Here is a 230686-nt window from a genome sequence, read left to right on the forward strand (position 1 = left end):
CGGCGGTTAGCGCGGCGTCCTCGATCGCTTCGAGAATCACGTGCGCGTTGGAGCCGCCCGCGCCGAAGGAGCTGATGCCGGCGCGCAGCGGCTGCGGTACGCCGTCGATCTCTTTCGCTTGCCAAGGCGCCAGCGCTTGCTGGACCACGAACGGCGACTGCGCGAAGTCGATGAACTCGTTGAGTTGCGCGGAATGCAGCGACGGCACCAGGGTGCGGTGACGCATCTGCAGAAGGGTCTTGCACACGCCCGCGATGCCCGCGGCCGCTTCCAGATGGCCGATATTGGTCTTGATCGAGCCGATCGCGCAGCTCTGCAGAGCGACTCGGTCTTGCTCGAACGCCTGATTGAGGCCGGCGATCTCGATCGGATCGCCCAGTTCGGTGCCGGTGCCGTGGGCTTCGATGTAGCCGATGCTGCGCGCGTCCACGTTGGCCTTCTTCAGCGCCATGGTGACGACGTCGCACTGCGCCTTCGAGTTCGGCACGGCATAACCGCTGTTGCGTCCGCCGTGACTGACCGCGGAGCCCTTGATCACCGCATAGATGTTGTCGCGGTCGCGCCGCGCCTGCGACAGCGGCTTGAGCAGCAGCGCGCCGACGCCCTCGCCCGGCACGTAGCCGCTGGCGCCGCGACCGAAGGCGCGGCACAGGCCTTCTTCCGACAGCAAGCCGCCGGCGACGGTGATTTCCTGCTTGCACTGGTGCACGTCGAGATTGACGCCGCCGACCAGCGCGGCAGCGCATTCGCCGCGCCGGATGGCATCGCAGGCGAGATGGATCGCGGTCAGGCTGGCCGAACACGCGGTGTCCACCGCGATGCTGGGGCCGGTGAAGTTCATGAAATAGGAAACGCGGTTGGCGACGCTCCACAGGAACGAGTTGGCGATCACCGGGTTTCCGGCCAAACGCTCCTCCGCGCCGACCATCTGGTACATGGCCCACACCGCGCCGACGTATACGCCGATCCGGCGCGCGCCCAGTTCGTCGCTCTGGAAGGCTTCGGGGTAGTAGCCGGCGTCTTCCAACGTTTCCCAGGCGACTTCCAGAAACAAGCGCTCCTGCGGGTCCAGCGTCTCGGCTTCGCGCGGCGAGATGTTGAAGAACAGCGAATCGAAACGGTCGAGGTCGTCGATAAAACCGCCGCGGTACCGACCAAGCGCATCGCGATTGCGGCGGCGGTCGAAGCGCGACTGCGGAATCTCGCCGATGCAGCAGCGGCCCTGGGTCAGATTCTCCCAAAGCTCGTCGGCGTTCCTGGCCTTCGGGAGACGCGCGGCCATGCCGACGATCGCGATGTCCATATCGGCCGGCATCGGTGCGTCGGACGCACGCGAGGGAACGGCTTCGGCGCCATGCTCGCTGTCCGCCGCGCTCGGCTGCGAAGCGTGCGTCGCCGAGGCGTGCGTGGCTGCGCCTTGCGGATACAGGACGGTGGGACTGCGCGCATCGTCCGAGGGGGCCAACGCGCCGCTCTGAGGCGACAGCAGCCGATAAAGCGCGAGCCGGGCGTTGATATCCCCGACGCCTTCTGCGGCGCTGAGGTCGGGAATATTGACGATGCGCGCGAACGCATCCACCAAGCGGTCGCCCAGCCGCTTCACCTCGTCGGCCGCCAGCCCCGCGGGAATGGCCAGCCTGACCAGATGATTGAGCGAGGTGTTCTGCTGCATGCCGACGCTGTGCGCGCCAGCGCGGATGCCCGTGGCCAGATAGAGCCATGCCAAGAACGACGCTACCGGCGCGGCGAGATCGCGAAATTCTGGAATCCGCTTGACATCGATCAACACGCAGTGGGCCGTCGCCGGATGCGCGACAGGCAACTTGTGTTCCGCCAGACGCGCCGCCAGCGAACGCACGGCATCGACGCGGCGCCGGACCTGGGTCTCGATGTAGCCGCGGTTCTGCAGCGATGCCGCGACGCACTTCTTCTCGGTGACATCCAAGGCTTTGCCAGCACGCTGTTGCAACGCCTGCAGCCGGTCGTGCAGCGCCTGATCGTTGGTGGCGATCAGGCCGCCCTTGTTGACGCAAAAATCCTTGGCCAGACTGACGACGACCGCGTCGGCCTGCGACAACAGGGCCTCGGAGACCTGCCACGGCGAGGCGTTGCGCCATTCGGGGTCGTTGTCGATGATGGCCAGCGCATTCTCGAGGACGCGCGTGGCATCCAGGACCAGCGGTATCTGGCGCTCCCGCAGCAACGCTTTTACTTGTTTGAGGTGAGCCAGCGACACAGCTCCGCCGCCCGTGGCGTTGTCGGTCAGTTCGATGCAGACGAAAGCGATGTCCGCGCCCCGATCCGCGATCTGGGCCTGCAGCGCGGTCAGATCGAGATTGCCTTTGAAGGGCGCGTCGGACTGCAGGTCGAACGCATCGACGACCGGGATTTCCAACGGGAAGAACCCGTTGTCGATCTGGTGGTAGATTGTGCTCGGGAACAGGATGTTCTGCGGCACCTGCCCCTTGTTCTCCCACGCCTGACAGAACAGCGCTTCGGCGGCGCGGCCCGATTCGGCGAGCGTGAAGTGCTTGAACGGAAACACGCGGCGCAAGCCGGCGTTCACGTCGATAGGCCGCTGGATCTGGGCGAACAGGGCCGCCATCTGTTTGTCGATGGCGGCCAGGCTCAGCTGCGCCCAGGAGTCGGTCTTTAGATCGAAGTCGACTTGCGCGGCGGGAATGTTCTGCGGGTTGAACCCGGCCGTTTCCAGCGCCGTCCAGCGCGGGCTGGATGCGATGTCGACCGCTACTGTCGCGGCGGCCGTCGAGGTCGGCGGCGCAAGCGACGCATTCGCTTCCGCAGCAAACGCTGGTACAGGCGCGGCATCGTCGGCCGGCGGTTCGTCGCTGTCCGTGAGCGACGGATCGGCGATCATCAGAATGATGTCGAGAACGTTGTCCGCCCTGCCCGCGTCCACGGCCCGGCACAGGAAGATGTCCTTGCTCTCGGGGCGGAACTTGTTCTTGAACTGGAGGTTGCCCGCGTCGTTGAAGATATTCTGCTGGCGCAGGTCCTCGAGGACGCTTTCGATTGCCGGATCCGCGTCGGGAGAATCGGCGAGCTTGCAGCCGTAGGTGCCGCCGAGGCTGAAGACGGCGCAACCTTCGTCGCGCAAGGTGCGGATGATGTTGACGATCCCGTATTCCAGCCCGCCGAGCGGCATGTCCGGCCCGTAGAACTCCAGATCCATCAGGTAGCCGGCACCGGCCGCCATCGGCGATACCAGGATCGCGTTCTGCAGGACATCGTCGACGTAGGTCAGGAACAGCCGGTGCTCGCGGTCGAGCGTGCCGGCGAGGATCTCGGCCTTCACGATGTGGATCAGCGGATTGACCATCGTGCGCGTCGCGCACCACCGGTCGATGATGGCGGCGATCGCCTCGGCGGTCTTCGCATCGCTGCCGCAGGCATATTCTTCGGTACGGCAAGCGCCGGCGCTCGCGAACTTGGACACCAGATAGCGCAGACGCTTCATCTTCTGGCCTTCCAGCGTGAAGGACGCCAGATCGGTCACGCGCTGCATCACGCCGAACGGCGTCGCGGAAAAGCGCTTGCCGCACAGTTCGGGCAGCCGGTCTTCCACGAACAGATTGAACTGCAGGCCGTGCGCGTCGCAGTACCGGTACAACTGTTCGGCGAGTTGCGGGAAATGCTCTTCCGGGCCGGTATAGCCGTAGGCCAGCAGGATGCCCCTGCCCTTGCCGCAGTTGAAGTAGCCTCGCTGCGCGTCGCCGAAGAACAGCAGCGGCGCGATCATCGCGGTACCGCGCGACACCGAGGATTCGTTCTTGTATCGGCCGAAGATCTCGAGCCGGCGCTGTTCGAGCTGCGGATAGCGATGCAGATGCCTGAGCGCGACCATCGCCGGCAGCCGCGCTTCGCCCGCGGGGCTTGTTCCGGCCCGCGCCGGAGCCGCATGCGCCTCGGCGGTGTTCGATGGAGTCGGTTTCGCTTGCGGCACGGACTCCGACGGCGCGAGTTCCGGGAATTTGCGCATCAGCACGCTCGCATGCGCCTTGACGAAATATCGGGCGAGATCGCGAACGTTGAAGTTCTCGAACAAAAGCGTCTTCGGCAACGTGCCGAAGTCCTGTTCCAGCCGCTTGAGTATCTTCAGGACCAGGAACGAATTGACGCCGAGCTCGCCGAACGGCGTTTCCGCGTCGAACACCAGCGCCGTATCCGCCGCCTCGCAGATCAGCGACTTCAGATAGTTCTCGGTGCGCTCCTGCAGGGTATCGTGGTCCATCATTGGTCAGCACCCATTGCGTTGCGTTCCCGGCGCCAGGTCTTTTGGGCGCCACGTCGAATCAAAGCCAACTGAAGATCGGATAACGGCTCTGTCAGCCAAGAAACCCGTGTTGTTTCGTTGCTTATCCGCGATCCAAAACCTTCGGCGCGCCGCATCCGGACCGCGTCGCCGCTGGCGCTCACGACGGCTTCCAGGCAAAGGTCAGATCTCGATGACGATCTTTCCGCACGCATGACCTTTCTCCAGATGACGGATGGCATCGGCGGCGTTCTCAAGCGAGTAACGCCGATCGATGATCGGGCGGAACATCTTTTGTTCAAGCAATCCGGCGAGCGTCGCCAGATCCTCGGCGGTGCCGGCTTTCGACACCAGAAGCCAACGATGTCCGCGGTCGACCAGCGGCATCGCCAATACGTTCAGCGCGAGCCGCAGCGGACCGATCCAATGGTTCGTGCCGGTTCCTCCCACCCAGACGAACCGCCCCTGCGGCACGAGCACGCGCCGGCAGCGACGCAGGGTTTGGCTGCTGACCGTGTCGATGATCGTGTCGTAGCGGGTGGATCCCGCGGTGAAATCGTGCTTCCGGTAGTCGATGACGTGATCGGCGCCGAGGTCGTGCATCAGTGCCCGCTTGGCTTCGCTGCACACGGCGGTGACGGTGGCGCCGAAGTGCTTCGCGAGCTGCACGGCGTGCACGCCTACCCCGCCCCCCGCGCCGTTGATCAGCACATGCTGGCCGGACGTCACTTGGCCGTAGTCGCGCACTGCATAGAGCGCGGTGCATCCGGCCAGCGGGATCGCGGCGGCTTCGGCGAAACCGATGCTCTGCGGCTTCTTCGCCGCGACCGCTGCGTCGACGCACAGGTATTCGGCGAGCGCGCGGGTGCGCCCGGCGGAGAAGTCGGCGATCTGCCCGAAGACTTCGTCGCCGACGCGAAAAGCGGCGACATCGTCTCCGACCGCGTCGACGACCCCGGCGAAATCCAGGCCGATGCCCTGATTCTTCGGTCGTTTCAGACCGATCTGAAACCGCAGCATGAAGGGGCTTCCGCGCACAAGATAGAGATCGGCAGGATTGACCGAAGCGGCGCGCATGCGGATGCGCAGCTCGTTCGGGCGCGGCGCCGGCATCTCCGCGTCGCGGAACTGCAAGACATCGGGCGAGCCGTACTCGTGGTAGACGACGGCCTTCATGCGCTCGCCCTGATGTCGGTCTCGATCTTGACGATCGTGCCCTGAGCCACCGCGACCAGCATGGACTCGCGATTGCGGATGACGTAGACCTTGCACTCGCACACCGCCTGCCTCAACGCGAAAGACAGCACGGTGGATTTGGCGACCAGCAGCTCGCCGATGGTCGGCATCACGTAATTGATCTTGAACTCCGAGGTCACGCAGTTGCCGAGCACGGTCGCGCCGGCGAAGGTCAGGCAGTTGTCGGCCAGATAGCTGACGACGCCGCCGTGCACGAACCCGTAGCTTTGCTTGAAGTCCTCGCGGATCTGCAGCGACAGTTCGGCGTAGCCCTCGGACAACTCGCACAGTTCCGTGCCCAGCAGCCGGCTGAAAGGCTGCGACACCAGCACCTGCTGGCCCATTTGGAAGAATCCGCTCAACGCGAGGCCCTCCCCGCGGAATATGAGGCGCCGCCCGAGGCGTATGCGGCGCCGGCCGCGTCGTTCACGCCGATCTGCTGCAGCGCGCTGCGGTAGGTCCGCTCGTCCCTGCCGAAGGAATTGATCGCATCGCCGAATGTCGAAGCGCTGTCGGCCGGCAACAGGTACTTGACGAACGTCGCGAGCGTTCCGCTGGGGCCGACATCCAGAAAATGGAAGTCTCCCTCGTCGAGCAGGCTGCGCACCGTGGCGCCGAATTCGACCGGCTGGCGGAACGTGGTCCACATCCGCCGCATCCAGTCCCTCGGATCGCGGTCGCCGCGGTACACCCGGCCGTCCACGCACGACACCATCGGCGTGCGCAGCGGCGCGAAATCCAGCTTATCCGCCAGCGCCATGAACGGTGCTTCGAGGGTCGAGTGCATTCCGGTGTGGAACCCGTACTTGACGGCCAGCGTCTGATGCACCACGCCGTCGCGGGCCAGCGCTTCGCGCAGCGGCGCGACCGCTTCCACCGGGCCGGTAACGACGAGATGCCGGTCGAAATTGCGCGCGGTCACCCAGCAGCCCGCGAGCAGGTCGGCATAGTGCGTTTCGATGTCGGGCACGCCGACCACCGCCAGCATCGTCGCCGACGGGCTCTCGGCTTCGACCAGCCGGGCGTACTCGACCGCGAAGCCGATGCCCTGCTCGATGGTCAGCGCTTCGCCGACGATCGCGGCGGCGAGTTCGCCCAAGCTGTAGCCGAGCAGATAGTCTGGCTTGGCGCCCGCTTCGATCAGCACCCGCGCCAGGCTGAACTCGAACGCGACCAGCGCCGGACTGGTGTGCAGCAAGCGGTCGAACGGCTGGCCTTTGTCGCCTTCGCGGTACAGCACATCGCACAGCGAACCGCCGATCAGCGGCGCCGCGATTTCGTCGCAGTGCTCCATCCACAGACGGAATCTGGGGTGCCGGTCGTAGAGCTCGCGTCCCATCTGATGGTACTGCGAGCCTTGCCCGGAAAACATGAAGACGAGAGGAAGGCGCATGGACGGTCAGGCCGCCGAAGCTTCGTCGATCGACAGTTCGTCTAGATCGAAGTAGCCGTTGAAGCCCTCCATGTAGACCGCCGCGCGATGGCCGAACAGCACCACGGCCGGAGTGCGCGTGATCAGCGCGCCGTGCTCGGCCATCAGCGACTTCACGCCGGTGCCGACGGGATGGCGGCTGTTCCAGGCGGCGACCTTCTGCTGTGCGAGCGCCAAACGGTCGTGGTGCGCGCCGCCATGGGATTGCGCAAGCGCGCCGCCCGCATGCTCGGCGGCGTTCGCGGCTTCGATGCTCGCGACCACGGGTTTTTCCTTGGCGGGCGCCCGCTCGGCGGCGGCCTTCGCCGCGATCTGCCTGATCTTGAGGATCATTTTCGCGAGCACGTCGCCATGGCCGATCTCGACGAACTCCATCGCATCCGACAGCGACATGAGGTGGTGGATCGTGTCGCTCCACAGCACCGTGCTGGAGATCTGCTTCGACAGGTACTCGGCGACGGCGGCGTCCGGGTACGGCTTCGCGGTCAGGTTCGCGATCACCGGAATCTTCGGCTTCGAGAATTTGCGCTTCTTGAGGAACGCCTCGAATTTCCGCCTCGCCGGCATCATCAGCCGCGAATGGAACGCGCCGCTGGTGTTGAGCGCAACGTACATCACCCGGTCGAACTGGAAGATCTCCTGGCAGGCGGCGATGTCGGCGCTGGGCCCGGAGATAACGATCTGCAACGGCGTGTTGTAGTTGGCGATGTCGACATCGCCCAAGCCCTTCTCCTTGAGCAAAGCCTCGATCTGCTCGCGAGGAGCATTGACGATGGCGGCCATCGCGCCGTCGGCCATTTCGCTCATCAACTCGCCGCGCTTCTTGACCAGCTTCAGGCCGGTTTCGAAGTCGAAGCACTCGGCCGCCAGCAGCGCGTTGAACTCGCCGAGGCTGTGGCCGGCGAGGTAATCGGGGGTTTCGCCGGTGTCCTGGACCCGCTTGTAGTACGACAGCGCATTGACGACGTACAGCGCCGGCTGGGTGAACTGGGTCTTGCCCAGCTCGCGCCGCGGATCCTCGAGACACAGCTCCTTGATGGAGTATCCGAGCACCGCGTCGGCCTTGGCGGTCAGCTCCGGAAACGCATCGAACAGGTCGCCGCCCATGCCGCGCGCCTGCGAGCCCTGCCCCGGGAACATGTAGGTTTTCATCGAATCCTCCTGGAAGAAGCGCATGTGCAAAAGTGTTGGCGATCAGCCGCGTTGCAGGCAGATCGCGGTATTGATGCCGCCGAAGCCCATGCTCATGTTGAGCGCGCGCTCGACGGCGTGATCGATGGCGGTCGCGCCCACCCAGCGCAGCTCCGCGTCTATGGGGTTGTCCAGATTGCGCGACGGGTGCAGGCGTCCCGCCTGCATCTGCAGCATCACCGCGATGAGTTCGACCATGCCGGCGGCGCTGAGCGCATGCCCCACCAGCGATTTGGTCGTGTTGAGGTAGGCGCGATCCAACCCGCAGGCGCGCAACGCGGCCAGCTCGGTCTCGTCGCCGACCATCGATGCGGTGCCGTGCGGATTGACGTAGTCGATCGCCTCCGCGGGCAGTCCAGCCATCGCCAAGGCGGCGCGGATCGCGGCGGTTTCGCCTTCCAGCGACGGATTGGGATTGCGGTTGGCGTCCCAGGCCATCGCCCAGCCCTTGAGTTCGGCGTACGGCGTGCGCGTCGCGTCGGACGCGCGGCGCACGACGATCGCTCCGCAGGCCTCGCCGAAGATGAAACCGTCGCGGTCGCGGTCGAACGGCCTGCAGGCCCGCTCGGGCTCGCGCGCGTAGCGGTCCGAGCCCATCGCGCCGAGGGAACGGAACGCCTGACATTCGAAGAACGAAAGATCCATCAGCGCGCCGAGCGCGATGCAGACATCGACTTGCCCGGAGCGGACCGCTTCGATCGCTTGTATCGCCGCCAACTGCCCGCTCGCGGATGCGCCGCCGACGGTCATGGCGAGGCCGCGGATATCGAAGGCTTCGCTGCATACGCCGCACAGATCGGTGTCCATGAACGTCATCGCATGCGTCGGACGCAGGAACTCCACCTGGTTCTGATACTTGGCCTGGATCAGCGCCAGCTCGCGCTGCTGGATGTTGGACCCGCCGACGATCAGGCCGATCCGGCGCGGATCGACGGCATCGAGCCCGGCGTCTTCCCAGGCCTCGTGCAGCGTCGTAAGCGCGACCTGCGCGGACCAGGACAGGTTGCGCAGCCTCGCCGCGGCGATGGCCTCGGGAACCCGCAGATCGGCGATCTCCGCACCGATGAACGCAGCGTCGTCGTCGGCGGCCGGCTTCTGCCGGCCGGGGCGCCGCATCGCCGCGAACCGGTGCTCGCCGGCCAGCAGCGCATCGGTGAAATCACGACGCCCTTGGCCGATCGACGCGGTAACGCCGATTCCGGAGACGACGATGGGGGTGGGCTCAGCAGTGCGCATAGTCGGAGCGTTCGGTCCTGGGAGCGTTTCGCATTCGTGGAGCGCAGGTTCAGAGCCGGGCGTGCAGCAGCGTCGCCAGCTCGCCCATGTTCTCGGCCTTCGCGAACTCGATCATCGGCGCCTTCAGCGACAGCGATTCGAGCGCCAGCATCACCACTTCGGAGCGGTCGATCGAGTTGGCGCCAAGTGCGCGCAGGGAGTCGGTGAACTGGAATGCGTAGTCGTCCAGCCCGGGCACGACCTCTCGGGTGTGGCCGACGACGACGGTGAAGACATCTTCAAGAGTCATGGCGATCTCGGTGGTTGAGAAGACGTTGGCGGAAAGAATCTGAGGGCTGGGATACGGCGAAATTCGGCTTGAGTATTCGATGCAGCGGTTGGTCGTCGGCGAATTGGTCCTGTGCGTTCACGCGCCGAACAGCGTGGCGATCTTCTCCTTCACCTCGGGCTGGGCGAAGGTCACCGCGTGCATTTCGACTTCTTGGGCGATCGTGGCGGGCAGCGCCTGCCGCAACGGCGCGCTCAGATGGTCTTTGAATGCGACCAGCGAGACGCGCGGCTTCTCGGCCAGCGTCTGCGCGAGTTCCAACGCATGCGCTACCACCCGGTCGCGCGGGACCACCGGAAACGCGATCCCGCGTTGCTGCAGTTCTTCGCCGCGGTAGTTGTTCGCCGAGAGCATCATTTCCGTGGCCAGACCCAAGCCCAGTTTCTGCGGGAGGATGAAGGTCGCGCCCATGCCCGGAGTGAAGCCGTAGCGCATGAAATTAGCGGTGTAGATGTTCTCCCGCCCCAGCACCACCAGGTCGGCGAACATGCCCAGCACGAATCCGCCGCCGATGCCGTGCCCCTGCATCGCGGAGATCACCGGCACCGGACAGTGCAACGGCAAGCCGTAGAGCGCGCGGTCGGTGAATGCGCCGCGGCCCTGCGACAGATTCATCAGTTGCTCTTGGGTCCCGCCGCTCGCGAAATAATTGTCGTAGCCGGTCAGCACCACGACTTTGCACTCCGGCAGCCGCTCGACCTGCGCGAACGCATCCATCAGGCCCTCGGTGAGCGCCTCGGAGAACGTATTCTTGCTCGCGCGGTCCTGCATCTTGATCTGCACGATCTGCGGAGCTACGAACTGCAGGTCGACGGCCTTCTCTGCGCTCACGCCGCGCCCTCCCACGGGAACTGGCCGGTCTTCACGTAGCGCGAGATCCTCTCCAAGTTCTCGACATCGGAGAAAACTTCGCGATTCGCCGCCAGCGCCATCGGCTCGGCCGCGGCGATGGACGCCTCGATTCCGCTCATGTAGCGCTTGTAGCGCGCAACGCTGGCCTTGTTGAGCCGGCGCAGCCGCAGCAGATGCTTGCGCAACAGGTTGTCGCTGTTGTCCTCGAAGGCATCGACCAGCCCCCACTCGCGCGAGACCTGCACCCCGACCGGCTGGGTCGACAGGGTCATGGCATTGGCCTTCGCGAAACCGATCCGACGCACCAGGAACGGCAGCACGCAGGCCGGCATCAATCCGAACAGCAGTTCCGAGAGGCTGAACACCGCCGCGGAATCGGCGAGCACGATGTCGCAGGCGGCGACGAAACCGATGCCGCCGGCGTTGGCTTTGCCGCGGACATGCGCGATGGATACGTACGGCCCGGTCGCCAGACGCCGCCAGACGTCGTACAGCGGCTTGGGATCCTGTTCCGGCACGCCGCCGGAGTCGAAGCTCTTTTGCAGCTCGGCGAAATCCGCGCCGAAGCAGAAGACCTCGGGCAGGCCTTCGATCACGACGATCTTCGCGCGCGTCTCGCACACATCCAGGGCCGAAGCGAACTCGGCGATAAGACGATCGTTGATCGCGTTGTTCGCTTCCGGCCGGTGGATTTGCACATACGCGATGTCGTCGTCGAAACGCACGCGCAACGCAGTGAATCCGGCGCTGTCGATCGAGCGGCCGTCCATCAGCCGACCCACTCGTATTCGCGATGGAATTCCTTGATTTCCTTCAGGAACAGCACCGGCTTGCCCATCGCGCTGCGGGCCCGGGCGATGAAGCCGCCATCGAGCGCGACGTTGCGCGTTCCGAACCGTACCGCATTGCTGCCGACCAGAAGGCGGTCGTATTCCTCCATCGTCAGTTCGATGCGGCGGTCGAGATGCGCCTGGATGCCCATCGCCCGCAGACGGTCCTGGCCCTCCTTGCGCACTACGCCGCTGAAGAACTCCGAGCAACAGCCGGAGCCGTAGGAGAAGGCGCCGATGCGCTTGGGCGTTTCGAAGTCGCCGTGGTCGATGGTGCTGGCGATCGCCAGCGCGGTGGTCGCGCCCATGATGTTGGCGACGCGCTGGCAATGGATCATGCCGGGCGTGACGCGGCGCTGGAAATCGTCTTCGATCTCCTGGGGCTTGGCCCGCGCCATCTTGCGCATCATATTGCGGTGCGCGCCCTTGATCATGCCGCCGAACGGGCAGTGATAGGCCAGATAGGTGAAGGTGCCGGCGAAATCCGCGTCCGGGACGCGCTTTTTGTATTCGAGGAAGGCGTTCTCGCAGCAGTCCAGATAGGAAAGCAGCGACAGGTCCGAATCGCCGGCGTCGCCGTCGACAGTGGGACGGCAGGTGTCCATGACTTCGTAGCCGTAGTAACCGTTCGCGCCGACGTCGACCTGGAAGATGTGCGGCTGGTCGCTGATCAGCATGGCGACCGCGCCGGAGCCGTTGCTGGGCTCGGCGAACGACCAGTCGGCGGTCAGCGCGTCGCCGCCCTCCTCGACCATGAAGCGCGAGATGTCGGTGGCGAGCACCAGCGCCTTCGCGCCCGGCGAGGCCTGCGACAGCACGAAGTTCACCGCCATCTGGATGCCGGCCGCACCGGAATAGCAGGCGTTCTTGATCTCGAACAAACGGCAGTTGCGGTTCAGCCCCAACAGCGAATGGCAGTAGGTGCTCATCGACTTGCCGAAGTCGAAGGCCGACTCGGTGCAGGTGATCACCATCTCGATGCGGTCGCGCTCCTCGGGGCTCAGCGCATCGACGATGGGCTTCGCGGCGTTGACCGCGAAGGTGATCGGATCTTCGTACGGCAGCGCGACCGTCTTCTCCTTCATCAGCAGGTTCTCGAACCGGGTGGTGTCGAGCCCGCGATGCTCGGCCAGCTTCCTGACGTCCAGGAAGGCCGTGCCGGCGAACACGTTCATTGCTTCAATACCCACTGCTTTCATGCTGTTCCTCTCCAAGAACCGAATGTTGTCTCGTGTCGCCGCGCCCGCTGCCGGCCGCCGCTAAGAGCGCAGGATTCGCCAGTCCAGCTTCGCGCCGGTGACCCAGAGCTCGGCGATCTTTCCGAGCTCGCCGGTCTCGACCAGCCGGCGCATGAACTCCTGACCCGCCTGGGTATCGCCGATATCGAGCTTGTCGCCCGTGCCCGCTTTGCTGGATCCGCGGTAGACCTTGCGATGGTAGAAATCGTCCTTCTCCTCCAAGAATCCCCGCAGCAGCTCGTCGAACTCGTCGATCGAACGGGCGACGAAGGCCACCCGCTCCTGCATGCCGGTCCGGCCGGTTTGCAGGGTGTGGGCGATGCGCCGCAGCGTCTGCGCGCTGCGGTCGGTCCTGGCGAGGAATTCGGGATAGGCCTGCAGGGTCGCGTGCAGGGTCTCCGCGTTGCGCGCCGAGAACACCAGCAACTGCGCGGCGTCGGCGTTTTCCGAGTCGTGACCGGACGCGGCGTCGACGTACTCCTCGATGATCACGTGCGCGTTCACACCGCCGAATCCGAAGCTGCTGACCCCGCCGATGCGCGTCTGCCCGGCCGCAACCTCCCATTCGACCGCTTGCTGCGCGACCTTGTACGGCGTGCGCCTGAGGTCGATCAGCGGACTGACCGTGTCGCAATGCAGGCTCTTCGCGATCTTGCGGTGGCGGATCTGCAGGATGAGCTTGATCATGCCGACGACGCCCGCGCCGTACTCGAGGTGGCCGATGTTGGATTTGATGCTGCCCAGGTAACACGGCGCGGCGATCTGTTTTTCGCTGGCGGCCTCGGCGCCGAGGAGTTCCTTGGCGACGGTCTTCAACCCGCTGATCTCGACCGGATCGCCGAGTTCGGTGCCGGTGCCGTGGCATTCGATGTAGCCGACGCGATGGAAGTCGACCCCGGCGTCCTCGATGGCGCGCAGGATCACGGCCGCCTGCGCGTTGGGATTCGGCGCGGTCAGCGAGGTCGTGCGTCCGCCGTGATTCTCGGCCGCGCCCTTGATCACGGCGTAAATGTCGTCGCCATCGCGCTGAGCGGCCCGGAGCGACTTCAGCATCAGCATGCCGACGCCTTCGCCGCGTACATAGCCGTTGGCCTTGTCGGAGAAGGTCTTGCAGCGACCGTCCGCGCACAACATGCCGGACTTGGTGAAACTGATGTACACGTCCGGCGAGAGCAACGCGTTCACGCCGCCGACGATCGCCACCGCACAGTGCCCTGCGCGGATGGCCTCGATCGCGCGATGCACCGCCACGAGCGAGCTGCTGCAAGCGGTATCGATGGGATTGCTGGGGCCGTGCCAGTCCATGTGGTAGCTGATCCGGTTCGGACCGACCGAGGACAAGGTGCCGGTCACCGAGTAGGCTTCGACGGGAAGGTGGCTCATCATCGTGGTGTAGCTGCTCGGGCCGCAGCCGACGTAGATGCCGGTGTCGGTGCCCTTGAGGCTGTCGCCGCCGTAGCCCGCGTCCTCGATGCATTCCCAGACCGATTGCATCATCAGCCGCTGTTCCGGGCTCATATACATCGCTTCCGCCGGCGAGATGCCGAAGAACAGCGGGTCGAACTCCTTGATGCCGTCGATGAAAGACCCCCAGCGGCTGACGCCCGCGTAGTCGCGCCAATCCCAGCGGTCCGCGGGGATCTCGCTGATCATGTCGCGCCCCTGGTCGAGCATCCGCCAGAATTCGTCGGGGTTGTTCGCGCCTGCGATGCGGCAGCTCATGCCGACCACGGCGACGTCTTCATCGCGATAGCTGGACCGGTTCCGGTAGGCTTCGCGGAACCGTCGCGCGAACTGCGACACGTTGGCGCCGCCCGAAACCGCCGGTTCGCGCGGCGCCGGCTGTACCGGGGTGTTCGCCGGAATATTCGCCGCGGGGGCGGTGGCCCGCTCTCCATTCGCCGCGAACTTCTTGATCATCTGCGCCGCGTGATTCTCGGCGAGGAATTGGCTGAAGCGCAGCAGGTTCGAGGCCTCGAACATCGCCGTCGGCATCAGATTCAGGTCGTAGACGTTGTTCAGATGCGAGACGAAGCTCGAGATCAGGATCGAATCGAAGCCGAAGTTGGTCCAATCTTCGGTCTCGTTGATCTGATGGGGCTTCATTTTCAGATGCTGCGCCGCTTGCAGCCGCATTTCTTGCAGGATCTCGCGCTGCAGCTTGTCGAGTTCGACCGAGGACGGCTGCGGCCGCGCGTCCGCCGCTGCGACCTTCGCAGGAGCGAACAGGGCCGCATGAGCGTTCTTCTGGCCGTAAAGCGGCAGCAGATTGGCGTGCGGCGAGGCGATCGCCAGGCGCAGCGCCCTCAGGCCTTCCGCGCTCGGCAGCGGCTTGATCGAATAAGTCCTGGCGAGCGTCTCGCGGCTGGCGTCGTCGATGCGCATCGCCCCCTCTTCCCAGAGCGGCCAGTTGACGGCGAGCGAACGCCCTTGCGCCTGCCGCGCACGCACGCGCGCCGAGCGCGCTTCGATATACGCGTCCATGTATCCGTTCGCGGCTGCGTAATCGAACTGCCCGGCATTGCCGAGCGCGCCGGCGACGGACGAAAAGGCGACGAACAGCTCGAGCGGGCAGCCGGCCGTGGCGCGGTCGAGGTTTTCGATGCCCTGCACCTTCGGCGCGAGCACTGCGTCGACGGCATCGGCGGTCTTGTGGATGAGCAAGGCATCGTCGATGAGCCCCGCCGCGTGCACCACGACATTGATTTCGGGCTGATCGGCGACAATCTGTTCGACCTCATCGAGCCGCGCGATGTCGCAGCCGCGGTGAATCACGTTCGCGCCCAACGCCCGCAGCGCCTCGATGCGGGCCGTCTGCGCCTCATTCGGCGCGCGTCGGCTCAGCAGGATCAGGGTGCTGTCCGTCGTGCGTTCGGCGATGTCCTGAGCCACCAGCAAGCCCAAGGCGCCAAGCCCGCCGCTTATCAGCGCGACGGTGCCATTGCGCCACGCGAACTCGCCGGCGATATCGGCGTCCGCATCCTCATAGGCCAGCGCCTCGTACCCGTCTGCGGTCTTGAGTCGGACGTCGATCTGCGAATGCTCGGTCGAAACCGTCTTCAGCGCCGCCCACAGCCCGCGCGCGAGATGGTCGCGCCCGGTCACGTGAAGTTCGAGCGCCGAGCGAGCGTGTTTGTCCGTGGCCAGCGATTGCGCCGCGGCCAGCACGGCTTTGGTCGTCGCGACATAGTCGTCGCCGGCCTCCACCACATGCACCGTCGCGTCGTCGCCGTCGGACGGCGTCACGCTCTTCCAGACCGGCCGACGGAAGCTCAAGCGATCCTGCTTGGCGTTCAGATCGATTTCGCGGGTCTGGAACCCTTCGATGATCACCCGGACATTGCCGCGCTCATCGGCGGCGACGTAATGCATGCCGTCGGGGCGCTGACGGATATGGACGATCATGGTGTCGGTCAGCGGGCCGACGACCAGGGTGTTGAGTACCGCGAACGGCACGACGTCCGCCTCAGGATTGTCGACCAGCGCCAGACCGCTCTGGATGATGCTGTCGAGCGCGCCCGCGTCCATCGCCATGCCGCGCGTGGACGAACCCGGCAGGCGGATCGTGGCCAGACCCTCGCCCTTGCCGTCGAGGAAGATCTCCTCGACGCCGCGATGGGACGGGCCCAGCTCGACGCCGCGATTCCTGAAGGTCTGGTAGAACGCGGATTTCGTCGGGCCGGGACGCGCGATCCGCGCGCGCAGTCCGGCGATATCCAGCACCGGGGTATAGCCCTTGACGGCCAGGCACTCCGACGTCTTCTGCACCGAGACGCGGCTCTGGAAATGCACGCCTTGCTCGGTGCTCACTTCGACGCCGAACTGGCCGGCGGCGCCCGGATACACGCGTACGACGACCGTTCGCTTGCCTTTCACCGTCAATGCATTGACGAACACGCTGTCGCTCAGCACGAGCATGGCGTCGTCGCCCGGAGGCGCCGATGCCGCGACCGCCGCTCGGGCGATCTCGAGATAGGCCATGCCCGGAAGGATCTTCTGTCCCTGGATGATGTGATCGGCAAGGAACGGTTCGGCGCCGTCGAACACCGAGCGGAACTCGCCGATGGGATAGTCGTTGTTCGCGCTCATCGATGCCGAGGCCTTCATGAGCTCATCTCCATCGAAAGACGCGCGCGTTCGTCCGTCGCGAGGCCCGACGGCGGCGTCAGGGCGCGCACGTAGAAATTGGTGATCTTCACCAGCGTCTCGCCGCTTTCGCTGAGGATGTGCACGTTGAACATCAGGACGCCCGCGCTCGCGCCGGCGCTGTCGCCGGACCGCTCCGCCAGCACGATGCAGCGCGGCGTCAGGTTGCCGACGATCTCGATCTCGTCGATCGCGAACGGCAGGTGCGGCACGCCGCCCTCATCGGCGGCCAGAAGCGCGACCACCGTCTGCAACGCGCCGTCGATCAGGCTCGGATGCAGTACGTACTGCTCGAAATCCTTAGTTAGCGACGAATCCAGAACCAGTTTGGCTAAGGCGCAGCCGTTGCCGATCGCGACCTCGTCGATCGCCCGGAACGTCGGGCCGTAGTCGAAACCGAGACGCCGGAAGAGTTCGTAGTAACGTTCGCCGCCGTGGCTTTCGCCACAGCGCTGGCGCCAGTGCGGCAGCGACTCGCGCGGCGTCGACTCTGGCGCTGCGCGATCGTCGAAGAGCGCGCGGCCCTCGCAATGCAGGACGTTCTCGTGGTCGTCGTCGACCGTGGTCACGGCGAATTCGACGCCGTCGCCGGTCGCATTGTGCAGCCCGATTTTGAGATCCCGTTGCGGATCGGTCAGCGCCAGCGGTTGGACCCAATAGATGTCCTTGAGCCGGCGTACGCGTCTTGTTCCGGCGACGGTCGCCGCGACGCAGGCCATTTCGATGAAACCCGCGCCCGGAAACACGGCTTGGCCCTGGATACTGTGGTCCCGTGCGTAGTACTGGTCCGCAACGAGAGCGGCATCGAAGGACACCCGCTCCAGCGTCGAGGCATTGTGCGAGATGAGCGGATGCAGGCGCGACGGCGCACTCTGCGGCGCGGCCTCCATCGCGGCTAAGTCGACCGCCCAATGACGGTTGCGCGCGAACGGATAGACCGGCGCGCCGGCGACCGGTCGCAGCGGCGCGCCTTGCGGGCCCGATGCGTCGCGCAACAGCGGCCAATCGACCTTGCCGCCCTGCGTCCAGAACTCCGCCAACCCAGCGAGATCGGCTTCGGCGCACAGCGCCTGCATGCGTTCGCGCTGCTCGCGCGCGGTGCGGCCGGCTCCGGCCTGGGCCTCGGGACCGCCCTGCCACAGACGCGCCGTGACGACGAGGTTCGGATCGGCGTCGAGCCAGCGCTGCAGGGTTTGCCGGAGTTGCAGCGGGCTGTCGACGATCAGTGCCAGCCGCTGCGGCATCGCCTCGCGTCCTATCTGCATCGTGCGACACAGCGCCGCGAGATCGCCGTCAGGATTGAGCGCGAGGAAATCGACGTGCCGGTAAGCGTATTCGTGCAGACGTTCTACGTTCATGGCCGAAAGCACGAACAGATATCCTGCGGCCTCGGCGACGGGGGCGCCGGCTTGCGCGGACGCCGCGGATTCCTCAGCCGGATACTCCTCCAACACCGCGCAGGCGTTGACGCCGCCGGCGCCGAACGCGTTGATCAGCGCCCGGCGCGGGACGCCCGCCGGAGCCTCCCACGCGCTCAGGCGCTTTTGCAGAACGCACGGCGAGCGTGCGAAGTCGATATCCGGATTCACGACCTCCGCATGGATGCTGGGCGCGATCTGCCGGTGCTTGAACTGCATCAGGATCTTGGCGATGCCGGCAATGCTGGTCGCAGACTCGGCATGGCCGATGTTGGCCTTCAACGACGCCAGCGCGCAGAACCCGGTGTCGGCGGTCTGCTGTGCGAAGGCTTGAGCGATGGCGGCGACTTCCAGGCTGTCGCCCATTCGCGTGCCGGTGCCGTGGCCTTCGATGAAACCGATGCTGCGCGCCGGCACGCCGGCCTGGGCCAGCGCCTGCGCGATGACGTTGGCCTGCGCGTTCGGGTTGGGCGTGGCGTAGCCGCTGGAGCGGCCGCTGTGGTCGTAAGCGCTGCCGCGGATCACGCCGTAGATCCTGTCGCCGTCGCGCTCGGCCAGACGCAGCGGCTTGAGCACCAACGTACCCACGCCCTCGCCCGGGATGAAGCCATCGTCGCCTGCGCCGTAGCTTCGGCACGCGTCGCCGACCGCGAGCATCCGGCGATGGCAGAACGATTGGTACTTGGCCGGATGCAGGTACAGATTGACGCCGCCGGCGAGCGCGAGCTGGCACTCGCTGCGCCGCAGGCTCTCGCAGGCCAGATGCACCGCGACCAGCGACGACGAACACGCGGTGTCGACCGGAACGCTCGGGCCCTGCAGATCCAGCGTGTAGGACACGCGGTTGGCGATCGACCAAGGCATCGCGCTGGGCGTGACCATGCGACCGCGCTGCCAAGCCTCGGCGGCCAGCAATTGATAGGAGTTGGTCGTCACGCCCACGAAGACGCCGACATCGGCGCTTTTGCCCTTCGGGTAACGCTGCTTCAGGCGTTCGCGCGTGTAGCCGGCATCTTCGACCGCGGACCAGGCGGACTGCAGGAAGCGGCGCTCCTGTGGGTCGATGATGTCCGCTTCGGCATCGGCGATGTTGAAGAAGCCGGCGTCGAACTTGTCGAAGTCCGCCAGGAAGCCGCCGCGCTTGCAATAGATCTTGCCGTGTTCGGACTGCGCCGGGTCGGGGTCGTAGAAGGACGACGCATCCCAGCGGCTTGCGGGTACGCCTTCGATGAGATCCGTGCCGGCGCGCAGATGCGCCCACAGCGCCTCCATATCGTCGGCCTGCGGGAACGAGGCGTGCACGCCGATGATGGCGATAGGTTCGGCGTGCGCGTCCGGCGCGGGGGCGGCAACCGTCGGCGATTGCGGTTGCATACCGGAGGATCCGATGATCGCCGGCGAAACGACGGCCGTGGATTCCGCGGCGTCGACGACGCCTTGCGCGGCGCTCTTCCCCGCGAACCTAGCGGTCAGCACGGCCGTCGCGTGTTCGACGAGATACGCGGCCAGTTCGGCGACGGTCTCGTATTCGTACATCAGGGTCTTCGGCAGATCGCCCAGATCGTTTTCCAGGGCCGCATTGAAGCGTCCGATCATGATCGAGTCGAAGCCGAACGCCTCGAAGCGCTCTTCGATATCGATCCGGTCGGCCGGTATCCTGGTTTCGGTATGGACCAGTCCGCACAGATAGTCGCGGGTCTGCGCCAGCAGCGCATCGCGGTCGATCGGCGCTGCGCCGGCCTGTACGGCGGCGACAACGGCGCTGGACGGGTCGCAGTAGGCCGCGATCTTCGAGGGCCGGCCGTACAACGCCAGCGCCCGCGGCAGATCCGAACGCAGCAGCGTGTTCCAGTACTGGAAGCCGATCTCGCCCGGCAGCGCGCACAGCCCGGTCCGTTCCTCGGTGCGCCGCAGATCGGCCGCGGACAATGGCATGCCGCCGGCCTGCCAGTACGGCCAGCCGATCGACAGGGTCTTGCCGTAACGCGCACCGCGCGCACGCGCGGCTTCGCGGTGATCGGCGAACGCGTCCATGAACGCGTTGGCGTAGGCGTAGTCGGTCTGACCGACGTTGCCGAAGCTGCCCGCGCCCGACGAAAACAGCACGAACAGATCCAGCGGCTCGTCGGCGGTGAACCGGTCCAGATGCACCGTGCCCTGCACCTTCGGCGCCAGCACCCGGCGGAACTGCGCGCGTTCCTTGCGGATCAGCAGCGCATCGTCGTTGACCCCGGCGCTGTGCAGGATGCCGTTGAGCGCGCCGAAGCGCGTCTTGACCTGCGCGATCAGCGCGCGCGTCCGCTCCGCATCGGCGATGTCCGCCTGCAGATAAGTCGCGTCCGCGCCGAGCGCGCGCAGCTGCGCCAGCGCCTCCTCGCCTCGCGCGTCCAGCGCCGAGCGCCCGCAGATCGCCAGTCTGGCGCGGTAGTGTTCGGCCAGATGGCGCGCGAACAGCAAGCCCAGCCCGCCCAGGCCGCCGGTGATGAGATAGGTCCCGCCGTGCTTGAGCGGCATCGGCCCCGCCGGCGCGCGTTCGGCCGGCTGCAGCTCAAGCGCGCGCACCGAGCGCTGCCCCGCGGCGGCGCCCTGCAAACGGTAGCGGACTTCGGTGTCGCGCTGCGGCGCGGTTTGTAGCTCGCCGATGAGCGCTGTGACGGTGTCGATGACGGTGGTCGCGGGATCGATGTCGTCGTGCTCGATCGACAGCACCCGGCCGTTGTAGCGATTGTTCTCCAGCGCGAGCGAACGGTAGAAAGCCGCCAGCGCTTCGCAGGGCGCGGTGTTCGTCCCGACACTGGCGTGGAAGAACGACACGAACGCGCACGGCGCCTGCAGCGCGCCGGCGCCGGCCAGCGCCCTGCAGAATCCGAACAACGCGTCGATACCTGCGTTTAGGGCGGATTCGACGGCCTCGCCCGCGATTCGGTCGGTCTGTTCGCCGGTATGCGCCGACAAGCGCGCAGGGTTCGCGTTGTGGATCACCCGGGTCGGCGCGCGGCCGTGGCGCCTCAGCGTTTCCAGCAGCGACTCGAAATGCTGCGGCTGCGCGGCGTCCACGCAGAAGCGATCGTCGGCCTCCTGCCGGAAGGCGTCGCCCAACCGGACGAGCACGATCGACTTCAGCGGCGACGCGGTGTGCAGCCGCGCCTGGATCTGCTCGAACAGTTGATCGTCGGTGTCGATGATCAGCAGCGTGTCCTCGGGCCGGAAGGCGGCCTGTGGCGCGGGCAATGCGACTTCGCGCCAGACCGGCGCGTAGCAGGTCGGCTGCTTCTCTTCGCCGCTGTCGGCAAGCGTCGGCGCCGGCCCGGAGGGCGTCGCGACGGGCGATGGGTCGAGGGTCGGAGCCGGTTGCGGCCAGTAGCGTTCCTTGGCGAAGGGATAGCCCGGCAGACCGTGAAGCGGCCGCGGCCGGGAGTCCGCGTAGAGCGCAGGCCATTCGACCTTCGCGCCCTGCGCCCACAACGCGGCCAGCTCCGCGGACTGGCGCAGGCCGTTGCGGAGCAGCAGATCGGCGGCCTCTTCGCTCGGAATCACCGCGTCCTGCGCGCGCGACACCGTGCCGCGATGGCAGGCGGCGCCGCCCGAGGCCGACACGAATTCGCGCAGGTGCGCGCGCAGTTCCGCAACGGATTCGACGGCCCACGCGCAGCGCTCGCGCATCGGGTCTCGGCCGATCTGCAACGTATATGCCAGATCGCGCAACGCGATCTCCGCGTCGTCGGGATCGCGACTATCGGCCGCATTCTTGTCGAGGAACGCGAGCAAATCCTCCGCCATGGACTTCAGCTGGGCCGCATTGCGCGCGGCCAGCGGGACGATGTAGGACGGCAACGCATCCGGCGGCGTAGCCATCCCCCGCGAACGCAGCGAGGGCACGTACTCTTCGATGACCAGATGCGCGTTGGTGCCGCTGAAACCGAATGCGCTGACCGCCGCCCGCCGCTTGCGGCCTGCGACCGAGGGCCAATCGTGATGCGTCCTGTTGACGTAGAACGGCGAGGCGGCGAAATCGAACAGCGCGTTCTCCTGCCGCAGGTTCAGGCTCGGCGCCAAGGCCTTGTTGCGCAGGCTCAGCAGCACCTTGTGCACGCCCGCGACACCGGCCGCGCCGGAGGTATGGCCGAGATTGGTCTTGATCGCACCCAGCGCGCAGGCGTTCTTTCTGCCGCCGTGCTCCTTGAACACCGTCGACAGCGCTTCCAGCTCGATCGGATCGCCGAGCTTGGTTCCGGTGCCGTGGGTTTCCACGTAGTCGATCGACGACGCGTCGATGGCATAGCGGCGGTAGACGTCGCGAAGCAGTTCGATCTGGCTATTGACGCTGGGCGCGGTGATGCCGTTGGTCTTGCCGTCCTGGTTGATGCCGGAGCCGATAATCACGCCGAGGATGTTGTCGCCATCGCGTTCGGCATCGCTGAGGCGCTTGAGCACGACCGTGCCCACGCCCTCGCCCGGCACGAAGCCGTCCGCGCCGTTGTCGAAGGTCTTGCATTGGCCGTCGTGCGCCAGCATCCCCGCCCGGCACATGCCCAGATAGGACTCGGCGATCAGGTACAGGCTCACGCCGCCGGCCAGGCCCAGGTCGATCTCATGGTTCAACAGCGCCTGGCAGGCCAGATGGATCGCCACCAGCGAGGAGGAGCACGCGGTGTCGATGGGGATCGCCGGCCCCTTCAGATTCAAGTGATAGGCGATGCGCGCCGCGCCGATGGCGAAACTGTTGCTGGTGGTTTCGATGTTCTGCGGATTGCCCTTCGCCAGCAGGAACGAATAGTCGCTGCTCATGATGCCCATGTAGACGCCGCACTTTCGCTCGCTCAGCGCGGCGCTGGTGTAACCGGCATCCTGGAAAGCGCGATAGCTCTCCTGCATGAACAGACGATGCTGAGGATCCATGACCTCGGCTTCGGACGGCGAGATCTGGAAGAACATCGGGTCGAAATGCTCGGCGCCGTCGAGCATGCCGAGCCATTTGCTGTACACCTTGCCCGGCTTGCCGGGCGTCGGGTCGTAGTACGCCTCCACGTCCCAACGTTCCGGCGGGATTTCGCGGATCGAATTGCGGCCCTGCGCGAGGTTGCGCCAGAGCTGGTCGAGATCGTCGGCGCCGGGATAGCGTCCGGACATGCCGACGATGGCGATCTTTTCGTCGTTGCGCTGCGCGCCGGCCGCGGGTTGCGCTTGAGGCGGCGTCCGCGCTGCGAGCGAACGACGCTGCAGGACGATGCCGTCGCCGGCGGGCATCCGCATCGCCGGGCGTTGCGCGAACGATGAAGCCGCGGCCTGCTTCGGCGGGTTCCACTGCGCGGTAGGCATAGGCGCGGATGCGGGTTCAGCTCGTACGGGCGCCTCATTCGCCGGCGCGACCGGCTGCGGACGCGATGCGAGTTCGCCCTGAAGGAAACGGGCCAGCGCCTGGATGTTCGAGTAGTCGTAGACCCGGGTCGCGGAGATCTCCAGGCCATGGGCCTTGTTGATCATCTTCACCCATTCCACGCCGACGATGGAGTCCAGCCCCAGATCGACGAACGAGCGCTCGTCGTCGATGGCGGCTTCGTCGAGGTACAGCGCTTGCGCGAGGCTCATGCGCAGCGACCGTTTCAGCGCATCGTGGCCGATGCCGACGACGCTCTGAGCGACAGGCGCAGGCGGCGCGGAGGCCGGCGTGCGCGCAGCGAGGGCAGACTCCACGAAGACACCCGCACCCACCGCCGCAGGTGCCTGCGCCACGCTCGCCGGGCGTGCGACGGCCTGCACGGGTGCGGCGGGCGTAATGGACACTGCAGACAACTGGCTTTGGACGAACGCGCCCAGCGCCGTGAGGTTGCTGTAGTCGTAGACGCGAGCCGCGCCGATGTCCAGGCCCAGACCCTTGTTGATGTTCTTGACCCACTCCACACCGACGATCGAATCCAGACCCAGATCGACGAAGGGACGGTCCTCGTCGATGCTCGCTTCGTCGAGATACAGCGCCTGTGCCAGCGAATGCTTGAGGAAGCCTCGGACGTCATGCGCGGACGACGCGGCGTTCTGCGATGCGGTGGTCGGCGAAATTTCGGTCGACGAGGCGGCGCTCGCCTGAACGGCCGTCCGGTTCGCCGCGGGCACAGCTGCGATCGACGCCGTCGCATCCAGCATGGGCAGGCGCGAAGCGTTCGGCTTCGGCAGCACGCCGCCGACGATCGCGGGCACCGCGGCCGGTTCGGCCAGCGCGATGGCGCCGGGCTTTTCCAGCACGGGCGCGGCGACGAACGCATCCAGCACGCTGTCGACGATCTGCGCAGGCGACATTGCGTCGGCGGCGCTCCGCGCTTCGGCCTGCGTCGGAAACAGCCGGCCGCGGCCCTGCGCGTGCACGTACTCGGCGTCGCCTTCGCCGCTGAAAATATCGAAGTCGATGCCGTCGTGTTCGTTCGAAGGATACAGCGCGATGTGCAGCGCGGCCGCACCGTCGACCACGAAGGGCGACGCGAAGCGCACGTCGCTCAGTTCGACCGTCGCGCTGGCTGGCGACGCGCGCCTGGCGCAGGCGACGGCCGCGCGTGCCATGTCCAGCAGCACCGATTGCGGCAATTGCGCGCCGGCGCCGTCGGAATCGCCGGCAACGAACGGCTCGTCCACCTGGAACAGCGACGAATAGCGCAGCTGATCGAGATCGGAGGTGTTTTCGTGCAGCAGCGGATGCAAGGCCTTGCCGGCGGCCGCGCCCACGATGCCGGCCCCTGCCGCGGCGCCCGAACCGACGACGTTGGAGAACATCCCCTTGATCGGGTCGATCCAGTATTTGTCCTTCGCGAACGGGTACGTCGGCAGATGCATCCGCGGCGGCGCGCTCTTGCCGTGGAACTTGCGCCAGTCCAGATCGAACCCTTTCACCCACAGCTCGGCGAGCTTCGCGAGCTTGCGCTGCGCGATCCATTTGTCGAGAGCTTCCTCGTAATCGGGATCGGCGACGAACAGGCCAAGCACATCGCGGTGCGCCTTCAAGTTGCCGCGATAAGCGCCGTCGGCGACGGCATCGACCGCTCCAGCCTCGACGAATGCGCGAAGCGACTGCTGCAGCCGGGCCGCGGAATCGACGACGAACGCGAGCCGTTCTTCCATCGGCTCGCGCCCGACCTGCAACGTGTACGCCAGCGCGGCGTGATCGACCCGACGGCCCTCCTCCGCGGCCTCCTGCAGGAACGCCAGAAGATTCTGGGCGGCGCGCAGCAATTGTTCGGGCGTGCGCGCCGACAGCGGAACGATGGTCTGCACGCCCGGCAGCGCAGCGTCCGTGCTATGGACCTGCGCGGCGCGGGCGGGTTCTTCGATGATGAAGTGCGCGTTCGCGCCGCCGGCTCCGAACGACGACAGGCCGGCAATGCGCGGCATGCGCCTGCCATCGACCACGGGCGCGTCCCAGTCGCGCAGAGACTGGTTGACCTCGAACGGGGTGGCCGCGAAATCGATGTTGGGATTCAGCCGCTGCGAGTGCAGCGACGGCGCGATCTGCCGATGGCGCATCTGCAGGACGACCTTGGTCAGTCCGGCGATGCCCGCCGCCGATTCGCAATGGCCGATGTTCGACTTCGCCGAACCGATCAGGCAGAAACCCGTGTCCTCGGTATGTTCGCGGAACGCCTTGCCGAGCGCCGCGATCTCGATCGGATCGCCCAGCTTGGTTCCGGTTCCGTGCGCTTCGATGTAGCTGATCTGGCGCGCATCGACGCCCGCATCCTTCAGCGCATCGGCGATCACCGCAGCCTGCGCCTGCGGATTCGGTACCGTGTAGCCGTTGGTCTTGCCGCCATGGTTCAGCGCGCTACCGCGGATCACCGCGTGGATCGCATCGCCGTCGCGCTCGGCGTCGGACAGACGCTTCAGCACCACCACGCCCACGCCCTCGCCCGGAATGTAGCCGTCGCCGCCTTCGCCGAAACTCTGACAGTGGCCTGCGCTGGAGATGAACTGTCCCGCGCTCAGCATGCTGTATTTATCGGGATGGATGCTGAGATTGACGCCACCGGCCAGCGCCATGTCGGTTCGGCCCAGCTTCAGATCCTGGCAAGCGAGATGGATCGCGGTCAGCGAGGACGAGCACATGGTGTCGAGCGTCATGCTCGGCCCGTGCAGATTGAGCGCGTACGACACCCGGTTGGCGATGCTGGCGAGACTGCCCGAACGGTTGTACTCGCCGTACATCACGCCGGCGTAAACGCCGACCTGACCGGGCAGTGCGCCTGCGTGCGGCATCCGCAGGCCCTTGCGCGAATAGCCCGCGTCCTCCATCGCCATCCACGCGTGCTGCAGGAACAGCCGCTCCTGCGGGTCGATGTACGGCGCTTCGCGCGGCGAGACGTTGAAGAACTGCGCGTCGAACTCGTCGGCGCCTTGGATGAAGCCGCCCCACTTGCTGTAGTGCCCGGGCCGTTCGCGGTCGCTGGTGTAGTAGTCCTGCCAGCGCCAGCGCGACTCGGGAATCTCGACTACGCAGTCCTTTCCGTCGCGCAGATTGCGCCAGTAATCCTGCAGCGTTTCGGCCTCCGGATAGCGTCCGCTGAGCCCGACGATGGCGATCGGCTCGAACGCCGCACGCGCGGAAGGCGCGCGGCGCACCAATGCCTGAGCCTTGCCGCGCAGTGGCGCCTGCGCGGCCGGACGCACCGCGACGCCCGCAGGCCGCGGAACCGGGGCGGTCTGCAGGGCGTTGGTTGCCGCCGTGGGCTCGGCCGCCGGCGCCAACAGCGCGAGCAACGAAACCCGGTACGCCTGAGCGAGATGCTCGCCCAGCGCGGCGACCGTCTGGTATTCGAAGAACAGCGTCTTCGGCAACGGGCCGAGATGTTTCTCGAGCTGGGCGGTGAGGCTCATCGCCAGGATCGAATTGATGCCGTAGTTTTCCAGCGCCTCGTCGATATCGATCTGCGCCGGCGCGATCTTGAGCAGCGGCGCGAATTCCCTGCGCAGGAAATCGCGAACCAGGGACCGCAGATCGCCGGCAACGGCGTCGACGGAAGCGCCGGCGGCGGACGCATCGGTGTCGTGCACCACGGGTGTCTGCGCAGGCAGGGCCGCGGGCGCGCGACGCGGCACGATGGCCGGCGGCGCATCGAACAGACGACGCAGCCGGCGCCCCTCTCCTTCGACCGTGAGTACCTGCGTATGGGCGGATACCAGCGCCCGGCGGAACACCGCGATGCCGGAAGCGGTGCGCATCGGCAGCATGCCCGTCTGCGCCTGCAGCCAGCGCACGCCGTCGGCATCCGGACGCATGCCGCCCGCGTCCCACAGCGGCCAGTCGACCGCCAGCGTCCTGCCCGACCGCTGCCCTTGCGCGGCCCGCGCCTGACGGAAGCCCGCGAACGCGTCGAGGAAACCGTTGGCGGCCGCGTAGTCGGCTTGGCCGACGTTGCCGAACACCGAAACGCCGGATGAGAACAGCGCGAAGAAATCGAGGTCCGCGTCTGCGGTGGCGTTGTCGAGATGCCAGGTGCCGCGCACCTTGGGCGCGAGTACCGCGGCCAAGTCGCCGGCGGTCTTCTTCAGAATCAGTTCGTCGCTGCGCGCGCCGGCGCAGTGCAGCACACCGCGCAGCGCGCCGAGTTCGCCGATCGATTCGACGACGCTACGGCATTGCGCGGCGTCGTCCAGGTCGAGCTGGCGATAATGCAGCCGATCGCCGTACCCATAGCCGTGCAGCCGCGCGGCGACGCCGTCGTCCGGCGTCGCGCGGCCGGTCAGCACGACCTGCGCGCGCTGCGCATGGTCGAGGATGTCGCGGGCGAACAGGCCGCCAAGACCGCCGAGTCCGCCGGTGATCAGATAGACGCCGTCTTCCCGATAGGGCGAGTCGCCGAGGCCGGCCTGCGCATCGTGCGCGTCTGTCGCCTGCGGCAACAACGTCCAGTCGAGCGTGCGCCATCCCTGCGCCGACGAAAGCAGCGGTGAGCGTTGCGGCTGCGCTGCGGCGTCGGCCAGATCGGCGGCGAGCGCGTCCGGCGTCGCGTCCGCCGGCACGATGACGAGTTGCGCGGTGAGCGCGGGATGCTCCTGCACCGCTGTTCTGAGCATGCCGCCCAGGCCGGCCAGCAACCGCCCTTCCGCGGTATCGGCGATCACGCATTGCAACAGCGTCGTTTCGCCGCCGATTTGTTTTATCGCATTCTGAAGACGCTCGAACACCTGCAGCGCGATGGCCTCGTAGCGCAGCGCCGGATGCGCATCAGCGGCTGCGGACAGCGACTCGACCGCACTCCCCGGACGCAACGCAGACAGCGCGACGGGATCGATGCCGGCGTAATCGCAGAGCAGTACCCGCACATGCCCGAAGTCCCGCGCGCCGAGGGGCACAGTCTCGTCAGGGGCAGGCTCCGCGACGGCATCGATAGATCCTTTACCGCGTGGACTCGGTTCGCTCCAGCGCGGCACCGCCATCAGCGTTTCGATGGCGGTAGCACCGTTCGTCGCGGCAGCGCCGGCATCGAAGCGGCGCGCGCAGAACCCGCGCATCTGCACGCAGACGGCGCCGTTCGCGTCGCACAGATCCAGATCGAGGGTGATCTGCGACGCATCGTCGGACAAAAGATCGGTGCGGCGGACGAACGCATGCAGCCGCTGCGCGCAGTCGCCGAGGATGCACAGCGATTCCATCGCGAACGGCAGCATCGCATCGGCCGGCGTCGCGTCGCGTCCGCCCAGGCCGATCGCCGCTTGCAGCGCGCTGTCGATCAGCGACGGGTGCAGGAGGTAGGCGGCGTTGTCCTCGCTAGCTAGCGCGTCGGGTAGCTCGAGATCGGCCAAGACCTGACCGTCGCCACTGTCCAGGCCGACGACGCCGCGATGCGCCGGGCCGTACTCGATGCCGAGTTGCGCGTACTGACGGTAGACCGCGTCGGCGTCCCAGTGATCGCGGCGCATCGCGGAGCGCAATGCGGCCAGATCCAGCAGCGCGGCGCCATCATCGAAACCCTGGTGTGCGGGGTCGTGGAAACGCACGCGGCCGGAGGCGTGGTCGGTGCGACTCCCCGTTTCGGTTTCGCTGAAGACGCGGAACTCGAGCACCTCCTCATCCGCATCGAGTTCGATCAGGATCGCGCGCTCGCCTTCGACCGCGAACGGCGCCAGCCACAGCACGTTCTCGAACGCGATCAGCGAAGTGGTCGCAAGCTCGGGCACCGCATCGGCGACCGCCGCGCGGGCCATCTCCAGATAGGCGACGCCCGGCAGCACGCCGACGGCGGCGCCCGACGGCATCCTGACCCGGTGATCGCGCAGGAAGAATTCGTTCCCGGTCAGCTGCGTGCGGTAGCGCTGCCGGGTCAGGGTCGAGACATTGAGATGCAGTAGCGGATGCAGGCGCGCAGGCGTCGCCCGGCGGCCGGAGAACTGCCGTATCAGCTCAAGCGCGTTGGCCTTGCCCAGGCGTCTGCTCTTCAGCTCGGAAACGATGTACTCGACGAAATCCACCATGCCATCCGTTCTCGAAGTTCCCTGTCCGCTGCTCATTGCAGCAAGTCCAACGGCGTTCCCAACGTGTCGCCTCAGGCCAGTTGCTTCACCCGCGCCGCTACGTCCGCGGCGCTCATCGTGTCTTCTTCCAGTTCCGTGAAAAGCCCGGCGATGATGTCCAGGTTGTGCAAGTACTGGCCGGGCGTCGGCGGTGCGACCGTCGCCGGACCGGCGACCGCGCGCGCCTTGTCTTCCGACGGAAGCCAGCAGTGCATGCGCGCGAACGCGTAGGTCGGCAGATGGATCCGCTCGGTCCGCCGCGCGCTGTCCGCGTCGGCGTCGAGCGCGTGAGCCGCCTGCCGGTAGCCCTGCTCGCCCAGATCGGCGACCTGCTCCTGCAGCAGCGGATGCAAATGTCGGGTTGCTTCGCCGCTGCGGCCAGGCACCGGCGCAGCAAGGCTGGCGCCCGGCGCGATCCAGTACGCGTCCTCGGCGAACGGATACGGCGGCAACGCGACCATCGCCGGCGCATCCGCGCCGTGCAGCCTGCGCCAGTCCAGTTCCAGCCCCTTCACCCACAGTTCGCAGAGCTTCTGGGTGTTGCCGTCGGCGATGCACTTGTCGACGACCAGCGCCGCCATCGCGGCGTCTTCGTTGAGCAGACGCACGCTTTCGCGTCCCTGCCGCACGTGCGCGGCGAGAACGCCGCGCGGAAGCGGCCGGTTCGCGGCCGCGGCGTCGATGTAGGCGCTCAACGCGGCGATCACGTCCTCGACGCTGTGCGCGACGAAGCTCAGCCGCTCCTCCATCGCGTCGCGATGCCGTTGCAGGCTGTGTACCATCGCGGCCAGATCGTACGCGGGATCGCTCGCCGAACCCGCCCGCAGAACGTCGCGCAGGTCTACCGCCTTGCGCAGCAGTTGCTCTGGCGTGCGCGCCGACAGCGGCACGACCAAGCCGGCCTCACGCGGCATCGGTGGCTCGCTCGCGACAGTCGCGGCGCGCGCGACAGGCGGCACGTGTTCGGCGATCACCAAGTGGGCATTGGTGCCGCTGAAGCCGAAGCTGCTGATCGCCGCGTGGCGCGCGGCGCCATCGGGCGAAGACCAGTCGCGCGCGACGGTGTTGACGAAGAACGGGCTCGCGTCGAGATCGAGGTGTTCGTTGGGCGTTTCGAAGTTGGCGCTGGGCGGCAGCGTGCGGTGCTTCAGCGCCAGCAGCAGCTTGATGAAGCCGGACACGCCGGCCGCGGTCAGGCAGTGGCCGATGTTGGTCTTCACCGAGCCGATCGCGCAGTACTGGCGGCGGTCGGTCGCCGCTCGGAACGCCGACTTCAGCCCGTCGACTTCGATCGGATCGCCGAGCTTGGTGCCGGTGCCGTGCGCCTCGATCAGTTCGATGCGGCCGGGATCGATGCCGAAGCGGTCGTAGACGTCGCGAATCAGGCGCTGCTGCGATTCCGCGTTCGGCGCGGTGATGCCGTTGGTGCGTCCGTCCTGATTCACGCCCCAGCCGCGCACGACGCCGAGAATGTTGTCGCCGTCGCGTTCGGCGTCGGCCAGGCGCTTGAGCATGACCACGCCGACGCTTTCGCCCGGCACGAAGCCGTTCGCGCGTTGATCGAAGGTGTAGCAGCGGCCGTCGGGCGAGAGCATGCCCGCGTGCGCGGTCTTCAGGAACATGTCGGCGTTGGCCATCACGTACACGCCGCCGGCGAGCGCGATGTCCGAGGCACCGGTGATCAGGCTGTCGCAGGCCGAGGCGATCGCGACCAGCGACGACGAGCACGCGGTGTCGATCGACACGCACGGGCCTTGCAGATTCATGAAATACGACACGCGCGCCGCCAGGATCGAGGTGGCGCCGCCGGTGAATCCGAGCGCGTTGATCTGCTGCTCGCGCGACAGCTGGTTGTAGTCGCCGTGGGCGCAGCCGACGAACACGCCGCAGCGGCTGCCGGACAAGCGTTCCGCGGTGTAGCCCGCGTTCTCCATGCCGTGCCAGCAGCACTGCAGGAAGAGGCGCTGCTGCGGGTCCATGGCTTCGGCTTCGAGCGGCGACAGGCCGAAGAACAGCGGGTCGAAGCGGTCGTGGCCTTCCAGCACGCCCATCCACTTCGAGTTGCTCTGGCCGAGTCCGGGCTGCCCTTCGACGTAGTAGTCGCGGGTATCCCAGCGCGATGCGGGAATTTCGCTGATGCAGTTGCGGCCGTTGGCGATGTTGTCCCAGAAGCGGTCGACGTCCTTCGCCATCGGGAAGCGGCCGGCCATGCCGATGACGGCGATTTCGGTGGCATGCATACCGAACGCGGCGGCCGTCGGCGGCGCCGCTGCGACCGCGTCCTTGCCGCACCACGACGCGAGCGCGGGCCAGACGGACGGCGCGATGGAATCGCCGAACGCGGTGTTCGCAACGGCCTGCGGCGGCGCGGAGGGCGCCGGGGCGCGTGCGACGACAGCGGCGGGCGCTTCGGCCGCGGCGCGCTGGACGAGCGTGTCGCGCACCAGACGGGCGAACTGTTCGACGGTCGGATGGGCGTAGACACGGGTCGCCTCGATGGCGATGTCGTAACGCCGATTGACCGCGCGCACCCAGGTGACGCCTGAAATCGAGTCCAGTCCCAATTCGACGAAGCTGCGATCGGCGTCGATGCTGTCGGACGCCTGCCGCAGCTCCTGCGCCAGCAGGTCGATGAGCGTGCGGCGCACGGCGCCGAGGTCAATGCCCGGAGCGGATGCGGATACAGGCATCGTTGAGGCAATGGAGACCGTCGCCAAGCCCGCACGCTGCGGCTGGGCATCCTGCGCGGCCGTCGTCGGCGCCACCGCGGAATCGGCGAGGACCGCACCCACGGTCTTGGCGGCCTGCGCATCGGTCGATTCCAGCTCGCCGATGTGCTTGGCGAGCGCGCGCAGGTTCGGATAGCGATAGACCTGGGTCGCTTCGATTTCCAGCCCGAAGTGCGCGTTGATTTTGCGGATCCAGGTGACGCTGGAGATCGAATCCAGGCCCAGATCGACGAACGGCGCGACCGCATCGATCTCGGCCTCGTCCGCGCGTAATTCTTCTGCCAATAGGCGGCGGATCACCGGCAGGATGTCCCCGCCCGCCATGGCGGACGCGCGACGCGGCGCGGCGTCTATCGGCGCGGCTGCTCCCGCTGCGGCCGCTTCCGCCTGCGACGAAGCGAACCGCTGCTCGATGCGGCGCAGCGCGTCGGCCTGCCCCACCAGGGTGGTTTCGTGCATCGCGACTTCGCGCGCGAACAGCGCCTGCCAGGCGTCGAACTGCGGCGCGATGCGCGCGGCCTTCCACGCCATCAGATCGGCGCGCGAGTGCCGGGCGACGCTGCGCGCGAGCGCCAGCGCTTCGTCCAGCACGCGGTCGCGCGGCAGCACGGTCAGCAGCGGATTGCGGCGCGCCAGTTCCGCGCCGGCGATTTCGCGCCCGGTGAACAAGCTGTCGCGGGCCAGATCGAAACCCAGCCGCGCCGGCAGGATGCCGGTGGCGCCCGCGCCCGGCGTGAACCCAAAATTCATGTACGGGCTGACGTAACGGCTTTCCTCACTGAACAGTACGTCATCGCAAAACAGGCCCAAGGTCCAGCCGGCGCCGATGCCGTGGCCCTGCATCGCGGCGATGACCGGCAACGGGCAGCGCATCGGCAGTTGGAACACGTCCTGATCGGTGAAGCGGACCTTGCCTTCCTGGATCGCTTTCAGTCCGTCGCGGGTGCCGCCGGAAGAAAAATAGGTGTCGTAGCCGGTGAGCACGACGGCCTTGTACCCGGGCGCCGCCGCGATGCGGTCGAACACTTCCTGCAGGCCGGCGATCACCGCATCGGAGAACATGTTGCGCGCGTCGCGGTCTTCCAGACGCACCAGCACCACGCCTTCGGCGTCGACGCTGGCGTGGACTACGGACGAGGCCAGAGTCAGCGCGCCCGCTTCCACCGCGATGTCGCTCGGTCGATCGGCTACGGCCGCAACGGTCGCCGCGGCGGGGCCGCTGCTCGCTAACTCCAGCAGCGACTGCAGCGGCGCGTCGCCCGCCGCGGGCGATGCGATGGCCGCGGCGAAACCGGTATCGAACTCGCGGGCCAGATGTTCTTTCAGCAGCCGCAGCGCGTCCGCGGATTTGTCGGACAGGTGGGTGCAGAACGCATCCACCGCGGCCGCTACCTCTTCGCGCGGCACCACGGTCGCGCCCCACCCGGCCGCTTGCAGTTCGCGGCCGCTGAGCGGACGCTCGCGGTTCGCCAACTGCGATGCCAGCGGTTCGCCGAAGCGCGCGGCGAGCCATTCGCGCTGCGTGGCGTCGGCGGGGATCGGGCCTTCATCCGACGCGGAGAAACCGTAGTGCTGCTCGTCGACCGCGATGACGAGGTCGCAGGCGCAGGCGAGCCGGAAACCAACGCCCGAGGCCTGCCCGCGGAGCACGGCCAGCGTCGGCGCGGGAAACGCGGCCAAGGCGCGCAGGAGCGAGTTCGTTGCCCCGCGGTCGAGGGCCGCTCCGCCGTCGCGCAGGAAGATGCGCTCGTCGCTTTCGATCAGCAGCGCCTTCAGCGACGGCAGCGCGGCCGCATGCGCCAGCGCCTGTCCCAGCGCATCGACGAGCGCGGGATCCAGCACGTCCGCGGAGGCATGCAGATGCAGCGCGAAGATGCCGTCGCCGCGATCGCGCAGTACCACCGAGGCAGAAGACGTCTCGTCGCCAAGGGTCTGACCATCGCGCTGATCGCCCTTCTCGGCGCCTTGGATCGAAAGCGACAACAAAGGTTTTTCGGGCGTCGTCGTCGCGATCTCGGCGACCAGCGCGGGCGATGCCAGCGCGATCGCGCCGGGTTTATGCAACGTGGCCTCGGACGATGTGGCCGCTGCATCGACGACAGGGCGCGAGGCGTGGTCGTGGTGCGATGCGTGGGTTTCGAACCGGCGATCCGGCGTGCGCGTGGCCGGCGTGGCCTGTACGGGCTCCGGTTCCGGAGCCAGTTCCACAGGAATCGCGACGGCCGCCAGGGCGGGCAGCAACGTCAGCGCGGTGAATTCGATACAAACCGCGCCATCGTCGCTACATAGGGAAATATCGACACACGGGACGCCATCGCGTCGCGGCGCAGCGTGCGCGCGGATCCACGCGTGCCGCGGGCGGCCGCGACCGGGATGCGCGCGCATCCGCGCAAAGCCCGCGGGCAGGTACGGCAGGTCGGGCGCGGGATCCAGCCACTGCGCGGCGAGCATCGCCGCGTCGATGGCGGGCGGATCGATCACGCAATCCGCGAACGCGGTCTGAGACGGGGCTGATGCCTCGAACGTGAGCCACAGTCCATTCGCAGCGCGCTGTACCGTCGCGACGGTCGCGCAAGGCGCATCAGCTTCGAGCCCTATCGCACGCTGCGCACAGATCATCGCGGCTCGGTCGGGGAACAGCGTCGAGGCGCCGCGCAACAGCGCGTCGATGTCGAGCGTCGGCGCGGGTGCATCGGCATGAGCTTCGACGAACCCTTGACAGAACACCTCGTCATCGGCGGTCGCAGACAACTCGAACGCCGCGGTCTCCGGTTCGGGACGACGCCCTTGGCCCGACGCCAGCACCGCGATCTCGAGCTCAAGCGTCGCCGGCATCGCCCGCGGCGCGCCGAAACGCACGTCGCGCAAGTCCCATGCCCTGCCCTGTTCGAGCAGGCCGTCGTCAAGCATGCCCAGCCCGTCGGCGAGCGCGGCCCGGGCCGCTTCGAGCTGCAGACCGCGCGAAAGTATCGCGCGCCCCTGAAGCCTGAGGCCCGCGATCCGCGGATCGCCCGCGCGGAACAGGCTGAGATAGCGCTGCCGCCCCGGTTTGGATGCGTTGCGGTGGACCAGCGAATGGATCGCCTGCGCCGTCGTCGCGCCGGCGGGCGCGTCCGTCGACTCCTCGCGCCGATAGCGCTCGCGCGCGAACGGATAGACCGGCAGATGCATCCGCGCCGGCAGCGGCGCGCCGTGCAGTTTCGACCAGTCGAGGTCGAGGCCCTTGGTCCAGACATCGAGCAGACGCGAAATCTTGCCGGCGACGAACCAGCCGTCGACGCTGGCCTGCAGATCCCGGTCGACGGTGAACAGCGCGATGCTCTCGCGATGGCGGCGCGACTGCGCATAGTAGAGATCGTCCGCGAGCGCGCCGTCCTCGGGGTTCTCCTCGGCGAGGAACACCGCGAGCCTATCGATCAGTTCGTCGCGCGAACCCACACGCATGGCCAAGCGCTCTTCCATCGCTTCGCGCCCGAGCTGCAGGGTGTAGGCCAGACTATGCGGATCGACGCCGGCATCGGCCTCGACGAACGCCTTCAGATCGGCGGCCTTTTGTCGCAGCTGCGGCAAGGTGCGCGCCGACAGCAGCACAGCGCAGGGTGCGCCCGAAACGGATGGTTCGTCGCGGCCTGTGCGGGACGCGCCGGCATAGGCTTCCACGATCAGATGGGCGTTGCCGCCGCCGGCGCCGAACGAGGAAAGACCCGCGATCAACGGCGCTGGCCGGCCATCGATCACCGGCGCGTTCCACGGCCGCAGACGCTGATTGACCTCGAACGGGGTCGCCGCGAAATCGATGTTGGGATTCAGCCGCTGCGAGTGCAGCGACGGCGCGATCTGACGATGGCGCATCTGCAGGACGACTTTGCTCAGCCCGGCGATGCCCGCCGCCGATTCGCAGTGGCCGATGTTCGACTTCGCCGAACCGATCAGGCAGAACCTCGTGTCCTCGGTATGTTCGCGGAAAGCCTTAGCAAGCGCCGCGATCTCTATGGGATCGCCCAACTTGGTGCCGGTTCCGTGCGCTTCGATGTAGCTGATCTCGCGTGCATCGACGCCCGCGTCCTTGAGCGCATCGGCGATCACCGCGGCCTGCGCCTGCGGATTCGGCACCGTGTAGCCGTTGGTCTTGCCGCCGTGGTTCAACGCGCTGCCGCGGATCACCGCGTGGATCGCATCGCCGTCGCGCTCGGCGTCGGACAGACGCTTCAGCACCACCACGCCCACGCCTTCGCCGGGAATGTAGCCGTCGCCGCCTTCGCCGAAACTCTGACAATGGCCGTCGCTGGAAATGAATTGATTGGCGCTGAGCATCCCGTACTTGCCGGGATGCAGACTCAGGTTGACGCCACCGGCCAGCGCCATGTCGGTTCGGCCCAGCTTCAGATCCTGGCAAGCGAGATGGATCGCGGTCAGCGAGGACGAGCACATGGTGTCGAGCGTCATGCTCGGCCCGTGCAGGTTGAGCGCGTACGACACCCGATTGGCGATGCTGGCGAGACTGCCGGAGCGGTTGTATTCGCCGTACATCACGCCGGCGTAAACGCCGACCTGGCCGCCGCGGCAGGCCTGCAGCGCGGCGCGGGTATAGCCCGCATCCTCGACCGCCATCCACGCGTGTTGCAGGAACAGCCGCTCCTGCGGGTCGATCTGTTCGGCGTCGCGCGGCGTGATGCTGAAGAAGCGAGGGTCGAATTCGTCGGCGCCCTGGATGAATCCACCCCAGCGGCTGCTGTGTTGTCCGGCGGCCAGAGTTTCGCCGCCGGCGGGGTCGCGGTAGTAGTCCTGCCAGCGCCAGCGGTCGGCGGGAATTTCGCGGATGCAGTCCACGCCCTGCGATAGGTTGCGCCAGTACTCGTCGAGATCCCAGGCGTCCGGATAGCGGCCGCTGATGCCGACGATGGCGATGCTTTCCGTGCGGGCGTATGGGCTGAGGATCGGCTCGCCGTCGATGGACGGCGTGTCGGTGCGCACCGTCGGGATAGCGGCGTCGCTTCGCGGTAGGGACGCGACGGGCTGCGCCTCGGCGGACGGTTTGGACGGGATCGCCTCGGACGTCCGGCGCATCGTGCCGATGCGCTTTCCGGGTACGCGCGATCCCTCAGCCGTCGCGGCTGCGGTGATCGCGGGCAACTCCGTCGCGGCGCTCGCGGGCGCCGCGGACGGCGACAACAGCGAAATCAAGCGCTCCGCATGCGTCGTGCAGAAATAGTCGTTGAGTTGCGCGATGGTCTGGTACTCGAACGCCAGCGTCTTCGGCAATCGGCCGAAGAGGGTTTCCAGGTGCGTCACCAGCTTCATCGCCAGAATCGAATCGATGCCGTACTGCTCCAGCGGCGCCTGCGGCCGCAACCGGCCGGCGGGAATCTTCAGCACCTGCGAGAACTGACGGCAGAGGTAGTCCAGCGCTTTCTCGCGCAGGGCCTCGTCCATGCCCACCGGCGTTGCGTCGGCGACGCGGCCGGCCGCGCTGTCGCGCGCGCTCGGCGCCGCGGAACCGGGTGCGGAATCCGTAGTTTCGAGCAGCGCCCGCATCGCCGGCAGTTCGCCTTCCATCACCAGTACACGCTCGCAGGCGAGCGCGAGGCCGCGGTATGTCGCGCGCATCGCAGCGGCGGTGGACAGCGGACGCATGCCGGTGTGGTCGAGCAGTCGCTCGCGGGTCGCGGCGTCCATGCTCATCCCGCCGTCCTGCCACAACGGCCAATTCACCGACAACGTGCGGCCATGGCGTTCGCCCCGCGCCGCCAGACGGTTGCGGCGCGCCGCGAATGCGTCCATGAACGCGTTCGCCGCGGCGTAGTCGACCTGACCGACGATGCCCCAGCAAGCCGCGAAGGACGAACACAGCAGGATGAAATCCAGCGGCAAGTCGCGGGTCGCGAGATCGAGATTCGCTAATCCCGCGACCTTCGGCGCGAGCACCGAGGCGAACGTCGACGGTGATTTGCGCAGAATGAAACCGTCGCGGAGGATGCCCGCGCAGTGAAGGATGCCGCGCAGCGGCTGGTCCTGTTCCCGCAAACGGGCCACGAGCGTGTCGACCGCGCTGCGATCGCTTACGTCGAGTGCGGCGTATTCGATCCGATGCAGCGGCGTCGCCAGCGCATCCAGCGCGCGGTGCGCTTCGGGCGCGAGCGTGGAGCGTCCGGCCAGCACGATATGCGCGGAGCGGCACTGCGCGACGATCTCGCGCGCGAACTGCAGGCCGATGCCGCCACCGCCGCCGGTGATCAGATAGCAGCCGCCTTCCTTGAACGCCACCGGCGCCGGAGCCTGCGTTTGGCGTTCGAGAGGCTGCTCCAGCACGCGCCATCGCAAGACTTCGCGGCGCAGGCCGCCGGCGTCGCGCACATGGCGGACGGCCGCGCCGCGCGGTACTTCGGCGCGCGACTCGGCCTGCACGAGTTGCTGCAATTCGACGGCCCCGATGTCGGCCGGGACTCTGATCACGCGCGCGGTCAGGGCCGGAGTTTCCTCCATCGCCGTTCTGAACATGGCGTCGAAGCCGCAGGCGACCGCTTCACCGACGGCCTCTTCATCGACCGCCGTCATATCGGCGACGATCACCAGCGCGCGAACGCTCTGCGACTGCGTCAGCATCGATTGGATCGCCGCGAGCGCCTGCAGCGCCGCATCGGAAAAGATCCGATCCTCGGCAGCGACGTCCGCGGGAGGCGCGAACGCTTCGATACGCGCGCTCCCATGCATCGCCGCCAGCGACTCGGTCGCCGCCGGATCGATGCCCCAGACGAATATCCTGTCCACGGGTTGCGCCGGGACTGCCGTCGCCGACGCCGCGACCCATTCGGGCGTCGCGAGCAGCACGCCCTGCCCGGCGTCGGGCGCTTGCCGTTTCAAGGCCTTGATCCGGATCAGCGCTTCGGCCTGCGAGAGCCGGCCTTCGGCGACCGCGCGGTAGATGGACAGCAGCGAATCCTTCATGACGGCAACCCGAGTTCGACGGCGTCTTCGGCGGACACGTCTTTTCTGGAAATGCTGTCCAGCAGCTCCCGATAGAAGGTTTCGTCGAACATCTCCGCCTCATTCAACCTGCGTGCGTCGTCGGGAAGTTCCTTGGCATCAAGGCTCCCCGCGCCATCAAAATCTTCGGCCCGATCCGAACCGCTCGCGCCCCTGGAACCATCCACCGGCCGCCAGCCGAAGCCGCGGATGTCGATGCAAAGCGCACCGTCCGTGCCGAAGATGGAAACATCGCAGCTGTCCACGGCTGCGGCTTCACCGCTGCCGTCGATGTTGCCCATCGCAGGTGTCAATACGACGGCGACTTGCGCCGGACACGGTGCGTGCAGCGTCAACGAGCGCAGCGTGAACGGCACCGACGGTGTTTGCGGAAGCGTCTGCAGCGACGGCAAAAAGCCGATGCACGCCTGCAACGCGGAGTCCATGATCCCGGGAGGCATGCGGTAGGCGTCGCCGGCGACGACGGGCAGCGCGAGCTCCGCCACCCGCTTGTCGCCCACCCGCGAAATCGCGCGGATGCCGCGATGCGCAGGACCGTAATGCAGTCCCATCCCGGCGAAGGCGGCGTAGATCTCATCGCCGTTCCATCGCTCGCCGCGCTGCGCGGATGCGAGCAGCCCGGCGTCCGCCATGCGCTCGCCGGCCGCGTCGACGAAGCACGCTTCGCCCTGACAGTGGAGGACGCGACCGTCGCCCGAACCGCTCGCGACCTGGAAAGCGATCGCGCCGCCGTCCTCGACGCCGAGTTCGATCTCGACGGCCATCGGCCCGTCCACCACGATCGGCTGCCACCAGACCACATCGCGCAGCGTCAATCGCGCGGGCGACGCGGCGTGAGCCGGCGCCGCATCCGCGAAGGCGTCCGGCAACGCATCGGCGATCGCCGCCGCCGCCATTTCCAGGTACGCGACGCCGGGAAGCACCGGCGCGACCCGCCCCTCGCCCAACCGCACGCGGTGATCGCTCAGGAAGTTCTCGCTGCCGTCGAACGTGGACCGATAGCGTTGCTGGCGCAGGGTCGACGCGTTGACGTGCAGCAGCGGATGGAGCTTCGGCGCCGCGCCTTCGCTGCGCTGCGCCGCTGAGGCGTCGTCTTCCAGCCAATAGCGTTCCCGTGCGAACGGATACAGCGGCAGTTCGACGCGTCGCGGCGCGCCGCCGGCATCGGCCGAGTGGAGTTTCGCCCACGGAAGATCGAGACCGTCGACCCACAGCTCCGCGAGCTTGTCGAGCTTGTTGTCGCGCAGACAGGTATCGATCAGCGCGGCCTTCAGATCGGGGTCCTGGCCGATGAAGGCCAGTTTTCCGCCGCGCGACAGGCCGTTGCCGAGGTGCACGTCCGCGGAGGCCCGCTCCGCGGCGAACGCGCGCAGCCGCGCTTCGAGTTCGGCCGGCGAATGCGCGATCAGCGCGCAGCGCTCTTCCATCGGTTCCCTGCCCACCTGCAGCGTGTAGGCGATGTCGTGCAATGCGATCTGCGCGTCGTCGGCGATGCGCGCGGCCAGAAAATCCGCCAGCGACTGCGCGCGCTGCCGCAATTGCTCGATGGTTCGGGCCGACAGCGGAATAAACGCCGGCCGTGCCGCGACTTCGCGTCCCATGGCGGGGCGCGGGGCGCGTTCTGGCGCAGCTTCCAGCACCAAATGCGCATTGGTGCCGCTGAAACCGAAGGAACTGACCACCGCCGAGCGCCCGCCCTTCGCGTTCTCGGGCCACGGCTTCAGCGCGGTGTTGACCACGAACGGGCTGCCGGACAGATCGATGTGCGGGTTGAGACGCTCGAAGCTCGCCGCCGGCGGAAGTTGGCGATGCTTGAGCGCCAGCGCCAGCTTGAGCGCGCCGGCGACGCCGGCCGCGTAGAGGCTGTGGCCGATGTTGCCCTTGACCGAGCCCAACGCGCAGTAGCCGGTCTTGTCGGTGTAGTGGCGGAAGGCCTGGGTCAGGCCTTCCACTTCGATCGGATCGCCGAGCTTGGTGCCGGTGCCGTGCGCTTCGATCAGTTGGATGTCTTCGGGGTCGATTCCGAAGCGGTCGTAGACGGCGCGCATCAGGCGCGTCTGCGATACCGGGTTCGGCGCGGTGATGCCGTTGGTCTTGCCGTCTTGGTTGACGCCCCAGCCGCGGATCACCGCGTGGACGATGTCGCCGTCGCGCTCGGCGTCGGCGAGGCGCTTGAGCATCAGCGCTCCCACGCCTTCGCCGGGCACGAAGCCGTTCGCGCGATGATCGAACGCGTAACATCGGCCGTCGACCGACAGCATACCGGACTGGCCGGTCTTGACGTGCATCGTCGGCCCCGCCATCACCGCCACGCCGCCGGCGAGCGCGAGGTCGCAGTTGTTCGCGGCCAGACTGTCGCAAGCGTTGGCGATCGCGACCAGCGAGGACGAGCACGCGGTGTCGATCGACAGGCACGGCCCCTGCAGATTCAGGAAATACGCGATGCGCGCGGCGAGGATCGACATCGCCGCGCCGGTGAAGCCCTGGCTGCTGAGCTGATGTTCGCGCGAACGTTGGTGGTAGTCGGTCGCGCCGCAGCCGACGAACACGCCGCAGCGGCTGCCCGACAGGCTGCGCGGGTCGATGGCGGCGTTCTCGATCGCGTGCCAGCAGCTCTGCAGCATCAGCCGCTGCTGCGGGTCCATGCTCTCGGCTTCGGCCGGCGAGATGTTGAAGAACAGCGGATCGAACGCGTCGCAGTCCTCCAACACGCCCATCCAGCGGCTGTTGGTGGTGCCGGGAATCGAGATGTCTTCGCTGAAGTAGCGTTCGATGTCCCAGCGCTGCGGCGGCACGATGTCGATGCAGTCCTTGCCGCCGGCGATGTTGCGCCAGAACGCGTCGAGGTCGCCGGCGCGCGGGAACTGACCGGCCATGCCGATGATGGCGATGGCGTTGCCGTCCCTGCCCGGCCGCGCGGCCTTGTTCCGCCACGAGGCCAGGGTGTGGGTCGAGCGCGCGGCCGGGCGCGCGCGGCCGGCGAGCGGTCCGGCATCGACGGGTCGCGTCGGCACCGAGGACGGCTGCGTCGGGCGCGCGGGCAGCAGGCCGGCGAGGAAGCGCGCGAACTCGGCCAGAGTCGGATGGCTGTAGACCTTGGTCGCTTCGATGCGGGTGCTATAAGCGGCGTTGATCTTGCGGACCCAGGTCACCCCGGTGATCGAATCCAGGCCGAGATCGACGAACTGCCGGTGCGCATCGATCTCGTCCTCGGGCATGTGCAGTTCGTGCGCGAGCAAGTGCCGCAGCGCGATGGAAAGATCTTCCTGCGCAGCTGCGGCATCCATCGCGACGGACTGTGTCGCCACGGCCGTCGTCGGTGCTGCGATCGGCGACAGCGCGGTTTCCGCGGTGACGGGAGCCAGCGCGGCGGCATCGGCGACGACCTGCAGCGCTACGGCGCCCGCCCCCGCGATGCGCTCGACGACGAAATCGCGGAACTGGCGCAGCGTCGGATGGCTATAGACCTTGGTCGCCTCGATCCGGGTGCCGTAAGCGGCGTTGATCTTGCGGACCCAGGTCACGCCGGTGATCGAATCCAGGCCGAGGTCGACGAACTGCGTGTCCTCGTCGATCTGGGCCGCGTCCATCTGCAGCTCGGTCGCGAGCAGGTCCTTGAGGGCCTGCGCGATCTGCTGCGGCGCCGCGGTCTTGTGCGCCGTGGCCGACACAGGAACGGCGGCGTCTTCGGAGTGGAAATGGCGGATCACGCCGTCGAGCGCGTGCGTCTTGCCGACGAAACTCTGCGCATGCATCGCCAGTTCGCGCGCGTAGGTGTCCTCGACCGCGGCCAGACCGGGGGCGGCGAAATACCGCTTCAGCGCGCGCACGTCGGCCGGCGCACGCATCGCGATCGCGTCGGCCAGCGCCAGCGCATGGGGCAGCACCTCTTCGCGTGGGATGCAGGCGTGCGGCAATCCTCTGGCGCGCAGTTCGCTGCCGCTTTGCTCGACCGCGGCGAACAGCGTCTCGCGGGCGAGATCGGGGCCGAGCGTGGCCGGGAAGATCAGCGTCGCTCCCGCGCCCGGCGTGAAGCCGTATTGCATGTAGGGGCTGATGTAGCGGCTTTCGGCGCTGAACACGCACAGATCGGCGAACATGCCCAAGGTCCAGCCGCCGCCGATGGCGTGCCCCTGCATGGCGGCTACGACCGGCACGCTGCAACTCATCGGCAGCTGGTAGATCTTCGTGTCGGTGAACTTGGCGCTGCCCTGCTGGATCGCAAGCAGGCTGTCGCGGGTGCCGCCGCAAGCGAAATAGGTGTCGTAACCGCAGAGCACGACGGCGCGGTAACCGCCCGCGGCTTCGATGTGAGCGAAAACTTCCTCCAGCCCGCGGACCAACGCGGGCGAGAACATGTTCTTCGCCTCGCGATCGACCATGCGCACGATCAGCACACCGTTGTCGCGCAACTCGGTCTCGATGGCGGGGAATTCGGGCATGGGCCGCCGCGCCGCGATCCGGTCGGCGTCGCACTCGGCCGCCTCCCATACGGCGAACGCGTCCGCAAGCCGGGCCAGAACAGCGGCGCGGCGACGCGCGCGCAGCGCGGGATCGCGCAACGGAAACGCAGCCGCCAGCGCTGATGCCTGCGCCAGCACCTCGGCGGCATCGCCGCTCACGACCGCCGCCGCGGACGCCAATTCGGCCCCGACGACCGCCGCCGGCTCGAACAGACAACGCTTCGCGCGATTGGCGCCCAAGCGGTGGTCGAACAACGCCGCCGCGCGGCGCAACAGCGATGGATGGCGCCAAAGCGAGTCGATCGAATAGCGCCCATGTTCGGCGTGGACGCAAGCGTCCGCGCTCAATCCCAGCAGCCAGCCGGCGCCGCCGGCATCGCCTTCGAAGGCGACGACGACCGGCGACGGGTATTCGCACAAAACCAGCTGAAGCGCCGCCAGTTCGGCATCGACCCGCTGCGCTTCGGCGGCGTCGCCGATGTCGGGCAGGAACCCGTCGAGATCGCTGCGCAGTACGACCGAAGCACCGCCGGCGCGCTGTGCCAGTTCGGCCAGCGTCGCGCGCAGATCGCGCAGCGAGTCGGCCGGGGCGGTGTCGGCGGCGCTGCCCGCGAAGCGCACCGAAACGGTCGCATCGGACAGGCGCTCGACCGCGATGGCCGGCCGCGCCTGCGGCAATGTCGCGGGTAGCGTCGCGGAAAGCGGCGCATCGGACGCGTTCGCGGTCGCCCTGTCGTCGTGCGAACTCAGACGCGACACGCCGTCCCGCAACACCTCGGCCATGTGCGTCTTCAGCAGGTGCAGCGAATCCCGTGGCTTGGTCGCGATGCGCTCGGCGAGCGCCAGCGCCGCGGCCATCGTGCGGTCGCGCGCGACGACAGGAACGGTCCAGCCCTTCCGCACCAGCTCACGCCCGCTCAGAGCGCCGCTGACGTAGATCAGATCCTGCGCCCAGGCCTCACCGAAGCGCGCCGCCAGCAGCTCCGCTTCCGCGGCGGTGGGTTGCGCGCCGTTCCGGGCATCGGAAAAGCCGTAGCGCGATTCGTGCGCGCAGATCATGAAATCGCAAAGCGCGCCGAGCAGGAAGCCGGGGCCGTCGGCGCCCGCGCCCAGCACCGCGACGGTCGGCAACGGAAACTCGACCACGGCGCGATACAGCCCGGCCGCGACGGCGTCGTCGAGACCATCGGGGCTGGCATGCAGGAGCTCGGTTTCGGCGCCGACGAACAGCACCAGACGGGTATCGTCGCGCTCGCGCAGATGTTCGAGCGCCCGCAGCGTTTGCGCGACGACCGCGTTATCGAGCGCGGCTTGCAGTAGTTCGATGGAGAACACGCCGCCGCCATGTCCGCGCAATTCCACGCAAGCCGTCGACGCGCCCGCACCGTTATCGGCGTCCGGCGACAGCAACGCGACCCGGGATGCGGCGGTCGGCGATGCTGCCGGCACGGCATCGATCTGGCCGACCTCGCGCAATCGCATGGCGTTGGGCTTGGCCGCGACCGCGCCGGCGCGCGCGTGCGTCCCCGAAGACGTCTCGGGCGGTAGGAAGGCGATGCGCGACCCGGACGCGGACAAGGCCAGCGTCGGCGCGGCGATTTCCGCGGAAGCGGTCGCGGCGGCTTGGGCCGCACCCTCCCGTAGCGCCCCGCTCCGCTCCGGCGGCTGGGCCGGCGCGTCGTCGAACGCGCTGATCCATTCCAGATGCAGGCCGTCCGCGCGCAGGCAGGGCTTGCCATGCGCGTCGTACAGCGCGACGTCGAAGCGCGCGTAATCGTCGTTCCGATGGCTGAGGACGAGATAGGCAGGCCGATCGCCGCCAGACCACAGGCGCACCGTCCGCACCGCGCGCAACGCGACATCGGACGGCGCAGCGGGCGTTTGTCCGAGTTCGTCCAACAGCCAAGCCGCGGCGAGCGGCACGGATGCGAGCGCTTCGGGCGGCAGAGTCCACGGCTCGGCGCCGGCTGTTTCGGCGGCGAACTCGAGCAGAACCTCGCGACCCGTGCGCGCGAGGCGATGCGCGCGCAGGCCGGGCATGCCGAGCGTTGCCAGCCGGTCTTGAGCGGCAGTGACCGGAACGCCGCGCGCAAGGCGTGCGGCCAGAGCAGGTAGGTCGATCTGTGCGTGCGCGTCAGGCGCTGCGAACGACGCGCGGCCTTGGCAATGCACGCGCTCGACGCCGCTTCGAGTCGTGTAGATCTCGAAATCCAGGGCATCGTCGGTGTCGGGCAGCAGCGCGATGTGCAGTTCGCAGCCGGCGTCGACGACGATCGCATCGTCGACAACCACATTCTCGAAGCGCAATTCGCGCGCGGCCACATCGTCGGGATACGCCGACGCGATCGCCGCACGCGCCATTTCCAGGCAAAGCAGCGCAGGCAAGCGCCGCCGGCCGTCGGCGTTGTCGATCAAGAAGCGCTCATCGCCCTTCAACACGACGCTGTAGGCCGGACCGCGCAGGGTCGAAGTATTGCGCTGCAACAGCGGATGAGCCGCCGCGGCCGTCCGGGCACTGCCCAGCGTGCGTTGCGGCTCGACCCAGTGGCGATCGCGCGCGAACGGATAAGTCGGCAGCGGGATGCGCCTGGGGCGCGCACCAGCATGCAGCCGCGCCCAGTCGATTTCGACGCCCTTGACCCAGTGCTCCGCGATCCGCGCCCAATCGCGCTGGATCAGCCAGCCGTCGCGGCGTTCGCCGAACGCGGGATCGGCGTTGCAGGCCGCGAGGAATTCCTTGTGCGCGCGCACATCGCCCCGATGCGGCCCGGAGCCGGAATGCGCGGCCGGCGACAGCGCCTGCATTTGACGGCGCAGGTCGTCCAACGAACTGGCGACGAAGGCGATGCGTTCGCCCATCGCCTCGCGCCCGACCTGCAGGGTGTAGGCGATGTCGCGCAGGGCGATGTCGCCGGAATCGCGCTGCAAGAAGGCGAGCAGGCGCTCGACCTTTCGATGCAACTGCTCGGGTGTGCGCGCCGACAAAGGCACCAAGCAAGCGCCGTCGTTGTCGCGCTGCGAGAGAGCGTCGGTATCGGCCGGCGCCGACGGCGGCTCCTGCAACACCAGATGCGCGTTGGCCCCGCCGGCGCCGAAGGACGAGATGCCGGCGATGCGCGGAACTTCGCGAGCCGCGCCGGCTTCGCCCAGTACCGGCCGGAGCCAGGGTGCCAGCATGCGCTGCAGGTGGAACGGCGTCTTCGAGAAATCGATCTCGTCGTTGACTTCGTCCGCGTGCAGGGTCGGCACCAGTTGCTCATGCCGGAACTGCAACAACACCTTGGTCAGGGCCGCGATGCCGGCGGCCGACTCGCAATGACCGATATTGGATTTCAACGAGCCGATGGCGCAGTGCTGGCGCGGCGCGCCGGCATCGGAAGGCGTGCGGCGGCCGGCTCGGAACGCCTTGGTCAGGCCGGCGACTTCGATCGGATCGCCGAGCGCGGTGCCGGTGCCGTGGGCCTCGAGGTAGCTCACTTCGGCGGAATCGACGCCGGCGCGAGCCAACGCGGATGCCACCACCTCCGCCTGCGCGGCCGGGTTGGGCACCGTGTAGCCGTGGGTGCGGCCGCCGGCGTTCAGCGCGCTGCCCTTGATCACCGCGTAGATCGTGTCCCCGTCGCGCAGGGCCCGGTCCAGCGGCTTGAGCACCACCGCGCCGACGCCCTCGGCATCGACGAAGCCGTCGGCGTTGCGGCCGAAGGAGCGGCACTGCGCCCCCTGCGAGAGCATTCCGAGCGCGGTGAGTTCCGCCATGTGCTGCGGATCGACGATCAGACTGACGCCGCCGGCGATCGCGGCCTCGCACATGCCGCTGTACAGGCTGTCCAAGGCGAGATGGATCGCGGTGAGCGACGAAGAACAGGCGCTGTCCACCGCGAGCGAAGGGCCGCAGAAATCGAACAGGAACGAGACCCGGTTCGCGATCGAGTAGAACAGCGGCTGCGCGGTGTAGCGCGAATTCATCGCGCCGACGAACACGCCGACCTTGCCGCCCGCAGCGAGCGTCGCGGGCGTGTAGCCGCTGTCCTCGATCGCGTGATAGCTGGTTTCCAGGAACAGGCGTTCCTGCGGATCGATCTTCTTCGCTTCCTTCGGCGCGATCCGGAAGAACAACGGATCGAACTTGTCGATGTCGTCGAGGAAGCCGCCCCAGCGGGTGAAAATTGTTCCGGGCGCGCCTTCCCCTGCATCGTAGTAGTCCTGCCAGCGCCAACGCTCGGCGGGCACTTCGCTCGCGCAGCTGCGCCCTGACGCCAGGTTGTCCCAGAACGATTCGAGATCGGGTGCCTGCGGATAGCGGCCGCTTACGCCGATGACGGCGACATCGAAGCGCGCCGCGGGCTGCGCGGGTGCGTCGACGGAAGGCATTGCATCCGCTACGGGCCGCGGCGCGTCGCTGCGCAGCGCCGGCCGTCGGCGGTCGCCGCGATCCGGCGCCTTGCCCGGAGCCGGCGCGACAGGCGCCGATACGGCCGGCGCGGGCATGGATGCGAGCGCAGACTCAGCGGACACCGGCACCGTAGCCACGCGCGCGGACGCCGCGCGCACGACGGCTTCCCGATCGTGTTCCAGGAAAAAGTCGACCAGACCGTCGATGCTGTGCACTTCGAAGAACAGCGTGCTGCGCGTGTCCGGGAAAAGCTTGCGGAAGCGCGTGGTCAGCTGCACGACCAGAATGCTGTCCAGCCCGTAGTGTTCCAAGGGCTTGTGGGTTTCGATCTCGCCCGCGTCCATGCGAAGCGCGCCCGCGATCGTCTCCCGGAACAGCAGCGCACAGGCCGCGCGCAATGCGGCATCGTCGGAGGCGATCAGCGCACTGGCGCCGGCCGGCGCGGAAGTCGCCGCGGGCACGGACGTCGCGATCGCGGAAGCCGTCTCGAGCGCCGACGACGCGGCGGCCGGTGCGCTCTCGCGAAGCGCCGCCGTCGCGGGCCCGGCCGGCGACAGCAGACGCTGGCGAACGACGCCATCGCTTCTCGCCGCCAGCACCAGTTGGCCGAGCCCATGATCTGCGTGAGCCGGAAAGCGGATATCGAGGAAACGCTCCGCTTTCAGCAGCCGTTTCCACTGCTCCGGCGACAAGCACGGGCTGCCGCTCAGGCGCAGCTTCTCGTCCTCGTACAGCCACCATCCGTCGAGCAGGCCGAACGTGAAGTGCGTCTGCCACGACCATGCGCTGAGCTCGTTGATCAGCAGCATGCCCCCGCGCTTCAGCAGCGCCTTGGCGTTGCGCACCGTCTCGCGCATGTCGGACGTGGCGTGCAGCACGTTGGTCGCGATCACCGCGTCGTAGCGGTTGCCCTCGACCGACTGCGCCGAAAGCGGCTTGCCCACATCGAAGATCGCGGTGCGCAGCGCCGGGAATTCCGGCTCGTAGACCTCCCGCGCGTGCAGCAGGAAGGCCTTGGACAGGTCGGTGTAGCAGTACTCTTCGATCAGGTCGCCGAAACCGCGCAACATCGGCAGCAGCCCCGCGGTGGTTCCGCCGGTGCCCGCGCCGATTTCGAGCAATCGCAGGCCGCGCTCGCCGCGCGCTGCCTTGGCGGCGACCTCCGCGCGCAGGGTGTCGCCGAGCACGCGATTGAAGTGGTCGGCGATCAGGTTGTGCTTGTAGATGCCCTCGACCAAGTGCATCGAAGACTCGGGAAACACCACGTCGGTGGCGGGCAAGGCTCCTGTCAGGATGTCGGGCAGCTTGCGCAGGCAGGCTTCGATCAAGCCCAGATAGGCGCGATGGTTGGCGTTCTCGCACCAGCCCGGCATCGCCGCGTCCCAACGCGGCCACAGCGCTTCGACGGCTTCGTCGATGAGAAAACAGCGACGCTCCGTGAGCGGATCGAAGGCGACGAGTCGATACGTTTCCAGATGACGCAGACAGGCATCGAGCCAGCGACGGTGCGCGGGGCGCAGCATGGCGAAGCGTTCGGTGGGCGCGCATTCGCCGTGCGCATCGGCGAACAGCGCACGCACCTGGGCGGCCACGATCGTGGTAGCGAGGCGCTCGGCATCGGCCGGCAGCCGTGCGGCTTCCAGATCGGAAACGGAGATATGCGACGACGCTTGACCTCCCGCGGGAGGTTTGTCCGATACGTTCATGCGCGTTACCACTTCCCCTGGAGTTCGTGGATCTTTCGCGGTTCGTACAGTGCTGGATCTGTTCCGATATCGCCGGATCGCCGAGCGCTGCATCAGGCATCGCGTCGTCGCTGGCGCGGGCGGAGGAACTACCCGGGTGCGGGCCAAGCGCCGCGATCGCCGCGGGCGTTGGCGCCGTATCGAAAAATCGCAAAAAACCCCGTGAAAATGGCGCTTTTCCTTGCTTCACCGCGGCCGCTGCCACGCGGCCCAGGCAAGCTCATCTTCGGGATGAGTGCGGGCCTTTGCTGCAATCCGTCTCCCCAACGGCGCGTGCCGAGCGGTCGCTTGCGTTCGCTATCGACGACGCTCAGCGCATCGAACGCCTCGCGCAGTTCGCTTTCGTCGGCAGGTTGGAGGCGCCGCGGACCGCCTTCGTTTTCGGAAATCTCCGAAGCCGAACCGGAAGTCTGTGCGAGCAGATCAACGAAAAACCGGAAAACCCGATCAAGCGGAGAAGGTACTTCTTCAGACATATTTCGCCCGTTACTCGATAGCTTCAAGACTGCGCGAAAGACCAACGCATACGGCGCGCGCGACACATTCCCCACGCGCTGCGATTTTCGAGCACCGACAACGACGACGCCTGCAGCGATTGCTGCTAGCGGCGAGAGCTCGATGGATTAATCCCCGGCGCAGTGATAACAGAGCGTGTGGAAAACTGTCAACGCACGAACAGAACGATTGTGTCTAAATGCGTGAATCGGTCACGAACTGCACCGCGTTCACATTGAAACGTGCAACGCGGAAGCAAAAAAATAAGGCGTTTTCTGAAGCTAACGCGTCACCTTGTCGAAACAAATTAGTGGACGCGATCGAAGTTTTGCGAGTCCATCGAGCTCGCTTAAATACTGAACCGGGATATATAGATAAACCTCGAATCCAGAGACGAGTCACACTTTCAGATAATTAATGCGCGTCGAGGATGTATGACTTATCTGATGACAAATATAACTATGCCCCTCCGGAGATCGGAGGTAATCGTGGCGACGAATTCGCAACAGCCGCGCGAATGACCGTCGTGCATGGACGAGAAAGGAAGCATGTCTGCGCCAATGCCAATCCCGGGGACCGTTGCTTCTGCGCGCCGCCTCGAAGCCAGCCGGTCGAATATCGATGTGTGGCTCACCTACTACGACGAGATCGTCGATGACGGCCACCTCCTCAAACTAAGAAAGTTACTTAGTGATGACGAAGTGGCGCAGGAAGGCCGTTTCTACTTCGCCGACGACAGAAAGCGCTATCTGGTCACGCGAGCGATGGTGCGCACCCTGCTCTCGCGTTACGCCCCCGTCGCTCCGGAACGCTGGGAGTTCTCGAAGAACGCCTATGGCCGCCCCACGATCGCGAACTCGATCCTGGACGCCGACGATCGCGTTCATGACCTCAGCTTCAACATCTCGCACACCCGCGGCCTGATCGCGCTCGCGGTGAGCCGCGATCGCGACTTGGGGATCGATGTCGAGAATGTCGCTACGCGCCGGTTCTGCCTCGACGTAGCGCATCGGTACTTCGCTCCCAGCGAGGTGGCGGAGCTCTCATGCGTCGCTCCGGCTGGGCAGCAGGATCGATTCTTCGAGTACTGGACCCTCAAGGAGTCCTATATCAAGGCTCGCAGCATGGGGCTTTCGCTGCCGCTGGACGGCTTCAGCTTCCAGTTCCCGCATCGCAGCGCGGTGCGCATCAAGATCGAGCCGGAACTGAGCGACGACGCCGAACGCTGGAGCTTATGGCAGTACCGGCCGACCACGGACTACTTGATGGCGATCTGCGCCGAGCGTCGCGACGGCGCGCACCCCAGCGTCTCGATGCGGAAGTTCATCCCCTTGGTGGGCGACGTTCCGCTGAGCGCGCAGCACCTCAGGAGTTCGGAGCCCTGTTAGCCGATCTCGACCAATCGACGCGCGGAAATCATGCTCTCCTGCGGGTATCCGAAGGCGTTGTTGATGTACGTCACGCCGTCGATGGTGATCCGTCGATTGATGTGGCTGTGGCCATAGACATGCGTATCCGCGCCGAGCGCGCGCAACTGCCGCTCTATGCCGCTGCTGCCGAGCACCGGGCTGAGAAAGTGCATGGAGGCGGGAACGAACCGCGGGATCAGATCGAGCCGAGGCAGAAAGTGCGAAAACGTTACTACCCGCCTCTGCCGCGCCGCTGCCGGAAGCGATTTCGGGTTCATCCTGAGGAAGTGTTCGGTCACCTGTTCCGGACCGATGCCATCCGGCCAGCGGCACGCGCGGAAATCCATCCACAACATGCGCAGGTCGTTGTTCGGCTGGCCGAAGGAGTAGTCGTACCACCCGAGCAAGGGCACGATCAGCGTATCTCCGTGACTGTAGGGGCGGCTGGATGCGCCGGAATCTTCGGCGATGGCCATCACCTGCTCGAACTTGCGCAACGAACACGTGTCGCCCGCTTCGCGCCGGACCCACAGATCGTGATTGCCCGGAACGAACAGCACCTGGCGGAACTTGGCGGCGAAACGCTCGAGGCACCACCCGAGCAGGCGAGTGTCTTCGGTGATGTCGCCGGCAAGAATCAGGACATCGTCGCGATAGTCCGTGTCCGACAACTTATCGACCCATCGGGCGTTGTCGGGATAGTCGATATGGATGTCGGACAGGGCGAACAGCTTCATCGCGATCCTCGGCTCGACCCGCGGGTTTGGCGCGCTCACGGCCAACTCGATGCGGCGGGAAGTATAGGCGCACAATCCTTGCACGCGCCCCACTCCACCGCAATCGGATGCGAAGCCGATGCTTAGGCGCATTCTCCGGAAACCGCGCACTCAACGGCTGTCGGACTATCGTCTCGACGACACGCTGGGCAATCATCTCGACCTGCTCTTTTCGGTCAAGCACCAGAGCCAGCGTGCGCTCAACCGAATCATGCGCCAACGCCTGATCGACGGCCGCCGGATGAAGGGGCTCGGCGGGCGCACGCCCCGTCCTTACCGCGATGGCTTGTTGGTGCGATACGGGCTCGGCGACGGCTGCGTGCAGACCATCGAATTGAAAGAGCCGTTCGGCCTGGATCAGGCGGAAGACCGTTTGGTCGTGGCCACCGGCGACGAGGTCCGCGTCTACGACACCAGCGCCGAGGTCGTGCATGTCTACCGCAATCCTTGGTTCGCGCAGTTGCATTCGGTGTACTTCTCGGCGGACGGCGAACGACTGTTGACGGCCTCGACGGGCTTCGATTCGGTGCTCGAGTTCGACCTCGGACTTCGCGAACTTACGTGGACGTGGACGGCATGGGATCACGGATACGACAAGTCGCCGGCGGGCGTTCGTATCTGCCGGGGAAGCGCGGGCAAGGCGAGCGGAAAGCGCATCACCGTGAGCGAGGCGCAGCACTGGGGCGGATTCGGACTTCCTACGGGCCTGACCGCCACGCATCTGAACAACGCCTGCTATCGGCATAACGACAGCATCTTCATCACCTTGTTCCATCAGGGCTGCGCGATCGTGGTCGAACGCAGTTCGGGCGCCTCTCGCGAAGCGCTGACCGGTCTGCTCAATCCCCACGGTTTCGAGCCTGGATGGGCGGGCGACCATATCGTGACCGACACGCGCCGCGGAAGAGTGATCTTCTTCGACGAGCACCTGACCATGAAAATGGCATTGCGGATCGAGGCTTGCGCTCCCGTGGAGAGCCGCGCGGGACTGGGGGAATGGTTGCAGAACGTGCTGCATCTCGACCGCGGGCTGTACGCCGCGATCGACATCCATCGCAGCTGCATCTGGCTGTTCGATCCGGACGCGCGACGCCGGCGCAAGATCGAAGTGAACCCGGATTGGGCGGTGCAGAACGTGATTGCCGTAGATCCTCAACGGGTCAAGGCATTGCATCGGCTGAGCGAGTTTCCCGAGACGCGCCATGACATCGCGGACAGCGCCGACCTGATGAACCCGACGGCAGCGACGAGCTCCCGGTTGCGGACGCCGTGGTACCGCAAGCTCGTTCGGGCGCCTCGGGTCTGGTTGTAAAGGCCACCGGGTTCGCATCGCGGCCGGTCGCAACGCTTCGGGCGTCGGCCCAAGCATCGATGTCAACCGTGCGCCCGCGCACAAGCTTCTTGCAGAGCCGTCCCCACTTGCGCGCTCCCAACGCCGGATCGATGGGGGATCCTCCGCCGTCCCGTCGTCCAAACAAGCGACGACGAAACGATGCGGCAAGACGCGCGCGTTTTCATCGCGCGTTGGCCTAGCGCGGTTGAACGCTCTCGCCCTGCCCCTCGGCGCGGGCCGCACGCCGGCTCGGCGGCGGAGCGCCGTCGTTTCCCGTCATCCCGCTCGCAGGACCGAATCCAAGATCAACCCTGGAGGACGACGACATGAGACACCTGACCATCGCGCTGCCGTTGCTGCTGGCGTCCGCGGCGCTTTTCCCCACGTTGGCGAACGCGCAGACCGTGAAGCAATGCGCGGGCGGCAGCATCGCGCCGGGCTGGGTCATCACCTGGTCCGAGAAGGACAGCAACTGCGGCTGGCAGTACGGCGTCATGCTGACCTTGGTCAACGCCGATGCGCTTCCGCACGGCGCGCAGCTGGTCGTGTGCAATATCGAGAGATTGCCGGCGTGGTGGCAGCCGATCGAATACATCTCGCAAATTCCCGGCCAACCCAATCCGCCTTGCGCCTACGGCGGGCCTTACCGGTATCGCATCGAGAAGAAGGGTTGACGAACCACGGCGGGGCGGATGCGACGCGCGCGCGTCGGTTCGTCATCCCATGGCCGTCCGAGCGCCAACGCCAGGGACGGCGTTGGCGAAGACCTCCGCGTGCGCCTGGGCGGCGAAAAGCTCTGACGTCCAGCCGCGCCGCGCGCACTCGGTAGGCGGAGGGCGCTCAAGGCGCTAGGCTGGCGGCATGGCGAATCCGAACGAACCCACGAACGATGACGCAGAGCGCGAGCGCGAGCGCGAGCGCGGACGCGTTGCGCTGTGGCTGGATCCCTCCGACTTGGATTGGTTGTCGCGCAGGTGCGACTGCGCGGAGGACGCGAGCGAGGAGCAGCGCGAGCGCTGCGCGCGCGTTCGGTTCCGCGCTCGGGCAGCGTTGCGCAAGGTCGGCTTGACGGACGCCTGACATAGGCCCGGTCAGGACGCGCTACTTGCGCCCCTTTTCGATGCACTGCAGATGCAGGGCGTAGGAGCCCTTCCCCGTCTCCGGGTCGTAGGCGACGTTGTGGCACTCGATCTTGCGTTTATCGGGAACGCTCGCCCACATCTCCTGCATCTTGGCGTAAGCGGCGGCTTCCGCCTCCCCGCACTTCAGGTCCTTTTCGAAGTCGCCGCCGGACACCGACCGGCAGTACCCATCGTAGTTATAGGTCGGAAGTCCCTCCGCGCCCATCCCCACCCGCGGAACACCGGCCAGCACGACCACGGACAACACCCACGCCGAGCGCATGACGTTCATCGATTTCTCCAAGACCCAACGGTGGCGCCGCGACATGGACGATCGGCGACGGTCGACGGCTGCGTCGCGCCAGACTAAACCAAAGCCCCTTCGCCGGCACAAGCCCTCACGGCGCGTCGATGGGTTGCAGCCGTGCGACGCGGAGGCCTCGACGCGCGGAACCTGTCGGCGAGCGGGCGTTCTACGCCCACGGCAGACGATCGCCGCCTCGCCTGGGACAAAGAGCGCACGACGCCCAGCGCCCGCCCCAGCGCAGAAGATTTCGTCGTCGCGCTCGCCCAGCTTTTCGACCGCGACTTGGGACGCTTGGAACAGACGGCCCAGATCCGGGCCGTGTCCGATGGGCTGAGGCAGGCCGATCAGTCCGGCTTGAGCGGGGCGACGACGTCCCGCCCCGATCGGCCGCGTTGCGGGGCTTCGAAATGCCGGCGGCAGGGACGGGCTAGCTGACGTTGTTGAATATCCCGGTCACCACATCGCCCGGATAAGGCGGCTCGACGCCACAAGCCGCGGCCACCGTGTTCCAGATGCGCGGCATGTCGACGAAGCGCTGACCGATGACGGGATTACCGGTGTGATGGTCGCGATCGGCTTGCGGCGCGATGCTGAAGTAGCGACCGTTGCCGCTGCCGTTGCGCAGCAACCCCGACGCGCCTCCCATGAACAGCAGCGGCATGTCGATCTGGTGCTCGGGCGCGCCGTCGGCCATCTCGCTGGTCACGATCACCAAGGTGTGGTCGATCAGCTTGTCGCCGTCGACATCGGGATCGTCGTAGCGCGCCAGCTCATCCATGAACAGCTTGGCGCGGCGCGCATACCATTTTCTCGTCCCGCTCCACTCCGCCTCGCCCGCGTAGCGATGCGCGCAATCGTGCGGGTTCTTCGCGCTGGTGACGTCGAGGATGTTCAACTGCTCGGCCGAGCGCGCGATCTGGACCGTCGCGACCCGAGTGATCCCGCAAGCCAGGGCGTTGGCGACGACCCGCTCGTGCGCGGCCTGGACGCGGGTGCGGAATTCGGCGGAGGCGATCGGGTGCGACTCCGGCGCGGTATCGACGCGGCATTCTCCCGGATGCGGCAGTTCGTCCTCCATGTCGGCCATGACCTGTTCGATGGAATCCAGTTGCGTATCGAGCTTTTGCCTCTGCGCTCCCGACAGGCGCTCGCGCAACTCGCGGATATCCGCCAGCGCGGGCTCGAAAATATGCTTGCCTCGCGTTTGCGCGGCGCGCACCGCGCGGCTGGGCAGTCCGAAGATCGCCTCGTGCAGCAACACGGGGTCGCGCTCCGGCGTTCTGATCGCGCCCGCGCCGGTCCAGGACACGAACCACGGCGATCCGTCGATGCCCGCGTGCGGCCCCGAAAACAGCGAGCGGAACGCGGGGTTCAAGCCGGCCATGGCCGGGTCGCGCCCCAGGACCACGTCGATGCTGGGCAACTGCGCCGCCCGGTCGCGCAACAACACGTTCCAACCGTTATGGCCCGAGTTGCCCTCGCCCAACATCACGCCGCGCAGATACAACGACTTCGCGCGGTGAGCGGTCAGTTCGGCGCTCACGTCGCGAAGCTGGAAGTCGGCGCTGTCGTCGGCGTTCGCGGTGGGATGCCATAACCCCAGACCGTCGCCGAAAGCGCCGCCGCGCCAGGAATCCACGGCCAACCCGTCGGGCACGACGAAGAACACCACCTTGAGCTTCGCCCCGCCCGCCAACGCCTGCATGCGCGGCTTGCCGCAGCCGAACAACGGCAGGCCCATCGCCGCCGCCGACGCGGCGATCGCCAGGTTGCGAAGGAAGATGCGGCGTGCGTATGGATGCGTCATGGTCAGTCCCTGTCCTTTTTGTAGAGGTAGGCCTGGGACAGCGCCATCGCCCGGAGCATGTCGCGCAGCGAACCGCCCGCCTTGAGCACGTCGCTCATCTTGCGCACGGCGCCGATGCTTTGCTGGTCGGCCTTGTTTCCGAAGGCGTAGCGGAAGTAGCTGTCGGCCATGCAGGCTTGCGCCGCCGGGTTCTTCGGCAAGATCCTGGCGATGCCGCGGACGTTCTCGACCGGCCCCAGATCGAAGGAGCCGGTTCCGTCGAGCAGCGGGCCCGCCGCGTCGATCCGCACCATCTCGTCGTACTGATCGAAGTTGTAGGCGCGCTCGAGTTCGCGATAGCGCCCCGCCGAGTCGTAGTGCTCCATCGACGCGCCGGTATCGTTCATGAACTGATGGCATTGCCAGCATCGTCCCGCCGACGCGTGCTGGCCGTTGATCGCGTCCCAGCGCTCGCGGGTGCTGATCGCGCGGTCCGGAAACTCGGGCTCGTCGGGATCGGCTTCCACCGGGGCGCCGAAGACATGGCAGAACATGTTTTCGCGGATCATGATCCCGCGCCGCACCAGCGCCGTGGCCTCGTAGTCCGATGTCGCCACCTGGGTGATGCCCTGGTGGAGCAGGCCGCCGCGCTTCTCGTCGACGTCGACCTTGCGGAACTGCTCGCCCGAAACGCCGCCGATGCCGTAGTGCGCGGCCAGCGTCGCGTTCAAGTAGGTGTAGGCCGGGTTGAACAGCTCGTCCATCGTCGCACCGGTGGTCTTGAACAGGTCGCCGGCGAACAAGCGTTGCTCTTCGCGCATGGCCTGGATCGTGTCGTCGTCGAGCCCCGGCTTGCGCTGTATCTCACGCGGCGTGTTGGTGTAGTAACGGATGAAACGCGCGAACTGGGCGATGCCGGCGTCGGACTGCATCATCCGATCGACCTCGGCGCCGATCTCCTCCGGCGTGTCCAGGCCACCGCTGGCGGCCCGATCCAACAGCGCTTCCTGCGGCGTCGTTCCCAGGAAGGAGAACGACAAGGCCGTCGCCAGTTCTTCCGGCGTCAACTTGGCCGCGCCGCCGCGGACGGAGACGCCCAGCTCGCTGCGATACAGGAAATAAGGCGATACCAGCATCGCCGCCAACGCGTCGCGCGCGCCCTGCTCATCGGTGGCGAGCGCGGCGTAGCGCGCGATCTCGGCGTCGGTCAGCGGCCGCCGGAACGCCTTGCGGCCGGTCTTGGACACGAAGGCCCGCGCATCGGCGCTGCCGTGGTAGCCCAACGCGGCCAGATCGGCCTTCGCGGCGACCTCGACGGCCAGGTCGAAGTATTTCTTCACGGCTTCAGCCGACAGCACGCCCAGCTCGGCCTGCCCCGGATACTTGAACTCGCGATCCGACTCCAACGCGGGCAACTTCGCCGGATTGACGGCGACATGGAACAAGTCGGCCACGCTGTTCTGATACTCCTGCGTCGCCAGCAACCTCACTTGGCGCACGCCGAACGACTCGGTCGGGTTCAGATAGGGCGCCCAAACCGTCTCGATCAGGTGGGACGACACCGCGCCGGCGCAGACGTCGTCGCAATGCCCCGATACCGGCATCGCCTTGATCCTGGCGATCAACGCATCCTTGCCCGCCACGTCCCAGGTGTGCGCCTTGCGCGGGTCGTCGAAGAACTCCGGCGAGTGGCAGTTGATGCAGGTCTCGGCGAGGACGACCTCGCCCAGGTTGCCGAGCGCGCGATAGCTCATCGCCTTGAGATCGAAGTCTTCGCTTTCCTCGTTGACCGACACCCGCTCCAGGCTCGGTTGCGGCAGCGCGCCGGGATAGTAGGGGTAGACGATGTCGTGATCGCCGTAGGTCAGCGTGATCGCCGCGGAGCCGCCCCAAGCGATCGCTTGCCGACGCGTCTCTTGCCCGCTGCGGATATCGACGTGCCATTGCGGCTCGCCGACCGATGCAGGCTTGGCCGGCGCGTGGATCCGCACCTCGACCGCGATGTCGGTCGGACGCTCGCGGTAACCGAGTTGCACGACCGGATGCTTGTGGCTCGCATCGACCGCAACCTCTTGTTGGCGGATCAGCGGGATCCAAACCGTCCCGTCGTCGGCCTGGATGTCGGCCAGCCGCACCTTGTAGACGCCGTCGGCGACGCCGCTCATGACGATCGGCGGCGCGTTCCAGGCCAGTTGGAAATAGCGTTCGTGCCCCTGCGGATCGATCAGATGCCCGCCGATCATGCGGCCGGCGATGTTCGGCGACGGCGGTTCGCCCGCCTGCAGCGTCAGCGACGCGTCGCGCACGGCGGCCGGGTCGTAGCTGACCTTGTAGATCACGCCGGCCACATCGTCGGACAGCAGAAAACTGCGCTCGTCGAGGATCAGCAGGTCCGTCGGCCGGCCCACGCAGGCGTCGGTCAAACAGTAAGCGTCGGCCTTGTCGAAGTCCTGGATCCAGCCGTCGATCACCGGGAACTCCTGCAGCACGCGCGAATCGCTCGCCACGGTGACCATCAGCAGATTCAAGCCCGGCCGCGCCGCGGTCTTGCCCAGGCCGTGCTGCGCGACCAGAAAGCGCCGGGTGGCGACCGGGCCCGCAACCCCGTTCCAGAACTTGAGCCCGGACGGCGCGGTGTTGGTGGCCAGCGCCAACGCCGGCGGGACGTAGTGCTTGGGATCGATCGCGCTCAGCGGCTTGTCCGACACGATCGCGCCCTGCACGAGCTTGGGCACGATTTCCTGTTCGGGTTTGTCGTATTCGGCTTGGGTGAACCCGAGCGTGTCGCGGCCGAACACATAAGGACGGCCGAAATGCTGACCCGCGCTCGCCAGCCGGTTGATTTCCTCGGGGTTGTCGAAGCCCTGCCGGTTGTTGTCGCTGAACCAGATCTCGTGGGTGTCGGGATGCCAGTCGAAGCCGACGGAATTGCGCACGCCCTGAGCAAGGATCGTGGCCTTGCCCGTGGCGAGGTCGTAGCGGAGCAAGGTCCCGTAACGCGGATCGGCGGGCACCATGCACAGATTGCACGGCACGCCGACCGCCGTGTAGAGCCCTTCGTCGTCACGGTCGTACGGGTTGAAATGCAGCGGGTGCTTCATATGCCAGATGCGCGTGGTCGATCCGGTCTCCAGCGCGGGCAGCGGAAACGGCGTGTCGTCCGCGGGAAACTTGAACACCTGTTCCGACTGCGCGTTCTGATAGGTCGCATCGACGTTGCGGACCCGATGCAGGGCGCCGGTGGTGGCGTAGTAGAGATCGCCGTCGCGGTAGGCCACGCCCATCGGTTCTTCCAGCGACGACGCGATGAGGTGGATCGCTCCCGTCGGGCGTCCCGTCGCGTCCAGCGGCAGCGCGTAGACGAAGCCCGCGATGCCTTTGTAGGCGTACGACGGTATCGCGCTCGAGCCGACATAGAGCACCCCTTTGCCCATGGTCATCTGTCGGGGTTGCCGCAGGCCCTGGGCGAAGACCTCGATCTTCATGCCGGGGATCGTCCGCAGCTTGTCTACTTTCAATTCGGGCCGATATTCCACGAGCAGATCGCGCCGCTCGCCGGCGTCGTGCGTGAAGGTGACCTGCGCGGGCGAGGTCAGCGGCAAGCGCCCGTCGATCGGATTCAGAGTCAGGTGGTAATCGCAGCGTTTGAGCGCGTCGACCCGGATGCCCGTCCCCCAAGTGCCGCTGATGGGCGTTTCTTCGCCTTTGCATCGCAAGGTGCCGGTGACCGGGGTCGACGCGGGCGGCGCCGCCGCGGCGTTGCGCCGATGGCTCAGGACCGTATCGCTCGCCATCGCGAACTGCAGCACCAGTCGATTGCCGTCCCCGCCGCCGCCATCGCACGAATCGATGTGCTTCCATGCATTGGGCCACCAATCGCCGTTCGGTCCGCCCGGCTCGTAAGCCGACTGCGCGCACCACTGCCAGCTGCCGGGACCGAGCGGCGGGCCGTCCTCGTCTCGCCAGCACTCGTAGAGCTGGCCCTTGTTCTGCACCCGATCGCCCTGCTGATAGGAGGTTTCGGCGAAATAAGGAGGCGCGTCGCATTGCAGCGCCTTCGCCGCCCTGCCCGCCGCGGCGCCGTCGCTCTTGCCGTCGCGGCCGCAGCCGGAAGCGGCGGTCAGCGCGAGCGCGGTTGCAGCGATGAACAACAGGCGATGGCCCATCGCCGCGGATGCGCTAGCGCTCATGCGTTGCCTGCCTTTGCTTGTCGGAGCGTGCGGATCGGACAGCTCAACAGCAGCGGCCTCTCGCCGCTGACGGCTTGCTTATTCCAAGCGCCGATCTGGAGGGCGGCATTGCCAGCGCGACCATGCCGCAGCGCGCGCCACGTCCGTCCTATGCGACGGACCGGCCGCGCATCCGGCATGAGTTGAACCAGAAAGGGCCATGCTTCGACTCCATCACAACGGTGCGATCGAGCTGCTCGGGCATGTTCCGTGTAGACGCTAACGAAGCTTTCGGCGAGCGAGTCGCACCAGCCTCTCCTTCCCTCGGCGGAAGTCGCGGACCGGACTCTCCTCGGGGAAATCCTCGCCTCCGCGCAGCAACCCGGTCCGAGACCCCTGTTCCAGTCGCACGCTCACCTTGGTTCACCGCGATTGGGCGCAGCGGTCGCCGCGTTGTCGATCGCTGGGAGATTCGCCGGTGAATCCTGCCGATTCGGGCTCGATGTCAGTAAAACCGCGCAAGCCGGAATAGCCCCGCGCCGCGTCCTACGACGCGACCGCCGCGGTCGACCCACGCAGCATCAATCTGAAATCCAAGGTCTGCTGATGCGGCACGTCCACCGCCTCGACGATGGCGAGCAGCAGGTTGACGGCGCGAACGCCGATCTCGCGCATGGGCTGGCTGATGGTCGTCAGCGGCGGCGTGAGATAGCGCGACGAGGCCAGATCGTCGAAGCCGACGATCGAAAAGTCCTCCGGCACGCGGATTCCCAGATCCCTGCACGCGGCGAGAACGCCCAGGGCCATCTGATCGCTGAAACAGAACGCGGCGGTCGGAGCGGACGCCTGCCCCAGCAGTTTTTTCGCGGCGGCGTAGCCGGACTCGATCGAAAAGTCGCCCGGTGCGACCTTCAGAAGGCGGCGCAGGCCTCGCGCCCGGGCGGCATCCTCGACGCCTTCGAGACGTTGCCGATGCAAGGGATTGTCGGTCGGGCCGCCCACCACGGCGATCCGCTGATGCCCTAATCCATAAAGATGATCCATCGCCGCGCGCGAGGCGGCCGCGTTGTCGATATGCACGCTGGGGATGCCGAGCGCTGGATCGAATTCGCAGCCGTTGACCACCGGCGCGGCGGCGCCGAGCCGCTTGACGATCTCCTGCGCGGTCGGCGGAAGCCGGTGCCCCAGTACGATCAAGCCGTCGGCTTCGTTGCGCGGGAGCATCTGTGCGTAGCGTTCTTCCCGCTCCGGCCGATTCTGGGTATCGCCCAGCAGCACGGCATAGTCGGCCGCCTGCGCGGCTTCTTCCGCGCCTTGCAGTATCTGCGCGAAGAACGGATTGGCGATGTCCGGGACGGTGACCAGGATCTTGCCGCTGCGCTGGGTCTTGAGCGTGCGCGCCACCGTGTTGGGAACGTAGCCCAGCGCGGCGGCGACTTCCTCGATGCGCTTGCGCGTGGCCGGCAACACTTTCTCAGGCCGCGACAGCGCGCGCGACACGGTGCCCGCCGAAACGCCGACGTGTTTGGCGATGTCGTAGATGGTCGCCATGCCTCAGCCCGATGCCCCTCGCTGCGCTGCACAACGTGCATCCTGACAACCCCATGCTAGGATTGCAATCGATTGCATCGAGCGGATTTCCATGAAAACACTCAAGGGTCCAGCGCTGTTCCTGGCGCAGTTCATCGGTGACAAGCCTCCGTTCGATCGGTTGGACACTCTGGCCGAGTGGGCCGCCGGGTGGGGTTATTCTGGCGTACAAGTACCGACCAACGCGCCCCACATCTTCGATCTCGCCCAGGCGGCGCGCAGTCAGGCCTATTGCGACGACGTCGCCGGAACCTTGGCCCGGCACGGGATCCAGATCACCGAGCTGTCCACGCATCTGCAGGGCCAGCTGATCGCCGTGCATCCAGCCTACGACATCTTGTTCGACGGTTTCGCCCCGCCGGATAAGCGCGGCGATCCGCCCGCCCGGCAGGCCTGGGCGGTCGAACAGCTGATGCTCGCGGCGCAGGCCAGCCAGCGCCTCGGGCTGACCGCCCACGCCACGTTTTCCGGTGCGCTCGCCTGGCCTTATTTCTACCCCTGGCCGCAACGGCCGCCCGGTTTGGTGGAAGCCGCCTTCGCCGAACTCGGCCGCCGCTGGCGCCCGATCCTGGACGCCTTCGACGCTTGCGGCGTGGACCTGTGCTACGAGATCCATCCGGGCGAAGACCTGCACGACGGCGCGACCTTCGAGCGCTTCCTCGAAACCGTCGACCACCATCGGCGCGCGAAGATCCTGTACGACCCCAGCCACCTGCTGCTGCAGCGCATGGACTACCTGGGCTTCATCGACCGCTATCACGAGCGGATCGGCATCTTCCACGTCAAGGACGCCGAGTACCGCGCCGATGCGCGCAGCGGCGTGTATGGCGGCTACCAGGACTGGATCGACCGTCCCGGACGGTTCCGCTCGCTCGGCGATGGCCAGATCGATTTCAAGGCGATCTTCTCCAAGCTGGCCCAGTACGACTTCCCGGGTTGGGCCGTACTGGAATGGGAGTGCTGCCTGAAGCATCCGGAAGACGGCGCGCGCGAGGGGGCGGCCTTCATCCGCGAGCATCTCATTCGCGTCACCGAGCGCGCGTTCGACGACTTCGCCGACAGCGGCGCCAGTCCGCAGACGATGCGCAACCTGCTGGGAATTTGATCCGACATCGTCCGCGAGGGGAAGCCATGAGGTTCACAATGCCGCGCCTGAGCGCGATGATGTTTCTTCAGTTCTTCATCTGGGGGGCGTGGTTCGTCACCCTGGGCACCTACCTCGTACAGGGGCCGCTGCAGGCGAGCGCGAGTCAGGTGGCGACGGCGTTCCTCAGCCAATCCATCGGCGCCATCGTCGCGCCGTTCCTGGTCGGGCTGATCGCCGACCGCTACTTCGCCGCGCAGCGCATTCTGGCTTTGCTGCATCTGGCCGGCGCGGTCCTGATGTGGAGCGCCTCCGCCGCCACCAGCTTCGGAACGTTCTCGGCCTGCGTCATGGCCTACATGCTGCTGTTCATGCCCACGCTGGCGCTGGCCAACAGCATCGCGATGCGGCACATGCAGTCGCCGGAAAAACAGTTCCCGCCCGTTCGCGTCGCCGGCAGCATCGGCTGGATCGTCGCCGGCGTGCTGATCGGCTGGCTGGGCTGGGAGCAGGCGCACCGGCTCGACCTCACCTTCAAGATGGCCGCGGCCGCCTCGCTGCTGCTCGGCGTGTACGCGCTCACCCTGCCCGACACGCCGCCGCTGGAGCGGCAACGCAACGCCACGCTCGGCCAGATCCTCGGCCTGGATGCGTTGCGCCTGTTGAAGTCGCGTTCCTATCTGGTGTTCTTCCTGGCCTCGATCGCGATCTGCATCCCGCTGTCGTTCTACTACAACTTCACCAATCCGTATCTCAACGATCTCGGCGTGCGCGGCGCGGCCGGTTTGCAATCGCTCGGTCAGGTGTCCGAGGTGCTGCTGATGTTGGCCATGCCGTTCCTGTTCGCGCGGCTCGGGGTCAAGACCATGCTGGCGCTGGGCATGGCGGCGTGGGTGCTGCGCTACGTCCTGTTCGCTTACGGCGATGCGGGCGCCGGGTTCGCGCTGCTGGTGACCGGCATCGTCCTGCACGGCATTTGCTACGACTTCTTCTTCGTCACCGGCCAGATCTACACCGACGCCCATGCCGGCCCGGCGTTCCGCAGCAGCGCGCAGGGCTTCATCACCTTGGCGACCTACGGCGTCGGCATGCTGATCGGCAGCTTCCTGTCCGGCGCGGTGGTGGAGCACTACACCACCGCGGCGGGGCGCGACTGGCTGCACATCTGGCTGTTCCCGGCGGGCGTCGCCCTGGCCGTGCTGGTGGCGTTCGTGTTGCTGTTCCGCGAGCGGCCGGCCACCGCTGCCGCCGCGCCTTCCACACCGTGAGGAACCCGATGAGCCAGTTGGGAGTCGCCATCGTAGGCACCGGAATGATCGGCAACGTGCATCGCCGCGCGGCGATCCTGGCCGGCGCCCGGGTCGTGGGCGTGAGCGCGTCGTCGGCGCAGCGCGCCAGCGAGGTGGCGACCGCTTGGGGCGCCCCGCGCGCCTATCGCGATATCGAAGAAGCGCTCGCCGACCCGCAGGTGCAGGTCGTGCACGTCTGCACGCCGAATCATCTGCATCGGGCGATGGCGCAAGCCGCGCTGGAAGCCGGCAAGCACGTGATTTGCGAAAAGCCGCTGGCCACGACGCTCGAAGATGCGCAGGCCCTGGCGGCGCTGGCCGCGGCCGCCGGACTGGTGGCCACGGTGCCCTTCGTCTACCGCTATCACCCGGTCGTACGCGAGGCGCGCGCGCGCATCGCCAACGGCGAACTCGGACCGCTGCGCCTGATCCATGGCAGCTACCTGCAGGACTGGCTGATGGACCCCGCCAGCAACAACTGGCGCGTCGATCCGGCACTGGGCGGCGCCTCGCGCGTGTTCGCCGACATCGGATCGCACTGGTGCGATCTGGTCGAATGGGTCGCCGGCGAGCGCTTCGTCGAAGTCAGCGCCGCCTTCGAAACGGTGATCGCGCAGCGCAGCGTCGCTACCGGCCAAAGCTACGCCCGCCCCGCCACCGACGGCGCGATGCAAGCGGTATCGAGCGAAGACGTCGCCGCGGCGATGTTCAAGACCGGCAGCGGCGTCCTGGCCGCGTTGACGGTCAGCCAGGTGTCGGCCGGCCGCCGCAATCGCCTCTGGTTCGAGATCGACGGCGCCCGCGCCAGCGTCGCCTTCGATCAGGAAGACAGCGAACGGCTCTGGATCGGGCTGCCCGATCAGCGCGAAGAGATCTTCGTCCGTGGCCCGGCGGCGGGAAGCGCGGAGCAACGCAGGCTGTCGGCGCTGCCGGTCGGCCACGCGCAAGGCTACGGCTACTGCTTCGAGGCCTTCGTCGCCGACACCTATCGCGCCATCGCGGCCGAAGCGCCGGAAGGATTGCCGACCTTCGACGACGGGCTGCGTTCCGCGCTGATCGTCGACCGCGTCGTCGCATCGTCCCGGACGCGCGCCTGGACCGCCATCGACGGAACGAACGCCCAGGAGCGCCGGCCCGCCTGACCCAAGCAACCGCCACGACGAGCCGCCGGCCTTCGCCCGAGCCCTGAGCCGTTGCCTCGTCCGCAGCCATCACCGTTTCGGGAGGACACCATGACGATCGCCACGCCGCGCAGCTTCGCGGCAGCCGCACTCTTGTTCCTGACCGCCCTGCCCGCCTTGGCGCAGCACGCCGGCGCCCAGGCCAAGCCCATCGCCGTGCAGATGTACACACTGCGCAACGTCGCCTCGCTCGACGAGCGGCTGAAGATCGTCCACGACGCGGGCGTTCGCGCCGTCGAGACGGTCGGCACCCAGGACGTTTCGGCCAAGACGCTCAAGCGACTGCTCGACAAGTATTCGATCAAGGCGATCTCGACCCATGTGCAGCTCGCCGATCTGCGCGGCGATCTCGACAGCGTCGTCGCCTTCAACAAGGCCATCGGCAACACCACGCTGGTGGTGCCCTACCTGAAGAAGGAAGAGCGTCCCACCGACGCCGCCGGCTGGATCGCGCTGGGCAAGGAATTGGGCGAACTCTCGAACAAAGTCCGCGCCAAGGGCATGACCCTGGCTTACCACAACCACGATTTCGAGATCGCCGATTTCGGCGGCAAGACCGGCCTCGAACTGCTGTTCGAAGGCGCCGGCCCGCAGCTGCGCGCCGAGCTCGATCTGGCCTGGATCGCGCGCGCCGGCCGCGACCCGGCCGCCTTGCTCGGCACGTTCCGCGGACGCGTGTTCGCCGTGCACGCCAAGGACAACGCGCCGCCGGGCCAAGCCCAGGACGAAGACGGTTTCGCCGCCGTCGGCAAGGGCGTTCTGGACTGGAACGCGATCCTTCCCGCCGCCGCGCGCGCCGGCGTGCAGTGGTACATCCTCGAGCACGATCATCCGCTCGATCCCGCCGCGGTCCTCAAGACCGGCGCGGCCTACCTCAACCAGCGCCTGCCTGCGGGCGCTGAACGCTGATCGCCGGGAATCCCCATGTCGAACTACATCGTGATCGCCGCTCTGCCCGTCCTCGCCGCGGCGTTGGCCGCCGCGCCCGTCGCCGCGCAGGATTCCGCCGCGGGCGCCAAGCTCTATGCCGCCAACTGCGCGTCCTGCCACGGCCCCAACCGCGCGGGCATGGGCGAAACGTTTCCTGCCCTGACCGATGTGGGCAAACGATTGGATGCGAAGAAGATCAAGGAGCGGATCAAGGCCGGCGGCGGACTGATGCCGCCGTTCGGCCAACTGTCGGAGAAGGATCTCGAAGACCTCGCGATCTTCCTGAAGCAGTAGGACGGCGCGGGCCCCAGGGCCCGCGGCCTACAGCTCGCGCACCCAGATGTTGCGGTAGCCGACCTGGGAATCGTGATCCTGCAGGTAGATCGGCGCGCAGCCGTGCGGCGCATAGGACGGCGCGCCGATGTATTCGGTCTTGCCGGACACGACGGTGTCGTTCTGCACGAGGACGCCGTTGTGCAATACGGTGATGCGCGCCGGCGAAACCAGGCCGCCGCCTTGCGCGAAACGCGGCGCTTTCCAGACGACATCGTAGGTCTGCCACTGTCCCGGCGCGCGCGAGGCGTTCGCCAGCGGGATCGCCTGCTTGTAGATCGAAGCCGCCTGTCCGTTGGAATAGGTCGGGTTCTCGTAGCTGTCGAGCACCTGCAGTTCGTAAAGCTCTTGCAGGAAAATCCCGCTGTTGCCGCGATGCTGGCCGTCGAATCCCTGGGTCTTGACCGGGGTGCGCCATTCGATATGAAGCTGGATGTCGCAGAAGCGTCGCTTGGTGCGGATGCCCTTGCTGCCCGGGACCACGGTGAACGCACCGTCGGCGACGGCCCACGGCGCCTTGCCGCCCCGCTCCGACTCCCAGGCCGATAGGTCGCGGCCGTCGAACAGCACCACCGCGTCGGAGGGCGCGGCATCCTTGGGCGTGGCGACGACCGCGGGAACCGGCTTCCAGACTTCGGTCGCCGCGGGATCGCGCTGCGGCGCATCCTGGGCTTGCGCGAACGCGGGAGCGACAACGAGGACAACGAGCGCCATCGACAGGTTCGTTTTGCTCATCGTTTTCCCAGCGGCAACCGCGCGAACGCACCGGCGCGCCATCAGTTGGTCGCCCATGCGGGCGTGCCCGGTTCGTAGGCCGCTTCGCCGTCGTAGCGCCCGGGCACCGCGACGTAGCGCAGCGTTTCGGTCGCTCCGACCTTGGAGGTGAAGAAGCCGAACAGCGCGAGCTGCTTGATCATGGTGAAGTAATGCGGCTGCACCGCGGTGGGATTGGCGCCGCCGGTGGCCACGTCCATCGAGTTGATCCGCCGTCCGGCTTCGCCGTCCAGCGTGCGCAGCAAGTCGGTGCGCGCCTGCGCGGACAGCGATACGAACCGGCCGCCCGCACGCTTGTCGATGTCGGCCAGGCCCGCGCGGAAGATCGCCTGGTATTCGGGGGTGTAGCAATCGCTTACGAACCTCGCCATGAACAGGCCCGTGCCCGCGTCTTTCGCTCCGGGCGTTTTGGTCCGGGGCAGGATGGTGTCCGCGATCTCGTCCAGCTTGGCCACCTCGTCCGCGGAAAAAACGCTGTTCCCGCCCGGCGCCGGCGCCTGTGCGTACGCGAACGCCGGCATGCCGATCATGGCCGCGCCGGTGGCGGCGGCAATCATCTTCAAAAGCTCGCGACGCTCCATCACAGATTCCCCGCCTTGAGTTCGCGCACGGCATGATCCGCCGCCCGCGCGGTGAGGGCCATGTAGGTCAGCGACGGATTCACGCAGGCGCTGGAGGTCATGCAGGCTCCGTCGGTCACATACACGTTCGGCGCATCCCAGACCTGATTGTGCAGGTTCAAGACCGAATTCTTGCGATCGCGCCCCATCCGCGCCGTACCCATTTCATGGATGGCCATGCCCGGCGCGTAGTCGTTCTCGTGCACCTTGACGTTCTTGACGCCGGCCGCCTCGAGCATTTCCGCGGCGTCCGCGCCCATGTCCTTGCGCATGGCGCGTTCGTTCTTGCGCAGGCTCACGTCCATCGCCAGCACGGGCAATCCCCACTTGTCCTTGCGCTTGGGATCGAGGCTGATCGTGTTGTCGTGGTAAGGCAGCATTTCTCCGAACCCGGTCATGCCGATGGACCAATCGCCCGGAACGCTCAGCGCGTCCTTGAGGTCGGCGCCGATGTTGAGTTCGGCGATGTCGCGCGACCAGCCGCTGCGGCTGGCCGAGCCCTGGTAGCCGAAGCCGCGCACGTAGTCGCGCTTGTCCTTGCCCAGGTTGCGGAAACGCGGAATGTAGAAACCGCACGGCCGGCGGCCGAAGTAGTACTTGTCTTCGTAGCCCTCGACCCAGCCGGACGCGCCGACGCGGAAATGGTGGTCCATGACGTTGTGCCCCAACTCGCCCGAGGCCGAGCCCAGCCCGCCGTCCCACACATCGGTGGCCGAGTTCATCAGCAGCCAGGTCGAATTGAACGCCGATGCGTTGATGAAGACGACCTTGGCGGTGTAGCGATACGTCTGGCCGTTCTCGGCGTCGATGATCTCCACACCGCTGGCGCGCTTGCGGTCCTTGTCGTAGATGACTTCCTTGACGATCGAGAATGGACGCAGGGTCAGGTTGCCCGTCTTCATCGCCGCCGGCAATGTCGCCGACTGGGTCGAGAAATAGGCGCCGAACGGGCAGCCGAGGATGCACTTGTTGCGGTACTGGCAATTGACGCGGCCCTGCTCCGCCTTGGGCTCGGTGATGTTCGCGGTGCGCGAATGGATCAGATGGCGGGTGCCGCCGAACGCCTTCTTTATCCGCGCCGCCACGTCTTTCTCGACGACGTTCAAGGGGATGGGCGGCAGGAATTGGCCGTCGGGCAGAACGTCCAGCCCTTCGGCGGTGCCGGCGATGCCGGCGAATTTCTCGACGTAGTCGTACCACGGCGCGATGTCGGCGTAGCGGATCGGCCAATCGGTGGCGATGCCTTCCTTGAGGTTCGCCTCGAAATCCAGATCGGACAGACGATAGCTCTGACGCCCCCACATCAGCGAACGGCCGCCGACGTGATAGCCGCGGAACCAGTCGAAGCGCTTGGTTTCCGTGTACGGACAGTCGGTCTCGTCGGCCCACATCCCGGCGGTGTTCTCGGCCAGCGGATAGTCGCGCTTCAAGACCGGGTGGGCCGCCTTCATCTCCTGCGTCGCCCAGTTGCGATGCGGGAAGTCCCACGCCTCCTTCATCGCGTTGACGTAGCCCTTGACGTGCTCGATGTTGCGGCCGCGTTCGAGCATCAAGACCTTGAGCCCCTTCTCAGCCAGCTCCTTGGCCGCCCAGCCGCCGCTGATGCCCGATCCGACGACGATCGCGTCGTAGTGATTGTCTGCCATGAGAGTGTTCCCGGGTGGAGTCTGTTTCAGACATCGCAGAGGCGTATCGCCTCGCGCAGCGAGGCGACGGGATCGGGCCCTTCGGCCGTGAATTCCTGCGCCAGATAGCCGTCGAAACCGGTGTCGCGGATCGCGCGGCAGATCGCGGGATAGTTGAGTTCCTGGTTCGCGCCGATCTCGTGGCGACCGGGCACGCCCGCGGTGTGGTAGTGCTTGAAGAACGAATGGTGCTTGCGGATGCTGGCGATGATGTCGCCTTCCATGATCTGCATGTGGTAGATGTCGAACAGCAGCCCGAAGTGGTCCGAACCGATCCGTTCGCACAATTCGATGCCCCACGCGGAGTGGTCGCACAGATAGTCGGGGTGGTCGACCCTGGAGTTGAGCAACTCCATCACCAGCACGACGCCGCGCTTTTCGGCATGCCCGAGAATGCGCTTGATCCCCGCCTCGGCGTTGCTCAACCCTTGCCGGGGATCCATGCCGTTGCGATTGCCGGAAAAGCAGATGAGGTTGCGATAACCGGCGTCGGCGACCAGATCGATGTGACGGGTGTAGCGCTCGACCAGTTCATCGTGGAACTCGGTGGCGGCGAAGCCCTTCTTCAAGCCGAGCTCCGCGCCGTTGCACATCGAGCTGACCACGCCGTGCGCTTTCAAAGTGGGCCAGTCTTCCGGGCCGACCAGGTCGATCGCGTTGAAGCCGATGCGCTTCACCGTCCGGCAAAGCTCGTCGACCGATTGCTTCGGGAGCGTCCAGCGGCAGACGGATTGCTTCAGCCTGCCCTTGAGCTTGTTTTCTGGCGGGCCGGCGGCGGCCATCCCAGGCGCGACGGCGGCCGCGGCGAGTCCGAGGCCGGCCATCGCGGCGGTGCGGATCGCGTTTCTTCGCGTGATCTTCGGGTTCATAAAGCTCATCTGCGCTTCCTGAAGCCATAATCGAAAGTTCGCTCAAACAAATCTTTCGAAGCATGGCCCCGCGGTCGGATGCGCCGGCGGCTAGCTGCGTCGATTCGATCCAGCGGAGATGCATTCCGCCCTGAGCCCCACAGCGGGCATGAAACCGCAAAATTCGCCGAGATGCAATCGATTGCGCGAAGAACGAAGGAAGCGCCTGCGGCAAGGCCTGCGATGCGGAGTTTTATGCTGCAAGGCACAACGACGTAGGCCGCGATTCGTGGCCGCGAGCCGCAACGTATCGCTGATTGTCTAATGGACGTCCACGCAGGCAGGGCTTTGCGCGCGCCTTCCGATTGTCCTTTACGCCAATGCGGCCATCCGTTTAGCGGAGGCAATGAATTCTTTCGGCTCGCCCGTACTTGCGAGCGCTGCGCCGGCCGATGCAGATCGCGTATCGAGCCTGCGGCTGTGCGCCGGGACCGTCGAAGTCCTGCGCTCCTCGGCGCCCATCGACGCTCATCCCGCCAGTAGGCGATTGCCGCTTCTGGGGCGATCGGGCTCGACACAGTCGTCCCATCGCGAGGTCACGCGATGGGACGATCGTCGTTTCAGCGGTTCTTGGGGGCGATCAGTCGGCCAACGCCGCAATCGCAGCCGGAGTCGGCAGGGGCTCATCGAACTTCAAATCGTGCACCTCGATGAAGTAGGCCTGTTTGCCCGTGGCGCTGTTTCCGACCAGCTTGAGCAGAACCCCGGTCGCATCGTCGACCCACATCGTGAAACGCGCAGCGTTGAGCTTCTTGCGCAGATACGGGTCGTGCAGACCGGTGACCACGACCGCGTCGCGGCCGAGGATTCGCTCCTTGCGCAGAACGCGAGCGCCCGGGTTCGACAGCCAGAACGCGTAGTTCTGCGGCAGCGCGACCTCATTGGCGTAGCCAGCCGCGACGGGATCTTGTCGCTGTACGTAGACCGGTTCGCAATTCTGGTTGTAATAAGCCCTGGGGCCCAACGGCGCGGCGCCCATGAATACCGGTTGCGCCCGATAGCTGGCCTTATCGGCGCCGACGCTCAGCAGCGTCGCCCCGTTCGAGCGAAAAGACTCGACCATCCCCTTCGCATCGACCTTGTCGACCATACTCCATCTTTCGGCTCGAGAAATCTTGAACTCCACGAAATCGCTTTGTTCCACGTTCGAAAAATAGATATCGAACGCTCCGCTGAGAGTGCGGTAATGATCGATGGAATCCAGCATCTTCTTCTGAATGTCCCGCACATCGGCAGAGATTCGGCTGTAAATTCCGCACGCGGCCTCGGACGCAGTTTTTGGGGCGGCGGACGCCATTGGGGACGCGAAAGTGCCGTTGGTGTAGTCCCCTCTCATTCCGTCCGCGCCGGCCATTCCATTGTTGCTGCCACTAACGGCGACGCCACTGCTCCAGCCGCTGCCCAGGTAGTTCCAACCGCTCGGCGCGGTGTTCTGATTGACCCATGCCAGGAATCTCCATGCGGTATCCCAGCGCGTGTACAGCGCGTTGGGCGCGGTGAAATCCCTGTTCGCCAGATAGGCGTAGTAGTAATAATACTTGGACGAATCAGACATCCATTGATAGCTTCCGATTCGGCCGATTCGGTCGTCGCCGTTGAGATCTCCCCGCTGGCCGCTGCGATAGGCCATGTCGTATCTGTCGTTGCGGCAGTTCGGATACTGACTGGCCGAGCGATCGTTGTCGCAGAGCCAAGTTTCGGCGGACGCCGGCTTCGCCCAGGAAAAAAGCAAAGCGATCAGGGCGGGCGCTAAAAGGGCGTGACGGATTTTCATCGATTCCTCTTGCTGAAGGTTTGCGGGGCGTTGAATCGCAATGGCGCGATCGAAACCGCGGCGATCTGTTGGACGACGATGGATCAAGCGAGGGCAGATTTTCTATGCGCACTTTCCATCGCGGCACCGGCGCGCAATGCCCCCCTGCATCGACACGGGCTTGCCGAAGGCGCAGCACAGGCATTTCGTCAGGCGGCGGAACGGCGATAGATAAGCAGGACTACGCCGCCGCCCATCTCGGTCGAACGGACCAACTCGAGGTCGGCGCGCCCCGATTCGAACATGCGACGCCCCTCGCCGAGCATCAGCGGATATACCAGCATCCGGTATTCATCGGCCTGCCCTTGCCGCACGAGGCTCTGAACGAGCGTATGACTGCCGTGCACGAGCAGATCGCCGGAGTAACGGCTTTTCAACCGACCGATCTCCGCGTTCAACCGGTCTCCTCCAGCGAGGACCTCGGTGTTGCGCCATTGCGCGCGCTCCAGCGTTCCGGAGACGACGTACTTGTCGGTTCGGTTGAGCCGATCCGCGTAATAACCCGTCCTGGACGGCCACGCGTCCGCGAAAATTTCATACGTCTTGCGGCCCAGCAGTTGAGCTTCGGAAGATGCCAGCTCTTCATTCTTGAACTGTTCGATCCTGTCGTTCCAATAAGGAAACGACCATTTCTCCGGAGACTCGACGACGCCGTCGGCGCTGGTGAATGCAGTGACGACAATCTTGCCCATATTTCCTCGCTATTGGACCGAGATGGATCGCGCCGTGATCCAGCCGCGATCTAAACGACGAACTTCGGCTTCAAGATCATCACCGCCGCGACGAGCGCGAAGAGGGCGATCGAAGACAAACGTCCGAGAAGCGCCCGCGAATCGCGCGCCAGCCGAATCACGTCCGCGCTGGACGCCGAGCCGAGCAGGATCAAATCCGCTCGCACCTGCCAAGGGCGAAGCAACTGATGATCCACGACGACCAACGCCGCGATCAGTACCAAAGACGCTATCAACCAGGGAGTGAACGTCCATCCTCCGATGAAAAACAGCACAACGCCGCACAAGAGTCCGATCATGATCAGGACCCCCGCGATGCGGCTGGTGCGCAGCGCGGTTTTCGCGGAACTGGCAAGTCCTCGCCTGGCCCGGATGAGCAACAACTCGCTCGCCACGAACAACAGCAATGCCGCGAACATGCTGATCGCGTGAACCATCAAAAGCCCGCTATAGAACACAGAGCAACCTCCACGCAGTGAATTTCGTGCTCGAAGTCGCGCGCAAGCGAGGCGGCATCGCGGAGGGATGCCGACTAAGCGAATCGAGGGGTTGTCGAACCCGTATCGGGTCGAGAGCCACTATGTGGCGAAGCCGCGGAAATTAGTACTCGCATTAGCGGCGAGACTCTCGAAGCCTCTCGGCGAAAGAAAATCCTTGAGAATTCCGACGCCGGTGCCCGCCCCGAGGCGACGTCCAACGCAGCAAGACAGACGAGTGCTCACGTTTTCCGGTCGAACGACGGACGATCGCAGTGCCCGACTATCCCTGCCCTGCTTGCCTGTTCATGCCGGACGCCATCCTCAGACGCAAAAGGTATGTGCCGGAACCGCCGGGCAATGGAGGCCTTCGAGTGAAGAATCGATCCGCTGCTTTCTTTCTCTTGCCGCTCGCTCTTTTCTTTTCCGTGGGCCGAGCGGATCGGTCCTGCTGGCGGTAAACGCCTCAGTCGCGTTGAGCGCGGGATTTAAGTTCGGCGACCGCTAGCCGGGCCGCTCGATCCAACGGTCCGGACAGATCTTAAGCGCGGCTATCGCCCTGAACCCGCACCGGCCAAGTCGCGCCTTCCAGATAATCGTCGTACCAGATATGGGGAAGCCGGTCGGCCTCGTCGATCCATTCGCGCACCGACGGCCGATCCAGCAGCCTCTTCGCCCATTCCCGCGCGTTCGGGCTGTTTTCCAGGTCGAGGTCGTGCCTGAGCAGCCGCAACACAGTCGGGACGTGCATGAAATCGGCCAGCGAGATCGATCCGAACAGGAACGGGCCGCCGTAGCGGTTCAGCAACGCCTCGTAGTGGGCGAACAGCTTGCCGCCCTGCTCTTGCTCGGCCGCGGACAGCGCGCGCTTGAACGGGTAGAAGGCGCTTTCGAAGGAGATCCGGCGGCAGATCGCGGACAAGCCTGCGTGTTGCCACGCGGCCAGCGCGCGGGCCTCGGCCCGGGCTTCGATGTCGGCGGGCAGCAGTTTTCCGCCGCTGACGTCGTTGGCGAATTCCATGATCGCCAGCGAGTCGTAAACGACAGTGCGCCCGGTGTCGAGCACCGGCACGCTCGCCGGCGGCGCCAGCCGGCCGATGCGCGCCAAATTGAAGAAGCGCTGCGGCCGGCGGATGTCGACCAGTTCTTCGTCGAATTCGTAGCCCGACGCTTTCAGCGCGAGCCAAGCGCGCATCGCCCAACTGGAAGCGTTCTTGGTGCCGATGTAGAGCGTTGCCTGTACCATGGCGCCTCCGTTGCTATGAAAAACATAGCAGCCGACCGATTCCGGTACAAGCGAGAACGACGATATGGCCAAAATTCCGAGGCCGGGTCAGCCCGTGCGCGGCTCGCGCTCGGGCAGCGCGATCATGGCGCTGCTCGATCTTTTGGGCAGGCGCTGGGCGATGGGCGTGCTGTGGACCTTGAACGAGCGCGGCCCGAGCACGTTCCGCGACCTGGAAGCGGCGTGCGAGACGATCTCGCCCGCCGTGCTCAACACGCGGCTCAAGGAACTCAGGGAGGCCGGACTCGTGGCCAAGCGGGACGACGGTTATGCCGCGACCCCGCTGGGCGAGGAAATCCACGCCTGCCTGCTGCCGCTGTCCCGAAGCGCGAAGAAATGGGATCGGCAGTTGCGATCCGCACGGGAAACGTCCTGATTCGGTTTTCGAGGTCTAGCGGATTCGGCCGCCCCGCTCGTCTCGCGGCCGCCGGCTCGGCGGCGCGAGGCGTCTCAGTAGCGCTGGCGGCGATCGACCACGCCGGTGATCGGCAAACCCGCCTGCAACCGCCGGATCTTGCCGACGACCTGCTCGGCGGCGATGACCGGATCGGTCAATGCGGCGATGTGCGGGGTGACGCGGACGCGCGCATGCCGCCAAAGCGGATGCGCGGGCGGCAGCGGTTCGTGCGCGAAGACGTCCAGATGCGCTTCGTCGATGCGCCCGTCGTCGAGCGCGGCGAGCAAGGCGGCTTCGTCCAGTATCTCGCCGCGCGACAGGTTGGCGATGCACGCGCCAGCGGGCAGCATCCGCAGAAAATCGCGGCCGATCAGACCCTGCGTCGCCGGCGTCGACGGCAGGAACACCAGCAACACTTCGCTGTGCGCCAGCATGCGCGTAAGGCCCGCGTCGCCGGATTCGCAGGCGACATGCTGGATCGATTTCGGCGTGCGGCTCCAGCCCGATACGCGGAAGCCGAACTGCGCTAGCGCGCGGGCCACCTCTCCGCCGAGCACGCCCAGCCCCAACACGCCGATGCGCAAGTCGCCGCGCGGGCGCGCCGGCCGCGGCGACCAGGACGCTTGCGCCTGGCTGCGCTCGTAGTCGCCGAAACGGCGCAACCGGCGCAGCGCGACGTACAAGGCGTACTCGATCATCTGCGGGGCCATGCCGCCGTCTTCCATCCGCACCAGCGGGACATCGGCGGGCAAGGCCGGCATCGCCAGCAGGCCGTCGACGCCCGCGCCCAGCGAGAAAATCGCCTTGAGCCGCGTTTGCGCGGCGAAAAGTTCGGCCGGCGGCTTCCACACGATCACGTAATCGCAAGGCGGCGCGTCGATGCCGGTGCGCACGATAGCCTCGGGCAGCAGCGCCGAGACCGCGCGTCGCCAGTCGTCCTGATCCTTGGCGGTGCAGACCAGGAGGGTCGGTGTCTGCGTCATCGTCGCGGGCTCAGCGATGCGCGCGGGCGCGGGCGCCGCGAGCGTTCGAAGCCGGCCGCTTGCGCTTGGCACCGACTCTTTGCGGATACCAGACTTGGTTTTCGTACACGCCGTTGCCCTGCTCTTTCGATCGCAGCGGCGATTATGCGATGGAATCCGCGCCGGCGCTCAAGGCGCCCGCGTCGCCGGCGCGCTTACTCGAGGATGCAACCGCTCAAGAGCCATGGCCTGTCTTCGTCCGCCGCAGCGAAAGCGCCTTCTTCGCCATGCGTTGGCCCTGGAGCCGGCCGACGAACCCGATGCCGGCGCAGTGCCCCGACGCAACCCGGTCGCGCACGGACATCGGGGCGAAAACGCCGCGACATGCGCTTGGGATAACATCCGACGGCTTCGAGTAGCTGCATCAGCCGGACATTTCGACCTGTCTACGTCCGTTTCCGACGTGGGCGCACATTCAACGCTTGCGAACGAGGCCCCATGGAACTGCAGGCATTCATCGCCGCCCTCAGCGGCTTCGGCCATGCCCCGGCCAGCGAGGCCGATATCGCCGGGTTCGAGCGAACGCTGGGCCACGCGTTGCCGCCGGATTACCGCGCGTTCCTGTCGCTGTGCGGCGGCGGTTACATGGCGTCGCAGCCTTCGTTCAAATGGTCCACCGGCGAATGGGCCGGCCGGGTGCACACGGTAGGCGGTCTGCGCGAGGACCTCGACGACTATTCCTTGCTGTCGCAATGGCGCGCGCCGCATTGGAAAAAGCCGGAGGATTTCCTCTGGATCCTGCGCGACCATGGCGGCAATCCCATCGGCCTGGCCTTGTCCGGCGACGAGGCCGGACAAGTGTTTTTCCTCGACCACGAGATGGAGCCGGAAGACGAGGATTGGGAGGGCACGGTGGCCGACGCGCTGGAGGCCGAGTACCTGCTGCCGCTCGCGCCGTCGTTCGCGGACTTCGTTGCGCTCGTCTACGAAGACTGAGCGGCGCGCTCAGTCCAAGACCGCGATCGCATCGACCTCGATCAGGTAGCCCGGCGACAGCGAGGACACGCCGAGCACGACGTCGGCCGGCTTGTGATCGCCGAACAGGATTTTCCGCGCCGCCTCGATGATCGGCAGGCAGGTATCGCGGTCGTAGCCGACGACGTAGATGGTGATTTTCGCGACTTGCTCGGGCCGGGCGCCCGCGGCCGCGAGGGCGCGGCCGAGGTTGGCGTACACCTGACGGGCCTGCGCGGCGAGATCGCCGGGGCCGACCAGATTGCCTTGCAGGTCTTCGGGCTCCTGGCCGGCGACGAACACCAGCTTGGTCCCGGTCGCGACGACGACTTGGGTGTAGCTTTGCTGAGGCGGAAGATCGCTGGGGTTGATGCATTCGAGCGTCATGGGACGATTCTCTCGACGGTGGCGGAGCCGGTCGGCCCGGCAGGCAGAGAGGCCGCCGCGCGAAAACGCCGCGGGCCGCCGCGCGACAACCGCGGGCGCCGCTTCGCGGCGGCGACGGATGCGGCTATCGCGCCGCTACAGCCTGCCTCATCGACCGCGCCCGCGCACCGGGCGCGGCGCGGAGGAATCGGGATTCATGAGCGCCGGCACACCGCGTCCCGGCCGCGCGCGAGCCTGCGCCCGCGCGCGGGGCGAGGTCACAGCATCACCGTCTTCTTGCCGTACAGGCGTTCGGCCGGAATGCCCTTGCGTTCGCAGGCCTCGAGCATTTGCCCGGTTTCCACCATCTGCGCGGAATGCTCGTCGTACTCGATGCCCATGAAGTATTTGTACCAGGGCTCCAGGCCCAGCGCGTACAGGAAGATGCGCGAGGGCTCGAGCATCTCGGCGATGCGGCTGGCCTGTTCGTAACCCGAGCCGTTGAGGCGCCGCGATTCCTTGATCTTGCGGCTGACCAGCTTGGTGTGCAGCGCGCCGTAAAGCCAGGTGTAGGGCGCGCCGACGCACTCCATGCCGATGGCCATGATGTCCAGCGCGCCGAGCTGGTCGGCGATGTGGCGGTACATGCGCGGCTCCAGGTTGGACGAGTCCGCCGCCAACAGCACGCGCCGGCCTTCCAGTTCGACGAACCACGCGGCCTTGGTGCGCACATTGAGATCGCCGTGCTCGCCCAGGAACGGAATGCTGACGATGCGGCCGCCGGGCACCGGCAGCTCTTCCATGTCGTCCATCTCTACCGCATCGAAGCCGAACTGACGCAGCAGCAGGCGCAGCGAGGGATCGGCCAGACTGCCGCCGTTGTTGCGCGGGACCAGGATCTTGCCGGTCTTGTGGCGCAGCTGCAGCAGCGTTTCCAGGTTGGCGTGGTCCTGGTGGTGATGGGTGATGCAGATGTAGTCGATATGCGGCGGCAGTTCGCTGAAGCTGATGACTTCCTCGGCGAAGGTTTCCCCGCGCGGAGCGATCACCGGATCGACCAGGATCGACACTTGCGCGGTTTCGATCAGGAACCCGGCGTGGCCTAGGTACTGCACGCGAACGCCCTCGCCCACCGGCTGGTGCGTACGCGCCGGCGCTTGCTCGGTGAACAGTTCGCGATGGTCGAGGCCGCCGCGGCGGGCGCGGCCGGCGAACAGCGCGTCGGCCTGTTCGCGGCTCACGGGCTGGGTTCGGGCGCGGAACAGCGCATCGATCAGCGGGTCGTTGTAGTCCGCGTTCAACTGCAGGTTCTGCTCGGTCGGCAGGCGCGGCGTGCTCATCACGAACGGGCGGTCGCCCTTGGCGTCGAGCCGGCCCAGCGACAGGCTCTGCAGCGCGGGCTTGTAGTACTTGCTGCGGTACAGCAGGCCTTCGATCAGGCGATAGGACGGCCGGTGCTCCAGGTCCATGCTGAGTTCGACATAGCCCTTGAGCGGCTCGGGTACGCGTTCGTACAGCGGCTCGATCGATTCGCCGGAGGTGTGTTCGCGCAGCAGCTCGTCGAGTTCGCGCACCGCGTCCGACAGTTCGACCAAGTCGGCGTGTTCGGTGTCGATGGTCTCGACCAGGGCGCGGATGTCGGCGACCTGATCTTCGCTGCAGTCCAGGTATTCCGAGCCGGCCATGCCCGGCTGCTTCACCGCCATCATGTGCAGCTTATGGTTCTTCACGAACGAGCTCATGATGCGGCGATGGGTGTGGACCATGTGCCGCGCGCCGGTCACCGGCGGCAGCAGATAGGGCCAGGCGTACCATCCGTTGACCAGCGGTTCGAGGTAGACGTCCTCGCGCAGGTACAGCGAGTCGTTGGCGTCAGACATGGGCGTTTCCTTGTTCGGCGATGGCGGGCGCGGCGGCGTCCGCGCGCAGCGTGCGGCTCACCAGCGCGGTCAGTTCGCGCAGGTGGCTGTGGAGGAAGAAATGGCCGCCGGGCAGGCGGTGCAGCTCGGCCGGGCGCGCCAGTTGCCGCTGCCAGGCCTGGGTGCGTTCGAGCGCGAAGCTGTCGCGGTCGCCGTGGATCAGCACGGCGGCGACATCGAGCGGTTCGGGATGCTCGAAGCGGTAACTCTGGCTCAAGGCGAAGTCGGCGCGCAGGCCGGGCATCACCACTTGCAGCAGGTCGTTGTCGGCCAGCACTTGCTCGGGCGTGCCCTGCAGATCGCGCAGGACCTGCACGAACTCGGCGTCGGGCATGCTCAGATAGTCGCGCGTGTGCTCGCGCGTCCACGGCGCGGGATTGCCGGCGAGGAACAGCCGCCGCGGCCGCGGCAAGCCCAGCCGCTGCAGCCGGCACGACAGCTCGAACGCGATCAGCGCGCCGTTGCTGTGGCCGAAGAAGCTGAAGGGCCGCTCGTCCAGCAACGGCCGGATCGCCGGCAGCAGGGCGTCGACCAGTTCGTCGACGCGCGCGCACGGTGCTTCCATGATCCGCGCGCCCTTGCCCGGCGCCTGCAGCGCCAGCAGTTCGATGCCCGGGTCCAGCAGCGGCGCCCACTCGCGGAACAGGTACGGATTGCCGCCGGCATAGGGAAAGCAGAACAACCGCTCGCCCGCGGCCGGCGGCGAGCAGCGCACCAGCCACGCGCCCGCGCCGCGCGAGGAGGCGTTGGCGTTCATGCCGCGGCCTCGTGCGGGCGGGCCATGCCGACCAGCACCTGACGGTTGCCGCCGAAGGTGCCGCGGCCGTGCGAGTACAGCATGTTGTCGAGCAGCAGCAGATCGTTGCGCTGCCACTCGAAGCTGATCTGGTTGCGCTCGTAGACCGCGCGCACTTCGTCCAGCACCGCCGTGTCGATGGGCTCGCCGTCGCCGTAGTAGGTGTTGCGCGGCAGTTCGGCTTCCTCCATCACGCTGAGCAGGCTCGCGCGCAGCTCGGGTTCGAGGTTGGTGACGTGGAACAGGTGCGCCTGATTGAACCAGACCTTGGCCGCGGTGACCGGATGCACCGCGGTGGCCTGATTGATCTGGCGGGTGCGCAGGCGCTCGCCGTCGCGCCATTCCCACTGCAGGCCGTTGGCCGCGCAGAACTCCTCGACCTGGGCGCGGTCGTCGGTCTGGAACACCTCGGTCCAGGGGATGTCGATGTCGGAGTAGTTGCGCACGTACATCACTCCGTTGCGCTCGAAGCGCTCGCGCACGCGGTCGGGGATTTCGGCCAGCACCTTGCGGCTGTCGCAGATCGGCGTGGTGCCGCCGCGCGCGGCCGGCATCGTGCACAGGAAGCCGATGCGCATCGCCCAGCGGTTGGAGTACGAGTTTTCGTTGTGCTGGGGAATGATCTGGTCGGGATGGTATTCGGTCGCGGTGTAGACGCTGCCGCGCAGCTCGGTGCGCGGCGTGGAGCGGTAGGTGTACTGGATCAGTTCCTCGCCGAACAGCGTCGACAGCGCCGCGCCGAACTGCTGGCTGCCGAGGAAGCGCAGGCCGCGGATCAGCAGCGCGCCGTTGGCCTGCAGCAGGCGTTCGATCTCGCGCTGGTTGCGTTCGGCCCAGTCGGCGACCTTCACCGCGCCGGTGTCGACTTCCAGCAGCATCGGCGTGCCCTGGATCGGCTTGAGGTCCTCGCATCCCACTTCGGTCAGATCGCGCATCGTTGGTTCCCCTTGCAATGGTTCGTAGATGGTCGTCGCGCGGCGTCGCGGCGCGCGGCCGCGGGCGATCGCGCGCTCATGCCGGTTCGGCCTGTGCGGATAGCGCGTCCAGGGCGTCGAGCAGCGCCGCGGCGAGTGCGCCGGCATGCTCGTCGCGCAGCATCGACAAGTGGCCGCCGGCGACGCCGCGGTGCAGCGGCGCGCGCTCGAAGTGACTGCGGTCCTGGCGCTCGAGTTCCTCGCGCGGCAAGGCGATCGCCCTGCCCTGCAAGGCGCGCAGGTGCGCGGCGGGACCGGCGTAGCGCGCGTTCGGGCGATAGCCCAGCAGGATGCCGCGCTGCGCCTGCACCACCCGCGCCAACGCCGCGACCGCGGCCGGAGCGCCGGCGGGCGCGGCCGGCGCGTGCGCGGGGTCGAGCCACTCCTCGCGCAGTTCCAACACGCTGTCGAGCAGCACCAACCGGGTGTCCGCGCCTTCGCGTTGCAAGGCGCAGGCCAACTCGAACGCCAGCGCGGCGCCGAAGGAATGGCCGACCAGGATCAGCGGCTGCGCACTCAACGCCGCCTGCGCGCGCAACGCCGGCAAGGCGTCGGCGACCAGTTCGGCCAAGCTCTCCTGCGGCGGCTGCGCGCCGTCGAGCCCGCGCGGCTCGAACACCCGCAGCGACGCCGCGGCGCCGAGCGCGCGCGCCAGCGGCAGGTACGACGTCGCGCCCAGGCCCGCGGCCGGCAGCACGAACAGCGCGTGGCCGCGGCCGTCGCCGAGCGCGGTCCACGCGGCGGCTTCGCTCGCGCCGCCCTCGCCCGCCAACCGCGCCGCCAACTCGCGCGGCGTGGGGTGCTGGAACACGTCGCGCACCGACAGGCTGCGGCCGTGGCTGTGCTCGATCGCCGCCAACAGGCGGATCGCCAGCAGCGAGTGGCCGCCGAGCTCGAAGAAGTTCGAGGTCGCGCCGACCGCGGCCGGATCGACCCCGAGCAACTGCGCCCACAGCGCCACCAATCCGGCTTCCGCGGCGTTCGCCGGCGGCTCGATGTCGGCGGCCGGCGCGGTCTCCGGCGCGGGCAAGGCGCGCAGGTCGACCTTGCCGTTGCGGGTCAGCGGGATGCGGTCCACCGGCACGATCGCCGCCGGCACCATGTAATCCGGCAAGTGGCGGCGCAGCGCCGCCTTCAAGCGCAGCGCCAACGCCAGATCGTCGCCGCCGTCGCCGTCGCGGGCGACGTAGGCGACCAACCGCCGCTGCGCGCCCTCGCCGCTCGCGGTGACCACCGCGCCGCGCACGCCCTCGGCTTGACGCAGGCACGCCTCGATCTCGCCGGGTTCGATGCGGAAGCCGCGGATCTTGATCTGGCCGTCGAGGCGGCCGAGGAACTCGAACTCGCCCGAGGCCAGCAAGCGGACCAGATCGCCGGTGCGGTACATGCGCCGGGCCGGATCGTCGGGATGGACGACGAAACGTTCGGCGGTGAGCGCGGCGCGGCCGAGATAGCCGCGCGCCAGACCGTCGCCGCCGACCCACAGCTCACCGGCCACGCCGACCGGCTGCGGCCGCCCGTGCGCGTCCACCGCGAGGCATTCGACGTTGGGCAAGGCGCGGCCGATGGTGATGCGCTCGCCCGGCCGCACTTGCGCCGAGGTCGCGCACACCGTGGTTTCCGACGGGCCGTAGGCGTTGTGCAGCGGCACGTGCCGGGCCCAGGCCCAGGCGCTGTGCGGATCGCAGGCTTCGCCGGCGACGATCAGGCAGCGCAGCCGCCCGTGCGCGGCCGGTTCCATCTGCGCCAACAAAGCCGGCGGCAAGGTCGCATGGGTGATGCCGCCTTCGCCGAGCAAGCGCTGCAACGCGCGCACCGACAGCCGCTCTTCTTCGTCGCAGACATACAGCGAAGCGCCGTGCGTCAGCGCCATCAGCCATTCCCAGGCGGCGGCGTCGAACGAGATCGAGGCGAACGCGAGCACGCGGCAGTCCGGCTCCAGCGCGTACAGCTCGCGCTGGCCGTGGGCCAGATTGACCATGCCGCGATGCTCGACCAGCACGCCCTTGGGCGTGCCGGTGGAGCCGGAGGTGAACACCACATAGGCCAGCGCGTCGGGCGCGACCGGCCATTGCGGATCGTGTTCCGGCTGATCGCCGAGCAAGGCCTCGCCGAGCGCGTCGCCGAGCGGCAGCAGGCTGCGTTCGGCCAGACACGGCAGCGCTTCGACCAAGTCCATGCGGGTGACCACGTACTCGGCTTCGGCGTCGTCGAGCATCGCCGCGACGCGTTCTTCCGGGTAGGCCGGATCCAGCGGCACGTAGGCCGCGCCGGCCTTGAGGATGCCGAGAATGCCGACCAGCAGCTGCGGGCCGCGGTCCAGGCACAGGCCGACCCGCGCCTGCGGCTCGACGCCTTGCGCGATCAGGTAATGCGCGACCTGATTGGCGCGGCGGTTGAGTTCGGCGTAGCTCAGCCGTTCCTCGCCGCCGAGCACCGCGAGCGCGTCGGGGTCGCGCCGCACTTGCTGCTCGAACAACTCGTGCGCCGTGCAAGCCGGACGTTCGCGCGTCAGCGGTTGAGTCAGCGCTCGCAGCGCGCGCTCGCCGTCGCCGTCGAGCACCGGCAGCGACGACAGCGGCGCCTGCGGATCGCGCGCGAGCGCGTCCAGCAGCACGCTCAGCCCGTTCGCCAGCCGCTGCATGGTGTCCGGCAGGAACAGGCTGGAAGCGAACAGCCAGCTCAGTTCCAGGCCGTGCGCGGTCTCGGTGGCGTGCAGCTCGATGTCGTAACGCGCCACCTCCTCGCTGGCGCGCGCGTCGGCGACCTCCAGCCCCGGCAGGCTCAACCCCGGCGGCGCGAGGTTGTGCAGGGTCAGGCTGATCTGGAACAGCGGCGAGTGGCCGAGACTGCGCGCCGGGTTGAGACGGTCGACCAAGGTCTCGAACGGCACGTCCTGGTGGGCGAACGCGGCCAGCGTGGTTTCGCGGGTGCGCGCCAGCAAGGCGTCGAAATCCGGATCGCCGGACAGATCGTTGCGCAGCACCAGGGTGTTGATGAAGAAACCCACCAGCGCTTCGGTGTCGGCGTGGGTGCGGCCGGCGACCGGCGAGCCGATGACGATGTCGTCCTCGCCGCTGTAGCGGCTCAGCAGCGCCGCGAACGCGGCCTGGATCGCCATGAACAAGCTGGCGTCGTGGCGGCGCGCGAGCGCGTGCAGGCGCGCCAGCGTGTCGGCGCCGATGCGGCTGCGCACGCGGGTGCCGGCGAACTGCGGTTGCGGCGGGCGCGGCAAGTCCAGCGGCAGGCCGTGCACGGCCGGCACGTCGGCCAACTGTTCCAGCCAGTACGCCAGCTGCGCGTCCAGGCGTTCGCCGTCGAGACGGCGGCGTTGCCACACCGCGTAGTCGGCGTACTGCAGCGCAGGCGCCGGCAGCGCCGCGGCGCGGCCCTCGCGGGCGGCGGCGTACAACTGCGCCAACTCGCGCACCAGCACGCCGACCGACCATCCGTCGCAGGCGATGTGGTGCAAGGTCAGCGCCAGCACGTGGCTGTCGTCGGCTTCGCGGCACAGCAAGGCGCGCAGCATCGGGTCGCGGCTTAGGTCGAACGGGCGCGCGGCCTGCTCGCGCAGCAGCGCGTCCACGCGCGCGGCGCGCTCGTCCGCGCCGAGCCCGCTGAGGTCGATGCGTTCGAGCACCTGCGCCGGTGCCGGCAGCGGCCGCTGCACGGGTTCGCCGTCGGCTTCCTCGTACACCGTGCGCAGCACTTCGTGACGCTCCACCAGCGCGCGCAACGCTTCGGCCATCGCAGCGGCATCGAGCGCGCCGCGCAGACGCACCGCGGTGGGCACGTTGAACTGGCGGCTGTCGCCGCCGAGGCGGTCGACGAACCACAGCCGGCGTTGCGCGAACGACAACGGCAGCGGCGTTGCGCGCGACGCCGGTTCGATCCGGCCGGCGTCGGCGTCGCCCGCGCGCTGCAGCCGTGCGGCCAGCGCGCGCACGGTGCCGTCCTCGAACACCGCGCGGATCGGCAGGTCCAGGCCCAGACGCGCGGCGACTTGCGCGGTCATGCGCGTCGCCAGCAAGGAGTGGCCGCCGAGCTCGAAGAAATTGCTTTCCACGCCGATCTCGTCGGCGCCCAGCAACTCGCTCCAGATCTGCGCCAGCGCCTGTTCCATCGGCGTCGCCGCCGGCACGTGCGCGGCGGCGGCTTCGGCGGCCGGCTCCGGCAAGGCGCGTCGGTCGATCTTGCCGTGGCGGGTCAGCGGCAGCGCCGCCAGCGTCGCCCACGCCGAGGGCACCATGTAGTGCGGCAAACGCCGGCGCAGCCGTTCGCGCCAGCGCGCGGGCGTCGCGTCGCCGTCGGCGGCGGGCACCACCCAGGCCGCCAACTGCCGCGCCTCGCCTTCGCCGATCACGCCGGCGACCGCGTCGGCCACGCCTTCGCAGGCGCGCAGCGCGGCTTCGACTTCGCCCAACTCGATGCGGAAACCGCGCAGCTTGACCTGATCGTCGTCGCGGCCGAGGAACAGCAGTTCGCCCTGCGCGGTCCAGCGCGCGCGGTCGCCGCTGCGATACAAGCGGCCTGCGGCGGTGTGGACGAAGCGCTGCGCGGTCAGTTCCGGCTGCCCCAGATAACCGCGGGCCAAACCGGCGCCGCCGATGCACAGCTCGCCGGCCACGCCCAGCGGCGCGCGTTGGCCGCGCGCGTCGAGCACCTGCACCCGCACGTTCGGCAGCGGCGCGCCCAGGCCGATGCGCGCGCCGGCGACGATGTCGGCGCCGGTCGCGGCCACGGTGGCTTCGCTGGGGCCGTAGGAATTGACCACCCGGCAACGCTGCGCCCAGCGCCACGCCAACGCCTCGTCGCAGGCTTCGCCGGCGACGATCAGCACCTCCAGCGCGGCGCCTGCCTGCGGGTCGAGCTGGGCCAGCAGCGCCGGCGGAATCGCGGCATGGGTGATGCCGCGTTCGCTCAGCAGCGCGCCCAGGCGCTGCGGCGAGCGGCGGTCGTCTTCGTCGCAGATGTGCAGCTGCGCGCCGGAGGTCAGCGCCATCAGCCACTCCCACACCGCGCCGTCGAAACCGGCCGAGGCGAAGGCGAGCACGCGCGAGCCGGGACCGGCGCCGTAGAGCTCGGCCTGCGACAGCGCCAGATTGACCATGCCGGCGTGTTCGAGCTGCACGCCCTTGGGCCGGCCGGTCGAGCCCGAGGTGTAGATGACATAGGCCAGATCGGTATCGGCGAACGCGTCGGCATCGGAGAGCGCCGCCGGCAGCGGTTCGTCCGCCGCGCGTTCGATGTCCCACCAGCGGCGCGAGCCGCACCACGCCGGCGCTTCGTCGCCGGCGCCGACGACGTGGGTCGCGCCGGCATCGTCGAGGATCGCGGCCGCGCGTTCCGGCGCCAGAGTCAGATCGATCGGCAGATACGCCGCGCCGGCCTTGAGGATGCCCAACGCGCCGGCGGCCATCGCCGCGGTGCGCGGCACGCACAGCGCGACGATCTCGCCGCGGCCGACGCCGGCCGCGCGCAGGCGCCGCGCCAGCGCGTCGGCCCAGCGGTCGAGTTCGCCGTAGCTCAACGAACGCTGCGCATCGACCACGGCGATGGCCGTGGGCGCGCGCCGCGCCGCCGCCTCGAACAGGGCGTGCGCGCCGACCCGCGGGCGCGCGAGCTCCGCGCCGCGTTCCCAGCCGAGCACGCGCTCGCGCTCGGCGGCGCCGGTGACGGGCAGTCGGTGCGCGGGCTGCGTCGGGTCGGCGCAGGCCGCTTCCAGCAACGCTTCCAAGCCGTCGGCCAAACGCTCGATGGTGGCGCGGTCGAACACGCTGTGCGCCCAGGTCCAGGTCAGGTGCACGCCGTCGCCGGCCTCGGCCGCGACCAGGGCCAGTTCGCCGTCGATGCCGGCCGAGCCGGCGTCCCATGGCGCGATCTCCAGATCGCGCAGGTTCAGCGCGGCGCGCTCGTGGTTCTGCAGCGCGAACGCGATCTGGAACAACGGGCCGTGACGGGTCGAACGCTCCGGCGCCAAGGCTTCCACCAAGGCCTCGAACGGCGTGGCCTGATGGGCGAAGGCGTCGAGCACGGTCTCGCGCGCGCGGCGCAGCAGGTCGCTGAAGCTCGGTTCGCCGGACAGGTCGGTGCGCAGCACCAAGGTGTTGACGAAGAAACCGATCAGCGGCTCGACCTCGGCCTGCAGGCGGCCGGCGACCGGCGTGCCCACGACCACGTCGTCGCGTTCGCTCCAGCGTCCCAGCAGCAGCGCGAACGCGGTCTGCAAGGCCATGAACAAGGTCGCGTCGTGCGCCTGGGCGATCTCGCGCAAACGCTGCGCCAGCTCGCGGCCGATGCGCCGCTGCAGGCGCCCGGCGGCGAAAGCGCGTTGCGGCGGACGCGGGCGATCCAGCGGCAGCCCGTGCACCGGCGCGGCGCCTTCGAGCTGGCGCCGCCAGTACGCGGTTTCGCGCGCCAGGGTGTCGGCGTCGAAGCTTTCGCGCTGCCAGCGGGCGAAATCGCCGTACTGCACCGGCAGCGGCAGCAGCGGATCGCCGTGGCCGTCGCGGAAGGCCTCGTAGAGCATGGTGAATTCGCGCAGCAAGATGCCCTTGGACCAGCCGTCGGAGGCGATGTGGTGGGTGTTGACCACCAGCACGTGGCCGTCCTCGTCGTACTGCGCCCACAACGCGCGCAGCAGCGGCGCGGCGCTCAGGTCGAACGGCGCCGAGGAGGCCTCGCGCACCGCCTCGGCCAAGGCTGCCTCGCGCTCGGCCTCGGGCCGGCCGCGCAGGTCGAGCCGGCGCAGCGGCGCGGGCATCGGCGGATGCACGATCTGCTGCGCCTGCTCGCCGCTGCCGGCGAAGCTGGTGCGCAGCACTTCGTGGCGCGCGATCAGCGCATCGAGCGCGGCGGCGAGCGCGCGCGCGTCCACGCGTCCGCGCAGGCGCACCGCGACCGGCAGGTTGTAATGCGCGCTGCCGCCTTCCAAGCGGTCCAGGAACCACAGCCGCTGCTGCGAGAACGACAGCGGATGGCGCTCGCGTTCGGCCGCCGGACGCACCGGCGGCAGCGCCGCGGTAGCCTTGCGCTCGACGAAACCGGCCAGGGCGCGCAGGTTCGGATGCTCGAACACCGCGCGCACCGGCACCCGCTTGCGCAGGCGCGCGGCGACCAAGCCGGCCATGCGCGTGGCCAGCAACGAATGCCCGCCGAGGTGGAAGAAATTGGAGTGCGCGTGCACGCCCTGCGCGCCGAGCAGTTCGCTCCACAGCGCGGCGATCGCGTGTTCGGTCTCGCCTTCCAGCGGCACCGCCGCGTCGGCGTCGGCCTGCGGCACCGGCAGCGCGCGGCGGTCGATCTTGCCGTTGGCGGTCAGCGGGAAGCTCGGCAGCAGCACGAACTGCGAAGGCTGCATGTAATCCGGCAGCCAGCCGCGCAAAGCCGCGCGCAGGCTTTCGATCCAGGCGGCGGCGTCCGCGGGCGGGGTTTGCGCGACCACGTAAGCGATCAAGCGGGCGCCGTCGCCCTGCCCGTCCACGCTCACCACCGCTTCCTTGACCCCGCCGCTGCGCAGCAGCCGCGCCTCGACTTCGCCCAGCTCGATGCGGAAGCCGCGCAGCTTGACCTGATAGTCGGTGCGGCCGAGGCATTCGATGCTGCCGTCGGCCAGTACCCGGCCGAGGTCGCCGGTGCGGTAGTGCCGCACCCGCCGTCCCGGCGCGGTCTCGACCTCGACGAACTTGGCCGCAGTCAACTCGGGCTTGCCGAGATAAGCGGCGGCGAGATTGGCGCCGGCCACGCAGATCTCGCCGGGCAAGCCCGCCGGCACTTCGCGCAGGCGCTCGTCGAGAATGCGCACCGCGGTCGCGTCGATCGGCCGGCCGATGGGCACGAACGCGCGCTCCGGCGCGGCGTCGACCACCTGATAGGTCACGTCCGACATGGTCTCGGTGGAGCCGTACAGATTGCACAGCAGCGTGTCGGGCAAGGTCGCGCGCAGGCGCGCGGCGGCGTCGGACTTGAGCGGCTCGCCGCTGACGAACCAGCAGCGCAGCCCGGCCAGACGCGCGGACGCGCCGGGCAGTTCGCACAAGGCGCGCGCCAGCGACGGCGCGGTGACCAAGCGGGTGACCGCATGCTCGGCGAGCAGATCGGCGAAGGCGTCCAGGTCGCGCACGGTATCGGCCGCGACCACCAGCGTCGGCACGCCGGCCGACAGCGGCACGAACAACTCCCACACCGCGCGCACGAACGCGGTGCTGGTGATCAGACACGCGGTCTCGCCCTCGGCGTAGGCGAAGCGCCGGTGCATCCAGCCGGCGCGATTGGCCAGCGCGCCGTGGGTGCCGAGCACCGCCTTGGGCTGGCCGGTCGAGCCGGAGGTGAACAGGATGTGGGAACCGTCGTCGGCGGCCGGGCTCGGCCAGTGCCGCGCCGGGCCGCCGTCGCGCTCGGCTTCGATGATTACGGTCGGCAGCGCGGTGTCGAGGCGGCCGCGCAGCTCGCCGCGCACCAGCAGCGCGCCGGCGCGCGATTCGGCCAACATGTAGCGCAAGCGTTCGTCGGGCAGTTCCACCGCCAGCGGCGCGTAGGCCGCACCGATGCGCTGCGCGGCCAACACCGCGACCGCGTAATCGGCGCCGCGCGGCGCGAACACCGCCACCGCGTCGCCGCGGCCCAGGCCGAGCGCGGCCAGTTCCTGCGCCAACGCTTCGACCCTGCGTTCGAGCTCGCCGCGCGAGATGCGGCGTCCGTCTTCGATCAGCGCCGTGGCTTCGGGCGCTTGCGCCGCCAGCGCGGCGATGCGCTCGCACAGCGCGCCGGCGAACTCGGCCGGCGCGGGTTCTTCGCTGGCCTCGACGCTCGCATCGGCGGCCTGCAGCGGCAGTTCGCTGATCGCGCGCGAAGGGTCGGCCACCGCCGCGTCGAGCAGGCTCAGGAAGGCGCGGTTGAAACGCTCGATGGTGGCGTCGTCGAACAGCGAGGTGCGGTACGACCACTTCAGCACCAGGCGATCGCCGATCGCGCGGGTGTAGAGGGTCAAATCGGCCTTGGACAAATCCTCGGCGTCGTCGCCGTGCAGCGGCGTCACCGCCAGCCCGGCCGGCGCTTGCGCCGCCGCGGCGCTGGCCTCGAAGCCGTTGATGAGGATTTGCACCAGCGGCTGATGGCTGAGGCTGCGCTCAGGCTTGAGTTCGTCCACCAGCAAGTCGAACGGCACGTCTTGGTGGCTGTGCGCGTCGAGCAGCACCTGCCGGTTGCGCCGCAGCAGCTCGGCGAAGCTGGGATCGCCGGACAGGTCCGAACGCAGCACCACGGTGTTGATGAACAAGCCGATCAGGCCTGCGAGCTCGTGCCGCTCGCGCCCGGCCATCGGCATGCCGACGACGATGTCGTCCTCGCGGCCGATCCGCTGCAGCAGCACGGTGAACACGCTGTGCAGCAGCGCGAACAAGGTGATGTCGCGTTCGCGGCAGAACCCGCGCAGGGCCGCGGTGCGGGTTTCGTCGAGGGTCTCGAACAGCGCGCGGCCGGCGAAGGACTGGCGCGCCGGGCGCGGTCGGTCCAGCGGCAGCGCGTGCAACACCGGCAACCCGGCCAGCCGTTCGCGCCAGTACGCGACGCCTTGCGCGCGCAACGGGCCGGCCAGTTGCTCGCGCTGCCACGCGGCGTAGTCGGCGTACTGCAGCGGCAGCGGCGCCAGCGCCGGGGCGACGCCGCGGCGGTGGGCGTCGTAGCCGGCCAGACATTCGCGCACCAGCACTTCGTTCGACCAGCCGTCGGACGCGATGTGGTGCAAGGTCAACAACAGCGCGTGTTCGTCCTCGCCCAGGCGTACCAGGGCACAGCGCAGCGACGGGTCGCGTTCCAGGTCGAAGCCGCGCCGCGCCTCGGCGCGGGCGAGTTCGGCCAGCTCGCGCTCGCGTTGCGGCGGATCGAGCGCCGACAAATCGGCGCGTTCGATCCGCACCGCCCGCGGCGCATGCACCACCTGCACTGCGCCGTCGTCGGCCGGGTGGTAGGTGGTGCGCAGCGACTCGTGCCGCGCGACCACGCCGTCCAGCGCGGCCTGCAGCGCGTCGGGATCGAGTTCGCCGCGCAGGCGCAGCTGCATCGGCATGTTGTATTGCGCGCTGTCGCCTTCCAATCGGTCGAGGAACCACAGCCGTTGCTGGCCGTAGGACAGCGGCAGCGGGCTGGCGCGGTCGGCGGGCGCGATGGCGTCGTCGCCGCCGTCCGGCGGGATCGCTTCCAGCGCCGCGGCCAGCGCGTGCAGGGTCGCGTTCTCGAACAGCGTGCGCACCGGCACGCGTCGGCGCAGGCGCTTGCCGGCCTCGCCGACTACGCGCATGGCCAACAGCGAATGGCCGCCGAGGGCGAAGAAGTGCGCGTTGCGGCCGATCGGAGCGATGCCGAGCACGCGCTCCCAGATGCCCGCCAGTTCGCGCTCCATCGCGGTCGCCGGCTCGGCCGAATCGTCCTGCGGACGCTCGGGTTCGGGCAGGCGCTTGCGGTCGAGCTTGCCGTTGCGCGATAGCGGCAACGCGTCCATCGCCACGTACACGGCCGGCTGCATGTAAGCCGGCAAGCGCTGCGAAGCGATCGCGCGCAGATCGTTCAAACCGGCTTCGCCGCCCTCGCCCGCGACCCAGGCGACCAGGCGCGCGGCCTCGCCTTCGCCGTGCACGCCCACGGCGATCTCGCGCACGTGCGGGCGCAGCGCCGCTTCGATCTCGCCCAACTCGATGCGGTAACCGCGCAGCTTGATCTGGCCGTCCATGCGGCCGAAGAACTCCAGCGCGCCGTTCGCGTTCCAGCGCACGCGGTCGCCGCTGCGGTACATGCGTTCGCCGGCGGCGAACGGATCGGGCAGGAAGCGTTCGCGGGTCTTGCCCGCGTCGTTGAGATAGCCGCGCGCTACGCCGGCGCCGGCGATGTAGAGCTCGCCCGCCACGCCGCGCGGCGCCAGCGCGCCGGCTTCGTCCAGCACATACAGCCGGGTGTTGTGCATCGGGCGGCCGAGCGGCAAGGTGCCCTCGCCCGCCAGCAAGGTTTCGTCCAGCGGTTGCCAGGCGCAGCCGACCACGGCCTCGGTCGGGCCGTAATGATTGACCAGCCGCGCGTGCGGGAACTTGCCGCGCAACTGGCGCGCCAGCGAGGCCGGGAAGGCTTCGCCGCCGATCACGAACGCGTGCGCTGGGTCGCGCGGCTCGTCGCCGGCCAGCTGCAGCAGGCCTTGCACGTGCGAGGGCGTCAGGCGCAGCAGCCATGCGTCGCCGCCGTTGTCCAAGCGTTGCGCCAGCGCCGGAAGCTCTTCGCCCGACGGCAGCAGTTCCACGCAGTCGCCGCGCAACAACGGCAGGTACAGCGACGGCACGGTGAGGTCGAAGGCATGCGACGTGGCGACCAAGGAGCCGGCCAGTTCGCCTGAGTAATAGCTTTCCTGCGCGAACGCGCAGTAGTCGCTCAGCCCCGCGTGATAGACCTCCACGCCCTTGGGTTCGCCGGTCGAGCCGGAGGTGTAAAGCACGTAAGCGATGTCGTCGCCCGCGATTTCGACCTGCGGCGGCTCCGAGGAATACTCGCTCAGCCAATCCGGATCGACGCCGGCGCCGTCGAGATAGATCGCATCCACGCCGCCCAACGCCGACGGCGCCGAGGCGCTTTCGACGAGGACGAATTCGATCCCCGCATCGGCGACGATCTTCGCCAACCGCTCCGGGCCTTGCTTGAGATCCAGCGGCACGTAGGCCGCGCCGCTCTTGAGCGCCGCCAGCAAGGCCACCGGCAAGGCCAGCGTGCGTTCCAGGCACAGCCCGATCCGCCCGCCGCGCCCCACGCCCTGCTCGCCCAGCGCATGCGCCAGACGATTGGCGTGCGCGGCCAGCATCGCGTAATCGGTCTCGGCGCCGCTCGCGGTTTCGCGCAGCGCGACCGCCCGCGGCGTGCGCTCCGCCTGAGCCTGGAACAACGCGCCCAAATCCGCGTTCGCGTCGCGCGCCGAATCCGCACCGCGCCCCAACGCCAGCAACGCAGCGCGCTCGTCCTCGCCGATCAACGCCAGCGCGTCGATGCGCTGGCCCGGGTCGGCCAGCATCGCCGCGAGCGTGCGTTCGTACGCATCGGCCATGCGCGCGACGGTGGCGGCGTCGAACAGGTCTTCTTTGTAGGTCCAAGCCAGGGTCAAGCCGTCGCGGGCCTCGCCGACGCTCAAGTCGAGATCGAAGTGCACCTGCTCGACGTTCTGCGCGAACGGCTCGATGCGCAGGCCCGGCAGCGCCAACTCGCCGGCGTCGTGGTTCTGGACCACGAACTTGACCTGGCACAACGGGTTGTAGGCGAGGCTGCGCTCGTGGCGCAAGGTGTCGTTGACCAGATCGAACGGCACGTCGGCGGCGGCGAAACCGTCCAGCGCGACGCTGCGCGAGCGGGCGATGGCTTCGGCCAGGGTCGGATCGCCGGACAGATCGCTGCGCAGCACCAAGGTGTTGATGAAGAAGCCGATCAGCGGCGCGGTTTCCTGGCGCTCGCGGCCGGCGTGCGGCACGCCGACGGCGACGTCGCGGCTGGCGCCGAAGCGGCCCAGCACGATCGCCAATGCCGCGTGCAGCAGCATGAACAACGACGCGTCGTGGCTCTTGGCCAGCGCGCGCAGCGCATCGGCGCGGGCGCCGTCGAGCTGGCGGCGCAGCTGCTGCGCGTCGAAGCGCTGGCGCGGCGGGCGCGGACGGTCCAGCGGCAGCGAGTGCACCGGCGGCAAGCCGTCGAGCTGCGCGCTCCAGTACTCCAGCCCGCGGCCCAGCACGCCTTGCCCGGCCTCGCCGGCCTGCCACGCGGCGAAGTCGGCGTATTGGATCGGCAGCGGCGGCAACGGATCGGGACGGCCTTCGGCGAAGGCCCGGTACAGCGCCACGAATTCGTTGACCAGCACGCCGGTGGACCAGCCGTCGGAGGCGATGTGGTGCAGGGTCAGCAGCGCGACGTGGTCGTCCTCGCCCAGCCGGATCAGCGCGCAGCGCAGCATCGGGTCGGCGGACAGATCGAACGGCGTCGCCGCTTCGCGCGCGGCGAGTTCGCGCGCGCGTTCCAGCGCCTGCGCGGGCGCGAGCTGCGACAGGTCGTCGCGACGCAGCGTCAGCGGCGCGGCCGGCCGCACGATCTGCACCGGCTCGTCGCCGTCCAAGCGGTACACCGTACGCAAGGCTTCGTGGCGTTCGACGATGCGGTCGAGCGCGCCTTGCAACGCGCGCTCGTCCAGCGCGCCGCGCAGGCGCAGCGAGGTCGGGATGTTGTATTGGTGGCCGCCGCCTTCTTCGAGCTGGTCGATGAACCACAGCCGCCGCTGCGGGAACGACAGCGGCGCGCGGTCCGCGCCGCGGCGCTCGATAGCCGCCGGCGCATCCGGCGTCGCCGCGCCTTCCAGCCACGCCACGATCTCGGCCTTGTGCGCCACCAGCCGCTCGCGCAACTCGGCGCTCAGCCGCCGCTGCGGATCGTCCAGCAACAGTTTGCCGTCGCGGGCCTTGACCCGGATGCCGTTGTCCACGCACGCCTGCAACACTTCGCGAAAACTCATAGCTCGATAAGTCCCTGATCGCTTCCGTCCGGATCGTCCATCGCCACGGCGTCGCGCAACGCCGCTTCCTGCCTGCGCCCGTCGATGTACTCGGCCAACGCCGCCACCGTGGTGCGCTCGAACACGTCGCGGATCGTCGCCTCCACCGCGAAGCGTTCCTTGATCTGCGCCAGCACCTTCACCGCCAGCAGCGAATGCCCGCCGGCCTCGAAGAAGTTGTCGCGGCGGCCGATCCGCTCGGCGCCGAGCGCGTCGCGCCAGATCTGCGCCAGCGCGGTTTCGGTCTCGCCTTGCGGCGGCTCGAACGCCGCCGTCGCCAGCGCGCCGCCGTCCGGCGCGGGCAGCGCGGCGCGGTCGAGCTTGCCGTTGCCGGTCAGCGGCAGCGCGTCGAGGAACACGAACGCGGCCGGCACCATGTACGCGGCCAGCGACCGCGCCGCGAGTTCGCGCAATTCGGCCAGCGCCGGCGGCGCCGCGCCGGGCCGGGCGACCAGATAGGCCACCAGCCGGCGATCGCCGCGATCCTCGCGCGCCACCACCACCGCTTCGGCCACGCCCGGCGCCTGCGCCAGCACCGCTTCGATCTCGCCCAATTCGATACGGAAACCGCGGATCTTGACCTGCTGGTCGTTGCGGCCGAGGTATTCGATCGAACCGTCCGGCAAGCGCCGGCCGAGGTCGCCGGTGCGGTACAGGCGGCCGCCCTCGGGCAGCGGCAGAAAGCGTTGCGCGGTCAGTTCCGGCCGGCCCAGATAGCCGCGCGCCACGCCGGCACCGGCCACGTACAGCTCGCCGGTCACGCCCAGCGGCACCGGTTCGCCGTCGGCGTCGAGCAGGCGCAGCGACAGGTCGGCCAGCGGCACGCCGATCGGGCTGCTGCGGCCGTGGCGCACTTCGTCCTCGCCGATCTCGCGGAAGGTCACGTGCACCGTGGTTTCGGTGATGCCGTACATGTTGACCAAGCGCGTGCGCGTCAGGCTGTTGCGCTCGATCCACGGCAGCAACGCGCGCAGTTCCAGCGCTTCGCCGCCGAAGATCACCGCGCGCAGCCGGTGCGCGTGGCCCGGCTCCTGCGCGGCGGTGAGCGCGCGGAACGCGCTCGGCGTCTGGTTGAGCACGCTCACGCCTTCCTCGCTGAGCAGACGCAGGAACTGCGGCGGCGATTGGGCGATGTGGCTGGGCACGATCACCACGCGCCCGCCGTACAGCAGCGCGCCCCAGATCTCCCACACCGAGAAGTCGAAGGCGAAGGAGTGGAACAGCGTCCACACGTCGTCGGCGCCGAAATCGAAGTGGCGGGCGCTGGCGGCGAACAGGCGCACGACGTTGCCGTGTTCGACCATCACGCCCTTGGGCTGGCCGGTGGAGCCGGAGGTGTAGATCACATAGGCCAGATTCTGCGGGCCGAGCTCCGGCACGCGCGGATCGTCCTCGCCGCCGGCTTCGTCGCCGACGATGCTCAACACCGGGCACGCGGCCAACGCCGGATCCGCCTCGCCGTCGGTCAACAGCGCGGCCGGCGCGCTGTCGGCCAGCATGAAGGCCTGGCGCGCGGGCGGGTACGCGGGATCGATCGGAACGTAGCCGGCGCCGCTCTTGAGGATGCCGATCAGGCCGATCAGCATCGCCGGCCCGCGCTCGGCGCGGATCGCCACGCGGTCGTCGGGGCGCACGCCCAGCGCGATCAGGCGATGGGCGACGCGGTTGGCGGCGCGGTTGAGTTCGGCGTAGCTCAGCTCGCGGCCTTCGCTGCGCAGCGCGACCGCGTCGGGCGTGCGCCGCGCCTGCGCCTCGAACAAGCCGTGCAGAGTGTCGGCGACGGCGAAGCGTTCGGCCGGACGCTGCCACCCATCGAGTTCGGCGCGTTCGTCGGCGCCGAGCAGATCGATGCGGCGGCCTTCGCGCAACGCCGCCGGCAATTGCTCCAGCACCCGGCGCAGGTGGCCGACGGTGCGCTGGATCGCCTCGTCGTCGAACTGTTCGCCGCGGTAGCCGAAACGCACGCTGAGATGGCGGTCGAGCGTGGCGCTGAGGGTCAGCGGATAAGTGGTCTGTTCGCTGCTGCCCGCCTGCTCGATGCGCAGGCTCGCCGCCGCATCGTCGCCGGCGCCGTCGCGCGCGGCTTCTTCGGCCGCGTCGAGCGGATAGTTCTCGAACGCGAGCAGGCTGTGGAACAGCGGCGCGCCGTGCACCTGCGACAGCGACTGGATCTGGGCCAGCGGCAGATAGCCGTGTTCGCCGGCGCGGGCGAAGCGCTCTTGCAGCTTGGCCAGGGCGCGCTCCAGCGATTCGTCGGGGTCGAAATCCACCCGCACCGGCAAGGTGTTGATGAACAAGCCGACCATCGACTCGATCCCCGCCACTTCGGCCGGCCGGCCGGCGACGGTGGCGCCGAACACCACGCTGGATTCGCCGCTGTAGCGGTGCAGCACGTAGGCCCAGGCCCACTGCACCAAGGTGTTGACCGTAGTGCGGCGTTCGCGCGCCAGCGCGTTGAGCGCGGCGGTGGCGGTTTCGCCCAGTTCCAGCGTGCGTTCGCGATAACCGCCCTCGCCCGCCGCGGCGGCGCCTTGGCGGTCCACGCACAGCGGCGTCGGCGCGGACACACCGCGCAGTCGCTCGCGCCAGAACCCGCGCGCCGCGTCGGTGTCGCGGCCGTCGAGCCAGGCGATGTAGCGCTCGTACGGCGCCGGTACCGGCAGGCTCGGCGCGTGGCCGGCGAGCCGGGCGCGGTAGCAGGCCATCACGTCGCGATACACCAGCGGCATGCTCCAACCGTCGAGCAGGACGTGGTGCTGGGTCCACAGCAGTTGGTGATGCTCCGGGCCCAGGCGCACCAGGGTCACCCGCATCAGCGGCGCGCTGGCGAAGTCGAAGCCTTCGGCACGATCGGTGGCGAGCAGCGCGTCGGTGCGCGCACGCTGCTCGGCGTCGTCGAGTTCGCTCCAGTCTTCGCTGCGCCAGCGCAGGCGCGCGCGTTCCAGCACGGCCTGACGCAAATCCTCGCCCGCGCCGACGAAGGCGGTGCGCAGGATGTCGTAACGGTCCAGCACGTCCTGCCACGCGGCGCGGAACGCATCGACGTCGAGCGGCCCGCGCAGGCGCGGATGCACCTGCACCACGTAGGCCGACGGATCGAGCTGGGCGTGGAACCACAGCCCGCGCTGCATCGGCGTGGCCGGATACAAGCGCTGCAGGTTCGGATAACGCTGAGCCAGCGCGTCCAGCGCGGCGCCGTCGATGCGCGCCAGCGGGAAGTCGGCCGGCGTCGGACCGCCGACGCCGGGCTCGCGGCAATGCGCCATGATCCGGCGCAGCGCGGCGACGATCGCGTCCAGCGCGGCCTGCGCCTGAGCGCGGTCGTTGCGGCGTCCGTCGACGTCGAGCGTCAGCTGCAAGCGTCCGCCGAACACCATCGCGGTCAGCGCGTGCCGCGCCGGCCGGCGTCGGCGTGCGCTGCCCTGCGCGCCCGAGGGTTCGGGCGCGACCTGGAACGCACTCGCGGCATCGACGACTTGATCGAACTGGCCCAGATAGTTGAACGCCAGCCAGCCGTCGCCGGCCGCGCCGCGCTCGTGCACGCCGTGGCCGAGGCCGCGGTGCGGCACCGCGCGCACGCTTTCCTTGATGTCCTTGATCGCGGCGGCGAGCGAGTCGCCGCGCCAGCGCAGCGGCAGCGCGTGCGCGCTGGTGAACCAGCCCACCGTCTGGGTCGTGTCGAGTTCGGCGAACAAGGCTTCGCGGCCGTGGCCTTCGATCAGCACGTCGAGCGCGCCGTCGCGGCGCGGATGCGGCAGGCCCAGGCAGGCGGCGGCCAGCAGCAGCTCGTCCACGCGGGTGCGGTAGGCCGCGTTGCAGTGCTGCAGCAGCGCGGCGGTTTCTTCGTTTTCCAGCCAGACATTGACCGCCAGGCTGTCGCCGAGGCGGCCGTGATCGCCGTCCAGAGCGGGCACGCCATCGTCCAGGCGCGCGTCCCACCACGCCGCATCGCGGCGGCCGGCGTCGCGGTCGCGCCAGTCTTGCAGCGCCGCGCCCCACTGCGCGAACGAAGAGGTCTTCGGCGGCAAGGCGATGGGTTCGCCGGCGCGCCATTGGCCCCAGGCGCGCTCCAGATCGGCCAGCAGGATGCGCCAGGACACTGCGTCCACCACCAGGTGGTGCGCGGTCAGCAGCAGCCGGCCTGCGCCGCCCTCGCCGCGGAACCACACCGCGCGCAGCAACGGGCCAGCGGCGAGATCGAAACTACGCTGCCATGCATCGCAACGTTCGCCCAGGTCCGCGCCCAAGGGCTCGACCACCGCGGCTTGCGCCAGCACGGCGTCGTCCCACGGCCGGTAACTACTTTGCCAGCGGCCTTCGGCGTCGCGGGCGAAGCGCAGGCGCAACGCGTCGTGGCGCGCGTACACCGCGCTCACCAGCGCGCGCAGCGCGGCCTCGTCGAACTGCGCCGGCGCGATCAACAGCACCGACTGGTTGAAGTGGTGAGCATCCTCGTCGTCCGCCGCACCGGCGTCGGCGAGGAAATCGCGCTGGATCGGCAGCAATACCTGTTCGCCCTGCACCGCCTCCTGCGGCGCCAGCACGCGCGCGCCGGTGCCGGCCAAGGCGGCCAGCGCAGCGATGGTGCGCGCCTCGAACAACTGCGCGGTGGTCACCGCCAACCCGGCTTGATTGGCGCGCGCCACCGCCTGGATCGCCAGGATCGAATCGCCGCCGAGCTCGAAGAAGTCCTCGTGCACGCCGACCGCTTCGGCGCGCAGCAACTGCGCCCAAATCGCGGCCAAGGTGCGTTCGGCCTCGTTGCGCGCAGCGACGAAGTCGGCGCCGGCCGGCGTCGGCGCGGGCGCCGGCAGCCGGCGTTTGTCGACCTTGCCGTTGGCGGTGACCGGCAGCCGTTCCAGCGGCACCCACGCCGACGGCAGCATATGCGCCGGCAGGCGCCGCGCCAGCCGCTCGCGCAGCGCACGGGTCAGCGCCTGCGCGTCGCCGGCCTCGGCGGCGGCGACCACATAGGCGACCAGACGCAGGCCGGCGCCGTCGTCGCGCGCGACCACCACCGCTTCGGCCACTTCGGGCTCGGCCGCGACCGCGGCTTCGACTTCGCCGGGTTCGACCCGGTAGCCGCGGATCTTCACTTGTTCGTCGATGCGGCCGAGGAACCGCAGCTCGCCGTTTTCGTCCCAGCGCGCGCGGTCGCCGCTGCGATAGAAGCGCTCGCCGTCGGCGACGACGAAACGCTCTTCGCTGAGCGCCGGCCGGCCGAGATAACCGCGCGCCAGCCCGGCGCCGCCGAGCCACAACTCGCCGGGCACCCCGACCGGCTGCAGCGCGCCGTCGGCCGCGCACACGCGCAGGCTCACGCCCGGCAACGGCGCGCCGAGCTTGATCGGCTCGCCGGCGCGAATCGGCGCGCTGGTCGCGCAGACGGTGTTTTCCGAGGGACCGTAGGCGTTGAACATCGGCGCCCGCGCGGCCCAGGTCCAGGCCAGCCGCTCGTCGCAGGCTTCGCCGGCGACGATCAGCGCTCGCAAGGCGTAACCGCGTTGCGGATCGAGTTGCGCCAGCATCACCGGCGGCAAGGTCGCGTGGGTGATGCCCTCGCCGGCCAATCGTTCGCCCAGCGCCTGCGCCGAGAGGCGTTCGTCCTCGCCGCACAGATGCAGGCTGGCGCCGGCGGTCAGCGCCATCAGCCATTCCCAGGCGGCGGCGTCGAAACCGAACGAGGCGAAACCGAGCACGCGGCTGTCCGGGCCGGTCGCGTACAGGCGCTGCTGCGCCTCGGCCAGATTGGACAGGCCGCGATGTTCGAGCATCACGCCCTTGGGCTGGCCGGTGGAGCCGGAGGTGTAGACCAGATACGCCAAGGTGTGCGGCGCCGTCGCCGGCAACGCGGTGTCGGTTGCGGTGTCGACTAGCAACGTTTCCAGCTCGAGCGCGGGTGTTGCCGCTTCGGCGCCTTGCAGCGCCTTGCGCCCGGCCGCGTCGGCCAGCACCCGGCTCGCGCCCGCGTCGGCGAGCATGAAGCCGATGCGTTCGGCCGGATACGCCGGATCGACCGGCAAATACGCCGCGCCGGCGAGCAACACGCCGAGCATGGCGGCGATGGCGTCGGCGTTGCGGCCGGCGCAGACCGCGACGATGGCGCCCTCGCCGATCCCCTCGCGCCGCAGCGCGGCGGCGACCGCGCGCGCGCGGCGGACCAACTCGGCGTAATCGACGGCGCCGTCCGCGGTGCGGATCGCGACGGCGTCGGGCCGGCGTTGCGCCCAGGCCAGCACGCGCTCGTGCGCGGGCACGAACGACGCTTCCGGCGCCGACGGCGCCCCCAGCGCCAGCAACCGCGCGCGTTCGTCCGCTTCGAGCAATTCGACCGTGTCGGCATCGACCGCTTCGGGCAGGCGCCGCAGCACGCTGGTGAGATGCGCGATCAACCGCGCGGCCGCGGCCGGCGCGATCCGCTCGGCGCGATAGCCCAGGCGCAGACTCAAAGTCCGCTCCAGGCCGGCGCTGAGGCTCAGCGCGTAGTGGGTGCGCTCGCTGTGGCCGCGCTGCTCCATGCGCAGCGCGCCGTCGTCGGCCGCCAGCGCCGGGTCGGCCATGGCGTCGAGCGGATAGTTGTCGAAGGCCAGCACGCTGTCGAACAGGGCCGCGCCCGGCGTCAGTTCCGACTCGCGCTGGATCTGCGCCAGCGACAGATAGCCGTGCGCGTTGGACTGCTGGAACTGTTCGTGCAGCCGGCTCAGCGCGGCGCCGATGGTTCCGCCGTCGAAGTCCACGCGCACCGGCAAGGTGTTGATGAACAAGCCGACCATCTCGCCGACCGCGGGCACGTCGACATCGCGGCCGGACACGGTCGCGCCGAACACCACCTGCCGCTCGCCGCTGTAGCGGTGCAGCAGCCACGCCCAGCTCCATTGCAGCAAGGTGTTGACCGTGGTGCGGCGGCGCTGGGCGAGTTCGCGCAACGCCTGGCTCGCAGCCGCGTCGAGCTCGGCCGCGATTTCGCGATGGCCGTGTTCTTCGCCGGCCGCGGCCGCGTCGTTATGGTCGATCGCCAGCGGCGTCGGCGCCTGGATGCCGGCGAGGCGTTCGCGCCAGTAACCGCGCGCGGCCGCATCGTCCTGGCGGGCGAGCCAGGCGACGTAATCCTCGTACGCCGCCGGAGGCGGCAAGGCTTCGGTCGCGCCAACGCGGCGCGCGGCGTAGGCGCGCATCACGTCGCGGTAGACCAGCGGCAGGCTCCAGCCGTCGAGCAACAAATGGTGCTGGGTCCACAGCAACTGCCAGCGCTCGTCGCCGAGGCGGAACAGCGCCACCCGCATCAGCGGCGGCGCGTGCAGCTCGAAACCGGCGGCGCGGTCGCGGCTCAGATAAGCCTCGAAGCCTTGCTGCTGTTGCGCGTCGTCGATCTCGCGCCAGTCCTCTTCATGCCACGGCAGTGCGGCCGCGTCGGCGACCGCCTGCAGCAGCGGCCCGCCGGCGCTGTCGAAGCCGGTGCGCAGGATCGCGTGGCGGTCCACCACCGCCTGCCACGCGGCGCGGAACGCGGCCGGATCGAGCGGGCCGGACAGGCGCGGATGGATCTGCACCACGTAGGCCGAACGGTCCAGCGCGGCGTGGTAATGCAGACCGGCCTGCATCGGCGTGGCCGGGTAGGCCCGCTGCAAACGCGGGTGGCGCGTGCGCAGCGCATCGACCGCGTCCTGATCCAAGGCCAGCAACGGAAAATCCGAAGGCGTGAAGCCGCCGCTTTCGGGCTGCAGGCAATGCGCCACCACGGCGCGCACGCTCTCGGCGATGCAGGCCAGCAAGCGCTCGGCGTCGGCCGTACCGTCGCGATTCGGATCGTGGCTCAACGACAGACGCAAGCGATCCCCAGCGACCAGAGCGCTGAGCGACCAACGCGCCGGCCGCCGCCGCGCCGGCGACACCTGCGCGCCGGCGGCGCCCTCGGCGGCGCGCAATCCGGCCTGCCCCTCCAGCATCGTGTCCACTTGCCCGAGGTAGTTGAACTCGAATTCGGGTTCGCGCATCGCCCGCAGCAGCGGATCGCCGAGCAGATCGCGCAGCGCGCCGAAGCCGATACCGTCGCCGGGCACGGCGCGGCAACGCTCCTTGATCGCCTTGATCGCGGCGCCGGCGTGCGCCTCGGCCGCGTGCAGGGTCAGCGGATAGACACAGGTGAACCAGCCCACGGTTTGGCTCAGGTCGGTCTCGCTCTCGCCTTGCGGCGCGCTGCGGCCGTGGCCTTCCATCCGCAGCGACAATCGCTCGCGGCCGTCCCAGGCGCGCACGCCCAGGTACACCGCAGCCAGCAGCAATTCGTTGATGCGGGTGCGGTAGGCGCCGTTGCAACGTTGCAGCAGATCGCGCGTGGTCGCCTCGTCCAGCGCCAGCGCGAGGTTGCGCGCGTTGCCGTAGTGGCCGTGATCGCGCTCGCCATCGGCCTGGTCGCTGGCTTCGCTCGCTTGCTCGCGCCAGTACGCCAGCTCGGCGCGGCCGGCTTCGCCCTGCGCCCATTGCGCCAGCCGCTCGGCCCACTGCTGCAGCGACGCGGTCTTGGCCGCCAGAACGACGGGCTCGCCGGCGCGGAACTGCGCGTACGCGCGCTCGATGTCGGCCAACAGGATGCGCCAGGACACGCCGTCCACGACCAGATGATGCGCGACCAACAGCAACCGGCCTTGCTCGCCCGGCGGCGGCGCGAAATGGATCGCGCGCAGCAGCGGGCCGGCGCTCAGGTCGAAACCGCGCTGCCAGCGTTCGCAGCGTTCGTTCAAGTCGTGCAAGCCCGGCTCGATCGCCACGGCGCTGTCGAGCAGCGCCTCGTCGAGCGGCGCGTATGCGGCGGCGATGCCCTGCTCGTCCGCGTCGAAACGAAGACGCAGCGCGTCGTGGCGCCGGTACAGGGCGCGCACGATCGGCGCGAGCGCGGCCGGATCGAAATCGACCGGCGTGCTCAGCCACAGCGACTGATTGAAGTGATGGCGGTCCTGGGCGTCGGCGAAGAACTCGCGCTGCACCGGCAACAGACGCTGCGCGCCGGCGCTGTCGTGCTGCGGCGCCAGCGCCGCGCCGGAGCGCGCGCGCGCGGCCAGCGCGGCGATGGTCTGGGCCTGGAACAGATCGCGCGAGGTCAGCGCCAACCCGGCCTGGGCGGCCTTGGCCGCGACCTGGATCGACAGGATCGAATCGCCGCCGATCTCGAAGAAATTGTCGTGGACGCCGACCCGCTCCAGGCGCAGCAGTTCGCACCAGATCGCCGCCAGCGCGGCCTCGGCGGCGTCGCGCGGCGCTTGGTAGCCCTGCGCGGCCAGCGCCGACTCGTCCGGCGCCGGCAGCGCCTTTCGGTCGATTTTGCCGTTCGCGGTCAGCGGCAACGCGTCGAGCGCGACGAACGCGGACGGCAACATGTAATCGGGCAGTTTGGCGGCGAGCGCCTGACGCCACTGGTTGACGTCGCCTTCGCTGCCGACGAGATAGGCGACGAGGCGGCGGGCGCCGCCGTCTTCGCGCACCACGGCGACCGCTTCGCGGGTGCCGGGCAGTTGCTGCAGCGCTGCTTCGATCTCGCCGAGTTCGATGCGGAAGCCGCGCAGCTTGATCTGGCCGTCGTTGCGGCCCATGAACTCGATGCGGCCGTCGGCGCGCCAGCGGCCGAGGTCGCCGCTGCGGTAGAAGCGCTCTGCTCCGCCGAGCGGATCGGCGACGAACTTTTCGGCGCTGAGCTCCGGGCGGTTCAAGTAACCGCGCGCTACGCCCGCGCCGCCGATGAACACCTCGCCAGTGACGCCGACCGGAACCGGCTGGCCTTGCGCGTCGACGATGCGGATCGTCGTGTTGTGGATCGGCCGGCCGATGGGAATCGAGCGGCCGCTCGTATCGTCCGCGACGATGTCGTGGGTCGCGGCGAAGGTGGTGGTTTCGGTCGGGCCGTAACCGTTGATGAGGCGGCGCGGACGGTGCTCGCGCGACAACAGTTTGGCGACGGTGCGCACGTCGAGCGCGTCGCCGCCGATCAGCAGCTGATCGAGCTGGCCGAATACGTCCTCCAGCTCGTCGACATAAGCATTGAACAAGCCTACGGTGAGCCACATCGCGGTGACGCCGGCTTGCTTCAGCGAAGCCGACAGCGCCTTCGGATCGAGCACCGTTTCCGGTTCGATCACCGCCACGCAGGCGCCGTTGAGCAACGCGCCCCACAGTTCCCAGGTCGAAGCGTCGAACGCGGGATTCGCGCAATGCGCGACCACGTCCTGATCGCCCAGTGGCGCGAAGCCGCCGTTGACGGCCAGACGCAGCACCGCGCGGTTCTCGACCATCACGCCCTTCGGCGTACCGGTAGAACCGGACGTGTATATGACGTAAGCCAGATCATCGGCCCCGCCGTCGACTTCCGGCGCGACGTCCGCATGTCCGGACCACGCACGCCACGACAACGGCAGCGCATCGGCGAAGCCGTTATCGGCCAAGACCGCCTTCGCACCGCTGTCTGCGATCAATTCGGCCAAACGTTCGGCCGGCTGTTCGGGATCCAGCGGCACATACGCCGCCCCGGCTTTCAGCACGGCCAACGTCGCCACCACGAGATCGACGCTGCGCCGGCCGAGCAACACCACGCGATCCTCGCGCCCGATACCACGCTCGCGCAGGCCATTGGCGATGCGGTTCGCGCGCCGATCCAACTCGGCGTAACCGACCGTCTCGCCGGCGCTCCACAGCGCCGCCGCATCGCCGCGTCGCGCAACGCAGGCCGCGAACTCGCGCGCGATGGTCGAATCGGCCGGATACGGCCGGGCCGTGTCGTTGAACGTCTCCACGACCTGCGTACGCTCTTGCGCCGACAACAACGGCAGCGCCGACAGCGGCTTCGCTCCAGCGTCCGGCAGCGCGGTCAAAATCGCGGTGAGATAGCGCAGCCACCGCCGCACCGTCGCTTCGTCGAACAGATCGGTCGCGTACTCCAGCACGCCGCGGATGCCGCGTTCGCCGTCGGACACCGACAAGGTCAGATCGAAACGGGTGCTGGCATGGGCCTGGCCCAGCGCCGACAGACGCAGGCCCGGCAGTTCTCGCGCCTCGCCCTGCGGCGTGTTGTCCAGCGCCAGCGCCGCCTGGAACAGCGGGTGATAGGCCAATTGCCGGGTCGGCTTGAGCGCGTCGACGATCTGCTCGAACGGCACGTCCTGGTGCGCGAGCGCGGCCAAGGAGTCGGTCTTGATCCGCGCCAGCAGCGAGGACGCATCGATGTCCGCCGGCAAGCGCACCCGCAACGGCAAGGTGTTGACGAAGAAGCCGATCAGCGGCTCCAGCGACGGCGACGGACGATTGGCGACCGGGCTGCCGATCACCACCTCGTCCTGCCCGCTCAAGCGCGACAGCAGCGCCGACCAGCCGGTCAACAGGGCCATGAACACCGAAGCGCCCTGCCCGCGTGCCCAGTCGCGCAGACGCGCGCTGGCGTCGGCACCGAGCTCGAACGGCAGCATCGCGCCGGCATGCGTCGGCGCCGCCGGGCGCTCGCGGTCGCCGGGCAACTCCAGGCGTTCGGGCGCGTCGCGCAGATGCTCGCGCCAGAACGACAACTGCGATTCCAGCGTCGTCGCGTCGGTACCGCAGCGCTGCCACGCGGCATAGTCGGCGTACTGCAGCGGCAGCGGCGGCAACGGATCGGCTTCGCCGGCGGCGAACGCGCGGTACAGCTCGCTCAGCTCGCGAGTGAGCACGCCGTTGGACCAGCCGTCGGAAACGATGTGGTGCAGGGTCAGGAACAGCGCGTGTTCGTCGCCGCTCAGCCGCGTCAGCCGCGCGCGGATCGGCCGCTGCGCGGCCAGATCGAACGGCGCCAGCGCTTCTTCGCGCGCGATCGCGATCAGGGCATGCTCGCGCTCATCGGCGCCGAGCGCGCTGAGGTCGTCCTCGCGCAGCGGCAAGCCTTCGTCGGCATCGGCGATCCAAGGCGCGGCCGCGCCCTCGGCTTCGGCGAAACGCGTGCGCAGCACGCTGTGGCGGGCGACGATGCGGTCCAAGGCGGCGCGCAAGGCCGGCAAATTCAGCTCGCCCTGCAGGCGCAGCGCCGAGGGCATGTGGTAGGCGGCCGAAGCGGCGCGGTCGAGGCGGTCGAGGAACCACAGGCGCTGCTGCGCGAACGACAGGCGCAGCGGCTCGGCGGGATCGGCCGCGGCCAACGGCGCCGCGGTCGCCGCGGCGGCGGCCACGAACGCGGCCAAGCGCGCCGGCGTGGAATGCTCGAACACGGCGCCGACCGGCACCTGCTTGCGCAGTTCGGCGGCGACGCGCGCGGCCAAGCGCGCGGCCAGCAGCGAGTGGCCGCCGAGCTCGAAGAAATTGTCGTGAATGCCGACGCGTTCGACCCGCAGCAACTCGGCGAAGATCGCGCACAACGCGGTTTCGGCGGCGTCGCGCGGCGCGACGTAACGCTGGGCGGCGAGCGCCGATTCGTCCGGCGCCGGCAACGCCCTGCGGTCGATCTTGCCGTTCGCGGTCAGCGGCAACGCGTCGAGGGCGACGAACGCGGCCGGCAACATGTACTCGGGCAGTTTGGCGGCGAGCGCCTGACGCCACTGGCTGGCATCGCCTTCGCTGCCGACCAGATACGCGATCAGGCGACGGCCCACGGCCTCGTCTTCGCGCACCACCGCGACGGCTTCGCGGGTGCCGGGCAGCTGTTGCAGCGCCGCTTCGATCTCGCCGAGTTCGATGCGGAAGCCGCGCAGCTTGATCTGGCCGTCGTTGCGGCCCATGAACTCGATGCTTCCGTCGCTGCGCCAGCGGCCGAGGTCGCCGCTGCGGTAGAAGCTCTCTGCTCCGCCGAGCGGATCGGCGACGAACTTTTCGGCGCTGAGCTCCGGGCGGTTCAAGTAACCGCGCGCTACGCCCGCGCCGCCAATGAACACCTCGCCAGTGACGCCGACCGGAACCGGCTGGCCTTGCGCGTCGACGATTCGGATCGTCGTGTTGTGGATCGGCCGGCCGATGGGAATCGAGCGGCCGCTCGTGTCGTCCGCGACGATGTCGTGGGTCGCGGCGAACGTGGTGGTTTCGGTCGGGCCGTAGCCGTTGATGAGGCGGCGCGGACGGTGCTCGCGCGACAGCAATCGGGCGACGGTGCGCACGTCGAGCGCGTCGCCGCCGATCAGCAGCTGATCGAGCTGGCCGAATACGTCCTCCAGCTCGTCGACATAAGCATTGAACAAGCCTACGGTGAGCCACATCGCGGTGACGCCGGCTTGCTTCAGCGAAGCCGACAGCGCCTTCGGATCGAGCACCGTTTCCGGCTCGATCACCGCCACGCAAGCGCCGTTGAGCAGCGCGCCCCACAGTTCCCAGGTCGAAGCGTCGAACGCGGGGTTCGCGCAATGCGCGACCACGTCCTGATCGCCCAACGGTGCGAAGCCGCCGTTGACGGCCAAACGCAGCACCGCGCGGTTCTCGACCATCACGCCCTTCGGCGTGCCGGTCGAGCCCGAGGTGTACATGACATAGGCCAAATCTTCGGCCGTACCGTCGACTTCCGGTGCGGCATCCGAATAGTCGGACCACGCCCGCCAAGACAACGGCAGCGCATCGGCGACATCGCCATCGGCCAGCACCGCACGCGCGCCGCTGTCGGCGATCAACTCCGCCAGACGTTCGGCCGGCTGCTCGGGGTCCAGCGGCACATACGCCGCGCCGGCCTTGAGCACGCCCAGCGTCGCCACGACCAGATCGGCGCTGCGCCGACCGAGCAACACCACGCGATCTTCACGCCCGATACCGCGCTCGCGCAGGCCGTTGGCGATGAGGTTCGCGCGCCGATCCAACTCGGCGTAACCGACCGTCTCGCCCGCACTCCACAGCGCCTCCGCATCGCCGCGTCGCGCAACACACGCCGCGAACTCGCGCGCGATGGTCGAATCGGCCGGATACGGCCGAGCGGTGTCGTTGAAGGTCTCCACGACCTGCGTACGCTCTTGCGCCGACAACAACGGCAGCGCCGACAACGCCAGATCGTCCGCCGCCTGCGCCAGCCCCGCCAACATCGCTTGCAGGCGTTCGGCCAGCCGCAGCGCGCTGGCTTCGTCGAACAGATCGCGGGCGTACTCCAGCGCGCCGCCGAGGCTGCCGTCGGCGTTTTCGACGAAGGTCGCGGTCAAATCGCAATGCGCGGTGTCGTGCGGCATCGACACCGCGTCCACCTCCAGCCCCGGCAGCTCGAAACCACGGCCGCCGGGGGTGTTGTCGAGCGACAACAGGGTCTGGAACACCGGATGATGGCCGAGATCGCGCACCGGGCGCAGCGCTTCGACCACTTGCTCGAACGGCACGTCCTGATGGTCGTAGGCGCCCAGCGTGGTCTCGCGGACTTGCCGCATCAGCGCGCCGACGTCGCCGGCGGCGGCCGGTGCCAAGCGCAGCGCCAGGGTGTTGACGAAGAAGCCGACGATGGATTCGGTCTCGCGGCGCTGGCGATTGGCGGTCGGCGTGCCGATCACCACCTCGTCCTGCCCGCTCAGCCGCGACAGCAGCGACGACCAGCCGGCCAACAAGCTCATGAACAAAGTGCCGCCGTGGCGCCGCGCCAAGGCGCGCAGACCTTCGGCGTGCATCGCCGGCACGCGCAGCGCAACGCTGGCGCCGCGATGGCTCGCGCGCGGCGGACGCGCGCGATCGGTCGGCAGTTCCAGCAGCGCCGGCGCGTCGCGCAGGCGCTCGCACCACCACTGCAGTCCCTGCTCCAGGCCACCGCGGCTGTGCTGCCAGCAGGCGTAATCGGCATAGCTCAGCGCGGGCGCCGGCAGCGGATCGGCGCGGCCTTCGGCGAAGGCCGCGTACAGCGCCGCCATGTCGCGCACCAGCAGGCCCATCGACCAGCCGTCGCCGGCGATGTGGTGGCTGGCGAAAGCGAGGACATGCTCGCGCTCGCTCAACCTTACCAGCGCGACCCGCAGCAGCAAGTCGGCGCTGAGGGCGAACGCGGTGCCGGCCTGATCGCGCAGCAGCGCGTCCAGGCGCTGGGCGCGAACGGCCGGATCCAGCGCTTCCAGATCGTGGCGCACGACGGCCAGCGGCTGCGCCGGCCGCACCTGCTGCACCGGTTCGCCGTCGCGCTCGGCGAACACCGTGCGCAGCGCGGTGTGGCGCGCCAGCAACGCGTCGAGCGCGCGTTGCAGCGCCTGCGCGTCCAGGCGTCCGCGCAGGCGCAGCGCGCCGGGCAGGTTGTACTGCGGGCTGCCGCCACCGAGCGCATCGACGAACCACAAGCGGCGCTGGGCGAACGACAAGGGATACGCATCGGCCGGCGGCGCCGGCAGGATCGGCTCCGGCGCGGCGGCCGCGCTCGCCGCGCTGCGTTCGAGCGCGGCGATCAGCGCCGGCTTGTGCGCGCGGATCGCGTCGGCCAACTCGGGCGTGATCGCCCCGCGCGGCGCATCGCTGCGCAGCGTGCCGTCCACGACCGACAGCGTCACCCGCCGCTGGCCGAGTTCGCGCAGCAACGCGGCCAGATCCATGCTCACCATTGGGTCGTCTCCATTGCGTCGTCGTGTTCGGCCGGCTCGGCCGCGGCGTGCGCGCCGGCGGCGAGCAGCGCGTCGATCCAGGCCGCCAGCTCGACGATGGTCGAGCGCGCGAACAAATCGGCGATGCGCAGTTCGCAGCCGAACTCGACCCGCACCGCCGCCACCACCCGGGTCGCCAGCAGCGAATGGCCGCCGGCATCGAAGAACGTGCGGCGGGTGCCGACCGAGTCGCGTTCCAGCACTTCGCACCAGATCCGGTGCACACGCGCTTCGGTCTCGGTGCGCGGCGGCTCGTCGTCCGCTTGCAGGCTCCAGTCCGGCGCCGGCAGCGCGGCGCGGTCGACCTTGCCGTTGGCGGTCAGCGGCAACTGCGCCAGCGGCACGATCGCGGCCGGCACCAGATAGTCCGGCAGGTTCGCGGCGAGGCTGCGGCGAGCCTGGATGGGATCGAAATCCGCCGCTGCGACCGCGTACGCGACCAACTGCTTGTCGCCGCGCGCGTCGTCGAGCGCGAGCGCCAGCGCCTGACGCACGCCCGGCAGCGCAGCCAACGCGGCTTCGATCTCGCCCGGCTCGATGCGGAATCCGCGCAGCTTGATCTGCGCATCATCGCGGCCGACGAATTCGATGCTGCCGTCGGGCAAGCGCCGGCCGAGATCGCCGCTGCGGTACAGGCGGCCCAGACCAGCATCGTCGACGAAGCGCTCGGCACTGAGTTCGGGCTGATTGAGGTAGCCGCGGGCCAGACCGTCGCCGCCGATCCACAACTCGCCGACCGCGCCTAGCGGCACCGGCCGCATGCGCGCATCGAGCAAGTGCGCGCGGGTGTTGGCGATCGGGCGGCCGATCGGAATCGAACGCTCGCCGTCGACTGGCGCGGCGATGGCATGGGTCAGCGCGAAGGTGGTGCTCTCGGTCGGGCCGTAGCCGTTGACCAAGCGCGCCGGCGCGAACGGCGATTGCGCGAGCGCGGCGATCTTGCGCGGATCCAGCGCGTCGCCGCCGACCAGCAGATGGCGTAGGCGCGCGAACGCCGGGCCGAGTTCGTCGACGTAAGCGTTGAACAAGCCCACCGTCATCCACATCGCGGTGACGCCGGTGCGCAGCAACTCGTCGCGCAGCGCCGGCGCGTCCAGCACGGTGTCGTGATCGATCGCCACCACCCGCGCGCCATGCAGCCACGCCGCCCAGATTTCCCAGGTGGAGGCGTCGAACGCCGGATTGGAGCAATGGGCGACGCGGTCGTCGCTGGACAGCAGCGCGTAATCGCTGCCGATCACCAGCCGCGCGATGCTGCGGTGTTCGATCATCACGCCCTTGGGCCGGCCGGTGGAGCCGGAGGTGTACATCACGTACGCCAGCTCGCGGCCGGTCGCCGGCGCGCGTTCGGGCGCGTGCGCGGGGTTCTGCGCCCAGGCGTCTTCGGCCAGCGGCAGCCAGCCGGCGTCGGCGCGCACGCCGCTGCCGGCCAACACCGCCGCCGCGCCGGCGTCGGCGATCAGCAGGCGCACGCGCTCCTCGGGCTGGAGCGGATCGATCGGCACGTAAGCGCCGCCGGCCTTGAGCACGGCCAGCATCGCCACCAGCATCTCGACTCCGCGCGGCGCCACGATCGCCACGCGCGCCTCGTCAGCGACGCCGCGTTCGCGCAGGCCGTGAGCGAGCCGGTTGGCGCGCGCGTCGAGTTCGGCGTAGCTCAGCTGAGTCGCGCCCGCCTGCACCGCCACCGCGTCCGGCGTACGCGCGGCCTGGGCCTGGAACAGGTCGGCCAGCGAACTGGTGTCCGGATACGCCGCGCCGGTGTCGTTCCAGCGCTGCAGCTGCGCCAGTTCGGTTTCGCCGTACAACTGCGGTTCGCGCCGCGCGGCCAGCGCCGCGGGCAAGTCTTCCAGCACCCGGGTCAGGTGTGCGGCCAGACGCTCGATGACGTCTTCGGCGAAATGCTCGGCGCGATAGCCCAGCCGCAGCAGCAAGGCCTGTTCCTGCACCGCGATCAGAGTCAGGCGGTAATGGGTGAACTGCGGCGCCGAATCGCGCTCGATGCGCAGCCGGCCCGGCAGCGCCGCGGCCTGGTCGCGCGCGTCCGACGGCAGGTTCTCGAACACCAGCAAGCTGTCGAACAAAGGCTGGCCGCCGGCTTCGCGCTGGATCTGCGGCAGCGGCAGGAAGCCGTGCTGGGTGCTCTCGGCGAACTCGGCGTGCAGCGCCGCGAGCATCGCGGCGAGATCGGGCTCGCGGCCGAAACGCACCGCCACCGGCACGGTCTGGATGAACAAACCGACCATGGCTTCGATGCCGGCTACTTCCGCCGGCCGTCCCGACAGCGTGGTGCCGAACACCACCTCGTTCTGGCCGCTGTAGCGGTGCAGCACGTAGCCCCAGCTCCATTGCAGCAAGGTGTTGACGGTGATCTTCAACCGCTGGGCCAGCGCTTCCAGCGAACGGGTGGCGGTTTCCGACAGGCGCACGCGGCGCTCGCGGTGGCCGTGGCCGTCGCCGGGCGAGCGGTCGAAGCCCAGCGGCGTGGGCAGCGACAAGCCGGCCAGCGCGCCGCGCCAGTACGCGCGCGCCGCTTCCGCGTCCTGCCGCGCCAGCCACGCGATGTAATCGCCGTACACCGGCGGCGCGGCCAGCGTGTCGGCGCGGCCTTCGGTGCGCGCGACGTAGCGTTCGAGCACGTCGCGGTACACCAGCGGCCCGCTCCAGCCGTCCAAGGTGATGTGGTGCTGAGTCCACAGCACCCGATAGCGGTCTTCGCCGAGGCGGAACAAGCTCAGGCGCAGCAGCGGCGCTTGCGCGAAATCGAATCCGGCGGCGCGGTCTTCGGCCAGGAACTCGGCGAAGCGCGTTTCCTGTTCGGCCTCGTCCAGGCCGCGCCAATCGTGTTCGCGCCATGGCAATTCGGCGCGTTCCAGCACGATCTGGTGCAGCGTGCCGCCGGCCTCGTCGAAGGCCGTGCGCAGGATGTCGTGGCGGGCCACGGTGTGGTCCCAGGCGGCGCGGAACTCGGCCACGTCCAGCGGGCCGTGCAAGGTCGGATACGACTGCACCACGTAGGCGCTGCGTTCGAGCTGGCTGTGGAAATGCAGGCCCGCCTGCATCGGCGTGGCCGGGTACAGCCGGGCGATCGCGCCGTAGCGCGACTGCCATTGATCGAGCCGGGCTTGATCCGCCCGCGCCAACGGGAAATCCGACGGCGTGCGCGCGCCCGCGCCCGGTGCGAGGCAATGCGCGACCACCCGGCGCAACCCGTCGATCATCGCGTCGGCCAGCGCTTGCACGGTCTCGGCACGGTACTGAGTGCGGCTGTAGTCCAGCGCCAGACTGAGCCGGCCGCCGAAGATCCGGCCGGTCAGGCCGATCCGGCGCACCCGCTTGCGGCGCGGACCGACCTTGTCGCCGACGCTTTCCGGCGCGGCCTGGAACGCGGTGTCGGCGTTGAGCACCTGATCGAACTGGCCGAGGTAGTTGAATTCCAGATCCGGCGGGCCGAGCGCGTCGGCGGCCGCGGCCAGCTCGGCATCGTCGCCGAGGTGGCGGGCGATGCCGAAGCCGATGCCGTGCTGCGGAACCGCGCGGTACTGCTCCTTGATCGCCTTGATCGCCTCGCCTGGATCGTCGCTGCCGGATTCGATCACCAGCGGATAGATGCTGGTGAAGTAGCCCATGGTCTGGGTCAGGTCGACGCCGTCGAACAGGTCTTCGCGCCCGTGCCCTTCCATGCGCAGGCGGAACGCGGCGTGACCGCTCCAGGCGCGCAGGCCTAGGTAGGCGCCGGCCAACAGCAATTCGTTGATCTGGGTGCGATAGGCACCGGCGCAGTCGTGCTGCAGCGCGCGGGTGTGGTCGAGCTCGAGGCTGGCGGAGACCAGCGCGTTGTCGCTCATCAGGCCGACATCGCCGGACGCGTCGCCGAAATCGCTCGTCCACGGCGCCACATCGCGCCGGCATTGCTCCAGCCAGAAAGTTTTCTGCGCGGCCAGCTGCTGCGAACCGGCGTAGTCGGTCAAAGCCTCGCCCCAATGCTGGAACGAATCGGTCTTGGCCTCCAGCGCCGGCGTCTCGCCGGCGGCGGCCTGCGCGTAAGCGCGTTCGACGTCGGCCAGCAGCACCCGCCACGACACGCCGTCGACGACGAAGTGCTGCGCCAGCAGCAACAGCCGCCCGCGCTCGCCGGCGCGGGCCGGGGCGAAGTGGACCACGCGCAGCAACGGCCCGCGTTCCAGATCGAAACCGCGCTGCCAGTGATTGCAGCGCTCGGTGACGAAGGCGGCGGTCTGGGCGTCGTCGGCGTGTTCGGGCAGGCGTTCGCGCACCAGGGTGTCGGCCAGCATCGCCGCGTCCAGCGGCTGATACCAGCCGCGCCAAGCGCCCTCGCCTGCGCTGGGATTCGGCGCGAAACGCAGGCGCAGCGCGTCGTGGCGACGGTACACCGCATCCACCACCGCTTCCAGCGCGCGTTCGTCGAAATCCGCCGGCGTGATCAGCAGCACCGCTTGGTTGTAGTGATGGCGATCGACTTCGTCCAAGCCGATCAGCAGGCGATGCACCGGCAGCAGGGTCTGATCGCCTTCGCTCGCTTGCTGCGGCGCGTGGCGCACCGGCGCGTCGAGGGTCGCGGCCAGCGCCGCCAGTTCGGCCACGGTCTGGGCCACGAACAGATGCCGGGTGGTGATCGCCAGCCCGGCCTGATTGGCGCGCGACACCGCCTGGATCGCCAGGATCGAATCGCCGCCGATCTCGAAGAAGTTGTCGTGCGCGCCGACCTGCTCCAGCCGCAGCACGTCCTGCCAGATCGCCGCGAGCGCGCGCTCGCGTTCGTCGCGCGGCGCCACGTGGCTGGCCTGGGCTTGATAGTCCGGCTCCGGCAGGCGGCGCAGATCGACTTTGCCGTTGGCGGTCAGCGGCAGTTCGTCGAGGACGACGAACGCGGCCGGCATCATGTAATCCGGCAGACGCTGCTTGATTCGTTCGCGCAGCGCCTTGGTCAGCAGGGTTTCGTTGACCTCCTCCTCGTCTGGCGTCGGCGTCGCCACCACGTACGCCACCAACCGGCGCAACGCGCCTTCGCCGCGCACCATCACCAGCGCTTCGGCGACGCCCGCGTGGCCGCGCAGCGCCGCCGCGATCTCGCCCGGTTCGACCCGGTGGCCGCGGATCTTGACCTGACCGTCGACGCGGCCGAGGAATTCCAGTTCGCCCCGCGCGTTCCAGCGCACCCGGTCGCCGCTGCGGTACAGCCGCCCGCCGTCGGCGGCGCGGCCTTCCAGGAAACTGCGCGCGGTCAGTTCGGCGTTGCCGAGATAGCCGTCGGCCAAGCCCCGGCCGCCGATGCACAACTCGCCGGCCACGCCGGCCGGCACCGGCGCGCCGTGCGCGTCGAGCACTTGCAGTTCGACGTTGGGCAAAGCGCGGCCCAAGGTCAGCGGCCGGTCCACATTCACTTCGGCGCTGGTCGCCGCCACCGAAGCTTCGGACGGACCGTAGGAATTCACCACCCGGCAGCGCTGCGCCCAACGCCAGGCCAAGCGTTCGTCGCAGGCCTCGCCGGCGACGAACAGCACCCGCGGCGCCGGCGTGGTCAGCGCGTCGAACTGCGCGAGCAGCGCCGGCGGAATCGCCGCGTGGGTGATGCCCTCGCGCCCCAGCAGCCGCGCCAAGCGCGCCGGCGAGCGCCGGTCGTCTTCGTCGCACAGGTGCAGCGCGGCGCCGTTGGCCAGCGCCATCGCCCATTCCCAAACCGCGCCGTCGAAGCTGACCGAAGCGAAGGCGAGCACGCGGTCGCCCGGCCCCACGTCGTAGAGCTCGCGCTGCGACAAGGCCAGATTGACCAACCCGCGGTGCGGCACCACCACGCCCTTGGGCCGGCCGGTGGAGCCGGAGGTGAACACCACATAGGCCGGATGCTGCGGGCCGACGCCGCTGTCGGCGAACGCCGCGGGCTCGTCCGCGTCGTCGCCGAACAGCGCCTGCGCGAGCGCGCCGTCGACCGGGATCGCGGTCTGTTCGCTCAGCGCCGGCAGCGCTTCCAGCACGCTTTCCTGGGTCAGCACTAGCGCCGGTTCGGCGTCTTCGAGCATCGCCGCGAGCCGTTCGGCCGGATAGGTCGGGTCCAGCGGCACATAGGCCGCGCCCGCCTTGAGCACCGCGAGCAGGCCGGCGATGAGGTCGTGCGAGCGCTCCATGCACAGGCCCACGCGCGCGCCCGGGCCGAGGTCTTGAGCGCGCAGGAACGCGGCGATGCGCGCGGCGCGGCGGTCGAGTTCGGCGTAGCTCCAGGTCTCGCCGTCGAACGCCAGCGCCGGCGCGTCGGGCTGGCGCCGCACCTGCTCCTCGAACAATTCATGCGCGCACAACGCGGGACGCGCGACCGCGACCGGCGCGCCGAGCGCGCGCACGCGCGCGGCTTCGGCGGCGGACATCGCCGGCAGCGCCGACAACGGCGCGTCCGGACGGGCGATGGCGGCGTCGAGCCAGTGGCACAACGCGTCGCCGAGGCGCTCGATGGTGTCGGCCTCGAACAGTTCGGCGGCGTAGAGCAAGGTCAGGTCGAAGCCGTCGCCGAGATCGCGCGCATGCAATTCCAGATCGAAACGCGATACGTCGGTGCCGGCGTCGAGGCCGCCGAGGCGCAGGCCCGGCAGATCGAGCCCGGCCAGTTCGTCCTGGTGCATGGTGAAGCTGATCTGGAACACCGGCGCGTGACCGAGACTGCGCGGCGGATTGACCGCTTCGACCACCAGATCGAACGGAATCGCCTGATGCGCCAGCGCGTCGAGCACGCTGGCGCGGGCCTGCGCGAGCAGGCCGTCGAAGTCCGCGGCGTCCTCGACCCGGGTGCGGATCGCCACGCTGTTGACGAAGCAACCGATCAAATTTTCGGTGGCCGGATGGGCGCGGCCGGAGACCGGCGAGCCGACCACGATGTCGCCCTCGCCGCTCCAGCGCGCCAGCACCGCGGCGAACGCCGCGTGCAGCAGCATGAACGGCGTCGCCGCGCGGGTGCGCGCGAGTTCGCGCAGGCGCGACGACAGGCCGGCGTCGAGCCGGCGGCTCACGCGTCCGCCGGAGAAATCGCGTTGCGCCGGATATGGCCGGTCCAGCGGCAGCGAATGCACCGGCGGCGCGCCGTCCAGGCGTTCGCGCCAATGCGCCAGGCCGCGCTGCAGGCGCGCTTCGTCGAGCACCTTGCGCTGCCACAGCGCGTAATCGCCGTACTGCACCGGCAGCGGCGCCAGCGCCGGCTCGCGGCCGGTCGCCGCGGCGGCGTAGCGTTCGGCGAACTCGGCCACCAGCAGCGCGCTGGAGCCGCCGTCGGAGGCGATGTGGTGCACGGTCAGCACCGCCACCCATTCGCGCTCGTCGACGCGGAACAGCGCGGCGCGCAGCAGCGCATCGGAGGACAGATCGAAGGCGCGCGCGACTTCGGCGCGCACGCGCTCGACCAACTGCGCCTCGCGCAGTTCCGCCGCGATGCCGCGCAGGTCTTCCACGCGCAGCGGCGCTTCGACGGACTCGGCGACCGCGCACTCGCCGTCGCCATGACCGGCGAGGAAACGGGTGCGCAACACTTCGTGACGCGCCAACAGGCCGTCGAGCGCGACCCGGCACGCGGCCGGGTCGAGCTCGCCGCTCAAGCGCAGCGCCGAGGCGATGTGGTACTGGCGGCTGCCGCCTTCGACCTGATCGAGGATCCACAAACGCTTTTGCGCGTGCGACATCGCCGGCGCGACACCCGGGGCGCGCGGAAGCAGTTCCACCCGCTCCTCGCCGAATTCGTCGACATGCGCGGCGAGCGTGCGCACGGTGGGATGCTCGAACACCGCGCGCAGCGCCACGCTCTTGCCCAGGCGGCGGCCGATGTCGGCGACCGCGCGGGTCGCCAGCAGCGAATGCCCGCCGAGGGCGAAGAAATCCTCGTCGATGCCGATGCGTTCGCGGCCCAGGATCGCGCACCAGGAGTCGTGCAGAGCGCGCTCGCTGTCGGTGCGCGGCGGCGCCTCGGTGGCAGCGCCGGCCGCGGCCGGGTTCCACGCCGGCAGCGCGGAGAGATCGCGCTTGCCGTTGCCGGTCAGCGGCATGCGCGCGATCCACACCACCGCTTCGGGGAGCATGTAGTGCGGCAGGTGCGCGGCCAACGCGGCGCGCAACGCCGCGTCGTCGAGCGCGGGCGCGCCGTCGGCGGACACCGCGTAGGCGATCAGCCGGCGCGCATCGCCCGCGCCGACCGCGACCGCGGCGGCGTCGAGCACGCCTGGCAGCGCGCTCAGGCGCGCTTCGATCTCGCCGGGTTCGACCCGGTAACCGCGGATCTTGAGTTGGGCGTCGCCGCGGCCGAGGTAGCGCAAACGGCCGTCCTCGCCCCAGCAGGCCAGATCGCCGCTGCGGTAACGGCGGCTGCCGTCGTCGGAGCGCAGGAAACCGCCCTGGTCGGCGCGGCCCAGATAGCCGTCGGCCAGCTGCGGCCCGGCGATGTGCAGATGCCCGCGCACGCCGGTCGGCACCGGTTCGCCGCATTCGTCGAGCACGTCGATGCGCAGGCCGGCGAACGGCCGGCCGATCGGTACGCCTTCTTCCGCCGGCGGTGCATCGCCCGGCGCGACGACGAAACTCGCGCAGCCGACGGTGGTTTCGGTCGGACCGTATTCGTTGACGAGGGTGGTGTTCGGCGCGACCCGCTCGCGGAAGCGGGTCAAGGTCGCGGTCGACAACGCTTCGCCGCCGACCACCACGCAATGCGCGGCGGTCGCGGGCGCCTGGGCCAGATGCGCCAGCGCGTCCAGATGCGCGGGCGTGAGCTTGAACAGCAACGGCTCGGCGCCGCCGAGCAGCGCGCATAGCGCATCTAGCGAGGCTTGCGCGTCGGCCGGCAGCAGTTGCACGGCGCGGCCGACGGCCAGCGGCAGAATCAGCGAAGTGACGGTGGCGTCGAAGGCCAGCGGCGTGGCGACGACGCCGGCACCGAAGCGCTCGGCGGCGTAGAGCGAACGCGCGCGGTCTAGATAGTGCGCCAGCGCGGAATGGCCGACCGCGACGCCCTTGGGGACGCCGGTCGAACCGGAGGTGTAGATGAGATACGCCAAGCCGGCATCGGTCGCGGCCGATGCCGGAAGGTCGCGGGGGTGCGACGCATCGAGCGCATCGAGCGCGATGGCGGCGGCGCCGGCCGGCAGCGCGACGCCGTCCAGCGCTTGCGCCCGCGCGGCCAACACCGCGCGCGGTTGCGCGTCGGCGAGAATCGCGCCGATCCGCGCCGGCGGCGCGGCGGGATCGAGCGGAACGTAGGCCGCGCCGACTTTCCACACGCCCAGCATCGCCGCCGGAACCCACGCATCGCGGTCGAGCAACAACGCCACGCGATCGCCCGCGCCCACGCCGGCGGCATGCAGCGCCGCGGCCACCGCGTCGGCGGCGCGGCCGAGTTCGGCGCGGCTCCAGCGCACCGCGCCGGCGATCACCGCGAGCGCGTCGGGACGTTCGCGCAGCTGCCGTTCGATCGCGGCCAGCGCCGGTTCCGGCTCGCCGGCGACCGGCTCGCCCGCGCCCAACGCGAGCATCGCTTCGCGCTGCGGCGGGGTCAGCAGCGGCAACGCCGCCACTTCGACGCGGTCGTCGGCGGCCATCGCCCGCAGCAAGCAAGCGAAGTGGCCGAGCCAGCGTTCGACCGTGGCGCGGTCGAACAGATCGCGCGCGTACACCAACTCGCCGGCGAAGCCTTCCGCGTCCTCGCTCAGCGCCAGCGCCAGATCGAACTGGGCGGTATGCCGCGGCGGCGCCAGCGCTTCCACTTGCAGCCCCTGCAGCTGCGGCAGCCGCGCGCCGGCGCCGGACACGGTCAGGCTGGCCTGGAACAGCGGCGAATGGCTGAGGCTGCGCTGCGGGCGCAGCGCGTCGACGATGTTCTCGAACGGAACGTTCTGGTGGGCGTAGCCTTCCAGGGTCAGTTCCTTGACCCGATGCAGCAGCTCGCCCACCGAGGGGCGCTCGTCGAGGCGCACATGCAGCGGCATGGTGTTGGCGAAGAAGCCGATCAGCGGCTCGACCTGCGCGCTCTGGCGATTGGCGACCGGGCAGCCGATCACCACCGAATCCTGTCCCGACAGACGCTGCAGCAACGCCGCCCAGCCGGCCAGCAGGACCATGAACGGCGTGGCGCGATGGCGCGCGGCCAATTCGCGCAGGGCCGCGCTGGTGTCGGCGTCGATGCGCACCGGCACGCGTTCGCCGGCATAGCTCTGGCGCGGCGGACGCACGCGGTCGGCCGGCAGTTCCAGCAGCGCGGGCGCGCCGGCCAGATGGGTTTTCCAATACTCGGTTTCGGCGAGCAAGCGCGCCTCGTCCAGGCGCTCGCGCTGCCATGCGGCGTAGTCTGCGTACTGGATCGGCGGCGGCGGCAGCGGATCGGCCTGGCCCGCCGCGGTGGCGGCGTAGATCGCGCCGAGTTCGCGCACCAGCACCGCGCTGGACCAACCGTCGGAGACGATGTGGTGCATCGTCACCGCCAGCACGTGCTCGTCCTCGCCGGTGCGCAGCAGGCGCAGGCGCAACGGCCCGGCCGCGGCGAGATCGAAAGGCTCGCGGCTTTCGGCTTCCAGGTGTTCCCACACCCGCGCCTGGGCGTCGCCGCCGCGCAGGTCGAACAGCGGCAGCGCCGGCGTCTGCGCCGGCAGCACCCGCTGCAGCGCCTCGCCGCCGTCGCCGCCGTCGACGAAGCACGTGCGCAGCGCCTGATGGCGCTCGACGATGCGCGCCAGGGTGCGGCGCAGCGCATCGAGGTCGAGTTCGCCGCGCAGGCGCAGCGCCGCGGCCACGTGATAGGCCGCGCTCGCGGCCGGATCGAGCTGATGCAGGAACCACAGCCGGCGCTGGGCGAACGACAGCGGCGCCGGATCCTGCGGCCGCGCGCGCGCCGCGATGGCCTCGCCGGCCGCGGCGGCGGCGTCCTCGCCGAGGAAGGCGATCAGCGCGTCGCGATTCTCGCGCAGCAACGCCACCGCGCGCGCGGAGAGATCGGCCGTGGCCGAACGGGTCTTGAGCCGGCCCTGGTCGAGGAAAGGAAACACACCCTCGGCGTTGAGCAACGCGACGATCTCGGCAACCCGCATCTCACCACTCCATTTCGATTTGCGTTGAGTCCGCCGCGCTGCCGGCGAGATTGCCGCTGCGGATGCGCTGGTCGTCGACCAGCCGCGCCAGCGAGCGCAGGTCCGGGCTTTCGAACAGGCGCCGCAGCGGCAATTCGATGCCGAACTCGCGCTGGACTTCGTTGATGACGCGCATGGCCAGCAGCGAATGCCCGCCGAGCGCGAAGAAATCCGCGCTGGCGCTGACCCGTTCCAGGCCCAGGGCGTCGCCCCAGATCCGTTCGAGCCGGCATTCGGTCGGGCCTTGCGGCGGGTCGTACGCCTGTCCGGCGTCGGCGGCCGGCGGTTCGGGCAGGCGCTTGCGGTCGAGCTTGCCGTTGCGCGACAGCGGCAGCGCGTCCATCGCCACGTACGCGGCGGGCTGCATGTAAGCCGGCAAACGTTGCGTAGCGATCGCGCGCAGCGTGTTCAGGCCGGCTTCGCCGCCCTCCCCCGCGACCCAGGCCACCAAGCGCGCGGCGTCGCCTTCGCCGTGCACGTCGACCGCGATCTCGCGCACATGCGGACGCAGCGCGGCTTCGATCTCGCCGAGTTCGATGCGGTAACCGCGCAGCTTGATCTGGCCGTCCATGCGGCCGAGGAAGTCCAGCGCACCTTGCGCGTTCCAGCGCACTCGGTCGCCGCTGCGGTACATCCGCTCGCCTTGTACGAACGGATCGGGCAAGAAGCGCTCGTGGGTTTTTCCGGCGTCGTTGAGATAACCGCGCGCCACGCCGGCGCCGGCGATGTAAAGCTCGCCCGCTACGCCGCGCGGCAGCAGCTCGCCGGATTCGCCCAACACGTACAGCCGGGTATTGCTCATCGGCCGACCGATGGGCAAGGTGCCCTCGCCCGCCAGCAAGGCTTCGTCCAGCGGTTGCCACGCGCAGCCGACCACGGTTTCGGTCGGGCCGTAGTGGTTGACCAGCCGTGCGTTCGGGAACTTGCCGCGCAACTGGCGCGCCAGCGAAGCCGGGAACGCCTCGCCGCCGATGACGAACGCATGCGCTGGGTCGCGCGGTGCGGTGTCGGCCAGTTGCAGCAGGCCTTGCACGTGCGACGGCGTCAGGCGCAACAGCCATGCGCCGTCGTCGCTGTCCAAGCGCCGCGACAGCGCCGGCAGCTCTTCGCCCGGCGGCAGCAGTTCGACGCAGCCGCCTTGCAACAGCGGCACATAGAGCGACGGCACGGTCAGATCGAAGGCGTGCGAAGTCGCGACCAACGAACCCGACAGACTTGCCTCGTAATAGCTTTCCTGAGCGAACGCGCAGTAGTCGCTCAAGCCCGAGTGATACACCTCGACGCCCTTCGGCTCACCGGTCGAACCGGAGGTGTACAACACGTAAGCGATGTCGTCGCCGTCGATCTCGATCCGCGGCGGCTCGGACGAATGTTCGCTCAGCCAATTCGGATCGACGCCGGCGCCATCGAGATAAATCGCCTCCGCGCCGCACAACGCCGACGGCGCCGAAGCGCTTTCGACCAGCACGAAGCCGATCCCCGCATCGGCGACGATCTTCGCCAACCGCTCCGGCCCTTGCTTGAGATCCAGCGGTACATACGCCGCGCCGCTCTTGAGCACCGCCAGCAACGCCACCGGCAAGGCCAGCGTGCGTTCCAGGCACAGCCCGACCCGATCCCCTCGGCCGATACCGGCCGCGATCAACCGCCGCGCCAGCCGGTTGGACACGCGCTGCAATTCGGCGTGGCTCAGGCTGCGAGCTCCCGCGCGCACGGCCGGCTTGTCGGCATGCGCTTGCGCCGCCACGGCGATGGCGTCCGGCAAGCTGCGCTCGCGGCCCTCGGCGCGTTGCGCGCCGGCGCCCAAGGCCAGCAGCCGCGCGCGTTCGTCCTCGCCGATCAGCGCGTACTCGCTCAGACGCCGGCGCGGATCGGCGGCGATCTGCGCGAGCAGCGAACGCCACGCCTCGGCCATGCGCCGCACCCGCTCGCGGCCGAACAAGTCCGGCGGATACAGCCAATCCAGCTCCAGCCCGGCCGCGGTTTCCTCAGCGCCGATCTGCAGGTCGAACTTCGCCAGCGGCGCGTCGTGTTCCTGGACCAGGATCTCCAGCCCGGGCGCGCGCAATTGCGCGCGCTCGTTGTTGCGCATGTTGAACAGGATCTGGAACAGCGGCGCGTGCAGCAGGCTGCGGGCCGGATTGAGTTCCTCCACCAGCAAATCGAACGGCGCCTCGGCGTGGCCGTAGGCAGCCAGATCGGTTTCGCGCACGCGCGCCAGCGCGGTCTCGAAATCCGGATCGCCCGACAAGTCGGTGCGCAGCACCAGGGTGTTGACGAAGAAACCGATCATCGGCTCCAGGTCGACGTGGCCGCGGCCGGCCACCGGCGTGCCCAGAACCAGATCGGTGCCGGCGCCGAAGCCCGCCAGCAACGCTGCCAGCGATGCGTGCAGCAGCATGAACACGCTGGCGTCGTGGCGCGTTGCGAGCGCGCGCAAGGCCTGCAGCGCGTCCACGTCCAGGCGGGTGCGGTAGCGCTCGCCGCCGGACGCGGCGCCGGGCGTGCGCGGCGCGTCCAGGCTCAGGCCATGAGTCGGCGGCGCGCCGTCCAACTGCGCGCGCCAATAGTCCAGCTGCGGGCGCAGCGCCGGGCCGGACAGGCGTCCGCGCTGCCACGCGGCGTAGTCGGCGTACTGCAAGCGCAGCGGCGGCAGCGTTTCGCCGGCGTACAAGGCCATGCACTCGCGCACCAGCACCGCGTAGGACCAGCCGTCGAACGCGATGTGGTGGGTGGTCAGCCACAGCACGTGTTCGTCGTCGGCGAGCGCGGCCAGGCGCGCGCGCAGCATCCGGTCCGCGCCCAGGTCGAACGGCCGCGCCGCTTCCTCGGCGGCGATGGTCAGGCAATGGCCGTCGCGGCTGGCCGGGTCGAGCCCGCGCAGATCGTCGACGGCGAAGTCGATCCCGTCGGCGGCGCCGATGCGCTGCACCGGTTCGCCGCCGTCCTCGCCGTAGGTGGTGCGCAGCACTTCGTGGCGCGCGACCACCGCGCGCAATGCGGCGTGAAGGCGCTGCGAATCCAGCGGCCCGCGCAGGCGCAGCGAACCGCTCATGTGATAAGCGGCGCTGCCCTGCAAGCGGTCGATGAACCACAGCCGCTGCTGCGAATACGACATCGGCAAGCGGCCCTCGCGCGGCGCCGCCTGCAGCGGCATCGGCGCGGGTTCCGCCGCGCTCGCCGCCGCGGGTTCGTCCAGCCATGCCGCCACGGCGGCCAGACTCGCGCGCTCGAACACCACGCGCACCGGCAGTTCGCGCCCGAGCCGCGCCGCGACCGCGCTGGTCATGCGCATCGCCAGCAGCGAGTGGCCGCCGAGTTCGAAGAAGCGGTCGTCGCGGCCGACCCGCTCGACGCCGAGCAATTCGCGCCAGATCCGCGCCAGTTCGCGCTCGGTCGCGGTCGCCGGTTCGGCATAGCCGCGATTGACCGCGGCTTCGTCGCCGCTCGCCGGCAGCACGCCGCGGTCGATCTTGCCGTTGGCGGTCAGCGGCAAGCGCGGCAGGCGCACGTAAGCGGCCGGCAGCATGTGCGCCGGCAACCGCGCCGACAGCCCGTCGTGCCAGCGCGCGGTCGCGTCTTCGCCGTTGTCCTGCGTCGCCACGTAAGCGACCAGACGGCCCTCGCCGGCCGCGTCGCGGCGCAGCAGCACCGCGACGGCGTCGATCCCGGGCGCGAGCGCCAACGCGGCTTCGATCTCGCCCAGCTCGATGCGATGGCCGCGCAGCTTGATCTGATCGTCGTCACGGCCGAGGTATTCGAGATCGCCGTCGGCGCGCCAGCGGCCGATGTCGCCGGTGCGGTAGAAGCGCGCGCCGTCGAGTTCGACGAAGCGTTCGGCGGTCAGTTCGTCGCGGCCCAGGTAGCCGCGCGCCAGCCCCGCACCGCCGATATGGATCTGGCCGCGCACGCCCGGCGGCACCGGCGCGCCGTGCGCGTCGAGCACGCGCAAGCGCACGTTGCCGAGCGCGCGGCCGATGTGCGGCGCGTCGGCGGCGTCGATGCGCGCGCAGGTGCTGTCGACCGTGCATTCGGTCGGGCCGTAGACGTTGAGCGCCAGCGCCTGCAGTCCCGCCAGCGCCTGCCACAGCCGCGGCGCGATCGCTTCGCCGCCGACCAGCCACACCCGCGGCCCGCCGTCGGCGATATCGGGCAAGCCCTCGGCGAGCAGCGTTTCCAACTGCGCCGGCGTGGTGTCGCACAAGTCGATGCGCTCCTCGCGCAGGAACTCGCGCAAGGCGCGGGCGTCGCTGCGCACCGCCGCCGGTACCACCACCACGGTGCGTCCCGACAGCCATTGCACCAAGCCCTGCACCGAGGCGTCGAACGACACGCCGGCATTGAGGGTGACTCGCGCTCCGGGCGGGCAATGCGCGCCGAAGCGGTCCTCCAGCGCGCGCCACAGATTGACCACGCTCGCGTGTTCGACCATCGCGCCCTTGGGCTGGCCGGTCGAACCGGAGGTGTAGATGACATAAGCCAAATGCCGCGGTTCGAGTTGCGGCACGTGCGGATCGTCTTCGCCGACGTCTTCGCCGCCGATGGTCAGCACCGGGCACGCGGCTTCGATGCCGCCGCCCTCTTCGTCCACCAGCAAGGCCACCGGCCGGCAATCGGCCAGCATGTAGGCCTGGCGCGACACCGGATAGGCCGGATCGATCGGCACGTAAGCCGCGCCGCTCTTGAGAATGCCGAGCAGGCCGATCAACAGCGGCAAGCCGCGCTCGGCGCGCAACGCGACCCGGTCGTCGGGCCGCACGCCCAGCGCCAGCAAGCGGTGAGCGACGCGGTTGGCGGCGCGGTTGAGCTGGTCGTAGCTCAGGCTGCGGCCTTCGAAACTCAGCGCCGGCGCGTGCGGCGTGCGCCGTACTTGGGCCTCGAACAAAGCCGGCACGGTCTCGGCCGGTACCGGCGAGCACGGCGCCGGTTCGCTCCAATCGCGCAGCTGCGCCGCTTCGGCCTCGCTCAGCCACGGCAGCCGCGCGACCTCGGTGCGCGGATCGGCCGCCATCGCCGCGAGCAGGCGCTGCAGATGGCCGGCCCAACGCTGCACGGTGGCAGCGTCGAACAGATCGCTGGCGAATTCCAGCGCGCCTTCCAGCGCGCCGTCGCGTTCGTTGAGCGCCAGCGACAGATCGAACTGGGTGCTCGCGCGCGCTTGCTCCTGCGGTTGCAGGCGCAACCCCGGCAAGGTCAGCTCGCGCTCGCCCGGAGTGTTGTTGAAGGCGAGCATCGACTGGAACAGCGGGCTGTGGCCGAGGCTGCGCTGCGGCCGCACCCGTTCGACCACTTGTTCGAACGGCACGTCCTGATGCGCGTACGCGTCCAGCGCCACCTGCCGGGCCCGCGCCAGCAGCGCCGCCGGGTCGGGCGCGCCGCCCAACGGGACGCGCAACGCCAGGGTGTTGACGAAGAATCCGGCCAAGCCTTCGAGTTCGGCGCGCGGGCGGTTGGCGACCGGCGTGCCGATCACCACGTCGTCCTGCCCGCTCAGGCGCGACAGCAACGCCGCCCAGCCAGCCAGTACGGCCATGAACAAGGTGGCGCCGTGGGCCGAGGCCCAACCGCGCAAGGCTTCGACCAGTTCGGGCTCCAGGCGCAGCGGCACGCTGGCGCCGCGGTAGCTCTGCACCGGCGGACGCGGGCGGTCGCCGGGCAATTCCAGCAGCGCCGGCGCGCCGGACAGTTGCGTCGCCCAGTAATCGAGACGGCGCTGCCAGGCTTCGCCGCTGGCTCGCTCGCGCTGCCATACCGCGTAATCGGCGTACTGGATCGGCAGCGCCGGCAAGCGCGCCGCGCGGTTCTCGCGCGCGGCGGCGTAAAGTTCGGCGAATTCGCGCACCAGCACCGGGATCGACCAGCCGTCGGAGACGATGTGATGCTGAGTCAGCAGCAGCACATGGGTCTGCGGATCGAGTTCGAGCAGGCGGCCGCGCGCCGGCGGACCGGCGGCGAGATCGAACGGCGCGGCCGCTTCCTCTGCGGCTTGCGCGGCGACGGCGGCTTCGCGCTCATCCTCGTCCAGGCCGGACAGATCGATCCGGCTCAACGCGAACGCGGCCGGCGCATCGACGATCAGTTCGGGCTCGCCGTCGCGCGGCGCGAACCGCGTGCGCAGGCTTTCGTGGCGCGCCGCGAGCGCGTCGAGCGCGGCTTGCAGCGCGTCGCGGTCGAGTTCGCCGTGCAGGCGCAGCGCGGCGGGAATGTGATACGCCGCGCCGGCGGCGCTGTCGAGCTGGGCCAGGAACCACAGCCGGCTCTGCGCGAGCGACAGCGGCAAGGGCCGCGAGCGGTCGGCCGGCGCGATCGGCGCTTCGTCGCTCACGCCGGCCTCGCCCAGGTACGCCGCCAACGCACGCGGCGTGGGGCGCGCGAACAACTCGCGCAGCGGCACCTCGCGCCCGAACCGGGTGCGCAGCCGCGCGACCGCTTGCACCGCGGTCAGCGAGTGGCCGCCGAGGGCGAAGAAATCGTCGTCGCGCGCTACCTCGGCGATGCCGAGCAGTTCGCCCCACAGCTCGGCGACGCCTTGCTCCAGCGCGCCCTGCGGCGGTTCGCCGACAGCGCGGGCCGCGCCGCGTTCCGGGGACGGCAGGCGCTTGCGGTCGAGCTTGCCGTTGCGCGACAGCGGCAGCGCGTCCATCGCCACGTACGCGGCGGGCTGCATGTAAGCCGGCAAACGTTGCGTAGCGATCGCGCGCAGCGCATTCAGGCCGGCTTCGCCGCCCTCGCCCGCGACCCAGGCCACCAGACGCGCGGCGTCGCCTTCGCCGTGCACACCGACCGCGATTTCGCGCACGTGCGGGCGCAACGCCGCTTCGATCTCACCGAGTTCGATGCGGTAACCGCGCAGCTTGATCTGGCCGTCCATGCGGCCGAGGAAGTCCAGCGTGCCCTGCGCGTTCCAGCGCACGCGGTCGCCGCTGCGGTACATGCGTTCGCCTTGCGCGAACGGATCGGGCAAGAAGCGCTCGTGGGTTTTGCCGGCGTCGTTGAGGTAGCCGCGCGCCACGCCGGCGCCGGCGATGTAAAGCTCGCCCGCTACGCCGCGCGGCAGCAGTTCGCCGGATTCGCCGAGTACGTACAGCCGCGTATTGCTCATCGGCCGGCCAATGGGCAAGGTGCCCTCGCCCGCCAGCAGCGCCTCGTCCAGCGGCTGCCACGCGCAACCGACTACGGTTTCGGTCGGGCCGTAATGATTGATCAGCCGTGCGCTCGGGAACTTAGCGCGCAGCTGGCGTGCGAGCGACGCCGGGAAGGCTTCGCCGCCGATGACGAACGCATGCGCTGGGTCTCGCGGCGCGATGTCGGCCAGTTGCAGCAGGCCTTGCACGTGCGACGGCGTCAGGCGCAACAGCCATGCGCCGTCGTCGCTGTCCAAGCGCCGCGACAACGCCGGCAGCTCTTCGCCCGGCGGCAGCAGTTCTACGCAGCCGCCTTGCAACAGCGGCACGTACAGCGACGGCACCGTCAGATCGAAAGCATGCGAGGTCGCGACCAAGGAACCCCACAGCGCCGAGTCGTAGTAACCCTCTTGCGCGAACGCGCAGTAGTCGCTCAAACCCGAGTGATAGACCTCGACGCCCTTCGGCTCGCCGGTCGAACCGGAGGTATACAACACGTAAGCGATGTCGTCGCCGGCGATCTCGACCGGCGGCGGTTCGGACGGATACTCGCTCAGCCACTCCGGATCGACGCCAGCGCCATCGAGGTAGATCGCGTCCACGCCGCCCAGCGCCGACGGCGCCGAAGCGCTTTCCACCAGCACGAAACCGATCCCCGCGTCGGCGACGATCTTCGCCAACCGCTCCGGCCCTTGCTTGAGATCCAGCGGCACGTAAGCCGCCCCGCTCTTGAGCACGGCTAGCAACGCCACCGGCAAAGCGAGCGTGCGCTCAAGGCACAGCCCGATCCGGTCGCCGCGCCCCACGCCCTGCTCGCCCAGCGCATGCGCCAAGCGATTGGCGTGCGCGGCCAGCGTCGCGTAGTCGGTGTCGACGCCGCTCGCGGTTTCGCGCAGCGCGACCGCGTGCGGCGTGCGCTCGGCCTGCGCCTGGAACATCTCGCCGAGATCCGCATTCGCGTCCCGCGCCGAATCCGCGCCGCGGCCCAGCGCCAACAGCGCGGCGCGTTCGTCCTCGGCCAGAGGCGATAGCGCATCGACCGCGGCGTCGCCGCCAGCGACCATCGCTTCGGCCAAACATTCGGCCATCCGCGCCAGATGCGCGGCCAAGGCCGGACCGTCGATGCCCTCGGTACTCAGCGAAGTCAGCCCGAAACCCACGCCGTAATCGTCCACCGACACTGTCAGCGGATAGTTGTTGCGCACCTCGCCGCCGGCGAAGCGCACGCCTTCGCCGATCGGCTGAGCGTCGGATTGCGCCAGATCCTCGCCGTGCTGGCGATAGTTCAGCAGCAAGGTGAACAACGGCGCGCCCGCGGCCACGCCGCTGCAACGCTGCGCCACCGCCAGCGACGCGTGCTCGTGAGCGAGCAGTTCGCCCAAGCGCGCACGGGTCTGCTCGACCGCGGCGGCGGCGCTGAGTCCGGCCAGATCCAGCCGCAGCGGCAAGGTGTTGATGAACAAACCGACGGTACGGCCGGCCTGGGCCATGCCTTGCAAGCGGCCGGTCAGGACGGTGCCGAACACCACGTCGCTGCGCCCGACATGCAGCGCCAGCACCCGCGCCCATGCGGCGTGGAACAGCACCGACGGCGCGGTGCTCGCCTGCGCGGCGGCGCGGCGGATCAGGGCCGAGGCGGATTCGCTCAGGCGCATCGACCACTGGCGGGTGGCGGCGCCGTCGTGGCGCACGTCGAGCACGCCGCCGATCGCGGTGGTGTCCTCGACCGAGCCGAGGCGTTCGCGGAAATAGCGCTCGTGCACGCTGGCCGGAACCGAGCGGCTGCGCGCGATGAAGTCGCGGTACGGCGCCGGCGGCGGCAGCGCCGGCGCGCCGGGCTCCAGCAACTCGCGCACTTCGCCGAGGATCACGCCCATCGCGACCGCGTCGTAGACCGCGTGATGCCACAGCACGGTCAGCGTCCACTCGCCGCGTTCGGGCGCGGCGTCGCGCCACAGCTGCAGCAGCGGCGCGCGGCGCAGATCCATGCGCACCGGACCGGGCACGCCGTCGATCAAGGGCAGCGCGACCTCGCGCTGCACCACTTGCACCGGTTGCTCCAGTTCTTCCCAGAACAGCGCGGTGCGCAGCACATCGTGGCGCGCCACCACCTGTTCCAACGCGGCGACGAAACGCCGCAAACGCTCCGGGTCGTCGAAAGTCAGCCCGACCCGCATGACGTACGGATCGGCCTCGTCCTCGCCGTGCAGCAGGTGGTGGAACAAGATGCCTTCTTGCAACGGCCCGAGCGGATAGATGTCCTGGACGTTGGCCGCGCCGCCGGGCACCGCCGCGACGATGCGGTCGATCTGCGCCTGCGACAGCGCCGCCAGCGGCAGCAGTTCGGGCGTGATCGCCGTGGCGCCGGCGACGATGAGGTTCGGCGGCACCTCGCGCGCGGTGCCGTGCGAGACCTGCGCGGCCAGATCGGCCAGCACCGGCGAGACGAACAGCGCGCGCACCGGCAAGTCGATGCCTTCGGCGGCGAGCCGCTCGATCATGCCGATGGCCAGCAGCGAATGGCCGCCGAGCTCGAAGAAGTTGTCGCGCCGGCCGACCCGTTCCAGCCCGAACAGTGCGGCCCAGGCGCGGGCGATGGCGGTTTCGACCGCGCCGAGCGGAGCTTCGTAATCGCGGCCGTCCAGATCGCCCGGCGCCGGCGCCGGCAGCGCCTTGCGGTCGATCTTGCCGTTGGCGGTCAGCGGCAGCGCGTCGAGCGCGACGAACGCCGCCGGCAGCATGTAATCGGGCAGCTTGGCGGCGAGCGCCTGGCGCCATTGCTGGGCGTCGCCTTCCGCGCCGGCCAGATACGCCACCAGACGGCGGCCCGCGCCTTCGTCCTCGCGCACCACCACCACCGCTTCGCGCGTGCCGGGCAACTGCTGCACCGCGGCCTCCACCTCGCCGAGTTCGATGCGGAATCCGCGCAGCTTGATCTGGCCGTCGTTGCGGCCGACGAACTCGATGCGGCCGTCGCTGCGCCAGCGGCCGAGATCGCCGCTGCGGTAGAGACGCTCGCCGTCGCCGAGCGGATCGGCGACGAATTTTTCGGCGGTCAGCTCGGGCCGGTTCAAGTAGCCGCGCGCGACGCCGGCGCCGCCGATCCGGATCTCGCCGATCACGCCGACCGGCGCCGGCAAGCCGTGATCGTCCACGATGCGGATCGTGGTGTTGCCGATGGGACGGCCGATCGGGATCGAGCGGCCGTTGACGTCGTCCGCCACGATTTCGTGGGTCGCGGCGAAAGTGGTGGTTTCGGTCGGACCGTAGCCGTTGATCAGGCGCCGCGGACGGTTCTCGCGCGCCAGCAACCGGGCGACGGTGCGCACGTCGAGCGCATCGCCGCCGATCAGCAGCTGATCGAGCTGGCCGAACGCCTCTTCCAACTCGTCGACATAGGCATTGAACAAACCGACGGTGAGCCACATCGCGGTGACGCCGGCCCGCTGGATCGACGCGGACAGCGCTTTGGGATCGAGCACCGTCTCCGGTTCGATCACCGCCACGCAGGCGCCGTTGAGCAACGCGCCCCACAGTTCCCAGGTCGAAGCGTCGAACGCGGGATTCGCGCAGTGCGCGACCACGTCGTGGTCGCCCAGCGGCGCGAAGCCGGCGTTGATCGCCAAGCGCAGCACCGCGCGGTTCTCGACCATCACGCCCTTCGGCGTGCCGGTGGAACCCGAGGTGTACATGACGTAAGCCAGATCGCAGGCGGCGGCGTCGAACTCCGGCGCCGCGTCCGACTGCTGCGACCACGCCCGCCAAGACAAGGGCAGCGCGTCGGCGACATCGCCGTCGGCCAGCACGGCGCGCGCGCCGCTGTCGGCGATCAACTCGGCCAAACGCTCCGCGGGCTGCTCCGGATCCAGCGGCACGTACGCCGCGCCGGCCTTGAGCACGCCCAGCGTCGCCACGACCAGATCGACGCTGCGCCGGCCGAGCAGCACCACCCGGTCCTCGCGTCCGATGCCGTGCGCGCGCAAGCCGTTGGCGATGCGGTTCGCGCGCCGGTCCAGCTCGGCGTAGGCGACTTCCTCCGTCGCGCTCCACAGCGCCGGCGCGTCGCCGCGCCGGGCCGCGCACGCGGCGAATTCGCGCGCGATGGTCGAATCGCCCGGATAATCGCGCGCGGTATCGTTGAAGCCGCGCGTCACCTGCTCCGATTCCTGCGCCGACAGCAGCGGCAAGGCCGCCACCGGACGCGCGCCGCTGTCGGGCAGCGCGGCCAGCAACCGCAGCCAATGCGACAACCAGCGGCGCAGCGTCGCCTCGTCGAACAAGTCGGTGGCGAACTCGAGCGTGCCGCATACCGAATCGCCGTCCTCGACCAGCAGCAGCGACAGATCGAACTGGCTGCTGGCGCGCGCGTGCCGATACGGCCGCACCCGCAATCCCGGCAGCGACAGCGCGCGACCGTGCGGCGTATTGTCCAGCGCCAACACGCTCTGGAACACCGGGCTGTGATCCAGCCCGCGCTCGGGATGCAAGCGTTCGACCACTTGATCGAACGGCACCTGCTGATGCGCGTAAGCCTCCAGCGCGGCGCTCTTGGCCCGCTGCAGCAGCGCCGCGGCGTCGGGCTCCGCGTCCAGCGACAGGCGCAGCGCCAGCGTGTTGACGAAGAAACCGGACAGGCTTTCCAACTCGGGCAGGGAGCGATTGGCGACCGGCGTTGCGATCACCACCTCGTCCTGCCCGCTCAGACGCGACAGCAGCGCCGACCAGCCGGCGAGCAAGGCCATGAACAGGCTCGCGCCGTTGCGCGCGGCCCAGCCGCGCAAGGCTTCGACCAAGGCCGGCTCGAGTTCGACCGGCACGCTGGCGCCGCGGTAGCTCTGCGCGGCCGGGCGCGGCCGGTCGCCGGGCAGATCCAGCAGCGCCGGCGCGCCGGCCAGCCGCTGCTCCCAATAATCGAGTTCGCGCCGCCACGCGTCGCCGCCGAGCTGCGCGCATTGCCAGGCGGCGTAGTCGGCGTACTGGATCGACAGCGGCGCCCACTGCGGCGCGCGGCCTTCGCGAGCCGCCGCATACGACTCGCTGAGTTCGCGCAGCAACACGCCTACCGACCAGCCGTCGGACACGATGTGGTGCTGAGTCAGCAGCAGCGCATGCCGGTCTTCGCCGAGCCACACCAGCCGGCCGCGCGCGAGCGGGCCGGCGGCCAGATCGAAGGGCGCGGACGCTTCTTCGTCCGCCTGCGCCGCCAACGCGGCCTCGCGTTCGCCTTCGGGCACGCCGGACAGATCGATCTGCGCCAGCGCGAAACCCGCGCCGGGCGCGTCGACGATCTGCACCGGCTCGCCGTCGCGCAGCGCGATGCGGGTGCGCAGGCTCTCGTGTCGATCCGACAACGCGTCCAGCGCGGTTTGCAGCGCGGCGACGTCCAGCGCGCCGTCGAGCCGCAACGCGGCGGGAATATGGTAGGCCGCGTCGGCGGCGTCGCCGAGCTGCGACAAGAACCACAACCGCCGCTGAGCCGGCGCCAGCGGCAAGGCGCCGGTGCGCGCGACCGGTTCGATCGCGACCTGCGCGGCGACGGCGGGCTGCGCCGACAACCAGTGAGCCAGCGCGGCGATGTTCGGATGCGCGAACACGGCGGCGACCGGAACCTGCTTGCGCAATTCGGAGGCGACGCGCGCGGCCAAGCGCGCGGCCAGCAGCGAGTGGCCGCCGAGCTCGAAGAAATCGTCGTGGACGCCGATGCGTTCGATCCGCAACAGTTCCGACCAGATCGCGGCCAGCGCGGTTTCGGCTGCGTCGCGCGGGGCGACGTAGTCCCGTACGGCGAGCGCCGAATCGTCCGGCGCAGGCAGCGCTTTGCGGTCGATCTTTCCGTTGACGGTCAGCGGCAACGCGTCGAGCGCGACGAACCCCGCGGGAATCATGTAATCGGGCAGTTTGGCGGCAAGCGTTCGGCGCCATTGCCCGGCGTCGCCTTCGCTGCCGACCAGATACGCGATCACACGGCGGCCCAAGGTCTCGTCTTCGCGCACCACCGCGACCGCTTCGCGCGTGCCGGGCAGTTGCTGCAACGCCGCTTCGATCTCGCCGAGTTCGATGCGGAAGCCGCGCAACTTGATCTGGCCGTCGTTGCGGCCCATGAATTCGATGCTTCCGTCGTTGCGCCAGCGACCGAGGTCGCCGCTGCGGTAGAAGCGTTCGTCGCCGCCGAGCGGATCGGCGACGAACTTCTCCGCGCTCAGCTCCGGACGGTCCAAGTAACCGCGGGCGACGCCCGCGCCGCCGATGAACAGCTCGCCGACGACGCCGACCGGAACCGGCTGGCCCTGCGCGTCGACGATGCGGATCGTGGTGTTGCCGATGGGCCGACCGATGGGAATCGAACGCCCGCTCAGATCGTCCGCGACGATGTCGTGGGTCGCGGCGAAGGTGGTGGTTTCGGTCGGGCCGTAACCGTTGATGAGACGGCGCGGACGGTGCTCGCGCGACAGCAGCTTGGCGACGGTGCGTACATCGAGCGCGTCGCCGCCGATCAGCAGTTGATCGAGTCGGCCGAACGCGTCTTCCAACTCGTCGACGTACGCATTGAACAGGCCGACGGTCAGCCACATCGCCGTGACGCCGGCCTGCTTGATCGACGCGGACAGCGCCTTGGGATCGAGCACCGTCGGCGCATCGATCACCGCCACGCACGCGCCATTGAGCAGCGCGCCCCACAGTTCCCAGGTCGAAGCGTCGAACGCGGGATTCGCGCAATGCGCGACCACATCGCCATCGCCCAGCGGCGCGAAGCCGCCGTTGACGGCCAGACGCAATACCGCGCTGTTCTCGACCATCACCCCCTTCGGCGTGCCGGTCGAGCCGGAGGTATACATGACGTAAGCCAGATCGCCGGCGGCGCCGTCGACGTCCGGCGCGACATCCGCATGCTCCGACCACGCCCGCCAAGACAACGGCAGCGCTCCGGCGAAGCCTTCGTCGGCCAAGACCACCCGCGCGCCGCTGTCGGCGATCAGTTCCGCCAGACGCTCCGCCGGTTGCTCCGGGTCCAGCGGCACGTACGCCGCCCCGGCCTTGAGCACGCCCAAGCTCGCAACGACCAGATCGGCGCTGCGCCGCCCGAGCAACGCCACTCGATCCTCGCGCCCGATTCCGCGCTCGCGCAGCCCGTTGGCGATGCGGTTCGCGCGCCGATCCAACTCGGCGTAACCGACTTCCTCGCCAGCGCTCCACAACGCCGCCGCATCGCCGCGCCGCGCCGCGCACGCTGCGAACTCGCGGGCGATCGTGGAATCGGCCGGATACGCCCGCGCGGTATCGTTGAACGTCTCCACCACCCGCGCGCGTTCCTCCGCCGACAGCAACGGCAGTTCCGCCAGCGCTCGCCCATCGTCTTGCGGCAGCGCTTCCAGCAAAGTGGAGAAGCACCCGAGCCAACGCCGCACGGTGGCTTCGTCGAACAGATCGCTCGCGTATTCCAGGCTGCCGCGCACCTCGCGCCCGTCGTCGCTCAAGGTCAGCGACAGGTCGAATTGCGTGGTAAGCCGCGTCTGCGCCAGCGGTTCCAGCCGCACGCCCGGCAACGACAGGCCGCGCTCGCCGGGAACGTTGTCCAGCGCCAGCAGGCATTGGAACACCGGGCTATGGGCGAGACTGCGCTGCGGCCGCACCCGTTCGACGACCTGCTCGAACGGCGCCTGCGGATGCGCGTAGGCGCCCAGCGCGGCGCGCTTGGCGCGCTCCAGCAGTTCGGCCGCGGTCGGTGCGCCGTCCAGTGCGATGCGCAACGCCAAGGTGTTGACGAAGAATCCGCTGACGCCTTCCAGCTCGGCGCGCGAACGGTTGGCGACCGGCGTGCCGATCACCACCTCGTCCTGTCCGCTCAAGCGCGACAGCAAGGCCGACCAGCCCGCCAACAGCGCCATGAACACGCTGGCGCCATGGCCGGACGCCCATTGGCGCAGGCGTTCGATCAGTGCTGGATCGAAGCCGACCTCGATGCTGGCGCCGCGATGGCTCTGCACCGCCGGGCGCGGGCGATCGGCCGGCAGTTCCAGCAGCGCCGGCGCGCCGGACAAGCGTTCGGCCCAGTAATCGAGTTCGCGTTGCCACGCGTCGCCGCCGGCTTGCGCGCATTGCCAAGCCGCGTAGTCGGCGTACTGGATCGGCAGCGGCGCCAGCCGCGCCTCTCGGCGCTCGCGCGCGGCGGCGTACAACTCGCCCAGCTCGCGCACCAGCACGCCTACCGACCAGCCGTCGGAAATCAGATGGTGCTGGGTCAGCAGCAACACATGCCGGCGTTCGCCGAGCCTGAGCAAACGGCCGCGCGCCAGCGGGCCGGCGGCGAGATCGAACGGCGCGGCGGCTTCCGCGTCGGCCTGCGCGCTCGCGGCGGCGTCGCGTTCGGCGTCGTCCAGGCCGCTGAGGTCGATCTTGGCCAGCGCGAAGCCCGCGCCGGGCGCGTCCACGATCTGAACCGGTTCGCCGTCTTCGGCCGCGAAGCGCGTGCGCAGGCTTTCGTGCCGCGCGGCCAACGCATCCAGCGCGGCCTGCAGGGCGTCGGCGTCGAGTTCGCCGTCCAGGCGCAGCGCGGTCGGCATGTGGTACGCCGCCGCGGCCGCGCCGCCGAGTTGGGCCAGAAACCACAGCCGGCGCTGGGCCGGCGCCAACGGCAACGGCCGGCCGTCGCGCGCGAGCGGCGCGATGGGCTCGTGCTGCGCCGCCTCGGCCTGCGCCGCGCGGCGCTTGCGGTTGAGCAGGATCGATTCGATCAGGCGCTGGCGTTGGTCGGCGGATTCAGTCATCGACCGCTTCCTTGCTCAGAAGGTCCAACAATTCGGCTTCGCTGAGCCCGGCCAGTTCGTCGCGCATGGCCTGCATGTCGGCCGCGTCCAGCGCCGCCGCCTGCGCCGCGGCGATGCGCGCGGCCGCCCGATGCAGCACCGGCGCGTCGAACAATTCGGCCAGCGGCAAGTCCACGGCGAAGGCCGCGCGCAGGCGCGGCGGCAGTTGCATCGCCAACAGCGAGTGGCCGCCGAGTTCGAAGAAGTTGTCGTCGCGGCCGATCCGCGGCGTACCGAGCAGTTCGCTCCACAGCGCGGCCAGACCGATTTCGATCTCGCCGCGCGGCGCGCGGTACTCGCGCGCGCTGTCGAACGCGGGTGCCGGCAGCGCGGCGCGGTCGAGCTTGCCGTTGGGCGTGAGCGGCAGCGCGTCGAGCCGCACGAACGCGGCCGGCACCATGTGCGCCGGCAGTTGGGCGGCCAGCGCTTCGCGCAAGGTATCGACGGCGAACGCGGCATCGGCGCGCGTCACCAAGTAAGCCACCAGCCGGCGCTGCTCGGCGTCCTCGCCGTGGGCGATCACCGCCGCCGCGGCGACGCCGTCGATGCGGCCGAGCGCGGCCTCGATTTCGCCCGGCTCGATGCGGAAGCCGCGGATCTTGACCTGATGGTCGCTGCGGCCGAGATAAACGATGTCGCCTGCGCTGGTCCAGCGACCGAGATCGCCGGTGCGGTAGCAGCGGCCGCCGGCGCGGAACGGATCGGCGCCGAAACGCTCGGCGGTGAGGTCGTCGCGGCCCAAATAGCCGCGCGCCACGCCGGCGCCGCCGATGCAGATTTCGCCGGCGATGCCGATCGGCGCGGGCTGGCCGGCGCGGTCGAGGATGTAGACGCGGGTGTTGTCGATCGGTCGGCCGATATGCGCGGGGAACGCTTGTCCGCGCTCGATCCGCACGCCGGTCGAATACGTGGTGGTTTCGGTCGGGCCGTACAGGTTGTGCACCGCCTGCGCGGCGGTCTGGGCGAACACGCGCTCCACCAACGCCGCGCGCAGCGGTTCGCCGGCGAGGTTGATGCGGCGCGCGGCGGCGGGCACGGCCTGCGCCTGCAGCAGCGCCGACATCGCCGAGGGCACGGTGTTGATGAGTTCCACCGGCCCGCTCGGCGGATCGAGTGCGTCGCGCACGATCTCCACGGTGCCGCCCGCGGCCAAGGTGGCGAAGATCTCGTAGACGGCGAGGTCGAAGCTGATCGAGGTCGCGAACAAGGTGCGCGCCAACCCGTCGGCGCCGGCGTCGCGCAAGGCCCAGGCGACGAAGTTGCTGGCGTTGCCGTGCTCGATCATCACGCCCTTGGGCTGACCGGTCGAGCCGGAGGTGTAGATGACATAGGCCAGCGAATCGGCGGACAGCGCCAACGGCGGCAACGCCGGTTCGTGCTCCAGCGTGGCATCGTCGATGTCGAGCCAGACCGCGCCGTCGGCCGGCAAGGTCGCGGCCAGCGCGGCGGTGGCGATGCGCGCGCGCGCGCCGCAGTCGCGCAGCACCGCGGCGAGGCGCTCACGCGGATAGGCCGGATCCAGCGGCACGTAGGCGGCGCCGGCCTTGAGCGCGCCGAGCGCGGCCGCGACCAAGCCCGCGCCGCGCGGCAAATGCAGCGCGACCCGGTCCTGCGGCGCCACGCCGAGCCGGCGCAGGCGCGCGGCGATCGCGTCGGAACGGCGGTCGAGTTCGGCGTACTGGATTTCGGCGCCGCGCTCGCGCAGCGCCACCGCCCGCGGGCGCTCGCGCGCGCTGCGCACGAACCACTCGTGCAGCAAGCTCGGCCCGGTTTGGGCGACGTCGGTGGCGTTGAAGCCCTCGATCACCCGTTCGCGCTCGCCGGCGCTGAGCAGCGGCAGCGCGCGCACGGGCGTGCGCGCGTCGGCCAGCATCGCCCGCAGCACGGTCTCGAAGTTGGCGGTCAGCCGGGCCGCGGCGGCGGCGTCCAGGCGGGTCTCGTCGTGGACGAAATCGCAACGCAGGCCCTGCTCGAACTCGATTGCGTGCAAGGCCAGCGGTTGCCGGTCGAGCGCGACGCGCTGCTGGATCGGGAACGCGCTCAGACCGATGCGGCCCCAATGCGCCAGCACCCGCCCTTCGCTGGCGGGGTTCCACAATTCGGCCAGCGGGCCGGCTTCGCGCGCGTTCTGGAACACCACGCTGGCCTGGAACGGCGCGCGCTCGAAACCGAGACGGCGGATCAGCGCCGAGATCGGATAGTCCTGGTGGCGCAGGCCGCGGCGCAGCGCGGCGCGCGCTTGCTCCAACGCATCGGCGACCGTGGTTTCGGCGCCGAAATCGGCGCGCAAGGACAGCACGTTGACGAAGTCGCCGGCGAGGCCGCGCCACGCCGCGCGGCCGCGGCACGGCACGGGCGCACCAACCACCACCGCATCGTGGCCGCCGTAGCGGTGCAACAGAATCTGCAGCGCCGCCAGCAGCACGCAGAACACGCTGCCGCGGCTGCGCGACGCCAGCTCGCGCACTTGCGCGGTGGTCGCCGCGTCCAGCACGAAGGTGTGGGCGCGCTGGCCGGGCGGTTCGTCGCCGTGTGCGGCCGCGGCTTCGAGCGCGGGCCATTCCTGCAACGCGGGCTCGGCCGGCAGCGCGTCGCGCCAGTACTCGAACTGGCGTTCGCCGGACTCGCCGGCAAGCCATTGCTGCTGCCACGACACGTAGTCGCGGTAGTCGCCGGCCGGCGGTTGCGGCGCGCGCCCGTCGAGCTCGGCGGCGAGTTCGTCGAGCAGGCGCCAATAGGCCCAGCCGTCGCAGATCAAATGATCCAGCGCCAGCAGCAACACCGCGCTGCCGTCGCCGCGCGAGTAGAGATGCGCGCGCAGCAGCGGCTCGTCGTCGCCGAAGGCGCGGCACGCATCGGCGCCGACGCGCTGGCGCAGCGCCGGCGCGTCCAAGGATTCCGCCGGGATCGTCCGCAGCGTTCCGCGCCACGCCGGCAAAACGCATTGTTCGAGCCGGCCGTCGTCGCTCTGGCGGATGCGCGCGCGCAGCATCGGATGCCGCGCCACGACCGCGTCGAACGCCGCCGCCAGCGCTTCATCGTCGCGCCCGCCGTCGAGCGCGGCGACGAAAACATTGTTGTGGTCGCCGCGCGCGGCCGGCGTCAGCCGGTATTGGAACCAGCGCGCCTGCTGCCCCTGCGAAAGAGGAAACCACTGCATACCTCCCGTCCCCGCTTCCACTTGCGCTCCTGTGTCCGCTTCTATGCGGCGTTGCGACGGTTCGATGCTTCGATCAGGCCAGATCCACGGCGGCGGCGGCCGGCGCGGACGCCGGCAGGGTCGCGACCCGCTGCGGCGAGACGCCGGCGACGACGCCCTCGGCCATCGTCACCACCCGGTCGGCCGCGGCGAAGTAGCGGTCGTCGTGGGAAATGGCCACCACCGCCTTGCCGCGCGCCTTCAGCGCCGGCAGGATTTCGCCGTAGAACACCGCCTTGAACGCGGGATCCTGATCGGCCGCCCACTCGTCGAACACGTACAGCAAGGCGTCTTCGAGGAAGGCCACCAGCAGCGCGAGGCGCCGGCGCTGGCCGTCGGACAGCGACAGCGTGCTGAAGCGGCCGTCGGCGAAACGCACCTTGCCGGACAGGCCCAGCAGTTCCAGATAACGCTCGATCTCGGCGCGGGCGGCCTCGCCGTCGACGCCGAGCGGGCGGTCGAACAGGTAGTAGTCCGAGTAGATCGCGGCGATGCCGCGGCGGAAGCCGCTGATGGTGCTGGCGTCGGCTGCGACGCCGTCGAACGTCACTCGGCCGGAGTCGGCGCGGTAATGCAGAGTCAGCAGCTTGGCCAGGGTCGACTTGCCCGAACCGTTGCCGCCGACGATGAACACGATCTCGCCGCGCTCGATCTCCAGATCGATCGGCCCGATATGGAAACCGGCTTCGCCGTCGCGGCCCGGATAACGGTAACCCGCCGCCTCCAGGCGCATGCGCTGCCATTCGCGGCGCGGCGCGCCGTCGTCCTCGACCTCTTCGTGGGCGAGTTGGCCGAACAATTGATCGACCTTGCGCTGCGCCACCCGCGCCATGCTCAGCTGCGGCACGAAGTTCAGCAGCGCCGCCACCGGCGCGGTCACGTACAGCAGCGCCATGATGACGCCGGCCAGCACCGCCGGGCCCATCGAATGGTAGTTGACGTAGACGAAGGCGATCGCGCCGATCACGAACAGCACGATCAGATTGCCGTAGTTCTGTGCCACCGACATCACGCTCATGCCGGTCTTGGCGGTCTCGCGCACCAGCCGCTCGTTCAGCGCGAGCACGTTGTCGGCGTAGTCGCGGCGCTTGTCGGAGTTGAGCTTGAGTTCCTTGGCGCCGTGGACGAGCCCGCGGATGCCTTCGTGCAGATGGTCGAGATGGCCGCGCGCGCGGATCAGGTAGCGCCGCGCCAGCATCATCGGCAACTGATAGGTGACCACGCCGAAAGCGATGCAGCCGAGCACGAACCAGAACACGCTCGGGCTGAGGAACAGCAGGAAGCCGAGCACGCCGGCGAGCGTCACCGCGTTGGTCAGCAGATCCGGCAGCAGCCGCGCGCCGGCGACGATGACCGGCACGTCGGCGGTGATCGAGGCCACCAGCCGGGCCAGACCGACCCGTTCAAGTTCGGCCACCGGCGCCTGCGAAATGCGCTGGTACATGCGCGTGCGCAGGTCGGTGGTCACGTCGAGCGCCACCCGCGACAGGATCACCTGCGAAGCCGTGCGCGCGAACAGGATGAACAGACAGTTGGCGACGAACAGCAAGGCGAAGCGGTAATGCGAGACCTGCCAGCCGAACAGGGTGACGGTTTCCGGCTCGGTGGTGGCGAAGCTGGCCGCGCCCGGGTCGAGCACGTTCATCACCAGCGGGATCACCAGGGTGTAGCTGATGCCGGCCAAGGTGCCCAGCAGCATCGCCACGAACACTTTGTTGGGCGCGCGTTGCGAGAACGAAGACAGGATGCTCATTGCGCGCGCGCTCCCGGGTTGGCGGCCGCGCCGGACGCGGGCGCCGGCGATGCCGGCGGCGCCGGCTGCAACTGCGTGCGCGTCGCGCCGGCGGCGGCCATGTCGGCGTAACGCACGTCGCGGAAGTCCTCGACCATGTCGTCGAAATGGCGGCTGAGCACGTTGCCGGACTGGCCGGTCGAGTTCATCTGCACGTGCGCGGTCTTGCCCGGCGCCAGCGCGACGATCTGGCGGAAGCCCGCGCCGAAGGTCTGCTCGTAGCTGCCGCGTTCGCCGAGCGCGTAGTCGGCGACGTTGAGCGTGTCCGGCGAGCCGCCGTTGCCGATGCGGCGCTCGAACCAGCTGCGCAGCACGTTGACGCTGCTGAAGGGCGCGTGCCGGTAGACGGTCTGGTGCACCTCGCCCCAGGCCCAGTCGTCGACATCGTCGCCGGCCATCTTGCGCAGTTCGCGCACCGCGTCGTCGAGCGCGGCGTCGACCACCAGGTCGCAATCGGTCGGCTGGCTGTTCTCGCGGTCGCGGCACCATTGGCCGGAGCGGCCGGACAGCATCGCGATCACCGTGTCCGGATCGACCGCATCGGCCATGCCCTGCAAGGCGCGGTTCTGGCGCGAGCGGTTCCAATAGCCTTCCAGCGCGCCGCCGACCAGACGCCGCTTGAGATGGCGCAGCCACGCGTTGAACACGGTCGCGGCGCGGCTGTCCCGGTCCATGCGGCCGTCCCACTTGCGCAGGTCTTCGTAGACGCGGTGCTGATACGGATTGTTGGGTTCGTGGCGCAGCAGCACCTTGAGCAGGCGCCGCGCGGATTCGCTGTGCTGGTCGGCCTGCATGCGCTGCATCAGCGCCAGATCGACCGGCTGCTTGGCCGCGACCGCCGCGTCGATCAGCTGCGCGATGCGCTCGACGCGGGTCGGCGGCGCCCAGTCGTGGGAGATCAGATGGGCGTAGCCCGGCGGCGTCGGGTCGTTGTTGGCCGAGGCGACAAAGCCCGACGGCGGATCGTAGACGCGCGGCATCTGCGCATGCGGCAGGCTGCCGGTCCAGGCGTATTCGTCGGTCCAGCCCGGCACCGGCGCGCCGCCGTCGCCGGCCGCGCGCAGCGGAATGCGGCCCGCGGCGAGGTGACCGACATGGCCGCCGCGATCGGCGTAGAGCAGATTCAGCGCGGGCGCGACCAGATAACCGGCGGCGGCGTCGAATTCGTTCCAATCGCCGGCGTAGCCCAGGCGATAGAACGCTTCGTACGAGGTGTCGTCCGCGTCCAGCGCGGTCCAGCGCAGCGCCGCGGGTTGCTCGAACACCTGGAACATGTCGTTGATGACCGGCCCGTGGCGGGTCGAGCGCACGGCCACGCGCAGCGGCTTGATCGGCGCGTTGAGGAAGGTCGGGAAGCTCTGGCGCACCTGGATCGATTCCACCCGCTGCTCGAACGGCAGCCACTGGCCGTCGGCGAGATAGCGCGAGGCGTCGTCGGGCTTGACCTGTTCCAGGTAGACGTCCTGCGCGTCGGCCATGAGGTTGGTGCCGCCCCAGGCGATCTTGGCGTTGCGCCCGAACACCACCAGCGGCAGGCCGACCAAGGTCGCGCCGGACACGTCGAGGCGGTCGCCCTTGAGCGAAGCCATGTACCACAGCGACGGCATCTGCAGGCCCATATGCGGGTCGTTGGCGAGCAGCGTGGAACCGTCGCCGGTGAGCTTGGCCGACACCGCCCACGCGTTGCTGCCGACGTAACGGCCGTTGAGGCCGGTGCGCTGTTCGAGCGCGGCGTGGAAGTCGGCCATGCGCGCATAGCCTTCGATCGCCGCGGGCGTGGCCGGCGCGGCGCCGGCGATCGGGCTCGCGGCGGCGTGCGGGAACAGCGTGCGCAGACGCACCGGGTCGAGGGTCTGCGCGGCGAGCATGCGTTCGATCTCGCGGCGGTAGTTGCCGCCCAGATCCAGCGCGAACACCTTCGACCACGCCAGCGAGTCGTACACGCTCCAGCGTTCGGGCACGACGCCCAGCGCGAGGAATTCCGCCGGCAGCGCCGGCTTGGAATCGAGCCAGGCGTTGATGCCGTCGGCGTAAGCCTGCAGCGAGGCTTGCGCCTGCGGGCTCAGCGCGGTCCAGGCTTGGCGCGCGGACGCGGACAGCCCCAGCGTGCGGAACCAGATGTCCTGCTGCACGGTTTCCTTGCCGAGCACTTCGCTGAGCCGGCCCTGGGCCATGCGCCGCTGCAGTTCGAGCTGCCACAGCCGGTCCTGCGCGTGCAGGTAGCCGATCAGGAAATACGCGTCGCGGTCGCTATGCGCGACCACTCGCGGTACGCCGCGCGCATCGCGCTCGACGCTGGCCGGCGCCTGCAATCCGGGCACGGCGATGCGTTCGGCCGACGGTGGCAGGCTGTCGCGCAGATGCCACCAGCCAACGGCGGCGGCGACTACTGCCGGAACCACCACGAACCCCAAAATGCGCGCCAGCAATGGCTGCCTGCGAAACATTGAACTTCCTGTTCCATACGCGCAGAAGCAAGAGACACATCTGAACGCACACACGCCGGCACACTACCGACACTGCACAGCCAGCGATCTGTCGATCCCACGAACTCGATTCAATGACAGGGCGGCCACATCGCACCACCCCTTCCCCGTGCCAAATATCGAACTGCTACATGCTGTAAAGATGCTTTCAGAAAACCTTCAGCTTTTCAAGATTGCGCGAGGTGACGGCGCGCTTAATTTTATGAACGAAAAGGGCCGGTTTTCCAGGGAAAAACCCGAAATGCGCGACAGTCGACAAAACTAATTTGTGATTGATTTCATGTACTGATCAACGCAAGTACGACGCGCATGCGGCCACGCGGAATCCACAAATTCCATTCGTCAGCGTATTCAAATTCGTGTATAGGGCGCGGGTCGCGACGGCTCAGCCGCGACCTTGCGGACGCAGTCGCGCGAACAGTCCGGCGAACCGCCCCGCCCCGCCCTTGCCCGCATCCTTCGCGGCGGCGCGTTGAGCCCGGCGCTCGCGCTTTTGCGCCTTGCGCTGGCTGCGGTCGTGCAGCCACAGATAGATCGCCGGCGTGCTCAGCAGGGTGAGCAACTGCGAGACGATCAGGCCGCCGAGGATGGCGATGCCGAGCGGCTGGCGCATCTCCGAACCGACGCCGAAGCCGATCGCCAGCGGCAGAGCCGCGCCCATCGCCGCCAGCGTGGTCATGGTGATCGGCCGGAACCGCACCAATGCGGCCTCGGTGATCGCCGCGACCGGATCCATGCCGTGCTCGCGTTCGGCGACCAAGGCGAAGTCGACCATCATGATCGCGTTCTTCTTGACGATGCCGATCAGCATCAGCACCGCGATCACCGACATCATCGTCAGCTGGGTCTGGGTGACCAGCATCGCCAGGAACGCGCCCATGCCGGCCGCGGGCAGCGTCGACAGGATCACCAGCGGGTGGAACAGGCTGTTGTAGAGCATGCCCAGCAGCACGTACATCAGCACGATCACCGCGATCAGCATGATCGCCGCGCCAGTGACCGCTTCCATGAGCTTTTGGTTGTTGCCCGAGTACGCGTCCTGCACGCCCGGCGGCAGCGGCGTGCGCGCGATCAGATCGTCGACCACGCGGATGCCCTCGACCTGGCTCACGCCCTGGGCGACGTTGTAGCTGACCGTGGCCGATTCGAGCTGGTTGTAGTGCATCACGCTGGTCGGGGTGATCGACGGCGCGATCGTCGCGAACGCCGACAGCGGCACCATGGTGCCGGTACCGCTGCGCACGTAGGTGTCGAGCAGCTGCTGCGGGCCCGATCCGCGCGCGCGCGCCGAGCCGAGCACGACCCGGTACTGATTGATGTCGGAATAGATCAGCGACACCGGACGCTGGCCGAAGGCGTTGTAGAGCGCGTCGTCGACGTCGGCCATCGACAGGCCCAGGCGCGCGGCGGCCTGACGGTCGACGTTGATCGCCTGCTGCTTGCCGACCCCGTCGAAGCTGGTGCCGACATCGCGCAGCTGCGGCAAGGCGCGCATGCGCTGGGCCAGCTTCAAGGTGGTGTCCTGCAGGTTGCCGCCGGTCGAGCTGGTGAGCTGCAGCTGGTACTGCCCGCCGCTGGAGCGGGTATCGCCGCCGCCGCCGAAGAACTGCACCGAAGTCATCACCACTTCGACATCGGACAGATTCTTGTACTGCTCGTTGAGCCGGGCGATCACCTCGGCGACGGTGGCGCGGCGCTCCTGGGCCGGACGCAGGTCGACGAACAGGCTGGCGGTGGCGCCGCCGGTCTCGCCGAAGCCGTTGCCGCCGAGCACCGTGGTCACGTCGGCCACGGCCGGATCGGCCTGCAGGGTCGCGGCGACCTGGCGCACGCGGCCGGCGAAACGCTCGGGCGAGACGTTGGCGTCGGTCTTGACCATCGCCTGCATCATGCCGAGGTCTTCTTCCGGCATGACCCCGCCGCCGGCGGTCATCGCCACCGCCGCGGCCAGCGCGCCGGTCAGCACGATCAGGCTGATCGGTTGCCAGCGCATCAGCCGGCGGTGGCGCATCGACCAGGTCAGCATGTGCCGGTACCGCTCCAGCACCGCGTCGTCCAACCGGTGCAGGCGCCGCTCCAGGCGGGCGAAGAATCCCGGATCGGACGCGGCCGGCGTCGGATCGTGGCGCAGGTACTTGCCGCACAGCGCCGGGGTCACCGTCAGCGAGACCACGGCGCTGACCACGATGGCCACCACCAAGGTCACCGAGAACTCGCGCACCAAGGTCACGAAGATGTTGTTGCCGAACACCATCGGCGCGAACACCGCGACCAGCGACAAGGTGATCGAGACCACGGTGAAGCCGATCTCGCGGGTGCCGTTGAGCGCGGCCTCCAGCGGTTTCTGGCCCAGCTCCATGTGCCGGACCACGTTCTCGATCACCACGATGGCGTCGTCGACGACGAAGCCGATCGCCAGCACCAGCGCGATCAGCGACAAGGTGTTGAGCGAGAAATCCATGAAGTACATGGCGATGAAGGCGCCGGCCAGCGACAGCGGCACGCTCGCCATCGCGATCAGGGTCGGGCCGACCCGGCGCAGGAACAGCAGCATCACCAGCGCGACCATGGCCACGCTGACCAGCAAGGTGAACTCGACTTCGTGCAGGCCGGCCTTGGTGGTCTGGGTGAGGTCGAAGATCGGGTGGATCGCGACGTCGGCCGGAACGATCCGGCGCAGGCCCGGCAGCGCGGCGCGGATCGCCTCCACCGTCGCCACCGAATTGGCGTCGGCGCGCTTGCTGATCTGCATGACCACGGTGCGCTCGCCGTTGTACCAGGCGCCCTGGTACTCGTCCTCCTGGCCCTCGTACACCCGCGCCACGTCGGACAGGCGGATCGGCGCGCGATCGCGCACCGCGATCACCAGCCCGGCGAAGTCCGGCGCGGTGCGCAGCGACGCGTTGGTGATCAGCAGCAGTTGCTGCGGGCCGTCGCTGATCGTGCCCAGCGCCGAGGTGACGTTGGCCGCGGCCAGCGCATTGCGCACTTCGTTGGCGGTCAGGCCCTTGGCCGCGAGCGCGCGGTCGTCGAGCTCCACCCGCACCGCCCGCGGCGAACCGCCGGACAGCTGCACCGTCGCCACGCCTTCCACCCGCGCCACCACCGGCTTGGCCAGGCTGTCGGCGACTTCGTAAAGCTGATCGGAGGACATCGACGAGGACGTCAGCGTGACCAGCAGCACCGGCAACTGCGCGGTGTCGAACTTGAAGTACTGCGGCGGCGCCGGCATGCCGGCGGGCAGGTCCGACATCGAGGCGTTGATCGCCGCCTGCACGTCGCGCGCGGCCGAGTCGGCGTTGATGCCGAACTCGAACAGGATCTGCACCTGCGCGCTGTTCTCGTTGGCGATGCCGACCATCTGCTTGACCCCGGGGATGCGCCCCAGGTGCCGCTCCAGCGGCGTCAGCACGGTGTTGCCCATGGTCTGGGCGCTGGCGCCGGGCATCTGCGCCATCACCGCCACCGCCGGCAGGTCCATCGACGGCAGCGCGGCCACGCCGAGCATGAGGTAGGACCACAGGCCGGCCAGGATCAGGCCCAGCCCCATCAGCGAGGCGCCGATCGGCCGGCGGATGACCGGGGCGAACAGGTTCATGCGCCCCGCCCGGCGCGCGCCGCGAGGGACCGGCTCATGCCGTCGCCGCCGGCGCGTGGCCGCCGCGCGCCGCGCGCGCTTCGCGCCGGCGCCGCAGCCAATCCTGATAGCGCTCCATATACAGGTAGATCACCGGCGTGGTGTACAGCGTCACCAGCTGCGACAGCAGCAGGCCGCCGACGATCGACAGGCCCAGCGGCCGGCGCAGTTCCGAACCGATGCCGGTGCCCAGCGCCAGCGGCAGCGCGCCGAGCAACGCCGCCAGCGTGGTCATCATGATCGGGCGGAAACGCAGCAGGCAGGCGCGGCGGATCGCCTCGTGCGCGCTCGCGCCGGCGCGCTGCGCCTCGATCGCGAAGTCGACCATCATGATGCCGTTCTTCTTGACGATGCCGATCAGCAGCACGATGCCGACGATGCCGTCCACCGACAGGCTCAGCCCGCACACCATCAGCGCCAGCAGCGCGCCGACGCCGGCCGGCGGCAGGGTCGAAATGATCGTGATCGGATGGATGTAGCTCTCGTACAGCACGCCCAGCACGATGTAGATCACCACCAGCGAGGCCAGCAGCAGCCACACCACATCGGTCTGGCTGCCGGCGAATTCGGCGGCCTTGCCGACGAACTGGCCGTGCACCTGCAGCGGCAGGCCGAGCGTGTCGCGGGTCTGCTCGATCGCCTCGACCGCCTGCGACAGCGAATAGCCCGGCGCGACGTTGAACAGGATCGTCGCCGCCGGCAGCTGCTGCTGATGGCTGACCACCAGCGGCGTGTTGGTCACCCGCGCCTGCGCCAGCGACGACAGCGGGATGATGCCCGCCCCGCCGACCGGAATCCCGGTGTCGCGGTTGCCGATGCCGGTGGCGGTGGCCGAATTGCTCGACGCCAACTGCCCGAACGCGGTGGCGTTGCTGCCGGTCAGCGCGCCCGAGCCGTTGGAGGCGACCGCCAACTGCTGCATCAGCGCCTCCTTGGTGCGGAACTGCGGCGCCACCTCCAGCACCACGCGGTACTGGTTGATCTCGGTGAAGATGGTCGAGATCTGGCGCTGGCCGAAGGCGTCGTAGAGGGTGTCGTCGATGGCCTGCATCGGCACGCCGAGCACGCTGGCCTTCTCGCGGTCGATCGCCACTTCCAGCGCGCGGCCTTGATTGGACAGGTTGTTGTCGACGTCGGCCAGTTCGGGACGTTCGCGCAGGGCGTCGGTCATGCGCCGCGCCTGCTCGGCGACCTGGGCCGCGTCGACGCTGGACAGCGAATACTGGTACTCGGTGGCGGCGACGCGGGTATCCAGCGTCACGTCCTGCACCGGCTTGAGGTACAGCGCCACCCCGGGAATGCCGGCGGCGGCTTTCTGCAGGCGCGGCAGGATCTCGTCGAGGCTGTCGCGGTCGCCGCGCTCCTTGAGCACGATCGACAGCTGGCCCTGGTTCAAGGTCGGGTTCATGGTGCCGGCGCCGATGAAGGCCGACACGCCGGTCACCGCCGGATCGTGGCGCAGCGCCTCGGCCACGGCCAGGGTGCGCTGCTGCATCTGCGGGAACGCCACGCTCTGATCGGCCTGGACCACGCCGGTGATCAGGCCGGTGTCCTGCTCGGGCAGCAAACCCTTGGGAATGGCGATGTAGAGCACCACGGTCAGCGCCACCGCCGCCGCGGCCACCGCCAGGGTCAGCGCCTGCCGCGCCAGCACCCAATCCAGGCTGCGCTCGTACAGGCCGACCGTGCGCGCCCACAGCGTGCGCTTGCCGTCGGCGCGCTCGTGCCCGTCCTCGCTTTCGGGCAGCGCGTCGGGCTTGAGCAGGTAGGCGCACATCATCGGCGTCAGCGTCAGCGACACCAGCATCGACAGCACCACGGCGGTGCTCAGCACCCAGGCGAATTCGTGGAACAGGCGGCCGGTGACGCCCGGCATCAGCAGCAGCGGCAGGAACACCGCGACCAGCGACACGGTCAGCGACAGCACGGTGAAGCCGATCTGGCGCGCGCCGATCTCGGCCGCTTCCTTGCCGCTCTTGCCCTGCTCGATGTAGCGCACGATGTTCTCGATCATCACGATCGCATCGTCGACCACGAAACCGGTCGCCACCACCAGCGCCATCAGCGACAGGTTGTCCAGCGACATGCCGGCGAAGGCCATCACCGCGAAGGTACCGGCCAGCGACAGCGGCACCGCCACCGACGGGATCACCGTCGCCCACAGGCGGCGCAGGAACACGAAGATCACCGCCACCACCAGGCCGATGGTCAGCAGCAAGGTGAACTGCACCTCGTGCACCGAGGCGCGGATGGTTTCGGTGCGGTCGGAGAAGATGTCCAGGTGCACGTCGGCCGGCAGCACGCTGCGCAGCTGCGGCAGCAGGTCGCGGATGTTCTTCACCGTCTGCACGATGTTGGCGCCGGGCTGGCGCCGCACTTCCAGCAGCACCGCCGACTTGCCGTCGGCCCAGGCGGCGAGCTGGTCGTTCTCGATCCCGTCCACCACCTCGGCCACGTCCGACAGCCGCACCGGCTTGCCGTCCTTGTAGCGGATGATGGTCTGGCGGTAATCGGCCGCGTCGGCGAGCTGATCGTTGGTGCCGATGCTGTAGGACTGGGTGGCGCCGTTGAGCGAGCCTTTCGGCGCATTGACGTTGGCGCGGGTCAGCGCGGCGCGCAGGTCTTCCAGGGTCATGCCCATGTTCGACAGCTGCGCCGGATTGACCTGGATGCGCACCGCCGGCCGCACGTTGCCGGCGATCGACACCAGACCCACGCCCTGCACCTGCGACAGGCGCTGGGCCAGGATCGAATCGGCGAAGTTGTTGACCTCGCGCAGCGGCCGCGTGTCGGAGGTGAGCTTGAGCGTGACGATGGCCGCGTCGGCCGGGTTCACCCGGTTGTAGACCGGCTGATACGGCAGCGATTGCGGCAACGTGGCTTGGCGGATCGCCGCCTGCACGTCCTGCGCGGCGATGTCGATGTCGCGGTCCATCGCGAACTGCAGGGTGATGGTCGACAGGCCCGCCGACGAATCGGAGGTCATCAGCTCCAGGCCGGAGATCTGGCCGAGCTGGCGCTCCAGCGGCGTGGTCACCAGCGCCGCCATAGTGGTGGCGTTGGCGCCGGGGTATTGCGTGGTCACCACCAGACTCGGCGCGTCGATTTCCGGCAGCGCCGCGACCGGCAGTTGGCGGTAGCCGAGGATGCCGAGCAGCAACAGCCCCGCCATCAACAACGCGGTGGCGACCGGACGGCGGATGAAGATCGTCGAAAAACCCACGGGCTGATCCTTGCTCAGGCGTCGGGCGGCGGCGCTCAGTGCGCGGCGGCGGGTTTGGCGTCGGCGGCCGCTCGCTTGGGCGCCGCCGCGGCCGGCTTGCCCGCTTCGCCGGGCGCCATCGCGTTGACCTTGCTGCCGGGCTTGAGCCGGAACTGGCCCTCGGTCACCACCCGTTCGCCGGCCTTGAGGCCCGAGGCGATCAGGATGCGGTTGTCGTCGGCTTCCACGCCGGTCTTGACCGGACGGACCGCCACGGTGTCGTCGGCCTGCAGCACGTACACGTATTCGTTGTCGGTGCCGCGCATGATCGCCTGCACCGGCACCACGATGCCGCCGTCGATCGTGCGCAGGCGCACGCGCACGTTGACGAACTGGCCCGGCCACAGCGCGTTGTCGGCGTTCTCGAACACGGCGCGGGCGCGGAAGGTGCCGCTGTCGGCGTTGATCTGGTTGTCGACCACGTCGAGCTTGCCGTCGGCGCTGAGCGCGTGGGCGTCGTTGCGGTCCAGCGCGCCGACCGTCACCGCGCCGGCGCGCTGCGCTTCGCGCACGCCCTGCAGCTGGCGCTCGGGCAGGTTGAACACGATGTGGATCGGATGGATCTGGGTCAGCGTGACCAGCGCGGTGCCGGCGTTGAGCACGTTGCCGACGTCGACGCTGCGGATGCCGGCGATGCCGGCGATCGGCGCGGTGACGCGGGTGTACTGCAACTGCACCTGCGCGGCGCGCATATTGGCTTCGTTGGCCGCGACCGCGCTTTCGTATTGGGCGACCTGATTGCGCTGGGTGTCCAGATCGGTCTTGGACACGTACTGGCGATATTCCGGCGCGTTGGAGCGCTGGTAGTTCGAGCGCGCGGTCGCCAGCAGCGCCTGATTCTGGTTGCGCGCCGCCGCGGCCTGATCGTAGCTGGCCTGGGCCGAGCGCGGATCGATCCGCGCCAGCAACGCGCCTTGGGCCACTTCCTGGCCTTCGCGGAAATCGATGCTCAGCAACTGCCCGCCGACTTGCGGGCTCACCGTCACGGTATTGAGCGCGCTGACCGTGCCCAGCGCCGTCGCGAACACGGGCACCGAGCTCGCCTGCGCCGCGACCACGGTGACCGGCACCGGCGCATCGTCCTTGTCCGCCGCGGACTTCTTGCCCTTACCCCGCCCTATCAGCACCACCGCCACCGCCACTGCCGCGACCGCCGCCAGCAGCAGCGAAATCTTTACCGAACTGCGCATCCTGCCGTTCCTATATCGAGACGAAATTTGAGCCGACTTCCGCGAGCGCGAACAATCCAATGCGCATCAACAGCTTATTCGGTTGCGGCCGGACATGCTAACCGTGTCGAAAGATGGGGTGAACAGTGGACTAGGCTAGGTGCGGCAGGTTTCACGGCCGCGGCGCCCGCGGGGCGCGAACGCGTCGGCGCCGGGACGCGCGGGGCGGCGGCCCGGACCGAATATCGGTGACGGAGTTTGCAATTTTCCCGGCGTCGGGATGCGCCGTCCGCTTTGACAACGGGTGTGGCGTTCATTAAGCGAGGGCCGGCTGGGGGCGTGGCGCGATCGTACGCCGGCGCGTACGCGGATCGGGACGCCGCGCCGGGCGTCGCCTCGGTGTTTTCCTCGCACGCGAAGGGAATACGTCCGGCGCCCGTTCCAAACTGTCGCGCATGGTTACGTTAGAACTTACCGCGCCGCGGGCGTCCCCCGCGCAGCCGACCTCAGTCGTGCATCGACTGCTTTATCGACGGCGACGACGCTCGACCGTGGGTCGATCCCCCGACGGCCACCGCAAACCGTTCAACGCGCTTCGTCCCCGTCCGCGGCCATCGTCATGACCGCGAACAGCATCCACGTCGTATGCGGAATCCACTGCTCCACCCAACGCCACTGCTCCGAATCCGGACCGGGCGCGAAACTGATTCCGGCGCCGGTGTCGCTGCCCGGCGCGCCGGTGATGCCGTTGGAGATGCCGCCGACGAACATTTCGCCGGCGCTTTCCAGCACGGTCGGCGGGTTCGCGCGGCCGAAGCCGTAGAGCATGGACATGCCGTAAGGGTTGCGGCCCAGCGTCCAGTCGAGCTGGCTTTGCGCGTAAGCGGCGCGTTCCGCGGTCAGGCCGTAGCCGGCGGTGCCGCGTTCGGCCAGCTTGCGGCCGCCGATCGCCATCGCCGCGCTGAGCGATGCGAGGCGCGCGCTCTCGCCTTGCCACCAGTAGCCGGTTTCGTTGCGATGAGGAATGAAGAAGCCGTCCAAAATCTCGCCCGCGGCCTTGCCGTTTTGCGTGAGCTGAAAGCGCTGGCGGGCGTAGCCGTACGGATTGGCGACCGCGTCGGTGATCGCCAACTCGTGCTTCAGCGCCGAAGCGATGGCGTCCAGCGCGCGTTGGCGGCGCTCGCGTTCCGGCTCGATATCGGCATAGGCGGACAGGCTGATCACCGGCAAACCGGCTTCGGCCGCGTGGTAGTACGGACGGCGCCCGCCGTCGCTGACGAAACCGCCGTCGGCTTGCTGGCGCGCGATCAGGTTCGTGGCGCGCTCGCGCGCATCGTCGAGATAATCCGAACGGCCGCTGGCGTGGTGCAGTTCCACCAGCGCCATCAGCGCGGTGTAGTCGTCGATGATGTTTTCCTTGCCGTCGGCGCAGTAGCGCGGGTTGAACTCGCGCAGGTGGGCGTAGGCGCGTTCGGCGTCGGCCAGGTATTGGGCGCCGTCGAATTCGCCGTGACGGCCGCTTTGCTTAGCCAGCATCGAAGCGCGCGCCAGCGCGGCGATGGCCATGCCGCCGCCGGCGCGGAACGCCGAGCGGTACAGCGCGGTGTAGGTGCCGGCGGACCCTTCGTAGCCGGTGACCATGCGCACGGCACCCGGCGTGCCCCATTGGTCGAACACCGTGGTGTAGAAATAGCCTTCCTTATCGAGGATGCGGTGCAGGTAGTCCGCGCCCCAGAACGCTTCGTCCTCGACCTGCGCCTGCAAGCCGTGCGCGGCGAACAAGGCCTTGCGCGCGTGCGCGCCGTAGGCCAGCACCCACGCGGCCATCGAGGCCTGCTGCGGATTGAAATAGTTGGCGTAGCCCAGGTGCGACAGGTACTTGCCCTTGTCGCCGCCGGCATCCTGCCAGCCGCCCCATACGTCGGCCCGGCGCGAGGTTCCGAAGATCGGCACGTCGCGGTCGGCGGCGTCGGTGTGGCGGCTGCGCTTGAAGTAGCCGAGCAATTGCGCGCCGGCGATGGCGAAGATCGCGTCGTCGCGCACCGGCACCACGGCCGACCGTGCCTGCTGCCGGCCGATGCGCACCTCCACTTGGTAGCGGCCGGCTTGTTCGGCGTCGGAAAAATCGACGCTGAAATAGCGCTTGCCCGCGCCCCATTCGGCGAACGCCGGCAACGCCCGCAACTCGCCGCGCCGGACCGGCTTGCCGTCGCGCAGCACGGTGTAACGCCCCTGCGCGGCCTCGCCCTTGTATTCGACGACCGCGCGCTTGGGCCCGCGCCGCTCCAGCGCCACCTGATTGATCTGCACCAGCAGCGGATCGGCCGGCAGGCTCACCGACACCGTGGTCTTGGATTCCGCGTCCGCGGCGCGGGCCGCGGGCGGCAGGCTGGAGAGCGCGATCGCCAGCGCGGCGACGGCGAGAAGTCCGGTCTTGCGGGAAGGCGGCGAACGGGTCATCGGCACGGTTCCGGATAGACTGAGCACAGCGCAAGTTAGCCATGCCGCCCGTTGCCGTCAATAATACTTCACATGGATGTATGAATAATGCAGCGGCGTCCCTCCCCTACGCTCAACCGGTTTCAACGCCTATGAACACTGGCCGCGGCGCCACCCAGCAATCCAGCGCCCCCTACAACCGCCGCCTGGTGCTGGACTTCATCCGCCAGCACGGCGCGGCCTCGCGCAAGGACATCCAGGAAAAGGTCTCGCTCAGCCCGCAGACCGTCGCCAACATCACCAACGAGCTCGAATCCATCGGCCTGATCGTCTCGCGCCGGCAGAAGGACCTGAAGACCCGCGGCCAGCCGCCGATCGCCTTCGAGATCAATCCCGACGCCGGCCAGTCCATCGGCATCAGCCTGGAACCGGGCCGTGCCTCGGGCGCGCTGGTCAATCTGGTCGGGCGGATCGATGCGCGCTGCGAGGTGCAGCTGCAAGGCTGCGACCGCGCGCAATTGCTGGCCGGCTTGCTGCAGTTGGTCGCCACGCTGCGCAAGCAGGCCAATGCGCGGCTGTGGGGCATCGGCGTGGCCCTGCCCGGCCCGCTCGGCGACACCGAGCTGAGTTTCGTCGGCCCGACCGCGCTGGAAGGCTGGAAGGATCTGTCGATCCTGGATCAGCTGCAGGAAGCCACCGGCCTGCCCTTGTTCCACAGCGTCGACAGCGTCGCCGGCGCGCTCGGCGAGACCTTGTACGGCGTCGCCCGGCATCTGGACAACTTCTTCTACCTGCACCTGAGCATGGGCCTGGGCGGCTCGCTGATCGTCGGCCGCAACAACTACCGCGGCGCCGACGGCAACGCCACCGAGATCGGCCACGTGCCGGTCGTTCCGGGCGGCACGCCGTGCTATTGCGGCAACCAGGGCTGCCTGGAGCGCTATCTGTCGCTGCATTCGCTGGCCGAAGCGCTGGGTCTGGACGACGCAAAAATCCGCACGCCGGATTGGCTCGAGCGCCTCGACGACGCCGCCGACCGCCCCTTGCGGCAGTGGTGCGAACAAGCCTCGCAGCGGCTGCGCGATGCGATCTGCATGATCGAAAACCTGTTCGACCCGCAGACCATCGTCATCGGCGGATCCGCGCCGCAGCGATTGGTGCAGCGGCTGGTCGAACTGGCCCAGCCGCTGCACCGCTCGGTGCGCGGCCGCCCGGACCCGCAGCTGCCGCGGGTGATGATTTCCCAGCGCGAGGAAGACTGCTCGCTGCTCGGCGCCGCGGTGCTGCCGATCCACGAACTGCTCTCGCCGCGCCTGGAAGGGGTGCAGAAGGACGAGCTCGCCGACCTCCAGGCGGCCGAGCTGCTCGGTCACCGACCGGCCGTCGGAGGACGCCGCATTTAATTAAACTTCCACTGGATATTTTTATTGACGAGACGGAATCGGGGTGCCTATAGTCGGCCCCCATGAAGCTCGATCAGCCCCCTTTCGCCCCGCCCCGCTTCAGCATCGTCGGCGACGTCAGCGTCGATCTGGTGCTGGGCACGCTCGATCGCTGGCCCAAGATCGGCACCGAACAGCTGCTGCCGCGCAGCGAACTGCGCGCCGGCGGCTCGGCCGCCAATGCCGCCCTCGCCGCCCGCCATCTCGGCCTGAGCCCGCATCTGATCGGCGCGATCGGCGACGACGACCTCGCCCAATGGCTGCTGCTGCAACTGGCCGGCATCCGCGTCGAACTGCAGACCTGCGCCAGCGACACCACGATGTCGGTCGGGCTGCTGCACACCGGCGGCGAGCGCACCTTCTTCACCAGCTACGGGCATTTGCAGCATCTGACGCCCGACTTCGTGCTCCAGCACCTGCCGCCAGCGCCGGCCGGCAGCGTCGCCTTGTTCACCGCGCCGTTCCTGCTGCCGGGCCTGCGCGGCCAGTTCGGCGAACTGCTGGCGCAGGCCTCGCGCCAGGGCTACGAGGTCGCGCTCGACACCGGCTGGCCGCCGGAAGGCTGGACGCCGCAGGTGCTGCGCGAAGTCGAAGGCTGGCTCGCGCATTGCGACCATCTGCTGGTCAACGAGTTGGAAGCGACGAGCCTCGCCGACCGCCACGACGACGGCGCCGATCTCGACGCCGCCGTGCGCCGCGTCGCCGAACGGCTCAAGCCCGGCGCCCATCTGATCGTCAAGCTCGGCGCCGCCGGCGCGCTCGGCCACGTCGACGGCCGCACCACCCGCTACGCCACGCAGGCGGCGCACGACATCTTCGACACCGTCGGCGCCGGCGACAGCTTCAACACCGGCTATCTGGCGGCACGTTTGAACCGCGCCGGCCTGCACGACGCGCTCGCCGCCGGTTGCCGCACCGCCGCGGCGATCCTGCCGCGCTTCCCGCGCAAGCGCATCGCCGCGGGCGAACTCTCCTACTGCCTGCAGCCGCACTCCTGACCCGAGGCACGCGCATGAAGCACCGGCCCTTGATCATCGGCTACCTCCTCCTGATCTGGTTCGCGATCTCCTTCATCACCAATCTGATCGGGCCGCTGATGCCGATCGCGATCCAGGACTTCAAGCTCAGCCTGACCATGGCCGGCTTCATGCCGTTCTCGTTCTTCCTCGCCTACGGCCTGATCTCGATTCCCGGCGGGCTGCTGATCGAAATCCGCGGCACCCGCTTCACCTTGTTCGCCGCGTTCGCGCTGAACTTCCTCGGCGCGCTGGCCATCGCGCTGATTCCCGGCTACGTCTCGGTCGTGGCCGGCCTGTTCGTGATCGGGTTGGGGATGGCGCTGTTGCAGGTGGTGATCAACCCGCTGATGCGCACCGCCGGCGGCGAGCAGCACTTCGCCTTCTTCTCGGTGATGGCGCAGCTGGTGTTCGGCCTCGCCTCCTTCCTCAGCCCGCTCGCGTTCCGGCTCTACATGCAGCGGCCCGGCGTGGAAGGACAACCGCTGGCGTGGCTGAACTTCTATTGGTACTTCAGCGCCGCCTTCGTGCTGCTGGCCCTGCTCAACTACAAGCTGCCGCTGCCGGCGGTGGAATTGAAGGACGACGAGCGCGCCGGCAGCCGCGAAGCCTATCGCAGCCTGCTGCGGCGCCGCGACGTGCGCCTGTTCTTTCTCGCCATCGTCGCCTATGTCGGCACCGAGCAATCGCTCGCCAATTGGATGTCGCAGTTCCTGCACAGCTACCACGGCCTGTCGGCCACCGAACAAGGCGCGATCGCGGTCAGCCGCTTCTGGGGCTTGATGTCGCTGGGCTGTCTGGTCGGACTGGGGCTGCTGAAACTGCTGGATTCCAAGTGGGTGCTGGCGATCTTCGCGACGCTGGCCATCGGCTGCCTCGCCCTCGCCCTCCTCGGTTCCGCGGCCGTGTCCCTGCAGGCGTTTCCGGCCGCGGGCTTTTTCTTGTCGGTGATGTTCTCGGTGATCTTCTCGCTGGGCCTCAACTCGGTCAGCCAACACCACGGCGCGTTCTCGGGAATCCTGTGCACCGGCATCCTCGGCGGCGCCGTGGTGCCGTTGCTGATCGGCGTGATCGCCGACCACTGGGGCCTGCGCATCGGCCTGTCGCTGGTCGTCCTCCCCTTGCTCTACATCCTCAGCGTCTCGCTGTGGGCCAAGCCCTTGGTCCGCAACCAGACCGTGTACTCCGCCAAGAACACGCCCGCCTCGCCCTGACCCGGGCCACAGCGCCACCGCGCGGGCCCGCCGGCCCGAGTCGCCGCACAACCAGGAGCCAACGATGAAAAAGCATCCCCGCGAGGTTCGACCGACCGGCCTCGCCGCCGCGGTGGCCGCGGTCTTGATCGGCTGCGCCGCCGCGCCGGCGATGGCGCAGTCCGCCGCGGCCGGGCAAGACAAGCAGGCCGAGGCCGCGCGCGCCGACGCCGGCCAGACCGACGCGGGCGACGCCCGCGCCACCCTGGAAACCGTGCGCGTGTCCGCCACGCGCCTGGAATCGGATCTGCTGAAAACGCCGGTGACGGTCACCGCCGTCACCCAGGACGCGTTGACCCGCGAAGGCGTGCGCGACGTGCGCGGCCTGTCCGGCAAGATGCCGAACGTGCAGATCGCTTCGGGCCCGGATTCGGGCGTGCAGGTCAGCATCCGCGGCATCGGCGCCAACAACTTCACCGAGATCGGCGACCCGGCCGTCGGCCTGCACGTGGGCGGTTTGTACTCGCCGCGGCCGCAAGGCGCGCTGGCGCTGATGTTCGACGTCGATCAGGTCGAAGTGCTGCGCGGCCCGCAAGGCACGCTGTTCGGGCGCAACTCCACCGGCGGCAGCATCAACATCATCCCGGCCAAGCCGCGCTTCGATTCGACCTTCGGCAGCGCCGAGATCGACGTGGGCAGCTACAACCTGCGCCAGCTCAACCTGATCCAGAACATCGCCGTGAACGACCGCTTCGCCCTGCGCCTGTCGGCGACCAAGGTCGAGCGCGACGGCTGGATCCATCAGCAGCAGGACTTCACCGACGCCAACATCCCCGAACGCGGCTTCATCCCCGACGGCATCCCGGACGTGGACCAGCGCCGCAACGTCAAGGTCGGCCGCGACAAGTACTACTACAACCGCGACGAATGGGCGGTGCGTCTGGCCGCGCGCTTCGCCTTCAGCGACAGCGTCGAGTGGCTGCTGGCCTACGAGAAGTTCCAGAACGACGGCGCCGGCCAGGTCGCGCTGAAGGACTGCGATCAGGCCGCCGGCACCCGCTTCGCCTGCACCGGCGGCAAGTGGGACGTGAAGATCAACGTGCCCGGCAAGACCGACATGTCCATCGACACGGTGCGCTCCAACCTCAGCTGGTTCCTCAGCGACGCCAACAGCATCGAATACAACTTCGCCTTCGCCGTGCAGAAGCGCTCGCAAATCGCCGACGACGACGGCGGCTATCACGAGATTCCCTCGCAAGTGACCGCCACCTGGCCGGTGCCGGCCGAGGGCGACTGGGGCATCTGGCCGATCCGCGACAACACCTCGATCACTCTGGACTCGAAGTACAAGTCGTTCGTGCACGAGCTGCAGTTCAAGCATCAGGGCGAGCGCCTGAGCTTGGTGTCGGGCCTGTTCTGGATGCGCGAGAAGAACGCGATCGACTACGCGCAGGAGATGCTGGTCAACGCGCCTTACGGTTATCCGATCAGCCAGTACTACCACCAGCCCAATCGCCAGATCGACGCCAAGGCGATCTTCACCCAGGCCGACTGGCGCTTCGCGCCGACCTGGACCGCGACCATGGGCGCGCGCTACAGCCGCGACGCCAAGACCGACCGCGGCGGCCGCGTGTACGGCGGCTGGGACACAGAATCCACCGCTTATTACAACGGCCACTACGATCCGGGCACGCCGGGCGAACCGGGCTTTCGCCCGCACAACGGCCGCGACCTGACCCACCAGATGGGCCCGTTCGCCGGCATCGACGCGTACAAGCTGTGGGGGCCGCCGGCCGAGAACGCGCATTCCGAATCCTGGCGCAAGTTCACTTACCGCCTGGGCCTGACCAAGAATCTGTCCGACGACGAGATCGTGTTCGCCTCGCTGTCCACCGGCTACAAGGCCGGCGGCTTCGGCGACAAGGACGACGCCTGCGACGGCAAGGTCTGCATCGACGGCCCGCCGGGCCCGCACTACACCTTCTTCCCGTACAAGCCCGAGACCGTCACCAACTTCGAGATCGGCTATAAGGGCCTGCTGCTGGACAAGCGCCTGAGCCTGTCGGTGACCGCGTTCTACAGCCGCTACAAGGACATGCAGGTCACCGGCGACTTCTACGCGTCGAAGGTGCATGTCGAGGAACCCTGTCCGGCGCAAAACCCGACCTGCGACGTGATCAAGAAATGGCAGACGGTCAACGTCGGCGTGGTCAACATCCCGGGCCTGGAAGTGGAAGTGGACTACCTGCCCACGCCCAACACCCGCATCGGCGGCTTCTTCTCCTACATCGACAGCAAGATCAAGGACTACCCGACCTTCAGCGACGAATGGAACTGCGGCGTGCGCGCCGAGTTCGGCGCGCCGCCGTGTCCCGAGCCGTACCAGGGCTCCGACCCGCAGCTGGCCGGCCGCCAGATCTACGACATCACCGGCCATCATCTGCCGATGACGCCGAAGTTCACCGCCGGCGTCAACGTCTCGCACACCTTCAAGTTCGCCAACGGCTACGAGCTGGTGCCGTGGGCCAGCGTGAAGTGGCAGGACAAGATGTACTTCACCCTGCGCAACCTCGACAACGCCCATGTCTCCGACGCGCAGAAGGCGTACACGACGGTCGATGCGAGTTTGAGTTTGAAGTCGCCGTCGTTCTGGCGCGCCGAGCTGTACGTGCTCAACGCCACCGACAAGATGAGCAAGAACTGGGCCGACGATGCCGGCGGGTTCATTCGTGCGTATTGGAACGATCCGCGCACGGTGGGCTTGCGGGTGCGCTTCGACTACTGAGGCGGGCGTCGCGGCAGGCCGGGTTCTTCGTCCCGTGGGCGGGGAATCGGCCGCGCGGCATCGGAAAACGCTCGCACACGCGCGATGCGCGAACGCGCGAAGCCTCGGCTCATTCGCCGACGGCCGCCGCGCGGCTGCGACGCGGCGCGAACACGGCGATTACTGTGGCGCCCGTCACGCTCGACGGGCGCCCCCATGTGCTGAATTCGGCTGAATGATTCATCTGAATCCTGATCGAGCCCTCCGTGGCGCCGCGACGCGGTAGAACGGAGGCGCTTGCGTTGCGCGGTGCGGCCGGAACAGGGGCTGGCCGGCGTCGGCCGAACGGTCGGCGCGATCCGCCGACGCAAGGCCGGGCCGCTCGCGGCCTCGGCGCTCGGCGTCCGAACCGGAACGGTCCGGATCGAACCCTGCGGCCTGCGCGACGCGCCGGGCGCCCCGTCCAGGAAGACACGCACCATGAATGCAGCCGTTTCCCCCAGCGCCGCCGGCGCCCTCCCGACCGATCAGGCCGCGCAGGGCGAAACCCTCGGCGATCTCGCCGTGCGCCACGGCGTCTCTTCGGCCGCGATCTTGCGGGCCAATCCCGAACTGTTTCGCGAACAGCTGATGCGCGACGCCAATGCGGCGCTGCTGCGCGCCGACTCGCTGCCCGCCCCGGGCGCGCCGCTGGCGATTCCGCCGCAGCCGCAGAGCGTGCGCGAACGCGTCGACGGCCCGTTCGTCGCGGCCCAGCGCGAATTCAAGACCGAGCTGTCGGGCACGGTGAGCGAGAGCCATACGCAAAAAACCGCGACGGGACAGGAAGTCAAATACAAGACGGCGCAGGAAGTCGTCTGGAATCCCGGCAACGGCGAAATCACCGTCAGCGTCGCGAACTCGAACGCGGCCAAGACCGAAGTCGGCGACAAGACCCAGGGATTGGCCGGCGTGCAACAGGTGGTCGGCACCAGCGAAGTGTCGGTGAAGGCGACCGCGGCGAACGCCACCGAATTCAAGGTCAAATCCGAGTTGGCCACCAGCTTCGCCGCCACCGCCCAGGGGCGCGACAAAGGCCTCGGCCTCGGCCACGAAGAGGAACGCAAGCAAAGCACCAGCTACACGGTGACGATCCCCAACCGGCCCGGCGAAACCCAGATCGATCGCGCCGGCCAGGCGGCGAAGATCAATCCTTACGATCCGACCACCATTCCCGAAGGCGTCACCGTCATCAAGGAATCCGAGGCGTTCTCCAAGAGCGAATCGCGTCTGTCCTACGGCCATTTCACCGCTACCGACGGAGTGACCCGCACGCCCGGCCACAGCGTTTCGGTCTCGCGCACCGGCACGGTGGTCAACGTGTCGATCGCCGACAGCGAGAAACTGCGCACGCCGCTGGGCCTGAGCGGCAAGTTCGACGCCGAGGCGGAGATCAAGGGCGTCAAGGTCGGCACCGGCGTCGGCGGGTCGGTGGAGTTCGGCGGCCGCTACGAAGACAAGCAGCAGGTGTCGGCCAGCTTCGACATCGCCACGCCCTCGGGTCAGGCGGCTTATTCGCATTTCATTTCCACCGGCCAAATCGCGGCCAAGACGCCCGGCGTCGGCAGCGTGACCACCGAAACCGGCTACACCTGGAAAGACGGCTTCAAAGTCGAGACCAACGTCAAGATCAACGGCGCGGTCGGCGGAACGGAGCTGGAACTGGAGGGGAAAAGCGCGTTGAGCTTCGAGGGCGCGCCCAGCGGCACCACCCGCACGCAGTACCCGGACAAGTCTTTCGCCGAAACCTACACCAACGCCATCGACGCCGTGCCGGTGCGCGGTCGCCGTTTCTACGACGAGAACGGCGCGGAAATTCCGTCGCAGCGCAGCTACGAGTATGAGGTCAAGCTCAGCGGCCTGGACCCGGCGCAGCAGAAGGAGGCCGCCGAGAAGCTCAACCACGCGCTCACCGGGCGCGCCGACGGCCCCGTTCGCCCCGGCCAGGACTTCACGCTGAAGTTCGACGAGGCGCAAATGCAGGCGCTCAAGTCGCGGGTCCAGGCGGTCTCGCCGAACTTGGAAGGCGACAATTCCAACCAGGCGATCAAGGCGCTGCAGGAAAAAACCGCGAACAAGGGCAGCGAGCAATTCGGTTTGTGGCTCGGCGCCGAACTGGGCCGCGAAGGCGTCGGCCGTTTCGCCGATCGCTTGGACAAGATCGCGCAGCCCGACCGGAACGGGCCGAATCCGCTGCCGCCGTTCAAGCTCGATGCCGCCGTGGTCGACAACGGCAAGGCGGTCGCGGCCACGCAGGCCGGCGCCGCGACGCCGGCGCCCGCGGTCGCCGCTCAACCGGCCGCGCCGGCGCCCGCCGCCGCGCCGCAAAGCGATCCCTTGCAGGACAAGATCCGCGCCGGCGTGCGCGGCCTGGACCAATCGATCGGCAAGCCTTGGGACGATCACAGCGAGCGGCTGAGCGCGAGCGCCCTGCTGATGGCCGAGCAAAAGGGCTTCAAGCCGGGCGACACCCTCCAGGTCGGCTTGAGTCCGGCGAACGGCAACGTCGCGGCGGGCGCGAACTTTTTCGTCGCGCGCAGCGGCCCCGGCGCCTCGCCCGACCCGCAGGCGAACTGGGCGAGCATGCCGACCCGCGACGCGCTGGCGGTTCCGGCCGATCAGCGCCAGCAACAAGTCGCCGACGCGCGTCAGCAGCAAGCGCACGCCCCGGCGCAGGAACAGCAAGCCGCGACGCGCAACCAAGAGGAAGCGAGCAAAGCCGTCGCGATGAAATGAAGCCGCGCGAGGCGACCGACGCGGCGCGATCCCCGCTGCCGCCGGCGAGCGCGCGGACGGGCGCCGCCCCGGCGCCGCCGCGCCCCTGAGCGATCTCGGCGCGGATCGCATGTCGAAATCGTCCTCCGCCGTTCGTCGTTCCCATGACAGCCGCCGATACTGCACCGACGCCCGCGCGGCGTCCGGCCGGTTCGGCGGCGCCATGGCCGATCACCCAACGACGAGGTCTTACCGATGACGATCACCATCACCGCCTTCGAACGCTCGCCCGACGGCGGCAAGGGTCTGGCCCGCGACACGCGCGTGCGCTGGGCGCTGGAAGAAGCGGGCCTGCCTTATGCGGTCCGCCTGGTTTCGTTCCAGGCGATGAAGGAACCCGCGCACCTGAGCCTGCACCCGTTCGGCATGATCCCGACTTACGAGGAAGACGATCTGGGTTTGTTCGAAACCGGCTCCATCGTCTTCCACATCGCCGAACGCCACGGCGGCTTGCTGCCCGCCGATGCCGACGCCCGCGCGCGCGCGATCACCTGGATGTTCGCCGCGGTGAACACCGTGGAGCCGCCGATTCTCGATCTGGTCACCGCGCGGATTGTCGAAAGCGACAAGCCCTGGGCGCAGGAACGCATGCCGCTGGTGCAAGAACGCATCCGCCATCGCATGAATCAACTCTCCGCGCGCCTGGGCGAGGCCGATTGGCTCGACGGTGGGTTCAGCGCCGGCGATTTGATGATGGTGTCGGTGCTGCTGCGGCTGCGTCCGTCGGGTCTGCTCGACGAGTTTCCGCGACTGGCCGCTTATGTCGCCCGCGGCGAAGCGCGGCCGGCGTATCAGCGGGCGTTCGCGGCGCAGTGGGCGGTCAATGGCCCTAAGGCTTAATCGAGTGTCGCGCGGTCCGGCGGTGGAGCGAAGCGGGTAAGGCAGCGCCCGCTCCCTCCTCTGCTGTCGGCGAGAGTTCATTTGCAGGCATTCCAGACATATTCGTGCCATACCCGACGGCCGTCGATCCCAGCGTCGCGGCCTTGCGGACTCTTCAGCCATTCGTCGCGCTCCGCGCGCGCCTTCGCGCACGCGTTGCCGCCGATGGGAATCGCCGCGCCCTGAGCTTCGCCGTGCGAGTGACCGGGCCAACGGCCGGCCCGGGCCGCGAGTTCCTGCGATTCGACCTGCGCTCGTTGCCGCGCGTACTCCCGGGCGCGCAGTTGCGCCGCGCTCGGCGGCGGTTCCGGCGTGGCCGCCCAAGCTTTCGCCGCGACGCCCGACTCGCAGGGATCGCTTTGGTACGACAGCGCCCCGCCCTTGCCGACACATTTGTAAACCATCTGCGCCTGCGCCGAACACGCGAGCGACAGCAGCGCCGCCGCGATCGCGAACTTCATCCTTGCCCCCTGTAGGCCGGTCCCGATTCGATTCGCGGACGCGATGGCTCCGGCCGCGCTCCTTGTCCGCGGCCTCATTCTAATGCGAGTGCGGCGTCGCGAAGCGGAGTTCCCGCCTCTCGCCGAAGACGACGCGAGCGAGCGCCCATCCGAACTTCAACGTATGCGCGGCGCGCTGTCGTCCTCGCTTGGATAAACGTCTTCAGTCTCGCGAACGACCCTAGTTCGACCCGAGCCACGCCCTTCGATATCGACAACACGCGAATCAAGACGCGCATCACATTTGCCGACGCACATCTCGACAGCGCTTCGCAAAATATCGTGCAGCGGCGAAAGAAATCGCGCGAACGCGTGTCCCCTCTTCGCGGCTTTTCGCGTCTATCCAACTGCTTGAACGCAACAGGCGCGAAGCGCACCGAAGGGGTGCGTCGCTTCGCTCGCCGGTGTCCGTCCGCAAGAACTCGACCGCGCGCCCACGCATGGCGCCGCGTCGGCGAAGCCTTGCCGGCGCCACCGCAACGAGTCTTTCAAGGAATCCGCCATGCCGCTCGAATTCGCTTCCGGTAGCGTCCGCCCCAACCGCAATTTCAGCCACGATTTCGACGGCGACATCGCCAAGGTCGCGGTCGGCATCCGCGGTTTCAATCTCAGTTACGGCGCCGGCGTCGATCACGATGTGCAGACCTTGAGCGTGTTGCTCACGTCTTCCTACAGCGGCAAGCAACTCTCGGTGGAAGTGCACGCCGCGCTCAACGACAGCAGCGGCCATACCCTGGACGTGCACGGTTCCAGCGTCGACGTGGTGGCCATCGCCTGGACCGGCGTCGACGATCCGAGCCTGACCTTGGCCAACGAATACGACATCGAAAGCGGCGGCAGCAGTCCGCCGATCGCGGTCGCCTGCACCGCGCCCTTGGTGCGCACCGCGGTGTTGTCCGGTTTCGATCTGTCCTACGGCGCCGCCGATCACTACCTCAGAACGCTCGAAGCCGGCGTCGGCACCTCGCAGTCCGGCAGTCAGGTCAAGCTCAGCGGCAGCGCGCAGATGTACGACGGCACCGGCCATCGCGCCAGCGTGGCCAGCGTCGACGGCGGCTTGCTCGCCCACTGCGATCCCACGCTGCCGATGCAGATCCTCTCTACCGGCGATATGCAGAACCTCGCGCGCGACAAACGCATCGAGTTCGGCTCCAAGTCGATCGATACCTACCAAATCATGCTGACCGGTTTCCGCATGCAATATCCGGGCGGCAACGACGATCATGAAGTCACCACCGTCGGCGCCAGCGTCAGCCTGGGCGACACCGGGCCGGGCTTCGCCGAAGTCAACGGCGCCACCTGGCTCAACGACGACTCCGGCCATCGCCAGGACGACGCGATCAGCCATGTCAGCGCGGTGGTGATCGGCTACGCCGGCTGATCGCAGCGCCCCGCTCCACCGATCTTCGCGCATCACCCCGCTCCCGCGCGCCGCGCGGGCACGGACCCGTTCGTCCCTACATCCGTCAAGGAGTCCGCAATGAAGCTGGAATGCCAATTCAGAACCGTGAAGCCCAACGAGAGCTGCACCTTCCAGTTCTCCGGCCAGATCATGCAGCAGGTGGCCGGCATCAACCAATTTTCGCTGAGCTTCGGCAGCGGCGATCATCACGTCAAAACCGTCGGCGTGGGCCTGAGCGTCAACCAGCAAGGCAGCCAGCTGACCATCGTGCCGAAGGCGACCTTGGTCGACAGCAGCGGCAACAGCCTGGATCCGTCGAAGTCGTCGATCGGCGTGGTGTCGATCGCCATCGTCGACACCAACAACGACTCCATCCGCTTCGGCAACGCCAGCAACATCCCCAGCGGCAGCAGCGGCGGTTCGATCGTGGTGCCGTGCGCGATTCCGAGCGTGCTGCAGTCGGTGTTGGCCGGTTTCAACCTGTCCTACAGCGGCGGCGACCACCACATGAAGGCCGCCGACGCCTCGGTCGGCACCCAGCTCAGCGGCACCCAGGCCAGCATCAAGTCCGATGCGCAGATGTACGACGGCAGCGGCAACTTCGCCAGCGGCACCGTCGACGGCGGCCTCGTCGCCAGCTGCGACACCTCGCAGCCGCTGCTGGTGGTGGCCAGCCAGAACCTGCAGAACAGCAGCCAGCGCCTCAGCTTCGCCAAGGCCATGAACGCCTACTACGCGCTGCTGACCGGCTTCAACGTCGATTTCTCCGGCGACGACCATCACGTCCAGACCATCGGCGCCTCGTTCTCCTGCGCCAGCGCCGGCGGCAACCAGGTGGACGTGACCGGCTCGGCGGTGCTGCACGACGGCAGCGGCCACGTGCAGGACAACAACACCAGCTACGTCACCGGCGTGGTCTTCGGCTTCTGACGCCCGCCCGCGCTGCGGCCCACGGCCGCAGCGCTCCCTACTTTTTTGTTGGAGGCCTCCATGTCCGCCCCTTCCGGTTCCAGCGTGCCCAGCATCCGCACCTTCCAGATGGATGCCAGCACCGTCGGCGTGCTCAAGAGCAGCGTCAATCTGTTCCGCGGCGACGTCAACCACACCCAGACCCTGTTCTCGCTGCCCGGCCGCAGCGACAACGACGGCTTGCAGATCGACTTGTCGATCCAGTACCAGAGCAACGTCAACCGTCAAGCGATGGGATGGAACCGCGATCAACCCACCGGCGTGTTGGGGCTGGGCTGGACGCTGCCGCTGGCCTCGATCCGCATGGAGGACGGCAATTGCCCGACGCCGGCGCTGCGCAAGTACAGCATCGCCGTGGCCGGCAACAGCAGCGCGATGGTGCGCGATCCGCAGGCGCCGCTGCTGTTCGCGATGGACAAGAGCTTGGCCGCGCAACTGCGCGACGGCGCCGCGGTGCCGGCGGCGATCCGCGGCGTCTTCGTCGATAACGGCGTGCCGCTGTCGGCCGGCGCGGTCGTGGTCGGCGCGGCCAGCCCGTGGACGCTGCGCGACGACGCGCTGGAACAAGAGTTCGTGCTGACCCTGGGCGCCACGCTCGACGCCAGCGACGGCGGCGAAACCTACCAACTGGTCAACTACCGCTTTTGGCGCGTGCAGTACTTCCCGCGCTACGAGCGTTGGGCGGTGACCAACGAAGCCGGCCAGCGCATGTCCTTCGGCGGCGGCTTGGGCGCGACCGACAAGGGTTACCGCACCAGCGCCGGCAACAGCGTGGAATGGGGCGTGCAATGGCTCGACGCGCACGGCGTGCCGGTGTGGCAAGGCAGCAGCGCGCGCGCCCAGGGGCAAAGCCAGTACGCCTGCGCGTGGCATCTGCAGCGGGTCTACAGCCGCTTCGGCGAATCGGTCTCTTATGAGTACAACTGCTTCGAGCGCGGCGGCGACGGCTTGCTGCCGAAGGTCGAGCAACTGGTCGCCGCCGGCGGCCTGCCCTACACCAAGGCCTGTTACCTCGGCCGCATCGTCGACGTGTACGGCCGCAGCGCCGAATTCGCTTACGGCGACAAACTGTGGAGCGCGCAAACCGCGGCCAGCCCGCGCGAGTACGCCGATCCGCACAAGGACGTTCCCGACACCGCGCCCAACGGTTTCCAGGACCGCTACGAAACCCTGTTCCTCGACCGCATCGACGTGCGCGACCGCGACGGCGGCGCCTTGTTCGCGGTCGATTTCGATTACCAGCCCGTGCCGGGTTCGCCGGTGGCGAACGTGGCGGGCGATTCCGGCGACACCTGCAAGCGCCTGCTGACCGCGGTGCGATTGCTCAACGCCGACGGCGACAGCCTGCCGGGCTATCGCTACGGCTATTACCTCGACGTCAAGCAAGGCGGCAATCTCGCCGCGCTGGCCTCGATCGACTGGCCCACCGGCGGCGTGGCGCGTTACGAGTACGCCAGCGCGTCGCTGCCGATCTGCGACCGCAGCCTCGCGGTGAGCGCGCCGAGCCCGATGCCGGCGCAGTCGATCCCGCGCGTCTGGTTCGGCCCCGACTACGCCGTGGTGCTGTGGAACAACACCGCCGACGGCCGTCTGGCGATGCAGATCTTCACCTGGACCGGCCAGTGGATGCCCTGGCAGGCCGATCCGCACAACGCGCTGCTGTTGCAGAACGACAGCGGCGGCACCGCGCTGTCGTCGGTGGCGGTGGACGCCGGGCAAGACTTCGTCGCCGTGTCCTACCAGACCAGCGCCGACACCGCGATGCATCTGTTCCGCAAGGACATGGCGCGGCCGGGCCAGTGGGTCGCCGCGGCGATCCCCGGCGGCGGCAACGGCGGCTGCAACAGCCCGACCTGGCGTTGGCCGCTGCAGGACGGCACGGTGCAGACCGCGGCCGGCGCCAGCTATGTGTTCGCGTGGCAGTCCAATCCTTCGGCGCTGACCTGCAAGACCGATTTGTTCACTTGGAACTGGCCGAGCCAGTCGTGGCAGCACGATCATCGCGACGGCCTCGGCTATCGCTGGTTCGCGCACGGCGCCGATTACCTCGCCAGCGTGGATCTGAATTCGCACGTGAGCCTGGACTGGATCGACGCCGTCGGCGCGTGGCACAGCGCGCCCGGCGTGGATCTGGGCTTCCGCTTGAACAGCCTGGATGCGCTGGCGCTGGCCGGCGACGCCTCGTTGCTGGCGATCTCGCACAAGATCGCCGGCAGTCCGGGCATGGGCGAGTACAGCTACGACGTCTGGCTGCTGCAGTGGAACCGCGATTACGTGTTCGCCGCGCCGACCCAGTTCTCGTTCAAGGACCGCTTCGACAGCCAGTGGCCGACCTCGTGGGCGCCCAGCGCGATCGGCAACTCGCTGGTCGCGGTGGCGGCCAACGTGATGCGCTTCGACGGCGCGCAATGGAGCGTCAACAGCGCGCTCGCGCCCAGCGGCATCGTCGGCGGCGAGCAGCGCTACGGCTACGGCCCCGATTACGCGGTGCAGGTGATGGTGCCCAGCGTCGGCGCCCCGCAGGCGCGCTTGATCGGATACGACCCGGGCAAAGTCGGCTTCGGCAGCACCGCGCCGATTTCGGGATTGAGCACGCCGCAGTCGCATCCGGGCACGGCCAACTGGATCGGCGCCGGCAGCCCGGATTACCTCGCCGTCGGCACCCAGTTGTTCTTCCGCGGCACCGCCAGCGATTGGGGACGTTCGGTCGGCAACGCCATCGCCAACCTGCAGACTTTGGTCAATCAAGGCGCCGGCGGCAGCGACCGCTATCAGCTCAACTCGGCCTCGCTGCTCAACGAAGGCCCGGCGTTCCTGGCCTGCGCGCTGTACGACGCGCAGGACGGCAGCGGCCACGCCACCGCCGCCTCGGCGCTGGTGCTGCGCAACGGCGGCGTGCAAGGCGCCGCGCAAATCCTCGACCGGCAGGCGATGTGGACGCCGCAGGAACAGGATCAGCCCAGCCAAGGCACCTCGCCCGGCGGGCCGATGGCGTTCTTCAGCTATCCCAGCGACGCCGGCCGCCTCGACGCGGCGACCACGGTCTATCTCAACCGCTACGCCGGCGACGCCGTGCTCGGGCCGATCAGCGATTGGCCGGTCAGCGCGATCACCATCGACGACGGCTTATCGGAATCCTTCGCCACCGCCTACGTGCCCGACACCGCCAACGCCGCCTGCGACGCCAGCGGGCAAGTGGTGAAGTACTTCCAGACCGCGGTCTATCCCGGCGGCAGCCCGCAGCAGCCGGTCAACGGTTCGGTGGTCAGCCGTTATCTCAACGGCAACGCCGACGTCACCGGCGCCGACTGGTACAACATGCTCGACGGCCTGCTGCACAGCGTCACCACGCTGGACGCGCAGGGCAAGACGCTCAACGCCACCGAGTACGAGTGGACCGCGTACGTGCAGCGCGCCAGCGATCCCAACGATCCGGCCGCGCCGGTGCGCCAGTTGTACGGCGCGTACGCGTTGCAGACCGCGCAGCAGCAAACCAGCGACGGCGTCGCCTCGCGTCAGACCACGTCCTACATTCCCGACGGTTTCAAGGCTTCCTACACCGGCCAGCCGGCGACGGTGAGCAGCCAGACCGTGCGCGGCGACGGCCGGATCGACGCGCAGGAGCGCCGCTATCGCTACGCCTGCGAGGCGTATCCGCAATCGCGCACGATCAACGACGTCAGCAGCGTGGTCGAACAAAGCGCGAGCCAGGCCGGCGTCGCCACGGCGATCTCGGCGACCGCGCTGGCGCAGTGGGCTTCGGCCTGGGGCGAGGACGTGAAGGTGATGGCCGAAGCGGCCGACTTCGCCTGGACCGGCGGCGCCGTCGAGTTCCCGTTCGGTGCGTGGCAGCCCGGGCAAACGCCGGCGAACTGGCAAGCGATGACGCAACTGCAAACCCGCGCGCCCGACGGCACCGTGCTGCAGAACGCCGACGGCGCGGACGTGCCGTGCACGACGCTGTACGCCGATCCCGCGTTCGGCCTGCCGGTGGCGGTGTTCCGCGGCGCGGTCGGCGGCGAGTGCGCGTGGAGCGGGTTCCAGTCCTACGAAAGCACGGCCGGCTGGAGCTTGAGCGGCACCCGCGCCGAGCCCTCGCAGGCGTGGCTGGGCGAGCAAAGTCTGGCGTTGAAGAACGGCGGCCGCATCGCCACCGCGGTGGCGCCCGGCGCGAGCCGCACGCGTTATCTGTTCGGCCTGCGCTATCTGACCCCGGCCGGCTACATCGGCGGCCGCGGCGCGATCAAGCTCGACCCGGGCCAGAACCCACTGAGCCTGGACCTGGACGACACCCAGGGCCAGTGGCGTTACCTCACCGCCAGCGTCGATCTGCCGGCGGGCTGCAAGTCGCTGGCGTTGAGCATCGACAACCCCGGCAGCGCCGAGGCCTTGATCGACGGCGTGCTGCTGATCCCGTTCGGCGTGGACGCGACCGTGCAGTCCTGGCAGGCCGACACGCGCCTGCTGCTGGCCAGCATGTCCGCGACCGGCGCCTGCGATTTCAACCGCTACGACCGCTTCAACCGTCCGCTCGGCGCGGTCGCCGCCAACGGCCAGTGGCAAGAGCTCGACCAGCGCTTCCAATCGCGCCAGGGCAACGCCGGCGACCGCTTCGACGACGCCAGTCCGAACGCCGAACTGACCTTGCAGTTCGCCGCCGGCGGCATCACCGAGACCTTCCGCGACGGCAACGGCTGGCAAACGCGCTGGGCGCCGGGCGACGCCGCGCACTGGAGCTGCGCGGGCGGCGAGTTGCTCAAAGCCGGCACTGATTCCGACACCTTGACGTGGCAACGCGGCAGCGACGCCGAGGTGGTGGCGTTCTTCGTCGAGCTGCAAGCGCAAGGCACCGCCGCGGGCACGCTGTCGCTGCGCTTCGGCGACGGCGAGACCATCGCCTGGACCGTCGGCAAGGGCTGGTCGTGGACCGACGCGAAGGGCGGCACGGTGCAAGCGCCGCTGGCCGCGCCGCCGCACTTGGCGCAGCAGTGGTTGTTGCTGCTCGGCGGCGGCCAGACGCTGTTCTTCGGCGACGGCCAATTGCTGTTCAGCGCCGCGCGCGCGACCGAACCCTCGGCCGGCTGCGCGTTCGCCACCGGCCCCAACGCGCTGCGCATCAGCCAGCTCGGCTACGGCGGCGATCCGCGCCTGGGCTTGTCGTACAGCGACGGCGCCGCGCGCCAGCGTCAGGTGCATCAGCGCGACGGCGGCGACAGCCGGATCATGGCTTCGGTCTACGACGCGCTCGACCGCTCGCTCGCCGGCACCAAGACCGCGCCGGGCAGTTTCGGCTCCGGCGCCAACGCGCCGATGCTGAGCTACCGCCCCTGCTTCCTCGACGTGGCCGCGTTCCTGCGCGCCACCGCCGACACTTGGAAGATGCAGGGCGACATCGCCGACTACTACGCCGGCCAACGCGACGGCGGCGCGCAACGCTCCGACGATCAGGGCTATCCGTATCGCGGTTCGCGCTACGAAAGTTCGGCGCAGTCGCGGGTGGTCGAGTACGGCCAGCCCGGCAAGGAACTGGCGATCCACGACATCCTCAGCGTGCCCGAATCGGCGCGCCACACCATGCGCACCGCCTACGGCGCCAGCGACGCCAGCGATCCGGTCGCGGCCGGCGCGTTCTACGCCACCGACACCACCACGCCGGGCGGCTATCAAGCGCGGCAATTGGTCGACACCAGCCAGCGCGCGACCGCGATGCTGCAAGCCGATCCCCAAGGCGGCAAGGTCGGCCAAAGCGTGGTCGGGCTGAACTTCAGCGCCGGCAGCGACGACGCCGGCATCCTCGGCCGGCTGCAACTGCCCAATGCCTTCACCACGTCGCCGCAATCCAATCCGCCGGCGTTCGTGCGCGACACCTTGACCAATCCGCTCGGTCAGGCCGTGCAATACCAAGACCCCGATACCGGCGTCACCTTGAGTCTGTACAACGGCAAGGGCCAGCTGCGTTTCGTGCAGCCGGCGCTGGACAACGGCCAGACCGGCTTCCTCTACACGCGCTACGACGCGCTGGGACGGATCAGCGAAGAAGGCGCCGTCGCCGCCGCGTGGAACCGCGCCGCGCTGATCGCGCAATTGGACAATCCCGATTGGCCCAGCGCCGCCGACGGCGCCGTGGCCGGGCGCAGCTATCGCTACGACGGCGACGGCAGCGATCCCAACGCGCTCGGCCGGCTGATCCAGACCACCACCTACAACCCCGATCCGGGCAGCGGCCTGGGCGATTGCACCGTGGTGGAATCGTGGAGCTACGACGCGCACGGCAACGTCGTCGCCGCGCGCCTGCAGGTCGGCGGCGCGGCCACGCTCGACGCCAGCGCGCGCTACGCCTACAACAACCTCAACGAAGTCGTGCGCATCGACCTGCCCGCCGGTTCGCCGCTGGCGGCGATCACCTACGCCTACGACGATCAGGGCCACATCGTCGCCATCGGCGTGCCCGGCGACGAGGCCGCCATCGCCCGCTACGGCTACAACGCCGAGGGCCAGCTGCAGAGCGCGCAGCGCGGGCGCTTGTCGGAACTGTGGAATTACGACTCGCCCGGCTGCGTGCTGTCGCATCGGGTCGATGTCGACAACGCCCCGGCGTTCGCGCAGACCTTCGCCTACACGCCCGACAGCCAGATCCAGCAGCGCACCACCGCGCAAGCGCAGGCCAGCACCGACATCGGCTACGCCTACGACGGCCAGCAGCGCCTCGCCAGCGCCACGGTCGCCGGCGGCGGCGCCGGCACGCTGAAGATCGACAGTTACGACGCCAACGGCAACATCTGGGCGGCGACGGTGGACGGCAGCGCCTTGTCGACGCCCTGCCACGCCGGCAACGACCGCCTCGCCAGCGCGCAATCGGGCAGCGGGCCGCGGCAGTCGTTCCAGTACGACGCCAGCGGCCGGCCCACCGATTGGCGCGGGCTGAGCCTGCGTTACGACGCCGCGCTGGCCTCGGTCAGCACCGTCGCCGCGGCCGGCGCCGACACCGTGCGCTATGCGCGCGGGCTCAACAATCAGCGCGTGCTGCGCCAGCAAGGCGCGCATCGCCGGCTGTACTTCTGCGGCGCCGGCAGCACTCCGCTGATGGTCTGGAACGACGGCAAACCGCAGCTGTGCGTGTGGGGCCCCGACGGCTTGGTCGCGGTCCACGACGGCCGCCTGCAGTACCCGGTCAGCGACCACCAGCACAGCGTGTGGGCGGTGTTCGACGATCAGGGCCAGGCGCTGCGCCGTTTCGATTACGCCGCGTTCGGCGCGCCGCTGGCGGCGGCCGGCGACGATTGGTGGTTCCTCTACGCCGGCAAGGAATACGACGCCGGCACCGGCCTGTACGACTTCGGCGCGCGTTTGTACGACCCGGCGCTGATGCGTTTCCTCGGCCCGGATCCGGCGCGCCAGTTCTCCAGCCCCTACGTGTTCGCCAGCAACAACCCGATCAACTACCTCGACCCCAGCGGCAACATCTCGGTGTGGGCGCAGGTCGGCATCGGCGCGGCGATGGCGGTGTTGGCGATCGCCGGCATCGCGCTCAGCGTGGTCACCTTCGGCGCGGCCGCGCCGGCGGTGGCCGGCGGCGAAGCGGCGCTGGCCGGCGCCACGGTGGCCGGCGAAGGCGTGGCGGCGGGCGCGGCCTTGGCCGAAGGCGGCGGGCTCGCGGCCGGCGCGGTGGCGGCCGAAGGCGCGATCGAAGGCGCGGCGGGCGCGGCGACGGCGGCGGCCGCCGAAGTCGGCGCGGGCGCCGGCGCGGCCGCGGTGGAAACCGCGGTGCCGCTGACCACGGCGCAGGTGATCGCGCAGAACGCGATCTCGGTGGCCTGGAGCGCCACCACCGGCGCGATCAGCGGCGCCGGCACCGGCGGCCTGGCCTACGACATCCAGCACGGCCGCGACTTCACCGCCAAGGGCTTCTTCTCGGCGATGGGCCTGGGCGCGCTCGGCGGCGCCATCGGCGGCGGCTTCAGCGGATTGGCGACGATGCCGGCGACGGTGGGCCTGAGCCAGGGCATGAGCATCGGCGGCACCATCGCCTTCCGCGCGCTCACCCAGGGCGTGGCGGGCATGGTCGGCCAGGACGTGTCGACCTTGGTCTGCGACGCGATCAGCGGCCAGAAGATCACCGCGGCGAGTTTGCTGATGAGTTCGTTGCAGGGCTTCGGCACCGGCGCGGCCTCGGGCACCTTCAGCGCGGTCAGCAACATCGACCCGAGCAAGACCGCGGTCAACGCGGTCGAGCGCGCGGCGGTGCGCGCCGGCACCACGATCAACAAGGCCATCGACGGCGCGAAGTCGATGGCGACCTCGCAAGGCGCGATCGGCTTGTACGTGGCGGGCGGGTTCTTGTTGGCCGGCGGTTACGCGGCGTGGGGCGCGGCCAGCGCCAACAACCAGAACTGAGGGCGATACGCGGCCCGCGGCGATGCCGCGGGCCGTCGCCTTCGCCGGCACCGCGCGGTTTCGCCGCGCGGCGGTGCGAACACTATCGGGATCGTTCTCATGTTCGAACGTTCGATGACCCTGCATCTGCAAAATCGCAGCGATACGGCTTTCGCGTTCTCCGGCGCCCGCGCCAGCAGCGGCCCGCCGCCCAGCGCCGACGCCGCGGTGCTCGCGCCGGGCCAGCGGCTCACCGTCACCGCGCGCAATCCGTCCGGCGGCTGCGTCGGCGGTTTTCGCCTCGACGGCGGCGGCGCCGGGTTCGCCATCGCCTACGACCATCCGCTCAGCATCGGCGCCACCACCGTCGCGGTGCAGGCCACGCCCGGTTGGCTGGCCGGCGCCGACGCGACCACGTTTCCCGGCCACGATTCGGTCGCGAACTTGAATCTGTATCGCGGCGTCGCCAGCGGCAGCGGCTGGGTCGCGCCGCTCGGCCTGCTCGCGCAGCCGCCGTTCGACAACAGCCAGGACTTCGCCAACAGCCTCTACGGCCCCGGCGTGCGCGGCGTCGAAGCGATCGTCGCCGGTTACCCGAATCCCAGTCCCGGCGGCTACGTGCTGCCGGCCGATTTCAGCGGCGGGCAGCTGCCGGGCGTGGCCGCGGCCTGGATCGCGCAGTGGCTCGGGCAGCCCGGCCCGCCGTGTCCGCCGCGCGACGCCGCGCTGCTGAAGTGGTTGGCCGGTTATCTGCGTGGCGCCGCCAGCAACGGCCCGCTGCGGATGTGGGTGCCGCAGATCCGCTACCAGCCGGCGACGGCGCCGGCGATGTACGCCCTGGACGGTTATCGCCGCTTCGATCTGGTCGATCCCGGCGGGCGCTGGAACGCGGCCAGCGTCTCGGCCTTCTGCGCCCTGCTCGCCGGCGGCGCGCATTTCGTCGCGATCTGCGCCACCGCCGACCTGCCCGGCGGCGTCAGCGTGCAGCCGCCCGACATCGCGCTGAAAAGCTCGGGATTGGCGACCCGCCACGATCCAGGCAATTCGCATTACGCCGCGGTGCTCAACATCACCGGCACTTACGTGCAGCCCGCCAGCGGCGACTTCGCCGGCCGCGACGAAGGCCTGCTGCAGGCGCTGCTGATCGGGCGCACGGTCAACGACGTGACCGCCGCGGCCGGCCGCTACAACAACTTCCTGCAACTCGAAGGCTGGCCGGCGATCAGCTCGCGCCACAACGCCGATTACGACGCGCATCAGGCCACGCGTTGGAACGTCTCGACCTTCGGCGCCACGCCGTACAGCGAGAAGCGCGCAACCACGGTGTTCCTGGCCCCGGACGGCTGGACGCCGCAGATCTACCAGACCACGCGGATGATGCCCTACCTCGGCGCCTACGCGGTCTCGGCGACTTCGCCGCAGCCGTGGCTGGACACCTCGCTGGTGAGCATCGCCCCGAACGCGCCGCCGTTGCCGGCGCGGTTCATCGGCTGAGCGCGCAGCGGCGCCGGGCCGCAGCGGGCGTTCGTAAGGGCAACCCGCGCACCGCGGCGCTTCCCTTTCCGCCCGCGCGCCAGCATCATCTGCGCGAAGTTTCGATGCGGCTCATGGACCCGAGCTGACGCGCACGGTCCCATGCAGTCCGCCGCCCCATCCATCGGCGCGGACCGCCCACGACCTGCCCGGCAGAGGTTTCGATTGACCCCGCTCTCGCACTCGCTGATCGCGCTGCTCGGCCAGCCGTTCGACCACAAGCACGTGCGCGATCTGCTGCGCCCGCTGGACGTGAAGCGGGTCGCATCCGCCGATAGCCCGCTCAGCGAAAGCATCGTCTGGATTCCCAAGGCTTCGCTGCGCCTGGACGTCTATCGTTCGCAGCCGCTCAACAAGCTCACCGGATCGAATTTTTCGGACCCGGGTTGGATCGTCGGCGCCGTGCGATTCCTCGCGCCGGGATCGGACACCCGGATCAAGGCGCCCTTCCCCGCGCCGCTGCCGCACGGCCTCACCATGGCGTCCTCGCCGCAAGCCTGCGTCGACGCCTACGGCGCGCCGGATCTGGACGAGGAACACGAGCGCCCCGGTTTCTCCGGGCGAGTGCTGGCCTGGCGCCGACCGACGACGAACATCGCGATCACCTTCGCCGGCCTGGGCCGCGACAGCGCGATGATCGACCACACCGTCTGCCTGATCGGCTGTATCGGCGCATGGCGTTACAGCAACCCGGAAGTATTCGCGCCTTGAACGCCATGGACACGAAGACGCTGGAGTGGAACGGCCCCGACCTGCTCGACCTGGCCGAGGTCCGACGCGGCGACGGCGATGTGTTGGCGCTCGACGCGTCGGGCGGGATTTCCTGCATCGACCTGCGCGCCATGAGCGTCGTCGCGCTCGGCAAAATCGATCTGCCCACGCCGGAGGTCGGGAATTCCGGCGCGTACGGCCTCGTCTCGCGTTGGCGACTGCACGCCAGCGCCGACGGCGCGTTCGCGGCGGTGGTGTTCGACGGCGGCACGACCGGCTTCGTCGTCGATCTGGAAAATTTCGCCGTGACGATGGCGCTGAACGGCGGCGATTACCACGAAGACACGGTGCCGTTCTCGGCCTGCTTCCTGAGCCTGGACGGCAAGGCCGTGCTGGTGCATCGCACGGACTGGAACCGGCTCGACGCCTCCGACCCGCGCACCGGCGAACTGCTGACGCCGCGCGGCCCGACGCGTTACGAAAACGACCAGTGCCCGGCGCATTACCTGGACTATTTCCACGGCCGGCTGTGCGCCAGCCCGTCCGGCGCGCGCTTGTTCGACGACGGCTGGGTTTGGTCGCCGGTGGCGATCCCAATGATCTTCGACGCCGCGACCTGGCTCACGTCGAACGTGTGGGAATCCGAAGACGGCCCCTCGCTGCGTCGGCTCGCCCAGCGCGACGACTGGAATGTCCCGGCGTGCTGGATCGACGACGAACGCATCGTCCTGGGCGGCATGGAGGACTGGGACGATGAGGAAGGACAACCCATCCCCGCGCCGCCCGGTGTGCGCATCATCGACTTGCGCGACCCCGCCGACACGCCCGGCCGCACGCTGGCGATGAGCGCCGCCCCGCAGGCCTTGTTCTCGGACGGGCACTCGCTGTTCGCGTTCGACGGGCGCGATACGTCGACGTGGTCGATGCGGACGGACGCCTGTCTGAAGGTCTTCGAGGGCTTCGCCGCGAGCCACCACCATGCGCGCCGCAAGGAGCTGCTGGAGCTGACGGCGCGGCGGATCCGGATCCTCGCCCTGGAGTGAGCGTAACGCGAGCCGCGCGCGATCCGGTATAAAACCCCAATCCCCCTCGCGCGTCGCTCCCATGCAAGTCGTCTTCATCCACGGCCCCGCCGCCTCCGGCAAGCACACCATCGGCACCCGAGTCGCGCAGACGCTCGGCATCCCGCTGTTCCACAACCATCTGGCGGTGGACGCCGCGCTGGCCCTGTTCGATTTCGGTAGCCCCGGCTTCCGCGCCGTGCGCGCGGCGATCTGGCGCGCGGCCTTCGCCGAAGCGGCCGCGGCCGGGCGCTCGTTCGTGTTCACCTTCCATCCCGAGGCCTCGGTCGATCCGGCGCTGATCGAGGAGTTGGCGGCGTCGGTGCGCGCGCGCGGCGGCGAAGTGGCCTTCGTCGAACTGCTGTGTTCGCCCGAAGCCATCGCCGAGCGGCTCGACCAGCCCAGCCGCCATCGCTTCAACAAGCTCACCGACCGCGCCGTGTACGAAGCCATCGAACGCGCCGGCGGTTTCGCGTTCCCGCCGCTGCCGGCGTTGCTGCGGGTGGACACGCAGGCGCATACGCCGGAGGAATCCGCGGCGCTGATCGCCGCCGCGGTGCGCGAAGCGCGCTGATCGAAATCGCCGCGCCGCGAGCCGGACGAAGGCTCGCGGCGGGCTTGCCGTCTTAGCGAACCGTCCGCGGCACGTCGTTGGACGCATCCACGACCGCCGCCACCGCATAACCGCTGCGCGCGATCGCCTCCACCGTTTCGGCCACGGTCAGCCAGTTTTCGACGCGCACGATCCGCGCGTCGCGTTCGGGGTCGATCTCGAAATTGATCCGGCTGCCCAGATCCGCGCGCAGCACCGCGGCGGTGATTCCGCGCATGGCTTCGGCGTCTATCGCATCGTGCAATCGCAGTCTCATCGTTCGTTCGCCAAGTGGGCCGCGTGCGCGGATTCGGGGAAACCGAGCTCGCGCCACCACGGCGCGGTCGGCTGCGGGTCGTTCAAGTCGACGCGTTCGCCCATGCGCGGCGTGGTCAGGGCCACGCCCTGCCCGGCCGCCAGCGCGGACACGCGCTCGAACGGTTCGGTCCAGGCATGCATCGCCAGATCGAAGGTGCCGTTGTGGATCGGCAGCAGCCAGCGGCCGCGCAGATCGCGGTGCGCGCGCACCGTTTGTTCGGGCTGCATGTGCACGTGCGGCCAGTTCTCGTTGTAGGCGCCGGTTTCCATCAAGGTCACGTCGAACGGCCCGTAGCGGTGGCCGATCTGGCGGAAACCGTCGAAGTAGCCGGTGTCGCCGCTGAAGAATAGCCGCAGCGACGGCCCGTCGTCGGGTTCGTCGAGGATCGTCCACGACGCCCACAGCGTGGCGTCGCCGTCGAACAGGCCGCGCCCGGAGAAATGCTGCGCGGGCGTGGCGATGAAGCGCACACCGTCGATTTGCGTGCCCTGCCACCAATCGAACTGGCGCACCTTGGCCGGGGCAACGCCCCAGCCGATCAGGCGGTCGCCGACGCCGAGCGGAGTCAGGAACACGTCGGCGGTCTTGGCCAGCGCCAGCACGGTGGCGTAATCGAGATGGTCGAAATGGTCGTGCGAGAGGATCACCCCGCGCAGCGGCGGCAGGTCGGCCAGCGCGATCGGCGGCGCGTGGAAGCGCTTGGGCCCGAGCCATTGCACCGGCGAGGCGCGTTCGGCGAACACCGGGTCGGTGATCCACCAGCCGCCGCGCAGCTTGATCAGCACGGTCGAGTGGCCGAGGCGGAACAGGCTGCGGTCCGGCGCCTGCGCCAGCTGTTGCGGGGTCAACGCCAGCACCGGCGGGACCGCGGCCGGCACGGCGTCGGCCGGCTTGTTCCACAGGGCGTCGGCGATGATCCGCAGCAGCTTGCGCAGGCCGGTGGCCGGGCGCGGGTCCGGGTTGCGGAAACGGCCGTCGGCGAACTGCGGCGAGGCGGCGCGGTCGGGGGAAAGGCGGGTCTTGGCGAGGGACAGCAGGCAGGCGCTCACGGCGGGGGCTCCGGGTAACAGGCTGAAACGGCGAAGACGCGGGGGCTAAGCGGGACAAGCGAGGCGGGTCCGAGCGGCCTGCCTGAATAGTTACACTGCTCAGTGTAGTGTACTTTTTGAAAAAGTAAACCCATCGGTGTAACCTGCCGGCCATGAGCACTCCCGCCCCCGCCCGCCTGACCGACCGCAAGCGCGCCGCCATCCTCGAGGCCGCCGCCGCCGAGTTCCGCCAGGCCGGCTACGAGGCCACCAGCATGGACCGCATCGCGGCCAGCGCCGGGGTCTCCAAGCGCACCGTCTACAACCACTTCCCGAGCAAGGAAGTGCTGTTCGCGCAGATCCTCCAGCAGTTGTGGGAACGCAGCCGCGAGTCGCCGGAACTGGCCTACCGCGGCGACCGGCCGCTGCGCCCGCAATTGCTCGAACTGGTGCAGCAGAAGCTGCAACTGCTGCACGACGAGACCTTCATCGATCTGGTGCGCGTGGCCGTCGCCGCGATCATCCCCTCGCCCGAGCGCGCGCAGGAGATGTTCAAGCGCGTCGGCGACAAGGAAGAAGGCCTGACCGTGTGGATCCGAGAGGCCGCCGCGGACGGCCGCCTGAACACCGACGACCCGACCTTCGCCTCGTCGCTGCTGCAAGGCATGATCAAGGGCTTCGCGTTCTGGCCGCAGATCACCCTCGGCCAGCCGATGCTCGACGCCGGGCAGCGCGAGCGGGTGGCGAACACCACCACCGACATGTTCCTCGCCCACTTCGAGCGGATTTGAACGCCGGCCGCCCGCTCATGAGCGCCGCGACAGACCGATCTTGAGATCCTCGCGGATGTAGATCTCGACATAGCCCGGCAACCAGCCCTCGTGCGACATGCGCACGAACGGCGCGAGCAGCCGGCTGTCTTGTTCGGGCGTCAGGAACACCACCGACCACAGGTTGAGCGGGCGCGCCTCGTCGCCGCCGACGCCGTGGATCACGTGGAAGATCGGCTGGCTCGCGCCGGCCGTGAGCGTCGCGCCGTCCGGCCCGGGATACTCGGACGCGCCGATGAAGGTCACTTTCTGCTGCGCGTGATCGACCCGCGTCTGCTCGAGGATCAATTCGTGCCGCTCCGGCTGCAGCCACAGGCGCTGCCGCGATTTGCGCACGAAGCGCTCGACCCGGTCTCGCTCGCCGCGGTCGTCCCACACCGCCGCGCTGCCGGGCTCCACCACGTAAGGAATGTACAGATCGGGCCGCCGCGCCTTGCGCGTTTCCATCTCCCACAACTGAGTTCGGGTCAGTTGCAGCGGACGTTCCAGCTCGTAGCGTTCGGCCAGAATCCGGTTCACATCGACCGGCGGGATCTCGAAGCGGGTGTGGCCGGGGGCGTTCCACGCCTGCGCGAAAACGGGTTCGTGGTCTACGTTGGGGTACTCGATGGTCATGACGTCGCTCCTGAAGGAAAGTCGTTGCGTCGCCTCGTTCATCCGGGAAAACAGCGGCGGCGCGTAGGTGCAACGTAAAACCTCAAGCATGGGTGAGGTCAATGCGTTCGCGGGCGAACGGACAGTTCCAGAGCGGCAACGCCGAATGAGCGCAGGGAAAAGTGATGGCAATCGTCATGCCGTGCGGCCATGGAAAACCGCCGCGTGCGGCGCGACCATAGCGGCCCGCGCCGGCCTCGCTGCGCCGGCACCACAGGAAATCATTCGATGAAAGCGTGGCAACTCGAACGGCTCGGCGGCGCATTGACTCTGCAAGAACGCCCGATTCCCGAACCCGGCCCGGGCGCGGTCGTGGTGCGCATGCAAGCCTCGTCGCTGATGTCGTACATGCAAGACTACGTCGCCGGCGACTTGCCGAATTACCGCGTTCCCGACAGCGCCTTCGTGCCCGGCGGCAACGGCACCGGGGTGATCCACGCGGTCGGCGAAGGCGTGTGGCATCTGCATCCGGGACAACGCGTGGTGACGTCCTCGCACTTCGTCGCCAACGAGAACGTGCGCGAGCCGGCGCAGGTCCTGCTCGGCATCACCGCGCTCGCGCCGCCGGCCGAACGGGTGCAAGCGCATTGGCCCGACGGCACCTTGTGCGATTACGCCTTGCTGCCGGCGAGCGTGGCGACGCCGGCGGAAGGGCTCGACGCTGTCGATCCGGTGCGGCTCGCGGTGACCACCCGCTTCGTCGTGCCTTACGGCGGCCTGCTGCGCGGGCGCCTGGCGGCCGGCGAAACCGTGGTCGTTTCCGGCGCGACCGGCGCCTACGGCAGCGCGGCGGTCTTGCTCGCGCTGGCGATGGGCGCGGGACGCGTCGTCGCGGTCGGCCGCAACCGGCAGGCGCTGGACGCCTTGGTCGCGGCGGCCGGCGAACGCGTCGTCGCGGTGAGCGTCGCCGGCGATGCCCAAGCCGACGCGCAAGCGATCCGCGACGCGGCCGGCGGCGGCGCGCAGCTCGCCTTCGACATGGTCGGCGGCGCCCACGATCCCAACCTGACCTTGGCCGCGCTGCGCAGCCTCTCGCGCGGCGGCCGGCTGGTGCTGATGGGCAGCATGCGCGTGCCGCTGCCGATTCCTTACGCCGAGATGATGCTCAACGACTGGGAACTGCTCGGCCAGTTCATGTACCCGCGCGACGCGTACCGGCGCGTGCTCGATCTGGTCCGCGCCGGCCTGCTCGATTTGAACTCGATCCGCGCGCGGACCTACGCCTTGCCGGAACTACCCGCGGCGATGGCGGCCGCGGCGAGCGCGGGCAATCTGGACTGCGTCGTCATGACCCACGGCGCTTGAGCGCGTCCGCGCGTTCGATCCCCTGCCCTGTTCCGCCCGCGGCTTGCGTTGAACACTGTGAGCGCCGGCCGCGCACGCGGCCCGGCTTCACCGATCCGGCCGCAAGGAGCCGCCGCAATGGCGCAGGCGTTGGCGCTGCAAGAAGACCTGTTGATCCTGGTCGACGCCGACGACCGGCCGATCGGCGCGGCCGGCAAGCGCGAGGTCCATCTCAACGGCTGGCTGCACCGCGCGTTCTCGATCTTCGTGTTCGACGCGGCCGGGCGCGTGCTGCTGCAGCGGCGCGCCGACGGCAAATACCACTCGGCCGGCTTGTGGAGCAACGCCTGCTGCGGCCACCCGCGCGCGGGCGAGGAGCTGCTCGCCGCCGCGCACCGGCGCCTGCGCGAGGAAATGGGCTTCGATTGCCCGCTGCGCCGCGCTTTCAGCTTCGTCTATCGCGAGGCGGTGTCCGCCGCGATGATCGAACACGAGCTCGATCATGTTCTGCTGGGCCGCTTCGATGGCTGTCCCGCGCCCGATCCGGACGAAGCGTCCGACTGGCGCTGGGTCGATGCCGCGAGCCTATTTGCGTGGCTCGCACGCGAGCCCGACAGCTTGACGGTGTGGCTCAGGCGGATCCTGACGATGCTCGGCGAAGAGCGCTTGCGTCGTCTCGCTCACGGCGCTCGCTGAGCGATCGCTGTCGCCGCACAGCGCGGCCGCGGGCGCCGACTCCGCGAATCGCAACCCACGATTTCGGCCGCCCGAGCGTCGGCAGCGCGCCGCCCAACCTCGCTCAGCGAAACGCCAGCGTCAGCACCCGCAAGGCCTCGCGCGAGCGGCGGTCGTTGAGCGCGCTGTAAAGCATCACGTCCTGCGCGGGAATCTTCGGCAGCGACAGCGCGGCGGCCGCGTCGATCGCGCCGGCCGGCGCCGCCCGCGCGGGCAACGCGGCGACCGCCATGCCGCCCGCCGCCGCGGCGCCGAGAATGGCCGCGCCCTTGCCGATGAACACTTCCTCCCAAGCGATGCCGGCGCGGTCGAGCGCGCGCACCGCGGCGGCGCGGACGCGGCAGGGATCGCCTTGCGTCGCCAGCGGCAACGGCTGGCCCGCGGGCGGCCGCCACCCCGGCGCGGCGAACCAGGAAAAGGTTTCGGCGAACGCGGCCTTGCCTTGCTTGCGCTTTTCCGGCGGCCGCAGCACCAGCGCCGCGTCGAGCTCGCCGCGCTCGTACGCCTGCATCAACTCGCCGGTCGCGCCCACGCGCATTTCGATCCGCAAGCCGGCGTCGAGATCGCGGATGCGCCGCAGCAGCGACGGCAGTTCGCTGCCGACCAACAGATGATTGATGCCCAGCACCAACCGGCGCGGCTGGGTGCGGAACGCCGACAAGGCCAAATCATGGCTGGCGACCAGCGCCCGCGCCGCGTCCAGGAACACCGCCCCCTCGACCGACAACCGTACCTGCCGCGGCGTGCGCTCCAGCAAACGATGCCCGAGCTGCTCTTCGAGCCGGCGCAACTTGAGGCTGACGGCCGCTTGGCTGATGCCCAGCGCCTCGCCCGCGCGGGTGAAGCTCTGCAACTGCGCGGCGAGCACGAAGGCCTTCACCGCGCCGATGTCCAAGGCCGCGGCCCCAGGATTCGATTCGCTAATCATAGATATAAAGCTAGATTCGTTTTTCTTATTTGTCGAGAAGGCTAGCCTTGCGCTACCTCCCCTTGGCACAGGATTGCGCATGAACCGCCTGATCGTTACCGCATTCGCGACGCTCGCCGGACTCGCGGCGAGCGACATCTCCGCGCAAGAGGCCACCGCCTCGCCATTGCAAGGCGCCTGGACCTTGGTCGCCGCCGACAAGATCCTTCCCGGCGGCGAGCGCGCGCGCGACTACGGCGAGCATCCCAAGGGACGATTGCTGATCGACGCGCGCGGACGCTACACCTTGCAGATCTTCAAGTCCGAGCGGCCGCGCTTCGCCTCCGCCGACAAGGCCGCGGGCAGCGCCGAGGAGTTCAAGGCCGCGACCCTGGGCGGCAGCACCCACTACGGAACGCTGAAGGTCGACCGCGCGGGCAAGCGTCTGGTGTTCGCCATCGAAGGCGCGTCGTTCCCCAACTGGGAAGGCACCGTGCAGGAGCGCGCTTACGAACTCGTCGGCGACGAACTGTCCTACCGCGTGCCGGCGCGGCCCGACGGCAGCGTGCCGGTGTCGGTGTGGCGCCGGATCGATTGAGCGGCGCGCTCGAACGACGCGCTCAGTCCGAACGCAGCGCTTCGCTCATGCGCCGGAACAGCCGCGGCGCAGGCGGCGTTGCGCGGACCACGTCGCGCGCGTCCACGCCGGCGACGCCCGGCAGCGAGCCGGCCGCGCGCACGATGCGCGCGAGCGTGCGCGGGGACGCATGGCCGTGCAGCACCACCCGGCCGCGCTCGACATCGGTGCGGATCGCGTCCTGGAAACGCAGCAAATGACCGAGCCTGGAACGCACGCGGTCGCGCAGCATCTCGTCGTCGGCGAAGTCGCCGTCGCGCGGCTGCGCGCGGGTCCGGGCGAGCAGACCCTTGGCGCGGTCGGCGAAGCGTTTCGCGCGGCCGTCGAAGTGCGCGCGCGCGCCGTGCCCGAGCTTGCGGACCGCCGCGCCGCCGCGGTCGCGCGCCAGTGCGCGGCGCTGCCGGCCGAGCTTGGGATCGTTCCAGTACATCGCCGCCGCGCCCGCGGCGGCGGCCGCGAGCGCGGCGAGAAGGGTTTTCATCGCTGCGTTCATGAGGGTCTCCTCGACGGCGCCGAAAGCGGCCGTAAACAGCCGCAAACGGCCGTCAGCGGCGCGGTTGTTCGCCCCGCTCGATAAGCGCCGAACCGCGGCCCGGCGCGTTCGCGATCCGCGCCGTCCTGCGCAAGGATTCGCCGGGACATAGTGCGTCGCGACGCGGTTGCGCCGGCGTCAAGGTTTCGCAAAGACCCAGTGAGCGACGCCGTTCCCCGCGCGCCGCGTCGCGCTGACGTCGTCGCCAGCCGCTTGCGACGCTCGACGACGCCGGCCGCCTGGGTACGGCTCTACCCGAATCGGAACTTCCGCATGATTTTCCGCAGGCTCGTTCGATCCGGCGTAAACGCCGCCTACGACACCGCCAGCGCCGCCGCATCGGTCTCCGACGCGGCGCGCGGCGAGGATCGCCGCCGGCATTCCAGCAACAACGGCGACGCCAGATCGCAGTCGGGATGCATGCGGATCAAGCCGTGCACCGCGCCGGCCAAGCCGGTCATCAATCCCGGCGTGAACGCCTTGCGGGTGACGCCGCCGACGATGCCGTGCTCCTCGATGCCCGAAACCACCTCGGCGGTGGCCGCTTCGCGGTCGTTGGGAGAATGCTGCGGATCGAGCGCGGCGGCGCGCAGCAGCAGTTCCCACTGCGAGAAATCGCCGTGGCACAGCGTGTGGGTGAGGCCCCACTGCCCGCGCGTCAGCGCCGCCGCGCGGCGCAGGTCGCGCAGCGCGGCCGCATCGCCGCTGCGCGCGTACAGATCGGCCGCGGCCAAGCCGATGCCGACGCCGCCGTTGCACCAAGTCGGGAAGTTCACCGAATCGACCATGCGCGCATCGCGCCAGTTGCCGCTGGCCGGATCGAACAGCGAATCCTGGAACGCGAACGCGGCATCGGCCAACGCGCTCCAGCGACGCCGTTCGTCCTCGCTGCCGGCTTGGGTCCGCGCCAGACGCGCCAGCGCCCAGCCCATGCCGTAACCGCCGTGGCCGAAGCCGCCGATAGGCTCGGGGAATGCCGGCGACAGCCAGTACGCGCCGCGCTCGTCGCGCTGAGCGGTGGTTTCGAGCCGCCGCGCCGCGTCCGCGGCCAGCGCCAGCCAGCGCGGTTCGCCGCTGGCGCGGGCCAGTTCCAGCAGCGGCACGATCGCGCCGGCGCTGCCGCCGGTGATGTCGAGGAAGGGCTCTTCGGCGAAACCGATGCGTTCGAGCTGCTCCGCGCACGCGCGGGCGTCGTCGAGCAACTCGGGCCGGCCGAGCAGATCGTGCAGCGTCAGCCACGCCCAGATCCGGCTGCCGTCGCCGTTGAAGCCACCGACCACGGCCGAGGCTTCGACCCGGGTCTGCCGGCGCATCGCCAACAAGGCGCCTTCCAAGGCCGCGTCCACGCCGTCGACCGCGTCGGCGCGTCCGTGCCCGACTTCGTTCCGGTAACCGGCCAGCGACACCGCCACGCCGCCGAGTCCGAAGTACGCATCGGCGCCGAGCGGCTGCACATGCCAGCCGTCGCCGCCGAAGCTCTCCGGCGAAATCCAGGTGACCGAGCCGTCGGCGGCGCGCACCGACAGCCGCAACAGCCGCGCCATGGTGTCGGCGGCGAGCGCGCGCCGGCGCGCATCGAGCCGTTCGCTGTGGGGACGACGGGCGAAGTGCGAGCGGCTGTCGCGTTCGCTCGGCCCGTCGGTCTCGCTGTTGAGCTGGGTGACCACCAGCGAACTGCGCACGATCATTTCCTCCAGCTCGATCCGCATCTCGCGCCAATCGGCCAGGGTGTCGCCGATGCGCTGCGCGCTGAGCGGTTCGACGAACGCGGGAATGTCGCCGTAGCGCAGGTCGTCGATTTCCGCGGCGATCTGCTCGGGCGGGGGCGCCACCGCCGACGGGCTGCGCGAGAACAGCGCGCGCGCGCGCTCGATCGCCTTGTCTTCCTCGTGCAGCGAAGCCGGATGCCACAGCATGCGCCCGACTTCGACATAGACCTGCGTCGGCCGGCGCACGTCGCGCGCCCGGCAGCCCTCGAATTCCGCCAGCAGCGGCGTCAGCGTCCCGGCCGCGTCGAGTCCGCGCAGATGCCGCGAAGCGTCGAGGAACCCGTCGCTGATCTGGTCCCAGTAGCGCGACACCTCGGGCTTGGCGCTGGGATGGTTCTGCGAGGCCGACAGCTCGGCTTCCATCATCTTCACCCGCGCGTCGGTGGTGCCGTCGTCGACGATGACCGGCACCTGCAACTGCGGCTGCTCGCCCGGCAGCGAACCGGCCGCGGACAGATCCGCGCGGCCGAAGCCCAGCACCGGCGAGCGGAACGGCACGATGCCGGTGCGCAGCACCGAGTTTTGGATCCACTGCTGGGCCTGATCGTAAGCCGGGCCGTACCGCGACGGCGCGGCCGGGCGGATCGGCGCGAACAGACTTTCGACGTCGACCACATACGGCACCGGGCCGCAGGCGACCAGATTTTCCAGATGGATGTCGGTGCCGCCGAGCAGGCGCAACACCGCCAGCCAATGGCCGAGACGGCGGTAGAAATCGCGCAGTTCCGCGTCGTTTTCGCAGTAGCGATGGTCGACGAACGCGGCCCAGCCGTAATCGCCGCGGTCCAGCACGGGCGGCACGCGGATGCGTTCGGCCTCGCCGAACAGCTTCGCCAAGAACCCGTCGAGCACCGCGTCGATGCGCAGCGAACGCGGCTTATACATCAGCTTTCCGCCCTCGAACGCGAGCCGGGCGACGGTTTGCCCGCCGTCGTGCAGATCGCCCTCGCCCAAGCCGATGCCGAGCAAACGGCCGAGCGAGCGGCCGGACCACTGCGACAATCGCGCGCGGTCCGCGGCGAGGCGGGCGACGAGGGAGTGGATCGCGGCGCTTTGCTGCTCCAGCGAACGCGTCAGGCGCGCGAGCAGCGGCGGATAGCGGCGATCCAGGTGCGCGGCGAACGCGTCGCCGCAAGCCGTGGCGACAAAATGGGCGAAGCGCTGCGCGTCGTCGTCGCCTTCGAGTTCGCCGCTGTGCTTGGCGGCGTGCAGTTCCAGCAACAGCACGCGGTTGAGCTTGAGCCGCGCGTTGGCGTACAGCGCTTGCGCGACGGTGGCGCGGATCAGTGCGGCTTCGTCGGCGTCCCAGCCGTGTCCGGCGGCGGCCAGCCGCGCGGCGAAGGCGTCGTTGGCGGCGGCGATGCGGCGATCGATGATCGGGCCGAAGCCCTCGTCCATGCGGCTTGCGGTCATCCGTAGCGATCTCGGTGCGGGTTTTGGAACAGCGACGGCGATCGCGGCGGCCGACGCGCCCGCGAAGGGTCGCGCCGCCCGCCGCGGGGCCGCATCAGATGCAGCAGACGCAACGGCCGCTAGGGCACGTGGATACCGAGGTCGAATGGGTGATGGGCGCCCTCATCGCGTCTTCGACGGCGTTTTCCCCTTCCAGGAACAGCGGCCCGGCCGGATTGTCGAAACCCGAGATGGTGTCGGCGCCGGTGAGCCAGCCCTTGATCAGATCGTTGTCTTGCATTGCAATTCCTCCCTGAGTACTGGATGTCGCCCGGCGATCGGCCGTCCTTTGCTTCGAAATCGCGGCGAACCGGGCATCGATTGCATAGCGTGTGGTCGTCGGCCGCGGACGGATCCGCAACGGCGATGCATCGCCGGACGAGCCACCGCCGCACTCTAGGCAAGCGGTCGAGGGGCTGTCAAATCGCGCGCGCCGGCCGGCGAAAACACGGTGTTTGCGCGCCGATGTTTGGTTCGCGGGCTTTATTCCCTGCGTTTTCCCGGTTCATTCTCGTTCGTTCCCGTGCGGATCGAGGCGCCCGACGCGGCCTCGCCGCCGCGTTCGCGCGACACGAGGTTCCGCATCCGGCGACGGCGTATCGGCCGCGCGGCGCCGTTGCGCGTCGGCCGTTTCGATGCAGATGGGCGGCGCATCGCCTTCGATGCGACGGGCGATGATGTGCCACGCGGCAAGGTTCCTCGTGCCTGCGGCGCACGCGCCGCATCGGCGCGAATCCGAATTCCGCCATCTGTGCCGGGCCGCATGGCCGGCGCGGCGCCGGCGGCGATATGCTGGCCCCACCGGCCGCGCCGCGCTCGCGCATCGAGCGCCCTCGCCCGCCGCGCGCCCACGAACCGCTTGGAGCTCCGCCCGATGCCATCGTTCGCCGAACTGATCGAAGGATTCGACCCGGCCGCCGAAATTCTGCCGCCGGCGCATTGGTTCCAGGGCCGCACCGTCTACGGCGGGCTGACCGCGGCGCTGGCGCTGCAGGCGGCGATCCGCGCAGCGCCCGCCGGCGCGCCGCCGTTGCGCGCCGCGCAGGTCGCCTTCGTCGGCCCGGCGTCCGGCGCGCTGCGGTTCCAGCCGCGGGTGTTGCGCGAAGGCAAATCCTCGCTGTCGGTGGACGTCGAGGCCAGCAGCGACGGCGAACCCGCACTGCGCGCGCTGTTCGTGTTCGCCGCGGCGCGCGCCAGCCGCATCGCCCACGATTTCTCGCAACGCCCGCCAGCGCCGCCCGCCGCCGACTGTCCGCGCCTGCCGACGCACGAACTGGCGCCGCGCTTTCTCGGCAACTTCGATGTGCGCATGGCCGGCGGCTCGGCGCCGGCGTCGGGCGCGGCGAATCCGGAATTCATCGCCTGGGTGCGCCACCTGGACGACAACGGCGTCGCGCCGGCGGTCGCCCTGGTCGCCCTCGCCGACGCGCTGCCGCCCGCGGCCTTGGCCAGCTTCACCGAAATGGCGCCGGTCAGCTCGATCGCGTGGAGCTTCGAGTTGTTCGATCCGCCCGCCGGCCGCGGCTGGTTCCTGCTGCGCTCTTTCAGCCAGCACGCCGCGCACGGGTATTCGGTGCAGGACATGGAGATCTGGGACGAATCGGGGCGGCGCGTGCTGGCGGGCCGGCAATCGGTGGCGCTGTACCAATGACGCCGCGCCGCGGCAGCGACGCGGCGAGTTCCGCGCCGAAAACAAAGCAGCCGCCCGGAACGTCCGGGCGGCTGCGTCGGTGGCGATGCGAATGCGCGGCTTACATGACGCAGCCGGCGACCACCTTGTACTTCTTGGTCACATCGCCGTAGCCCGGGTCGCCGCAGCTGGCGGGCTGGCGCACGCCGACCACGTCGCCGGCGTCGTTGTAGTAGATGGTCGAGCAGAAGCAACCCTGCGATTGAGTGGCGGCGCCGGTGCTGGCGGATGCGGCCAGCAGGACGCCCAACGCGATCAGCTTGATGCGGTGCATCGAACTCTCCTTCGACATGTGCGCGGCGCTAATGCCGCCGGCGCACGATACAACGCGGCCATCGCAGCGCATGAAACATCGCCGCGCACGAAAATGTCACGAGCTTGCGATAGCGCGCAGCGCGGCGAAGATGAACTGTGAGCGGGATCGTAATTGCGCCGACGCGGCGGAGATCGCCGAGGCGGGCGCATGCGTTCGCGATCCGCGCCGTCCGGCCGCCGAGGGCACCGCGCACGCGGCCCTGGGATGGACGGCGGGTCGGGCCGCCGGCCGATCGCGGCGTATAGTTCCTCCGCCGAACGCCGGGCCGCGCTTGCCCGCCGCGCATCCTCGCCCCACGAGAACCGCTCATGACCGACCGCGCCGCCCGACTCGTCGAAGTCCGCACTTACAAGCTCAAACCCGGCCATGGCGAGCGTTTCGTCGCGGCAATGGCGGCCGCGCTGCCGATGGTGCGCGCCAGCGGCATGGACGTGGTCGCGTTCGGCCGCAGCGATCACGAGCACGAGAGCTTCCACCTGATCCGCGCCTACGCCGACCGCGACGAATTGACCGCGCAGCAGGACGCGTTCTACGGCTCCGACGCGTGGAAGCTCGGGCCGCGGCAAGCCTTGATCGATTGCCTGGACGACTACCTCAACACGCTGTTGTGGCTGACGCCGGACAGCATCGAAGACCTGCGTTCCCGCAACGGCCTCAAACGGATCTAGCCCGCTTTGCCGCGCTCGCCGGCCAAACGCGCCCCGCTCAGCCGCCCGAGGCGCGCGCCATCGCGTCTTCGTGCGGCGATAAAAAAAAATGGCGCCGGAGCATGAAGCTCCGACGCCATTCTTCGTCACGCGCCTCGCGGCGCCTGCGCACGATCAACTCAGCTTGAGCGCTCCATGGCTGGGCGCGCTTTGCCCGCCCTGGCCGCCTTGCGTCATCGTCTGCTGCTGTTCTTGCTGCGGCTGACGCTGTTCCTGCTGTTGCTGCTGGCCCAAGGCCTCGAGCTTGTGCAGATTGTCCGCCAGCGGCTGCTTCGCCGCTTCGGTCTTATCGACCGGAGCGTATTTGATGTCGCCTTCGTTGCCCGGGTTCTTCCACACCGCGAACACGTTGTTGTTGGTCTGGCTCGGCGCCACGTCCTGGATCTCCGGCAGCTTGGCCTGCCGCGCTTGCACCGCCAGCGCCCCGGCGATGCGCTCCTTGTCCTGCTGGTTGTCGTACACGCCCGCGTCCGGGCCGAGCTTGTCCAAGCCGGCGAGCGCCTGCTGGAACATCGGGTCGCCGCGCAACTGGCCTTCGCGCTGCGGATCGGGCTTGGCGTCGCTGGTGCTGAAGGTGCGGCCGGAATTGCCCAGGCCCGGCTCGCTCGGCTTGATCGATTCGTCCAGCGCGCGGCCCGAGGCCGGCGCCCAATGGCCGAAGAAACCGTCCTGGCTGGGCTCCTTGAGCTTGGCGTCGCGCAGCACGCTGTCGGCCAGGGTGTTGGAGTTCTGCACCTGCGGGTCGTAGGGATATTTGTCGCTCTTGCTCTGCGCGTCGGCGACCATCTTGTCCCAGGTCTTGGACAGGTCCGCGCCGGTGGCGATCTCCTCGCGGTACTGCTTCTGGCCCTTGGCGTTGAGGTTGTCGGGATGGTCGGGATTGGTGCTGTCGTAGGGCAGATTGCTCTCCACGTGCATCCGCCCGTACGGCAAGCCCGGCTTTTCCTCGCCGGTCCAACCGCTGATGGTGTGCTGCTCGCCGTTCTTGTCGGTGTAGAGCAGGAACTTGTGGTGGTAGTCCTTGCCCGCCACCGAGCCGATGTTGCGGTAGCCGACTTCGATTTTCTCGTCCATGCGCGGCCCGCTCCCTTACTGATTCTTGAGGTGGACGGCGGCGACCTTGGCGAGCTTGCCGGCGGCGTCGAAGGAGAAGGTCATCACCACCGAACGCGCGTCGGGGTCGAGCATGGCCTGGCCCTTGTTGTCGCGCACGATCAGCGTGGCGGCCTGCTCCTCGACGATCTTGGAACTGGCCGAGCCCGCGAACAGCCCCGACACCGCGGCCTTATCGGTGCCCAGCGGAATGTGCTTGAGCACGATCTCGCTCACGTCGAGCTGTTCGAAGCGAACCGGCTTTCGAGACGAATAGATTTCTTCCAGCATCTGCGCAACTCCTGTTTTCATAGTTTCATCCCGGGTCGACCCCTTAGTTTGCCCGCCCGCCGTCGCGCACGACGAGAGCGGCGACGCGAACGCGACGACGACGGCGCAGGCCGTCGCGACGGCGCGCAAGCGCGTCTTGAATGGCGTCTTCGATCCGATCCCTGACATTTCGATCTCCTGCCGCGGTGGCGGCCGATGGGCGAACGCCGCCGCGCGAGGCGGCGGACGCAGCGCACAGTGTGGCCGCTGCGCAGCGCCCGGTGTGTGCGGGCGATGCGCGGCGCGGCCGCGCGTTCAGCCGCCGTCTCAGCGGTCGGGCACCCACGCGAAGTTCTCGCCTTCGGCCTGGATCCGGCCCAGGCCCGGGAACGGGAAGTGCACGGCGTACACGTGCAGGTTCTCGGCGGCGGCGCGCTTGAGCAAGGCACGGCGGCTGGCCTGGGCCTTGGGCGCGTCGCCGTCGTACTGGATGGTCCAGTCCGGGCGCTGCACCGAGACGATGTAGTGATGCGCCGAATCGCCGATATACAGCAAGCGCTCGTCGCCCGAAGCGATCTGGTACGCGCTGTGGCCCGGAGTGTGGCCGTCGACCGCGACCGCGGCGACCACGCCCGGCACGAGTTCGGCGTTGGGCTGGAAGGTCTGCACCTTCGGCGCGATCGCGGCAACCAGCTTGGCGGCGCCGGCATCGGCCTTGAGCGACGCCCATTCGGCTTCGCTCAGATGCACGGTCGCGTTCGGAAACGCCAGCGCGCCCTCGTGGGTCAGCAAGCCGCCGACGTGATCGGGATGGCCGTGGGAAATGAAGATGTCGGTGACCTGCCCCGGCTCGGTGCCGGCGGCGCGCAGCGAGGCCGGCAGGCGGCCGGCGCGGGCGAAGGACGCGTCGGCCGCGCCGGTGTCGAACAGCAGCGTGCGCTCGCCCGCGCGCACCAGCAGCGGCTGGATGCTCAGGTGCAGCACGTCGGTGGGCTGGCCGGCGGCGCTCAGCAGCGCGGCGACATCGGCCGGCGGATGGCCGACGCCGAAGGTCTTGCCGTCGTTGGGCGCGTCGATGTCGCCGTCCTTGAGCGCGAAGGCTTCGAGCTGGCCGATGCGGAACGCGAACACATCGGCGTTCTGCACCGGCTTGGCGTCGGCGGGCTTGGCCTCGGCCGGCGCCGCGGCGGGCGCGGCGGCGGCGGGTTGTTCGGCGGCGGGCTGCGGACGCGAACAGGCCGACACGGCCGCGCCGGCGAGCACGGCGGCGATCAACACGGAAAGCGAATGACGGGGCATGGGGGAGGTTCCGGTAAGAAGGCCGATGCGCGGCCGAAAGGCAGGCGCGGACAGCCGGCCTGCGAACCGGGCGAGCTTATGCCCGCGGCCTTGCGGCAACAAGCGCCCGCGCGCCGTCACCGCGGCGCATGCTGCGTTCCATTCGCGGCGCTTCGACGACCAAACCGATGCGTTTTCAGCGTTCCGGCGCCGCCTCGCAGGGCGGGGCCGCCTCGTCGGCCATCGTTTGCGCGGCGGCCAGCAGCGAGGCGCGCAGCATCGGACCGTGGCCGAGTCCGGGGAATTCGCGATAACACACGCTCAAGCCGGGCATGGCCCGCAAGCGCTCGGCGAGCCGGCGCGCGGCATCGGCCGGCACCACGCCGATCCGCGCCCGATGCGCGGCCGCGCGCGGATCGGCGGCCTCGCGCGCCCCTTCGCGCGGCGCGCGTTCGCGCTCGCCTTGGGCGATGGTCACGCTCGCCGGACGCGCCAGTTGGCGCGCGAGAAAACGCCGCTCGGGCTCGCCGAGGATCGCGCCGCGATCCCACCACAGCGACGGGCTCGCGGGGAACCAGCGAGCGAACGCATCGCCACGGGTGTAGAGCAGATTCAGCACGAACAGCCCGCCGAGCGAATGTCCCCACAGCGCCTCGCGCGAGCGGTCGATGCGCGCGCGGCGGCGCGCCTCGGGCTGGATTGTCCCGATCAGCGCCTCGCCGAACCTCGCCGCGCCACCGCCGCGAACGCCCTGCCCCAACCCGTCGTCGACCGCGCTGGGCGTGTAATCGCCGGTGCGTTGCGCGCCGTCGATGCGCAGATCGTTGTCGTAACCGACGAACACCAGCACCGGCGGCCGGCCTTGCGCCAATGTCGCCAGCGCCGCCGCGTCGAATTCCATCAACGCGGCGTTGCCGTCGAGCATGTACAAGGCCGCGAATCCGCCGCGCGGAGCGCGCTGGCGCGGGATGCCCAGATTGACCCGCCACTGCCGCAGTCCATCGTCGGAAGCGACCACGAAGCGCTCGAATCGATAGTCCGGCGAAGGCGCATCGGCGACGGTGACGCCGATGCGTTGGTTCGGATCCGGCTGCGCGACCGCGGGCGCGCACCACCCCATCCCCACGAACGCCACGGCCACCCCCTGTAGGAGCGGCGCAAGCCGCGACGCGGCCCTCGCAACGAACGAGGACCCACCTGCAACCGACACGCCCATCCGCCGCGAAACGAAGCGTCCGGCGCGATCTTCGCCTCCGGGGTCGCGGCTTACGCCGCTCCTACAGGGGGAGACCAAAGCCGCTTGGCTCATCACCAGCTCAGCCGCACGCTCGCGACTACGGTGCGACCGGTGCCGTAGTAACACGAGGCGACGCTGCCGCAGGTGGAGATGTAGGTCTTGTCGCCGAGGTTGCCGACGTTGAGCGAGAACTGCGTCGCCGGGCCGTTGCCGGTGTCCACGCGATAGCGGATCGCCGCGTCGAACACGGTGTAGGACGGAATCCGGTAGAGGTTGGCGCTGTCGCCGTAGCTCTCGCCGTTGTAGCGCACGCCCGCCGCCAAGCCGAGGCCTTCCAGCGCGCCTTGGTGGAAGGTGTAGTCCAGCCACGCGGTCGCGGTCCACTCCGGCACCTGCGCCAATTGCTTGCCGCGCAGTTCCGGCGCGCCGCGGGTCACTTCCGAATCCATGCGCGAGGCCGCGCCGATCACGCTGAAGCCTTCCAGCGGCGTCACGCGCGCTTCCAGTTCCAGGCCGCGCACGCGGCCTTCGCCGCTTTGCGCCTGACAACGCAGCGCGCCGCTGGCGCCGCAGTTGACGTGGGTCGGGTCGGGATCGTCGACGAGGATGTTCTCTTGGCGCAGGTCGTAGGCCGACAGCGTGATCAGTCCGTCGAAGCTCGACGGCTGGAACTTCACCCCGCCCTCCCACTGCTTGCCGGTGATCGGATCGAACGGCGTGCGCGCGTAGCTCTGATTGATGTCGGTGGTCGCCGGCTGGAACGATTCGGCGTAGCTCAGGTACGGCGACCAGCCGCCGGGCGCCGCGTACAGCACGCCGGCGCGGCCGGTGAAAGCGTCGTTCTTCAGGCGCGTGCGCACCCACGGCGTGACCGCGCCGGTGGCGACCGTGCGGGTCGCGGTGGAGGTGTCGTCGTCGGTGCGGTCGTAGCGCCCGCCGAGCAGCACGCGCCAGTTGCCGAACGCGAGCTGGTCCTGCAGATAGACGCCGGTTTGCTCATTGGTGCCGCGCGACAGGCCGACCGAGCGCACCACCGGGGTGTAGCCGGTGTAAACCGGGTGGAAGATGTCGATCGGCGCCGGATTGCTCATCGCGCCGCGGCCGCCGACCCAGTCCGCCTTCTGCCAGTCCACGCCGAACAGCAACGTGTGCGCGACCGCGCCGGTGACGAACTGGCCCTGGAGGCGGGTGTCGATGGTGTCGCCGTCGGAATCGCCGTCGCCGTAGGTGGCGCGGCGGTTTTGGGTGCGGCCGTCGGCGCTCAGCGCGCCCAGCGTGATGACGCCGCGATACAGCGAATCCACGTGCGTGCGCCGCGCGCTCTGGCTCAGCGTCCAGTTCTCGTTGAAGCCGTGTTCCAGCAGCCAGCCCGCGGTCCAGATCGTGCGGTCGTAGGTGTTCCAGCTCGGCTCGCCGATGAAGGTGGTGTTCTTCATCCGACCGTAGCGGGTCGGCCGCAAGGTGCCGTCCATCGGCAGGAACTGATAGGTCGAGCCGCCGTCGTCCTTTTGATACAGGCCGAGCAAGGTCAGGCGCGTGCGTTCGGCGATCTGCCAGGTGTAGCTCGGCGCCAGGAACCAGTGCTTCTGTTCGGTGCGCTCGATCTGGGTGTCGCCGTCGCGGTACAGGCCGACCAGACGCACCAGGTGCGCGTCGTCGCCGCTGCCGGCGCCGACGTCGAACGCGGCGCTGTACTGGCCGTGGCCGTCCAGGCCGAGTTGCAGCACCTGCTGCTGGTCCGGCGTCGGCGTCTTGCTGACCTGATTGACCATGCCGCCGGGCGCGACCTGCCCGTACATCACCGCCGACGGCCCCTTGAGCACTTCGACCCGCTCCAGATTCCAGGTGTCGAACATGGTGCGGTTCCACTGCCCGCCCTGCGGCGCGCGCAGGCCGTCGAGGGTGACGTTGTTGCTCCAACTGCCGGCGTCGTAGCCGCGGATGCGGAAATCGTCGACGCGGTTGTCGATGCCGCTGCTTTCCAGCGACACGCCGGCGACGTAGCGCATGGCGTCGTTGAGGTTCTGCACGCCGCGCGCGTCGAGTTCCTCGCGCGCGATCACCGCGATCGACTGCGGAGTCTGGGCGATCGGCGCGTCGGTCTTGGTCGCGCCCTGGGAATGGGTGGTGGTGCGGTAGGCGTTGACCCGGACGGTGTCCAAGGTCTGCGCGTCGCCTGCGTCCGCGGGTTCGGCCGCCAACGCCGCGCACGGCAGCGCCAGGACGAAAGCGAGGGAAAGGGAAAGCGGTGAGCGCGCGAAAGCGCGCAGAGATCCTTCTGCGTACACGAGAGTCGGCCCAGTGGAAACGATTGGCTGACTGCAGGCGCAGCGGCTGATGCGGGGCATCTTAGCAAATGAGAACGGATCGCAATAGAGCCCGCATCGGGCCGCGCGCTCAAGGCGACGCGGCGGCACCCGTCCGCCAAGCCGATCGGAGCGTGCGGCTCCCGTGTCGATGGCGCTGAGCGTCGGTCTTCTGCGGTAAAGCGTCCGCTTCCAGCCCGAGCGGCCGCTCGACGGTCTTATGCGCGGCCGGCGCGAACACTGCCAGCCCCGTCGCCGTCGATGCGCGACGACGCAAACTCATGCAAACGCCGCCGAAACCGTTTTGAGCAGCGACGCGACCGTGACGATGTCGACGCGCAGTCAAGGCAACGTTAGCGAGCGGTGACGCTCGCGCGATACGCGCGCCTAAGGCGTCACCCGCGGGTCACGGCTGTTTAATGGCGGCCCGCCGCATAGTGGTGCGCAAGCGGTGCAACGCGCATCGCGATGCTTCCAAGCCCGCAGGAGACGACGCACATGACCGACAAGAAGACCGAACACAGCCTCAACGATCTGATCCAGATCGCCCGCGACGGCGAGCATTTCTACGCCGAGGCGGCGAAGAAGGTCGGCGACACCGAACTGGCCGGCGCGTTCTTGCGCATGTCCACCGCCAAGGGCGCGATCGTCGAGCAGCTCAGCGCCGAAGTCGCCGCCGGCGGCGGCAAGCCGGCGTCCGGGGGCACCTTCGTCGGCTCGATGCAGGAGGTCTACGGCCGCGTGCGCGCCACGCTGGGCGACACCCGCTATGGCTACGTGGCCGAACTGGAAGAGTCCGAGGACCGGCTGCTGAAGGCGTTCAACGACGTCCACGACGATCCCAACGTCGCGCCGTCGGCGCGGGCCGCGGTCGAGCGGCTGTTGCCGCAGGTCCGCCAGAGCCATCGCGAGATGAGCCAGCGCAAGCACGCTTTGAAGCATTGAGCGCGGGCCATCGCCGCAACGAAAACGCCGGCCATGCGCCGGCGTTTTCGTGCGGCCGGGGTTTTCCGGCCTCGGGTCCGCTGCGTTCTTCGGCATCGCCGATCCGCAACGCGTCGCAAGGCGAGCCGGATCGAACGCCGCGCTGCCGAGCTAAGACGCTACATCGTACGACCGCCGATTCCTCAGCATCGCCGGATCGAACCCCGCCGCCTGCGCATACCGCGAGGCGATGGCCGCGAGCTCGTCGGGCTTGATCACGTCGTCGATATTGGAAAATCCCGCCGGCGCGCGTTGATTGGCCATCGTGATCATCACCTCCGGCCCCTGCTGCCGGTTGCGGAACTGCATTTCCGTGGTGACCGGCCTGCGTTCCTCTTCGTACGCGATCAGGGCTTGCCTGATATCGGCGCCGTGCGCCAGGTGATAGGCCAGCGAGCGGCCGTCGACGATGGCCTGGGTCGCGCCGTTGGAACCCATCGGATACATCGGATGCGCCGAGTCGCCGAGCAAGGTCACCGGCCCGAAGCTCCAGCGCGGCAAGGCGTCGCGGTCGAGCATGGGATAGGCGTGCGCCTGCGCGGCCGAGCGCAGAATGCCCTGAACATCGACATCGTCCAGGCGCCAGTCGCCGAAGTGATCGAACACTTCCTGCTTGTCCACCGAATGGCGCCAATCGCCGTTGTGCCGGTTGCCCGCGCCGGGAATCGGCCGGGTGGTGATCCAGTTGATCAGGATCTCCTCGCCGCCGTCGGGATTGGGCGCGATGGGATACAGCACCAGCCATCTGCCGTCGACATCGCCGGACACCAGCATGCTGGCGCCGGAGAGATACGGCTTGGCCCAGGCCGTGCCGCGCCACATCATCAAGCCGTTCCAGCAGGTCGCGCCCTCTTCCGGGTACAACTGCGCGCGCACCGCGGAACGGATTCCGTCGGCGCCGACCAACACGTCGGCCGTCAACCGTTCTTGCCGCCCGGCCACGCGGTGCTCGACCTCCGCCTCGACCCGGCCGTCCGCTTTGACGAGAAAACCCTTCACCCGCGAATCGGTCGCGATCGCGTCCTCGCCCAGGCGCTTGCGCACTTCCGCCGCGAGCACCTTCTGCAGAAAACCGCGGTGGATCGACAGCTGCGGCCAGCCGTGCCCGGCGAAGCGCCCGCGAGGTTCCTGCCAGACCCGATTGCCGTGCCAGTTGCAGAACACCAGCTCGCGGGTCTGAATCGAACCCGCGATGAGTTCGTCCAATACGCCCAATTCTTGCAGTTCCCTGCACGCGTTGGGCAGCAGGTTGAGGCCCACGCCCAAGGGATCGATCTGCGCGGCCGATTCCAGCACCCGGATCGAGCGGAAGCCGGCCGCATGCAAGCTCAGCGCGGCGGCCAGTCCGCCGATTCCCGCTCCGGCAATCAGAATGTCCATCTGCTTTCCCGTTGTTGTCGTTGTCATTGGCGGCGTCTTCGCGAAACCGGTCGACCTAAGCCGCGGACCGGTTGGTTTCCAGCCGGCTCACATCCAGCCAATGGCGATCGAGCTGCCATGGGTAGGACGGCAAATCCACCAGCCGGCCGCCGGATTCGGCGGCATCGGACCAATCGACCTCGTTCCCGGCCATGTACGCATCGGCGATCTGCTGCAACCGGCGCCGCAGCGCGTCCGCACCGGCCTCGTCGTCCGCCGCGCCGTGACCGAAGCTGCCGCTGGTCCCGCCGGCGAGGTGGCGGCGCAGCGACAAGGCCAACTCGTCGTGCGAAGCGGCGACGAACGCCACCCGGCTGGCGTGCTGCGCGCGCCGCTGGGTCGTGGTGTAGGCGATGTCGCGCAAGGAGTGGCGCTTCCCCGCTTCGCCGTCTTCCAAACTCGCGAGGAACGAGCGGCAAACGGCGTCGAGCCCGGCCGGATTCGGCGCCGACAACGTCACCGCGTGCGGCCGCCCGGCTTCCGCCGATGTGTGTTGCGCGACCGGATCGGCCTGGGTCAACACGATGCAGGCGTTGGTCGACGAAATGCCTTGGCCGCTGACCGACGCGATCGCGCGCTTGTCCGCGCTGCCCAGCGCATGCGCACGGGTCGGAATCAGCAGGGGCATGGCGTCCCAATCGAGCTTGGGATGCGGCGTGTCGAAATGCAGATTGGGCGGAACCTCGCCGTTCTGCAGGCAAAGCACCGTCTTGATCACCCCAGCCACGCCCGCGGCGCCCTCGGCATGGCCGATATTGGTCTTGACCGAACCGACGATGCACGGCCGGTCGGCCGGCCGGTTGGGCGCCAGAATCGCGCTCAGCGCGTTGAGTTCGACCAGATCGATACGGGTGCCGGTGCCGTGCGCCTCGACGTAATCGACCTCGGCGGCCGCGATGCCCGCGTCCTCGTACGCCCAGCGGATCGCCGCTTCCTGGCCCACCACCGACGGCGCGGTCAACGTGTCCTTGCTGCGGCCGTCGTTGCTCACCGCGCTGCCGAGGATCACCGCGCGGACCCGGTCGCCGTCGGCTAACGCGCGCTCCAGCGGCTTGAGCACCAGCACGCCGATGCCTTCCGCGCGCACGAAGCCGTTGGCCGAGGCGTCGCCGAACTTGCAGCGCCCGTCCGGCGCCATCATGCCGACCTGCGAGTACATGACGTTCTCGTGCGGCGTCAGCACGAGGTTCACGCCGCAGGCCAGCGCCATCGTCGATTCGCCGGAGCGCAGGCTCTTGCACGCCAGATGGATGGCGACCAGCGACGAGGCGCAGGCCGCGTCGATGGTCACGCTCGGCCCACGCAGATCGAACGCATACGAAAGCCGGCCGGACGCGAGGCTGCGCTGGTGCATTCCGGTGAAGGAATACAGGTCCATGTCGGCGATGCCGTTGCGGTGCTGCAGATCCCAGTAATCCGCGTTCATCATCCCGACGAACACGCTGGTGCGGCTGCCCGCCACCCGGCTCGGCGGCTGGCCGGCGTCTTCCAATGCGTCCCACGCGCTCATCAGCAGCAAACGCTGCTGCGGGTCCATCTTCGCCGCTTCCTTGGCCGAGACCTGGAAGAACTCGGCATCGAACTTGTCGATCTGATCGATGAACGCGCCCTTGCGGCTCGCGGTCTTGCCGGGCGTTCCGGACTCGGGCGCGTAGACCGCCTCCACGTTGAAGCGGTCGGCCGGAACCTCCCGCGTCATGTCCTTTCCCTCCCGGAGAAGCTGCCAGAACTCATCCGGTCCTTGCGCGCCGGGGAACCGGCAGCCGATGCCGACAACAGCGATTTTCATAGCCCATTCCTTATCGATTCGATGACGCGAAAGCTCGACGGTCCGATCTCCCGCGCGCCGGGCGGGTGCGCCCGGCGCGGCGAGGTCAGGTGTACGCGGTCTCGGTTTCCAAAACGCGCGGCGCCGGCGCGTGGCGGTAACCGGTCTGGTGTTGCGAGCGCTGCAGGCTTTCCTTCAATACGCTCTCGTTCTCGCGGGTCAGATCGAGGATCTGCCGCAGCAAGGCCACGGGCGCGCCGCCGCTGCCGTGCTCGAACAGCGCGACGCCGTCGGCGTACGCCCGCGCGGCCATGCCGATGTGGCGCCCGCGGAAGGTCTTGAGCAGCTTCAGCAGTTCGGTCAGGTTGCTCGCCGTGCGGCTCAGTCCCTCGCTCGGCGGGCCCGCGCGCTCGATCTCGTTGACCGTCCGCGTCACCAGCGACGGCTTGTTGCAGTGCCGGGCATGGAACTCGCGCCAGGACGGCAAGCTGTACTGCAGCGAATGAAGCAAGAACTGTTCGTACTCGTTGCGGTTGCGGTCGGACGCCCAGACGCAGATGTCGATCAGCCACAACGGCGCCTGCGCCGCGGCCGGGCCCAAATAGGATTTTCCTTCGATGAGGACCTCGTCGAAGTACGGCCGCATGATCTGGGCGAAGAAGATCGGCGATACCGTCTTCATCACCGAATCGATGGACTCCACCATCGCGTTGCTGGTGATGTGCAGGTACTCGATCATCTCGGGGCAGCGATCGTCGCGCAGGCTCATTTCGCTGAGCGCGTCGAGCGCGGCGAGCGATGCGTTCAGGCTCGGCACGACATGGGTGACCGCATCTTGCAGGCAACGCTCCTGAACGTCGCCGACATACATGCGCCGGCGCGGCCCGTCCGGATTCCACGACGTGTAGTGATGGACCGTGTCGCGCGGAATCATATTGGTGATGCGCCCGAGCTCGTTCAACACGGGAACCACCTGCGGCACGACGCTGACGGGCTCCACGGAATGCCGTTTCAGCGAACCCAGCACCAGGCCGATGTCGCGCATCGTCGCCAGCGCCGCGTGCGGGCTGTCGAGCGTCGCGGCCTCGGCCTTTTCCGTCAGCGTCTGCAGCAATCCCGTCAAACTGGCGGTGTCGCACCGCTCGTTGATCTTCGGGACCAAGGCCAGCAAGCCGTCCGCGTTCAACGGGTCGAGCCTGCGTATTTGTTCCGCCTCGAAATAGCAATCGTCGGTAATGCTACTGCCGGTGTAGATCATGGCGAATCTCCTTATATGCCTGAGATCACGCGGCGTCCTACCCCGCGTGGCTGGAACCACCAAGCGCTATCTGTGGCGAATCGTTCCGGCTCGCCGCGGCGAACGCCGAGCCGGTTTCGGCCGCGTTCGCGCGCTAAGAGCCGCAGCCGCTTCCGTGTCTTCACGCATGCAGGCGCCCGCCAGCCCGACCGAGTGGCGTCGGCCTTATTAAGAGATGGCGAGAACTCATAAGAAGCGCGGAAAGCCGGAAGCGCGAAAAGCACCGAAGAAATCGGAATTTCTTCCCCCCAAGCCAAGTGCTCGGCTCGGTGCGCGGGCGAGTAGACACGGCGCCAACCGCGACGGTCAAGCGCCCACGCCGCGCGCCGAAGCGGCGCGACTGTACAGAGGGAATCGACAAATCGCGCGGCGCTCGCCGCATGCGCGAAACGCATCCTGGGGCGTCAGTCGCTCGCTACAAAATCGACCGGCGCGCGGATATGTGATCGTTCGCTTAGTTGCTGCAAACCCTACGGACGTAACGGTATCGAACGCTTTGGTCCATTAGCATCGCCTGACTTTTAATCGCCCGGCCATCGCGAGATAGGACACGGGCGGATACCGACAGAATCGCTTTTACTTTCGCCGCAAGGATGCAGTGATGATTTACGACCGAATCCGCATGGCTCGGCGCAGCGCCGGCTTGTCGCAAACCGAACTCGGCCTGACGGTCGGCGTCGGCCGCAGCGCCGTAGCGCAATGGGAAAGCCGCAACGGCTCGTTCCCTTCTTCGGAAAACCTCGGAAAAATCGCTGTGACTTGCGCCGTCAGTCACGAATGGCTGGCGACCGGACGCGGCCGCATGGCCGTCGACGCCGCCGACGGCGCGGCGCCCGCTGCGCCGCCGAGCGATTCGTTCGCCGCGAAGAATTCGTTGGAATCCAGGCTGTTGAACCTGTTCCGCGAACTCAGCGGGCCGGGGAAACTGCAATTGCTGAAGCTGCTGGAAGTGATTTCTTCGCAGCCCAGGAAACCCAGCCGCGAGAAAGAACCGGATCACGCGACACAGATCGAATAGACGTGGCCCACGCGGGCATCGTGAAATCCGGCACAAGTCGCGCATGATCGCGGACGCGGACTGCGTTGCGTTCCTACGCGCCGCGACGGATCGGCGAACGGCTTGCCTCCGATGGCCGAGCGATCGACAGCGACGCTTTCTATTATCGAGATCGTTGCGCGCCAGTGCCTGGACTCTGAACCCGACACCGGGCTTGGCCGGTAAAGGCGACCTCAGCCCGCACTATCGCGACCAGCAAGACCGGCCGTCGATGGATGCGACGATGTCGATGCCGGCGATGCGGCCTACTCCGCCGCCGGATGCGCCGCGTAAAGATTCGCCACTTCGATCCGCCCGTCGGCGAAGCGCACCGGCACCAGGATGCGCAGATACTGCTCGCCCTCGAACTCGTCCAGCCGCGGCCAATGCGCCGGCAGTTCGTCGGACGCGAACAACTGCACCGCCACTTCGCCGCCGTCCGCCGACCAGCGCAGCGCGGGATAGCCCAGGTCCGCGCCCCAACCGATCTGTTCGAGCGTGCCGGTGACGGCGCCGCCCGCGATCCAGCGACCGGCCAGATCGCTGAGGTGATGATGGTTCGGCTGTCCCGGCGCCAAGGTGCCGTAGACCGCCAATCGCCGGTCGGCCGAATACGCGGCAGCGAAGTGCGCTTCCCATTCGGCGGCGTCGGCGCCGCCGTCGGCGCGCGCCCGGTTGAGCCGCGCCAACGCCGCGAGTTCGCTTGCGGTCAAATGCTTCATTTCCAGACTCCAAGAGGCGACCGAGTCACCCTGCCAACCAACGCCGCAGCAGTTCGGTCGCGATCGCGGGCGTTTCCATCGTCGGCAAATGTCCGCAGCCGGCGATGCGTTCGAGCACCGAACCGGCGATGCCGCGGTGCATCTCTTCGGCCGCGGCCGGCGGCGTGAGTTGGTCGTCCTCGCCGACCGCGATCAAGGTCGGCGCGGCAATCGAAGCGAGCAGCGGGCGCGAATCCGGCCGCTGCAGAATCGCGGTCTGCTGGCGCCGGTACGCTTGCGCGCCGACCCGCTGCGCCATCGCCCGCACCTCGGCGCCGACGGGGCCGTCCACGTGTCGGCGATGGACCAACGTCGGCAGCAGTTGCTGGGTCACGCCGGCGAAACGGCCGCGGTCGAGCGAACGCAGGCCGGCGCGCCGCTGCATCGCCCGCAGCGGCGAATCCGGCGCAGCCGTGGTGTCGAACAACGCCAGCTTGCTCACCCGCTCGGGCTGCTGGCGCAACATCTCGAACGCGACATAGCCGCCCATCGACAGGCCCGCCAGCGCGAACCGCGGCGGCGCGGCGGCCAACGCCCGCGCGGCCATGTCCGCGACGCTGTCGTCTTGGGTGAGATCGGCGATGCGGATCGCGGCGACGTCCGCCAGATCGCGCGCCTGATCGCGCCACAGCCGCTCGTCGCACAACAATCCCGGCAACAGCAACAGTTCCTGCTTATCCGCCACGCGCCGCTCCCCGGCCTTCGACCTGCAAGGCCAACACGATACCCGCCGCGGCCAGGCTCGCGGTCAACGACACTTCGCCGCCCCAGCCGCCGTGCTGCCACGCCCAACCGCCGAGCGGGCCGGCCATGCTGGAGCCGAAGTAGTAGAACAGCAGATACAGCGAGGACGCGTGGCTCTTATCGCCGCCCGCCAATCGCCCGACCCAGGCGCTGGCGACGCTGTGGCCGACGAAGAAGCCGAAGGTCAACAAACTGATGCCGGCGACGATCGCAACCAACGACGACCCCAGCGTAGTCAACGCGCCGGCCATCATCAGCGCTATGCCCGCAAGCAGAGGCCAGCGTCCGCCGAAGCGATCGGCCAAACGCCCGGCCAGCGGCGAGGAGAACATGCCGAACACGTAGGCCAGGAAGATCAGGCTGATCTTGCCCGGCCCCAAGCGATAAGGCGCGCCGGCGAGACGGAAACCGACATAATTGAACAAAGCGACGAACACGCAGGCCAGTACGAAGCCGAGTGCGAACAGGCGCAGCAGCCCGGGATGGCGCAAATGTCCGCCCCAGGCGCGCAGATGCCGCTGCAGTACGAACCCGCGCTGCGGCACGAACCGCCGCGACGGCGGCAACAAGGCGGCGAACCCGAACGCCGCGGCCAAGCCGATGCCGCCGATGATCGCCATCGCCGCGCGCCAGTCGCCGAGTTCGACCAGCGCGCCCATGCCGACGCGGCCCATCATCCCGCCGAACGCGGTGCCGGCGACGTACAAGCCCATCGCGCTGCTCAGATGGCGCGCGTCCATCTCTTCGGCCAGATACGCCATCGCCACCGCCGGCACGCCGCCGAGCATCGCGCCCTCGGCCAAGCGCGCGAGCAACAGCAGCGGCCAGCTCGGCGCGACGGCGGCGAGCACGTTGCAGGCCGCGGCCAAGGCCATCGAGACGAACATCAGACGCCGCCGCGCGACCTGCTGCGACAGCGCGCCGGCGGCGAAGATCGCCAGCGCCAGCGCCGCGGTGCTCAAGGACAGCGCCAGCGAGCTGTTGGCCGGGCTCAGGCCGAAATCGCGGGCGAACTCCGGCAGCAGCGGCTGCACGCAGTACAGCAGCGAAAAAGTCGAACAACCGGCCAGGAACAAGGCGAAATTGGCGCGGCGATAGGCCGCGGTGCCGCGCTCGATGCCGGCGAGCGGCGGCGCGGCGGGACAGGAGGCCAAGGCGGGGTTCGTGCTCATGGCGCCAGGATGGCGCCGGCCGCTTCATTCGTCCAATATATGAAACAGTTGCCGTCCATATCTTTTGCAGATATCAGCTTCGGGAGGCTTCGATGGAACTGCGCCATATCCGCTATTTCCTCGCCGTCGCCGAGGAAGGCAATTTCACCCGCGCCGCCGAACGCCTGGGCATCGGTCAGCCGCCGTTGAGCCAGCAGATCCGCGATCTGGAGAACGAGATCGGCGCGCGGCTGTTCCACCGCGTCCCGCACGGCGCCGAACTCAGCGAAGCCGGCCGCGCCTTCCTCGAACGCGCGCGCGCCCTGCCCGAACTCGCCGCCGCCGCGGTGCGTCAGGCGCAGCGCGCCGCGCGCGGCGAAACCGGCGCGCTGCGGCTGGGCTTCACCTCCTCGGCGATTCTCACCCCGCTCACCACCCAGGCGATCCGCGAGTTCCGCCGCCGCTATCCGCAGGTGGAACTGACCTTGGAAGAAGACAACAGCGCGCACCTGTCGGCCAAGCTGCGCGACGGCAGCCTCGATCTCGCCTTCCTGCGCCACGACGGCTCGGAAAACGAAGACGTGCTGCTGCACCCGCTGCTCGAGGAAGCGATGATCGCCGCGCTGCCGCAGAGCCACGCCGCGGTGCGCGACGGACGGCGCAAGTCGATCCGGCTGAGCGAATTGAGCGAAGACGCGCTGATCCTGACCCCGCGCCACGTCGGCCCGACCCTGCACGAAGCCATCCTCGGCGCCTGCCGCCGCGCCGGATTCGAGCCGCGCATCGGCCAACACGCGCCGCAGTTGGCGTCGTCGCTGGCCTTGGTCGCGGCCGAACTGGGCGTGGCGATCGTGCCCGAAGCGATGCGCCGCTTCGCCTTGCCCGGCATCGTCTATCGCGACATCGCCGGCTTGCAGCCGATCGCGCGCCTGGCGCTGGCGCAGTTGCCCGAACTGGATTCGGCGCCGGTGCGCAACTTCGTCGCCCTGGTGCGCGAAGCTTTATGAGCGCTCACGGGATCGGCTAACACTCAAACCAAGCGTTCGGAACCGACGGCATGCACGCCGGGCGAGGCCAGCAGCGCCGCTTCGAGCAAAGCCCGGGCGATGCGCGGCGCGGGATTGAGCCGCCAACGCTTCGGCAACAACGGCCCTACCGCGCGCAACAGCACCGTCGCCGCCGCCTCACTGGGCCTGGATTCCTGGCGCTCGCCTTCGATCAAGCCCGGCCGCACATAAGTCAACGACTCGAAACCCACGTCCGCCAAGGCGAGCTCCAGTTCGCCCTTAACCCGGTTGTAGAAGATGCGCGAACCGGTGTCGGCGCCCAGCGCCGAGTTGAGCGCGTAGGCCCGCGCGCCAGCGTCGCGCGCCAAGCGGGCCACGGCCAGCGGATAGTCGAAATCGACCTGGCGGAACGCCTCGCGCGAACCCGCCGTGCGCATGGTCGTGCCGAGCGCGCAGACCACCGCATCCACCCGCCACCACGCCGCATCGGCAGGCAAAGCGTCCCAATCGATCAAGGGCGCATCGAGCTTGGGATGCGCCGGCAACGGACGGCGCGTCGGCGCGACCACCCGCTCGACCGCGGCGTCCTCCAGAGCCAATCGCAATACATGGCTACCGACCAACCCGGTGGCACCGGCCAGCAACAGCTTCATGAGTCGTTCTCCAGCGCTCGGATCGTCGCCTCGGGCGATCATCGCAGATTGGGAGAGAAATCCATTCCCTTCCAGAATATTTGAATGCAGAACCATCTGCAAAATCAAAATGGATTCCGGCTTTCGCCGGAATGACGGAAAGTGGGGACGCGACCTCCAGCCCGTCATTCCGGCGAAAGCCGGAATCCATTTTGATTTTGCCGTTGCCTTTCGCCTTGACGAATCTCCGACCAAAGCACACGTCCCACAGCCCCGAAGGGCGTGCGCATGGATGCGCACGCGCGCCATGGGTCATGGATGACCCTTATGGCGCGGCCCCGCGCCGCTATGAGCCATAGTGGCTCTTGATTCGAAAACAAGGAAAGCGCCTTTCTTTGGTTACTTTCTTTGGCAAGACAAAGAAAGTGACCCGGCCGCTTGCGGACGGAACGCACTGGATTGGAGCTTGTCCTCACTCGCTACACCGACAAGAGCAGCCCCACAGCAAAGTCAAAACAGTGCCTGCCAAAAAACGCACCTCACCTTCAATACTTGAAACCACCACTCAATGACGCTTCGACAACCAAACCCCACACCCCCATCGCACCCACATCACCCAACGCAAACACCCCACCGAGTTACCTAACCCCCTAACCCCCTAACCCCCTAACCCCCAAAACACCGCACTCATGGACCTAAAAAGCGGCTATCCATTCTGGGCAATCCGCAACGGCCTGATGCACACCTTCCCCCGCCTGGAATCGAACCTACGCTGCGAAGTCGCGATAATCGGCGGCGGCATCACAGGCGCCCTGATCGCCGACGAACTCGCCGCGCACGGCCACGAAGTCGCCGTCCTGGAACAACGCGACGTAGCCTGGGGCAGCACCGCCGCAAGCACGGCCCTGCTGCAATACGAAATCGACACCCACCTGATCGACCTGAGCCGCATGTACGGCGAACGCAACGCCGCCCTGGCCTACCGCGCCTGTGCCGAAGCGGTAAAACGCCTGGGCGAAGTCGCTTCCGACCTGCGCGACGTGGACTTCCGCCGCCAACGCAGCCTGTACTACGCCAGCCGCGCCGCCCACCTACCGCTGCTGCGCGAGGAAGCCGCGCTGCGCTCCCGCCACGGGCTCGACGTACGCTGGCTCGAACGCGGCGAACTCGCCGACGATTACGGCCTCAGCGCGCCCGGCGCCATCCTCAGCGACTGCGCCGCCTCGGTCGATCCTTACCGCATGACCTCGCGCCTGCTCGCACGCCAGCGCCGCCGCGGCGCGCAGGTGTACGACCGCACGCGCGTCGAACTCGCGCGCGCCGGCGCGCGCGGCGTCGAACTGCGCACCGCCGATGGCGCGCGCGTGACCGCCGACTATGTCGTCGTCGCCGCGGGTTACGCCGGACAACACTGGCTGCGGCAACGCTTGGCGCGCAATCGCAGCAGCTACGCCTTCGTCACCGATCCGCTCGACGCGCAAACGCTGCAAGCGCTGCGCGAAACCGTGGTCTGGGAATCCGCGCGCCCTTACCTGTACCTGCGCAGCACCGGTGACGGCCGACTGGTGGTCGGCGGCTGCGACGACGCCCTCGACCTGCCGGCGCGGCGCGACCGCCGCGTGCAATCGCGCGCCGGCCGCTTGGTCGATCAAGTGCGGCGGCGCTTCGAGCGCCTCCAGTTGCAGCCCGCCTTCGCCTGGGCCGGCACTTTCGCCGAAACCGCCGACGGCCTGCCCTGGTTCGGCGCGCACGCGCAGTACGGTCCGCGCGTGCTGTTCGCCATGGCCTACGGCGGCAACGGCATCACCTACAGCATGATCGGCGCGGAACTGTTGCGGGCGCGGATCGAACGGCGCGGGCACGCGCTGGCGCGGTTGTTCTCGTTCGCGCGGCGGCCGCGCTGACCGCGCGACCGGCAACGCCGGCCGCGGATGTGTTAGAACACAGCGCCGCCGCACGCCCACGCCCGCATGCCGCCCTGGACCGGAACCATCCGCATCGCCGAAGAATTCGCCCTCGTGCACGCCGTGCCGGGCGATGCGCGGGCGCACCGGCACTATTGCCACCAGATCGTGCGCGCGCCGCGCGGCACGGTCTCGGCGCGGATCGGCGAACGCTGGCTGCGCGAATCCGTGCTGGCGATCGGTTCGCAATGCGAGCACGCGCTGCAAGCCGGCGACGCGCCTTGCTTCATGCTGTTCGCCGAGCCGATGAGCTTCGACCTCGCGGAACTGCGCGAAGCGATGACGCATGCGCCGGCGGAACCCGAGGCGCTGCTCCGGGCCGCGGCCGCATGTCGGCGTCCGCACCCCGTGGACCCGCGCGTGAGCGAATGCCTGCAGCGCATCGACGGCATGCTCGCCGACAAGATCCCCGCCGCCTCCCTCGCCGCCGGCGTGCAGCTGTCGCTGAGCCAGTTGGAGCGTCTGTTCGGCGCGCAGCTCAATCTGTCGATCCGGCGTCTGATCCTGTGGCGGCGCCTGCGTCTGGCCGCGGCCGAAGCCTTGCGCGAACGCAATCTCACTCTCGCCGCGCACGCCGCCGGGTTCACCGACTCGGCGCACCTGTCGCGCGCGTTCCGTCAATTCTTCGGCGTGCGCGGCGTCGACCTCGTCCGCGGGATGCGGCTTCAAGCCTGAGCCCGCGCGGCCGCGATCGCCGCGCTCAACTGCGGCGGCAACGCCGGTGTAGGCCCATCGGATTGCGCCCGAAACGGTTCCAACAGTTGGCCGGCATAGTCCTGCGGATAGTCCGGGCGGCCGCCGATGCCCAGATCCTCGCTGCCGATGCGATAGCCCGGCGCATCCAGCGCAGTGCCCAGCAACCGATCCCAAAAGCTGAAGAACAAGGCGAAATTGACGTCGCCCGCACGGCCGTAGCGCAGGTGATGCAAGCGATGCACCGGCGCCCACGCGAACACATGCCGCAACGGCCCGATGCGCATATCCACGTTGGAGTGCTGCAGTTGCAGCTGGATCGCGATGGCGAAGGCCAGCACGCAGGTCGCCTCCACCGGCAATCCCAATACGATCAGCGGCCCGACGCCCGCGAGCGCTTCGATCAGCTGATGCGCAGGATGCTTCATCAGACCGTTGAAGCCGTACATGCGCTTCACGCTGTGGTGGACCGCGTGAAAGCGCCACAGCAGCGGCCAGCGATGGCTGGCGTAGTGCGCCAGCGTTAGTCCCAGATCGGCGATCAGGATCGCCGCAGCGACCTGCAGCGCCAACGGCCAGGATTGCGGCCACAGCGCCGGCCACGGCCGCCACGCCGCGGCCACGGGCAACAGCGCCAGCCCGGCCGCGTTGGAGAGCTCGTTGACGACGAAATGGACCGCATCGCGCCCCCGCTCGCCTTCGCCGCGGTTCCATTCGCGCCGATACGGCGCCGCGCGTTCGCTGAGGAAAGACACGGCCAGAGAGAGCAGCAGCAAAGGCGGCAACGCCCACAGCGGCGGCCAGCCCAGGCCGCCAACGGCGTATACCGCGGCACCGAGAAAGACGAAGAAGAACGCGGGCGCGTAGAGCGTTTTGAAGCAAGCGGCCATGAGGAATTCGCAGCGATGGACAGGACCGCACCATGCCCCGCGGCACGCTCCGCCGGCTTGTAGAAACGGCGCACCGTTCGCGCCGGCCGAGCCGCCGGCGCAAAGGCTTCCGGCCCGAACCGCACGGCCGGCGCCGGTTTCACGCAACCGTGACGGCGCAAGGATCAAGAACGAGCGCAGCGGCCGGCCGCGCCGCCTTCCTCCCTCCCCGCGCCTTCCCACGCTCATGAAAAAATTCCGCAAGACCTTATTGCTGCTGATCGTCGCGTTCGCCGTCGGCGGCGTGCTGTTCCTGTACTGGCCGCTCTACCAGCGTTCGGTGCCGCCCGCCGACAACGACAAGCCGGTCGATGTCGTACTCGTCGGCGCCGGCATCATGAGCGTCACCCTGGCCACCTATTTGCAGGAACTGCAACCGGACTGGACGCTGCAGATGTACGAGCGCCGCGACGGCGTCGCCGAGGAAAGCTCCGACGGCTGGAACAACGCCGGCACCGGCCACTCGGGTTTCGCCGAACTCAACTACACCCCGCAACTGCCCGACGGCAGCGTGGAAACCAAGCGCGCGGTGGAGATCGCCGAGCAGTTCGAGGTGTCGCGCCAGTTCTGGTCGCATCAGGTGCGCGAGGGCCGGCTCGGCCCGCCCAGCGACTTCATCAATCCGACCCCGCACATGAGCTTCGTTTGGGGCGAAGACAACATCGAATACCTGCGCAAGCGCCGCGACGCCTTGGTCAAGAACCCGCTGTTCTACGGCATGCAGTTCTCCGACGACGCCGCGCAGATCAAGCATTGGGCGCCGTTGCTGATGGAAGGCCGCGATCCCAAGCAGCATGTCGCCGCGACTTACATGCCGCTGGGCACCGACGTCAACTTCGGCGTCATCACCCGCCAGCTCACCCAAGGCTTGCAGCGCAGCGCGAACTTCGGCCTGCACCTGGGCCACGAAGTCACCGCGCTGCGCCGCAACGACGACAAGACCTGGAACGTCACCGTCAAGGATCTGAAGTCGGGCAAGGAAACCTCGGTCAAGAGCCGCTTCGTCTTCATCGGCGCCGGCGGCGCCGCGCTCAAGCTGTTGCAGCTCTCGGGCATTCCCGAGGCGGAGAACTACGCCGGCTTCCCGGTCGGCGGCCAGTTCCTCGCCTTCACCGCGCCGGCCATCGCCGAGCGCCATCGGGTCAAGGCCTACGGCATGGCCGAAACCGGTTCGCCGCCGATGTCGGTGCCGCATCTGGATGCGCGCAAGCTCGACGGCAAGCCGGTGATCCTGTTCGGCCCGTTCGCGCTGTACAGCTCCAAGTTCCTCAAGCACGGGTCGTGGTTCGACCTGTACTCCTCGGTCAATCACGACAACGTCGTCGAGATGCTCAGCGTCGGCGCCGAGAACCTGGATTTGGTCAAGTACCTGATGAGTCAGGCGCAATTGAACGACGACGACCGGCAAGCCGAGCTGCTGAAGTATTTCCCCACGGCCAAGCGCGGCGACTGGACGCTGGTCACCGCCGGCCAGCGCGTGCAGGTGATCAAGCGCGATCCGGTCAAGGGGCCGGTGCTGCAGTTCGGCACTGAGATCGTCATCGATAAAGACCGCAGCATCGCCGCGCTGCTCGGCGCGTCGCCGGGCGCCTCGACCTCGCCGCCGATCATGCTCGACCTGATGGCCAAGGCCTTCCCGCAGCAGATCGCCGCGGGCTGGGGCGAGACGCTTCGGCAAATCGTTCCTTCGTACGGACAAAAGCTCAACGACAGCCCGGCGTTGACCAACCGGATACGGCGCATGACGAGCGAGACCTTGAAGCTTCCTTATCTGGAAGTGCCGGTCCCCGGCGCGCAGCCGCCGCAACCGTCCGACCCGCCGCCGACGCGCTCGGCCCCGCCGGCGAAAGACGCGCGCAATCAGCAGCCGGAACTGCAAGCGCTGTGAACGGCGCATCCGTCCCGCCGCGGCGGGACGGATGCGGCGGTGGCGCCCTTTCCGCGCGCTTTCACCTTTTCGTCACCTACTCGCCGCGTCCGCGACGTTAAGCGCGTCGCAAAATTCGCATCGCCTGCGCGCCGTGCGGACGCTTACGCGCGCGTGGATACGAATCAGCGCAATCGCCGCCGATTCCATCGCGCAACCGAATGTCTGGACTTGTCCGTGAATTGCGGATTCGCTGCAAGCGACCCGGGTATTTGTGATGCATCGCGCGCGCCGATGCGAAGCGCATCGCTACTTTGATCGGGCGCGCGAGTCTTCCGTTGACCGCGCCGACAACAGGACGTAACACTGTCTTGACAATTTTGTGCGCACATCGAAGCCGAAGCGCGCACGCCGCATCGGCGCGAACGGAACGAATCCTCATGCCGCGGCCCATCGCGCAGTCGACGTAGAAACCCAAGACCGACGCCGGCGCCAAATTTGAACTGAGACGGAGTCGGCCGTTTGAACACTTTCAACGAAGTTCGCACTGCACAGGTCCGCATCGTCTCCACACCGCCGCCTCACGCATACGTTCCGAGCCGCGCGCACGACGCTGGCTGCGAGCGCCGTCGGGACTGATCCGCCGGCGCCGCGCCGCCGCAGCGGCCGGAACCACGCCTGCGCCGCCGCGAGGGCTCCGCGACGACGCCATCGCCGCATCGCTCCGACATCGGCGCGCGCACGCAGCGCCGCCCCCCGCCGTGCGCGGCGCGGTAGCGTTCGTGCCGCCCACCGCCGCGCCTGTCTTCCGTTCGGCCGCCGCATCCCACGCCTCGCCCACGCCACGCATTCCCGGAGTCCGCATGCGCAGTCCTTCGTCCACCCGCGATCTTTGGCGCTTGATCCGCACCGGCCGGCCGTCGCCGTTCGCGCTGGCGGCCGCCGCGCTGGCGGCGATGGCCTCGGTCGCCGGCACCTTGTGGTTCCCGATCCAGACCAAGCACCTGATCGACGGCTTCGGCCGCGGCGACCTCGACCTGTGGCCGATGGCCGGACTGGTCGCGATCCTCGCCGGCGCGGCGCTGCTCAACGCGGCCTCGGCCTATCTGCTCGCGCGGGTGGGCTATCGACTGGTCGCGCGCCTGCGCCAAACCCTGGTCGACAAACTGCTGCGCTTGCCGGTGGCCTCGTTCGACAGCGAAAGCAGCGGCGAACGCGTGAGCCGGGTGGTGCGCGACTGCGAGTCCATTTCCGAACTGATCGCGCGCCAGACCGTCAATCTGCTCACCGGCTTGCTGCTGCTGATCGGTTCGATCGTGGTGCTGTTGCTGCTCGACGTGCGCCTGACCTTGACCCTGATCGGCTCGATCGGCGGCGCCTTCGCCTTGATGGTCCCCATCGCCTTCCTGCTCGACGGCCTGTCGCGCCGCATCCAGGACCGCACCGCGCGCTTCAGCGGCATCCTCACCCACATCTTCCAGGAGATCCGTCTGGTCAAGGCCTTCACCGCCGAGCCGCGCGAGCGCGAGCGCAGCCGCGAGGAAATCGACGGGCTCATGCGGCTCGGCCTACGCGTGGCGCGGGTCAACGTGCTGCTGGAACCGCTGATGAGCCTGGCGATGACCCTGGCGATCATCGTCATCCTGGTCTACGGCGCCGCGCGCGTCTCCGCCGGCGAGATCACCGTCGGCACCCTGACCGCCTTCATCCTCTACATCTTCAACGTCGCCACGCCGTTGATGCAGCTGACCCACTTCACCGCCGAACTGCAGAAAGCCAAGGGCGCCTCGGCGCGGATCGCGGCGATTCTGCTCGAGGACGAGGAAGAGCCGCGGCCCGGCACGGCCGAGCGCGCGCCAGGCCAGACCCTCGAATTTCAGGACGTTTCCTTCGCCTACGCCGGTCGCGACGCGGCCGTGCTGCGCGGCATCGACCTGCGTTTCGAGCCGGGCCAGAGCGTCGCCCTGGTCGGCACCAGCGGCAGCGGCAAGACCACCTTGCTGTCGCTGATCGAGCGTTTCTACCAACCCAGCCAGGGCCGCATCCTCTACGGCGGCCGGCCCATCGGCGAGTTCGATCTGCGCCAGTGGCGCGGCAGCATCGGTTACGTCGCCCAGAGCGCGCCGGTGATGCCGGGCACGGTGCGCGACAACATCGCCTACGGCCTGGATGGCGAGTTCAGCGACGAACAATTGCGCTCGGCCGCGCGCCGCGCCGGCGCGCTCGACTTCATCGACAAGATGCCGCAAGGCTTCGACACGGTGCTGATCGAGCAAGGCAACAACTTGTCCGGCGGCCAGCGCCAGCGCATCGCCATCGCCCGCATGTTCCTGCGCGATCCGGACATCCTGATCCTCGACGAAGCCACCTCCGCGCTCGACAGCGAGACCGAGCATCAGGTGAAGCTGGCGCTGGACGAGCTGATGCGCGGCCGCACCAACATCATCGTCGCCCACCGCCTGTCCACGGTGATGCACGCCGACCGCATCTGCTTCCTCGACGCCGGCCGCATCTCCGGCATGGGCAGCCACGTCGAGCTGCTCGCCACTCACCCGCATTACGCACGTCTGGTCGAGCGTCAGTTCCGGCGCCCGGCGCTGAGCAGCCCCGCCGCCGAAGCCGCGGTCGCCGCCGACTGATCCGCCCGCGCGCCCGCGGTGGCGGCTCGCGCGGCGCAAGCCGGGCGGCCGGCCGCGGCCGTCCCGTCACATTCGGCCGGCATCATCCGCCGCACACGCAGGAGCGACCGCCATGAGCAATCCCTTCGACGACGCCAACGGCATCTTCCTGGTCCTGGTCAACGACGAGAACCAGCACTCGCTGTGGCCGCAGTTCGCCGAGATCCCGGCCGGCTGGCGCGCCGTGCACGGCCCCGGCGCGCGCCAGGAATGTTTGGGCTACATCGAGGCGAGCTGGACCGACATGCGCCCGGCCAGCCTGATCCGGGCGATGGCGCTCGACGCGGCCCGGCCCGGCGCCTGAAACCCTCTCGCGCCGCGGATGCCGCCGACGCGTAGCGCCCGCGGCCTAGGCCACGCACGCGCGCACGATGGCCCTATCATCGCGGCATCCTCCCATCGCGATGCGCCCATGATCACTTGCTATCTGCGTTACGTGCTCGACCCGGCCAAGCTCGACCAGTTCGAGCACTACGCGCGCCAGTGGATTCCGCTGGTCGCCCGCTTCGGCGGCACCCATCACGGTTATTTCCTGCCCGGCGAAGGCGCCAACAACATCGCCCTGGCGCTGTTCTCCTTCCCCAGCCTGGCCGAATACGAGCGCTACCGCGAACGCTCGCGCGCAGACGCCGATTGCCAAGCCTTGTTCGCCTACGCCGAGGCCACCGGCTGCTTTCTCAGCTACGAGCGCAGCTTCTTCCGGCCAGTGTTGGAATAAGCGCCCGCCGATTCGACCGGATCGCGCAACAAACCTGTTCGCCGCGAAGGCTGGTTCCGCGGCCGCGACCGGCCTAGCCTGATGCCGTCCCCGCCGTCAGGAAGCCCGCCCATGTCCGTCTCCCCCGTCCTGCGCCTGTTGCTCGCCGCCGGCGTCGCCGCCGCCTTCGCCGGCCCCGCCGCGGCCGCCGCGCCGTTGCGCGTGGAGGTCTACAACCCCGGCGAAAAAGGCGTGTTCCCGGTTTCCTCGGAACTGGTGATCGGCGAGCGCGAGGTGGTGCTGATCGACGCCCAGTTCCAACGCGCCGACGCACAGGCGCTGGTCGAGAAGATCCGCGCCACCGGCAAGAAGCTCAGCGCCGTCTACATCAGCCAGAGCGATCCGGATTACTACTTCGGCCTCGACACGATCCGCGCCGCCTTCCCCGACGCGCGCATCCTCGCCACCCCGCAGACGGTGGCGGCGATCGCCAAGACCATGGACGGCAAGCTGGCCTATTGGGGCCCGGTGCTCAAGGACAACGCGCCCAAGCAGTTGGTGCTGCCCGAGGCGCTGCAAGGCGACACGCTCGAGATCGAAGGCCGCGCGCTGAAGATCCAAGGCCTGCGCGGCCCCGATCCGGCCCGCACCTATGTGTGGATTCCCTCGCTCAAGATCGTCGCCGGCGGCGTGGTCGTGTCCAGCGGCGGCCACGTGTTCATGGCCGATACGCAGACCCCGGCCTCGCGCCAGGATTGGTTGAAGACGCTGCGCCAGATCCAGGCGCTGAAGCCGGCCAAGGTGATTCCGGGCCACTACCTCGGCCCGATTCCGAAGGGGCTCGGCGCGGTCAAGTCCACCGCCGCCTACATCGAACGCTTCGAGCGCGAGGCCGCCAAGGCCGCCGACTCCAAGCAGCTGATCGCGGCGATGCAGGCGGCCTACCCCAAGCTCGGCGAATCGGCCTCGCTGGAACTCAGCGCCAAGGTGATCAAGGGCGAGATGCCGTGGCCGGCGCCCGCGCCGGACGCGGCCAAGTAATCGCGCCCGCTTCGCGACGGCGGCGGCGCGCTCAGCGCCGCCGGCCCGCCGGCCGGGCCGGTTCGCGATCCCATGGCGGCGCGGCGCCGAAGCGTTCGACCAGGAAATCCAGGAACGAGCGCGCGATCGGCGGCATCAGCCGGCGGCTGGCGTAGACGCCGAACACGCCCATCTCGGGCACCTGCCAGTCCGGCAGCACCACGCTCAACTCGCCGCCGCGCAAGGCCTCGGCGATCAGGTACGTCGGCAGCATGGCGATGCCCATGCCCTCGCGCGCCGCCGCCATCAGCGCGGCCGCGTCGTTGCTGGCCAAGCCGCCGCGCACCGGCATCTCGACCTCTTGGCCGCGGCGGCTCAGTCGCCAGCGGGTTTTGCCGACGAAGTGGTGGCTCAGGCAATCGTGCCCGGCCAAATCCTCCGGCCGCTTCGGCGCGCCGCGTTCGCGCAGATACGCCGGCGAGGCGCACAGCAGCGAGCGGCATACCGACAGCTTGCGCGCGACCAGGCCCGGATCGAGTTCGTGGGCGATGCGGATCGCCAGATCGATGCGCTCCTCGACCAGATCGACGGTGCGGTCGAGCAACAGCATGTCGATGCGCACGCCCGGATGCAGGCGCGCGTACGCCGCCACCGCCGCGGCGAGTTGGCTCTGGCCGAACGAGGAACTGCAAGTCAGCCGCAACTGCCCTTGTTCGCGCGGGTCGCCCTGCGCGCCGACCGCGGCGCGCAACTCGCCGCCGAGATCCAGCAACTGCCGGCAGCGCTGCAAGGCTTCTTCGCCGGCCGAGGTCAGCGCGATCCGGCGCGTGGTGCGATGGAACAAACGCGCGCCGAGCCAGTTCTCCAGTTCGGCCAGATAGCGCGTGGCCATCGGCCGCGAAATCTCCAGCGCCTGCGCCGCGGCGGTGACGCTGCCGCGCTGGGCGACTTCGACGAACACGGTCATCGCGGTGAGGCGGTCCACGGGGCGGCGGCTCGTTGCGAGGGAAAGCCGGGACTCTACGGCAAGCGGCGTCGGCGCGGGCTCATCGGGGATGGCTTATCGATGCCGGCTTATCGATGCCGGCTTGTCGAGACCGGCTTGTCGAGGCGAGCTCATCGAGGCGGATGCGGCGCCGTGGTTTGCGGCGATCCGGCGCGGTTAAACCGGCCGGGGTCGCGCGGCATCCGTTGAAAGCCGCCCACGCCGCGCCCGCCGAGCGCCGCGCGCCGCGCGGCCCGCCGACGCCGCCAACGAGCCCAAACGCCATGATCCGTCGTTCTTCGCCGCCACCGTCCACCATCGCCGGCCTGCGCCGCGGACTCCTGCGAACGGCCTGCCTGACGGCCGGTCTGGCGGCGGTTTTCCCGCTGTCGGCGCGCGAGCCCACGGCGCCGGCCGAACGCCTGGATCTGCAAACCGCCAGCATCGCCGACCTGCAACGCGCGATGGACGCCGGCGCGCTGAGCTCGCAGCGGCTGGTGCGCCTGTCGCTGGCGCGCATCCGTGCCTACGAGCCGCAGTTGCACGCGCTGATCTCGGTCGCGCCCGACGCGCTCGCGCAGGCGCGCCGGCTCGACGCCGAGCGCCGCGCGCGCGGGCCGCGTTCGCCGCTGCACGGCATCCCGGTGCTGGTGAAGGACAACATCGACACCGCCGACCTGCCGACCACGCTCGGTTTCTACGGTCTCAAGGGCGCGCGTCCCCGCGGCGATGCGACGGTCGTCGCGCGATTGCGCGCCGCCGGCGCGATCGTGTTGGCCAAGACCAATCTCAGCGAACTCGCCTCCGGCCCCGCGCTGAGTTCGCTCGGCGGGCAGACCCGCAATCCGCATGCGCTCGACCGCAGTCCGGCCGGTTCCTCCGGCGGCACCGCGGCGGGCGTGGCCGCGGGCTACGCGCCGCTGGGCATCGCCACCGACACCACCGGCTCGGTGCGCTGGCCGGCGGCGAGCAACGGCGTGGTCGGCCTGCGGCCCGCCACCGGCGCGCTGCCGACGACGGGCGTGCAGCCCACCGCGCCCAGCCTGGATGCGGTCGGAATCCTCGCGCGCTCGGTCGCGGACGCGGCGCTGGCGTTGCGCGTAGTGCAGGCGCCATCGCCCGCGCGCGACGCGCCGGATTGCGCGCCCGACGACGCGCCCTTGCGCGGCGTCCGCCTGGGCTTCGCGCGCCAGGATTTCAGCGGCGACGACGACGCCGTCGATGCGGTCGTCGCGAACGCCCTGGCCCAAGCGCGCGCGGCCGGCGCCGAGGTGGTCGAGATCGAACTGCCGCCGTGGCTGCTGCCGACCGCGAAGCAATTGCAAGCGGCCTTGGTGCGCAACGAATCGGCGCCCAGCCTCGATGCGTACCTGCGCGCGGCCTTCGCGCCGCCGGCGCCGCAGAGCCACGCCGAACTGCTGGCGCTGGCCGAACGCCTCGCCGCCGCGCCGCCCGCCGACGCCACGCCCAACCCCGGCCGCTTGCGGGGTTATCGCGACGAAGCCGCAGCGCCCGGCCTGGACGACCCGGTTTACCGCGCCGCGCGCGACGAAGGCCTGCGGTTCTTTCGCGCCTCGCTGGACGCCGCGCTGGCGCGGCAACGCCTGGACGCGTTGATCTTCCCGACCCAAACCCGCCGCATCGAACGCATCGGCGAACCGGCGCGGGTCAACGCGCGCGGCTTGTTCGGCAATTTTCCCGGCAGCCTCGCCAGCCTCGCCGGCTGGCCGGAACTCACCGTGCCCGCCGGCGCGACCGCCGACGGCCTGCCGGTCGGCATGTCCCTGCTGATCCCTGCGCGCGACCAAGCGCGCCTGCCGGCGCTGGGCCGCGCGCTCGAACGGCGTTGGCACGGCCTACGCCAGCCGGCGGCGACGCCGCCGCTGGCGGGCGAAGCCTTCGAGTACGCGCCGCGCACGCGCGACGGCGCCGGCGGTTGCGCGCGACCGCGCGCGGCCGGCGCGTCCGCCTGAGCGCCGCGCTCAGAACCGGTACGTCAGCGCCACCCGCACATTGCGCGGCTCGCCCCAGGTGTAGGTGCTGTAGACGTTGAAGATCGTGTAGTAGCGCTTGTCCAGCAGATTGTCGACGTTGAGCGTGGCCGAGAGCTTCTCGTCGAAGCGATAGCCCAGCATCGCATCGAGCAGCCAGTACGGCTGGGTGCGATGCTCGACGCTGGCGCCGCCCGGCGCGGAGATCGGCCCGAACGTGCGACCCTGCCAGCGCGCGCCGCCGCCGATCGTCCAGCCGTTTAGCGCGCCGTCGAAGCGGTAGCTGCTGTGCACGCTGAACTGGTCTTCCGGCTCGAGCGTGGAGACTTTCTCGCCGCGCTGGCGCGCGACCTTGTGCGCATAGCCCGCCTGAATCTGCCAGCCCGGAAGCAACTGGCCGGAGATTTCCAGTTCGTAGCCTTCGGTGCGCACGCCCTGCAAGGCGCGATACGCGACGCCGCCGGTCGGCGTGCGGCCGCCGCTGGGGTCGGGGACATTGTCCTGGTTCAAGCGGAACACCGCGGCGCTGGCGTTGAGGCGGCCGTCGTAGAATTCGCCCTTCAGGCCGAGCTCGTAGTTCTGGCCTTCGCGCGGGTCCAAGGCGCGGCCGCGTTCGTCCTGCTCGGCTTGCGGCTTGAAGATGGTGCTGTAGCTGGCGTAGGCCGACAGGTAGGCGTTGAGGTCGTAGACCAGACCCGCGTACGGCACCCACACGCCGCTCTTGTCGATGCTTTCGCTCTTGTAGTTGGCGACGCGGCTGCCGAGGATGAGCTTGAGCGGATCGGCCAGATCGAAACGGCCGACCGCGTAGGCGCCGCTTTCGCGGGTCACCTCGTCGTTGGCGAAGGCGCGCTGCCAGTTCGGTTCGGGGATGTCGCCGTTCCAGCGGCGATAGTCCGCTACCGAGGTCGGGTAATCGGACGGCGCGAAATAACCGGTGTTGGTCCAGCGCTTGCGCGAGGCGCTGGCGCCGAACACCACTTCGTGTTCGCGTCCGAACCACTGGAAGCGGCCGCTGACGTAGGCGTCGGCGGCGTTGGCCGCGGTCTTGCCGACGTACTGGCCCAGCCACAGGCTCACGCCGCTGCCGTCGCGCGGGTCCGGGTTTCCGGCCGCGGCCGCGCCGAGCGCGGCGTCGTAGCCGTTGACCTGATGATTGAGCTGCAGCTTGGCGATCCAGCCGTCGCCGAACCGGTGTTCGAGCGTGGCGAAGCCGGTGCGGGTGTATTGGCGCCAGCGGCTCCAGTCGGCGCCGTTGTTGAACGAGCGCGGCATGCGGTTGAAGCGGCCGTCGGCGTCGAGCAGCGGAATGCCGCCCCAGCTGGCGCCGCGCGGATCGCTGTTCTGGTAATCGGCGCCGACGGTGAGCAGCGTGTTCTCGTCGAGGTCGGCTTCGAGGATGCCGTAGAACACGTCGGTGCTGCGCTGGTAGCGGTCGCTGTAGCTGTGCTTGTCCTGGCGCACCGCGACCGCGCGGCCGCGCACCCGGCCGCTTTCGCTCAAGGGGCCGGACACGTCGATTTCGCCGCGGTACTCGTCCCACGAGCCCGCGCCCAGGCCGAGCCGGCCCTGGAACTGGCGCGTGGGTTTCTTGCGGATCAGATTGATCGTCGCGCCCGGATCGCCGACGCCGGTCAGCAAGCCGGTCGCGCCCTTGAGCACTTCGATGCGGTCGTAGATCGCGGTGTCGCTGAGCGTGTTGCCGGCCGAGTACGCCGAATCGCGCTGCATCGGAATGCCGTCGTACTGGAAGTTCTGCACCGAGAAACCGCGCGCGTAGTACTCGGTGCGCTCGCTGTCGTAGGTGACGATGCTGATGCCGGGCGTGACCCGCATAACGTCGTCGATGCCGGTCAGGCCGAAATCGTCCATCTCCTGGCGGCCGATCACGCTGATCGATTGCGGGGTCTGGCGCGGCGTCAGCACCAGCCGGGTCGCGGTGGCGATGGTGCCGGGCGTGTAGGAGCCGCTGCCTTCGGTGACGGTGCCGAGTTGGTTGGCGACGACCTCGACCGTGTCCAGATCGGTCGGGTCGGCGGAAGCCGCTTGCGCCGCCTCGCGGGCGGGCGCGGGCGTCTGCGCGCGGACGGCCACGGGCGCGGCGAGCGCCAGCGCGCCGGTCAGGGCGAGCGCCAGCGGCGCGCGCGGCAGGCCGCGCGGGCGCGGCGCGGAATGGGTGGAAACAGGGAAAACAGCGGAGAAATCGAGGGCCACGGCGAGCGCTTCCGGCAGAGGGGTGATGACTCCTCTGGCGGCGGCTCGAGGTACGAAGAGGCGCGGCGGGGATGGCGCGCGCGGGCCGTCAGTATAGGCCTTGAAGCGCCGGTGCGACCGGTTTCACGATCGTTCCGGCCGCGCGGCGCGGAATCGGGCGACGGCGGGCGGCTCGTCGGGCGCGCCGGGCGCGAACGCGACCAGACACGTCCGACACCGCGGCCTCAGCCTTGCGCCGCGAGCAACTCGAACTGCACCGCATCCCCGGCCGTGGCCGACGGCGCCAGCCACAAGTCGAACAGCCCCGGCTCGGCCGCGCTGCGATTGTCGACGCCGCGGAATTCCAGATCGGCGCGCGACAACGCGAACTCGACCTCGCGGCTCTCGCCCGCCGCCAAGGCGATCTTGGCGAAGCGCTTGAGCTCGCGCACCGGCCGCACGCGGCTGGCGACGCGGTCGCGCACGTACAGCTGCACCACTTCCTCGGCCGCGCGTTCGCCGATGTTGCTGACCCGCACCCGTGCGCGCAATTCGCCGTCCCAAGCCAGCGTCGGCGCATCCAGGCGCGCTTCGCCGTATTCGATGCGGCCGTAGCTCAAGCCGTGCCCGAACGGATACAGCGCCGCGTGAGTCGTCTCGCGCCACTTGGTGCGGAACGCTTCCATTCCGCCGGGGATGTACGGCCGCCCGGTCGAGGGATGGTTGTAGTAGTACGGCTGCTGCCCCGAGTCGCGCGGGAAGCTCACCGGCAAGCGGCCGCTGGGGCCGTGATCGCCGAACACCAGATCGGCGATCGCGGGGCCGGTCTGGCTGCCGAGGAACCAGGTGACCAACACCGCGTCGGCGCGCTCCAGCGAGCCCAGCGCGAGCGCGCGGCCGCAGCGCAGCAGCACGATCACCGGCGTGCCCGCGGCGATCACCGCCTCGGCCAAGGCCTGCTGCGCGGCCGGCAACACGATCTGGGTGCGCGACTGCGCTTCGCCGGAGAAATCGCTGGGTTCGCCGACCGCCAACAGCACCGCGTCGGCGCCGCGCGCGGCGGCCACCGCGGCGTCGATGCCGCCGTCGATCGCGTCCTGGAAGCCGCTGCCCTCGACCACCTGCAGCGCATCGCCGTCGGCGAGCGCGGCGCGCAGGCCGGTTTCCAGATCGATCTCGCGCGACGGGTCGCCGAAGATGTTCCAGCAACCGGCGAGGTTGGCGCGGTCGCGCGCGAACGGGCCGATCAGCGCGATGCGCTGGCCCGACTTGCGCAGCGGCAATACGCCGTTGTCGTTCTTGAGCATCACCACGCTGCGCCGCGCGGCCTCGCGCGCGAGCTCGTCGTGCGCGGCCAGATACGGCGCCGGGCCCGGCGGCGCTTCGTTCAAGGAGCGGTAGGGATTCTCGAACAACCCCATGCGCGCCTTGACCGTGAGGATGCGGCGCACCGCGGTGTCGACGGTCGCCACCGACACTTTGCCTTCGGCGACCAGCGCGTTCAGATGGTCCATGAACACGCCGCTTTGCATGCTCATGTCCAGGCCGGCGCGGATGCTGAGCTCGGCGGCGTGCTTCTCGTCGGCGGCGTAGCCGTGCGCGATCAGCTCGAAATCGGAGGTGTAGTCGGATACGACGAAACCTTCGAAGCCCCACTGTTCGCGCAACACGCCGGTCAGCAGGTCGCGGTTGGCGGTGGCGGGCACGCCGTTGATGTCGTTGAACGAACTCATCACCGTCAGCGCGCCGGCCTCGATGGCGGCCTTGAACGGCGGCAGGTGCACGTCGAACAAGGTCTGCGGCGACAGGTCGACGGTGTTGTAGTCCAGGCCCGCGCCGACCGCGCCGTAGGCGGCGAAGTGCTTGGGCGTGGCCAGCAACGAGTCGTCGGCGGTCAGGTCCGGGCCTTGGAAGCCGCGCACGCGGGCGCGGGCGAAGGCGCAGGCGAGCACGGTGTCTTCGCCGGTGGTTTCGGCGACGCGGCCCCAGCGCTGATCGCGGGCGATGTCGACCACCGGCGCGAAGGTCCAGTGCAGGCCTTCGCGGGTCGCTTCCACTGCCGCCGCGCGCGCGGTGCGCTGCGCCAGTTCGGGCTCGAAGCTGGCCGCTTCGCCGAGCGGAATCGGGAACACGGTGCGCATGCCGTGGATGACGTCGGCGCCGAGCAGGATCGGAATGCCGAGCCGGCTCTCCTCGACCGCGATGCGCTGCAGTTCGCGGCCTTCTTTCGCGCCCACGCCGTTGAACAGCGCGCCGACCTGGCCCGCGCGGATCAACTCGCGGGTGCGCTCGGGCCCCCACTGGAACGAATCCGGGTTGACGTCGAAAGCGAAGGGGCGGATGGAATCGGCCAGGATCGACAGCTGACCGATCTTCTCCTCCAGCGTCATCCGATCGATCAGTGCCTCGATATCAACGCGGCCGGTCATTTAAAAGCGCTGCCCTGCATGGAAATGTCGTCTATTCATCATATGTAAACGGTTACATGAGTGTCAACGCAAGGCCGGCCTGCCCAAGCGGGCGGGCGGTGCCGAGGTGGCGACAGCCCCGTACCCGGCGGGCCTGAGGCGGCGGCCGGGGAGCGGAGAGTAGACGATTCGCCGGGGCGGCGCTGCACGGGGCGGCCCTAGGGGAGGCGTCGGTTCGCCCCGCGTGCCCTACCCGCTTCCGTAGGGGTGACGTAAGCCGCGGCCGCGAAACCGGGCTTACGACGCAAGCCGACTAGCGCGGTCGCAGCTTGCGCAGCTCCTACAGTCGGAAATGCCGTAGCGCGGCCCCTTGTAGGAGCGGCGTGAGCCGCGACCGCGAAACCGCGCTTACGACGCAAGCCGACTAGCGCGGTCGCAGCTTACGCAGCTCCTACCCCTGGAAATGCCGCAACGCAGCCCTGTAGGAGCGGCGCGAGCCGCGACCGCGAAACCGCGCTTACGACGCCAACCGCCTAACGCGATAACCGGCTCCCCAGCCGACCCGATGAAAACCATCAAGTCCGCACGAAGATCTCGACCCGCCGGTTGAGCTGGCGCCCGCCCGGATGGTCCTGGCCGCCGATCTCGTTCGGCGCCACCGGCTGCGATTCGCCGTAGCCCTTGGCCGCGGCCTGCTGCGCCGCGCCGCGTTCGCTCAGCGCGGCGGCCACCGCCTGCGCGCGCCGCTGCGACAGCGCGAGGTTGTAGTCGTCGCTGCCCTTGGCGTCGGTGTGGCCGCCGATTTCCATGCCCGAGGCGCGCACGTCCTTGAGCGCCGCGGCCAAGGTATCGAGCACCTTGGCGGCGTCGGCGCGGATGTCGGATTTGTCGAAATCGAACAGCACGCGGTCGCTGAGCGTGATCAGGTAACCGCACGGCGCGCCCGGCGGCGCGAATTTCTTCAGCGACGGAAACCGCCCGGCCGGCGCGACTTTCGCCAGCGCCGGCAACGTGACCTCGCGCGCCGGCGCGCCGATGCGGCCGCGGCCGTCGCCGTCGACCGTAACCAGACCGAGCGGCCCGTTCCAGCGGCCGCTGCCGTCGTTGTTGATCGTCACCAACCCCAGCGGGCCGTTCCAGGTGCCGCTGCCGTCGCCGTTGTTGCGGATCAAGCCGCTGTCGCCGTTCCAGGTGCCGGCGCCCTTGCCGTCGAGGGTGATGATGCCGGCCGGACCGTTGTAGGACCCCGAGCCGTCGGCCTCGACCCGCACCAGCGCGCCGCCCTCGCCGTCCTCATCGCCGCCGTCGCCGTTGATGCTGCCGCTGCCGTCGGCGTTGACCGTGATCAGGCCGCCTTCGTAATTGGCGGTGCCGCTGCCGTCGGCGGCGACCTTGAAGATGCCCTCGTCGCCGATGCGGCTCAGTTGCCCTTGCGCATCCACGCTGGTCAAGCCGGCGTCGTGCAACAGCGCGCCGCCGGCGCCGCAACGCGCCGGCGTCACCTTCACCCCGGCGATGGGATCGAGCACCGGCGCCATCGCCGATTCCAACGCGCGCTGCG

110 protein-coding genes and 1 pseudogene (2 of these 111 running past the window's edge) are annotated in these 230686 nt (G+C 69.0%); 41 read left to right on the forward strand and 70 right to left on the reverse strand.

Going from position 1 to position 230686, the window contains the following annotated elements:
- From J5226_RS17050 to J5226_RS17165, 15 genes are all read right to left on the reverse strand, one after another.
- Positions 1 to 4255: the beginning of an SDR family NAD(P)-dependent oxidoreductase gene (locus tag J5226_RS17050; RefSeq protein ID WP_215835630.1), read on the reverse strand. 6287 nt of this gene lie to the left of the window's left edge; the window shows 4255 of its 10542 coding nt (coding positions 1–4255); the start codon lies at positions 4253 to 4255; its stop codon lies beyond the left edge, outside the window.
- 201 nt (positions 4256 to 4456) lie between these two features.
- Complete coding sequence (locus J5226_RS17055) at positions 4457 to 5449, reverse strand: NAD(P)-dependent alcohol dehydrogenase (RefSeq protein WP_215835631.1); 993 nt, start codon at positions 5447 to 5449, stop codon at positions 4457 to 4459.
- On the reverse strand, positions 5446 to 5871 hold the full coding sequence (locus J5226_RS17060) for a PaaI family thioesterase (RefSeq protein ID WP_215835632.1): 426 nt from the start codon (positions 5869 to 5871) through the stop codon (positions 5446 to 5448). The genes J5226_RS17055 and J5226_RS17060 overlap by 4 nt, the downstream gene beginning before the upstream one ends.
- Positions 5868 to 6902, reverse strand: a complete 1035-nt coding sequence (locus tag J5226_RS17065) for an acyltransferase domain-containing protein (RefSeq protein ID WP_215835633.1) — start codon at positions 6900 to 6902, stop codon at positions 5868 to 5870. Before J5226_RS17065 ends, J5226_RS17060 begins: the two co-directional genes overlap by 4 nt.
- 6 nt (positions 6903 to 6908) lie before the next feature.
- Positions 6909 to 8093 carry an ACP S-malonyltransferase gene (fabD, locus tag J5226_RS17070; protein ID WP_215835634.1) on the reverse strand — a complete coding sequence of 395 codons (1185 nt, stop codon included), beginning with the start codon at positions 8091 to 8093 and terminating at the stop codon, positions 6909 to 6911.
- A gap of 42 nt (positions 8094 to 8135) precedes the next feature.
- Positions 8136 to 9368: a beta-ketoacyl synthase N-terminal-like domain-containing protein gene (locus tag J5226_RS17075; RefSeq protein ID WP_215835635.1), complete on the reverse strand. Its 1233-nt coding sequence runs from the start codon at positions 9366 to 9368 to the stop codon at positions 8136 to 8138.
- A 49-nt stretch (positions 9369 to 9417) separates the two neighbouring features.
- Complete coding sequence (locus tag J5226_RS17080) at positions 9418 to 9657, reverse strand: acyl carrier protein (RefSeq protein ID WP_215835636.1); 240 nt, start codon at positions 9655 to 9657, stop codon at positions 9418 to 9420.
- A 117-nt stretch (positions 9658 to 9774) separates the two neighbouring features.
- On the reverse strand, positions 9775 to 10527 hold the full coding sequence (locus J5226_RS17085) for a polyketide synthase (RefSeq protein ID WP_215835637.1): 753 nt from the start codon (positions 10525 to 10527) through the stop codon (positions 9775 to 9777).
- Positions 10524 to 11318 (reverse strand): enoyl-CoA hydratase/isomerase, encoded by a 795-nt coding sequence (locus J5226_RS17090; RefSeq protein ID WP_215835638.1) that lies wholly within the window; start codon positions 11316 to 11318, stop codon positions 10524 to 10526. The genes J5226_RS17085 and J5226_RS17090 overlap by 4 nt, the downstream gene beginning before the upstream one ends.
- Positions 11318 to 12577: a hydroxymethylglutaryl-CoA synthase gene (locus J5226_RS17095; protein ID WP_215835639.1), complete on the reverse strand. Its 1260-nt coding sequence runs from the start codon at positions 12575 to 12577 to the stop codon at positions 11318 to 11320. The genes J5226_RS17090 and J5226_RS17095 overlap by 1 nt, the downstream gene beginning before the upstream one ends.
- A 60-nt stretch (positions 12578 to 12637) precedes the next feature.
- Positions 12638 to 16723, reverse strand: coding sequence for an SDR family NAD(P)-dependent oxidoreductase (locus J5226_RS17100; RefSeq protein WP_215835640.1), 4086 nt, complete (start codon positions 16721 to 16723; stop codon positions 12638 to 12640).
- A complete protein-coding gene (locus J5226_RS25470; RefSeq protein WP_345778207.1) occupies positions 16720 to 29670 on the reverse strand; it encodes an SDR family NAD(P)-dependent oxidoreductase in 12951 nt (4316 codons plus the stop codon). Before J5226_RS25470 ends, J5226_RS17100 begins: the two co-directional genes overlap by 4 nt.
- A 35-nt stretch (positions 29671 to 29705) precedes the next feature.
- Complete coding sequence (locus J5226_RS17155) at positions 29706 to 39347, reverse strand: SDR family NAD(P)-dependent oxidoreductase (RefSeq protein WP_215835641.1); 9642 nt, start codon at positions 39345 to 39347, stop codon at positions 29706 to 29708.
- A complete protein-coding gene (locus J5226_RS17160) occupies positions 39344 to 49948 on the reverse strand; it encodes a beta-ketoacyl synthase N-terminal-like domain-containing protein (protein ID WP_215835642.1) in 10605 nt (3534 codons plus the stop codon). The genes J5226_RS17155 and J5226_RS17160 overlap by 4 nt, the downstream gene beginning before the upstream one ends.
- Positions 49949 to 50076: 128 nt before the next feature.
- Positions 50077 to 50463, reverse strand: coding sequence for a hypothetical protein (locus tag J5226_RS17165; RefSeq protein WP_215835643.1), 387 nt, complete (start codon positions 50461 to 50463; stop codon positions 50077 to 50079).
- 549 nt (positions 50464 to 51012) lie between these two features.
- On the opposite strand from J5226_RS17165, the gene J5226_RS17170 reads away from it, so the two are divergent.
- Positions 51013 to 51870, forward strand: a complete 858-nt coding sequence (locus J5226_RS17170; RefSeq protein WP_215835644.1) for a 4'-phosphopantetheinyl transferase superfamily protein — start codon at positions 51013 to 51015, stop codon at positions 51868 to 51870.
- Here the strand turns inward: J5226_RS17170 and J5226_RS17175 are convergent.
- Positions 51867 to 52628, reverse strand: coding sequence for a metallophosphoesterase (locus J5226_RS17175; RefSeq protein ID WP_215835645.1), 762 nt, complete (start codon positions 52626 to 52628; stop codon positions 51867 to 51869). The two genes, J5226_RS17170 and J5226_RS17175, sit on opposite strands and share 4 nt — an antisense overlap.
- A gap of 118 nt (positions 52629 to 52746) precedes the next feature.
- Here J5226_RS17175 and J5226_RS17180 point away from each other — a divergent pair, with 118 nt between their 5' ends.
- The 3 genes from J5226_RS17180 (at position 52747) to J5226_RS17190 (ending at position 55080) form a co-directional block, all read left to right on the forward strand.
- Positions 52747 to 53979, forward strand: coding sequence for a hypothetical protein (locus J5226_RS17180; protein ID WP_215835646.1), 1233 nt, complete (start codon positions 52747 to 52749; stop codon positions 53977 to 53979).
- 347 nt (positions 53980 to 54326) lie between these two features.
- Complete coding sequence (locus tag J5226_RS17185; protein ID WP_215835647.1) at positions 54327 to 54674, forward strand: hypothetical protein; 348 nt, start codon at positions 54327 to 54329, stop codon at positions 54672 to 54674.
- A 187-nt stretch (positions 54675 to 54861) separates the two neighbouring features.
- The gene (locus J5226_RS17190) at positions 54862 to 55080 is read left to right on the forward strand and encodes a hypothetical protein (protein WP_215835648.1); all 219 of its coding nucleotides are present in this window, start codon (positions 54862 to 54864) and stop codon (positions 55078 to 55080) included.
- 21 nt (positions 55081 to 55101) lie between these two features.
- Here the strand turns inward: J5226_RS17190 and J5226_RS17195 are convergent, their stop codons facing one another.
- From J5226_RS17195 to J5226_RS17210, 4 genes are all read right to left on the reverse strand, one after another.
- On the reverse strand, positions 55102 to 55413 hold the full coding sequence (locus tag J5226_RS17195; RefSeq protein ID WP_215835649.1) for a hypothetical protein: 312 nt from the start codon (positions 55411 to 55413) through the stop codon (positions 55102 to 55104).
- A gap of 442 nt (positions 55414 to 55855) precedes the next feature.
- Entirely contained in the window at positions 55856 to 57235 is a 1380-nt protein-coding gene (locus tag J5226_RS17200; RefSeq protein WP_215835650.1) for a DUF1552 domain-containing protein, read from the reverse strand.
- A gap of 2 nt (positions 57236 to 57237) precedes the next feature.
- Positions 57238 to 61404, reverse strand: coding sequence for a DUF1592 domain-containing protein (locus J5226_RS17205; protein ID WP_215835651.1), 4167 nt, complete (start codon positions 61402 to 61404; stop codon positions 57238 to 57240).
- Positions 61405 to 61929: 525 nt separating this feature from the next.
- Positions 61930 to 62934 (reverse strand): LacI family DNA-binding transcriptional regulator, encoded by a 1005-nt coding sequence (locus tag J5226_RS17210; protein ID WP_215835652.1) that lies wholly within the window; start codon positions 62932 to 62934, stop codon positions 61930 to 61932.
- Positions 62935 to 63025: 91 nt separating this feature from the next.
- Between J5226_RS17210 and J5226_RS17215 the strand changes: the two genes are divergently transcribed.
- From J5226_RS17215 to J5226_RS17235, 5 genes are all read left to right on the forward strand, one after another.
- On the forward strand, positions 63026 to 64078 hold the full coding sequence (locus J5226_RS17215) for a sugar phosphate isomerase/epimerase family protein (RefSeq protein ID WP_215835653.1): 1053 nt from the start codon (positions 63026 to 63028) through the stop codon (positions 64076 to 64078).
- 26 nt (positions 64079 to 64104) lie between these two features.
- Entirely contained in the window at positions 64105 to 65325 is a 1221-nt protein-coding gene (locus J5226_RS17220; RefSeq protein WP_215835654.1) for a nucleoside permease, read from the forward strand.
- An 8-nt stretch (positions 65326 to 65333) separates the two neighbouring features.
- A complete protein-coding gene (locus tag J5226_RS17225; RefSeq protein WP_215835655.1) occupies positions 65334 to 66488 on the forward strand; it encodes a Gfo/Idh/MocA family oxidoreductase in 1155 nt (384 codons plus the stop codon).
- A gap of 90 nt (positions 66489 to 66578) precedes the next feature.
- Positions 66579 to 67436: a sugar phosphate isomerase/epimerase gene (locus J5226_RS17230; RefSeq protein ID WP_215835656.1), complete on the forward strand. Its 858-nt coding sequence runs from the start codon at positions 66579 to 66581 to the stop codon at positions 67434 to 67436.
- A gap of 15 nt (positions 67437 to 67451) precedes the next feature.
- The gene (locus J5226_RS17235; RefSeq protein ID WP_215835657.1) at positions 67452 to 67751 is read left to right on the forward strand and encodes a cytochrome c; all 300 of its coding nucleotides are present in this window, start codon (positions 67452 to 67454) and stop codon (positions 67749 to 67751) included.
- A gap of 27 nt (positions 67752 to 67778) precedes the next feature.
- Here J5226_RS17235 and J5226_RS17240 read toward each other — a convergent pair whose 3' ends face one another.
- The 8 genes from J5226_RS17240 to J5226_RS17275 all read right to left on the reverse strand — a co-directional run bounded on the left by J5226_RS17240 (position 67779) and on the right by J5226_RS17275 (position 76115).
- Positions 67779 to 68504 (reverse strand): DUF1080 domain-containing protein, encoded by a 726-nt coding sequence (locus J5226_RS17240; protein WP_255323124.1) that lies wholly within the window; start codon positions 68502 to 68504, stop codon positions 67779 to 67781.
- 62 nt (positions 68505 to 68566) lie between these two features.
- On the reverse strand, positions 68567 to 69145 hold the full coding sequence (locus J5226_RS17245; protein WP_215835659.1) for a gluconate 2-dehydrogenase subunit 3 family protein: 579 nt from the start codon (positions 69143 to 69145) through the stop codon (positions 68567 to 68569).
- Entirely contained in the window at positions 69145 to 70830 is a 1686-nt protein-coding gene (locus J5226_RS17250; protein WP_215835660.1) for a GMC family oxidoreductase, read from the reverse strand. Before J5226_RS17250 ends, J5226_RS17245 begins: the two co-directional genes overlap by 1 nt.
- A gap of 26 nt (positions 70831 to 70856) precedes the next feature.
- Entirely contained in the window at positions 70857 to 71651 is a 795-nt protein-coding gene (locus tag J5226_RS17255; protein ID WP_255323125.1) for a TIM barrel protein, read from the reverse strand.
- A gap of 706 nt (positions 71652 to 72357) precedes the next feature.
- Positions 72358 to 73551 (reverse strand): hypothetical protein, encoded by a 1194-nt coding sequence (locus J5226_RS17260; protein WP_215835662.1) that lies wholly within the window; start codon positions 73549 to 73551, stop codon positions 72358 to 72360.
- A gap of 188 nt (positions 73552 to 73739) precedes the next feature.
- Positions 73740 to 74282, reverse strand: coding sequence for a dihydrofolate reductase family protein (locus J5226_RS17265; protein WP_215835663.1), 543 nt, complete (start codon positions 74280 to 74282; stop codon positions 73740 to 73742).
- 50 nt (positions 74283 to 74332) lie between these two features.
- On the reverse strand, positions 74333 to 74740 hold the full coding sequence (locus tag J5226_RS17270) for a hypothetical protein (RefSeq protein ID WP_215835664.1): 408 nt from the start codon (positions 74738 to 74740) through the stop codon (positions 74333 to 74335).
- A 598-nt stretch (positions 74741 to 75338) separates the two neighbouring features.
- Positions 75339 to 76115, reverse strand: a complete 777-nt coding sequence (locus J5226_RS17275) for a glutathione S-transferase family protein (protein ID WP_215835665.1) — start codon at positions 76113 to 76115, stop codon at positions 75339 to 75341.
- Here J5226_RS17275 and J5226_RS17280 point away from each other — a divergent pair.
- Positions 76108 to 76458, forward strand: a complete 351-nt coding sequence (locus J5226_RS17280; protein WP_215835666.1) for a helix-turn-helix domain-containing protein — start codon at positions 76108 to 76110, stop codon at positions 76456 to 76458. The two genes, J5226_RS17275 and J5226_RS17280, sit on opposite strands and share 8 nt — an antisense overlap.
- A gap of 74 nt (positions 76459 to 76532) precedes the next feature.
- Here the strand turns inward: J5226_RS17280 and J5226_RS17285 are convergent, their stop codons facing one another.
- The gene (locus J5226_RS17285; RefSeq protein ID WP_215835667.1) at positions 76533 to 77462 is read right to left on the reverse strand and encodes an NAD(P)-dependent oxidoreductase; all 930 of its coding nucleotides are present in this window, start codon (positions 77460 to 77462) and stop codon (positions 76533 to 76535) included.
- A 477-nt stretch (positions 77463 to 77939) separates the two neighbouring features.
- On the opposite strand from J5226_RS17285, the gene J5226_RS17290 reads away from it, so the two are divergent.
- Positions 77940 to 78437, forward strand: coding sequence for an SMI1/KNR4 family protein (locus J5226_RS17290; RefSeq protein WP_215835668.1), 498 nt, complete (start codon positions 77940 to 77942; stop codon positions 78435 to 78437).
- A 9-nt stretch (positions 78438 to 78446) separates the two neighbouring features.
- On the opposite strand, the gene J5226_RS17295 is transcribed toward J5226_RS17290, so the two are convergent.
- The 15 genes and pseudogenes from J5226_RS17295 to J5226_RS17365 all read right to left on the reverse strand — a co-directional run bounded on the left by J5226_RS17295 (position 78447) and on the right by J5226_RS17365 (position 156630).
- Positions 78447 to 78842, reverse strand: coding sequence for a RidA family protein (locus J5226_RS17295; RefSeq protein WP_215835669.1), 396 nt, complete (start codon positions 78840 to 78842; stop codon positions 78447 to 78449).
- 257 nt (positions 78843 to 79099) lie between these two features.
- Positions 79100 to 80701 (reverse strand): MBL fold metallo-hydrolase, encoded by a 1602-nt coding sequence (locus J5226_RS17300; protein WP_215835670.1) that lies wholly within the window; start codon positions 80699 to 80701, stop codon positions 79100 to 79102.
- Positions 80694 to 81497, reverse strand: a complete 804-nt coding sequence (locus J5226_RS17305) for a thioesterase domain-containing protein (RefSeq protein ID WP_215835671.1) — start codon at positions 81495 to 81497, stop codon at positions 80694 to 80696. Before J5226_RS17305 ends, J5226_RS17300 begins: the two co-directional genes overlap by 8 nt.
- Positions 81494 to 82471 (reverse strand): TauD/TfdA family dioxygenase, encoded by a 978-nt coding sequence (locus J5226_RS17310; RefSeq protein WP_215835672.1) that lies wholly within the window; start codon positions 82469 to 82471, stop codon positions 81494 to 81496. Before J5226_RS17310 ends, J5226_RS17305 begins: the two co-directional genes overlap by 4 nt.
- Positions 82472 to 82547: 76 nt before the next feature.
- Positions 82548 to 96032, reverse strand: coding sequence for a non-ribosomal peptide synthetase (locus J5226_RS17315; RefSeq protein WP_215835673.1), 13485 nt, complete (start codon positions 96030 to 96032; stop codon positions 82548 to 82550).
- A complete protein-coding gene (locus tag J5226_RS17320; RefSeq protein WP_215835674.1) occupies positions 96029 to 111553 on the reverse strand; it encodes a non-ribosomal peptide synthetase in 15525 nt (5174 codons plus the stop codon). The genes J5226_RS17315 and J5226_RS17320 overlap by 4 nt, the downstream gene beginning before the upstream one ends.
- A complete protein-coding gene (locus J5226_RS17325) occupies positions 111547 to 122658 on the reverse strand; it encodes a non-ribosomal peptide synthetase (RefSeq protein WP_215835675.1) in 11112 nt (3703 codons plus the stop codon). Before J5226_RS17325 ends, J5226_RS17320 begins: the two co-directional genes overlap by 7 nt.
- Before the next feature lies 1 nt (position 122659).
- Complete coding sequence (locus J5226_RS17330) at positions 122660 to 138586, reverse strand: non-ribosomal peptide synthetase (protein WP_215835676.1); 15927 nt, start codon at positions 138584 to 138586, stop codon at positions 122660 to 122662.
- Positions 138579 to 141785 carry a non-ribosomal peptide synthetase gene (locus J5226_RS17335; protein ID WP_215835677.1) on the reverse strand — a complete coding sequence of 1069 codons (3207 nt, stop codon included), beginning with the start codon at positions 141783 to 141785 and terminating at the stop codon, positions 138579 to 138581. Before J5226_RS17335 ends, J5226_RS17330 begins: the two co-directional genes overlap by 8 nt.
- 73 nt (positions 141786 to 141858) lie before the next feature.
- Positions 141859 to 143577: a cyclic peptide export ABC transporter gene (locus J5226_RS17340; RefSeq protein WP_215835678.1), complete on the reverse strand. Its 1719-nt coding sequence runs from the start codon at positions 143575 to 143577 to the stop codon at positions 141859 to 141861.
- Entirely contained in the window at positions 143574 to 146063 is a 2490-nt protein-coding gene (locus J5226_RS17345; RefSeq protein ID WP_215835679.1) for a penicillin acylase family protein, read from the reverse strand. Before J5226_RS17345 ends, J5226_RS17340 begins: the two co-directional genes overlap by 4 nt.
- 424 nt (positions 146064 to 146487) lie before the next feature.
- The gene (locus J5226_RS17350; protein ID WP_215835680.1) at positions 146488 to 149700 is read right to left on the reverse strand and encodes an efflux RND transporter permease subunit; all 3213 of its coding nucleotides are present in this window, start codon (positions 149698 to 149700) and stop codon (positions 146488 to 146490) included.
- A 34-nt stretch (positions 149701 to 149734) separates the two neighbouring features.
- The gene (locus J5226_RS17355; protein WP_215835681.1) at positions 149735 to 152962 is read right to left on the reverse strand and encodes an efflux RND transporter permease subunit; all 3228 of its coding nucleotides are present in this window, start codon (positions 152960 to 152962) and stop codon (positions 149735 to 149737) included.
- Positions 152963 to 153066: 104 nt separating this feature from the next.
- A pseudogene (locus J5226_RS17360) lies at positions 153067 to 154191 on the reverse strand (efflux RND transporter periplasmic adaptor subunit); the annotation flags it as partial.
- Between the two features lie 564 nt (positions 154192 to 154755).
- Positions 154756 to 156630 carry a glycoside hydrolase family 9 protein gene (locus tag J5226_RS17365; protein ID WP_215835683.1) on the reverse strand — a complete coding sequence of 625 codons (1875 nt, stop codon included), beginning with the start codon at positions 156628 to 156630 and terminating at the stop codon, positions 154756 to 154758.
- Positions 156631 to 156761: 131 nt separating this feature from the next.
- On the opposite strand from J5226_RS17365, the gene J5226_RS17370 reads away from it, so the two are divergent.
- The 6 genes from J5226_RS17370 (at position 156762) to J5226_RS17395 (ending at position 166678) form a co-directional block, all read left to right on the forward strand.
- Entirely contained in the window at positions 156762 to 158012 is a 1251-nt protein-coding gene (locus J5226_RS17370) for an ROK family transcriptional regulator (protein ID WP_215835684.1), read from the forward strand.
- Between the two features lie 62 nt (positions 158013 to 158074).
- A complete protein-coding gene (locus J5226_RS17375) occupies positions 158075 to 159049 on the forward strand; it encodes a carbohydrate kinase family protein (protein WP_215835685.1) in 975 nt (324 codons plus the stop codon).
- A 14-nt stretch (positions 159050 to 159063) separates the two neighbouring features.
- Complete coding sequence (locus J5226_RS17380) at positions 159064 to 160281, forward strand: MFS transporter (RefSeq protein WP_215835686.1); 1218 nt, start codon at positions 159064 to 159066, stop codon at positions 160279 to 160281.
- A gap of 64 nt (positions 160282 to 160345) precedes the next feature.
- Entirely contained in the window at positions 160346 to 163045 is a 2700-nt protein-coding gene (locus J5226_RS17385; protein ID WP_215835687.1) for a TonB-dependent receptor, read from the forward strand.
- A 459-nt stretch (positions 163046 to 163504) separates the two neighbouring features.
- On the forward strand, positions 163505 to 165799 hold the full coding sequence (locus tag J5226_RS17390; RefSeq protein WP_215835688.1) for a LysM domain-containing protein: 2295 nt from the start codon (positions 163505 to 163507) through the stop codon (positions 165797 to 165799).
- A 234-nt stretch (positions 165800 to 166033) separates the two neighbouring features.
- Complete coding sequence (locus J5226_RS17395) at positions 166034 to 166678, forward strand: glutathione S-transferase family protein (RefSeq protein ID WP_215835689.1); 645 nt, start codon at positions 166034 to 166036, stop codon at positions 166676 to 166678.
- Positions 166679 to 166755: 77 nt separating this feature from the next.
- Here the strand turns inward: J5226_RS17395 and J5226_RS17400 are convergent, their stop codons facing one another.
- Positions 166756 to 167178, reverse strand: a complete 423-nt coding sequence (locus J5226_RS17400) for a DUF4124 domain-containing protein (protein WP_215835690.1) — start codon at positions 167176 to 167178, stop codon at positions 166756 to 166758.
- Positions 167179 to 167719: 541 nt separating this feature from the next.
- On the opposite strand from J5226_RS17400, the gene J5226_RS17405 reads away from it, so the two are divergent.
- The 7 genes from J5226_RS17405 to J5226_RS17435 all read left to right on the forward strand — a co-directional run bounded on the left by J5226_RS17405 (position 167720) and on the right by J5226_RS17435 (position 181840).
- Complete coding sequence (locus tag J5226_RS17405; protein WP_215835691.1) at positions 167720 to 168598, forward strand: hypothetical protein; 879 nt, start codon at positions 167720 to 167722, stop codon at positions 168596 to 168598.
- Positions 168599 to 168697: 99 nt separating this feature from the next.
- Positions 168698 to 169549: a hypothetical protein gene (locus tag J5226_RS17410; protein WP_215835692.1), complete on the forward strand. Its 852-nt coding sequence runs from the start codon at positions 168698 to 168700 to the stop codon at positions 169547 to 169549.
- Between the two features lie 60 nt (positions 169550 to 169609).
- Positions 169610 to 177982 carry an RHS repeat-associated core domain-containing protein gene (locus J5226_RS17415; protein ID WP_215835693.1) on the forward strand — a complete coding sequence of 2791 codons (8373 nt, stop codon included), beginning with the start codon at positions 169610 to 169612 and terminating at the stop codon, positions 177980 to 177982.
- 99 nt (positions 177983 to 178081) lie between these two features.
- Positions 178082 to 179455, forward strand: coding sequence for a hypothetical protein (locus tag J5226_RS17420; RefSeq protein ID WP_215835694.1), 1374 nt, complete (start codon positions 178082 to 178084; stop codon positions 179453 to 179455).
- A 204-nt stretch (positions 179456 to 179659) separates the two neighbouring features.
- The gene (locus tag J5226_RS17425) at positions 179660 to 180205 is read left to right on the forward strand and encodes a hypothetical protein (protein WP_215835695.1); all 546 of its coding nucleotides are present in this window, start codon (positions 179660 to 179662) and stop codon (positions 180203 to 180205) included.
- The gene (locus J5226_RS17430) at positions 180169 to 181248 is read left to right on the forward strand and encodes a hypothetical protein (RefSeq protein WP_215835696.1); all 1080 of its coding nucleotides are present in this window, start codon (positions 180169 to 180171) and stop codon (positions 181246 to 181248) included. Before J5226_RS17425 ends, J5226_RS17430 begins: the two co-directional genes overlap by 37 nt.
- A 61-nt stretch (positions 181249 to 181309) precedes the next feature.
- On the forward strand, positions 181310 to 181840 hold the full coding sequence (locus J5226_RS17435; RefSeq protein WP_215835697.1) for a hypothetical protein: 531 nt from the start codon (positions 181310 to 181312) through the stop codon (positions 181838 to 181840).
- A gap of 52 nt (positions 181841 to 181892) precedes the next feature.
- Here J5226_RS17435 and J5226_RS17440 read toward each other — a convergent pair whose 3' ends face one another.
- Together J5226_RS17440 and J5226_RS17445 are read right to left on the reverse strand one after the other, a co-directional pair.
- A complete protein-coding gene (locus J5226_RS17440) occupies positions 181893 to 182135 on the reverse strand; it encodes a hypothetical protein (protein WP_215835698.1) in 243 nt (80 codons plus the stop codon).
- Complete coding sequence (locus tag J5226_RS17445) at positions 182132 to 183226, reverse strand: MBL fold metallo-hydrolase (RefSeq protein WP_255322830.1); 1095 nt, start codon at positions 183224 to 183226, stop codon at positions 182132 to 182134. Before J5226_RS17445 ends, J5226_RS17440 begins: the two co-directional genes overlap by 4 nt.
- A 152-nt stretch (positions 183227 to 183378) precedes the next feature.
- On the opposite strand from J5226_RS17445, the gene J5226_RS17450 reads away from it, so the two are divergent.
- Positions 183379 to 183996 carry a TetR/AcrR family transcriptional regulator gene (locus J5226_RS17450; RefSeq protein ID WP_215835699.1) on the forward strand — a complete coding sequence of 206 codons (618 nt, stop codon included), beginning with the start codon at positions 183379 to 183381 and terminating at the stop codon, positions 183994 to 183996.
- Between the two features lie 15 nt (positions 183997 to 184011).
- On the opposite strand, the gene J5226_RS17455 is transcribed toward J5226_RS17450, so the two are convergent.
- Positions 184012 to 184650, reverse strand: a complete 639-nt coding sequence (locus J5226_RS17455) for a hypothetical protein (RefSeq protein ID WP_215835700.1) — start codon at positions 184648 to 184650, stop codon at positions 184012 to 184014.
- A gap of 267 nt (positions 184651 to 184917) precedes the next feature.
- Between J5226_RS17455 and J5226_RS17460 the strand changes: the two genes are divergently transcribed.
- Positions 184918 to 185994, forward strand: a complete 1077-nt coding sequence (locus J5226_RS17460; RefSeq protein WP_215835701.1) for a zinc-binding dehydrogenase — start codon at positions 184918 to 184920, stop codon at positions 185992 to 185994.
- A 117-nt stretch (positions 185995 to 186111) separates the two neighbouring features.
- Positions 186112 to 186669, forward strand: coding sequence for an isopentenyl-diphosphate Delta-isomerase (idi, locus tag J5226_RS17465; RefSeq protein ID WP_215835702.1), 558 nt, complete (start codon positions 186112 to 186114; stop codon positions 186667 to 186669).
- A 103-nt stretch (positions 186670 to 186772) separates the two neighbouring features.
- Here idi and J5226_RS17470 read toward each other — a convergent pair whose 3' ends face one another.
- Positions 186773 to 187717 carry a LysR family transcriptional regulator gene (locus J5226_RS17470; RefSeq protein ID WP_255322831.1) on the reverse strand — a complete coding sequence of 315 codons (945 nt, stop codon included), beginning with the start codon at positions 187715 to 187717 and terminating at the stop codon, positions 186773 to 186775.
- On the opposite strand from J5226_RS17470, the gene J5226_RS17475 reads away from it, so the two are divergent.
- Positions 187716 to 188213: a lipocalin-like domain-containing protein gene (locus J5226_RS17475; RefSeq protein ID WP_215835703.1), complete on the forward strand. Its 498-nt coding sequence runs from the start codon at positions 187716 to 187718 to the stop codon at positions 188211 to 188213. The two genes, J5226_RS17470 and J5226_RS17475, sit on opposite strands and share 2 nt — an antisense overlap.
- Before the next feature lie 22 nt (positions 188214 to 188235).
- Here J5226_RS17475 and J5226_RS17480 read toward each other — a convergent pair whose 3' ends face one another.
- From J5226_RS17480 to J5226_RS17490, 3 genes are all read right to left on the reverse strand, one after another.
- Complete coding sequence (locus tag J5226_RS17480) at positions 188236 to 188745, reverse strand: BON domain-containing protein (protein ID WP_215835704.1); 510 nt, start codon at positions 188743 to 188745, stop codon at positions 188236 to 188238.
- A gap of 353 nt (positions 188746 to 189098) precedes the next feature.
- Positions 189099 to 191966, reverse strand: a complete 2868-nt coding sequence (locus tag J5226_RS17485) for a type 2 lanthipeptide synthetase LanM family protein (RefSeq protein WP_215835705.1) — start codon at positions 191964 to 191966, stop codon at positions 189099 to 189101.
- Between the two features lie 94 nt (positions 191967 to 192060).
- Positions 192061 to 192246, reverse strand: coding sequence for a DUF6229 family protein (locus J5226_RS17490; RefSeq protein WP_215835706.1), 186 nt, complete (start codon positions 192244 to 192246; stop codon positions 192061 to 192063).
- A 633-nt stretch (positions 192247 to 192879) separates the two neighbouring features.
- Between J5226_RS17490 and J5226_RS17495 the strand changes: the two genes are divergently transcribed.
- Positions 192880 to 193656 (forward strand): thioesterase family protein, encoded by a 777-nt coding sequence (locus tag J5226_RS17495; protein WP_215835707.1) that lies wholly within the window; start codon positions 192880 to 192882, stop codon positions 193654 to 193656.
- A 100-nt stretch (positions 193657 to 193756) separates the two neighbouring features.
- Here the strand turns inward: J5226_RS17495 and J5226_RS17500 are convergent, their stop codons facing one another.
- A complete protein-coding gene (locus J5226_RS17500) occupies positions 193757 to 193969 on the reverse strand; it encodes a DUF6289 family protein (protein WP_215835708.1) in 213 nt (70 codons plus the stop codon).
- Between the two features lie 350 nt (positions 193970 to 194319).
- On the opposite strand from J5226_RS17500, the gene J5226_RS17505 reads away from it, so the two are divergent.
- Positions 194320 to 194679, forward strand: a complete 360-nt coding sequence (locus J5226_RS17505; protein ID WP_215835709.1) for an NIPSNAP family protein — start codon at positions 194320 to 194322, stop codon at positions 194677 to 194679.
- A gap of 153 nt (positions 194680 to 194832) precedes the next feature.
- Here the strand turns inward: J5226_RS17505 and J5226_RS17510 are convergent, their stop codons facing one another.
- The 5 genes from J5226_RS17510 to J5226_RS17530 form a co-directional block, all read right to left on the reverse strand.
- Complete coding sequence (locus J5226_RS17510) at positions 194833 to 195792, reverse strand: XVIPCD domain-containing protein (RefSeq protein ID WP_255322832.1); 960 nt, start codon at positions 195790 to 195792, stop codon at positions 194833 to 194835.
- Between the two features lie 15 nt (positions 195793 to 195807).
- Positions 195808 to 196122: a DUF6393 family protein gene (locus J5226_RS17515; RefSeq protein ID WP_255322833.1), complete on the reverse strand. Its 315-nt coding sequence runs from the start codon at positions 196120 to 196122 to the stop codon at positions 195808 to 195810.
- 285 nt (positions 196123 to 196407) lie between these two features.
- On the reverse strand, positions 196408 to 197379 hold the full coding sequence (locus J5226_RS17520) for an MBL fold metallo-hydrolase (protein WP_215835710.1): 972 nt from the start codon (positions 197377 to 197379) through the stop codon (positions 196408 to 196410).
- A gap of 175 nt (positions 197380 to 197554) precedes the next feature.
- Complete coding sequence (locus J5226_RS17525) at positions 197555 to 198667, reverse strand: alpha/beta hydrolase-fold protein (RefSeq protein WP_255322834.1); 1113 nt, start codon at positions 198665 to 198667, stop codon at positions 197555 to 197557.
- The gene (locus J5226_RS17530) at positions 198667 to 200796 is read right to left on the reverse strand and encodes a TonB-dependent siderophore receptor (RefSeq protein WP_255322835.1); all 2130 of its coding nucleotides are present in this window, start codon (positions 200794 to 200796) and stop codon (positions 198667 to 198669) included. The genes J5226_RS17525 and J5226_RS17530 overlap by 1 nt, the downstream gene beginning before the upstream one ends.
- A gap of 603 nt (positions 200797 to 201399) precedes the next feature.
- Here J5226_RS17530 and J5226_RS17535 point away from each other — a divergent pair.
- Positions 201400 to 201846 (forward strand): PA2169 family four-helix-bundle protein, encoded by a 447-nt coding sequence (locus J5226_RS17535; protein WP_215835712.1) that lies wholly within the window; start codon positions 201400 to 201402, stop codon positions 201844 to 201846.
- A gap of 150 nt (positions 201847 to 201996) precedes the next feature.
- Here J5226_RS17535 and J5226_RS17540 read toward each other — a convergent pair whose 3' ends face one another.
- The 3 genes from J5226_RS17540 to J5226_RS17550 all read right to left on the reverse strand — a co-directional run bounded on the left by J5226_RS17540 (position 201997) and on the right by J5226_RS17550 (position 206390).
- Positions 201997 to 203265, reverse strand: a complete 1269-nt coding sequence (locus tag J5226_RS17540) for a flavin-dependent oxidoreductase (protein ID WP_215835713.1) — start codon at positions 203263 to 203265, stop codon at positions 201997 to 201999.
- A gap of 55 nt (positions 203266 to 203320) precedes the next feature.
- On the reverse strand, positions 203321 to 205093 hold the full coding sequence (locus J5226_RS17545; protein WP_215835714.1) for a polyketide synthase: 1773 nt from the start codon (positions 205091 to 205093) through the stop codon (positions 203321 to 203323).
- Between the two features lie 85 nt (positions 205094 to 205178).
- Positions 205179 to 206390 carry a monodechloroaminopyrrolnitrin synthase PrnB family protein gene (locus tag J5226_RS17550; protein ID WP_255323126.1) on the reverse strand — a complete coding sequence of 404 codons (1212 nt, stop codon included), beginning with the start codon at positions 206388 to 206390 and terminating at the stop codon, positions 205179 to 205181.
- 580 nt (positions 206391 to 206970) lie between these two features.
- Here J5226_RS17550 and J5226_RS17555 point away from each other — a divergent pair.
- The gene (locus J5226_RS17555; RefSeq protein WP_215835716.1) at positions 206971 to 207387 is read left to right on the forward strand and encodes a helix-turn-helix transcriptional regulator; all 417 of its coding nucleotides are present in this window, start codon (positions 206971 to 206973) and stop codon (positions 207385 to 207387) included.
- Positions 207388 to 207671: 284 nt separating this feature from the next.
- Here the strand turns inward: J5226_RS17555 and J5226_RS17560 are convergent, their stop codons facing one another.
- The 3 genes from J5226_RS17560 to J5226_RS17570 are packed head-to-tail and all read right to left on the reverse strand — an operon-like array spanning position 207672 to position 210082.
- Positions 207672 to 208127, reverse strand: a complete 456-nt coding sequence (locus J5226_RS17560; protein WP_215835717.1) for a gamma-glutamylcyclotransferase — start codon at positions 208125 to 208127, stop codon at positions 207672 to 207674.
- 25 nt (positions 208128 to 208152) lie between these two features.
- Positions 208153 to 208851 (reverse strand): alpha/beta fold hydrolase, encoded by a 699-nt coding sequence (locus tag J5226_RS17565; protein ID WP_215835718.1) that lies wholly within the window; start codon positions 208849 to 208851, stop codon positions 208153 to 208155.
- Positions 208841 to 210082 (reverse strand): MFS transporter, encoded by a 1242-nt coding sequence (locus tag J5226_RS17570; RefSeq protein WP_215835719.1) that lies wholly within the window; start codon positions 210080 to 210082, stop codon positions 208841 to 208843. The genes J5226_RS17565 and J5226_RS17570 overlap by 11 nt, the downstream gene beginning before the upstream one ends.
- Positions 210083 to 210174: 92 nt before the next feature.
- On the opposite strand from J5226_RS17570, the gene J5226_RS17575 reads away from it, so the two are divergent.
- Positions 210175 to 211068 (forward strand): LysR family transcriptional regulator, encoded by an 894-nt coding sequence (locus J5226_RS17575; protein WP_215835720.1) that lies wholly within the window; start codon positions 210175 to 210177, stop codon positions 211066 to 211068.
- Positions 211069 to 211091: 23 nt separating this feature from the next.
- Here the strand turns inward: J5226_RS17575 and J5226_RS17580 are convergent, their stop codons facing one another.
- Entirely contained in the window at positions 211092 to 211721 is a 630-nt protein-coding gene (locus tag J5226_RS17580; protein ID WP_215840480.1) for an NAD-dependent epimerase/dehydratase family protein, read from the reverse strand.
- Between the two features lie 668 nt (positions 211722 to 212389).
- Here J5226_RS17580 and J5226_RS17585 point away from each other — a divergent pair.
- Complete coding sequence (locus tag J5226_RS17585) at positions 212390 to 213604, forward strand: FAD-dependent oxidoreductase (RefSeq protein WP_215835721.1); 1215 nt, start codon at positions 212390 to 212392, stop codon at positions 213602 to 213604.
- Positions 213605 to 213670: 66 nt separating this feature from the next.
- Positions 213671 to 214339 (forward strand): AraC family transcriptional regulator, encoded by a 669-nt coding sequence (locus J5226_RS17590; protein WP_215835722.1) that lies wholly within the window; start codon positions 213671 to 213673, stop codon positions 214337 to 214339.
- Here the strand turns inward: J5226_RS17590 and J5226_RS17595 are convergent.
- Positions 214330 to 215475: a sterol desaturase family protein gene (locus tag J5226_RS17595; RefSeq protein ID WP_255322836.1), complete on the reverse strand. Its 1146-nt coding sequence runs from the start codon at positions 215473 to 215475 to the stop codon at positions 214330 to 214332. The genes J5226_RS17590 and J5226_RS17595 overlap by 10 nt on opposite strands.
- Here J5226_RS17595 and mqo point away from each other — a divergent pair.
- The 5 genes from mqo (at position 215474) to J5226_RS17620 (ending at position 221569) form a co-directional block, all read left to right on the forward strand.
- Positions 215474 to 217174, forward strand: coding sequence for a malate dehydrogenase (quinone) (mqo, locus tag J5226_RS17600; protein ID WP_215835723.1), 1701 nt, complete (start codon positions 215474 to 215476; stop codon positions 217172 to 217174). The genes J5226_RS17595 and mqo overlap by 2 nt on opposite strands.
- 842 nt (positions 217175 to 218016) lie before the next feature.
- Positions 218017 to 219792: an ABC transporter ATP-binding protein gene (locus J5226_RS17605; protein WP_215835724.1), complete on the forward strand. Its 1776-nt coding sequence runs from the start codon at positions 218017 to 218019 to the stop codon at positions 219790 to 219792.
- Between the two features lie 112 nt (positions 219793 to 219904).
- Complete coding sequence (locus J5226_RS17610; protein ID WP_215835725.1) at positions 219905 to 220135, forward strand: MbtH family protein; 231 nt, start codon at positions 219905 to 219907, stop codon at positions 220133 to 220135.
- A gap of 108 nt (positions 220136 to 220243) precedes the next feature.
- Positions 220244 to 220549, forward strand: a complete 306-nt coding sequence (locus tag J5226_RS17615) for an NIPSNAP family protein (protein WP_215835726.1) — start codon at positions 220244 to 220246, stop codon at positions 220547 to 220549.
- Between the two features lie 111 nt (positions 220550 to 220660).
- Positions 220661 to 221569 (forward strand): MBL fold metallo-hydrolase, encoded by a 909-nt coding sequence (locus J5226_RS17620; protein WP_215835727.1) that lies wholly within the window; start codon positions 220661 to 220663, stop codon positions 221567 to 221569.
- A gap of 31 nt (positions 221570 to 221600) precedes the next feature.
- Here the strand turns inward: J5226_RS17620 and J5226_RS17625 are convergent, their stop codons facing one another.
- On the reverse strand, positions 221601 to 222533 hold the full coding sequence (locus tag J5226_RS17625) for a LysR family transcriptional regulator (RefSeq protein ID WP_215835728.1): 933 nt from the start codon (positions 222531 to 222533) through the stop codon (positions 221601 to 221603).
- Positions 222534 to 222817: 284 nt separating this feature from the next.
- Between J5226_RS17625 and J5226_RS17630 the strand changes: the two genes are divergently transcribed.
- Entirely contained in the window at positions 222818 to 224506 is a 1689-nt protein-coding gene (locus J5226_RS17630; RefSeq protein ID WP_215835729.1) for an amidase family protein, read from the forward strand.
- Between the two features lie 9 nt (positions 224507 to 224515).
- Here the strand turns inward: J5226_RS17630 and J5226_RS17635 are convergent, their stop codons facing one another.
- The 3 genes from J5226_RS17635 to J5226_RS17645 all read right to left on the reverse strand — a co-directional run.
- On the reverse strand, positions 224516 to 226738 hold the full coding sequence (locus J5226_RS17635; RefSeq protein WP_255322837.1) for a TonB-dependent siderophore receptor: 2223 nt from the start codon (positions 226736 to 226738) through the stop codon (positions 224516 to 224518).
- Positions 226739 to 226962: 224 nt separating this feature from the next.
- Complete coding sequence (gene bglX, locus J5226_RS17640; RefSeq protein WP_215835730.1) at positions 226963 to 229146, reverse strand: beta-glucosidase BglX; 2184 nt, start codon at positions 229144 to 229146, stop codon at positions 226963 to 226965.
- 554 nt (positions 229147 to 229700) lie between these two features.
- On the reverse strand, positions 229701 to 230686 hold the 3' portion of the coding sequence (locus J5226_RS17645; protein ID WP_215835731.1) for an OmpA family protein. Its footprint extends 235 nt past the window's final position; 986 of the gene's 1221 nt are visible here — the last part of the coding sequence; its start codon lies beyond the right edge, outside the window; the stop codon is at positions 229701 to 229703.

Origin of the sequence: Lysobacter sp. K5869, from assembly GCF_018847975.1 — a bacterium.
In the GTDB taxonomy this organism is placed as follows: domain Bacteria; phylum Pseudomonadota; class Gammaproteobacteria; order Xanthomonadales; family Xanthomonadaceae; genus Lysobacter.

What these genes read in the sequence shown, in the direction of transcription:
- J5226_RS17095 (WP_215835639.1), bottom strand. Translation starts at nt 12,577, where the DNA reads ATGAAAGCAGTGGGTATTGAAGCAATGAACGTGTTCGCCGGCACGGCC.
- J5226_RS17605 (WP_215835724.1), top strand. Translation starts at nt 218,017, where the DNA reads ATGCGCAGTCCTTCGTCCACCCGCGATCTTTGGCGCTTGATCCGCACC.
- J5226_RS17380 (WP_215835686.1), top strand. Translation starts at nt 159,064, where the DNA reads ATGAAGCACCGGCCCTTGATCATCGGCTACCTCCTCCTGATCTGGTTC.
- J5226_RS17430 (WP_215835696.1), top strand. Translation starts at nt 180,169, where the DNA reads ATGGCGTTACAGCAACCCGGAAGTATTCGCGCCTTGAACGCCATGGAC.
- J5226_RS17385 (WP_215835687.1), top strand. Translation starts at nt 160,346, where the DNA reads ATGAAAAAGCATCCCCGCGAGGTTCGACCGACCGGCCTCGCCGCCGCG.
- J5226_RS17320 (WP_215835674.1), bottom strand. Translation starts at nt 111,553, where the DNA reads ATGGTGAGCATGGATCTGGCCGCGTTGCTGCGCGAACTCGGCCAGCGG.
- J5226_RS17410 (WP_215835692.1), top strand. Translation starts at nt 168,698, where the DNA reads ATGAAGCTGGAATGCCAATTCAGAACCGTGAAGCCCAACGAGAGCTGC.
- J5226_RS17100 (WP_215835640.1), bottom strand. Translation starts at nt 16,723, where the DNA reads ATGAAGGCCTCGGCATCGATGAGCGCGAACAACGACTATCCCATCGGC.
- J5226_RS17525 (WP_255322834.1), bottom strand. Translation starts at nt 198,667, where the DNA reads ATGAGCCAAGCGGCTTTGGTCTCCCCCTGTAGGAGCGGCGTAAGCCGC.
- J5226_RS17440 (WP_215835698.1), bottom strand. Translation starts at nt 182,135, where the DNA reads ATGAGACTGCGATTGCACGATGCGATAGACGCCGAAGCCATGCGCGGA.
- J5226_RS17260 (WP_215835662.1), bottom strand. Translation starts at nt 73,551, where the DNA reads ATGAAAATCCGTCACGCCCTTTTAGCGCCCGCCCTGATCGCTTTGCTT.
- J5226_RS17435 (WP_215835697.1), top strand. Translation starts at nt 181,310, where the DNA reads ATGCAAGTCGTCTTCATCCACGGCCCCGCCGCCTCCGGCAAGCACACC.
- bglX (WP_215835730.1), bottom strand. Translation starts at nt 229,146, where the DNA reads ATGACCGGCCGCGTTGATATCGAGGCACTGATCGATCGGATGACGCTG.
- J5226_RS17200 (WP_215835650.1), bottom strand. Translation starts at nt 57,235, where the DNA reads ATGACGCATCCATACGCACGCCGCATCTTCCTTCGCAACCTGGCGATC.
- J5226_RS17235 (WP_215835657.1), top strand. Translation starts at nt 67,452, where the DNA reads ATGTCGAACTACATCGTGATCGCCGCTCTGCCCGTCCTCGCCGCGGCG.
- J5226_RS17215 (WP_215835653.1), top strand. Translation starts at nt 63,026, where the DNA reads ATGAAAACACTCAAGGGTCCAGCGCTGTTCCTGGCGCAGTTCATCGGT.
- J5226_RS17230 (WP_215835656.1), top strand. Translation starts at nt 66,579, where the DNA reads ATGACGATCGCCACGCCGCGCAGCTTCGCGGCAGCCGCACTCTTGTTC.
- J5226_RS17205 (WP_215835651.1), bottom strand. Translation starts at nt 61,404, where the DNA reads ATGAGCGCTAGCGCATCCGCGGCGATGGGCCATCGCCTGTTGTTCATC.
- J5226_RS17075 (WP_215835635.1), bottom strand. Translation starts at nt 9,368, where the DNA reads ATGCGCACTGCTGAGCCCACCCCCATCGTCGTCTCCGGAATCGGCGTT.
- J5226_RS17295 (WP_215835669.1), bottom strand. Translation starts at nt 78,842, where the DNA reads ATGACGCTCGAATGCATCAACCCCAGCGATCTTCCGCCTCAGCAAAGC.
- J5226_RS17270 (WP_215835664.1), bottom strand. Translation starts at nt 74,740, where the DNA reads ATGTTCGCGGCATTGCTGTTGTTCGTGGCGAGCGAGTTGTTGCTCATC.
- J5226_RS17620 (WP_215835727.1), top strand. Translation starts at nt 220,661, where the DNA reads ATGTCCGTCTCCCCCGTCCTGCGCCTGTTGCTCGCCGCCGGCGTCGCC.
- J5226_RS17560 (WP_215835717.1), bottom strand. Translation starts at nt 208,127, where the DNA reads ATGAAGCATTTGACCGCAAGCGAACTCGCGGCGTTGGCGCGGCTCAAC.
- J5226_RS17345 (WP_215835679.1), bottom strand. Translation starts at nt 146,063, where the DNA reads ATGTTTCGCAGGCAGCCATTGCTGGCGCGCATTTTGGGGTTCGTGGTG.
- J5226_RS17155 (WP_215835641.1), bottom strand. Translation starts at nt 39,347, where the DNA reads ATGAAGGATTCGCTGCTGTCCATCTACCGCGCGGTCGCCGAAGGCCGG.
- J5226_RS17300 (WP_215835670.1), bottom strand. Translation starts at nt 80,701, where the DNA reads ATGTCTGACGCCAACGACTCGCTGTACCTGCGCGAGGACGTCTACCTC.
- J5226_RS17405 (WP_215835691.1), top strand. Translation starts at nt 167,720, where the DNA reads ATGCCGCTCGAATTCGCTTCCGGTAGCGTCCGCCCCAACCGCAATTTC.
- J5226_RS17185 (WP_215835647.1), top strand. Translation starts at nt 54,327, where the DNA reads ATGAGACACCTGACCATCGCGCTGCCGTTGCTGCTGGCGTCCGCGGCG.
- J5226_RS17340 (WP_215835678.1), bottom strand. Translation starts at nt 143,577, where the DNA reads ATGAGCATCCTGTCTTCGTTCTCGCAACGCGCGCCCAACAAAGTGTTC.
- J5226_RS17090 (WP_215835638.1), bottom strand. Translation starts at nt 11,318, where the DNA reads ATGGACGGCCGCTCGATCGACAGCGCCGGATTCACTGCGTTGCGCGTG.
- J5226_RS17610 (WP_215835725.1), top strand. Translation starts at nt 219,905, where the DNA reads ATGAGCAATCCCTTCGACGACGCCAACGGCATCTTCCTGGTCCTGGTC.
- J5226_RS17520 (WP_215835710.1), bottom strand. Translation starts at nt 197,379, where the DNA reads ATGCCCCGTCATTCGCTTTCCGTGTTGATCGCCGCCGTGCTCGCCGGC.
- J5226_RS17160 (WP_215835642.1), bottom strand. Translation starts at nt 49,948, where the DNA reads ATGAACGTATCGGACAAACCTCCCGCGGGAGGTCAAGCGTCGTCGCAT.
- J5226_RS17595 (WP_255322836.1), bottom strand. Translation starts at nt 215,475, where the DNA reads ATGAGCGTGGGAAGGCGCGGGGAGGGAGGAAGGCGGCGCGGCCGGCCG.
- J5226_RS17395 (WP_215835689.1), top strand. Translation starts at nt 166,034, where the DNA reads ATGACGATCACCATCACCGCCTTCGAACGCTCGCCCGACGGCGGCAAG.
- J5226_RS17210 (WP_215835652.1), bottom strand. Translation starts at nt 62,934, where the DNA reads ATGGCGACCATCTACGACATCGCCAAACACGTCGGCGTTTCGGCGGGC.
- J5226_RS17375 (WP_215835685.1), top strand. Translation starts at nt 158,075, where the DNA reads ATGAAGCTCGATCAGCCCCCTTTCGCCCCGCCCCGCTTCAGCATCGTC.
- idi (WP_215835702.1), top strand. Translation starts at nt 186,112, where the DNA reads ATGGCGCAGGCGTTGGCGCTGCAAGAAGACCTGTTGATCCTGGTCGAC.
- mqo (WP_215835723.1), top strand. Translation starts at nt 215,474, where the DNA reads ATGAAAAAATTCCGCAAGACCTTATTGCTGCTGATCGTCGCGTTCGCC.
- J5226_RS17310 (WP_215835672.1), bottom strand. Translation starts at nt 82,471, where the DNA reads ATGCGCGATCTGACCGAAGTGGGATGCGAGGACCTCAAGCCGATCCAG.
- J5226_RS17555 (WP_215835716.1), top strand. Translation starts at nt 206,971, where the DNA reads ATGATTTACGACCGAATCCGCATGGCTCGGCGCAGCGCCGGCTTGTCG.
- J5226_RS25470 (WP_345778207.1), bottom strand. Translation starts at nt 29,670, where the DNA reads ATGAGCAGCGGACAGGGAACTTCGAGAACGGATGGCATGGTGGATTTC.
- J5226_RS17170 (WP_215835644.1), top strand. Translation starts at nt 51,013, where the DNA reads ATGGACGAGAAAGGAAGCATGTCTGCGCCAATGCCAATCCCGGGGACC.
- J5226_RS17615 (WP_215835726.1), top strand. Translation starts at nt 220,244, where the DNA reads ATGATCACTTGCTATCTGCGTTACGTGCTCGACCCGGCCAAGCTCGAC.
- J5226_RS17370 (WP_215835684.1), top strand. Translation starts at nt 156,762, where the DNA reads ATGAACACTGGCCGCGGCGCCACCCAGCAATCCAGCGCCCCCTACAAC.
- J5226_RS17255 (WP_255323125.1), bottom strand. Translation starts at nt 71,651, where the DNA reads ATGGCCGCCGCCGGCCCGCCAGAAAACAAGCTCAAGGGCAGGCTGAAG.
- J5226_RS17365 (WP_215835683.1), bottom strand. Translation starts at nt 156,630, where the DNA reads ATGACCCGTTCGCCGCCTTCCCGCAAGACCGGACTTCTCGCCGTCGCC.
- J5226_RS17585 (WP_215835721.1), top strand. Translation starts at nt 212,390, where the DNA reads ATGGACCTAAAAAGCGGCTATCCATTCTGGGCAATCCGCAACGGCCTG.
- J5226_RS17580 (WP_215840480.1), bottom strand. Translation starts at nt 211,721, where the DNA reads ATGAAGCTGTTGCTGGCCGGTGCCACCGGGTTGGTCGGTAGCCATGTA.
- J5226_RS17280 (WP_215835666.1), top strand. Translation starts at nt 76,108, where the DNA reads ATGGCCAAAATTCCGAGGCCGGGTCAGCCCGTGCGCGGCTCGCGCTCG.
- J5226_RS17335 (WP_215835677.1), bottom strand. Translation starts at nt 141,785, where the DNA reads ATGCAGTGGTTTCCTCTTTCGCAGGGGCAGCAGGCGCGCTGGTTCCAA.
- J5226_RS17540 (WP_215835713.1), bottom strand. Translation starts at nt 203,265, where the DNA reads ATGGACATTCTGATTGCCGGAGCGGGAATCGGCGGACTGGCCGCCGCG.
- J5226_RS17485 (WP_215835705.1), bottom strand. Translation starts at nt 191,966, where the DNA reads ATGACCGCAAGCCGCATGGACGAGGGCTTCGGCCCGATCATCGATCGC.
- J5226_RS17390 (WP_215835688.1), top strand. Translation starts at nt 163,505, where the DNA reads ATGAATGCAGCCGTTTCCCCCAGCGCCGCCGGCGCCCTCCCGACCGAT.
- J5226_RS17055 (WP_215835631.1), bottom strand. Translation starts at nt 5,449, where the DNA reads ATGAAGGCCGTCGTCTACCACGAGTACGGCTCGCCCGATGTCTTGCAG.
- J5226_RS17590 (WP_215835722.1), top strand. Translation starts at nt 213,671, where the DNA reads ATGCCGCCCTGGACCGGAACCATCCGCATCGCCGAAGAATTCGCCCTC.
- J5226_RS17500 (WP_215835708.1), bottom strand. Translation starts at nt 193,969, where the DNA reads ATGCACCGCATCAAGCTGATCGCGTTGGGCGTCCTGCTGGCCGCATCC.
- J5226_RS17065 (WP_215835633.1), bottom strand. Translation starts at nt 6,902, where the DNA reads ATGCGCCTTCCTCTCGTCTTCATGTTTTCCGGGCAAGGCTCGCAGTAC.
- J5226_RS17545 (WP_215835714.1), bottom strand. Translation starts at nt 205,093, where the DNA reads ATGAAAATCGCTGTTGTCGGCATCGGCTGCCGGTTCCCCGGCGCGCAA.
- J5226_RS17190 (WP_215835648.1), top strand. Translation starts at nt 54,862, where the DNA reads ATGGCGAATCCGAACGAACCCACGAACGATGACGCAGAGCGCGAGCGC.
- J5226_RS17510 (WP_255322832.1), bottom strand. Translation starts at nt 195,792, where the DNA reads ATGGACGAGAAAATCGAAGTCGGCTACCGCAACATCGGCTCGGTGGCG.
- J5226_RS17330 (WP_215835676.1), bottom strand. Translation starts at nt 138,586, where the DNA reads ATGACTGAATCCGCCGACCAACGCCAGCGCCTGATCGAATCGATCCTG.
- J5226_RS17175 (WP_215835645.1), bottom strand. Translation starts at nt 52,628, where the DNA reads ATGAAGCTGTTCGCCCTGTCCGACATCCATATCGACTATCCCGACAAC.
- J5226_RS17535 (WP_215835712.1), top strand. Translation starts at nt 201,400, where the DNA reads ATGACCGACAAGAAGACCGAACACAGCCTCAACGATCTGATCCAGATC.
- J5226_RS17250 (WP_215835660.1), bottom strand. Translation starts at nt 70,830, where the DNA reads ATGGCAGACAATCACTACGACGCGATCGTCGTCGGATCGGGCATCAGC.
- J5226_RS17305 (WP_215835671.1), bottom strand. Translation starts at nt 81,497, where the DNA reads ATGAACGCCAACGCCTCCTCGCGCGGCGCGGGCGCGTGGCTGGTGCGC.
- J5226_RS17480 (WP_215835704.1), bottom strand. Translation starts at nt 188,745, where the DNA reads ATGAACGCAGCGATGAAAACCCTTCTCGCCGCGCTCGCGGCCGCCGCC.
- J5226_RS17495 (WP_215835707.1), top strand. Translation starts at nt 192,880, where the DNA reads ATGCCATCGTTCGCCGAACTGATCGAAGGATTCGACCCGGCCGCCGAA.
- J5226_RS17460 (WP_215835701.1), top strand. Translation starts at nt 184,918, where the DNA reads ATGAAAGCGTGGCAACTCGAACGGCTCGGCGGCGCATTGACTCTGCAA.
- J5226_RS17195 (WP_215835649.1), bottom strand. Translation starts at nt 55,413, where the DNA reads ATGAACGTCATGCGCTCGGCGTGGGTGTTGTCCGTGGTCGTGCTGGCC.
- J5226_RS17315 (WP_215835673.1), bottom strand. Translation starts at nt 96,032, where the DNA reads ATGAGTTTTCGCGAAGTGTTGCAGGCGTGCGTGGACAACGGCATCCGG.
- J5226_RS17455 (WP_215835700.1), bottom strand. Translation starts at nt 184,650, where the DNA reads ATGACCATCGAGTACCCCAACGTAGACCACGAACCCGTTTTCGCGCAG.
- J5226_RS17080 (WP_215835636.1), bottom strand. Translation starts at nt 9,657, where the DNA reads ATGACTCTTGAAGATGTCTTCACCGTCGTCGTCGGCCACACCCGAGAG.
- J5226_RS17285 (WP_215835667.1), bottom strand. Translation starts at nt 77,462, where the DNA reads ATGACGCAGACACCGACCCTCCTGGTCTGCACCGCCAAGGATCAGGAC.
- fabD (WP_215835634.1), bottom strand. Translation starts at nt 8,093, where the DNA reads ATGAAAACCTACATGTTCCCGGGGCAGGGCTCGCAGGCGCGCGGCATG.
- J5226_RS17420 (WP_215835694.1), top strand. Translation starts at nt 178,082, where the DNA reads ATGTTCGAACGTTCGATGACCCTGCATCTGCAAAATCGCAGCGATACG.
- J5226_RS17265 (WP_215835663.1), bottom strand. Translation starts at nt 74,282, where the DNA reads ATGGGCAAGATTGTCGTCACTGCATTCACCAGCGCCGACGGCGTCGTC.
- J5226_RS17350 (WP_215835680.1), bottom strand. Translation starts at nt 149,700, where the DNA reads ATGAACCTGTTCGCCCCGGTCATCCGCCGGCCGATCGGCGCCTCGCTG.
- J5226_RS17245 (WP_215835659.1), bottom strand. Translation starts at nt 69,145, where the DNA reads ATGGAGCGTCGCGAGCTTTTGAAGATGATTGCCGCCGCCACCGGCGCG.
- J5226_RS17415 (WP_215835693.1), top strand. Translation starts at nt 169,610, where the DNA reads ATGTCCGCCCCTTCCGGTTCCAGCGTGCCCAGCATCCGCACCTTCCAG.
- J5226_RS17290 (WP_215835668.1), top strand. Translation starts at nt 77,940, where the DNA reads ATGGAACTGCAGGCATTCATCGCCGCCCTCAGCGGCTTCGGCCATGCC.
- J5226_RS17240 (WP_255323124.1), bottom strand. Translation starts at nt 68,504, where the DNA reads ATGGCGCTCGTTGTCCTCGTTGTCGCTCCCGCGTTCGCGCAAGCCCAG.
- J5226_RS17505 (WP_215835709.1), top strand. Translation starts at nt 194,320, where the DNA reads ATGACCGACCGCGCCGCCCGACTCGTCGAAGTCCGCACTTACAAGCTC.
- J5226_RS17180 (WP_215835646.1), top strand. Translation starts at nt 52,747, where the DNA reads ATGCTTAGGCGCATTCTCCGGAAACCGCGCACTCAACGGCTGTCGGAC.
- J5226_RS17470 (WP_255322831.1), bottom strand. Translation starts at nt 187,717, where the DNA reads ATGCGCAATCCTGTGCCAAGGGGAGGTAGCGCAAGGCTAGCCTTCTCG.
- J5226_RS17325 (WP_215835675.1), bottom strand. Translation starts at nt 122,658, where the DNA reads ATGCGGGTTGCCGAGATCGTCGCGTTGCTCAACGCCGAGGGTGTGTTT.
- J5226_RS17630 (WP_215835729.1), top strand. Translation starts at nt 222,818, where the DNA reads ATGATCCGTCGTTCTTCGCCGCCACCGTCCACCATCGCCGGCCTGCGC.
- J5226_RS17450 (WP_215835699.1), top strand. Translation starts at nt 183,379, where the DNA reads ATGAGCACTCCCGCCCCCGCCCGCCTGACCGACCGCAAGCGCGCCGCC.
- J5226_RS17165 (WP_215835643.1), bottom strand. Translation starts at nt 50,463, where the DNA reads ATGTCTGAAGAAGTACCTTCTCCGCTTGATCGGGTTTTCCGGTTTTTC.
- J5226_RS17400 (WP_215835690.1), bottom strand. Translation starts at nt 167,178, where the DNA reads ATGAAGTTCGCGATCGCGGCGGCGCTGCTGTCGCTCGCGTGTTCGGCG.
- J5226_RS17575 (WP_215835720.1), top strand. Translation starts at nt 210,175, where the DNA reads ATGGAACTGCGCCATATCCGCTATTTCCTCGCCGTCGCCGAGGAAGGC.
- J5226_RS17220 (WP_215835654.1), top strand. Translation starts at nt 64,105, where the DNA reads ATGAGGTTCACAATGCCGCGCCTGAGCGCGATGATGTTTCTTCAGTTC.
- J5226_RS17570 (WP_215835719.1), bottom strand. Translation starts at nt 210,082, where the DNA reads ATGAGCACGAACCCCGCCTTGGCCTCCTGTCCCGCCGCGCCGCCGCTC.
- J5226_RS17515 (WP_255322833.1), bottom strand. Translation starts at nt 196,122, where the DNA reads ATGAAAACAGGAGTTGCGCAGATGCTGGAAGAAATCTATTCGTCTCGA.
- J5226_RS17475 (WP_215835703.1), top strand. Translation starts at nt 187,716, where the DNA reads ATGAACCGCCTGATCGTTACCGCATTCGCGACGCTCGCCGGACTCGCG.
- J5226_RS17225 (WP_215835655.1), top strand. Translation starts at nt 65,334, where the DNA reads ATGAGCCAGTTGGGAGTCGCCATCGTAGGCACCGGAATGATCGGCAAC.
- J5226_RS17490 (WP_215835706.1), bottom strand. Translation starts at nt 192,246, where the DNA reads ATGCAAGACAACGATCTGATCAAGGGCTGGCTCACCGGCGCCGACACC.